This is a genomic window from Plantibacter auratus (genome assembly GCF_050587365.1).
In the GTDB taxonomy this organism is placed as follows: Bacteria; Actinomycetota; Actinomycetes; order Actinomycetales; family Microbacteriaceae; genus Plantibacter; species Plantibacter auratus.
On record NZ_JBOBFV010000001.1, the window covers coordinates 915,529 to 1,140,767 of the forward strand.

Here is a 225,239-nt window from a genome sequence, read left to right on the forward strand (position 1 = left end):
TCCGCGTTCTTGACCCTGAGCACCTCCGCTCGAAGCACTCGGGCGACTGATGGCCAGGCGAACAGACCGATCGCCAAGGAGATCGTCCACACGCTCCGGTACTTCGCGAGCACCGACATGACGACGACGGCCGCGAGGATGTACGGGATGGAGAAGAAGATGTCGCCGATGCGGGACAGCACCGAGTCGACCCAACCGCCGTAGAAGCCGGCGAACGCGCCGAACACGATGCCGAGCGTGGCGGTGATCAACGTCACGATGAGACCGACGGACAGCGACGTGGAGGTCCCGTAGATGACCCGCGCGAAGATGTCGCAGCCCTGCTTCGTGAACCCGAGGATGTGGCCGGCCTCAGGCCCGCCGTTGCTGTTCTCGAGGAAGCACTGGTTGTTCGGGGGCGTCTGCGTGAAGAGGAAGGGGAACAGGCCCACGACCACGACGAGCAGGATGAGGACGGACGAGATCCAGAACATGGGACGACGGCGCATGAACGCCCAGGCGTCGGTCCAGAGGTTGCTGACCTTCTCGTCGACCTTGACGGCGTCGATGACCGCGAGGGGGGTCTCTTCGAGCGGCGCGACGAAGTGATTCGGGGATCGCTTGATCGTCGGCTCCTGATCATTACTTGACATAGCGGATCCTTGGGTCGAGCACGGCGTAGAAGAGGTCGATGACGAGGTTGATGATGAGGTAGAACAACACCATCACCGTCACGAAGGACACCACGGTCGGGCCTTCTCCTCGGAGGATGGCCTGGTAGAGCGTGCGACCGACACCGGGGACGTTGAAGATGCCCTCGGTCACCGTGGCGCCGACGATCAGCACACCGAAGTCCACCGCGAGGTAGGTCACGACCGGGATCAGCGAGTTGCGCAGGATGTGCACGGGGATGACCCGGCGACGGCTCAGGCCCTTCGAGTACGCCGTACGGACGAAGTCGAGCGACTGCGTCTCGATGACCGAGGACCGGGTCAACCGCACGATCTGCGCGAAGCTGATGGTGGCGAGGACCAGTGCGGGGAGTAGGAGGTCTTGTATCGGCGCGCCCGGGCCGACCGTCGGTCTGAACCACCCGAGCTGGATCCCGAACACGTACTGCGCGACGAACGCGATGACGAAGACGGGGAGCGAGATGAGGATCAGGCTGACCACGAGGAACGAGGCGTCGAAGATGCCGCCCTTGCGGATGCCGGAGATGAGACCGATCGTGATGCCGGCGACCATCTCGAAGAAGACGGCGATGACGGCGAGCCGCAGCGTGACCGGGAAGGCCTGCGCGAGGATCTCGCTGACCGGCTGCCCGGAGAAGGACGTTCCGAGGTCGCCGGTGAAGATGCCGCCGAGGTACAGGAAGTACTGCACGATGAACGGCTTGTCGAGGTTGTACTCGGCGTTGAGTTGAGCGATCTGCGCGGCGCTCGGCGTCTTGTCGCCGAACAATGCGAGCACGGGATCACCGGGCAACGCGAAGACCATGAAATAGATGAGGAAGGTCGTGCCGAGCAGTACGGGGATAGCCTGCAGGACACGACGAAGAATGTAACCGCCCATGGTGTGGGACTCCTGAACTCGTGAAGCTGGGTGGGCCCGGAAGAACCGGACCCACCCAGCTATGCCGCTACAAGACTACTTGGTGATCTCGTAGTACAGCGGCACCGAGTTCCAACCGAACTCGACGTTCTGCACGCCTTCGCCGAAGCCGCCGCTCACGTTCTGGTACCAGAGCGGGATGGCCGGCAGGTCCTTGAAGAGGACCGCCTGGGCGTCCTGGAACTTCTTGTTCGCAGCGTCCAGGTCGGTCTCGGACGAACCCTCGGAGAGGAGCTTGTCGAACTCGGGGCTCGAGTAGTCACCGTCGTTCGAGGAAGCACCGGTCGCGTAGAGCGGAGCGAGGAAGTTGTACAGACCCGGGTAGTCGGCCTGCCATCCGGAGCGGAACGCCGTCTCGATGGAGCGGTTGGTGATGCCGGCACGGAAGTCACCGAAGACGGCGACCGGGACGCCCGAGGACTCGATGCCCAGGACGTTCTTGATGCCGTTGGTCACTGCGTCGACCCAGGCCTGGTGCGGCCCGTCGGCGTTGTACGCGATCTGGAAGGAGCCGTCCCACGGGGAGATGGCGTCGGCCTCGGCCCAGAGTTCCTTGGCCTTCTTCTCGTTGTACTTGAGGACGTCGTTACCTTCGATGTCCTTCGAGTAGCCGTCGATGACCGGCGAGGTGAAGTCGGTCGCCGGCGTGCGGGTCCCGTTGAAGATGACCTTGGTGATCTCTTCACGGTTGATCGCGTACGAGATGGCCTGACGACGCAGCTGACCCTCTTCACCGCTGAAGTGCGGGAGGCGGGACGGGATCGTGAAGGACTGGAACACGGCGGCCGGCTGGTTGACCGCGCGGTCGCCCAGGTCGTCCTGGTAGGTGGAGAGCGCGGAGTCCGGGATCTGGTCCAGGACGTCGAGGTTGCCGCTCAGCAGGTCGGCGTAGGCGCTGTCGAAGTCCTTGTAGAACGTGATGGTCAGGCCACCGTTCTTGGCTTCGCGGCCACCCTTGTACTCGTCGTTCTTGACGAGCTTGATCGACTCGTTGTGCTTCCACGCCTTGTCGCCGTCGACCTTGTACGGGCCGTTGCCGATCGGGTTCTGTCCGAACTCGTCCGTGACCTTGCCGGCCGCGTCGAACGCTGCAGCGGGCAGCGGGTAGAAGGCGGAGTAGCCCAGACGCAGCGGGAAGTCCGATGCAGGTGCGGACAGCTTCACCGTGAAGGTGGTGTCGTCCACGACGCTCAGGCCCGTCAGGGGCTGGCCGGTCTCGTTGTAGCCCTCGACGTCAGCGAAGAACGAGGCGTTCTTGCGGAGGTTGACGACGGCGTCCTGCCATGCCATGACGAACGAGTCAGCGGTGACGGGGTCGCCGTTGGTGAACTTCTGATCAGCCTTGATCTTGATCGTGAACGTGGTCGAGTCGTCGGTGTCGATCGACTCGGCCAGGTCGTCGACCGGCTTGCCGTCGGCCGCGTAGTAGCGGAGGCCTGCGAAGACCTCGTCGATGATCTTTCCGCCACCGACCTCGTTGGTGTCGCTGGGGATGAGGCCCGACTCCGGCTCGGAGCCGTTGGTCGTGATGACGGATGATGCGCTGCTGGTGCTCTCGCTGCTGGAACCGCCACCGGAACAACCGGTGAGGACGAGAGCCCCTGCTGCGATGATGGCGGCGGCAGAGCCGAACCGACTGAACTTCACAGTTCCTCCTTGGGGAAAGGGCAAGCGAAAACAGCGCATCGTGTGCGCTGGATCGCTCTTTGAATACTCTGACGATAAGCAGAAGCAGGACGGCGAGCAAACTGGGACGCCAAACGTTACACAGCGGTAACCCAATCGCCGGATTGTTGCTCACGGATGCTTTTTCGTGCACGGATCCCGCCCACGACGCAACAGAACGATCATGATCGCAAAACTCGTGCAGTCACATCGTCGTTCTGGATACGAATCGTAAGGCGTTCGTCTCCTGATATCCGCCGAGCGGACGCGCAGATGGTATGCGGTGCGCTCGGAGCCACCAGCCAGCAGAATGGACCGGTGAGCGAACAGAACACCACCGAGCGGGGACCGGACCTCCCCGAGGGCGCCGGAAACAACCGTCGGTGGTGGGAGATCGGCGTCGTCCTCGCGCTGAGCCTCGGGGCGTCGGCGGTGTACTCGATCATCTCGCTCATCGCGAAGCTCACCGCGGGGCCGCCGCTCTCCGATCAATCTGCGGCGATCAACACCACCCAGGCCACCCGGGAGTGGCTCGACTTCAGCTACCAGTTCCTCGGGCTCTTCTTCCAGCTCGCGCCGGTCGCCCTCGTCATCTACCTGCTCTGGCAGCCCGGACGCAGCGGCTTCGCGCGGATGGGCCTCGACCTCCGCTCCCCCGGACGCGACCTCGGCCGCGGTCTGCTCCTCGTCGCCGCGATCGGTGTCCCCGGCATCGGTGTGTACGCGTTGGGCCGCGCACTCGGCGTCACGGTCGCGGTCTCGACGTTCCCCGACACCATGTACTGGTGGACGATCCCGATGCTCGTCTTCTCCGCCCTCCGCGCCGGCCTCCAGGAGGAGGTCATCATCATCGGCTACCTGTACACCAGGCTCCGCGAGATCGGGTGGGGGTGGTGGACGATCATCCTGTCGACCGCCGTCCTCCGCGGGAGCTACCACCTGTACCAGGGCATCGGGCCGTTCTTCGGCAACGTCGCCATGGGGATCGCGTTCGGCTGGTGCTACAAGCGCTGGGGGCGGGTGATGCCACTCGTCGTCGCGCACACGGTCATCGACATCATCTCGTTCGCGGGCTTCCCGCTCGCCGTCGCCTGGTGGCCGGAGATCTTCGCCGCGACGCCGTCCTCCTGACGACCCGTTCGCCCGTCACGGGGCGAACGAGCACTCCCTCGCCCACGAATGGGCGAGGGAGTGCTCATGGACCGGCTAGGCGAAGGCCTCGGGCGGCGGGCAGGCGCACACGAGGTTGCGGTCGCCGTACGCCTGGTCGATGCGACGCACCGGCGGCCAGTACTTCGTGCGCACGAGCGTGTGTACGGGGTAGACGGCGAGCTCGCGCGAGTACGCGTGCGTCCACTCCCCCTCGATGACCGACTGGGCCGTGTGCGGCGCCCCGACGAGCGGGTTGTCGTCGGCAGGCCACTCGCCCGCCGCGACGGAGTCCGCTTCCGCCTTGATCGCGATCATCGCGTCGACGAAGCGGTCGACCTCGGTGAGGTCCTCGCTCTCCGTCGGCTCGACCATGAGCGTCCCCGCGACGGGGAACGACATCGTCGGCGCGTGGAACCCGTAGTCGACGAGACGCTTGGCCACGTCGTCGACGGAGATCCCGGTCGCCTCCTTGAGCGGACGGAGGTCGAGGATGCACTCGTGCGCCACGAGGTCGCTGTCGCCCGTGTACAGGACGGGATAGTGGTCGCGCAGTCGCGCAGCGATGTAGTTCGCCGCGAGCACCGCGGCCCCGGTCGCCTCGCGGAGCCCTTCCGAACCCATCATGCGGACGTACGCCCACGAGATCGGCAGGATGCTCGGGCTGCCGTAGGGAGCCGCCGAGATCGGACCGCCGTCGTGCACGACCGTCCCGCCGCCGAGCAGCGGGTGCTCGGCCCGCTGCGCCAGCGGGTGACCGGGCAGGAACGGCGCGAGGTGCGCCTTGGCGGCGACCGGCCCGACACCGGGGCCGCCACCGCCGTGCGGGATGCAGAACGTCTTGTGCAGGTTCAGGTGCGAGACGTCGCCGCCGAACTCACCGAACCGCGCGTACCCGAGCAGCGCGTTGAGGTTCGCGCCGTCGACGTAGACCTGGCCGCCGGCGTCGTGCACGGCCTGGGTGATGGTCTTCACCTCGTGCTCGTAGACGCCGTGGGTGGACGGGTAGGTGATCATGAGCGCGGCGAGGGACTCGGCGTTGGCCTCGATCTTCGACCGGAGGTCGTCGAGGTCGACGTTGCCCTGCTCGTCGCACGCGACGACGACCACACGCATGCCGGCGAGGACGGCGGAGGCCGCGTTCGTGCCGTGCGCACTCGAGGGGATGAGGCAGACCGTCCGTTGCTCGTCGCCGTTCGCGCGGTGGTAGCCGCGGATGGCGAGGAGACCGGCGAGCTCGCCCTGGCTGCCGGCGTTCGGCTGCAGCGACACGGAGTCGTACCCGGTGACCTCGGCCAGCCAGGTCTCGAGCTGGTCGACGAGTTCGAGCGAGCCTGCGACGTCCTCACGCGGGGCGAACGGGTGCAGCCCGGCGAACTCGGGCCAGGTGACGGCCTCCATCTCGGTGGCGGCGTTGAGCTTCATCGTGCACGAACCCAGCGGGATCATCCCCCGGTCGAGCGCATAGTCGCGGTCGGCAAGCTGCTTGAGGTACCGCATCATGGCGGTCTCCGAGTGGTGGGTGTTGAACACCGGGTGCGTCAGATACTCGGTCTCGCGGGCGAGCGTGGCCGGGTACTCCGACACGGCGCTCGGACCGAACGCCGAGGCGGACGCCCCCTCGTCGAAGACGTATGCCGACGGCTCTCCGGCGGTGGCGGTCCCAGCGGTCGTGAGCACCTCGACGAGGGTCGGGACGACGCTCTCGACCGCGCTCACCTCGTCGAAGCTCATCGAGACGGTCGTCTCGTCGACGGCCCACAGCAGGAGGCCGCGGTCGTGCGCACCCGACACCACCGCTGCGCTGTCGGCGACGCGCACCTGCAGGGTGTCGAAGTAGTGCTCCGTGAGCACCTCGACACCCGCCGACCCCAGCAGACGGGATGCACTCGCGGTGGTCGCGTGCACCGACTGCGCGATCCGCTTGAGCCCGTCTGGCCCGTGGTACACGGCGTACATCGCGGCCATGACCGCCAGCAGGACCTGGGCCGTGCAGATGTTGCTCGTGGCCTTCTCACGGCGGATGTGCTGCTCGCGCGTCTGCAGCGTGAGCCGGTAGGCGGGGTGACCCGCCGCGTCCTGGCTGACGCCGACGAGGCGACCGGGCATCTGGCGCTCGAGGCCCTTGCGGACCGCGAGGTACCCAGCGTGCGGCCCGCCGAAGCCCATCGGCACGCCGAAGCGCTGGCTCGTCCCGACCGCGATGTCCGCGCCGAGGGAACCGGGCGAGGAGATGAGCGTGAGGGCGAGGAGATCGGCCGCGACGACCGACACGCCGCCGGCCGCCTTGACCGCCGCGATGATCGCCGACGGGTCCCACACGAGCCCGGAGGCACCGGGGTACTGCACGAAGACACCGAACGCCGCCGGGAGGTCCTCGGGCGAGGTGGTCGACAACGGCAGCTCGACGAGGTCGATGCCGACCGCTTCCGCGCGACTCCGGAGGAGCGCCTTCGTCTGCGGGTACGCGTCGGCGTCGACGATGAACGTCGCGTCGGCGAGCTTCGAGGCCCGGCGCGCGAGGAGCATGCCTTCGACGACCGCGGTGCTCTCGTCGAGCATCGAGGCGTTGGCCGTGTCGAGACCGGTGAGGTCGGCGACCATCGTCTGGAAGTTGATGAGCGCCTCGAGGCGGCCCTGCGAGATCTCGGGCTGGTACGGCGTGTAGGCCGTGTACCAGGAGGGGTTCTCGAGGACGTTCCGCTTGATGACCGCCGGCGTGATCGTGTCGAAGTAACCGAGACCGATCAGGCTCCGGTTCACCGTGTTGCGGCCGGCGAGCTCACGGAGTTCGGCGAGCGCCGCCCGCTCGGTCGCGGCGTCGGGGATGCTGGACGAGGCGAGCTCGGCGGCCGTGATCGCGGAGGGGACGGCCGCGGCGAGCAGGGCGTCGACGCTGTCGTACCCGACGGCGGCGAGCATCGTCGCCTGGGCGGCGGTGTCGGTTCCGATGTGCCGTTCTGCGAAGCGGTCCGCCATCACTCGCCCACCAGCGCGGCGTAGTCGTCCCAGCTGAGGAGCGTGTCGGGCAGCGCGTCGTATCGGACGGAGACGAGCCAGCCGGCACCGAACGGGTCGCTGTTGACGAGCGACGGGTCGTCGACGACGGCGCCGTTGGCCTCGACGACCTCGCCGTCGAGCGGGGCGAAGAGCTCGCCGACGGACTTCGTGGACTCGATCTCGCCGACCACGGTGCTGGCTGAGAGCGCCGCGCCGACGGCGGGGAGGTCCACGAAGACGACGTCACCGAGCTTCTCGGCGGCGTAGTCGGTGATCCCGATGACGGCGAGATCGCCCTCGACGCGGATCCACTCGTGCTCGGCGGTGTACTTGAGGGTGGTCTTGTCGGCCATGGGTTACTTCTCTCTCGAATAGAAGGGGAGCGTGGTGACGGTCGCGGGGATTCGCGTGCCGCGGACGTCGATGTCGAGCACGGTGCCCGGCTCGGCGTGGTCGGGGTGCACGTAGGCCATGGCGATCGGGTGTCCGAGGGTGGGCGACAGTGCCCCGCTCGTCACCTCGCCGACGGTCGTGTCGCCGGCGAGGACACGGTAACCGGCACGACCGGCGCGACGCCCCTCGGAGACGAGGGCGACGAGCACCGGTGCGTCGTCCGCCGGACCGGCCTCGACGGCGTCACGACCGATGAACGTGCCGTGCTTGCCGAGTGCGACGACGCGGCCGAGTCCGGCCTGCACGGGCAGCATGTCCGGACCGAGCTCGTGGCCGTACAACGGCATGCCGGCTTCGAGCCGGAGCGTGTCGCGACTGGCGAGCCCGGCGGGGACCAGTCCGAGCGGTGTCCCGGCGGCGACGATGGCGTTCCACAGCTCCACGGCGTCGGCCGCGTCGACGTACAGCTCGAACCCGTCCTCGCCGGTGTACCCGGTGCGCCCGATGAAGACCGTGCCGTTCTCGAAGGAGGCACCCGTCGCGCGGTAGTACTTCACCTCGCCGAGGGACGGCAATTCGTCCAGGATGTGGAGCCCCTCGGTCGCCTGGAGGATGGCGCGGGAGGCGGGCCCCTGGACGGCGATGAGCGCGATCTCGTCGCTGCGGTCCATGACGACCACGTGCTCGAACGCCGCGGCCCGCTCGGTGAGCGCTGCGACGACGGCGTCGTGGTTGCCCGCGTTCGCGACGACGAGGTACTCGTGCTCACCGTTGCGGTAGACGACGAGGTCGTCGATGATGCCGCCGGCCTCGTTCAGCAGCAGGGAGTACTTGGCCTGGAGCAGATCGATGGCGGACAGCTTGCCCGCGAGCGCCTGGTCGAGGAAGTCGGCGGCGTCGTCGCCCACGACCTGGATCTCGGCCATGTGGGAGATGTCGAAGATGCCGGCGGCGGTGCGCACGGCGTGGTGCTCGGCGAGGTCGCTCGAGTACCGCACGGGCATCTGCCATCCGGCGAAGTCCGTGAAGCTCGCGCCGGCGGCTTCGTGGACGGCATGGAGCGGGCTGGTTCGTTCGAGGTCGGTCACGAGTTCTCCGGGGTCGCGTGGTGCGCTGCGGACACCTGACGGTGCCCGTTGGGAACTCCCCCTCTGTCATTGGCCTGAGAGCTTCACGAGCGCCGCTGCTGCGGACACTGCTTTCACCGTCGGCGAGCGCACCACGAACGTGCGCTGCTTTCCAGAGTGGCCAGTCCGATGCGGTACAGGACCTGAGAGATTGGCGGGGAGGCTTGCTCCTTCGGTGCCGGCGTACCGGCTCTCCCGCATCGTGTTTGCGGCCCGATGTTCGATTGAGCCGCCAGCATATCGCGAGTGGTCGCCTCGGCGCAGGACCTTGTTCGAGTCAGGTGTACACTAAGCCTATATCGAGTACAGGTCATTTCTACCTGAAGTGCCGCCGGTGCTCCGGAACACGGAGATCCCCCATGCAGCGATCGACGACTCCCGCGGAGCAGACGGACCCGCAGGTCGGCCTCGCGGTCTCGACCGTCATCTTCACGCTCCGAGCCGACGATGGGTTCGGCGCGACCGACCCGCAGCCGGGCATCTGGCTCCCGCTCGTCCGGCGCATCCGTGAGCCCTACGACGGCCTCTGGGCGCTGCCGGGCGGCCCGCTCGGTGCCGCGGAGTCCCTCGCGGACGCGGCCTCGTCGACCCTGGAGACGACAACCTCCCTCCGCCCGCGCTACCTCGAGCAGTTGTACGCGTTCGGCGACCTCGACCGCTCCCCCGCCGAGCGCGTCGTCTCGATCGTCTACTGGGCGCTCGTCGGGTCCGACGAGGCGAAGCGCACGCGGCTCGGCCAGAACGTCCGCTGGTTCCCGGCCGACGCACTCCCCCCGTTGGCGTTCGACCACCGCGACATCGTCGAGTACGCCCTGTGGCGGCTCCGCAACAAGCTGGAGTACAGCCACATCGCGCACGCCTTCCTGGGCGAGACCTTCACCCTCTCCGAACTCCGGGAGGTGCACGAGGCGGTGTTGCAGAAGCAGCTCGACCCCGCGAACTTCCGACGCCAGGTCGAGTCCTCCGGTCTCGTCCTGCAGACCGACGAGCTCCGTACCGGTGGGCGCCACCGCCCGGCGCGGCTCTACCGGTGGACCCAGCCCGTCACCCGACCGGAGACCCCGTCGCCCGGGCGGTCGACGAGCCGCAGGCCCACGACGTCCACCCCGACCACCCGTCAGCAGTCCGAGGAGCCAGCATGACCATCACCGCATCCGTCGACGACACCATCCAGCAGATCACCGAGGGTGCGTCCGCCGGCGCGACCTGCGCGCCCGAGCTCGCGGCCGGGCCCTGGGTGTTCGACCTGCAGCCGCCGAGCTACGGCCCTGGCGCGTCGATGGGCGACGTCATCCCGACCGGTTCGCCTCGGCAGGGCCAGCTCCCGGCCGCCTATCGCGACGCCTCCAACGATGAACTCCACCGCCGCATCGTGGCCGCGAAGCAGACCCTCGGAGACCGCGTCGTGATCCTCGGGCACTTCTATCAGCGCGACGAGGTGGTCCAGCACGCCGACTACATCGGCGACTCCTTCCAGCTCGCGAACGCGGCCAAGGCACGCACCGAGGCCGAGGCGATCGTGTTCTGCGGCGTGCACTTCATGGCCGAGACGGCCGACCTCCTGTCCGGACCCGAGCAGGCCGTGATCCTCCCGAACCTCGCCGCCGGCTGCTCGATGGCCGACATGGCGGACATCGACCAGGTCGAGGAGGCGTGGGAGGCCCTCGAGGCGCTCTACGGGACCGAACCGGACGCCGACGGCCGGGTACCGGTCATCCCCGTCACCTACATGAACTCCTCGGCGGCGCTCAAGGGCTTCTGCGGTCGGCACGGCGGGATCGTCTGCACGTCCAGCAACGCGGAGACGGTCCTGCGGTGGGCCTTCGAGCGCGGACAGCGGGTGCTGTTCTTCCCGGATCAGCACCTGGGTCGGAACACCGCCAAGAAGCTGGGCGTGCCACTCGAGCACATGCCGATGTGGAACCCGAACCGCCCGCTCGGCGGCAACGAGGCGACCGACCTCGAGCAGGCAGAGGTCATCCTGTGGCACGGCTTCTGCTCGGTGCACAAGCGGTTCACCGTCGACCAGATCGACCGCGCCCGGGCGGAGCACCCCGGCGTCCGGGTCATCGTGCACCCCGAGTGCCCGATGGCGGTCGTCGACGCCGCCGACGAGGCGGGATCGACGGACTACATCCAGAAGACCATCGCGGCGGCGCCGGACGGCACCACGTTCGCGATCGGCACCGAGATCAACATGGTGCAGCGCCTCGCCGCGCAGTACCCGCAGCACACGATCTTCTGCCTCGACGACGTGATCTGCCCCTGCTCGACGATGTACCGCATCCACCCCGGCTACCTGGCCTGGGTGCTCGAAGGACTCGTCGCGGGCGAGGTGCTCAACCGCATCACCGTCTCCGACGACGTGGCCGTCCCGGCCCGCCTGTCGCTCGAGCGCATGCTCGCCGCGAAGCCACCGGTCGCCGTCGGAACCCAGGCCGGCTGACATGGCGACGGTGCTCGTGGTCGGGAGCGGGATCGCCGGGCTCGTGGCCGCGATCCACGCGAGTGAACGGCACGAGGTCGTGGTCGTCACCAAGGACGTCCTCGGCCAGAGCAACACGCGCTATGCGCAGGGCGGGATCGCCGGGGTCATGTTCGACGACGACCGCGTCGAGGACCACGTCCGGGACACGCTGCTGGCCGGCGCGGGGCTGTGCGACGAGGAGGCCGTCCGGGTGCTCTGCACCGAGGGGCCCGAACGGATCCGCGAGCTCATCGCCTTCGGTGTGGCGTTCGACCGCGACGGCGACGGCTTCGCGAAGGGCCTCGAAGCGGCCCACTCCTACCCCCGGGTGCTGCACGCCGGCGGTGACGCGACCGGCGCGGCGATCGAGACGGCGCTCGTCGAGACGCTTGCGGCCCGGCGGGTAACCGTGCTGGAGCACACCGTCCTCGTCGACCTGGTCGTCACCGCCGGGACGGTCACCGGTGCACACCTCCGGTCCTCCGAGCGAGGTGCGTTCACCGTCGACGCCGACCAGGTGATCCTCGCCACCGGCGGTGTCGGGCAGCTCTACCCGTTCACGACCAACCCGGCGGTGGCGACGGGCGACGGCGCCGCTGCAGCACTCCGTGCTGGAGCGGTGCTGGCCGACGTGGAGTTCGTCCAGTTCCACCCGACCGCGCTCGCCACACCCGGAAGCTTCCTCGTCTCCGAGGCCGTCCGTGGCGAGGGGGCCGTCCTCCGGGACGCGAACGGTGAACGCTTCATGCGGGAGCTCCACCCCGACGCCGAGCTGGCACCACGCGACGTCGTCGCCCGAGGGATCGCGCGGGCCATGGCCGCGCAGGGCGGCGCCCCGGTGACGCTCGACGCGACCGCGCTCGGTGCGGACCGCCTCGCCGCGCGGTTCCCGGGGATCGACGAGCACCTCCGAGCCTCCGGCGTCGACTGGTCGCGCACACCGGTCGCCGTCGCCCCGGCCGCACACTATTGGATGGGCGGTGTCGCCACGGACCTCGACGGCCGGACCACCCTGCCCGGGCTCCTCGCCGTGGGCGAAGTCGCTCGCACGGGCGTCCACGGGGCCAACCGCCTCGCCTCCAACTCGCTCCTCGAGGGTGCCGTCTTCGCGGCCCGCGCCGTCGCGGCGATCGATGCGGCACCGGGTCCGATCGCCGGTCGCCCGAGGCTCGGTGGTGAGCGGGTCGTCCTCGATCCCCTTGCGGCCGATGACGACCTCCGACTCCCAACGGACGCCGTCGAGCCCTTCAGCCGCGCGGCGCTCCACGCCGTGATGTGGCGGGATGCCGGGCTGGTCCGTGACGCGCGTGGTCTCGAGCTCGCGCGCCGGACCCTGGACCGTTGGTCGACCGAGCTCGACGACGTCGTCACCGCGCCACGGTCGGTCGCGGCCACCGAGGACCGCAACCTCCTGCTGCTCGCCCGGGCCGTTGTCGCCGCTGCCCTCGCGCGCACCGAGTCACGCGGTGCCCACGCCAGGGACGACCATCCCGGTGTCGATCCGGATCAGGCGTCGCCCATCGCGATCGTCCTCGCCACCTCGGCCGACGCGCCCCAGCCCACCACCCACCCATCCGTGAACGGAACCGTGCTCGCACCATGCTGACCCCACACCTCATCGACACCACCGTCACCGCGGCCCTCGTCGAGGACGCCCCGTGGGGCGACCTGACGGCGGCGGCCCTCATCCCGGAGGACGCCACGGCCTCGGCCTCCCTGGCCGCCCGCGAGGCGGGCGTCTTCAGCGGTTCGGCCGTGTTCGAGGCGGCGTTCCGACTGACCGACCCACGCATCACGGTCGCGTTCCTCGTCGCCGACGGCGAACGGTTCGCTGCGGGCGACACCATCGCCATGGTGTCGGGTCCGGCGCGTGCCGTCCTGACCGCTGAGCGCGTCGCCCTGAACTTCGTCCAGCGGATGAGCGGCATCGCGACCATCACCGCGGCGTACGTCGAAGCCGTGTCCGACACCCGCGCCCGCATCGTCGACACCCGGAAGACGACCCCGGGCCTGCGCGTCTTCGAGCGCCACGCGGTGCGATCGGGCGGCGGGCACAACCACCGCCATTCGCTCTCCGACGCCGTCATGGTCAAGGACAACCACCTGGCGGTCCTCCTCGAGCGCGGCCTGACGGTCACCGAGGCGTTGCTGCGGGCTCGCGAGGAGCTCCCGCACACGACGACGATCGAGGTCGAGGTCGACCGCCTGGACCAGATCGAGGCGGTGCTCGCGGCGGGCGTCGACACGATCATGCTCGACAACTTCACCGTCGACCAGCTCCGCGAGGGCGTCGCGCTGATCGCCGGCCGCGCCATCGTGGAGGCGAGCGGGAACGTGACGCTGACGACGGTGCGGGCCATCGCGGAGACCGGCGTCGATGTCATCTCCTCCGGTGCCCTCACCCACAGCGTCCGGTCCCTCGACCTCGGGCTCGACGTCTCGGTCGACTGAGATGCTCTACCTCGACAACGCCGCGACGACGCCGGTGCGCCCGGAGGTGCTCGAGGCGATGTGGCCGTACCTGACGAGCACCTTCGGCAACCCGTCGAGCCATCACACCGTCGGCGAGGCGGCGGCCGGGGCGTTGCGGGACGCCCGGCGACGCGTCGCGACCGTGCTGGGCGTCCGACCTGGAGACGTGGTGTTCACCTCGGGCGGCACCGAAGCGGACAACCTCGCAGTCAAGGGCATCACCCTGGCGGCCCTCGATCGCGGACGCCATGTCGTCACCTCGCCGATCGAGCACGAGGCGGTCGCGGAATCGGTCGCGTACCTCACGCGGTTCCACGGGGTCGAGGCCACCGTCCTCCCGGTGGACGGGACCGGCCTGGTCGACCCGGCCGAACTCGCCGCTGCACTGCGGCCGGACACAGTGCTCGTCTCGGTGATGGCGGCCAACAACGAGATCGGCACGGTCCAGGACCTGTCGGCGCTCGGAGGCGTCGCCCAGGCCGCAGGCGTCCCGTTCCACACCGATGCCGTGCAGGCGGCGGGATGGCTGCCGCTCGGACTGGATCGCCTCGGCGTGGACGCGCTGAGCCTGGCCGGCCACAAGCTCGGTGCTCCGAAGGGCGTCGGACTGCTCGCCGTGCGCGGCTCCCTGCCGTTGGAACCGCTCCTGCACGGTGGCGGTCAGGAACGCGGTCGCCGGAGCGGGACCGAACAGGTGGCCGCCGCCGTCGGGCTCGCGACGGCGCTGGAGCTCGCCGAGCGTGATCGGGTGGAAGCGGTGGACCGCGTCAGCGGACTGCGTGACGCGTTCATCGCGAGGGTCCTGAACGAGGTCCCGCGTGCTCGGTTGACGGGCCACCCCGAACGACGCCTACCGGGCATCGCATCGTTCGTGTTCCCCGGGACCTCCGGCGAGGCGGTCCTCCTCGAACTCGAACGGCGGGGCGTCATCTCCTCGAGCGGCTCCGCGTGTGCCGCCGGCAGCGACGAGCCGTCACCGGCCCTCCTCGCGATCGGCATCGCTCCGGAGGTCGCACAGACCGCCGTGCGCTTCAGTTGGACCGCCGCCGTCACTGCGGCCGAGCTGGACCGGACGGCGAACGCCGTCGTCGCCTCGGTGGAGGCCGTCGCGGGTCTCCGCTGAACCCCACGACGCCCGACCGGACGGATCCGGCCGGGCGCTCGGTGCCGGGTGTCCGACGCCGGGTGTCTGGCGGCGCTCACCGCCGGAGGCTGGGCTACGGTGGGATCCATGAGCACCGAGCAGGACGCGGCAGACCGCGCACGACGTCGACACGACAACGAGGACGCTGACGCCGTCACCCGGTTCCTCGCCGAGCGTGACCCGGAGTACGACCTCCACACGGAGCGTCTGGTCGACCCGGAGGAGGTCATCCTCAAGGACTGGCTGCCGCACGCGACCCCGACCGACGGTGGCGCCCCCGCTCCCTGAGGGACGACGCCCACCCGCGCCGGATCGTCTCATGATCTAGCCGTCCACGCCTCGGAACACAAGTGGTTGCCGTGCGGGCGCGGGCCCGCGAGGCTTGAACGGTGACCGAGAGTCGGGATCAGAGACGGAGCTGACATGGGATTCCTGGACAACGCCAAGGACGCTGCTGAGGCGACCGGCCGGAAGATCGGCGAGACCGTCGAAGACGCCAAGGACCGGATCGGCGACAAGGTCGACGAGGCCAAGGCCGACGCGAAGGTGAAGCAGGCGGAGGCCGACGTGAAGAAGGCCGAGGCCGAGCGCGACACCACCGAGGCGAAGAACGACTACAAGGAGCAGCTGCGCGACTGACGCGCCCTCTGAACGACGAGGACCCCGCCTGGCGAACGCCGCGGGGTCCTCGCTCATTGTCGGGGCGCGGGTCTCCCCCGGCGACAACCGGGGCCGGTGATGCCGATGTGATCGCCGAGACCCGCCGGAAAAGGGTTCTGACAGCGCCGATCTCGAGTGCCATCATGAACGGTAGCCGCGGACGCCCGGCCCGCGACCCGTTCCGACGAGGTGGCCGACATGTCGATCCTCCGCACCATTCCCGAAGCCGATGCCGATGCGACGACGGCCGCGATGTACGACGACGACATCGCCGACCAGGGTTTCGTCGCGGCGCACACGAAGGTGATGGCGTTGAACCCCGGGGCCTACGCCGCATGGGAGGCGCTGATCGGTGAGATCGCCCGACCGCTCGGCCTGCGACGCTACGAGCTCGTGACGCTCGCCGCGGCGCGAGGGACGCGGTCACGGCATTGCCGTCTCGCTCACGGCCGGAGATCGCTGTCGCTGTTCGAGGAGGACCAGCTCGTGCGCATCGCGGCGGACTATCGCGACGCCGGTCTGAGCCCCGCGGAGGTCGCGATGATGGCCTACGCGGAACGGGTGGGTCGCGACTCGGACCGGATGACCGACGCCGACAGCCTGACCCTGCGCCAGCACGGCTTCTCCGACCGGGAGATCCTCGACATCACCCTCGCTGCGGCCGCCCGCAACTACTACAGCCGAGCGATCCAGGCGCTCGCGGTCGACGTCGACGTTCCGGAGGACATCAGACCCGAACTGCGGGACGCGCTCGTCCGGGGCCTCTGAAACGCGACACCGCGGGCTAGCGCTCCGAGACCTGGCCTGCTTCGACGACCCACCGCCGTTCGATCCGGACGGTGTCGAGCATGCGGCGGTCGTGGGTGACGAGGAGGAGTGTTCCGTCGTAGCTCTCGAGTGCCTCCTCGAGCTGTTCGATCGCAGCGAGGTCGAGGTGGTTCGTCGGCTCGTCCAAGACCAGCAGGTTGATCCCCGTCGCCTGGAGCACGGCGAGCCCGGCGCGGGTGCGCTCCCCCGGCGACAACTCGTCGACGGGTCGGTTCACGTGGTCGGCCTTCAGCCCGAACTTCGCCAGGAGCGTCCTGACCTCTCCCGGACTGAGGTCGGGCACGATCGCCTCGAAGCGGTCGGCGAGCGGCTCCGTGCCGACGAGCAGTGAGCGGGCCTGGTCGATCTCGCCGATCCGCACACTCGAGCCGAGGCTCGCGCTGCCCGCGTCGGATTCGCGACGACCGAGCAGCGTCGCGAGCAGGGTGGACTTGCCGGCGCCGTTGGGCCCCGTGATGCCGATCCGATCGCCCACGTTCACCTGGAGCGACAGAGGGCCGAGCTGGAAGTCGCCCTGCCGGACGACGGCCTCGGACAGCGTCGCGACGACCGTGCTCGAACGCGGTGCGCTGCCGATCGTGAACTGCAGCTGCCACTCCTTGCGCGGTTCCTCGACCTCGTCCAGCCGAGCGATGCGGCTCTCCATCTGCCGGACCTTCTGGGCCTGCTTCTCCGAGGACTCCGCCGAGGCCTTCCGCCGGATCTTGTCGTTGTCGGGCGCCTTCTTCATCGCGTTCCGCACGCCCTGGCTGGACCACTCCCGCTGCACCCGGGCGCGACCGACGAGATCCGCCTTCTTGTCGGCGAACTCGTCATAGGCGTCGCGGGCGTGCCGCCTGGCGACCTCGCGCTCCTCGAGGTAGGCCTCGTATCCTCCCCCGAAGACCCGGTTGCTCTGCTGCGCGAGGTCGAGTTCGAGGACGCGCGTGACGCAGCGGGCGAGGAACTCACGGTCGTGGCTGACGAGCACCACACCTCCGCGCAATCCCTGTACGAAGCGTTCGAGCCGCTCCAAGCCGTCCAGGTCGAGGTCGTTGGTCGGTTCGTCGAGGAGGACGATGTCGAATCGCGACAGCAGCAGCGCCGCCAGTCCGACGCGAGCGGCCTGCCCACCGGACAGTGAGGTCATCATCGTGGTCGTGACATCCGCGTCGAGGTCCAGCCCGAGGTCGGCGAGGACCGCGGGGATCCGCTCCTCGAGATCGGCCGCGCCGCTCGCCAACCAGCGGTCGAGGGCGGCGGAGTAGACGTCCGCGGGGTCCGCGCCGGCCTGCGGGGGTTCGGCGAGCGCCGCGGCGGCCGCGTCCATCGCCTCGGTCGCCGCAGCGCAGCCGGTGCGCCGGGCGATGTAGGCGGCGACACTCTCACCGACGACGCGCTCATGTTCCTGCGGGAGCGCGCCCACGAAGGCGTCGGACGGCGACAGCGTGATCGTGCCGGCCTGCGGTTCGAGCGAGCCGCCGAGGAGCTGCAGCAGCGTCGACTTCCCCGCGCCGTTCATCCCGACGACGCCGATGACGTCGCCCGGCGCCACCGTCAGATCGAGGCCGTCGAACAGGGTGCGGTGGCCGTGTCCTCCGGCCAGGCCTTGGGCCACGAGCGTTGCAGTCATGCTGCAATCGTCTCATTCCGTCCGGGCCTCGGTGAACGTTCATTTCGCGCCACGAGTCGGCGGAGTAGCGTATCGCATCACGATAACGATTGGCTACATCAGGAGCGCTAGCTGATCTAGCGACCCCCGAAGGTGGTACACAGGGAACAGTTGCGGTTGATGTCGCCATCCTCGTTGGCTTCGCGCCCCTCCCACACGGAAGGGGCCTTCATGCGCCTCGAACTCTCCCCACCTGACCACAGCGCCAGACCCGGTCGCACTCGCCCACGGCTCTTCGCCGCAGCGGCAGTCGTGACCGTCGGACTCCTGGCCATCGGTGCCGGACCGGCGAACGCCGCGACCTCGATCGACGGCCCGATCTTCCTCGGTACGGCAGCCGACTACGGCGTCCTCGCCGCATCGGCCGTCACCAACACCGGCGCGACCACGATCAACGGCGACCTCGGGCTGAGCCCGGAGAGCTCCGTGACCGGCTTCCCGCCGGGCCTCGTCAACGGCACCCAGAACGTGACGAACGAGCCCGCCGCCCTGGCCAAGAACGACCTCCTCAAGGCGATGGGCGTCGCCTCCAGCCTCACGCCGGCCCCGCAGCAGGTCGGTGAGCTCACCGACCTCAACCTCACTCCCGGCGTCTACGCCGGCGGAGAGATCTCCCTCACCGGAAACGTGACGCTCACCGGCACCGCGGAGTCGGTCTGGGTCTTCCAGGCGGCGAGCACGCTGAAGACCGGCATCGGTTCCTCGGTCACCCTCGTCGGCGGCGCGAGCGCCTGCAACGTGTTCTGGCGTGTCGGCAGCGACGCCACGCTCAACGGAGGCGCGCCCTTCGTCGGCACGATCCTCGCCGACACGTCCATCTCCACGGGAGCGGGCACGGTCGTCGAAGGACGTCTCCTCGCGTCCACCGGCGCCGTGACGCTCATCAACACCGTCATCAACCGGCCGACCGGCTGCGACGACGGCAGCGGCTCCGAGGTCACGACGAGCCCGGAGATCACCTCCGCTCCGCTCCCCGGCGGCACCGTCGGCACGACCTATGACAGCACGGTCACCTCGACCGGCAGCCCCGACGCGACGTACACGGTCACCTCGGGTGTCCTGCCCCCGGGACTCGTCCTCGACAGCGTGACCGGTGGCGTGACCGGCACGCCCACGACGCCCGGGACCTACACGGTCACCATCACCGCGAGTAACGGCAGCGCGCCCGACGACTCCATCGAATCGACGATCGTCATCGTCCCGCCGGGCACCCCGCAGGTCCCCGGGCAGCCGGCCGTTCCAGCCGGAGACATCACGAGGCTCCCCGACACCGGGTTCCAGGGATCCACGCTCGCGATCGTGGCCGGCTCCCTGCTCGGCCTCGGCCTGCTCGCGGGCATCGCCTCGGTGATCGTGCGACGTCGTCGACGCGACCAGCTGGGTGGCTGACGCGACGCTGGTCGGCAGCCTGACGCCGTGACCGTAGGCTGAGGGCATGGATCACAAGCAGCTGCGCTCCTTCGTCGCCTCCGCGGAGACCCTCCACTTCGCGAAGGCGGCCAAGGCGCTCGGTGTGCCGCGAAGCACCGTCGTCGCCGACGTCCGGAAGCTCGAGGAGAGCGTCGGAGCGGAACTGTTCGCTCGCGACGTGGAATCCACGCAGCTGACGGACGCCGGCTACGCGTTCCTCATCGAGGCGCGTCGCCAGCTCGACGCCTCTGCGGCAGCGGCAGCGAAGTCGGCTCCCGCGCCGGGCGGCAAAGCCAAAGCGAACAAGGGCAAGGGTCGCGCGCCGAAGGTCAAGGGCGAGCCGCTGCCGTACAAGAAGCGCCAGGGCCGCTGAGCCGCACGCGCCGTCAGCGGTCCTGCGTCTCCGACGAGGATTCGACGACCCGCACCGATTCGTTTCGCCGCTCCGCGTCGGCTCGGGCCGTCCGTGCGATCGACAGGAGGGTCTCGACGGGCGTCGGCGCGGCCGAATCCACCGCGACGCCGAGGTTCGCAGCACCGGCGAAACCGTCGAGCTGCTGCGTCACGGCCTCCCGGTAGCCGGCGGCGATCGGTGCCGCGAGGTCGTGGAGCCCCGAGAGGCCGGTCGGCCCTGGTTCGACCGACGTGGCCACGAGGATCGTCCCGCCCCACACTCGCGTACAGACGGACCCGGCCGGCAGCTCCCGGAAGACCGCGGCTGCGAGCAGTGCCTCCAGCTCCCCCGCCGTCGCCATCCCGTAGGCGCGGCGGAGGTCGCCGTAGCCGTCGATCGCCACGACGAGGATCGCGAGGCGACTGTCGGACTGCTGCCTGTCGCGGAGTCGGGTCGCCTCGGCGATGAAGGCGCGGCGCCCCACCGTGCGGACGCCCACCCGCTCCGAGGAGAGGCGCTGCTTGCGCTCCCAGGAGCGTAGGAGGACGAGGCCGACGGCGATCGCGACGACGAACACGAGGTTCATGTAGGTCACGATGGGCGTGCTGAACAGCCGCTCGAAGATCTCCGAGTGAGGACCCACCGTGAGGTAGACCGCGAGGCGCACGGCGGTGAACACCGCGTGCAGGATCATGACCACGACGAGCACCAGTGACGCCGGTGCCGTTCGCATCCGCCCCCGTCGCGCCTCGTACGCGACCAGGAGCGACAGCATGATGAGCGAGATGAGCCGGGCGATGGTGCCGGCCCACTCCGGGTCGTCGGTGGGGTCGAGGACGGCGGAGATCGCCGTCCCCCCGACGAAGAGGGTGCCGAGCAGCACGAGGCTGCGCCGACCGTTGAACAGCCGGCACCCGACCCACAGGGCGGCGATCGAGGCGACCATGGCGGCGTTGGCGACGGCGACGATCCATACCGAGTCGCCGTTGAGCGTGGCGGCGAGATAGCTGACCGCGGAGAGCAGGGTGGTGGCGAATCCGGACATCCAGGCTGCCATATGGCGTCCGGCGAGGGTTCGCGCGCTGTCGAGTCCGTAGAAGATCCCGCACGCGGCGCAGACGATCACCGCCACCACCAGCATGCTCGCCAGATCGATCGTCACCCGTGGCCTCCCCGAGGCGCCCGTTCGGGTGGCGCCTCATCGAGCGTACCGCCGGAGCACGACCCCGCTGGCGGCAGGGACGTCGGAAGCATCTGGGTGCTGAACCACGGAGACCCGATGTGCCACCATCGATCCATGCGCGAATCGCCCGACCGTCCCGTCGCCGTCCGCGCGACGGCGTTCCGTGGCACGTCGAGATGGCGCCGACGGCCGCTGCGGTTCGTCGGCTACGACGCCCTCCTGCCGGACGGTTCCGTCAGGTTCGACGTGGATCTCGCCGCAGCCATGCCTGCCCACCCGGCGGATGCCTCGACCCGCGACACCAACGTCCACGATCGCTGTCCCGAGGTCGGTGCCGGTCCGTGGGTCGACGGGTTCGGTCGTGCCGTCGATGGGCCGGACGACGGCGGACCGCCGCTGAGCGCACGGCGCGGCGCGCGCCCGCGACCCACCGACCTGCCCGGCCGCCGCCCATCGGCGAAGGTCGGGCGACGCTGGCGCACCGGCTTCGGCGTGGCAGCGCTCGGCCTCGGTGCCCTGCTCGTCATCGGCCCGCTCCGCGACACCCCTGTGGGCTTCCTCGGGGTGGTCAGCGCGTTCGCCGGGCTCGCAGCTCTACTGGGCTTGGTCCCTCGCGCCAGACGATGGTGGTGACGGTCGATCGCCTCGACCCGGAGTGCGCGTTCTGTCCCGAAACCCGTACGCAGGCGACAGAACGCGCACTCTCGGCGTGGAAGTGTGACGCTACGCGGCCGCAGGCTTCAGTGGCGTGATCGCCGCGATCTGCTGCGAAAGCCGATCCTCGGCGAGATCGAGCTCGTAGCGCATCTGCAGGTTGAGCCAGAATTGCGCCGAAGTGCCGAAGTACTTCGCAAGCCGGAGCGCGGTGTCCGCTGTGATGGACCGTTTGCCGTGGACGATCTCATTGATGCGACGTGGTGGGACTCCGATGGACACCGCCAGCTTGTTCTGCGTGATGCCGAACCCCTCGATGAAGTCCTCCATGAGCACGTCACCGGGGTGGATCGGTGCTAGCTTGCCGCTCGAGTCAGTGATACTCAACGATCTCCACCTCCTCGGGCCCCTGTCCGTCCACAGGAACAGATTCTCCATTGGTCGTTGATCCTGATGCTGTGCTGCCCGGCACGATCGCCCTTGAGCGGCTCGAGTCGGTTGCCCGGTGGGACCTGAAGATCGTCGAGCATCTCTGCGGCACCCACCTGGCGAAGCTTCCGGAGCGCAACCCGATGGATCCGAGGATCGATCGCACATAACCTGCTGGCGGCAGGAGACACCTGCACTGATGACGCCGTCTGTCGCAACCGATCTGGGGATATCTAAGCCAAATAAACGTCGACGAGCCAGCTACATACTCACGTCGGGACCAACGATCGAGATCAAGCTCAACCTAGCTTTCGACTCCTCACGAGCCCTGCCCTTAGCACAGCAGCGGCCACAGGGACTCCCGACGCAATCCCCGCAGAGCACCTGTAGGCCACTCCGATTTCCACAGATGTAGACCTTAGGTGGAATCTGCCGAATAATGTCCCTACCACGGCCACACACCCTTCTGCGCGGGGCCCAGAAGCATCTTGAGGGCAAAAACAACAAGAATCTCGAAGAGAACTGTACGCTCATTCGAGGGCCGCTCTTCAGGCGGGACCCACCATCTGGTCGCAACCGTCTTGAGTGGCGGCCATCGAACGGCTCCGCAGGCTCCCAACACGTACCGATAGGACGAACACCTTGCAAATCGACGCGAACAAGCGAACCCTCGGTGAAGTACTCCAGCAAGGACAACATATCGTCCCGAGATATCAACGCAGATACGCTTGGGAGCCACAGAATATTAGGGACTTCTGGACAGACACGACCGAAGCCACCGACCCACACTTTCTCGGCAGCATGGTAACCAGCGGCACGACGTCAGCACCGCGCGAAGTCATCGATGGACAACAACGCCTTACTACTGCAATCATCGCCCTGAGCGCGATTCGAGACTTGTATCTTGAGCTCAACAGCCCGGGTAGAGTAACTGGAATTAATGAATATCTCGAGTTTTTCGACCGAGACGGCATTCGCAATCATCGACTGAAGAATCGAGATGCCAGTGCAGCGAGTAGGCTCAACGACAACGTTCTTCTTAGGAAAGAGGATCGAGCAACCTCCCCAGGCTACGATCCGGAATCACTCGAGTCGCAGGCGTACGTCATATTTGACGATTTGCTACGCACCGAACTCAAGGTCCGACAGGACAAAGTCGAACACTTAGACACAATCCGCGACGCAATCCTTGAATCGGAGGTTGTCTATATCAATGTGGAAGATCGAAAAAATGCATTTACAATCTTCGAGACCCTGAACGATCGCGGCAAGAGTCTCACCGTAATGGATCTGGTGAAGAACATGCTGTTCGCCGAGATCGCTTCCGGGGATGAGGATAGCTCAGAGCGTGGATGGTCCGAAACACTCGAAACCCTGGACGAGCTCACCTTCGAGGGAATGACGCCTGACTTCTTTCTATATTACGCCTGGAATTCTCGCTATCATCCCAAACATGCCGGTACCGAAATCATCGAGCAGGCCCGATTGCGTCGATCCATAGCCGATCACTTGGACGACTGCGGAGAACGCAACGAGGCTGCGCAAGCTCTAATCAGGGACCTCTGGACAGACGCCCGGATTCTTGCCAGCTTAGACCAGACGCTCATGAGCAACGGTTCTGCCGACTCCTGGCGCGAGTTGGATAAGAATTGGAGACGAGACAAGTACGAAGACTTGTGCGGGCGACTTTACGGCATCCTCGTCGCTGGCTCGAGCCAGCCACTTCCCCTTCTCGTTGCTCTAATGCGCTCATTTCTCCAAGCCAAGGCAGGTATCTCTCGGCGCAGACTTCTTCAGTTCTTACGACTCATTGAGAGTTTCCAGTTTCGTTGGAGCATAGCCCAACGACCCTCCACCTCAACTATTCGCCGTCTCTATCGACAGGCAGCTTCAGCCGTCTCCGCCGCTGCATCGACGACCGCCATTGACAACGCGATGACCGGCTTCAAAGTCGGTGCTTCTAAGATAGAAGCATCGGACGCACAGTTCCGTGATGGAATCGGTCGGCTCGCGTACTCTCGAACCCGAGCGAAAGACTCGTTCCGTATCCGCCACATTCTCACGAGAACCGAGAGATCATATGCGGCCACAAGGCTCGACCTGGGGCGACAGCTCTCCCTTGAGCACCTTCAAGGCCTTGAAGGGAGGTCTGAGGCGACTCAACGAAACTCGTGGATCTTCAAGATTGGAAATCTTGCGCTCGTACCTCCCGAGGTCAACGCAAGCTTGCCGAAGAAGTTCGACGACAAGTGCGTCGAGCTCAAGAAGTGGGTCAATCCTGAGGACGAGCCGCTGATCGCCGCCCTAGAAACAGAAATCTGGAAGGCCGAACAGTCGAACGAGCGTCTGTCATCGATCGCTCAGCGGGCGCTGGATCTGTGGCCTAAGCTTCAGACCTGAGCTAGATTGACTTCGGGAGTCGCTTCAGTTTCTTCTGGCCGCCCAGTCGACGCAAGGATTCGAGGTTACCTACGCGACGTGTTGTGAAGTCTTCGATCTCCGCGTGCTCGCGCCAATAGTACGGCGCTTCGTAGTGAGGGTCACCTTGACAAGTTCGCTAGCCTTCTCACAGCTCAAAGGTGAGCCTGCTCCAAGTGCACGTGTGTCCGGTCACCACCGGCGTGAAGATGGCAAATGTTGCGTCAGAGCGGATACAGTTCGGGCCCGGAAGTTTCGAGGGGCTCAGGGCTGCTCCGCGCCACTTTTCGTGAGCCGGACCATGTCGGTGGCCGACACTACGCTGATCGTGTGAACAATGAAATGTGGCGCCCTGTAATCCCTACCGGCAGAGAGGAAGCGTTGACCGAGAGCTTCCCTAGCTACATGAGGGAGGCCATCTTTCGATGGATACATGGCATCATCGATGTAAGTAGCGGCTACGCCTACACGCACAGATTTGTGGACTTTCAGAACGCGACTCGCGCGAATTTGGGCTTCGAGGCAGACAGGCTGCTGGACTGGGAAAACCAGATCCTCCCCTATCTCCGTGATCTGCCCGATAACGCTTTCACTAACTTGGTCGACTATTTCGCCAGCGACAGTTATTTTCCCACCGGAAGTCCTCACCCGCTAGAAGCTATTCTCAGTAACGGCGGATCAGCATGGACGATGGTCCGCTGGAACGCTGTAAACGCTCGTCTCGCAAAGCGAGTCCCGGATGGAGTACAAGAAGCAGTCCGCAGCGTCCTACAAGCGTCGGATGCGGCATCAAAGAAGCTCCAGGAAGCATGGCTCGACGCTTATGGGACCAACCCGCGTGCTTCCGTCGCCTATAATCACGCTGTCGTGGCTGTAGAGATTGCCGCGCTATCTGTGATTCCCACCGGAAAGACCGAGCCGACACTTGCTAATGTCTTCTCCCTCCTCGAGGCTGATACGCCGAGCTGGCGACTTGTCTTCCGAGACAACTCGAAGGCTCCCGGGGCCAAGAGTCTCGCTATGATGCTCCGAACACTCTGGAGAGGACACGAGAGCCGACACGGCCGCCCTGATTATGCTGACGCCAGCCTCGAAGAAGCGCGAGCCGCAGTCATTCTTGCAGCGACCCTCGTCCAGTGGTTCACCTCTGGAGTCGTGGCATCTACTACAAGTTAGATGTGCACGAGCCAATCGGGACGAAGGCGGATGTAGTCTGACGGGAGACCGAGGCGATCGTGGTTGACGTGAGATTGTTCAATGTACCCACCGTCAACCTTTGGCCGTCGACGCTGATCTATCATGAGAGCGGGTAAGCGGCCACGCTCGCCCGAACTCGGACAGCGGACCACAGGCGCTAGAACGATTGTGGCGGTTTACCTTCACTCGAAAGTCGGCCCATACCTTTCAGAGTCGTCAGAGCAATTTCGTGAGTCGCCGGATGTGCGAGAGGTTACCTTGTCCCCGCCGGTAGTACCCGGCGGGTCTGCGCACACCTCGGGCAGCATTTCTACTCGGTCCCGTTCTGCGCCTACTTTCGGAGATTGAACTGACTCGAGAGTTTCAGTTCCGCGAGAAGCCTCGCCACTGCTGAGCCGAAGCACAAGATCCCAGGGCCGGAATGAACGGCCCGAAAAGTGGGGTACCAACGGGCTGTGATGATGAGACAAAGCCCTGACGTCCGAGATGAGTCTCCATTACCTCGTCCGCGACGCGGAATGGACGGTTGAACCTAAGGTCAGCCTTGCATGCCAAGAGGTCTGGCCGATGGCAGCATCAGATAGATGCCGGAAATCGGTATCGTGCCCTGGGATGTTTCGTGAGTTCACGCGGCGACGCTGCGCATGCTGCAAGTAACGACCCCGCAACCAATCACGGCCACAGATGACTAGACGGCGGCTCGACCTGCTGGTCCGAACCGTTCCCTGAAGGTGCGAGACTGCGCAAGTTCAGACGTTGAAGCGGAACTCCACGACGTCGCCGTCCTGCATGACGTAGTCCTTGCCCTCCATGCGGGCCTTGCCCTTGGAGCGCGCCTCGGCGACGGAGCCGGTCTCGACGAGGTCGTCGAACGAGATGACCTCGGCCTTGATGAAGCCCTTCTCGAAGTCCGTGTGGATGACGCCGGCCGCCTGGGGCGCCTTGGCACCCTGCGGGATCGTCCACGCACGCGACTCCTTCGGCCCCGCCGTGAGGTAGGTCTGGAGACCGAGCGTCGCGAAGCCGATGCGTGCGAGCTGGTCGAGGCCGGACTCGGTCTGGCCGGTCGACTCAAGCATCTCGCGGGCGTCGTCCTCGTCGAGGTCGACGAGCTCCGACTCGAGCTTGGCGTCGAGGAAGACGGCCTTCGCCGGTGCCACGAGGGCGGCCAGCTCGTCGAGCTTCGCCTGGTCCTGCAGGACGTCCTCGTCGACGTTGAACACGTAGATGAACGGCTTGGCCGTGAGGAGACCGAGTTCCTTGATGGGCGCGAGGTCGATCTTCGTCGCCGAGAGCGGGGTGCCGGCGTTCAGCGCGTCCTGCGCCTCCTTCGCCGCCGTGAGGACGGAGGGGTCGAGCTTCTTGCCCTTGACCTCCTTCTCGAACCGGGTGATCGCCTTCTCGAGCGTCTCGAGGTCGGCGAGGATGAGCTCGGTGTTGATGGTCTCCATGTCGGAGGCCGGGTTCACATCGCCGTCGACGTGCACGACGTCGGGGTCGGCGAAGCCGCGGACGACCTGCGCGATGGCGTCGGCCTCACGGATGTTCGCGAGGAACTTGTTGCCGAGCCCCTCCCCCTCACTCGCGCCCTTGACGATGCCGGCGATGTCGACGAAGGACACCGCGGCGGGCAGGATGCGCTCGCTGCCGAAGATCTCCGCGAGCTTGCCGAGCCGGGCGTCGGGCAGTTCGACCACGCCGACGTTCGGCTCGATCGTCGCGAACGGATAGTTCGCTGCGAGCACGTTGTTGCGCGTGAGCGCGTTGAACAGGGTGGACTTGCCGACGTTGGGCAGGCCGACGATGCCGAGAGTAAGAGCCACGAGGGTCTATCGTACTTGGCCGCGCGTCCCCGTGGGTCGCGCCTCCGCTCCGGGCACGGATCGGCACCGTCGATCGAGCGGGTTGCGGCGTGCCACCCGAGCGGTGTCGGACGCTGGTGCGAGGGTGAGGACGTGCCACTGGATTTCACCGCCATCGACTTCGAGACCGCGAACTCGTCATCCGCCTCCGCCTGCAGCGTGGGCCTCGTCAGGGTCCGCGACGGCATCGTCGTCGACCGTGCGGGCTGGCTCATCCAGCCCCCTGCCGGACACGACGCGTTCCTCGAGTGGAACACCCGCATCCACGGGATCGTCGCCACCGACGTCCTCGGGGCGCCGGGCTGGGCGGACCAGCTCGACACGCTCCTCGACTTCGCCCAGGGTGACGCCCTCGTCGCCCACAACGCCGGCTTCGACATGGGCGTCATCCGGGGTGGCTGCGCCGCCACCGGCCTCGACTGCCCCGACCTCAGCTACCTGTGCAGCCTCAACGTCGCCCGCAAGACGTACCAGCTCGACTCCTACCGGCTCCCCGTGGCGGCCCTCGCCGCCGGGTTCGACGACTTCCAGCACCACGACGCCACCGGCGACGCCGAGGCCTCCGCGCACATCATCATCCACGCCGCCGCCCGCCATGGAGCTTCCTCGATCGCCGAACTCGCGCAGCTCACGAGCGTGAAGATCGGCCGGATCGGGACAGCCGTCGCCGCCTGAGCGCGCGGTCGCCGCGCGGCCTCCGAGCGATGTCGGCGGCCCGCGACACACTGAGGGCATGGACAGCGCACTCGCCCTCGGGATCGGCCTCCTCATCGGACTCGTCATCGGCGCAGCCGTGGCGGTCCTCCTGCTGCAGCGGCGCGCCGGCGCGGGGTCGGTCGACCCGGCGCTGCTCGAGGCCAGGCACACCGCCCAGCTCGCCGACCTCCGCGGCCAGCAGGCGCAACTCCTCGCCGATGCGTCCGCCCGGGAGGCGGAAATCCGGGCCGCGCTGCGCGCCGAACTCGCCGCACTCGACGCCACAGCCGACGGGCTCGGACGTGAGCTGAACGCCCAGCGCGAGCAGTACCGCGAGCTCGCCGAGCGCCACCGCGCCGACGCCGAACGACGATCGCGCCAGTCACACGAGGAGAGTCAGGTCCTGCAGGCCCTCGCGCCGGTGCAGCACAGCCTCGAACACATGCAGGCGAAGGTCGCGGAACTCGAGCAGCAGCGCAGCCGACAGCACGGCGAGCTCGCACAACAACTGAAGACGGCTTCGGAGTCCGAGGAACGACTGCGGTCGACGACGGAGTCGCTCGCCTCGGCGCTCCGCAACAACGCCACGCGCGGCGTCTGGGGCGAGACCCAGCTCCGCAACGTCGTGGAGGCCGCAGGCCTCACGCAGCGCGTCGACTTCGACCTGCAGTCGAGCATCACGTCCGACAACGGCATCGGTCGACCAGACATGGTCGTGCGACTCCCCGGCGGCAAGTCGATCGCGGTCGACGCGAAGGTGCCGTTCGCGCAGTACCTCGAAGCCAGCACCATCCCCGTCACCGCGACGGGCGAGGAGGCCGCACGGCGCACCGCCCTCCTCGCGCAGCACGTGAAGGCCGTGCGGTCGCACGTCGACGCCCTTGCGGCGAAGGGGTACTGGCGCGGCCTCGAGTCGAGCCCGGAGTTCGTGATCTGCTTCATCCCGAGCGAGTCGCTCCTCGCCGCAGCGCTCGAGGCCGACGCGAGCCTGCTCGACTACGCCTTCGGCAAACGGGTCGCCCTCGCCTCCCCCGTCAACCTGTGGGCGGTCCTCAAGACGGTCGCGTTCACCTGGCAGCAGGACGTCCTCACCGAGGACGCGAAGCGACTGTTCGACCTCGGCAAGGAGCTCTACCAGCGGCTCTCGACGCTGTCGGACCACGCCGACCGCCTGCGCCGGTCCATCGAGAGCACGGTCACCAACTACAACCAGTTCGCCTCGTCGTTCGAGACCCGCGTGCTCGTCACGGCGCGCAAGCTCGACGCCCTCGACGAGGCGACGGTCATCGGTCAGGTGAGCCAGAGCGACGCCTCACCGAAGCGCCTCACCGCACCGGAGGCGCAGCCCTCGCCGGAGCCGTCCGACGGCGAGCCGAGCGAGCTCGAGGCGCGACTCGCGCACCGGCTCCAGGACTGACCTGCACGAACGCCGCACGACGAAGCGCCCGGTCCCACAGTGAGGTGGAACCGGGCGCTTCGCTCCGCTGGAGGAGCGGCTACAGCCACTTCGCAGCGAGGTGGTCCGCCTCGACGCGACGGATGGTGCCGGAACGCGACCGCAGCACGAGGCTCTCGGTGCGGATGATCGGCCCCTTGCGCTGCACACCGTCGACGAGTTCACCGTGGGTGACGCCCGTCGCGACGAAGTACGTGTTGTCGCCTCGGACGAGGTCGTTCGCGCCGAGGACGCGGTCGAGGTCGTGACCGGCCGCGAGCGCACGCTCACGCTCGGCGTCGTCCTTCGGCATGAGCTTGCCCTGGATGAGCCCGCCGAGCGCCTTCACCGCACACGCGGTGATGATGCCCTCAGGCGTGCCGCCGATGCCGACGCACATGTCGATCCGCGAGTCGTAGCGCGCGGCGTTGATGCCACCCGCGACGTCGCCGTCGAGCAGCAGCCGTGTCCCGGCACCCGCCGCGCGGATCTCCTCGATGAGCTGCGCGTGGCGCGGTCGGTCGAGGACGGCGACGCGGATGTCCTCGGGCTGCTTGCCCTTGGCCTTCGCGAGCTCGCGGATGTTGTCGCCGATGGACTGGCTGATGTCGACGACACCGATGCCGTCGGCACCGGTGACGATCTTGTCCATGTAGAACACCGCGGACGGGTCGAACATGCTGCCGCGGTCGGACACGGCGATGACGGAGAGGGCGTTCTGGCGGCCGGCGGCGGTGAGGCTCGTGCCGTCGATCGGGTCGACGGCGATGTCGCAGGACGGGCCGCGGCCGTTGCCGACATGCTCGCCGTTGAACAGCATGGGCGCTTCATCCTTCTCGCCCTCGCCGATGACGACCACGCCGTCGAAGTTGACGGTGCCGAGGAAGGCGCGCATGGCGTCGACCGCTGCGCCGTCGGCGGCGTTCTTGTCGCCTCGCCCGATGAACGGCGCCGCCCGGATCGCGGCGGCCTCCGTCGCTCTCACGAGCTCCATGGCGAGGTTGCGGTCGGGCTGCAGATAGTGGGAGCCGGTTTCAGGCTGGGTCACTGGATCCTCCATGGATCGCTCGCCTCGTGGGACACGACGCTTCGGTGGATGAGGGTTTCAGCCTATCGAACCGGGCTGGGAAGGCCGCTGGGTGCGTCTCGATCGAGGCGCTTCCGTGACCTCGTCAGCGGGCTTCCGGGACCGACGACGACGGACTCGACCATGACACCGCCGTCCGCTTCGACCCGGACTCCGGCGAGTTCGGCCCCGGCGGCGAGCGCGGTCGCCGTGACGGCGCTGAGCAGCAGCCAGGCGTCATCGCGGCAGAGTTCGTCGAGCGGGACCTCGCGATCGAGATCGGTCCCGGCCTCGACGAGCCGCGCACGTTCCTCCGGCGACTGCGGTGCGAAGCGCGCCGTCATCCAGCCGCCGAGGGCCCGGACCGCGGCAGCCGTGAGGATGCCCTCCGGAGCCCCGCCCACACCGAGGAGCAGATCGAGGTCGCCGTCGGCGGCCGCAGCCCGCAGGGACAGGGCGACGTCGCCGTCCATGAAGCTCACGAGCTCGGCACCGGCGGCGGTCACGGCCTGGGCTGTCGCCGCGTTCCGAGGACGGTCCTGGACCGCGACCCGCAGCTGCTCGACCGGCCGCCCCAGCCGGGCCGCGAGCCGGTCGAGGGTCACCGCGATCGGGTCGGCCAGCGACAACTCGCGTCCCCCGCCGGCGGCGACGAGCTTCTCGAGGTAGTACGCCGGGCCGATGTCGAACATCGCACCGCGCGGGGCGATGGCGATCACGGCGACGGAGTCCGGCTTCCCGGAGGCAGCGAGCTTCGTGCCGTCCACGGGGTCGACGGCGAGGTCGATCGCCGGCCCCGCTCCCGTGCCGAAACGTTCCCCGACGAAGAGCATGGGCGCCCGGTCCTTCTCGCCCTCCCCCACGACGACGCGCCCGTCGACCGGGAGCGATTCGAGCGCTCGGCGGAGCGCATCGACGGCGACCCCGTCGATGCGCATGCCGTCTCCACCTCCGACGAGACCCGCGACGGCGGCAGCCGCGGCCCTCGTGGCGTCGAGGAAGCCGTCGAGGAGGTCGGTGTCCGGAGTGCGCTCGATCATGTCCCCATCGTGCCGTATGCCTCGGAGCCCGAGTCACTAGACTTCAAGGCGAATCGTCCCCACGCAAGGAGAAGACATGCCCGTCGCCACCCCGGAACAGTACGCAGCGATGCTCGACAAGGCGAAGTCGAACGGGTTCGCGTACCCGGCGTTCAACGTCTCGAGCAGCCAGACCATCAACTCCGTCCTCCAGGGCCTCACCGAGGCCGGTTCCGACGGCATCATCCAGGTCACCACGGGCGGCGCCGACTACTTCGCCGGCCACACCGTGAAGAACCGTGCCGCCGGCGCGATCGCCTTCGCGAAGTTCGCGACCGAGGTCGCCAAGAACTACCCCGTCACCGTCGCGCTCCACACCGACCACTGCCCGAAGGACGCGCTCGACGGCTTCGTCATGCCGCTCATCGCCGCCTCCGAAGAAGAGGTGAAGGCCGGTCGCAACCCGATCTTCCAGTCCCACATGTGGGACGGCTCGGCGGTCCCGCTCACGGAGAACCTCGAGATCGCGACCGAGATGCTGAAGCGCACCAAGGCCATCAACGCCATCCTCGAGGTCGAGATCGGCGTCGTCGGCGGCGAAGAGGACGGCGTCAGCCACGACATCAACGAGCACCTGTACACCACGCTCGACGACGCCATCGCGACCGTCGAGGCGCTCGGCCTCGGCGAGCAGGGTCGCTACATGGCCGCCCTCACCTTCGGCAACGTGCACGGCGTCTACAAGCCCGGCAACGTCAAGCTCCAGCCCGAGCTGCTGAAGACCATCCAGGACGGCCTCACCGCCAAGTACGGCCACGGCCCCAAGCCGCTCGACCTCGTCTTCCACGGCGGGTCGGGTTCCACCGACGCGGAGATCGCCGAGGCCGTCGCGAACGGTGTCGTCAAGATGAACATCGACACCGACACGCAGTACGCGTTCACCCGCTCGATCGCCGGCTACATGCTCTCGAACTACGAGGGTGTGCTGAAGCTCGACGGCGAGGTCGGCAACAAGAAGGTCTACGACCCTCGCGCCTGGGGCAAGGTCGCCGAGTCGGCGATGGCCGCTCGCGTCCTGGAGTCGACGAAGCAGCTCGGCTCGTACGGCACCAGCACCTCCTAGTCACCTGCACCAACAGAACGGGCCCGGCATCGCTGCCGGGCCCGTTCTTCGTGTGTGGACGACTACGGCTGCTGCGAGCGGACGTACTCCATGAACGCCGGGTCGGCACCCATGGCCACGGCGAGACAGATCACCACGACCAGGTTCGCTGCGACACCGGCGACGAGCGGGATCCAGAAGGTCAGTCGACCCGCGCGGAGGGACCGGCTCGACAGGATGATGGCGCCCACCCACAGGGCGATCTGGAGACCGAGCGCCAGGATGCCCATGGCGCTCGCGAGACCGTCCGAGGAGTACCCCGAGACACCCATCTGCACGAGTGCAGGGCGGATCAGGCCGGGGAGGTCGAGCAGACCCGGCATGGTCACGATCAGGCCGACGAGGCCGAGTCCGAGCAGGATCGACGTCGCGATCCGGTCTCCGGCGACGGGTCGTCGGGCGGCCACGGTCGGAGCGCCCGGCTGCACCACCCCAGGCTCATGCGCCTGCTCACGCGTCTGCTTGCGCAGGGTCGGCTCCTGCTGCTGCCGCGGTTGCCGCTCGACGGGGACGACCGGCGCGATGCCGAGCTCCTCCGCCCGCTGTTCGTCGATGGGCTCGGCGATCCGGGCACGCTGCTCCTCGGGGGACGCGTACTCACCGAACTGCGGACGGGGGCGGGATTCGCTCATGGTCGACGCCCTCCCAGGGCGCGCGGATCGGTCGTGCCGGCAAGGTCCTTGCGCAGCTCCTTCGGCAGGGAGAACATGAGGTCCTCCTCGGCCGTCTTGACTTCCTGCACCGCGCCGTAGCCGGCACCGGAGAGTTCTTCGAGCACCTCGTCGACGAGGACCTCCGGCACGGAGGCGCCGCTGGTGACACCGACCGTGACGACGCCGTCGAGCCAGGACTGCTGAATCTCGTGCGCGTAGTCGACGCGGTAGGCGGCCTTCGCGCCGTACTCGAGGGCGACCTCCACGAGGCGCACCGAGTTCGAGGAGTTCGCCGACCCGACCACGATCACGAGGTCAGCGTCCTGGGCCACCTTCTTGATGGCGACCTGACGGTTCTGGGTCGCGTAGCAGATGTCGTCGCTCGGCGGATCCTGGAGCTTCGGGAACCGCTCGCGCAGGCGGCGGACCGTCTCCATGGTCTCGTCCACCGACAGCGTGGTCTGCGAGAGCCACACGACTTTGTCGGGGTCGGCGACGACGAGGTCGTCGACGGCTTCCGGGCTCGTCACGAGCGTGACGTGGTCGGGCGCTTCACCGGCCGTCCCCTCGACCTCCTCGTGCCCCTCGTGTCCGATGAGCAGGATCTCGTAGTCGTCGCGGGCGAAGCGCACGGCCTCGCGGTGCACCTTGGTGACGAGCGGGCAGGTGGCGTCGATCGCGAGCAGCCTACGGTCGGCGGCGGCATCGACCACGGCTGGCGAGACGCCATGCGCACTGAAGACGATGTGCGCGCCGGACGGCACCTCATCGACCTCCTCCACGAACACCGCGCCCTGGGCCTCGAGCTGATCGACGACGTGCACGTTGTGGACGATCTGCTTCCGGACGTACACCGGCGCGCCATAGTGCTCGAGCGCCTTCTCGACGGCGACGACCGCGCGGTCCACGCCGGCGCAGTAACCACGAGGGGCGGCGAGCAGGACGCGCTTCTCGCCGGCGACGGGGAGGTCTGCGAGGCGTCCGGCGATGCGTCGGAGCCTCGGCATGCCGAGGCCGATGGCTGGGGCGTCGCGGAGATCGGTCACGTGTGGATTCTACGCGGCAGCGCTCGGGAGTCGGCCGTGAACGGTCGGGTGGTCCGCGACCCCGCGCCGTCGGTGCTCGCGGCTAGGCTTGAGGGATGAGCGATGCACCGGCCACCATGGAAGCCCCCTGGCCGGTCGCGCTCCTCGGCACGAAGCTCCGCGACTACATCGACCGCCTCGGCACGGTCTGGGTCGAGGGCGAGATCACGCAGTGGGGCGCCTCGGGCGGCAACGTCTACGGCAAGCTCAAAGACCTCGAGATCGATGCGACGGTCGGGTTCACCATCTGGTCGTCCGTCCGGGCGAAGATCCCCGCCGACCTCAAGCAGGGCGACCACGTGATCGCGTTGGTCAAGCCGAACTACTGGCTCAAGGGCGGCACGCTCACCATGCAGGTCATGGCGATGAAGCACGTCGGCATCGGCGACCTCCTCGAGCGACTCGAACGACTCCGTCGGCAGCTCGCCGACGAGGGGCTCTTCGACGCGTCGCGCAAGCGGGCGCTCCCGTTCCTCCCGCAGTGCATCGGGCTGGTCACCGGCAAGGACTCCGACGCCGAGAAGGACGTCCTCCGAAACGCCGAGTTGCGCTGGCCGTCGGTCCGGTTCCGCGTCGTCCACGCGGCCGTCCAGGGCGACCGCACCCCCGGCGAGGTCGTGAGCGCCATCCAGACCCTGGACGCCGACCCCGAGGTCGACGTCATCATCGTCGCGCGCGGCGGTGGCGACTTCCAGAACCTCCTGGGCTTCAGCGACGAACGCGTGGTCCGCGCCGTGGCCGCCTGCACCACGCCCCTCGTGAGCGCCATCGGCCACGAGGCGGACCGCCCACTGCTCGACGACGTCGCCGACCTCCGCGCCTCCACACCGACCGACGCCGCCAAGCGGGTCGTCCCCGACGTCGCGGAGGAGTTCGCTCGCGTGCAGCAGGCCCGCGTCCGGTTGTCCTCCCGGGTGACCTCGTTGCTCGGTCACGAGATCGACCGGCTCGCGACGCTCCGGACGCGTCCCGCGCTCGCCGACCCGTCCTGGATCGTCGACTCGCGGGCGGACGAGCTGACCCGCACGGTCGCCAGGGGGGCCGAGCTCATCGACCGCGCCGTCGAGCGCTCCCAGCGCGAGGTGACGGAGCTCCGCTCGCACCTCCGCGCCCTGTCGCCGCAGCGCACGCTCGACCGCGGCTACGCCATCGTCCAGCGAGCGGACCCGGAGGCCGGTGTCCCGGGCGGCGCGGTCATCCGCGCGGAGGGCGACGCCCCCGCCGGGACGGAGCTCCTGGTCACCCTCGCCTCCGGCGCGATCGGCGCCTCCAGTACCGGCCCGGCCACGGCTGCCGCCCGGACCGACGACGAATAGGATAGAAGCATGCCAACCCCCTCCGATGTCCAGGAGCTCAGCTATGAGCAGGCACGCGACGAGCTCGTGCGTGTCGTGTCCGAGCTGGAGCAGGGCTCGGCGTCGCTCGAGGACTCCCTCCGGCTCTGGGAGCGCGGCGAACAGCTCGCCCAGCGCTGCGAGGAGTGGCTGATCGGCGCGAAGGCACGGCTGGACGCGGCTCGCGCCGCCCAGCTCGGATCCGGCACTCCGGACGCATCGCGGTGAAGGACACCAAGCCGCCGCGCGTCGTGGCCGAGCTCGGCCGCCCCGAGACGCCGCAGGAGACCGCCGACCGGAAGGCGGAGAACTCCCGCCTGTACCGCTCGCGCAAGACCGTCAACAACCTTGTCCTGTCGCTCCTGGCCACGGTCGGCCTCGTGGTCGTGATCGTGCTCGCCGTGCCCCGAGGCGAGGCCCCGGAACGCCCGACCGTCGACTACGCGCAGCTCGCCGGTCAGGCGCAGCCCGACCTCCCCGTCCCACTCCTCACCCCCGAGCTCGGCGACGACTGGGGCAGCAACTACGCCGACGTCCGCACCGCAGCGTCACCGGTCGCCGGCACACCCGACATCCGCTCATGGAACGTCGGACTCATCTCCCCCGACGACGAGTTCGTCGGCCTCGTCCAAGGCGTGGACGCCAACGACACCTGGCTCCTCGCCGAGCTCGACGAAGCCCGGCCCACCGGAACCGTCACCATCGACGGCGTCGAGTGGGTCGAATACGCGAACGGTAGCGGCTCCGACGACGGCAACGTCGCGTACGCCCTGTCGACCGTCGCCGGTCGGAGCACGATCGCCGTGTTCGGCACGGCGAAGTCCGAGTACGTCCTCGATGTCGCACGCTCCGTGCGCACCGGGGTCACCGCCAACCTCGACGCCCCGTCGGGCGCCCCCGCAGAAACGGACTCAGAATGACCCAGAAGCGCCCCGGTGCCGTCTGGCGCGAGATGCAGCGCGGTAACGCGCGGTTCGTCGCCGGTCAGCCCGCGCACCCCCGGCAGGACGTCGAACGCCGCGCCACGCTCGCGCACTCCCAGGCCCCGGAGGCGGTCATCTTCGGCTGCTCCGACTCCCGTCTCGCGGCCGAGATCATCTTCGACAAGGGACTCGGCGACCTCTTCGTCGTCCGCAACGCCGGCCAGATCGTCTCCGACTCGGTGCTCGGCACCCTGGAGTACGCCGTCGGCGTCCTGCAGGTCCCGCTCATCCTCGTGCTCGCGCACGACGAGTGCGGTGCCGTCCGCGCGGCGATCGACTCGCAGGCGGAGGACGCCATCCCGCTCCCGCCGTACATCGACCGGCTCATCCAGCAGATCGTCCCCGCGGTGAGCGCCGTCGCCGGACCTGCCCCGATCGACGCGGCCGCGGTGGACTCCTCGGAGGTCGGTCGCCGCCACCTGCGGCGTACCGTCATGGAGGTCGTCTCGAGGTCCGAGCTCATCAGCGACGCGGTCGCCGCCGGCACGGTGGCCATCATCGGCGCGAACTACAAGCTCCTCGAGGGGACCGCCATGGCCGACATCGTCATCGGCGACGTCACGGTCCCCGAATAACCATCCGCTCGCCGTCCGGCGCAGCACCCACCATCGCAATCGCACGAAGGAGAACGAACAGCGTGGTAGACACCTCAGCAACCGAGTACCGCATCGAACACGACACCATGGGTGAGGTGCGGGTCCCCGCGAACGCGCTCTACGGCGCCCAGACGCAGCGGGCCGTCGAGAACTTCCCGATCTCGGGCAGCGGACTCGAGTCGGCGCAGATCGCCTCGCTGGCCCGGATCAAGAAGTCCGCGGCACTCGCCAACGCCAAGCTCGGCGTCCTCGACCAGGGTGTCGCCGACGCGATCGCCGCAGCGGCCGACGAGGTCATCACCGGCGCGCACGACGCGCAGTTCCCGGTCGACACCTACCAGACCGGCAGCGGCACCTCGTCGAACATGAACATGAACGAGGTCCTGGCGACGCTCGCGAGCGCGCGCCTCGGCAGCCCGGTGCACCCCAACGACCACGTCAACGCCTCGCAGTCCTCCAACGACGTCTTCCCGACCTCGGTGCACATCGCGGTCACGAGCGCCCTCATCGACGACCTCATCCCGGCCCTCGACCACCTGGCCGTGTCGCTCGAGCGCAAGGCCGAGCTGTGGAAGACCGCGGTGAAGCCCGGCCGGACGCACCTCATGGACGCCACCCCCGTCACCCTCGGGCAGGAGTTCGGCGGCTACGCCCGCCAGATGCGGCTCGGCATCGAGCGGGTGCGGACGGCACTCCCCCGCGTCGCCGAGGTCCCGCTCGGCGGAACCGCGACCGGCACGGGCATCAACACCCCGAAGGGCTTCCCGCAGCTGGTGATCGAACTCCTGGCCCAGGAGACCGAGCTGCCGATCACGGAGGCGACCGACCACTTCGAGGCGCAGGGAGCGCGCGACGGACTCGTCGACGCGTCCGGCGCACTCCGCGTCATCGCGGTGAGCCTCACGAAGATCTGCAACGACCTCCGCTGGATGGGCTCCGGCCCGAACACCGGTCTCGGCGAGCTGCACATCCCCGACCTCCAGCCGGGATCCTCGATCATGCCCGGCAAGGTGAACCCCGTGATCCCGGAGGCCGTCCTGATGGTCGGCGCCCGGGTCATCGGCAACGACGCGACCATCGCCTGGGCCGGCGCCTCGGGCTCCTTCGAGCTCAACGTCGCGATCCCGGTCATGGGCACGGCGCTCCTCGAGAGCATCCGTCTCCTGTCGAACGCGACCCGGGTCCTCGCCGACAAGACCGTCGACGGCCTCGAGGCCAACCTCGACCGCGCTGCGGCACTCGCCGGCTCCTCGCCCTCGATCGTCACCCCGCTGAACAAGATCATCGGCTATGAGTCGGCGGCGAAGATCGCCAAGCACTCCGTCGCCAAGGGTCTGACCGTCCGCGAGGCCGTCGTCGACCTCGGGTTCGTCGAACGCGGCGAGATCACGGAGGAGCAGCTCGACACGGCCCTCGACGTCCTCTCGATGACGCATCCCGGCTGAGTCGACCCGCTCGTCGAACGACCGGACGGCCCCGGAACCCTCGCGGTTCCGGGGCCGTCTCCGTCCGTGTGGTCACGCCGAGACGGCGATCGCGCTCCAGCAGCCGAGGAGCAGGAACGGGCCGAACGGGATGCGCGTGCGCCAACCGGCGGAGCCGCCACGTGAGCGTGCGAGGAACACGACGACCGCACCCGCGAGGCCGGCCGAGGAGACCGACACCACCGCGAAGAGCAGCACCGCGGACGTCCCGAAGCAGCCGACCGCGAGGCCGAGCAGCGCGCCGAGCTTCACGTCCCCCATGCCCAGCCCGCCGAGGAGGGCGCACACGTACAGGACGGCGCCGACCGCGAACCCCATCAGGAGCGGTTCGAGCGGGGCCACCTGGCGCACTGCGGCATCGACCGCGGTGACCGGCACCGCGATGGCGAGCGCCGGCAGCACGAGACGGTTCGGGAGCCTCCGCTCCGCAACGTCGATCCGCACGAGCGGCGGCGTGATGCAGGCGAGCCACACGAGCACGATGACGACCGGACGCGGGTCGGGGCCGAGCCGGGCCACGGTGACGGCTACGAGCAGCAGCGTCGAGCCGGCCATCGCCGCGGTGGCGACACGCGGGCGCAGCCGCCTGCCGGAGGAGGTCGGTCGCGAGGGCATCCCGTCAGGATAGGAGGATCCTCGTGCCGGCCTGCAGCGTTCTCCACAGGCGGCCAGGGTCGGCGGGGCGGGCCTTGCGAGCCAGCCCCGCCGACGGCCGCTAGGCCAGCTCGTTCCCTTCGAGCATCTCGGTCACGAGAGCCGCGATGGCCGAGCGCTCCGAGCGCGTCAGCGTGACGTGCGCGAACAGCGGGTGCCCCTTGAGCGTCTCGATCACCGAGGCGACGCCGTCGTGTCGGCCGACGCGCAGGTTGTCGCGCTGGGCGACGTCGTGCGTGAGGACGACCCGCGAGTTCTGCCCGATCCGGCTGAGGACCGTGAGGAGGACGTTGCGCTCGAGCGACTGCGCCTCATCGACGATCACGAAGGCGTCGTGGAGCGACCGGCCGCGGATGTGCGTCAGCGGGAGCACCTCGAGGATGCCCCGTTCAACCACCTCGTCGAGCACGTTCTGCGAGACGACCGCGCCGAGCGTGTCGAAGATCGCCTGTCCCCAGGGGTTCATCTTCTCGCCCTGGTCGCCGGGCAGGTACCCGAGCTCCTGGCCGCCGACCGCGTACAGCGGGCGGAACACCATGATCTTCTTGTGCGCCTGTCGCTCGAGGACGGCCTCCAGACCCGCGCAGAGGGCGAGCGCGGACTTCCCCGTCCCTGCTCGACCTCCCAGCGAGAGGATCCCGATCTCGGGGTCGAGCAGGAGGTCGATCGCGAGCCGCTGCTCGGCCGAGCGTCCGTGCAGACCGAACACGTCGCGGTCGCCGCGGACGAGCTTGTAGCTGCGCTTGCCCGTGACCCGCCCGAGTGCGGATCCCCGGTCCGAGTGGATCACGAGGCCCGTGTTGATCGGCAGGTCCTCGATGATCGGCGTCATCCCCTCCTCGCGCTCCCACAGCGTGCTCATGTCCTCGGAGCCGAGGGTGATCTCGGACATGCCCGTCCAGCCGGAGTCGACCGCGAGTTCCGCCCGGTACTCCTCCGCCTGCAGACCGATGGAGGCCGCCTTGACGCGCAGCGGCAGGTCCTTGGACACGACCGTGACCGTCAGGCCGTCGTTCGCCAGGTTCAGCGCGACCGCGAGGATGCGCGAGTCGTTGTCGCCGAGCTGGAGACCGGACGGCAGCGAGGCCATGCTCGAGTGGTTGAGTTCGACCCGCAGGGATCCGCCGTCACCGACGGGGATCGGGAAGTCGAGGCGTTCGTGCTCGATGCGGAGCTCGTCGAGGATGCGGAGTGCCTGACGTGCGAAGTAGCCGATCTCGGGGTCGTTGCGCTTGCCCTCGAGCTCGCTGATGACGACGACCGGGATGACGACGGCGTGCTCGGCGAACCGGAAGAGCGCCTTGGGATCCGACAGCAGCACGGAGGTGTCGAGCACGTAGGTGATCTCGGCCTGCGCCTGATCTCCCCCGCTCGCCGTGTGGTCGGCGGGTCGCCGGCTCGGTCTCGTCGACGCGTCCCGCGTCTCGGTCCCGGCTGACGTGTTCTGGATTTCTCGCGAGGCCACAACCACTCCCACCCCGAGCATCTGATGCTCGGATCACTGTGCGAAACGGCCGCCTGCAGGGTTTCGAGCCGAACTTGTGTGGCCGTCTCGACCGGGCTCCATGCCCGATGAGATGAACGTACGTCCGGCCGCCGACATCGACGCGACGACACGCCCCGTGTCCTGTTACGGGGAGGTGAACAGATGGGGGCCGTCTCCTGGCCCGCCGGTGGTCGGACTGCGGCTCAGTAGCTCGCGGCCGTCGCGAACGAGAGCAGCGCACCGCGCAGCTGGTCCAGCGTCTGCCGGCTGGTACCGGCGTGCACGCTGAGCCGCACGGCCCCGGCGCGGATCGTCGCGGTGACGCCGTGGTTCTCGAGCGAGGTCCACAGCGTGTCGAGGACGGACTCCTCCGGCTCCAGGACGACGATGCCCGCGCGTTCGTGCTCGTCTCGCGAGGAGACCACCGCGACGCCGAACTCGTCCGCGAGCTCGATCACCTCGGCCGTGAGCTCGGCGATCGCGGCGTGGACCGTCGCGGTCCCGACGGCGACCGTGTCCTCCAGCGACGCGGCGAACCGCGCCGCCGCGAGCGGGTCGGGCCTGGTGATCGAGTACGCGCGCGCCGATCGGCTCGGTACCGGGGTCGCGCTGAACGGCCAGGGCTCGTCGGTGCCGGTCACGCCGGAGAAGACCGGCTCGAGTCGCTCGACGGCGCGGTCGCTCAGGGCGAGGAATCCGGTGCCCCAGCCCGCCCGCATCCACTTCTGCCCGCCCGAGGCGACCACGTCGGCGACGGCGTATGGGGCGTCGACCACACCGAAGCCCTGGATGGCGTCGACGATCAGGAGGCGGTCGCCGATCACCTCGCGGACGGCCTCGAGGTCGCAGACGTAGCCGGTGCGGTAGTCGACGAGGCTCACGGCCACGGCGGTGACGGCGTCGTCGAGCTGCTCGCGCACGCTCTCGGCCGTCACGTGCCCGCGTCGCGTCTCGAGCCATCTCGGCGTGAGCAGGTGCCGGTGCTCGGCGGCCCGCTCCGCGGCGAGCGGCAGCGTGGGGTATTCCAGGCGGGAGAGCAGGACCGTTCCGCTCAGGCCGAACATCGCGTGCATGAGGCCCTGCGAGGTGTTGGGCTGGGCGACGACCTGGTCGGCTCGGAACCCGGTGAGTGTCCCGACGGCGGTCCGCATCCGTTCGTCCTGCACGTCGACCGCGCCGAGCGTGCCGGGGGTCGCACTCGCGAGCACGTCGTTCCAGCGGCTGCCCTCGAGGACGACGGACGCCGCCAACGGACCGACACTGCCGTAGTTGAGATAGCCGTCGACCTCACCGAATCCCGCTTGGAAGGTCTCCAACCGGGACGCCGTCTCCGGCTCGTCCGGCTCCGAGGCCGGAGTCGAACGGCTCATCCGCCGAACCGCCGCTGCCGTCTCGAGAAGTCGCGGAGGGCGCGGAGGAAGTCGACCTCGCGGAGGTCGGGTCCGAGCGCCTCGACGAAGTAGAACTCGCTGTGGGCGCTCTGCCAGAGCATGAAGTCGCTCATCCGCTGTTCGCCGCTGGTGCGGATGACGAGGTCGGGGTCGGGCTGGCCTCCCGTGTAGAGGTGCTCACCGATGAGGTCGGGGGTGAGCAGCGCTGCGAGGTCTTCCAGGCTCCGACCCTCGAGGTGGTGCTTGGCGACGATGGCGCGCATCGCGTCCACGATCTCGGTCCTGCCGCCGTAGCCGACCGCGAGGTTGATGTGCATGCCGGCACGGTCGGCCGTGCGCTCCTCCGCGCTCGTCAACGCCGTGCGCAACGACTCCGGGAGACCATCGCTCGAACCGACGTGCTTGACGCGCCAGTCACGGTAGTGCGACAGCCCCTCGGCGAGGTCGGCGATGATGTCGACGAGGTCGTCCAGCTCGTCCGGTGCGCGGTTCACCAGGTTGTCGCTCGACAGCAGGTACAGGGTGACGACGCCGATGCCGAGGTCGTCGCACCAGGTCAGGAACTCGCGCATCTTCGCCGCACCGGCCCGGTGGCCGTGCGCCGCTGTGTCGTACCCGAGCTGCTTGGCCCACCGCCGGTTGCCGTCGATGATCATCGCGACATGGTGCGGCAGCGTCTGCGGAGTGAGCGCCTTCCGGAGGCGCCGTGCGTAGACGCCGTACAGGAAGCCGTCCACCGGTGCGGAATGCCTCGTCATCACCCTGCAACGCTAGTGCAGTTTCCTGCATCGCTCCCAGTACGCGTTCCGTGCCACGCCGTATCCTGGACCCATGACGAGTGGAGACCCCGAGCTGCCGAAGCTGCCGTTGCTCGAGGTCGCCGCCGACGATGCCACCGCACCGGAGGAGGTCAAACCGACCTGGCGCGGATGGCTGCACGCCGGGATCTTCCCCATCTCGATCGTCGCCGGGATCGTCCTCGTCGTGCTCGCACAGGGTGCGGCCGCGAAGTGGAGTTCGACGGTGTTCGTGCTCACCTCGATGCTGCTCTTCGGGAACTCGGCGCTGTACCACCGGTTCTCCTGGCGCCCCTCGGTCAAGCTGCTCCTCAAGCGGATCGACCACGCCAACATCTTCCTGTTGATCGCCGGCACCTACACGCCGCTCGCCGTGCTCGCGCTACCACCGGCGCAGGGCAACCTCCTGCTCGTGCTCGTCTGGGGCGGTGCGCTCCTCGGCATCGGTTTCCGCGTGTTCTGGATCAACGCCCCGCGGTGGCTCTACGTCCCGCTCTACCTGGCACTCGGGTGGGGTGCGGTCGCGTACCTCGGCGACATCGCCCGTGGCAACTTCGCCACGATGGTGCTCGTCGCCGCCGGTGGCCTGTTCTACACGGTCGGCGCGGTCATGTACGCGATGAAGCGACCGAACCCCTGGCCGGGGCGGTTCGGGTTCCACGAGCTCTTCCACCTGTGCACGGTGCTCGCGTTCCTCTGCCACTGGACCGGGATCCTGCTGATCGCGATCGACCCGGTCTACAACCGCTGACGACCGGCGGCCCGGCGCGCGGCGAGGCGTCGCGGTGGTGGTGTCAGCGGGCCGACTGGTCCGACGGCGGGCGAGGGTCGTCCTCGACGCCTGCGGGGGCCGCCTCACCGGTGTCGCTCCCCGCGCGGTCCGCGGCTGCCCGCTCGGCGACCTCGGCCTGGAGCCGCTCGTCGATCTCCGCGCGGTAGTTGACCCGGCGCACGCGACGCACCATGTCGATGACGAGGAACACGACGACGCCGGCGATGGCGAAGGTGATCACGAAGCCCCACGGTCCCGGCGTCACCTGGTTCTCGTCGAACGCCGGCGAGGGCGACGGCGACGGCGTGACCGCCAACAGGACCTCGGTGAACAGGTGGTGCATCATGCGGTTCCTTCGCTGGTGTCGATGCCGTCGAACAGCTCCGACTCTGGGGTGGTCGACGCGACGTGCGACGTGACCAGTTGGTAGTCCTCGAACGGCCATGCGGCACGGAGGACGTCGTTGGGCCAGAAGAAGAACGGTGAGTCTGGCGGCACCTGGCTGCCGTGCGCCCGGAGCGCGGCGTCGCGCGCCTCGAAGAAGTCGCCGACGCGCACGTGCGTCGTCGCGAGATCGGGCCGGCCGGCCATCCACTCGCGCATCTCGGCCAGTCGCTCGACCGCCGGGTCGTCGGGGTGGTGCTCCAACAGGTAGGCGTACACGGCCTCGAGCCGGGCGGGGCTGAACGAGCGGTCGTAGTACAGCTTGTCGACCCGCCAGGGCTCGCCCGCTTCGGGATAGCGCGTGGGATCTGCCGCCGCTTCGAACGCCGCGACGCTCACCTCGTGGCACCGGATGTGGTCGGGGTGCGGGTAGCCCCCGTTCTCGTCGTAGGTGATGATGACCTGCGGCCGGAAGGAGCGGACGATGCGCACGAGCACACCGGTCGAGACCTCGAGGGGGATGTCGGCGAAGCTCGCGGGTGGGACCGTGCCGTCGTCGCTGGCCATCCCGCTGTCCTGATAGCCGAGCCACCGGTGCTCGATGTCGAGGATCTCCTGCGCCGCGGCCATCTCGAGGCGACGGTAGCCGGGGAGGTCGCGCTCGATCATCGCGACGTCGGCGAGTCCGGGGTTCTGGAGGTCGCCGCGTTCACCACCGGTGCAGCTGACGACCATGACCTCGGCGCCGAGGCTCCGGTAGTGCGCGAGGGTCGCCGCACCCTTGCTCGACTCGTCGTCGGGGTGCGCGTGCACGGCGAGCAGTCTCATGGTCATGGTGCTCCGCCTTCCGGCTGGTCTGCGCGAGGGGACCGCTTCGCGACTCGTGACGTGACGACGCGGTCGGGACTCCGCATCCAGGAAGAGGCAATACGCTTGAGGTGTCGACCTCGAGGCGTCTCGCACTCCTGGTCCAGCTTAACCGTTCGAACCGGAGCCCGTGACGTGACCTCTCCCCTGCAGGATGCCGGCCCTCAGGACGCCATCGCGGCGCGATACGGACGCACCCCTGGCAACCGTGCCCGCGACCGCCGCCTGATCTGGCTGGCCGCCGCCGCGTTCGCCGTCGTCTTCATCGCGTGGGTCGTGTGGGCCGGTCTCGACGGCAGTCGGCCGAGCATCGAGTCGCGCAACACGGCGCACGAGATCGTCGACGACACGATGGTCAGCGTGTCCTTCGAGGTCACCGGTCCGCAGGACACCCCCATGGCCTGCTCGGTCCAGGCGCTCAACGAGCAGTTCGCGGTCGTCGGATGGAAGGTCGTCGAGCTGCCGCCGTCCGAGCAGCGCACCCGCACCTTCACGGAGAGCGTCCGCACCACGGAGCTCAGCAACACCGGCGTCGTCGACACCTGTTGGGTGGTCGAGCGCCGCTCCTGACCCGCGACGGCGTCGGCGCGTGCACCGCACTCGCGCGCCGATCGTGCGATACTCGAAGGCAGTACTTCATACGCCCCGGCATTCCGCCGGGGCGTCTGGCATATGACGGGCGTTTCGGCCGTCGTGTGCGGACCCACCATGCAAAGGAGTTCCATCGTGTCCGAGCAGATCCAGGAGACGTTCCTCACCCAGCAGGCCTTCGACCGGCTGCAGGCGGAACTCGAGCACCTCAGCACGACGGGCCGCGAGGAGATCGCCAAGCGCATCGAAGCGGCTCGCGAAGAGGGCGACCTCAAGGAGAACGGCGGCTACCATGCCGCGAAGGACGAGCAGGGCAAGCAGGAGGCCCGCATCCGGACGCTCACGCAGATGCTGCGCGACGCCAAGGTGAGCGAGGCACCGCAGTCCAGTGGTGTCGTGGAGTCCGGCACCGTCATCACGGCCGTCGTCGCGGGCGGCGAGGAGCGGTTCCTCCTCGGCAGCCGCGAGATCGCCGGCAACACCGACCTCGACGTCTACAGCGAGGGCAGCCCGCTCGGCGCCGCCATCCTCGGTCTGAAGATCGGCGAGAAGACCACCTACGAGGCGCCGAACGGCAAGGAGATCACCGTGTCGATCAGCGCGGTGGAGACCTACACCGGTTCCTGATCCGGTACGTCGCGCCTTCGCGACCGACCAGACGCAGCAGGGCCCCGCCGATACGGCGGGGCCCTGCTGCGTTCCGTCGGTCGGATCAGTCGTCGACGATCTGCGGGTCGTACCCCGCCTCGCGGAGTGTCTGCACGACGAGGTCGCGGTGGTCGGGCCCGCGCGTCTCGATGCTGAGCTCGAGTTCGACGTCGCTGATCTGCAAGCCGTGGCCGTGTCGGGTGTGCAGCACCTCGATGACGTTCGCGTTGGCCTGCGCGACGAGCTCCGCCGTCCGTGCGAGCTGCCCGGGTCGGTCGGGCAGCGGGATGCGCAGCGTCAGGTAGCGGTCCGACGCCGCGAGGCCGTGACTGACGACCCGCTGGAGCAGGAGCGGGTCGATGTTGCCGCCGGAGAGGATGGTGACCGTCGTGCCGGTCGGTTCGATCTTCCCGGCCAGGATCGCCGCGACACCGGCGGCTCCGGCAGGTTCGACGACGAGCTTGGCGCGCTCGAGGAGGACGACGATCGCCCGGGCGAGGTCGTCTTCGCTGACGGTGACGACTTCGTCGACGAGGGCGCTGATCATCTCGAAGTTGAGCTCACCGGGGCGGGCAACGGCGATGCCGTCGGCGATGGTCGGCTGCACGGTGATGGTCGTCGGGGTTCCGGCTTCCAGCGACGCCGGGTACGCGGCCGCGTTCGCCGCCTGGACGCCGATCACGCGGATGGTGCGTCCTTCGAGAGCCGCGCGCTGCTTCACGACACCCGCGACACCCGAGATGAGCCCGCCGCCGCCGATCGGCACGATGACCGTCTCGACGTCGGGGACCTCCTCGAGGATCTCGAGCCCGAGCGTGCCCTGCCCGGTGATGACGTCCGGGTGGTCGAACGGCGGGATGAGGATGGCACCGGTCTCCGCGGCGAACTCGGCGGCGGCGATCAGCGGTTCCGCCACCGTGTGGCCGCGCAGGATGACGTGCGCACCGTAGTCGCGCGTGGCGGCGAGCTTCGGGAGCGGGACGCCGACCGGCATGAAGATGGTCGCGGTGATGCCGAGCTCACGGGCGGCGAAGGCGACACCCTGCGCGTGGTTGCCCGCTGAGGCCGCGACGACGCCGCGCGCCCGCTCCTCGGGGGTCAGGCTGGACATGCGGTTGTACGCGCCGCGGATCTTGTAGGAGCCGGTGCGCTGGAGGTTCTCGCACTTGAGGTGCACGGGCACGCCGAGGACGTCGGCGAGGTAGCGGGAGCTCTCCATCGGCGTGCGCTGGACGGTGCCGACGAGGGTGTCCCTGGCCCGCTCGAACGCGGCGAGCGACGGGCCGGGGAACACGGGTGTGGTGGTCGTTGAATCGGTCATGGTGTGCGGGGTCCTGGACTTTCTGGGGACGAGGTCTCTCGGAGGTCTTCGCTGGGGTGCTGGGGCTCCTGATCGCCTGGGCGATCCTGCGGCTCGTGGGACGAGCGGAAGCCCGGACGGATTCGCCTGGGGGTCGGGACGGTCTGCCAGATGGCGCCGTCGGCACCCGGTTCCGGAGGAGCACTGCCGCCGGTCCGCCAGGTGCCGCTGGCGATGGTGTGGACCATCACGTTGATCACGGCCACCACGGGCACCGCGAACAGGGCGCCGGGGATGCCGGCGACGAGCGTGCCGCCCGCGACGGCGAGGACGACGGCGAGCGGGTGGACCTTGACGGCCGTACCCATGATGAGCGGCTGCAGGACGTGGCCCTCGAGCTGCTGGACGAGGAGCACGACGCCGAGCATGAGCAGCGCGATGACGGGACCGTTGTAGACGAGCGCGAGGAAGACGGCCACGGCGCCGGTCACCACGGCGCCGACGATCGGCACGAACGAGCCGAGGAAGACGAGCACGGCCACCGGGATCGCGAGCGGGACGCCGAGGAAGAACGCGCCGAGTCCGATACCGACCGCGTCGATCGAGGCCACGAGGATCTGCGTGCGGACGTAGTTGCCGAGCGTCCGCCAACCTGCGCGACCGGCGCTGTCGACCGCGGGGCGTGCCCGCTGCGGGAAGACGCGCACCGTCCAACGCCAGATCGTCCGACCGTCGATGAGCATGAACAGCAGACAGAAGAGCGTCAGGAAGACGCCCGTCGCGACATGGCCGAGCGTCGAACCGATCGACAGGGCGCCCGAGAGCAGGACCTGGCTGTCCTGCTGGAGCGAGTCGAACGCCTGGGCGATGAAGTCGTTGAGCTGTGTCTCGGTCACGTGCAACGGACTGGCGAGCAGGAAGGCCTTGAAGTCGCCGTAGGCGGTCATGGTGCGGGCCTGCACGGAGGCGAACTGCGAGGTGATCTGCGAGATCGCGAGGAAGATCAGCCCGCTCACCACGGAGAGCGTGCCGACCATCGCGAGCGCGATGGCGAGACCCTTCGGCCAGCGGTGACGCACCAGGACGTCGACGACGGGCTTCAGGAGCGCGGAGACGAGGACGGCGATGAGCAGCGGGATCACGATGAGCCGGAGCTGCACGACGAGGAAGACGAGCAGCGCGACGACCGCGGCCACCAGCAGGATCCGCCAGGACCATGCTGCGGCCACGCGCATGCCGCGCGGGACGCTGCTCGATCCGCTCAGGTCCGGTTCGCGCACGGGCGAGGCCGCTTCGGGAAGGAAGCGTCCCCACCAGGTCTTCGGAGTGTCGTCCGCCATTGCTCAAGTGTATGGCTGGCACATGCCGGTGAGCGCATGCGGACGCCGGTCGGGCGGCGGTGCTTCCGCCGGTGCACGGCGGGTGTCCGACGCCGGTGCTAGCGTCGGGCCGTGTCCGCTTCCCTCTCCCCCGCCCTCGCCCGACGGATCGCGCTCGGTGCGCAAGGGTTCGGCGCCCCGCAGCGCACGACTCCGGCGGGTACCCGCACCCTGCGCTCGACGATCGATCGCCTGGGTCTCCTGCAGATCGACTCCGTCAACGTGTTCGAGCGCAGTCACTACCTGCCGCTGTTCGCGAGGCTCGGCGGATACGACAAGACGCTGCTGGATCGGCTGACCCTCGGAGCCGACGCGCCCTACCTCGAGTACTGGGCGCATGAGGCGGCCTTCATCCCCCGCGACTCGTGGCCGTTGTTCCGGTGGCGGATGGACGCGCACCGCGCGAAGCATGCCGGCGACGAGACCACCTGGGCGAGCCAGAACACGGAGATGTTGGACTGGGTCCGAGCGCTCCTGCGCGTCGAGGGGCCGCTGAAGGCGAGCGAGATCGAACACGACGCGAACGTCCGACGCGGACCCTGGTGGGGATGGTCCGATGTGAAACGGGCGTTGGAGGTCCTGTTCCTCTACGGCGAGGTGGTCACGGCCGGTCGCGACCGGTTCGAGCGCCGGTACGCGCTGGCCGAGCACGTGCTGCCGCGGCACCTCCTCGACCTCGACATCGCCCGGCCCGACGCGATCCGTGCGCTCGTCGAGCAGGCAGCGGCAGCGCAGGGCGTCGCGACCGTCGCGGACCTCGCGGACTACTTCCGGATCAAGCCGCAGACCGCGGTCCGCCGAGCTGTCGACGAGCTCGTGGACGCCGGAGTCCTCGAACCCGTGACCGTGGCCGGCTGGGACCGACGCGGTGGGCCGCAGGAAGCGTGGCTGCACCGCGACGCCCGACGGCCGCGGCGGATCGAGAGGGCCGCGCTGCTCAGCCCGTTCGACCCCGTCGTCTGGTTCCGCGAACGCGCCCTCCGCATGTTCGGACTCCACTACCGGATCGAGATCTACACGCCGGAGCCCAAGCGCATCTACGGCTACTACGTGCTACCGGTGCTCATCGACGGCGAGATCGTCGCGCGCGTCGATCTGAAGAGCGACCGCCAGTCCGGGGTCCTGCGGGTCCAGTCCGCCTGGTTCGAGCGTGGACACCAGGATGCCGTCGCCAGAGGGCTTCGTCCCGTCGCCGACGACGCGATCGCAGCACGCCTCGCGGAGCTCCTCGAACAGACGGCCCGCTGGCAGGGACTCGACGCGGTGGTCGTCGTCGACCGCGGGACGCTGGCGGCGCCCCTCGCGCATGCGGTCGGCACCCGGCTCGTCCCCGGCTCGCGCGCGCCGGAGATGGGTACTACTCCCCATGCTCAGGAGGCGCAATCACTCTCAGGGGATGCACACCGACTGCTAAGTTGATGAGCACCTTCATGGTCCGAAACGAGGGGAACCCGCCCATGAGCAACGACGACACCACACCACAGCAACCAGGCCGACCGAACCCGGGCGAGCAGCAGAACCAGCCGTCCCGGGGCGACCAGCAGCCCTCGTACCAGCAGGGTCAGCAGCAGCCCAACCCGTACCAGTCCGGACAGCAGCAGACGCCGAACCCGTACCAGCAGGGCCAGCAGCAGACGCCGAACCCGTACCAGCAGGGTCAGCAGGGTCAGCAGAACCCGTACCAGTCCGGGCAGCAGCAGACGCCGCACCAGGCGCCCCCGGCTCCCTACGGTCAGCAGACCGGTCAGCAGCCCGGCGCCCAGAACCCGTACCAGCAGGGCCAGCAGCCCAACGGCCAGTACGCGACGGCACAGAACCCGTACGCGACCGGCGCTCCGAAGCAGCCGATGGACCCGAAGCAGAAGAAGCGGATCATCCTGTGGTCGTCGATCGCCGGTGGCGCACTCGTACTCATCGCCGCCGCCGCCATCACCATCAGCGTGCTGAACACCACGGCGTTCGGCCCGCAGGCGAAGGTCGAGGAATACCTCAAGGCCATCGCCGCCGGCGACGCGAAGCTCGCGACGAGCCTCGTCGCGCCGGACCCGTCGATCGTCGGCAGCACCGACGACGAGTCCGCGGAGCCCGAGGCGACCCCGGACCCGTCCGCGTCGGCCGATCCGGATGCGGACGCCGAAGCCGAGGCTCCGGCCGCCGTCAAGCCGACCGCTCTGCTCACCAACGAGGTCTTGAAGGGCGCCGACGAGCGCATCAAGAACCCTGAGGTCGGCCGCGTCTACAACCGCAACGGCGAGGCACGCGTGCAGGTCACGTACGAACTCGGTGGCAAGAAGTACGAGGACTCGGTCACGCTCGAGAGCGAAGGCAAGCAGTTCCTGTTCTTCGACCAGTGGAAGCTCGCCAGCTCCCTCGTCGGCAGCATCAACGTCTACACCGGTCTCGGTGGCACGGCGTTCAGCGTCAACGGCGTCAACTTCGACGGCGCGTCCGACGAGAGCCTGTTCGCCTACCCGGCCATCTACACGGTCGCTCCGCCGGAGAGCAAGTACCTGCAGGGCGACGCCCAGACCATCACGCTGAGCTCATACAGCGCCGGCGAGGGTTCGGCCTTCATCGACATCGACGTGACCGCCACCGAGGCGCTCACGACCGAGGTCACGAAGCAGGTCGTCGCGATGATCGAGAAGTGCCTCGACGCCACCACGCTCGACACCACCTGTGGCGTCATGCCGGACTGGCAGCAGAAGCAGTTCACGAGTGTCGGCCCGGTGACCTGGACGCTCACCTCTCCCCCGACCGTCGAGGTCGATGAGAGCGGTTCGTACTTCTACACCTCGGACGGCCGGATCGACGGCTCGTTCGACGCCTCCTGGTACGGCAGTGCCGTGGCGGGGCAGCAGGTGTGGGACACGTACCTGAACTTCCCCGGCAAGATCACGATCGACGCCGACGACAAGGTCACGGTGACGTTCGACTCCGACGAGCAGACCGAGTAGCGGTTCTCGTCTGAACGCCAAATGGGGCGGCACCTCCGGGTGCCGCCCCATTCGTGTATCCGGGGCCGGGAGGCCCTCGCCTAGAAGCCGCCGCCGATGGTGCTCAGGCGCTTGATCCGTTCGACGAGCGGCGGGTGGGTGCTGAACAAGCGGGCGACCGCGCCGGGCTTCAACGGGTCGGAGATCCAGAGGTGCGCCATGGACGAGTTCTGCTTCGCCATCGGTCGACCGTAGGCGGCGAGCTTCCCCAGTGCGCTCGCGAGCGCTTCCGGATGACGGGTCGTGAGGGCGCCCGTCGCGTCGGCGAGGTACTCGCGCTGACGTGAGATGGACAGCTGGACGAGCGTCGCGAGCAGCGGTGCCACGAGCATCGCCACGATGCCGATGATCAGCATGACGGGGTTGCCGCCGTTGTTGTTGTTCCGGTTGCCGCCACCCCAGATCGTCATCCGGAGGAGCATGTCGGAGAGGAACCCGATCGCGACGACGAGCCCGAAGACGACCATGGACACGCGGATGTCGTAGTTGCGGACGTGACCGAGTTCGTGGGCCATGACCCCCTCCAGCTCGGCGTCGTTGAGGATCTCGAGGAGGCCGGTCGTCGCGGCCACCATCGCGTGCTGGGGGTCGCGACCCGTCGCGAAGGCGTTGGGCGCCGGGTCGGCGATGAGGTACACCTCGGGCATCGGCGTCCCGGTGGTGATCGCGAGGTTCTCGACGATGCGGTACAGCCTCGGGTTGTCGGCCAGCTCGATGCGCTGCGCACCGGTCATCGCGATGGCCTGCCGCCCCGCGAAGAAGTACTGGATCACCGCGTACACGACGGCCACGACGAGCACCACGATCGTGATCGTCAGGTTCTGGTAGAGATACCCCGCGAGCCAACCGAGGCCGCCGATGATGACCAGGAAGACGACGAAGATCAGGACCGTGTTGAGCTTGTTCCTGGCGATGGCGCGGTACATGGGACTGCGCTACCGCACGTCAGAACTGGACGCGCGGCGGTTCGGCGATCGCCGCGTTGTCGGTGACCTCGAAGAAGTCGTGCTCCGAGAACCCGAGGCCCTTGGCGAACAGGTTGTTCGGGAACACCTTGACCTTGGTGTTCAGCTCCCGGACACCGCCGTTGTAGAACCGGCGCGAGGCCTGGATCTTGTCCTCGGTGTCGACGATCTCGGACTGGAGCTGGAGGAAGTTCTGGCTCGCCTGGAGCTGCGGGTAGGCCTCCGCGACGGCGAAGATGCTCTTCAGCGCCTGCTGCATGTGGGTCTCGGCCTCACTCACGGCCGCCGGCCCCTGCGCGGTGAGCGTCTCGGCACGAGCCTTCGTCACGTTCTCGAACACGGCCTTCTCGTGCGCCGCATACCCCTTGACCGCCTCGATGAGGTTCGGAATGAGGTCGGCGCGTCGCTTCAGCTGGACGGTGATGTCGCTCCATGCTTCCTCGACCCGCACGTTCAGCGTCACGAGCGAGTTGTACGTCACCCAGAAGTAGATGCCGACGATGACGACCAGGGCGACGACGATGAGGACTGGGATCAGCCATTCCATGAGGATGGGCTCCTTGTGAGTCGATGGAGAGCGGGTCTGCTCATTCTACCTGCGACCCGCCGGTGCCCTTGGGGAGTTCGGAGGAAGCACGCAGCAGGCGTACAGCGCGGATGCACCGGACACCCGGCGGGCCGTCACTCGCCGAGGACGCGGGCGAGGTACCGGTTGCCGAACAGGCGGCCGGGGTCGAGGCGGTCGCGGAGGCGGACGAACTCGTCGAAGCGAGGATAGGCGCCACGCAGGGACGATGCGTCACGGCCGTGCAGTTTGCCCCAGTGGGGCCGACCGCCCAACTCGATCATGATCGCCTCCACGGCGCGGAAGTACTCCCCCGGGTCCTCACGGAAGAAACGGTGCACGGCGACGTAGCCGGTCGCTCGTCCTGATGCCGTGGAGAGCCACAGCTCGTCGGCCGCTGCGACCCGCACCTCGATCGGGAAGGAGATCCGCCACCCCCGCTCCTCGATGAGTGCGCGGATCCGGGCGAACGCGTTCGGGAGGTGCTCGAGCGGCACCGCGTACTCCATCTCCACGAACCGCACCGTGCGGCTCGTGGTGAACACGCGCGTCGACCGATCGGTGAACTCGCGGTCGCCGACGAGGCGATCCGCGAGCCGGTTCACGCGCGGGACGATGGCCGGCGCGACGACGCCCGTGTTGCAGAGGACCCGGTAGACCCCGTTGGCGAGGAGTGTGTCGTCGACCCACTTCGCGACCGGGCGGAGTGGCTGCGTGGGCGCATCACCCGGCAACCGGTGGTTCGTCTTGGTCAGGGCGGTCGCGGTGTGCGGGAACCAGTAGAACTCGAAGTGGTCGACGGCGGCGGCCCGGTCGAGCAGCTCGGGCAGCAGCTCGTCGAGCGGCTCCGGCCGTTCCACCGCGTGCAGCACGAACGCCGGGACGCACTGCAGCGTGACCTCGACGAGGACCCCGAGCGCTCCGAGCCCGAGCGCCAGTGCCGGGAGGAGCCCTGGTTCCTGTTGGGCGTCCGACGTCAGCAGCTCGCCGTCCGCCGTCACCATCGTCACCCCGACGACCTGCGTCGCGATGCCGCCGAACGCCGCCCCGGTCCCGTGCGTGCCGGTGGAGATCGCGCCGGCGACGGACTGCCGGTCGATGTCGCCGAGGTTCGGCATGGCCAGACCGAACGGTTTGAGGAGGCGCGGGATGTCATGGAGGCGCGTGCCGGCGCGGAGGGTCACGCGGTTGCGTTCCCGATCGACCCGGACCAGGCCGCTCAGGACATCGAGCTCGAGCAGCACACCGGGCGCGACGGCGATCCCGGTGAAGCTGTGTCCGGCTCCGACCGCCTTGATCGGAAGGCCCGCCCCCGCTGCAGCACGCACGAGGCGCTGCACCGCGCCGACCGAGTCGGGCCGCTCGACCCGCACGGGCCACGCCCGCTCGGTCCGCGCCCAGTTCGTCCACGATGTCGTCTTCCCCATCAGACGTACCCCTGCCCTTCGCCGCGGTACGTCGGTAGGACGGCTTCCACCCCGTCGTCCCCGACCACGTGGAAGGCGTCCACCCGTTCGCTGAGCTCCCCGGACTTCGTGTGCCGCAACCAGACGCGGTCACCGAGCCGGAGCGACGCAGCCGCGGCCCCGGAGACCGGCGTCTGCACCTCGCCGGCCATCTCCCGCGGGAGCATCTCGAGGCCCTCCGGCCACGCGATGAGCGGGAGGCGGTCGAGCCCTGGCGGACCGGAGGCGACCCATCCGCCGCCGAGGATCGTCGCGAGCTCCGGCGACGGCTTCCGGACGACCGACAGACCGAATGCCGCGGCCGGTGCCGGGGTGAACGCCCGGTAGTGGTCGAAGAGGTGTCCGCCGAAGACGCCACTCCCGGCGGCGATCTCGGTCACCGAGTCGTCGGACGCGGTGAGCTCCAGGGATCCCGTCCCGCCGCCGTTGACGAACTCCAGCTCCGCGACCGCGCGCACCTCCGCGACCACGGCGGCACGACGTTCCCGGAGTTCGGCCCACGAGCGCCGCTGGATCGCGCGGAGCGCAGCCGACCACGCCGGTCGACCCGCGAGGTCGTCCCCCTGCCCGGCGATCTGCGCCTCGTAGGCCATGATCCCGACCAGGCTGAAACCGGGTCGGGCGACGACCGCCTCCGCGAGAGCCCGGACCTCGTCCGGCGTGCGCAGGGGCGAGCGGCGGACACCGACGTGGCCGAGGGCGGGCGCGCGGAACGAGGCGTCGAGCTCGATGCACACGCGGATGCGTGCACGTCGCTCCGGAGGTGTCACCGCGTCGACGAGGTCGAGGTGGTCGAGGGAGTCGATCATCAGGGTGATCCGCGAGGCCGCCCGTTCGTCGGCTGCCAGCCGCGCGATGGCGCCCCGCTCCGCCGTCGGGTAGCCGACCACGATGTCGTCCACCGTCTCGGACAACCAGAGCGCCTCGGACAGGGAGTAGGCCAGCACGCCGGCGTAGCCGGGTTGTCTGAGGAGCGCGTCGATCACCGCTCGGACACGGATGGATTTGCTGGCGACGCGGATCGGTTTCCCCGCGGCCCGTCGGAGCATGTCGTGCGTGTTGTGGCGGAGCGCTGCGAGATGCAGCACGGCGACAGGCGAGTCGACGTCGGAGACGGCCCGCTCGATACCGCCCCAGTACCGCCTCGGGTCGAGCCAGGGCATCGGGTCGGACACCCGGCCGCCTGCGGTCAGTTCGATGCTCATCAGCGCACTCCTCGTACTCGGGTGACGGCGACCGCCCCTGCGACGGCGCAGGCCGCGGAGACGAGGTAGAGGCCGGCGAATCCGCCGAGCCAGGCGACGAGGCACGCGCCGATGAGCGGAGCGACCGCCTGCGGCACCGCCTGGGCGATGTTCATGATGCCGAGGTCCTTGCCGTGCGACGCCGGGTCCGGCAGGACCTGCGTCGCGAGCGCCTGGTCGACCGACATGAAACAGCCGTAGCCGAGCCCGATGAGCGCCGCCGACACGAACCCCATCGGCAGCGAGGGCCAGATCGCGAGCAGGAGTGCGGCGAGCGCCTGTGAGGCGGAGGCCGCGACGACGAAGACCCGTCGTCGGCCGATGCGGTCGGACAGTCGGCCGAGCAGGATCGAGGACCCGACGACGAACACCGTGTAGACGACCGTGACCAGCAGGAGGTCGGTCTCGGCGTCGGCGTCCCCCAGCCCGAAGAGCAGGAAGTAGAACAGCAGCGAGGTGCTGAAGGCGTTGCCGAGGTTCACGAGGACGCGGCTGAGCATGGTCCAGGCGAAGTCGGGGTGCCGTCGCGGTGAGATCCAGAGGCTCTCCAGGAGCGCGTGAACGGTGAGTGGCACGGGTCGATCACCCGTCGGGAGTGGATCGGGCAGCCGGAGGAAGGGCACGACGAGCACGATGAGGAGGACGGCGAGCGCCAGGTACCCCACGACCATCTGGGTGCCGAGCAGGAGCAGGAGGGCGATGCCGAGGATGACCCCGACAGCCTGCGGAGCGGAGATCCACCCCGAGACGAAGCCGCGCTGCCCCACCGGCACCTGATCGGAGATGGTCGCGGTGAGCGCCGCTCCCAGGATGCAGAAGCCGATGATGGCGAGGCACCAGCAGACGCCGATGCCGACGATGCCGGTCTGGAGTCCGAGGAGGACGAGCCCCAGGGCGAAGACGAGCGCACCAGCTGCGATCCACGGGCGGCGTCTCCCGAACCGCGACCGTGTGCGGTCGGACAGGGCGCCCGTCAGCGGATACACGACGATGGAGCAGAGTCCGGCCGCCCCGGCGACGACGCCGAAGGCGACGACGCTGTCCACCCAGTGTTCGGGAGCGAGCGTCGCGTCGATCTGCGCGGGCAGGAGGAGCTGCAGCGGGGCGAGCTGGGCCATCCAGACGCCCAGCCAGGCGACCGCGAAGGCGGCGACCCAGCGCCCGGTGACCCGTCGGTCGGCCGGGTGGTCGACGGCTGCGGTGCCGAGGCCGCTCATCTCGGCCCCGGTTCGGCGAGGGTCGCGACGAGGTGCGCCACCGTCCCGACGAGTCGCCGGGCTTCGGCATCGTCGCGTCGCACCAGCCAGCCGAGTGTCAGCCCGTCGGTGAAGGCGATGACGGTCCGCGCGATCTCGTCGACCGGCTGCGTCCAGGTGCTGCCGCTGACCGTGGCGGCGAGCGCGAGCGCCTCACACGCGAGCTCCTCGTACCGTCGGTACTGCTCGAGCGCGAGGTGCTCGAGGCCCGGCGTCCGCATCGCGTAGGCGCTGAGCTCCTGCATCGCCGCCTCCCGAGCCGGATCGGCGCGGAGGAGGTCGACGTAGCGTTGGAGGCCGGCACGGACGACGGCCTCGAGGGTGGGCGAATGCTCCTGAGTGGCCTCCTCGTCCGTCAGCAGCTCGCCGACGTCGAGGACGACGCGTTCATGCTCGACGACGTGCGCGACCAGTTCGGCGAGGAGCTCGTCGCGGGAGGCGAAGGCGTAGTGGAAGCTGGCCAGCGACATCCCGGCCTCGGCCACGATGGCCCTGGTCGTGGCGGCGGCGACGCCCTCGGCTGCGACGACGCGGAGGGCGGCGCTGATCAGCTCGGCTCGTCGGTCGACAACGGAGATCCTCGGCATCGCAACCCTTCCCGGGGCGCCTGCGGGCCGTGCCGCTCCATCGCGGTCGACTCGACTGGGACGGATGACCCAGTCGCGCAAGTATGGCGGACCGCCGGCCCGAGCGCACCTGTCGCGACGGTTTTCCCGTGCGGATCGCCGAGAATGTGTCCCGATCTGGCGCGGGAGGTTGACTTCCCGCGGTGATCTTGGGGGAATGGAGACGGTGACCGGGGAACACGCGCGTGCAGGAACAGGAGTCCGATCGAATCGCTCGATCGGACGCGTCGCGATCCTCCTCGCCGTCTTCCTCTCGGCCGGGCTCTGGACGACGACCGTCGCGGGCCCTGCATCGGCGACGCCCGAACCGCTCCCCACCCCGAGCGAGAGCGCTGCGACGCCGACCCCACCGCCGCTCGACGGGCCGACCATCACGAGCCCCGATTCCGGTTCCTTCATCGGCAGCGGCAGCACCACGGTCACCGGGACGAAGGACGCCGGCACGGGGGTCCAGCTGCAGGTCGGCGACGGTCTCGAGCCGGTCTGCATCCTGCCGCAGGACGACAGCACCGCGTGGTCCTGCTCGATCGACCTGCCCGACGGCGGCGGACTGCTCATCACCGCCGTCGAGGTCGGCGGCCCGGAGACGCTCTCCGCGCAGATCGCCGTGTCCGCGCTCGGCCCGCCCACCATCACGGAGGGGACGCCGAGCAACGGCGGCGTCCGCGGCACGGCCCACCCCGGAGCGACGGTGACGGTCCGCGCCGACTCCGGTGCCACCTGCAGTTTCGCGGCGGACAGCTCCGGAAGCTGGTTCTGTGTGCTGGGCGAGCCGCTGCCGGCCGGCGACGTCTCCGTGACGGCGACGCAGCAGGCTTCGTTCAGCGGCAACCAGCGCTCCGACGCGTCCGCCCCGGTCATGCTCACCATCGACCGCGACGCTCCGGCCCCGCCTGTCATGTCCTCACCGACGGCCGGACAGGCGATGCCGACCTCGGCGGCAAGCTACGCCGGCACCGGCGAGGAGGGCGCGACCGTCACCGTCTTCGCCGACTCGACGTCGGTCTGCACGGCGGTCGTCACCGGTGGCGTGTGGAGTTGCTCGGGCGGGGGCGTACCGGCGGGCGCTCACGTCGTCCTCGCGATCCAACAGGATGCCGCGGGCAACACGAGCGGGGCGAGTACGGCGATCACCCTGACGTTCGGCGACGCATCGGCCGCGCCCGCCACGCCGGCACCGTCCGCCTCCCCATCGCCGTCCGACGGCACCGAGCCCGCGCCCGCGCCCGGGGCACCCGCTCCGGGAACGCAGCAGCCGACCCCGTCGCCGAGCGGCGAACCGGCACCAGGCGCCGCTCCACCCACCGGTGGTGGCGGACTCTGGTCAGGGACGACGCCGTTCACGCAAACCCTCGCCTCCAGGATCGACGGACGCGGCCAGCCGGTCTGGTGGCTCGCCGCACTCCTCGCCCTCGCGGCGGTGGCGCTCATCGCGATCCCGGCCCGACTCCTCGCGACCTCCATCGCCCCCTGGCGCGCCACGATCGCCGACCGTCGTCGTGCAGCGGTGACCGGGCGCAACCGACCGAGGGACGAGTTCGAGCGGGTCCCGTCGGTCCCGCTCCCGAGTCGCACGGCGATGGCTGTCGTCACCGCCGTTCTCGCGGCAGGCATCCTCATGTTCGCGCACCCGGTGACCGGTCAGCCGGCGTACCTGAGGCTTTGGTTCGCCTCACTCATCGCCGTGGTCGCGATCAACGTCGTGGGCCTCCTCGCGCAGCTCGTCGTCGCACGCCGAGCCAGGCTGGGCTCGATGCGCGTCAGCGTCCGTGTCGGCGGACTGGTGGCGGTCGGTGTCGTCACCGCGCTCTCACGCCTCCTGGCCCTGCAGCCGGCTCTGCTCTTCGCGCTACTGACCGAACTCCGACCCACACGGAGACCCGAAGCGCATGAAGCCGGCTCGACATCCTCGGCGGAGACCGATTCCGGCGCCATCACGCCACGCATCGCGGGCCGCCTCGCGCTGGCCCGGATCGCTGCGGCCGCCGGGCTCGGTTCGATCGCCTGGCTCGTGTCGGCGCTGGCCGGTGAGCCGAGCGGCGGCGTGGGCGCGATGCTCGTCGAGGCCGTGAACCTGACCGCGATCGCGGGGATCGGATCCGCGTCGATCGCGCTCCTCCCCCTCGGGCCGCTCGGTGGACGCGCCATCCTCGCCTGGTCGAGGCCGGTGTGGCTCGGCAGCGCGTTCGTGGGATTCACACTGCTGTTCGGACTCCTGGGCCCGACGGCGACGGTTCCGGGTGCGGGTGACACGCTCGTCGGACTCCTGCTGGGGTCGCTCGCCTTCGCGGCGGTCGGAGCTGGGACGTGGGCCTGGAACCGTCACCTCCGGCCGCTCATCGACGCGCGCTAGGCCAGACTCGCCCGACGACGGCGGTCGCGAACGGCCCTGGCCTACAATCGCGGTGAAGGCCACACACCGGGTCGAGAACCCGGTGCCGAGGTGCGGGAGGGTTCGGGATGTTCGGTTCGAAGAGGAAGCTCGACGATCTCATGGCGCAGCTCAGGCCTGACCTGAGTCGGGAAGCACTGGGCGTCGGGGCCGCGTTCCCCGGCGTCGCCCCGAATCCGGTCCTCAGCGGAGATGCTCGCAAGCGGAACGCCGAACTGCGGACGGGAACGCTGGCGCTCGGTGTCCTCGTCGATTGGCGGGAGGTCAACAACAATCCACGCCTGGTCCTGATGCTCGACGTGGAGACCGCCGACGGTGCGTCGTTCCGCGGGATCGCCGACGAGAGCTTCACGATCACGGAGCTCACTCGACTGTCCCCAGGACAGACGTTGCCCGTGCGCTACCGCCCGGACGTCATGGACCACTACGTCGCCCTCGCGCGCGACGCGGACCCCGCGCTGGTGCAGCAGCTCGCGGACGAGATCGCGAGACGCAAGCGGCGCTGATCCGATCGCCCGGGCGGCAGGGGTCGCGACGATCGCGATCCGCTCGTCGGGGACGACTCAGCCGGCGTCGGCGGGACGCTCGACCGGCAGGCCGCTGGCGGCCCACTCGGAGATGCCCCCGGTGACGTTCACGGCGTCGTAGCCCTGCTGTTCGAGGTAACCCGTGACGCGGGCACTGCGGCCTCCGGAATGGCACATGACGTACACGGTCTCTTCGCGGGGCACCTCGTCGAGGTGGTCGAGGAAGGACGACATCGGCAGGTGTCGGGCACCGGGCACGCTGGCGACGGCGACCTCGTCGGCTTCGCGGACGTCGATGATGACGGCCTGCTCGAGCTTGCTCAGTTCGGTTGGGGTGATCTCCTGCATCGTTTCAGCCTACCGTCGAGGACGTACGGCCGGGCCGGAAGATGCAGCGGGCAAGCGTGAGGGCGAGGTAACCCGAATACCTCGCCCTCACTTGAGGCGTCTAGCAACCGGTCGACCAAGAAGCTTGCGGCTTCCGGGACCGGCTCACGGGTGACGCCCCCACCTCGAAGGTAGCGGACGGGAGGCACCTTGCGTGACGCAACACCGCCGTGTCGCGTTCGCGTCATGCGTTTCGTGCACCCCGTTCGGGGGTCAACGCTCGAGGCATCGTTGTCTCAGTGCGCGCTGTCGGGATCGCGAGGGATGTGGAGCTCACCCGGGTCGACATCGACGTCGCCGGTGTCGTCCGGACCACCGGTCCCAGGGGCGACGTTGATCATGCCGGAGGCGATGTCGGGATCACGGACGACGGGCTGCCCGTCGTCCTGCTTGGCCGCCGTCTCCGCCTCGCTGGAGGGGCTGTACGTGCGGTCTTTACTCATCTGCTCGTCGTCGTTCAGGGCGTGGTCGTGGTCGCTCGGAGTACTCATGCTGAGCACGCTAGTCGCGCACCCAAGCCCGGCAGGGACCCTTGCAGGATCGGGGCGAACGTGCTGAGGGGTACGACCGCCGTGCGGGCGACCGCTCAGTGCAGCCGGCGGAGCGATGCCGATGCGATGACGGATCGTGCGGCCTCGACGTATGACGCCAGCGTCTCGCGCAGTGCCGCCGCGTTGTCGTCGGTCAGGTCGATCTCGTAGTTCTCGCCGTCGATGCCGAACCGGACCGTCTCCCCCAGCCCGCGAGGGATGTCGGAACCGTCGAGGTCGTCGACGAGCGTCGTGATCGTGCGGGTAGCCATGCGTCCATCCTTCCATGCGGTGCCGGTACGGCGACGTACCCCCGGTGGGGTTCGAACCCACACTGCGGCGATTTTAAGTCGCCTGCCTCTGCCAGTTGGGCTACGGGGGCGTGCACCTCATCGTATCGAGGCGTCGAACGCCGAGAGGCGCATGCCCCGGCGGACCGGATGACATGCGCCTCTCGAGGAACGGAGCTGGGCTCCGGACCGGACTACTTGTTCGCGCTGACTTCCTCAGCGGGCGTCGCGTAGGCCTGCTCGTCGTCGGCACCGGTCGGGGCGCCAGCAGCAGCAGGAGCCTCGGCAGCAGGAGCCTCGGCAGCAGGAGCCTCGGCGGCGGGCGCTGCGGCCTCGGCCGGGGCGGCCTTCGGCTTGCGCTTCACGGGAGCCTTGCGAGCGGGCTTCTCAGCCGCTGCGGGAGCCGCCGGAGCTGCTGCAGGGGCAGCAGCGTCTGCCGGGGGCTTCGGGCGCGACGCGAAGGTCTCGAAGGCCTCACGCGGGTTCTGCACGGCCGACAGGGAGACGATGTCGCGTCCCAGCCAGAAGTTGTTCCACCAGCCACCGAACACCCGGAACTTGCGCTCGAAGCTCGGCATGGCCAGCCCGTGGTACCCACGGTGCGCGAACCAGGCCGGGAGGCCCTTGATCGCCAGGTTGCCGGACTGGAAGACACCGACGCCGATGCCGAGACCGGCGACCGCACCCATGTTCTTGTGGAAGTAGTTCTTCGGCTCCTCGCCACGGAGGACCGCGGTGATGTTCTTCGCGAGGAGCTTGCCCTGACGGACGGCGTGCTGAGCGTTCGGCACGCAGAAGCCACCGACGCCACCGCCACTGAGGTCGGGGACGGCGGAGACGTCGCCGGCCGCCCAAGCACCCTCGACGATGTCGTCGTCGGTGCCGACGCGGAGGTCGGCGCGGGTCTTGATGCGACCGCGCTCCTCGACGGGGAGGTCGCCACCGCGGACGACGCCCGGGTTCGCCATGACACCGGCGGTCCAGACGATGAGGTCGGACTCGAACGACTCACCGGTCGAGAGCTCGATCTTGCCGTCGACAGCCGACTGCAGCTGGGTGTCGAGGTGCACGAGCGCGCCGCGCTCGGCCAGGTTCTTGAGGACCCAGTGGCTCGTCTCGATCTTGACCTCGGGCATGATGCGACCCATGGCCTCGATGAGGTGGAAGTGCGTGTCCTCGAAGGAGAGCTGCGGGTAGAACTTCAGCAGCGAGCTCGCGAACGAACGCAGCTCGGCGAAGACCTCGATACCGGCGAAGCCGCCACCGACGACCGTGAAGGTCAGGAGGCGGTCGCGCTCGGGCCCGGCCGGCAGGTTCGCGGCCTTGTCGAAGTTGGAGAGCACGCGGTCGCGGATCGCGACGGCCTCTTCGATCGTCTTGAGACCGATCGCGGTGTCGGCGACACCGGGGATCGGGAAGGTGCGGGAGACGGCTCCAGCGGTGACGACGATGATGTCGTAGTCGACCTCCCAGGGCTCACCGACCTCAGGCGTGATGGTCGCCTTCTTCTCGGCGTGGTTGATGCCCGTGACCTTGGCGGTGATCACGTTGGTGTGCTTCAGGTGGCGACGCGGCGAGACGACCGCGTGACGCGGCTCGATGGAACCGGCGGCGACCTCCGGCAGGAAGGGCTGGTAGGTCATGTAGGGCAGCGGGTCGACCATGGTGACTTCGGCCTCACCACGACGAAGCTGCTTCTCGAGCTTCCATGCGGTGTCGAACCCGGCGTAACCACCACCGACGATCAGAATTTTGGGCACGGCGAACGATCTCCTACGTCAAGACGATTGGTTCAGATGAGTGTCTGAGAATATCGGAACAGGGTACTACTTCTGCAGCACCCGCTTGAAATGCCTGGTAGCGCCTATGACACCGAGCGTGACCAGGCTACCAGTTCCGAGGAGGAGCGCCAGTGGCAGCGAGCCGTAGAGCAGAGTGCTCGGCGTCGGGAGGAACGGGTTGGCGCGCACCTCGACGGCCTCGTTCTCCGGGATCGCCGGGGGTACCGGCTCCGGTGTCGGCGACGGCTGCTCGGCACCCGGATCGGGATCGGGGACCTGCGGGGCCCGTCGGTAGAGCGTGATCCAGTCGGACAGCTGCTGCTCCGGCGAGGTCGCCGCCGGGCCGACGGAACCGCTGACCGCCTTCGCGGCGTCGATCAGTCCTGCCCCGTAGATGGGGCTCTGTGCGGAGTCGCCCACCTGCTTCGCCGTTGCCGTCACGCGCTTGATGGCGTCGGCGGCGCTGAGCTCCGGCCAGGCGGAGCGGACGAGGGCCACGAGTCCGGAGACGATCGGTGCCGCCCCGCTCGTCCCCTGCCACTGCACGTAGGACCCGGCGGGCGTCACCCCGACGAGTTGCTCGCTCGGCGCAGCGACGGCGATCGTGATGCCCTGGCTCGAGGCGTCGAAGCTCGCCGACCCCGCGCGGTCCACACCGGCGACGGTCAGCACACCCGGGATCGTCGCCGGAGCACCGACCTCGACCGTCCCGCTCCCCCGGTTGCCCGCTGCAGCCACCACGACGACGTCGTGCGAGAAGGCGTAGAGGAAGGCGTCGTCCCAGCTCGTCGGCCAGTCGAGGCTGTTGCGCGTCAGCGACATGTTGATGACGTCCGCACCGTTGTCCACCGCCCACCGGACGGCGGTCGCGATCTGATCGTCCCAGGGGACGACGGCCGACCCGTCGGAGCCGAACCCGACCGAGACGGAGAGCAGGCGGGCCTCGGGCGCCACGCCGATGACCCCGGCACCGCCCGTGCGGCCACGACCGGCGATCATCGAGGCGACGAGCGTCCCGTGCTCGCTCCCCTCGGAACCCACCGGCGTCCGCCCGTCGGGACTCCCGAGCCCGGAGACGTCGACGCCACCCGCGACCGCCCCGGTCAACTCCGCCGGACCGCTCGCGATACCGGTGTCGATCACGGCGACGGTGACACCGGCGCCTTTCGTCGTCTCCCACGCCGTGGTGAAGCCGTAGTCACCGAGCCAGTACTGCATGTCGCGCACGGTGTCCGCCGACGCCGGGAGCGCCTGCGTCCCCACGAGCAGGAGCGCCAGAAGCATCGCGGACAGCGCCGACAGCGCACCTCGGAGGCCGCGCGGACGACGACGGTCTCCGCGTCGCGGTCCGTCACTCCCCCACAGGCGACCCCCGTCGCGTGCGGGGCCTATCCCTGCCCCGCCTGGCCGTCCGCGCATGCGCACACCTCGGGGCTCCAGCTCGCGCGGTCGAGCGCGAGGTCGCCGATGGGGTTGACGCCCGGACCAGCCGCAAGGGCGTGGCCGACGAGCGCGTGGAGGCATTTGACCCGCACCGGCATGCCGCCGGCGGAGATCCCGTCGATCTCGGCGACCTCGGCGATGGAGGTGCGGTCGGCGAGGTAGGCGGTGTGTGCCGTGGCGTAGTCGGCGCGGACCGCTTCGTCCTCGGCCAGGAGCTCGTTGTACTCGTTCATCACCTGGGTCGCCTCGAGCGAGGAGACCGCGGCCGTGGCGGCCGGGTGGGTCAGGTAGTAGAACGTGGGGAACGGCGTGCCGTCGGCCAGGCGGGGAGCGGTGGAGACGACCGTCGGGGCGCCGCAGACGCAGCGCGCCGCGATGCCGACGACGTTTCGGGCCGGGCGTCCCAGTTGCGCCGACACGATCTCGACGTCGCGCTCGGAGACGGGGCCGAAAGGAGGGGTGCTCATGGTTCCATTATCGCCGGGTTCACCAGTGCGTCCGGACGTCAGCCGCCGGCGGGAGGCGTCGTCGGCGTGGGAGCAGGGGTCTCGGTCGCGACGGGGGCCGGCGAGTAGCCGGTGGCGACGAGCGAGGACAGCAGACCGTCGAGCCAGTCGGACTGCGAGTCGACGAGCGTGTCGCTCACGGGTGTCTCGGTGGTGGGCAGCGAGGCCGGGTCGACGTCGTTGATGATGATGTAGCTGACCTCGCCGGGCAGGGCGTAGAACAGGCGGTCGCGTGCCTGCGTCATGACGTAGCTCTGGTCGTTCCAGCGCTCGCGTTCGGCCTGCTGCGCGTCCACCTTCTTCTGGGTGTCGGCGACACCGGCCTCCAGCGCGGCGATCTGCTGTCGCTGCTCGAGGAAGGTCTTGAGGTTCGGCGCGAGGACGACGACGCCGAGCACGAGGATGCCGAGGAGCAGGACGCTGAACCCGGACAGTCGCAGACTCCGCAACCAGCCGCCGGCGTCCGACTGGCGTGCCGGGGCGGTCCGAGCCGAGCCGGTCCGCGAGCGCGGTGCCGAGGAACCGGCCGACGCGGATCGCGGAGCCTTCGTCGTCGACCGCGGGGCTGTGCCTGCGGAGCGTGCGGGCTTCGCGGGGGCTCCCGTCGGGCGCTTGGACGACGAGGAGGCGCGCTTGGAGGAGGCATCCGTGGAGCTCGACCGGGGCTTCGACGTCGGTCGTTGCTTCGACGAGCCGGAGGACGAGGAGGACGCTGTTCCGCTGCCGGACGGCGTGGGCTTCAACTCGCCGCCGGCCGGCATCGATGGCTTCTTCACAGGCGCCTCCCGCACACGACGAAGGCTCTCAGGGGTGCCGATCGGCACCCCTGAGAGCCTTCAGGTGACGATGCTTAGGCGGTGAACCGGGGGAAGGCGCTGCGGCCGGCGTAGACGGCTGCCTGACCCAGCTCCTCTTCGATCCTCAGCAACTGATTGTACTTCGCGACCCGCTCGCTGCGCGCAGGCGCACCGGTCTTGATCTGGCCCGCGTTCGTGGCGACCGCGAGGTCGGCGATCGTGGTGTCCTCGGTCTCGCCGGAGCGGTGCGACAGGATCGTCGTGTAGCCGGAGCGCTGTGCGAGGGAGACCGCGTCGAGCGTCTCGGTGAGCGTCCCGATCTGGTTGACCTTGACGAGCAGCGAGTTCGCCGCACCCTTGGCGATGCCGTCGGCGAGACGCTTCGGGTTCGTGACGAACAGGTCGTCGCCGACGATCTGGACCTTGGAGCCCAGCTCGGGGGTGAGGTGGGCGTAGCCTGCCCAGTCGTCCTCGGCCAGCGGGTCCTCGATGGTGATGAGCGGGTAGTTCGCGACGAGGTCGGCGTAGTACGCGGTCATCTCGGTGCTGTTGAGCGCCTTGCCCTCGAACTGGTACGCGCCCTCCTTGTAGAACTCGCTGGAGGCGACGTCGAGACCGAGCGCGATGTCGGTGCCGACCGTGAAGCCGGCCTTCTCGATGGCCTCGACGATGAAGTCGAGGGCCGCACGGTTGTGCTCGAAGTCGGGGGCGAAGCCACCCTCGTCGCCGAGGCCGGTCGCGAAGCCCTTCGACTTCAGCAGGCCCTTGAGCGTGTGGTACGTCTCGGTGCCCCAGCGGAGCGCCTCACGGAAGCTCGGAGCGCCGATCGGGAGGATCATGAACTCCTGGATGTCGACGCCGGTGTCGGCGTGCGAGCCACCGTTGATGATGTTCATCATCGGGACCGGGAGGACGTGGGCGTTGGCGCCGCCGACGTAGCGGTAGAGCGACAGGTCTGCGGAGTCCGCAGCGGCACGGGCGACCGCGAGGCTCGCACCGAGGATCGCGTTCGCGCCCAGGCGGCTCTTGTTCTCGGTGCCGTCGAGCTCGATCATGGTGTGGTCGACGAGGCGCTGGTCGTCCGCCTCGATGCCCTCGAGGGCCGGGCCGATCTCGTCGAGGACGGCGTCGACCGCCTTCTCGACACCCTTGCCGAGGTAACGCGCGGCATCGCCGTCACGCAGCTCGTACGCTTCGAACGCACCGGTCGATGCGCCGGACGGGACTGCTGCACGGCTGACCGTGCCGTCTTCCAGGAGCACCTCGACCTCGACGGTCGGGTTGCCTCGGGAGTCGAGAATTTCGCGAGCGCCTACTGCCTCGATGAGTGCCACTGATGTTCTCCTTGTGGGGATTGGGACGTGGGACGGGTACGACGGCCGCCCGCGCTCAGTCTAGTGACATCGGCTGAACGGGCGCAGAGCCACGGATCGTCGCCCGAGGCGCGCGGTCAGCGGTCGAGCCGGAAGCTCGACACGATGCCGTGGTGGTCGCTGCCCTCGGCGTCGCCGACGGCGTTGTGGGTCGCGGTCATGCCGCGGACGAAGACGTGGTCGAGTCGCATGAGCGGTGTCCCGGCCGGCCAGGTGAGTCCGAAGCCGCCCTCGCTCTGATTGGGCTCCGACACCTCGCTCTGGAGTGCGGCGAGCGCCCGGTCGGAGGCTGAGGCGTTGAAGTCACCCATGACGACGATCCGATCACGGGTGTTCGCCGCGACGGTGTCGGCCAACTCCGCGAGCATCACGTCCCGTTCGGCGTGCGCACCCGGACGCGCGGAGTCGGCGTGGATCACGTAGACGCTCACGGCTCCGGACGGGGTGTCGACGACGGCGTTGATCGCCCGGTACCAGTCGAGGCCGAGCTTCAGCCCGACCGAGTCGGCGATCGGATAGCGGCTCCAGAGTCCCACCGTCCCCGTGAGCACGGAGTACGGATACTGCTCGTCGAGCGTCGCGGCGAGCGGTTCGCGGTCATGGTCCTCGATCTCCTGGAGCGCGATGAGATCCGCCCCACTCGCCTGGAGGGAAGCCGCGATGACCGCGGGATCGCCCTGCGGCCCGAGGTTTTGGCTGGCGACCGTGAGGGAGGCCTCGGCCGGGACCGCCGAACGTGCGTCACCCATGGGGACGACGCCGGGGCCGAACAGGAAGGCCCAGACGAGCGTCGGCGCAAGGAGACCGATGACGGCGCCCGGCGTGCGGGCGACGAGGAGGACGAGGAAGAGCACCGGCAGCACGACCCACGTCCACGGCAGGGCGTTGTCCCAGACGAGTCCGAGGCCGAGGATGTCGGGGACGAGGGCGTGGGCGGCCGTCAGCAGGGCGAGCGGGACACCGACCGCCAACGCGAGCGTGGTCGCCCGGCGCCGCACGAGGCTCACCCGGCGGCGCGGAGAGCCGGTCGACTCCGGGGCGCGCTGCGGGCGCGCTGCAGGGGCCATGACGCTCATCGGGGGAACCAGTTCTTCGATCGGGGGCAGAGCGGACGGATCGCTCGTGGGAGGGGATCCGGCCGAATGCTCCATCCTGCACCGACGAGCTGGGCAGCGGCTCGGAAGCGCGCCGAGGAGCGGGAAGCGGGTGCGGGAATCGTCAGTCGAGCGCTTTGAACTCGAGCGACTCGAGGGTCGAGTCGGCCGAGACGAACGCGAAGGCGCCGAAGCCGGCTGCCGACACGCGGTCGAGGAGGGCCCTGAGGTTCTTCACGCGGGCTTCGAGGCGCACCCGACGCCCCTGGGCGACGAGCTTGGCCTTCAACGCCACGAGCGTCACGGGAGGCACGTCGCGGTCGTGCACGAGCACGACGGCATCCGCGGCCGCGCCCGCGGGGAGCTCGATGAGGTCGACGATGCGCTCGAAGCCGATCGAGAACCCGACCGCCGGCACGTCCTGGCCGAGGAAACGCCCGATCATGCCGTCGTAGCGACCGCCGCCGCCGAGCGAGTACCCGAGGTCGGGGTGCGCGATCTCGAAGATGGCGCCGGTGTAGTACCCCATGCCCCGCACCAGGAAGGGGTCGAACACGAGCGGGTTCGCGAAGGGGTCGGCCGGCTGGCCCTGGAGGGAGGTGGCCGCGGCGACGGCCTTCCCGAGGGCGTCGAGCTCCGCGACGACGGCGTCGTCCGCACCGAGCGGCAGCGCCTTGCGGATCGCCCGCTCGCCGAAGGTGTTGAACTCCATGGTCTGCGGGCGGGAGAAGAAGGCCTCGAGTGTGTCGACGGCGATAGCGTCGACGCCGCGGTCGCGCAGTTCGGCGACCACCCCCTGCTGACCGATCTTGTCGAGCTTGTCGATCGTGATGAGCACCTGCGCGTGCTCGTCGGCGGGGAAACCCAGCGACTCGAGCATGCCGATGAGGAGTCGGCGGTCGTTGATCCGCACGCTGCAGCCGGTGATGCCGAGCTCCGCGAGGGCCCCGAGGGTCGCGATGATGAGCTCGGTCTCGGCGAGGTTCGAGGACTCTCCGATGATGTCGATGTCGCACTGCACGAACTGGCGGTACCGGCCCTGCTGCGGCCGTTCGCCGCGCCAGACCGGAGCGATCTGGATCGAGCGGAACACCGGCGGGAGCTCGGCCCGGTGCGTCGCGTAGAACCGGGCGAGCGGCACGGTGAGGTCGAAGCGCAGGCCGAGGTCGGTGAGTTCGGTCTGGTTGTCCGCCGCGGCCACGATGGCCTCCGGGGTGAGCTTGCGCCGGAGGATGTTGAACGCCATCTTCTCGTTGTCGCCGCCGAGCCCGGAGTGCAGCCGGTCGTACTCCTCCACCACGGGCGTCTCGATCTCGTCGAAGCCGTGTGCGGTGAAGACCCGACGGATGGTGCCCAGCGCGTGCTCCCGACGGGCCTTGTCGGCGGGGAGGAAATCGCGCATGCCGCGCGGCGGGTTCACTGGAGCTGCCATGCCTCAATTCTGGCATGGCGGGGAACGGGCACCGTGAGCCGACGCCCGGCGACCCCTCGCTCAGCCGTCCGTCGGGGACGCCACCGGACGCTCGGCGTCCTGCACTCGCGCGCTCAACCGACGGACGGCACCCCGGAGCGCCCGTTCCGCGTCGAGCCCGTTCGCCCGTGCTGCGGCAACGACGGCGAGGAGCTGCTCCCCCAGGGCGTCCTCGTCGTCCACGACATCGGCGTCGACCGTCGGGCCCACCCCGAGCGGCACGGCCCTGCCCAGCACCTTGTCGGCGAGGGCGAGCGACGGCATCCCCTGCGGGATCCCCTCGAGCGCGCTGCTGCGCTTCGCCTTCTCCTCGGCCTTCGCAGCGTTCCACACGCGCACCACGTCCTCCGGGGTCGGCGCTGCTTCGTCGCCGAACACGTGTGGGTGACGGTGGACCATCTTGCGGGTGACGGCCTCGGCGACGTCGTCGAAGTCGAACGGTGCATCGGCGTCACGGGACGCGATCTCCGCATGGAAGACGACCTGCCACAGCACGTCGCCGAGTTCCTCGACGAGTTCGTCGCGCGTCCCGGCCTCGACCGCTTCGACGAGCTCGTAGCTCTCCTCGATGAGGTACGGCACGAGCATGTCGTGGTCGATGCCCTGCGTCCAGACGCAGCGGTCGCGGATCTGCCGCATGGCGCCGACGAGGCGCTCAGTGGAGGTGTCGCCGATGGGCTCGCTGCTCACCGACGGGCTCCCCACGGGCGGCGGTCGTCGGTGCTGCCGGTCTTCGAGATCAGTCGCGCGATCCGGTCGCGCGCTTCGGTGAAGGGTGGGTAGACGAGCGACAGCGTGTCCGGGGACAGCGGCTTGGAGAACACCGCCTTCGCGTGACTGAACGTGTCGAAGGAATGGCGGCCGTGATAGGCGCCCATCCCGCTTGCCCCGACGCCGCCGAACGGCAGACCCGGCACGAGGAGGTGCGCGGCCGGCACACCGAACGCCAACGCGCCCGAGGAGGTGTCGCGCGTGAACCGCTTCCGCGTGGCGCGGTCGTCGCTGAAGACGTAGAGCGCGAGCGGCTTCTCCCCTGCCCGGATGTGCGCGATGGCCTGTTCGAGCCCGGACACGTGGAGGATCGGCAGGATCGGACCGAAGATCTCCTCCTGCATGATCGACGCCGTAGCGTCGACGCCGTTCACGACCGTCGGGGCGATGTACCGCTCCGCGGCGTCGACCCCGCCGCCGAGGGCCGGTTCGAGACCGTCGAGCAGACCGCTGACCCGGGCGAAGTGCTTGTCGGAGATGATGCGGCCGTAGTCGGCACTGTCGGCGGGGTCGGGGCCGTAGAGGGCTGCGATCGCGTCGCGCAGGTACGGGACGAGCCGATCGGCGACCGACCGCGTCGCGAGCAGGTAGTCGGGGGCGACGCAGGTCTGGCCGGCGTTCATGAGCTTGCCCCAGACGATCCGGCGGGCCGCGTCCGCGAGGTCCACGGTGTCGTCGACGTACACCGGCGACTTCCCGCCGAGTTCCAGGGTGATCGGGGTCAGATGCTCCGCCGCGGCCCGGGCGACGACCTTGCCCACCGCGGCGCCACCCGTGTAGAAGATGTGGTCGAACCGCTCGGCGAGGAGGGCGGTGGCGGCCTCCGCATCGCCCTCGACCACCGCGACGGCACGGTCGTCGAGGTACTCCGGGAGGAGGCGCGCGAGTGCGGCGCTCGTGGCGGGGGCGAGCTCGCTGGGCTTCAGCAGGACGGCGTCACCCGCGGCGAGCGCCCCGATGACGGGACCGATGCAGAGCTGGACCGGATAGTTCCACGGGCCGATGACGAGGACGACGCCGACCGGTTCCGCCACGACCGATGCCGACGCCGGGGCGAGGGTGAGTGGCACCGCGACGCGTCGTGGCCGCACCCAACGCTTCAGGTGCTTCAGCGTGTGATCGATCTCGCCGACGAGGAGGCCGATCTCGGTGATCTGCGCCTCGGTACCGCTCTTGCCCAGGTCGGTCGCCAGCGCCCGCTCGAGCTCGACGCCCCGTTCGAGGAGCAGTTGCTTCAGCGCACGGAGCTGGCGGAGCCGCCAGGCGACGGGCTTCGTGGTGCCGCGGTCGAAGGCCTGTCGGAGCCGGGCCACGGCGTCGGCCACGACCACCTTCGGCTCCTGCTTCGTCCGGATGCTGGTCGCCATGGGTTCCTCCGACTCGACGGGATCGTGGGCACCAGCATACGTCCGTCCGCAGACCGACGGCCTGGCCCGTCGACCGGCTACCCGACGCCTGGAGTCGCGAGGAAGCGGTCGACGTCCGCGGCGATCTCGCGGGACTTCGTGTGGTGCAGGTAGTGGTCGGCGTCGAGCGGCACGACCTCTCCTCGGTCGACGCTCGCAGCCTGCTCCTCATGGAGCGGCAGCCACCCCGCCACCGTCGGGTTGTCGCGCTGGGCGAAGAGCAGCACCGGGAGGTCTGCCGGGAAGGTCTTCCCCTTCGCCGCTCGGAAGTTCGCCGCGATGCGCGACATCTCGTCCGACGACGTCGCACTCGAGGTGTTGCGCAGCGAGATCATCCCGAGCTGCTCACGCGTGTGCTGGTCGTACGGCGGATCCGGGTACGGGTCGCCCGACAGCGCCGTGACGACCCGGGTGATGCCGAGTGCCTTCGCCGCACGCAGGGCGTCGACCGGCAGCGCGGCGTCCATGCCCGGCTGATCGGGCACGCTGCTGTCGATGCCGACGAACGCCGTCACCTCGTCGCGGAACCGCTCGACGTAGTCCAACGCATAGATCCCCGCGATGGAGTGTCCCATCAACACGTACCGGTCGATGCCGAGCCCGGCGACCGCCTCGTGGATCTCGGAGACGATGTTCTCGGTCGTTCGCGGCACGTCGGTCTGGTCGCTCAGCCCGTATCCGAAGGGCTCGACCACGACCACCCGGTACGACGACGAGAGCTCCCCGACGAGCGGCGAGAAGTCGAGCACGGGCGAACCGGTACCGAAGCCGGGCAGGAGGACGATGGTCTGGTCTCCCTCCCCCGTCACCGACACGTTCATGCGTTTGCCGTCGACCTCGACCCGCTGCCCGTACTCCTCGATGCGCGTTGCCTCGGAAGCCGACGCGGCGGTGTTGACGATGGTGGTCGTGAGGAGCCCGGCGAGCACGAGCGCGACGAGCGCCACGACCCCGGTGAGGACGATGCGGAGGAACTTCTTCATCCCTCCACGCTAGGGATGGACGACGGCCGTCGGATCGGCCGCGGGTACCGACACCGTCGTCCCGCGGGCCCATCTGCGGCTGCCCGCTAGGACGACATCGAGCCCTCCGGCAGCGGGTAGATCGCGTTCAGGAACTGCTGCACCCAGGCGATGAGGTCGGTGTCGGCCAGCGGTTCGTCGCCGACGCGCGGCAACGGCACGATGACGGTGTTCGTCTGGGCCAGGTACTTCGCGCCGGGATACATGCGTCGCAGCCGCGTCTGGATGGAGTCGGGGAGGTCGGCGGGCGTGACCCGCAGGTTCGGTCCGACGGCGATGAGGTCGCTGAGTCCCGAGCGCTGCGCACGCTGACGGAGCCGCGACACGGCGATGAGTGTGCTCACCTGCGCCGGCGGCTCGCCGTATCGGTCGGTGAGTTCGTCGATCACGAGGTCGATCTGGCCGTCCTTGGCCGCAGGTCCGGACGCGGCCGACAGCTTCTGGTAGGCCTCCAGCCGCAGCCGCTCGCTGTCGACGTACTCCTCGGGGATGTGCGCGTCGACGGGCAGTTCGAGCCGCAGCTCGGTCTGCCCTTCGGCGACGTCGCCACGGAAGGTGGACACGGCCTCGCCGATCATGCGGAGATAGAGGTCGAAGCCGACGCCCGCGATGTGGCCGGCCTGCTCGCCCCCGAGCATGTTGCCGGCGCCACGGATCTCGAGGTCCTTCAAGGCGACCTGCATGCCGCTGCCGAGCTCGTTGTTCGCCGCGATGGTCGAGAGCCGGTCGTGGGCGGTCTCGGAGAGCGGCTTGTGCTCGTCGTAGAGGAAGTACGCGTAGGCGCGCTCGCGGCCTCGACCGACACGACCCCGCAGCTGGTGCAGCTGGCTCAGGCCGTACTTGTCGGCGCGGTCGATGATGATCGTGTTCGCGTTCGAGATGTCGAGGCCGGTCTCGATGATCGTCGTGCAGACGAGGACGTCGAAACGGCGCTCCCAGAAGTCGACCACGACCTGTTCGAGCGCGGCCTCGCCGAGCTGCCCGTGGGCGATGGCGATGCGCGCCTCGGGGACGAGCTCCGCGAGGTCCGCCGCGACGCGGCTGATGGACGAGACCCGGTTGTGCACGAAGAAGATCTGGCCCTCGCGCAGGAGCTCGCGCCGGATCGCCGCACCGACCTGCTTGCCGTTGTACGGACCGACGAAGGACAGGATCGGGTGGCGGTCCTCCGGTGGTGTCGCGAGGGTGGACATCTCCCGGATGCCGGTGACCGCCATCTCGAGCGTGCGCGGGATCGGGGTCGCGCTCATCGCCAGGATGTCGACGTTCGTCTTCAGCTTCTTGAGGGCGTCCTTGTGCTCGACACCGAACCGCTGCTCCTCATCGATGATGACGAGGCCGAGGTCCTTGAAGTGCACCTTGTCGGTCAGCAGACGGTGCGTCCCGATGATGACGTCGACCGTGCCGTCGGCGAGTCCGGCGAGCGCCTCCCGCGCCTCCTTGTCGGACTGGAACCGGCTGAGCGGCCGCAAGTGCACGGGGAACCCGGCGAACCGCTCCTGGAAGGTCTCGAAATGCTGCTTGACGAGCAGGGTGGTCGGCACGAGCATCGCGACCTGCTTGCCGTCCTGGACCGCCTTGAACGCGGCACGGACGGCGACCTCGGTCTTCCCGAACCCCACGTCGCCGGAGAGGAGGCGGTCCATCGGGATCTCGCGCTCCATGTCGGCCTTGACCTCGTCGATGGTCTGCAGCTGGTCGGGGGTCTCCGCGAACGGGAACGCCTCCTCGAGCTCGCGCTGCCACGGGGTGTCTGGGCCGAAGGCGTGCCCCTTCGACGCCATGCGCGCCGAATAGAGCTTGACCAGCTCGACGGCGATGTCGCGGACGGCCTTGCGCGCCTTGCTCTTCGCCTGCGACCAGTCGCTGCCGCCCATCTTGCTGAGCTGCGGAGCCTCACCGCCCACGTAGCGGGTGAGGAGGTCGAGCTGGTCCGTGGGGACGAGCAGCTTGTCGCCCGGGTAGCCGCGCTTGGAGGGTGCGTACTCGAGCACGAGGTACTCGCGGGTGCTCTTCACCGGGTTGCGTCCACCGCTCGAGACCTCGCGCTGGGTCATCTCAACGAACTTGCCGATGCCGTGGGTCTGGTGCACGACGAAGTCGCCGGACCGGAGCTGCATCGGGTCGACGACGTTCTTGCGTCGGGTGGCGAGCTTCTTGACCAGGCGCGAGTCGTACCCGGCGGTGCGTCCGTAGAACTCGGTCTCGCCGAGCAGCATGAGCTTCGACGTCTCCAGCTCGAAGCCGCCCTCGACGTCGGCCTGCAGCAGGTAGGCGACCCCGGGCTCCGGGTCGGCCGGCAGCTCGTCGACCATACGGGCCGCGATCTCGTGCTCGGCGAGGACGTCCGCCGCACGCTCGACGAGACCGACCCCGCGGGCGGCGACGATGACCGTCCACCCCTCGCGGATGCGGTCGGCGACGTGTTCGATGGCGCCCTCGACGTTGCCGTGGAAGCTCGGCACGGTGTCGCCTTCGACCGTGACGGTGAGGAGCTCGTCGAGTTCGAGGTGCTCCGGGAGCGTCTCGACGTCGGGGCCGGCGCGGAAGCCGCTGAACGTCCACCACGGGTGGTCGGGCGCCGGCTGGCCAGGAGCGCTGAAGGTGACGGACTCCTTCAGAGCGCCCAGCGAGATGAAGTCGCCGGAGGCGAGGTCGATCGGCGCGTTCGCACCGACGGTCGCGGCGCTCCATGCGGCGGCGAGGAACTCGCGGTTCGTCTCGGCGAGGCTGATCGACCTCGTGACGACGCGCTCCGGCGAGACGACGGCGATGGCCGCTCCATCCGGCAGGTAATGGGTGATCGGGACGAGGCGGTCGACGAGGGCCGGGGAGAGCGACTCCATGCCCTCCACCGCGATGCCCTCCGCGATCTTCTCGAGGATCCCGGTGAGGCTCGGGAACTCGTGCTGCATCTCCGCGGCGCGCTGCCGGACGGCCGGGCTGAGGAGCAGCTCCCGGGACGGCGGCAGGCGGATCGCGTCGACCGGCTCGGGCAGCGATCGCTGGTCGGCGACCGAGAACGCTCGGATGCCGTCGACCTCGTCGCCGAAGAACTCGACCCGGTACGGGTGGTCGGCGACCGGCGGGAAGACGTCGAGGATGCCACCGCGCAACGCGAACTCACCACGCCGCGACACCATGTCGACCCGGGTGTACGCGAGTTCGACGAGTCGCAGCGCGATCGCGGCGAGGTCGTGTCCGCGACCGCCCTGGACGAGTTCGATCGGAGCGGTCTCGGTGAGGTTGTCGGCCACGGGCTGCAGCGCGGCGCGCACCGACGCGACGAGGAGGAACGGCCGCTCCCCCGTCCAGGCGCCGAGCCGCCGCAGCGCCTCCAGGCGTCGGCCGACGATCTCGGCGCTCGGGCTGAGGCGCTCGTGCGGCAGGGTCTCCCAGGCCGGGAACTCGACGATCTCGGCCTCTGGCATGAGGTCGCTGAGCGCGGAGCGGAGCCGCTCGGAGTCGCGGCCGGTCGCGGTGACGACGAGGGCCGCCTGGGCGGCACCCTGCCGACCGCGCTCGTCCATGAGCGCCGCGAGGAGCGGTGCACGCAGCCCGTCGATCACGGAGAAGTCCGCGCTCTTGCCCGCGTACGCGAGGGCATCGTCGATCGTTGCGGCGCGCCGAAGCGCGTGAGTCAAACCCTGAAGCGTCACCGGGACAGCCTACGCCGAGCCACCGACACCCATGACCCCATCGCCCACCGGCCACCGCTGTCAATCGGCTGCGGACGACGCGTCACGCGGCATCCTCGCGCGCCGGACGCGTCATGATTGACCCATGACGAGCACGGAGCCCCGGTCAGACCGACACCCCGAACGGACCGGCGGCTTCCCGCTCCCCCCGATCCGCCAACCGATCCGCCGGATCGGAGCGCGGACGTTCGACTTCTCGAAGCAGGTCGCGGTCATGGCGATCATCAACCGCACCCCGGACTCCTTCTTCGACCAGGGCGCGACGTTCTCGCTCGACCGAGCCGTCGACGCCGCCGTGACCGCCGCAGAACAGGGCGCCGACTGGGTCGACATCGGTGGAGCCAAGTTCGCCCCCGGGCCGGAGATCCCCACCGCCGAGGAGATCGACCGCGTGCTCCCCGTCGTCGAAGCGCTCGCCGCACGGAGCGACGTCGTCATCTCCGTCGACACCTTCCGCCCCGAAGTGGCGGCGGCCTGCATCGCGGCGGGCGCCTCCGTCATCAACGACACCACGGGGATCCACGACCCGGCGCTCGCGGACGTCGTCGCCGCGAGCGAGGCCACGCTCGTCATCACGCACAGCCTGGCCAGGCCGAGGCAGCCGCATCCCCGCCCCCACTACGACGACGTCGCCGGTGAGGTCGCCGCCTTCCTGACGGCCCGCGTCGACCTCGCACTCTCCCACGGCGTCCCCGAGTCACGGCTCATCGTGGACCCCGGGCACGACCTCAACAAGAACACCGTGCAGACGCTCGAACTCACCCGACGGTTCGACGAGATCGCCGCGCTCGGGCTGCCGACGCTCGCCGCGGTGTCGAACAAGGACTTCATCGGCGAGTCCCTCGACCGCCCGAAGTCGGAACGTCTCGAGGGGTCCCTGGTGTCCGCTGCGGCGTGCATCCTCCTCGGCGCCCGCATCGTGCGGATGCACGCCGTGCCCGAGTCGATCGCGGCCGTGCGGATGACCGAGGCGATCCTCGGCTTCCGTGCACCGGTGGCGCCCGTCCACAACGTCTGATCCGGAACCCTCGAGGAGTCACATGAGCACCCCCAGCATCACGAGCCTGGTCCCCGCGCAGGACCGACCGCTGTCGGTCGACGAGCTCGTGGCGGCCTACACCGTCGAGGACCGCTCCGCCACGACCGTCCGCGTGAACTTCGTGACGAGCCTGGACGGTGGAGCGACCGTCGACGGCGTCTCCGGCGGGCTCGGCGGCCCGGCCGACAAGACCGTGTTCGACATCCTGCGTCGGCTCTCCGACGTCGTGCTCGTCGGTGCCGGAACCGTGCGCGACGAGGGCTACGGTGCCATGCGGCTCGACGTCGACGCCGCGGCGTGGCGCGACGACCACGACCTCCCCCTGCACCCGGTGTTCGCGATCGTGTCGGGCTCGCTCGACCTCGATCTCCGCTCGGAGGTCTTCACCCAGGCGCCGGTCCGGCCGCTCGTCGTGACGACCGACCACGCCGACCCCGCGAAGCGCGCGGCGCTCGAGGCGGTCGCCGACGTGGTGGCGTGCGGCGACGAACACGTCGAACCGGCGCGTGTCGTCCAGGCGCTGTGCGACCGCGGCCTGCGGCAGATCCTGTGCGAGGGTGGTCCGGCACTCTTCGGCTCGTTCATCGCCGCTGACGCCGTCGACGAACTCTGTCTGACGATCAGTCCGTCGCTCGTCGGCGGGGAGAGTGTCCGGGTCTCCGCGGGTCCCGCGTCCGAAGCACCGCGACCGATGCGGTTGCAGCACCTCCTGCGCTCGGACGAGCTGCTGATCTCGCGGTACGTACGCGCCTGAGCCGTCGCAGGCCACGCGACACTCAACTGAAATCTAGAACATCAGCGGTTGATACAGTGGTGATCCTCCCCCTGCCATACCGTTGGGATCCCGCGTGCGCGCTCTGCTCCATACTCATCCGTCCGGTCGCCGCTTCCGAGCCGGTTCGGCCTCACTCGCCGTCGTCGTCGCCGTAGCCGGCAACCTCGCACTCGCCTCGTCGCCGGCGACGGCGACGGCGACGGCGACGAGGATGACGATGCCGTCCGCACCGGTCCGGTCCGTCAGTGCCGTCGCCGGGACGGCACCGGCACATCCTGCGGTCTTCCTCGAGGGCTTCGAACGCGCGCCGGACACGGGGAGCGGCACCTCCATCCGCGACTACGTCGGCGCCGACGGTGCCCGCTTCGAGGCCGACGACTTCTGGGCCGACCGCTCCGCCTGCAACGGCCTCATCGTCTCGTCGGCGAACGTCGAGGAGGACTCGTCGGACTGCTCCGGTTTCCCCGGCAACCATGCGCGGGTCCGCGCCCTCGCAGGCGTGCTCGGTCTCGTCAACGGAACCGACCCGGCGACGAATTCGGCGGTGGCGGCCTACACGGAGCGGAGCGGCCCGGACGACGCCGTCGAACTCGAGACCACCACGTCGATCCCGCTGACCGGCGGGACCGGCCGCTTCCTCACGGCCACGGTGAATGCGGCCGCCACGAACTGCGGCGATGCGATCTCCCCGGCGCTTCGATTCTCCCTGCGGACGGAGGACGGTGCTGAGCGGCCGGTCTCGGACGCCGCCATCGACCCGTGCAACGACGACCGTGCTTCCGACCACACCGCTGTGGGATACGCCGTCCATGCCGGCCATTTCGCGGCGGACTCCTCCATCCTCATGGACGACGGTCCGATCGGTGTCGTGATGCGCAACGATCACGGCGGCGGATCGGGCAACGACCACGCCTTCGACGATCTGAGCATCATCGACGTGACCCCGACCCTCGATGTCGAGCTGTCGCAGGACACCGCCTTCGTCGGGGACACGATGCGTCTCCGCTTCGTCGTGCGCAACACCCCGGAACTCGCCGCGAAGGCCGGTTGGTCCGTGCAGACGGCCTTGCACGGTGGACTCGCGGTCGCCACCGATCCGCGAGTGACCACGAGCTGCTCGGCGGAGGTGACCGCTCCGGCGTCCGGGGCCGACATCACGTTCACCGGCGACCTCGCGGCGGGCGAGGAGTCCTGCACGATCGAGGTCGACGCAACACCGGTCGCTCGCGGCGCGCTGACCGTCACCGTGGCGGGAGACGCCGTCCGTGGGCTCGACCTCGGCTCACAGCCCGCCCTGACCGCCATCGACCGGGTCGCGATCGAGAGCCCGGCATCGGGCGCCCTCGTCGAGTCCTCACGACCGATCTCCACCGGAACAGGCGAGCCGGGCGCCGGCATCACCGTGCGCGACGGCGAGAGCCACACCCGGTGTGAGACCACCGTGGACCCGGCCGGCCGGTGGAGTTGCGCGAGCTCCGAGGTCGTCGAGTCCGGCGAGGCGGTCGTGCGCGTGGAGCAGACCGCCGCGGGGCTCAGCAGCACGGACGAGACCACCTACCGCGTGATCGTCCCCGCGCTGGCCGTGGAGGGCACCGTCCGCCTCGAGATCCAGGGTGCCGACGGATCGTGGGTTCCGGTCGGGGGCGAGACCGTCGCGGCCGACCCCGGTGACCGCTTGCGCGTCATCGCGACGGTCACCAACACCGGCGAGAACGCGCTGGGCGGCATCACCCTCGCGGAGACACCGGACACCCGCCTCACCTGCAGCAGCGAGCTCATCGAGCCTGGTGCCTCGACGGTCTGCACCAGCACCGAGCCGCTCGTCCTGACACCGAAGGCGATCGACGACGGCTCGTTCGCCCACACGTTCGAGGCGGTCCTGACCGGGTACTCGCGCGCGTCTGACCGAGCCGACACCGGTCGTCTGCCACTCCCGGACGCACCCCGCGTCTCGACGGGGGCGCTGCACACCTCGCTCGGCATCGTGTGGAGGGTCGCGCCACTCGAACCGCAGGCGCCGTTGGTCCGGACGGGAGCCGAGGTCCCGCTCTCCATCGCGCTGCTCATCAGCGGACTGCTCCTGGTGGGCGCGGTGCTCGTCGGCGCCGGCACGCGCCAGGGCCGACGCGTCCGCTCACCGCGCGGCTGAGCGGGCGTCAGGCGCCGTGGAAGCGGGTCTGTGCAGCCAGCAGGCCCTCGTTCACGAGGAGCTCGACCGCATCGGCCGCGTCGGAGACCAGCAAGGGAAGCTGCTCCCGCTCGGTTCCCGCGAAGTCCTTGAGGACGAAGTCGGCGGCGTCCTGACGACCCGGCGGCCTCCCGATACCGACGCGGACGCGCAGGAACTCCGGGGTCTTCAGCGCTGAGGCGATGTCGCGGATGCCGTTGTGCCCACCGTGCCCGCCGCCCTGCTTGAGCTTGATCGAGTCGAACGGGATGTCGAGCTCGTCGTGGACGGCGATGACGTGGTCGGGGTCGACGGAGAAGAACTGGGCGAGCGCTGCGGTGGGGCCGCCGGAGAGGTTCATGTAGCTGTTGGGCTTGCCGAGGACGAGCTTCGGGCCGCCCGGCACGAGCCGCCCCTCGGCCACGCGCGCGTTGCCCTTGTGGGTCTTGAAGGTTCCGCCGATGCGCTTCGCGAGCTCGTCGAGGACCATCTGCCCGACGTTGTGCCGGTTGCGGGCATACTGCTCGCCCGGGTTCCCGAGCCCGACGATGAGCCACGTGTCTGCAGCCATGCTGCCTTCCTGATCGGACGCCTCGGCTCGACCGGTGAGACCGGCCAGAAACCGAGCGAACCTGCCGCCTGCCATGCACCGAGACTATCGGGGCGGGCGGGCGACAGGTTCGTCTGCTGGAGTGGTGACTACTCCGCGGCCTCGGCTGCGGTCTCCTCGGCGGCGGCCTCAGCGGCCTCCGTCTCCTCGTCCGCCGGAGCGGCCGGGACGGTGATCGCCACGATGAGGACGTCGGCCTCGGTGATGAGCGAAGCGCCCTTCGGGAGCTCGAGGTCGCCGGCCAGGATCTGGGCGCCCTCTTCGAGGCCCTCGACGCTGACGGTGACGCGCTCGGGGATGTGGGTCGCCTCGACCTCGAGGCTCACCGTGGTGGCGTCCTGGTTGAGGATGGTGCCGGCGGCGGACTCGCCCTCGATGGTCACGGGGATGTCGACCTGGACCTTCTCGCCCTTCTTGACCACGATGAGGTCGAGGTGCTCGATGATCTGGCGCACGGGGTCCTTCTGGACGTCCTTGACCAGCGCGAGCTGGCCCTTGCCGGCGATGTCGAGCTCGAGCACCGCGTTGGACTTGCGGAGGATGAGCAGCATCTGGTGGCCGGGCAGCGAGACGTGCACGGGCTCGGTGCCGTGGCCGTAGAGCACGGCCGGGATCTTGCCGAGGGCACGGAGCTTGCGGGCTGCGCCCTTGCCGAACGATTCGCGGAGTTCCGCGGTGACCTTCAGGTCATCGGACATGATGTTCTCCTCACGGGTCTTGCACCCGGTTGGTCGTGCCGCGACGATGCGCGGCGGAATGGATGAGTCAACTCGAACGCGTATCTGCGTGAGGAAAAGCCGGAAGCCAGACCACCGCGTCGATCACGGAAGCTGCCACGGGCCGCTTCCCTCGCCGAAGTTCAGTGGGAGAGTCTATCGCACCGCGCTGAGGCCCGCGACCGCCTCATCCACGATCTCGTCGACGGTGGCGTCGACGTCCACCACGAAGCCCGGTTCGTCGGCGTCCAGGTCTTCGAGGAGCGCGAACTGCGAGTCGAGGAGCGACGGCGGCATGAAGTGACCGCTCCTGCCCTCCATCCGGCGTCCGAGCACCTCGCGCGAGCCGTGCAGGAGCACGAACCGCACCCCGGGCGCCTCCGCGAGGATCGCCTCCCGGTAGGCCCGTCGGAGTGCGGAGCAGGCCATCACGAGGCCCGTGTCCGAGGCGTCGGCGAGGGCTTTGCCCACGAGGGCCAGCCAGGGCCAGCGGTCGGGGTCCTCGAGCGGCGTTCCGGCGGCCATCTTCCGCACGTTCTCGAGCGGGTGCAGGGCGTCGGCGTCGACGAAGGGCACCCCGAGCCGGTCGGCGATCAGCACCCCGGTCGTGCTCTTCCCGGACCCGGACACGCCCATGACGACGACGAGCGGTGCATTCACACGGAACCCCCTGTGGTCTCCGGCCGATGACCGGGCGGCCGGCTCGCCCGACCCGCACAGCACGATACCGGACACCTCCGCACGGTCCGCTCGGACCTCACCTGCACGCTGGGTCATTGAGAGGTGGAGCGACACCTCCCTTTGCTACGGTTGCAGGACGGGCCGTGCCCGGATCGACGAGGGTGTCGCCGCTGTCCTGCAGCCGCCCCGTCGACTCCTGAGCACTCGGAACGCTTCCCGCATCACCCACTCTGAAGGAGAACCACATGGTGAACACCGCCGAAGCTCGCGCCAACATCGGCGTCGTCGGTCTGGCCGTCATGGGCAGCAACCTCGCACGCAACCTGGCGAGCCGCGAGGGCAACACGGTCGCCGTGTACAACCGCTCCCCCGAACGCACCGACCTGCTCGTGAGCGAGCACCCCGAGGCCGGCTTCGTCGCGTCGAAGACCATCGAGGAGTTCGCCGCGTCGCTCTCGAAGCCACGTACCGCGATCATCATGGTGCAGGCGGGTAAGGGCACCGACGCCGTCATCCAGCAGCTCACCGAGGTCTTCGAGCCCGGCGACATCATCGTCGACGGCGGCAACGCACTCTTCACCGACACCATCCGCCGCGAGAAGGCCGTCCGCGAGACCGGCATCAACTTCGTCGGCGCCGGTATCTCCGGCGGCGAGGAGGGCGCCCTCAAGGGACCGTCGATCATGCCGGGCGGCTCCGCCGAAGCGTGGGAGACCCTCGGCCCCATCCTCAAGTCGATCGCCGCGATCGCCGAGGGTGAGCCCTGCGTCACCCACGTCGGCACCGACGGCGCCGGCCACTTCGTCAAGATGATCCACAACGGCATCGAGTACGCCGACATGCAGCTCATCGCCGAGGCCTACGACCTCATCCGTCGCGGCACCGGCAAGTCGCCGGCCGAGATCGCGGAGATCTTCGCCGAGTGGAACCGCGGCACGCTCGAGAGCTACCTGATCGAGATCACCGCCGAGGTCCTCAAGCAGGTCGACGCGAAGACGGGGCAGCCGCTCGTCGACGTCATCCTCGACCAGGCCGGCGCCAAGGGCACCGGCGCGTGGACCGTGCAGACGGCACTCGACCTCGGCATCCCGGTGTCGGGCATCGCGGAGGCCGTGTTCGCCCGTTCGCTGTCGTCGAAGCCGGCGCAGCGCGCAGCGGCCCGCGAGCTCGCGGGCCCGTCCGAGGAGTGGACCGTCGCCGACCCCGACCAGTTCGTCGAGGACGTGCGCCAGGCGCTCTACGCGTCGAAGATCATCGCCTACTCGCAGGGCTTCGACGAGATCGTCGCCGGTGCCGAGCAATACGGCTGGGACATCAAGAAGGGCGAGATCGCGAAGATCTGGCGCGGCGGCTGCATCATCCGTGCACAGTTCCTCAACCGCATCACCGAGGCCTACGAGGAGAACCCCGAGCTGGTCGCCCTCGTGACGGCGCCCTACTTCAGCGACGCCGTCGCTGAGGCGCAGGACAGCTGGCGCCGCGTGGTCGTCGCAGCCGCTCAGGCCGGCATCCCCTCACCGGCGTTCTCGTCGTCGCTGTCGTACTACGACGGCCTCCGCGCCGAGCGTCTGCCCGCAGCGCTCGTCCAGGGCCAGCGCGACTTCTTCGGCGCGCACACCTACAAGCGCGTCGACCTCGACGGCACGTTCCACACCCTCTGGTCGGGCGACCGCAGCGAGGTCGAGCAGGCGGGCTCGAGCCACTAGCCCACGGCCTGCAGACGCAGAACGCCCGGTCCGAGTTCGGACCGGGCGTTCTGCGTACCAGCGGAGGGTGACGGGATTACGCGGCGCCGTCGAACATGCTCGTCACGGAGCCGTCGTCGAAGACCTCGTGGATCGCGCGGGCGATGAACGGCGCGATCGAGAGGACGGTCAGCTTGTCGAAACGCTTGGCCTCGTCGACCGGCAGCGTGTCGGTGACGACGACGGAGTCGATGGCGTCGCTCTGCAGGAGCTCGACCGCCGGGTCGGAGAACACCGCGTGGGTGGCCGCGACGACGACGCCGATGGCGCCGGCGTTCTTGAGCGCCTCGGCCGCCTTGACGATCGTGCGTCCGGTGTCGATCAGGTCGTCGACGAGCAGGCAGACCCGGCCCTCGACCTGGCCGACGATCTCGTGGACGCTGACCTGGTTGGGGACCAGCGGGTCGCGGCGCTTGTGGATGATGGCGAGCGGCGCACCGAGCTTGTCGCTCCAGATGTCGGCCACACGGACGCGGCCCATGTCGGGCGAGACGACCGTCAGCGTCGACGCGTCGAGCTTGGCACGGAAGTGCTCGAGGAGGACCGGCATCGCGAAGAGGTGGTCGACGGGACCGTCGAAGAAGCCCTGGATCTGCGCGGCGTGGAGGTCGACCGACATGATGCGGTCGGCGCCGGCGGCCTTGAAGAGGTCGGCGACGAGGCGGGCCGAGATGGGCTCGCGTCCGCGTCCCTTCTTGTCTTGGCGCGCGTAGGGGTAGAACGGGGCGACCACGGTGATGCGCTTGGCGCTCGCCCGCTTGGCCGCGTCGACCATGATGAGCTGCTCCATGAGCCACTCGTTGATCGGAGCGGTGTGCGACTGGATGACGAAGACGTCCGTGCCGCGGATGCTCTCGTCGTACCGGGCGTAGATCTCGCCGTTGGCGAAGGTCCTGGCATCGGTGGGGAGGAGCTCGGAGTCGAGCTCCGCCGCGATCGCCTCGGCGAGTTCCGGGTGGGCTCGTCCGGAGACGAGAACCAGCTGCTTCTTGTTGTCCGCCGTGATGCCTGACACAGACCCTGCCTTCTGCCGGAATCCTCCGGCCTCACTCACGAGTCGACGTTACCAGCCGCAGCCGTGTCGTCCGACACGGCATCCACGGTCGGTGCCGCCGAGGCAGCGCCGGCAGCCGTCGCAGCCGCCGTACCCGGGCGCTTCTGCTCGACCCAGCCCTCGACGTTGCGCTGCTGCGCGACCGTCAACGCGAGCGCCCCTGCCGGGACGTCCTTGCGGATGACGGTGCCGGCACCGGAGTATGCGCCGTCGCCGACGCTGACCGGGGCGACGAGCGTGTTGTGCGCGCCGGTGCGGACGTGCGATCCGATGGTCGTGCGGTGCTTGTGCACACCGTCGTAGTTCGAGGTGATCGTGCCGGCACCGACGTTCGACTCGACGCCGATCTCGGTGTCGCCGATGTAACTGAGGTGCGGGACCTTGCTGCCCTCACCGATCTGCGCGTTCTTCGTCTCCACGAAGGTGCCGATCTTGCCGCGCTCGCCGAGCACCGTGCCGGGTCGCAGGTAGGCGAACGGCCCGACCTCGGCGCCGGCACCGATGACCGACAGCGTCGCGTCCGTGCGGCGGACGCGCGCACCAGCGCCGACCTCGGTGTCGATGAGCGTCGTGTCCGGACCGATCGTCGCACCGGACTCGACGACCGTCGCGCCGAGGATCTGCGTCCCGGGAAGCAGAGTGACGTCGGCGTGCAGCCGCGCCTTGATGTCGATCCACGTCGTGGCCGGGTCCTGGACGGTCACGCCGGCGAGCTGCCAGGCGCGCACGAGGAGGGCGTTCAGCTTGGCCGCGGCGGCACTCAGCTGGGCGCGGTCGTTGATGCCCTCGACCAGCCAGGAGTCGCTCACCGGGAGCGCCGATACCTCGGAGCCCGCGCGCCGCAGGAGGCCGATGACGTCCGTGAGGTACTTCTCCCCCTGGGCGTTGTCGGTGGTGACCTCGGCGAGCGCGTCGCGGAGCTGGCTCACGCCGAAGAGGTAGACCCCGGCGTTGATCTCGTTGACGGCTCGCTCGGCGTCGGTCGCGTCCTTCTGCTCGACGATGTAGTCGAGTGCCCCGGCCTCGGTGCGGATGATGCGTCCGTACCCGGTCGCGTCGTCGGGCATGGCCGAGAGGATCGTCGCCGCGACGTCGTGGTTGCGGTGGCGTTCGATGAGCGTGGTGAGCGTGGCGGCGTTCAGCAACGGGACGTCGCCGTTGACCACGAGGACGTCGCCGTCGAAGTCGTCGGGCAGCGCCAGGAGCGCCTGCTCCACCGCGCGACCGGTGCCGGGCACCTCGTCCTGGTCGACGATGGTCGCACCGGGGAGCTCCGACTCGATGGCCTCGACGAGGCGGTCGCGCTCGTGGCGGACCACGGCGATGACGTGCCCGGCGTCGAGCGAGCGGGCGGTCGCCAGCACGTGGCCGACGATCGGCACGCCGCCGAGCGGGTGCAGGAGTTTCGGCAGCGCCGACTTCATGCGGGTTCCCTGGCCAGCAGCCAGGATGATGATGGCCAGACGGTCGTCGGTCACGTGTGCTCCCCCTCGGTCCGGGCACTCGCCCGGTCGGTGATCGGTCGCTCCGCCACCAGGATTCGAACCTGGACCGAACAGCTCCAAAGGCTGCCGTGCTGCCGTTACACTATGGCGGACCACCACCCGGAGGCCGGGCAGCGTGGTCAATTCTGCCATGGATGGCGACCATCGATTCAGCACCCGTCGCCCGATTCAGGCCGACCGGCTTCCGTGCCTCGATAATGGTGGGATGCCAGCTAGCACCGATGAGGTCGACCGGATCGTCGACGCTTGGAACCGCGAGCGCCCGGACCTCGACTTCTCGCCCCTCCAGATCCTCTCCCGTGTCGCACGGCTGTCACGCCACCTCGACCGTGCGCGTCGGGCAGCCTTCACCCGGTCGAACCTGGAGCCGTGGGAGTTCGACGTCCTCGCGGCGCTCCGTCGCGCCGGCTCCCCCTATCGGCTGAGTCCGAAGGCCCTGCTGCTCCAGACGCTCGTCTCGAGCGGCACAATGACGAACCGCATCGACCGCCTCGTCGAGCGCGGACTCGTCGAACGCCAGGGCGACCCCAACGACGGCCGCGGCATCCTCGTGCAGATGACGAACGCGGGACTCAACACGGTCGACGCGGCCATCACGCGCCTCGTCGACGCCGAGGCGGACCTGCTCGACGGGCTGAGCTCGACCGAACAGGCCCGACTGACCGTCCTGCTGCGGAAGCTCAGCCTCGACTTCGACTAGCGGAACACGCCCGGTCACTGAGCCTGTCGACGTGCGCCCTTCGACAAGCTCAGGGACCGGGTGGGGTGGCTCAGGGACCGGGTGGGGTGGTTCAGGGACCGGACCTGGGGGCTCAGGGACCGGTCAGCGGCGGAGGATCTTCCGGGCCAGCCAGTTGCCGAAGAACTGGATGAGCTGCACGAGCAGGATGATGATGATCACCGCGGCCCACGTGACGACCGGCTCGAACTGGCGGAAGCCGTACTGGATCGCGAAGGCACCGAGCCCACCGCCGCCGATGAAGCCCGCGACCGCCGACATGTCGACGATCACCACGAACACGAAGGTGTAGCCGAGGATCAGCGGACCGAGCGCCTCCGGGAGGACGATGCTCAGCAACGTCCGGAGCCGGCTCGCACCCGCGGCACGCGAAGCTTCGATGACGCCGGGCGAGACGGTCAGCAGGTTCTGCTCGACGATCCGGCTGATGCCGAAGGTCGCCGCCAGGGAGATGATGAAGATGAACGCGTTCGCACCGATGCCGGTGCCGATCACGAGTCGTGAGAGCGGCTGGGCGGCGGCCAGGAAGATGATGAACGGGATCGGCCGGAAGATGTTCACGATCACGTTGAGCACACCGTAGAGCACCGGGTGCGAGTACAGGTTGCCGGGCCGCGTCACGTAGAGGCCGGTGCCGACGACGAGTCCAGCGATCCCACCGAAGAGCAGGCTGAAGGAGACGAGGTAGAGGGTCTCGACGGTCGCGTCGCCGAGCTTCGGGAGCAGATCGATCAGTGCATCCATGTCAGCGCACCTCCGTCACGGTTGCCTGGGATCCGATGGCGGTCAGCGCCCCGTCGATCGTCTGGTCGTCGCCGCGGAGGGCGAGGGTCAGGTGGCCGAACGCGCGACCCTGGATGTCGTTGATCCCGCCGTAGACGAGCTCGAAGTCGACGCCCGCCTGCGCGAGCGTGAGGAAGACGCCCGCCTGCGACGCGTCGCCGTCGCGGAAGGACAGGGTGACGATGCGCCCGACGTGTCGTTCCTTGAGCACCGCCAGCTCGGCCGGCGACGGGACGCCCTTGATGACCGTCGACACGAAGCGCTTGGATGCGGCGTGCTGCGGGTCGGAGAACACCTCGAAGACGTCGCCCTGCTCGATGACCTTGCCACGCTCCATGACGGCGACCTTCGTCGCGAGCGACTGGATCACCTCCATCTCGTGGGTGATCACGACGATGGTCACGCCGAGGTCGCGGTTCACCTGCTTGAGCAGCGCCAGGACCTCCTGCGTGGTCTCGGGGTCGAGGGCGCTCGTCGCCTCATCCGCGAGCAGGATCCGGGGCGAGGTCGCGAGCGCGCGAGCGATGCCGACGCGCTGCTTCTGGCCGCCGGAGAGCTGGTCGGGGTAGTTGTCGGCCTTGTCGGACAGCCCGACGAACTTCAGCAGCTCATCGACCCGGGTGCGGATCTCCGCGCGGGGACGTCCGGCCACCTCGAGCGGGTAGGCGATGTTCTTCCGCACCGACTTGGAATTGAAGAGGTTGAACTGCTGGAAGATCATCCCGATGCCGAGGCGGAGGTCGCGGAGACCGCGCTCCGAGAGCGTCGTCACCTCGGTGCCGTCGACGACGATGCTCCCCGACGTCGCGGGCTCGAGCGCGTTGATGAGGCGGACGAGGGTCGATTTGCCGGCTCCCGAGTAGCCGATGATCCCGAAGACGTCACCGGCCTCGATGTCGAGGTCGACGCCGTCGATCGCGGCGATCGGCGCGGCGCCCTTCTGCGGAGACGGGTACCGCTTCGCGACGTCTCGGAGGCTGACGAGTGGCATGGGGGTGTCCTCGGTGTGTCGGGTGATCAGGAGGCGGTGAAACGACGAAGCGTTCCTGTGGAAGCGGATGACAGCCTCCCACAGGAACGCTCTGAACGTCGGATCAGCCCTTGGCCTTGATGTCCTTCTGGACGGTCTCGAGCGACTTCACGAGGTCCTTGACCGGGGTCTTCAGCGGAACCGCGGTTCCACCGGAGTTCTCCACGACGCCGTCGACGACGGACTTCGTGTCCTGGTAGATCTTCACGAGCTTCGCGTACGTCTCGTTGTCGGCGTCGGCGGCCTTCGCGGCGAAGATGTTCACGTACGGCAGCGCGTTCGGGTCGGACGGGTCGTCCTCGGCGATCGCGTCGGACGCTTTGAGACCGGAGTCGTTGATGAAGTCGTTGTTGATGATCGCGCCGGTGACGTCAGGCAGCGAGGTCGGCGTCAGCGATGCCTCGAGCGAGGTGACGGTGACCTTCGACTTGTCGGCGATGATGTCGTCCGGCGTCGAGAAGATGTTGCCGCCGTCCTTCAGCTCCAGCAGGCCTGCGGACTGCAGGACGAGGAGCGCACGAGCCTGGTTGCTCTCGTCGTTCGGGATGGCGATCGTGTCGCCCTTCTTGATGTCCTTGACGCTGTCGACCTTGGTCGAGTAGAGGCCGAGGGGGTAGATCGCCGTCGAGCCGATCGGCGTGAGGTCCTCACCCGAGGCCTCGTTGTACTGCGCGAGGTAGACGATGTGCTGGAACTGGTTGAGGTCGATCTCGCCCTCGGTGAGCGCCGGGTTCGGCTGCGTGTACTCGCCGAAGTCGACGATGTCGACGAAGATGCCCTCCTTCTCGGCGGCCTCCTTGTACGTCTCCCAGTAGGGATCGCTCGCGCCGACGACGCCGATCTTGACGGGGTTCGCCTCGGTGCCCTTGTCTTCAGCGGCGGCGCCTGCGCCTGAGCCGCCGGCGCATCCGGCGAGGAGCGCGATGGCGGGGATGATGGCCAGTCCGGCCAGAAGCTTCTTCGAGAAGGTCATTGCTGTGATTCCTCTTTCGGGTGGTGCGCGCCGGTGGACGCTGATTCGACGGTACGTCGGCCTAGCAGGGATGACGAACCGGTGCGTAACACTTCGGAACAGAGCGACGATCGAGGTGGTCCGGCCGCCGCGAGTGGACTACTCGACGAGCTCGGAGAGCTCCAACCAGCGGACCTCGAGGTCGGCGATCTCGCCGTACATGGCCTGGATCTTCGCGCCGAGCGCGGTGATCCCGGCGAAGTCGTTCTGGTCGTGGACCGCGACCTTCTCGTGCGCCTGCTCGATCTGACCGTTGAGCTTGTGGAGCTTGCGGTCGATCGCCTTGATCTCCTGCTGCGCGTTCCGGAGCTCCGCACCGCTCAGCTTCGGCGTCTTCTTGGTCGGGCCACCGCCGGAGGCCGTCGGGCGGTCGTGCTCCTGCGAGCGGCTGCCGGCCGTCCCGGCGTTGAGCTCCAGGTACTGGTCGATACCGCCGGGCAGGTGCCGGAAGTGGCCGTCCATGATCGCGTACTGCTGGTCGGTCACGCGCTCGAGGAAGTACCGGTCGTGCGAGACGACGAGCAGGGTGCCCGGCCACGAGTCGAGGAGGTCCTCCATGGCGGCGAGCATGTCGGTGTCGAGGTCGTTGGTCGGTTCGTCGAGCACGAGGACGTTCGGCTCGTCGAGGAGGATGAGCAGAAGCTGCAGGCGGCGGCGCTGGCCACCCGAGAGGTCCTTCACCGGCGTCGACAGCTGCGCGCTCGTGAAGCCGAGGCGCTCGAGCAGCTGTCCCGGCGTCATCTCCTTGCCGCCGGCGACGTAGCTCGTGCGCTTGCGCCCGATGACGTCGCTCACGCGGTCCTGCTCGTACTCGGCGAGCTCGTCGAGCTGCTGCGTGAGCGTCGCGACCTGCACGGTCTTGCCGCGCTTGACGCGACCCTCGGTCGCTTCGACCTCGCCCGTGACGAGCCCGAGGAGGGTGGACTTGCCGGCGCCGTTCACGCCGAGGATGCCGGTGCGCTCGCCCGGGGCGATGCGCCACTCGACGTCCTTGATGACCGTCCGGTCGCCGTAGGACACGGTGACGTCGAGGATGTCGACGACGTCCTTGCCCAGGCGGGCGGTCGCCATGCCGGCCAGCTCGACCGCGTTGCGCACGGGCGGCTCGTCGGCGATGAGCGCGTTGGCGGCCTCGATGCGGAACTTCGGCTTGGCCGTGCGGGCGGGAGCGCCACGGCGCAGCCAGGCGAGCTCCTTCTTCATGAGGTTCTGGCGCTTGGCCTCGGAGACCGCGGCGGAGCGGTCGCGCTCGACGCGCTGCAGGACGTACGCCGCGTACCCACCCTCGAAGGGCTCGACGATGCGGTCGTGCACCTCCCACGTGGCCGTGCAGATGGCGTCGAGGAACCACCGGTCGTGGGTCACGACGAGCAGGCCGCCGGAGTTCTTCGACCAGCGACGGTTGAGGTGCTGCGCGAGCCAGGTGATGCCCTCGACGTCGAGGTGGTTCGTGGGCTCGTCGAGGAAGAGGATGTCGTGGTCGCCCACGAGCAGGGCCGCGAGCGCGACCCGGCGGCGCTGACCACCGCTGAGGTCGGCGACGAGGGCGTCCCAGGCGATGTCGGAGGCGAGGCCGGAGATGACGTCGCGGACCTTCGGGTCGCCAGCCCACTCGTGCTCGTCGAAGCCGCCGACGATGGTCTGCCCGACGGTCTTGTCGTGGTCGAGGGTGTCGGACTGGTCGAGCACGCCGACCGTGACGCCGTTGCGCACCGTCACGCGGCCGGAATCGGGCTCCTTGCGGCCGGCGAGGAGGCCGAGGAGCGTGGACTTGCCGTCGCCGTTGCGGCCGACGATGCCGATGCGGTCGCCCTCGTTCACCCCGATCGTGATGCCGTCGAAGACGACCTTGGTCGGGTACTCGAGGTGGAGCGCTTCAGCGCCGAGAAGGTGTGCCATATCCGGTCAACGATACCGGGCCCGGGCGTCGACCACCGCCCGTGCACCGTAGGCTGCACGGGTGCCTCTGTTCTCCCGTTCCCGCCGGCTGCCGTTCGGCCGTCGCGACGCCCGGATCGCCCTCCTCGACAAGCGGACGCTGCGCTACGAGCTCAGCGTCGACGACATCCCGCAGTCGGTGGTCTCCCTCGCGGACCCCCGCTTGCTCGAGTACCCGTACATCCGGCACATCGCGCGCGTGATCGACGCCGAGGCGCCGGCGGGCGAGGAGCTCTTCGTCGTCCACCTCGGAGCCGGAGCGCTGACGCTCCCCCGCTACGTCCAGGCGACGCGTCCGGGATCGTCGCAGCTCGTCGTCGAGTTCGAGCCGGAGCTGTACGCCGGGATGCTGGAGGCGCTCCCGCTCCCGGACGGCCATCGGGTCGAGGTCCGCTTCGGCGACGCCAGGGCCGTCGCGGACGAGCCGATCGACGAAGCCGCCACCACCGACGCGGACGTCACGGCGTGGCGGGACGCGAAGGTGACCGTCGTCGACCTCTGGGACGCCGCGGTGATACACCGTCGGGTCGCGAGCCTCGAGTTCTACCGCCGAGTGGCAGCGCGGTCCGCGGACGACGGCGTGATCGCGGTGAACCTCCTCGACGGCAGCCCCTTCGACTACTCGCGACGCCAGGCGGCGACCCTGCGGACGGTGTTCGCGCATGTCGCCGTCGTCCTCGACTTCGATCCGGTCGACGACGAGGGGCCGCTCGGCAACGTCGTCGTCTTCGCGAGCGACGCACCGCTCGCGGCCGTGACGCACCCGCAGCTCTTCGGCGCTCCCGCCCCTGAGCAGCTGCACGGTGACGCTCTGACGGCCTGGATCGACGGGGCGACGATCATGACCGACGCCGACGGCGAGGACTCCCCCGACCCCGACGACCCCCGCTGGGACTGACGACCACACCGTCACCGGGGCCCTCCCTATGCGCACCCATCCCGTTGCGCTACGGTGGGCGTAGCGCAATGGACCGATCCGACCGGACTCCGGCGTCGCGCGAAGGAGGTTGGTCGGTGCCCGTCTCCCGACGCGTCTCCCGCGCTCAGCAGATGAGCGACCGCATCCTCGACGCAGCGCTCGACCTCATGCGCTCGCGCGGCTCGGTCGCCGTCAACATCGAGGCGGTCGCGGAGACCACCGGCGTGGCGAAGACGACGATCTACCGGCGGTACCGCAACCGCTCCGAGCTGCTCACGGCGGCCGTCGCCCGCGCCATGGAGACGCCGGTCGAGATCCCCGAGAACCTCTCGACCTACGACACCTTCACCTGGCTGCTCCACGAAGCCCGGGCGATGATCGAGGACGTGGTGGGCCGGGGCACGATCGCGTCGATCCTGCTCCAGGACGACCCCGAGTTCTCGACGCTGCTCCGCGACCTCACGAGGAACCGGGCGCGCGCGCTGTCCAACCTGGTCGACGAACGGATCTCGACCGGCGATCTGAAGCCCGGACTCGACGGCCGCCTCGTCGCGACCCTCCTCCTCGGCGCGGTCCTCGGACAGCTCGTGCGCGGCGCCGACATGGACGACGACTGGGCGGACCAGGTCCTGTCCGTCCTCTGGCCGGCGCTGGCCGCATGACGCGAGGCAGCAACCCGCCGCACGCTGCGGTGATCTACAACCCGACGCGCATCCAGCTCGAGCGCGTGACGAGGCTCGTCGACGCCGCGGCCGCCGAGGCCGGCTGGGGCCCGACGAGCTGGATCCCGACCCGCGAGCGGTCGACCGCGGTCGACCAGGTCGCGGAGGCGCTCGGAGACGGCGCGTCGCTCGTGATCGCCGCCGGCGGCGACGGGACGGTCCGCGAGGTGGCCGGGGCGATGCGTCACACCCGGACGCCGTTCGCCGTCGTCCCCGTCGGCACCGCGAACCTCTTCGCCCGGAACGCCGGGATCCCGATCGACACGGCCACGGCGGTGCGGGCCGCGTTCACCGGGGAGGACCGGAGCGTCGACGTCGGGGTCATCGAATATCGGAACCCCGACGGCGTCCGGCGCAGCACCCCGTTCCTCGTCATGTCGGGCTTCGGCGTCGACGCGGACATGGTGGCCTACGCCGACCCCGTCCTCAAGCGCCGCTTCGGCTGGATCGCCTACGTCGTCCCGATCATCCGCGGGCTCTTCCGCCGCGACCGCCCTCGCGTCTCCTGGAAGGAGGACGGCGGACCGATCCGGAGCGGACGGACGCACACGATGTTCGTCGGCAACTGCGGCACCGTCTCGGCGGGCCTCGACGTCCTCCCCGACGCACTCCTCGACGACGGTGTACTCGACGTCCTCATGGTGCGGTCCCTCGAGGGGTGGGACGGCGTGCGGGTCACGCGCTGGCTGCACCGCGCGAACAACCCCGTCGCCCGGTTCTCCAAGGGCAGACGGGCACGGGGCCGCCGCGTGCAGCCGAGTGCCGTCGAGACGGCCGGCTCCGCCGGAGGGGCGCTCCGCTACCTGCGGGTGCGACGCATCGACGTGACGGTCTCACCGCCCGCCGAGTTCCAGGCGGACGGCGACGGCATCGGCCTGGTCTCGGCGGCCAGGCTGACCGTCGACCCCGGTGCGCTCATCGTCCGACTACCCGCGACGGCGGCGCGCTCGGGTCGGCTCCGGCCCTGAGCCCGCCCTTCGACAGGCTCAGGGACCGGAGGAACGGCTCAGGGACCGGAGGAACGGCTCAGGGACCGGAAACGACTCGGGGACCGGAGGAACGGCTCAGTCCGCGAGGATCTTGCCGGGGTTGAAGTTCGAGCCGGGGTCAGCACTGTCGAAGAGGCCGCGCATGATCGCGACGCCCTCGGTCGAGATGTCCTGCTCCATCCACGGCGAGTGCTCGACACCGACCGCGTGGTGGTGCGAGAGCGTGCCACCGTGGTCGACGAAGGCCTGCTGGATCGCCGACTTGACCTGCTCGTACTCGCCGATCGGGTCGTCGCCGGTGATGAACGCGAAGGTGAAGTACAGGCACGCACCGGAGTGGTACGAGTGCGAGAGGTGGCACATGATCCACCCGTGCACCCCGAGCTTGTCGTACGCGGCGTTGGCGGCGTCGTTCGCGGCGTCGTAGACCTCCTGCAGGCGCGACCAGGGCGCTGCGGTCTCCGAGACGTCCGCCGCGGCTCCGCGGTCGAGGAGGAAGTCGCGCAGGTACGGGGTGTCGAACTTCTTCTGGTCGTAGAGGGCGCCGGGGCCCTTGCCGACGCCGATGCCGCCGTGCTTCCGGACGATCGAGCCGACGAGGCCCTTCTCGTACCGCACGTGGGACGCGCTGCCCTCGTAGCCGATGAAGGAGAGGCACAGCTGCTCGAGGTCCCAGCCCCTGGCCGTGAGCACCTTCATGAGGCCCTTGGTGACCTGCGCCGAGACGCCGGTGCTGGCCTTCCGGGTCGCGAGCGAGAAGCCACTCTCCCGGGCGTTCGACACCCGGGTGACCGAGGGGCTGGCGTCGCTCTCCGCGATCTCGTGCATCGCCGCGAGCCCTGCCTCCCAGGTGGGGAAGAAGTAGCCGAGGACCTCGCGGACGGCCGGCGTCCGGTGGACCTGCACGGTGACCTCGGTGATGATGCCGAGTCGACCCTCGCTGCCGATGATCATCTCGCGGACGCTCGGTCCGGTCGACGCGCTCGGGACGGGGCGGATCGCCACGATGCCGTTCGGGCGGACCATCCGCAGGCCCTTGGTGATGTCGGCGATGTCGCCGTACTTGTCGGACTGCATGCCCGAGGAGCGGGTCGCGACCCAGCCGCCGAGCGTGGAGTGCGTGAAGCTGTCGGGGAAGTGGCCCATCGTCCAGCCCTTGGCGCCCAGCTGCTCCTCGATCGAAGGGCCCTGCGCGCCGGCCTGGATGGTGGCGAGACCGGAGCCCTCGTCGATCGACAGGACGCGGTCGAGCCGGCCGAGGTCGAGCGAGATGATGACCCGCTCCTCCGTCGGCTGCGGGTCGAGCGAGCCGGCGATGTTGGTGCCACCGCCGAACGGGATGATCACGGCGTCTGCGGCGACGGCTGCAGCGACGACCGACGCGACCTCGGCCTCGTCAGCCGGGTACACCACGAGGTCGGGCGTGCGGGGCAGGTCGTTCGCGCGGATCCGGAGCAGGTCGCGGATGCTCTTGCCGTAGGTGTGGACGACGCGTTCCTGGTCGTCCGTGGTCACGTGCCCCTGACCGACGAGCGTCGAGAGCTCGGCGATGAACTCGTCGGACGCGCGCGATGCTGGGACGGTGAGCTCGTCGAAGCTGAGGTGTGCCTGCGCCGGCTTCCGGAGGTCGAGACCGACGGCCTGCTTCACGAACGGCGCGAAGTCCGGCTTGTTGCTGTGCTCGAAAGCGACCCCTTCGACTCCCCAGCCCCACCACTTCATGTGCTCCACAGACGTCATCCGGCTTCCTTTCGTGGTGTGTCGATCGAAACGTGTGCTCCCGGCTCGACCGAAGCGCGCAGCGCGACGATCTCGGCGACGACGCGGTCCATGAGCTGGACGGGCGTCTCGTTCGGCTGCGGGTGGATCGGTTGCCCGAAGACGACGCGCACCGGCGGTCGTCCGGGGACGGGCCAGTTGCGACCCTTCGGCATGGCGGAGTGGGTGCCGAGGACGGCCACCGGGAGGCAGGGGATGCCCTGGCGCGTGGCGAGTGCCGCGGCACCGGGCTTGAACCGGCCGAGCTCACCCGTCCGCGATCGGCCGCCCTCGGGGAAGATGAGGATCGGGACGCCGCTCTCGAGCAGCTCCCGTGACACGCCTGCACGCTTGCGGTCACCCGAGCGGTCGACCGGGAACGCGTTGAAGAAGAGGGCGGCGAAGATGCGGCGGGCGGGGACGTCGAAGAAGTAGTCGGCGGCGACACCGGCGGCGAGATAGCGCGACAGTCGACGCGGCATCGCCCCGACGACAAGCGGTGCATCGAGGTGCGACTGGTGGTTGGCGACGACGATGTACGGACCGGTCACGCCCGACAGGCGCTCGCGACCCGTCACCGTCACGCGGGTCAGCGACCAGACGAGCGGCTTCAACAGCAGACGCTGGGCGACGAACCGCGCGTTGGCGTGGAGGGAGGAGGTGAACCGCGGCTCTGCGGTCATCGGTGGGCTCCTGACTGGGCGGCGTTGGCGGCTCGACGGCTCGAGGACATCCGGCCGGAGATCCACCGGATGGACGCACGGGGCGCGAACTTGACGAGGGCCATGAGGGCCTTGAAGCGGAAGCTCGGGATGGAGACGACGACCCCTCTCCCGGCGTCGCGGAGGGCGTCGGCGACCAGCCGGTCCACATCGATCCACAGACCCGACGGGATGGAGCGGGTGCTGATGCCGGCGCGATCGTGGAACTCGGTGCGGACCCATCCGGGGCAGAGCGCCGTGACGCGGACACCCGAGCCGGCGAGCTCGACCGCGAGCGCCTCGGTGTAGGTGGTGACGAACGCCTTCACCGCCGAGTAGCCGCCGGTGGTGATGTACCCCGCCGTGCTCGAGACGTTGATGATGGTGCCGCGTCCGCGTTCCCGCATGGCGCGGGCCGCGGCGCCCGAAAGCGTGGCGACGCTCCGGCACATGACCTCGATCGCGGTGTCGAGCTCGCTCGTGTCGGGATCGGTGAGGCGGGCGTGCACACCGAACCCGGCGTTGTTCACGACGACCTCGATCGGCGACGCCTGATCCTCGATCCGTGCGGCGAGTCTCGCGACGTCGGCGCGGTCCGAGAGGTCGGCACTGATCACCTCGACGGTGCGACCGGTCGCGCGCAGCCGCTCGGCCGATCGCTCGAGCCGCCCGACGTCACGGGCGACGAGCACCAGGTCGAAGCCCCGTCCGGCGAGCGCCGTGGCGAACGCGGCACCGATGCCGGACGTCCCACCGGTGACGAGAGCTGTAGCCATGGGGATCAGAATACGCTACGCGTTGCGTATCGTTGCAAGCTACAGTGATGAGGTCGGATCGTCACGGAACGGAGACGCCATGGTGAACCGGGATTCGCCGCGCGGAACAGCACCCGCGGCCCTCGAGGACGCGGAGCAGGAGAGCGCCATGCTGCGGCCTGCCCACGGGTTCAGCGTCCGCGACTACGCGAAGTCCGCCGTCGGCAGTCGTCGCAAGGAGATCGACGCCGCGGCCTTCTCCGAGACGCCGCTGAGTGCTGAGACGGTCGCTCTGCTCCGCGCCCTGTCGGACATCGAGCGCGCGACGATGCAGTACCTCCGCGGGGTGCTCGTCACCCCCACCCACAAGGACGCCAGGGTCACCGCGTTCCTGATCACCTGGGCGTACGAGAAGTACTGGATCACCGACACCCTCGACACCGTGCTCAAGGCGAACGGGACCCCGCGCGACAAGACGCGTTCGACGGGTCTCCGCCGCACCGTCCACGGTGTGCGCGATCGCTTCGCGCCCATCGGCCAGGCCCTCATCGCGAACGTGCTCGGCGAGGACATCATCGCCTGGCACATGACGATCGGGACGATCGACGACCTCATCACCCACGCGGCCTACCGTGCGGTGCGCGAGCGCGAGCCGCACCCCGTGCTCGACCGCCTCGTCGACGAGATCCTCGAGACGAAGGCCAGGCACCTCGAGTTCTTCACCGCTCAGGCGAGTGACCGCCTCGCCGCGTCGCCCCGTGCACAGGGCATCACCCGTCGCCGCATCCGGAACGCCGTGTGGCCCACCGGCTCCGATGCGAACGGCCCCCGACAGACGGCGCGGTTCGCCGCGCTCGTGTTCCGCAGCACCGCCACCTGGAGCGACCCCGCCGTCCTCGGCATCGACGCGTCGATCGACGCGCTGCCCGGTCAGTCGGGCCTCCATCTCGCCGCCAGACTTGCCCGCCGCGGACGCCGCGGCAGCCTCGAGGAGAACCGATGACCGACACCCCCACGCCAGACGCCGAACAGCCCGACGCCCAGGAGCCGGAGGCTCAGCAGCCCGCCACCGAGCAACCCACCATCGCCCCGGATGCCCTCGACGGCGCGCACGTGCTCGTCACCGGTGGCACCGGCTTCCTCGGGCAGGCGGTGCTCGAGCGCCTGCTCGCCGATCACCCGACCACGCGCGTCAGCCTGCTCATCCGGAAGAAGGGGTCGGTCCGCGGGAGCGACCGTCTCCAGACCCTGCTCCGCAAGCCGGTGTTCAAGGCCTGGCGCGAACGCGTCGGCGCTCAAGCCGCTGCGGCGATCGTGGCCGAACGCGTCAGCGTGATCGAGGGTGGCCTCGACGAGATGGCGCTGCCGGCCGACCTCGACGTCGTCATTCACAGCGCGTCGACCGTCTCCTTCGACCCGCCGATCGACGAGGCCTTCGCCACGAACGTCGGCGGCGCCACCACCCTGTACGCGGCGCTCGCGAAGAGCGGCGCGACCCCGCACGTCGTCCACGTCTCCACCGCCTACGTCGGCGGCACGCGGAAGGGCATCCAGCCGGAACGCAGCCTCGCGCACGACGTCGACTGGCGCGTCGAGGCCGAGGCAGCCCGCTCGGCACGCGTCCGCACCGAGGAGTCGTCCCGTCGTCCGGAGGTCCTGCGCAAGCTCATGCAGACCGCCCGTCGCGAGCACGGCAAGGCCGGCCCCCAGGCCGTCTCGAACGCCGCCGAGGCCGCACGCATCGCCTGGGTCGACGCCCGACTCGTCGCCCACGGCCGTGCACGCGCCGAGAGCCTCGGCTGGACCGACGTCTACACCTTCACGAAGGCGATGGCCGAGCGGGTCGCCGAACAGCGCTGGGCCGGCGAGGGAAACCGACTCTCCGTCGTGCGCCCGTCGATCATCGAGAGTGCACTCGCGCACCCGTTCCCCGGCTGGATCGACGGCTACAAGGTCGCCGACCCGCTGATCATCGCCTACGGGCGCGGACAGCTGCCCGACTTCCCGGGCCTCCCCGACAGCGTGCTCGACATCATCCCCGTCGACTTCGTCGTCAACGCGATCCTCGCAGCGGCCCAGACCCCGCCGGAGCCGGCTGCGGCGCGCTACTTCCACGTGAGCTCCGGAGCCAGCAACCCGCTGCCGTTCCACAAGATGTACGCGAACGTGCACAGCTACTTCACGGAGCACCCGATCCCGGCGGACGCCGGTGACATCAGTGTGCCGACCTGGAACTTCCCCGGCGGGCGCGCGATCGAGCGCTCCATCGACCGGCGGCAGAAGGCGACGACGGCGGCCGGCCGGGTCGTCTCCCACCTGCCGGCCAACGCGACCACCCGCGGGTGGCAGGACCGGATCCGCAAGGCGTCGAGCGACCTCGGCTCGCTCCGCGACTTCACCGGGCTCTACCGCTCCTACGTGCAGAGCGAGATCGTCTTCGACGACCAGCGCACCCGTGCCCTGCACGCCTCGCTGACGCCCGAGCAGCAGGCGGACCGCGGGTTCGACGTCACCACGATCGACTGGGACGACTACTTCCAGCGCATCCACTTCCCCGCCGTCACGACCCTGACCCGCGCCTTCGCCAACCGCAAGGCGGGCGCCGCGAAGCAGCAGAAGATCCTGCCCGTGCGCGACGACGTCCTCGCGGTGTTCGACCTCGAGGGCACGGTGCTCGCCTGGAACCTCATCGAGCAGTACCTCTGGCTGCGGCTCGCCGCGACCTCGCGGTCGCGCTGGCCCATCGAGATCGCCGCGCTCGGCGCGTCCATGCCGGGGTACATCGGTGCTGAACTCCGCGACCGCGGTGAGTTCATCCGCACGTTCATGCGTCGCTACGAGGGCGTCGACGTGGCGCAGCTCGAGAAGATCGTCCGGGGCGGCTTCGGCAAGGCCGTCCGGTCCCGCCTCCTCCCCCAGGCGCTCGAGCAGATCGCCGCGCACCGGGCGGCCGGTCACCGGACGATCCTCGTCACCGGCACCATCGACCTCATGACGGCTCCGCTCGAGCCGTTCTTCGACGAGGTCGTGGCCGGGGCGATGCACGCCGAGAACGGACGCCTCACGGGTTACCTCGACAGCCCGCCGCTCGTCGACGAAGCGCGCGGCGCCTGGCTCACGCAGTACGCCGAGCAGCACGGCATGGACCTCGCGCACTCCTACGGCTACGGCGACTCCCATGCGGACGCCGCCTGGCTGCAGCTGGTCGGGAACCCGGTCGCCGTCAACCCCGACCACACCCTGTACAAGCTGGCGCAGGCCGGCCGGTGGACGGTGCGAGAATGGGCACGAACCACCGGAGGCGTCCGCTCCGAAGACGAACTGACCCGCGCACCGCGCCCCGCACAGCCGAGAGGAGAGCGGACGGCCGAGGACACGATCCCCGACCGCCCCACCGCACATGGCGTTTGACATCGACAAGTTCACCGAGACGAGTGTCTCGGTGAACTGGAGCGACCTCGACTTCGACGAGTTCAAGACGAACCCGCTCCCCGCTTCCACCCTGCGCAGCCTGCGCTACATGTGCGACATCGAGTACCACACGGTCTGCTACCTGCGCGACATGCTCATGACGCCGTCCCACGAGGACGACGAGGTCGGCGCGTTCATGACGATGTGGAACCGTGAGGAGTTCTGGCACGGGGAGGCGCTCGCCGCCGTCCTCGCCGCCCACGACATCACGGTCGACTTCGACGAGCTCAAGGCGACGCGCCTGAAGCTCGGCTGGAAGGACCGCCTCGACCCCATCAAGCAGTCGATCCTCGGCAACCTCGTTGGCACCGACTTCATCGCGGTGCACATGAGCTGGGGCGCGGCGAACGAGTGGTCCGCGACCGCCGCGTACACCCGCCTCGCGCAGTTGGAGCGGCACCCGGTGCTCTCAGTGCTCCTCAAGCGGATCGCGAAGCAGGAGACGCGTCACGTGGCGTTCTACGCGAGCCAGGCCAAGGCGCGCCTGGAGTCGTCGAAGAGCGCACGTCGACTCACCCGCTTCCTGCTCCGCAAGGTGTGGGGCCCCGTCGGCTCGGGCGTCATGCCCGACTCCGAGGTCACGCACGTGATGGGCCACCTCTTCGGCGACGAGGACGGCCTGGCCGAGGTGCGCCGCATCGACGGGCACATCGCCAAGCTCCCCGGCATGGAGGGGCTCACGATCATCGAGAACTCGCTCCGCGTGCGCGGCGTCGCGGCCTGAACCGCGCCACCTCGCACAGCAGCCCCGGTCGGATCTCCGACCGGGGCTGCTTCGTGTCGTGCGGGCCGCGTCTCAGCTCTGCGAGACGATACGGGCGCCGTGGACCGGTCCGTGGGCACGGATGACCTTCAGCCCGGACGAGGCGAGCGTCACCTGCAGTTCGACGGCGTCGTCGGTGTCGGCAGCCAGGAAGGCGATCGTCGGCCCGGAGCCGGAGACGAGGCTGCCGAGGGCGCCCTGGGAGTCGCCGAACTCGAGCACCTCGCCCAGCACCGGGCGCAGCTGCAGCGCAGCGGCCTGCAGGTCGTTGTAGAGGACCTCTCCGAGGAGGTGGGCGTCGCCCGCCCGCAACGCCTGGAGCACCGCGGCGTCGACCGTCGGCTGGCGACCGGACGGAGAGATGTCGAGGATGTGCCGCGCCCGGTGGGCGTCGAGCTCCTGGTAGACCTGCGGGGTCGACATGCCGAAGTCGGCGAGGGCGAGCACCCACTCGAACTGCCCCTTGGCCAACGCACTGCTCAGTTGGTCGCCGCGGCCGGTGCCGACAGCGGTGCCGCCGAGCAGGGCGAAGGGCACGTCGGCGCCGAGGCGTGCCGCCAGCGCCAGGAGGTCGTCGCGGCTGCGTTCGGTCCCCCACAGGGCGTCACAGGCGAGCAGCGTGGCCGCGGCGTCGGCTGAGCCGCCGCCCATCCCGCCGGCGACCGGGACGTGCTTCTCGATCTCGAGCCGGACACCGCCGCGGTACCCGGTCCGCCTCGCGAGGGCCTTCGCGGCGCGGATGGCGAGGTTGCTCGTGTCGGTCGGCACACCCGACACGTCCACCGAGCCGGAGAACGACACACTGAAGTCGTCGGCCGGATACGCGTGCACGTCCTCGTACAGCGAGATCGCCTGGTACGCGGTCGCGACGTCGTGGTAGCCGTCGTCCATCACTTCGCCGACTTTGAGGAAGACGTTGATCTTCCCCGGTGCTCGCACGTGGACGTGCTTGAGGATGGCCTCGGTGGTCATTGTTCCAAGTTAGTCGATCGAGCAGGCGCCTCAGACCGCGTCACTTGTCGGAGGAGTCCGCCCAGATGTTGACGTCGGCGCCCTCCGCGAGTCGGTCGATCTCCTCGAGCTCCTCGGTCGTGAACGCGGGGCCGTCGAGCGCCGCCAGGTTCTCGTCGAGCTGCTCGGGGCGGGAGGCGCCGATGAGGGCGGAGGTGATCGCGGGGTTGTTCAGGACCCAGGCGAGCGACATCTGCGCGAGGGTCTGCCCGCGCTCCACGGCGATGTCGTTGAGGGACCGGAGGCGGGTCGCCATCTCCTCGCTCACCTGGCGGTCGGGCAGGGAGGGACGGTTCGTCGCACGTTCGGCCGGGCCGTCGCCGAGGTACTTGTCGGTGAGCAGCCCCTGCGCGAGCGGCACGAACGCGATCGCGCCGAGGCCGGTCTCGGTCAGCACCTCGGTGAGGCCGTCCTCGACCCAGCGGTTGAGGATCGAGTACGACGGCTGGTGGATCACGAGCGGCGTGCCGAGCTCGCGAGCGACGGCGTGTGCGGCGGCCGTCCGCTCGGCCGAGTACGACGAGATGCCGACGTACAGGGCCTTGCCGGAGCGCACGATCGCGTCGAGCGCGGCCACGGTCTCCTCGATGGGCGTGACCTCGTCGACCCGGTGCGAGTAGAAGACGTCGACGTAGTCGAGACCCATCCGTTCGAGCGACTCGTCGAGGCTCGCGGTCAGGTACTTCTTCGAACCGAAGTTGCCGTACGGGCCTGGCCAGAAGTCGTAGCCGGCCTTCGAGGAGATGATGAGCTCGTTGCGGTACGGACCGAAGTCCTCGCGCATCATCCGACCGAAGTTCGTCTCGGCGGAACCGTAGGGCGGGCCGTAGTTGTTCGCGAGGTCGAAGTGGGTGATGCCGTGGTCGAACGCGTGGCGCAGGAGCGCGCGCTGCCCGTCGAACGGCCGGTTGTCGCCGAAGTTGTACCAGAGGCCGAGCGAGATCGGCGGGAGGAAGAGCCCCGAGGTGCCGACCTGGCGGTAGTCGTTCCGCGCGTAGCGGTCGTCCGCCGCGGCGTACGGGCGGTGGATGTCGGGGACGTTCAGCGGGAATCGAGCATCAGCGGTCATGCGCCAACGTTATCGTCCCGCACGCACGATCGACAGGAAGTCGTGGACCGTGAGCTCCTCGCCGCGGGCCGTCGGCTTCACTCCGGCGGCCTCCATCTGCTCCGTCGCGGCCTGGGAGCTGCCGAGGACGCTGCCGAGTGCCTGCCGGAGCATCTTGCGACGCTGCTGGAACGCCGCGTCGATGAGCGCGAAGGTCTTGATGCGCTCTTCCTCGGTGCCGATGACGTCGGCGCGTCGCTCGAATCCGACGAGCACGGAGTCGACGTTCGGAATGGGCCAGAACACCTGGCGGCTCACCTGGCCGGCGATGCGCCACGCGCCGTACCAGGCGGCCTTCGCGCTCGGTGCGCCGTAGACCTTGCTCCCCGGGCCGGCGGCGAGTCGGTAGCCGACCTCGGCCTGCACCATGACGACACCGGCCGTCAGCGAGGTGAAGTGCTCCAGGAAGTGCAGGAGGACGGGCACGGAGATGTTGTACGGCAGGTTGGCGACGAGTCGGTTGGGCTGCGCCGGGAGTTCCTCGATGCGCATCGCGTCCTCGTGGACGACCGACAACCGGTCGATCATGCCCGGTGCCATCTCCCCCACGGTGAGCGGCAGCTGCTTGGCGAGCCGGCCGTCGATCTCGACGGCGACGACGCTCGCGTCGGCCTCGAGCAGGCCGAGCGTCAACGAGCCGAGGCCGGGGCCGATCTCGACCACGACGTCGCCCGGAGCGACGTGCGCGACAGACACGATCTTGCGGACGGTGTTCGCGTCGATGACGAAGTTCTGACCGAGCTTCTTCGTCGGCGTCACGTCCAGCAGGGTGGCGAGATCTCGGATCTCGGCGGGGCCGAGCAGGGCGACGGAGGCGGTCATCCCTCCAGTATCCCTGATCGGGGAGCCGGTCCTCGTCGGGCGACAGGCGCGAGGCTCGGTGACGGGCTCAGTCGCTCCGCCGGCCCAGGAGCCGTAGACGCGCTCGGTGTTCGTCGCGAGCTGCGTCGCGAACGCGGCGACGTCCTCACCCAGGTGCTCGGCCATGCCGCGCACCGTGTACGGGAGGAGGTACGGCGCGTTCGGCCGACCGCGGAACGGTGCGGGCGTGAGGTAGGGCGCGTCGGTCTCGACCATGATCAACTCGCGGGGCATGATCGCGAGCGCCTCACGCAGCGGTGCGGCGTTCTTGAACGTGACCGTCCCGGCGAAGGAGGCGTACCAGCCGTGCTCGGCGCACAGCTCGGCGAGCTCCGGGCCGCCCGAGAAACAGTGGAAGACGGTGCGTTCCGGAGCGCCCACTCGGAGGAGCGTCTCGACGACCTCGTCGTGGGCGTCGCGATCGTGGATCTGCAGTGCGACACCGTGGCGCTTCGCGATGGCGATGTGCGCTTCGAACGATGCGAACTGCGCCGCGCGGCCGTCCTCCTCGGTGCGGAAGAAGTCGAGGCCGGTCTCACCGACGGCGCGGACGCGAGGCTCCGCCGCCAGACGGTCGATCTCGGCCAGCGCCTCGTCCAGGGTGCCCGCGCGGTCGAGGTCCGGTGCGTCGTTGGGGTGGATCGCGACCGCCGCGAGCACGCGGGGGTCGCGAGCGGCGATCGCCGCCGACCAGCGCGAGGTCTCGACGTCGGTGCCGACCTGCACGATGCCGCGGACCCCGACGGAGGCCGCACGGTCCAAGTGCTCGGACGGGGTCAGCGGGGCGTCGCCGTCGGCGTGTTCGAGGTGCGTGTGGTTGTCGTAGACCGCGACCGGCAGCGCCTCAGGTGCCTCGGGGTAGCTCAGTTGCTTCCGCTCCCCCGCTTCGCGCTGCCGCAGGTGCGGTGTGGCGGCCGGATCCGGCGCGACGCCCCCGCTCATTCGGCGACGGCCTCGATCCGCGGGAACAGGGGCTCGAGCCCTGCAACCGAGGTGCCGGCGGGCAGCTGCCCCCAGGTGCCGACGTCGCCGATGCGCTGTGCGCCGAGCTCGCCGAGGGCGGCTTCAGCGCCGAGGGCGGACCACAGCTTGGTGGTCGCCTTCGGGACGAAGGGGTGGAGCAGGACCGACAGGGCGCGCAGGCCCTCGACCGCCGTGGCGAGCACAGTGCCGAGCCGCTCCCGCTTGGCCTCGTCCTTCGCGAGTGCCCACGGCTCCTGCTCGGTGATGTAGCCGTTCAGCTCGTCGACGATCCGCCAGATGGCCGCGAGCGCGTCCTGGATGGCGAGGCGCTCGATCGCGGCGTCGGCGTCCGCAGCAGCCCGGGCGACCGTCTCCTGGATGGCCACGTCGGCCGGTCCGGCGGGGCCGCTCGCCGGCACGACGCCGTCGAAGTACCGCGTCACCATGGCGAGCACGCGCGACGCGAGGTTGCCGAAGCCGTTCGCGAGCTCCGCCTGGTACCGCGCGGAGAGGTCCTCCCAGCTGAACGAACCGTCCTGCCCGAACGCGATGGCGCGCATGAAGTAGTAGCGGAACGCGTCGGATCCGAAGGTGTCGGTGATCTCACTCGGTGCGATACCGGTGAGCTTCGACTTCGACATCTTCTCGCCGCCGACCAGCAGCCAGCCGTGACCGAAGACCCGCTTCGGGACCTCGAGCCCGGCGGCCATGAGCATGGCCGGCCAGATGACCGCGTGGAACCGCAGGATGTCCTTGCCGACGATCTGCGTGGCGGGCCAGCGCTCGGCGAACGCCTCCTCGTCGGAGCCGTACCCGGCGGCGGTGATGTAGTTGAGCAGGGCGTCGAACCACACGTAGACGACGTGGCTCTCGTCCCATGGGACCTTGATGCCCCAGTCGAAGGTCGAGCGGGAGATGGACAGGTCTTTGAGCCCCTGGCGCACGAACTGGATGACCTCGTTGCGCGCCGACTCCGGCTGCACGAACTCCGGTCGCTCCTCGTAGAGGGCCAGCAGGCGCTCGGCGAAGTCGCTCATGCGGAAGAAGTAGTTGCTCTCCTGGAGCAGTTCGACCGGCTTCGAGTGGATCGCGCACACGAGCTGCCCGACGTACTCGCCGGTGCCCTGCACGAGGTCGCTCTCCTGCTTGTACTCCTCACAGCCGACGCAGTAGTACCCCTCGAACTCACCGGTGTAGATGAAGCCGGCGTCGTACAGGCGCTGGAGGAAGAGCTGGACGTTCTGTTCGTGCCGCACGTCCGTCGTGCGGATGAAGTCGTCGTTCGAGATGTCGATCGTGTCGAGCAGCGGGTACCAGGACTCGCTCACGAGCTTGTCGGCCCACTCCTTCGGCGTCACGCCGTTCGCGGTCGCCGTGCGCAGGATCTTCTGGCCGTGCTCGTCGGTCCCGGTCAGGAACCAGGTGCGGTCGCCGGCCTGACGGTGCCAGCGCGCGAGGACGTCCGCGGCCACCTCCGTGTAGGCGTGCCCGATGTGCGGGGCATCGTTGACGTAGAAGATGGGCGTGGTGATGTAGAACGAGGTGCCGTCGGCCATGGGGTCAATCCTAGGACGAGCGGGCGTGGCCACCGTGCCTGTTACGGCGCGGGACGCACCTGCGCGTCCGGCGACGCTTTCGGAGGCCGGGCTGCGAGGGCCGCCTGGTACAGGTCGCGCTTCGAGAGGCCGGTGGCCTCGGCGACCTCGTTGGAGGCGTCCTTCAGGCGTGTGCCCGAGGCCACGAGCGCGAGTACCTGCTCGAGCGCGGTGGCCGGATCGGCCTCGACGGCCTCAGCACCGGCGATGACGATGCAGATCTCGCCCTTCACACCCCCGGACGCCCATTCGGCCAGTTCAGCGGCCGTCCCCCGCTTGACCTCCTCGAACAGCTTGGTGAGTTCCCGGCACACGGCCACGCGACGATCGGCTCCGAGCACGGAGGCGATGTCCTCGAGGGAGGAGGCGAGTCGGTTGGGCGATTCGAAGAACACCATCGTGCGCGGCTCGGTCGCGAGCGCTCGCAGGCTGCTGCGTCGGTCGCCCGGCTTCCGCGGGAGGAACCCCTCGAAGGTGAAGCGGTCGGTCGCGAGGCCGGACACGGCGAGCGCCGTCACGACCGCCGACGGTCCGGGGATCGCGGTGACCTGGACGTCTGCGGCCGCCGCCGCGTCGACGAGGTGGAAGCCGGGGTCGGACACGGTCGGCATGCCGGCGTCGCTGAGCACGAGGACGTCGGTCTCGCGGGCCAGTTCGACGATCTCGGCCGCGCGTTCGCGCTCGTTGTGGTCGTGCATGGCGATGAGCCGCGGCCGCGATTCCACACCGAGGGCGCGCAGCAGGTGGATGGCCGTCCGGGTGTCCTCGGCGACGATGACCTCCGCCGCGGCCAGCGCCTCCCGGAGTCGTGGCGACGCATCGCCGAGGTTGCCGATGGGGGTCGCTCCGAGGATGATCACCGGACCAGTCTCCCATCCGGTCGGGGTGGTTAGATGAGACGGTGTCGGTCGATCTTCTGGAAGCCCCTGTGACGGGATCCCGCCTCGACCGCTGGTGGGAGCGGATGCTCCGCACCGAGCGCCGCCGGAAGCTCTGGATCTGGGGCGGCCCGGCCGCCGTGACGCTCCTCGCGTTCGTGCTGCGGTTCTGGAACCTCGGTCACCCGCACTCGCTCGTCTTCGACGAGACCTTCTACGTGAAGGACTCGTGGTCGCTGTGGCTGAACGGCTACGAGAGCACCTGGCCAGACGGGGCCGACGAGGGCTTCGCGAACGGCGACGCGGGCAGCCCGAGCACGAATCCCTCCTACGTCGTGCACCCACCACTCGGCAAGTGGCTGATCGCGCTCGGCATCGCCGTGTTCGGCATCGACGACAGCACCGGGTGGCGCATCTCCACCGTGATCGCCGGAACGCTCGCGGTCCTGCTCGTCACGCTCATCGCCAAGCGGTTGTTCACCTCGTCGATCCTCGCCGTCCTGGCCGGGTTCCTGTTCGCGGTCGACGGGCACGCGATCGTCATGGCCCGGGTCTCGCTGCTCGACAACTTCGTGATGTTCTTCGTGCTCGCGGGATTCGGCGCGATCCTGTTGGACCGGTCGTGGCACGCGTCACGCCTGGCGGCGAAGGTCGCGTCCGCCCGGGCGAGGGGCGCCGATCCGGCCTGGGGTCCCGTCCTCTGGTGGCGGCCATGGCTGCTCGCCGCAGGGGTCGCGTTCGGCGCGGCCACCGCGGTCAAGTGGAACGGACTGTACTTCCTCGCCGCGTTCGGCGTGTACGTGATCGTCACGGATCTCCTGCTCCGACGCCGACTGGGCCTCAGCCTGTGGGCGAGCGCGGCGGTCCTCAAGCAGGGCCCCGTGTCCTTCGTGACCCTCGTCCCGGTGGCCGCCGTCGTGTACCTCGCCAGCTGGACCGGGTGGATCAGGACGTCCGGCGGTTACGACCGCCAGTGGGCGGACGCGGTGGGGAACGCCTGGACCGGGACCTTCGCGTGGGTCCCCCACTGGTTCCAGAGCCTCCTGCACTACCACCAGAGCGCCTACAGCTTCCACGTCGGCCTCAGCACCCCGCACCCCTACGCCGCGAACCCGCTCGGCTGGCTGCTCATGATCCGGCCGACGAGCATGTACTACCAGTCCCCCGCCACCGGGACCGACGGCTGCGCGTGGGACGCCTGCTCCTCCGCGATCACCTCGATCGGCAACCCGCTCATCTGGTGGGGCGCCGCCGTCGCGCTCGGGTACTGCGTCTACCGGCTCGTCCGGTACCGCGAGTGGCAGGTCGGGCTCATCGTCCTCGGGGTCGCAGCGGGGTACCTGCCCTGGCTGCTCTACCTGAACCGGACGGTGTTCCAGTTCTACACGATCGTCTTCGAGCCGTACCTCATCCTGGCGCTCGTCTTCGCGATCGGGAGGATCCTCGGGTCCCGCGACGACCCGGAGGAACGACGGTTCGCCGGCGTCGGCGTCATCGGGGTGTTCGTGACCATCACGACGCTGTTGAGCATCTTCTGGTATCCGCTCTGGACCGCGATCACCGTGCCCTACTGGTTCTGGCACCTGCACGCCTGGTTGCCGTCATGGGTGTGACGGGAGGCCGACGATGAAGGCGCTCCCAGGGGTGCTCGTCGCCGGTGCAGCGGCGCTCGCCGCCCTGGGCCTCCACACCCTCCTGCCGGTCGTCCCGCTGCTGACCGCGAGCGTCCTGCTCGGCATGGTGGTGGGCCAGCTCCCCGCGTTCCAGCGGCTCGCGGCGGGCGTCCTGAAGCCGGGACTCGGCATGAGCGCGAAACGGTTCATGCGGATCGGTGTCGTCCTGCTGGGGCTGAAGCTGAGCCTCGTCGACATCGCCGGCCTGGGGTGGGTCACGCTCGCCACCACGGTCGCGATCGTCGTCGTCACCTTCTTCGTCACCCTCTGGCTCGGCCGGAGACTCGGGCTCGCGGGCCCCGAACCGCTCCTCATCGCCACGGGCTTCTCCATCTGCGGCGCCTCCGCCATCGGCGCGATGAGCGGCGTCGTGAAGGCGAAGGACGAGGAGCAGGCGACGCCCGTCGCGCTCGTCACCCTCTGCGGGACCCTCGCGATCTTCGTCCTCCCGGCACTCCGCGGCCCACTCGGGCTCAGTGACGAGCAGTTCGGCCACTGGGTGGGGGCGAGCGTGCACGACGTGGGTCAGGTCGTCGCGACCGCCCAGATCGCCGGCACGAGCGCACTCGCGATCGCCGTCGTCGTCAAGCTGACCCGCGTCGTGCTCCTCGCCCCCATGGTCGCCGCCGCCGCGACGATCGAGCGCCGCCGACTCCTGGCGGTGTCGGCCGGCGCCGGTGCTCAGGTCGAAGCCGACGGGACCGCGACCGCAGCCCGACCGCCGATCGTCCCGCTGTTCGTCGCGGGCTTCATCGCCGCGGTCCTCGTCCGCACCCTGCTCCCGGTGCCCGAGCTCGTCCTCAACGTCGCCGACGGCGTGCAGACCGCACTGCTGGCGATGGCGCTCTTCGCACTCGGCGCCGCGATCCGCGTCCGCACGCTCGTCACCACCGGGTGGCGCGCGCTCGTCGTCGGGCTCGTCTCCTGGCTCCTCATCGCGGTGCTCGCGCTCGGAGCGGTGCACCTGGCCTGAGGAAGGGGTGCGTGCCCGACCAGCGCGGCTAGTGCTCGCCGCCCACGATCTTCAGGCCGATGACGCAGCCGATGAGCCCGAGGATGAGCAGCACCTTGACGACCGACAGCTGCTCGCCGCCGAAGGTCATGGCGTATCCGACGGTGAGCGCTGCGCCGATCCCGACCCAGACCGCGTAGGCGGTGCCCACCGGGATGTCGCGCATGGCCCAGGCGAGGCCTGCCATGCTGAGCACGAGCGCCCCCGCGAACGTCACGGTCGGCCAGAGCTTCGTGAAGCCCTCGGACTTGCCGAGCGCGGTGGCCCAGACGGCTTCCAGGACCCCGGACGCAATGAGTACGATCCAAGACATGACGATCACTCCCCAGTGGTCAGTCTTGTCGCGTTCCGGGTACTGCGCCCTCGTCCGGCAGCCCGATGAGGGCTGTGTCCCACACGATACGCCGACGCCCTGGGCAGGCCCTGTGCAGTGCGGTCGAATGCGACGCAATGTTGCAGCACGGTGAAGCGCTCGACGGTGCTCCGGTAGCGTGAACGCATGGCAGATCGTGAGTATGGCTTCCGCACGCGTGCGATCCACGCGGGCAACATCCCCGACCAGGTGACCGGCGCACGGGCGCTGCCCATCTACCAGTCGAGCGCCTTCGTCTTCGACGACACCGCCGACGCCGCCGCTCGCTTCGCCCTGCAGAAGTACGGGAACATCTACTCCCGCCTCGCCAACCCGACGGTCGCGAGCTTCGAGGAGCGCATCGCCAGCCTCGAGGGCGGCCTCGGTGCCGTCGCGACCGCTTCCGGCCTCGCCGCGCAGTACATCACCTTCGCCTCGCTGGCCGGACAGGGCGACCACATCGTCGCCTCGGCCAACCTCTACGGCGGCTCGATCACGCAGCTCGACGTCACCCTCCGCCGGTTCGGCATCGAGACCACCTTCGTGCAGTCCTCCGACGCCGCCGACTACGCCGCCGCCATCCAGGAGAACACGAAGCTCGTCTTCGCAGAGACGGTCGCGAACCCCTCGGGCGAGATCGCCGACATCGAGGGCCTCGCCGACGTCGCGCACGCGCACGGCATTCCGCTCATCATCGACTCGACCATCGCGACGCCCTACCTCAACCGCCCGATCGAGTGGGGTGCCGACATCGTCACGCACTCGGCCACCAAGTTCCTCGGCGGCCACGGAACGACCCTCGGCGGTGTCGTCGTCGAGAGCGGGCGCTTCGACTGGAACACCGACAAGTTCCCCCTGTTCGGCCAGCCCGTCCCGAGCTACGGCGGCCTGCAGTGGTCGGGCAACTTCGGCGAGTACGCCTTCCTCACCCGGCTGCGCGCCGAGCAGCTCCGCGACATCGGTCCGGCGCTCGCACCGCACTCGGCCTTCCTCCTCGCCCAGGGTGTCGAGACGCTGCCGTTCCGGATCCAGGCCCACGTCGACAACGCGCGGATCGTCGCCGAGTGGCTCGACGCCGACCCGCGCATCGCCGCCGTCAACTGGGCCGGACTCCCGGCTCACCCGCACCACGAACGCGCGAACAAGTACCTGCCGAAGGGGCCAGGCTCGGTCTTCAGCTTCGAGGTGAAGGGTGGCCGTCAGGTCGGCCAGAAGCTCATCGAGTCCGTCGACCTCGCGAGCCACCTGGCGAACATCGGCGACGCGAAGACGCTCATCATCCATCCCGCATCGACGACGCACGCGCAGCTGTCCGACCAGCAACTCGTCGACGCCGGTGTGCTGCCGGGCATCGTCCGGCTGAGCGTCGGTATCGAGGACCCTGACGACATCATCTACGACCTCGACCAGGCGCTCGCCGCAGCGGTGAAGGAGTAGTGGCATGAGCACTTCGACAAGCTCAGTGACCGGTGTGGACGCGACAGTGACCGGTGTGGACGCGACCGTGACCGACCAGGACGCGACCGAGACGGTCCGGCTCACCAACGGCCTCACCTGCTCGCTGCCTGCCGATTCGCCGCTCGCGAAGCTGCTGCGTTCGCAGCGCACCTGGGCGGGCCCCGACGCGAAGGCCCGCCTGAAGCTCCTCCGCGAGGCGAAGTCCGTCGCGATCGTCGGCGCCTCCCCGAACCCGGCGCGTTCCTCCTACTTCGTGGGCACCTACCTGCAGCAGTCGAGCGACTTCACGATCTACTTCGTGAACCCGAACGCCACGGAGATCCTCGGTCAGCCCGCCTACCCCGACCTCGCCTCCCTGCCGGAGGTACCAGACATCGTCGACGTCTTCCGCAAGGCGAGCGACATCCCCCAGGTCATCGACGAGGTCGTCGCCATCGGAGCACCGACCGTCTGGGTGCAGCTCGGCATCTGGAACCAGGAGGCCGCCGAGTACGGCGAGTCGAAGGGTCTGAACGTCGTGATGGACCGCTGCATCAAGGTGGAGCACGCCCGGTTCCACGGTGGACTCCATCTGCTCGGCTTCGACACCGGCCAGATCACCGCCCGCAAGACCCTGCGCTGACGCCTCGGTTCCCTGAACTCGTCGGCAGGTCGCACTTCGACAGGCTCAGTGACCGGGGACGGCTCAGTGACCGGGGACGGCTCAGTGACCGGGCCGGTCCAAGTAACGAGCCGTGGATACACTCGTGACGTGCCTGCGTCGAACCTCCGAGTGACCGTCCTGGGGCCGGTGCTCGTCGAGGGACGCACCGGTCGGCTCGTCGAACCCGGCGGCCGGCTCGCCAAAGCACTGGTGACGATCCTGGTGCTCGCGGACGGGCACGCCGTGTCGACGGCCGCCCTCATCGACGAGCTGTGGGACGACGCACCGCCCGCGGGTGCCAAAGCCGCGCTGCAGACCCTGGTCTCACGGGTGCGCGCCGTGTCGGCGCCGGACCTCATCGACTCCTCTGCCGCCGGGTATCGACTGTCGATCGATCAGTCCCTGGTCGACCTCCACGTCGCCGCGCAGGCGGCCGATGCGGCGTCGACGGCCATCCGCGCCGCCGACCCGCACACCGCGGGCACGCTCGCCCGGGACGCGCTCCTCCTCTGGACCGGTGATCCAGGCGCTGAACTTGACGGCCCGCTCGGCGACGAGCTGGCGCACCGCGCGGCGCGGCTCCGCGACGACCTGCGCCGGGTGCGTGCTCAGAGCCGCCTCGAGCTCGGCGACGGCGCGGCCGTCATCACCGATCTCGAGGCGCTCGTCGCCGCCGATCCGCTCGATGACGCCACCCAGCTGATGCTCTTCAACGCCTACGCGCAGAGCGGACGTCGCTCCGACGCGATGCAGCTCTTCGCCGACCACCGTCACCGGCTCCGGGACGAGCTCGGTGCCGACCCGACGTCGGCGCTGGTCGCGGCACACGCGGCGCTCCTGCAGGACGCCGTCGAGCCGTCTGCGCCGGCGTCCACACCCCTGGCTGCCCGCGTCTCCAGCATGGTGCTCGGACTCCGGACGGCGCCGAACGAGCTCCTCGGTCGCGACACCGACCTCGACGCGATCGGCACGCTCGTGTCCGAGGTCCGCCTGACCACGATCCTCGGCCCCGGTGGCCTCGGGAAGACCCGACTCGCCCAGGAGGTCGCCCGGCGTGCCACCACGACCACGCCCGGCGTCGTCGTGGTGGAACTGGCGAGCGTGCGGGACCCGGAGGATCTGCCACTCGCGGTCGCGACCGCACTCGGCATCCGCGAGGCCCCGACCCCGCGTCGGCTGAGTGAAGCGATCATGGTGCAACCGGTCGAGCTGCACGAGCGCATCATCGACCGACTCTCGGAGCGGCCGACGCTGCTCGTGATGGACAACTGCGAGCACCTCGTGGATGCGGCGGCACGCTGGATCGCCGATGCGCTGGCCTGGGCCGGCGACCTCCGCGTCCTCGCGACGAGTCGGAGCCCGTTGTCGATCGCCGCCGAGCACGTCTACCAACTCGACCCGCTGGTCGCTGCCGTGGACGGCACCGACCTCGAACACGCGGGCCCGGCGGTGCGGCTGTTCGTCGAGCGTGCCCGCGCCGCCCGCCCGGGACTCCATGTGCCTCTCGACGTCGCGGCACGTCTCTGCGCGAGACTCGACGGCCTGCCGCTGGCGATCGAACTCGCGGCGGCGCGCACCAGATCCATGTCGGTCGAGGAGGTGGAGCGGCGACTCGGGAACCGCTTCACCCTGCTGACCGCCGGTGATCGCAGCGCTCCTGAGCGCCACCGCACCCTGCTCGCCGTCATCGACTGGAGTTGGAACCTCCTGGGCGAGCACGAACGTGTCGTCCTCCGTCGCATGTCCAGGTTCCCCGACGGCTTCGATCTGGAGGCGGTTGCAGCGCTCGCCCCCGAGGTCGAGGTCGTGGAGGCGCTCGACGCGCTTGTCGGCCAGTCGTTGCTCACCGTGCAGGACGACCCGGCAACCGGGACCGTCCGATTCCGGATGCTCGAGACGGTCCGTGAGTTCGGCGCGATCAAGTCCGCCGAGGCGCACGAGGACGACCTCGTACTCGACCGCACTCGGACCTGGGCGGTCGCACTCGCCGAGACGCTCCTCCCCGCCATGCAGGGACCGCGACAGGTGGCGGCGTTCGCGCGCCTCGCCCTCGAACAGGACACCCTGGTGGACGTGCTCCGCGGGGCCGTCGCCGACGATCGCGCCGATGTCGTCGCCCCGGTCTTCGCAGGACTCGCCCTCTTCTGGACGATCCGCAGCGCGCATCAGGAGGTCCTGGTCTTCGGAACGGCCGTCCTTGACGTGCTCCGCCACCAGGACCCGGAGTCGGTGTCGACCGACACCCCGGCCATCGCCGTCGCCATCATCACCGTGACCTTCCTCGCCACCGATCCCCGGACGTCCGCGCGGGCGATCGGCGTCCTCCGCCGACTCGAACGGGCGCGGACGACACAGGCCCCACGGATGCGCGCGATGGTCAGCCTGTTGCTGGTCGCGGGTCGCCCCGAACGCGCGGAGGCCCTCCTCCGCGAGTACTCCCGGTCGACCGACCCGCACGTCGCGAACCTCGGGAACCTCATGTCGGCCCAGGCGGCGGAGAACGACGGCGACCCCCGCGCCGCCGAGGCGGCCGCCGTGCGCGCGAACGACCTCTCGCTCGCGCTCGGGGACGTCTGGGGCGCCGCCATGAGCGCGCACATGCTCGCCCAGCTGCACAGCCAGAACGACGAGCCGGAGGAGGCGCTCGTCTGGGCGGCCCGCGCTGCCGAGGGGCTGACCGCGATCGGTGCCGAGGCGGACCTCCGTCAACTCGAGTGGCTGATCGCGATCGGCGACATCGCCCGCGGTGACCACGCCGCCGCCACCACCGTGCTCGACCGGTTCCTCTCGGACGACGTCTCGTTCTCCGCGTTCGCCCCGCTCCCCGAACGGCGGTCGATCGGCTGGGCCGGTCTCGCCGAGATCGCGCGGGCACAGGGCGACGCCACACGGGGAGCCGAGCTCTACGGGAAGGCGCTCGTGGCGTTCGCTCCGGGTGAGTCGCGCCGATCGCCGTGGTTCACCCTCGTCGGCTCCGCCGCGATCGCCGCCGCCGTGCTGGACGGTGTCCCGGACGCCACCGAGGTCCAGCGTCTCGCGCGGCGGGTCCGCACCCGCACCATCGCGCTGGGACGCCTCCTCCCGAACCGGTTCGACCGACCGGTGCTGGGTTCCACCGTCATCGCGCTCGGCGCCTGGTACGTCCGCTCGGAGGACGACGAGGTGCGGTTGATCGGCGCAGAGCTCGTCGCGCTCGCCAGTGCGCTGGCCTCCCGTCAGGACATCCCATCGCTCGTCCGCACACCACACGAGGCAGCAGCGGCGGCGCGGCTCACGGCGACCGAGCGCGACCGCCTCGCCGAGCGGACCCTCACCCTGCAGGCGCACGAGAGCGCCGCCAGGGCGTTCGAACTGCTCGGCAGTCCTGCCCTGGCGGCGCGCTGATCGGTCGCTGCGGTCGTCTCGTCGTCAGGCGCGGCGCATGTACGCCCGCACGGTGAGCGGTGCGAAGACCGCGACGATGACGGCGGCTCCGAGGAGCGCCAGCCAGGCGTCGCCGCCGAAGACACCCGTGTTCGCGAGGTCGCGGACCGCGGTCACGAGGTGCGAGACGGGGTTCACGTCCACGAAGCCCTGGAGGAAGCTCGGCATCGTCTCCGGGTTCACGAAGGCGTTCGACAGGAACGTCAGCGGGAACAGGACGAGGAACGAGATGCCCTGCACGCTGCTCGCGCTCCGGGCGATGACCCCGAAGAACGCGAAGATCCAGCTGATGGCCCAGGCGCAGACGATCACGAGGAGGCCGGCGATGGCCACGAAGCCGATGCCGCCCTCCGGTCGGTACCCCATGACGAAGCCCATCGCGAAGGTGAGCGTCGTGGCGATCGTGTACCGCACCGTGTCGGCGAGGAGGGCACCGGCCAACGGTGCGATGCGGGCGATGGGCATCGACTTGAAGCGGTCGAACACGCCCTTGTCCATGTCCTCGCGCAGCTGGATGCCGGTCACGACCGAGGTCGTGATGACGGTCTGGACCAGGATGCCCGGGATGATGATCGGCAGATAGCTCGCGACGTCGCCGGCGATCGCGCCGCCGAAGATGTACGTGAACATCAGGGTGAAGATGATCGGCTGGACCGTCACGTCGATCAGCTGCTCGGGCGTGCGCTTGATCTTGAGCAGTCCGCGGTACGCCATGGTGAAGGAGTTGCGGACCGTCTGCGAGAGGCTGACATGGTTCCGGAGGGACCGGTCTGCGGCCGGGGTGATGGTGATCGTGCTCATGCGTGGACCTGCTCTGCGGTGTCGAGGGAATCGGTGTCGGACGTGGCGTCGGCGTCGTCCGCCTCGACGCCGTGCCCGGTGAGGGTGAGGAAGACCTCGTCGAGCGTCGGCTTCTGGACGCTCATCTCCGCGAGCCGGATCCCGGCTTCCCGGAGCGTGATGAACAGGTCGGTCACGGCGTCGGGGTCGCGCATCGGGGCCGTGATGCGGGTGGCCTCCGGAGAGACGACGGTGTCGACGCTGAGGACGCTCGAGATGACCCGTCGCGCATCCTCCAGGTCGGCGGGGTCCGCGAGCCGCAGCTGCAGCGACGACTCGCCGACGGAGGCCTTCAGCTCGTCGGAGGTGCCCTCGGCGACCACGAGACCGCGGTCGATGACGGCGATCCGGTCGGCGAGCTGGTCCGCCTCGTCGAGGTACTGGGTGGTCAGGAGGACGGTCGAGCCCGTCGCGACCAGGCGGCGGATCGTGTCCCACATCTGCGCGCGGGTCCGCGGGTCGAGGCCCGTGGTCGGCTCGTCGAGGAAGATGAGGGGCGGCTGGGCGATGAGGCTCGCCGCGAGGTCGAGACGACGACGCATGCCGCCGGAGAACTTCTTCAGGGGTCGCGACGCCGCGTCACTCAGGCCGAACTCCTCAAGGAGTTCCGCACTCTTGCGCTTCGCCTCCGCGCGGCCGAGTCCGAGCAGTCGCGAGAAGATGACGAGGTTCTCGGTGGCCGAGAGGTTCTCGTCGACGGACGCGAACTGCGCGGTCACGCCGATGAGCTGGCGCACGACCTGCGACTCCCGCTGGATGTCGTGTCCGAAGACGGTGGCGGTGCCGGCGTCAGGACGCAGGAGCGTCGCCAGCATGCTGATGGTGGTGGTCTTGCCGGCGCCGTTCGGGCCGAGGACGCCATAGACGGTGCCGGTGCGGACCGAGAGGTCGACGCCGTCGACCGCCCGGTTGTCGCCGAAGGTCTTCACGAGGCCGTGGGCTTCGATCGCCCAGTCGGAGCTGATGCTCATGCGGATGCCTTTCGAAATCAGGTGTGGGCCGCCGGTGGGCGACCTGGACAACAGTGTGGGCGGGGGCACTCACGGATCGCTCACCTGCCGCTGACACCCGCTGACGGCCGCTGACACCGCACCCGGCGCCGAAGACGCTTAGAGTGAGAGGAGCCAGTCGCACCGAAGGGGGTCGTCCAGTGACCGCATACGTGTCCGCGTTCGACCTCTTCTCCATCGGGATCGGGCCGTCCAGCTCGCACACGGTCGGACCGATGCGGGCGGCCCTGGCCTTCGCCACCGGGCTCGCGGACGACGGCCTGCTCGCCCGGGTCGACCGCGTCACGTGCTCGTTGTACGGATCGCTCGGCGCGACCGGCATCGGCCACGGCACCCCCGACGCCGTCGTCGCGGGACTCCAGGGGCTCACCCCCGAAGGGTGCGATCCCGCCGAGGTCCGCCGGGCCTGGAGCGACCACCCCGACGGCGCTCCCCTCGCGCTCGCCGGGACGCGTGCCATCGCGTTCTCGAAGGGCGACGTCTCGTTCGTGCCCAGGACGAGGCTGCCGGGCCACCCGAACGCCATGACACTCCACGCCTGGGATCAGCGGAGCGACCTCCCGGTGCGCTCCGAGACGTACTACTCGGTCGGCGGCGGCTTCATCCGTCGTGACGGCGACGACCCGAGCACGGTGCTGCCGTCGACACCCGTGCCGATGCCGTTCCGGACCGCTGAGACGCTCATCGGGCTCTGCGACGAGACAGGGCTCCCGATCGACGCGATCGCGAGACGCAACGAAGAGGCCCTACGGTCCGCGGTCGAGGTCGACGCCGGCCTCGACGCCATTTGGACGGCCATGCACGAGTGCGTGACCGCCGGGCTCGCCGACACCGGCACACTCCCGGGCGGTCTCGGCGTCAAGCGCCGGGCACGTGCCGTCCGTGAGCGCCTCGACGTGGCCGAGGCCGAGAGCGGGCGTGAGCTCCCCACGGAATGGCTGCACGCGTTCGCCCTGGCGGTCAACGAGCAGAACGCCTCCGGCGGGCGGGTCGTGACCGCACCCACGAACGGGGCCGCGGGGATCATCCCGGCCGTCGGGAGCTACTACCTGCGGTTCGTGCCGGGCGCCTCGCTCGACGGCATCCGTCGGTACCTGCTCACGGCGACCGCCATCGGCTCGCTCTTCAAGGCGAACGCGTCCATCTCCGGGGCCGAGGGCGGCTGCCAGGCCGAGGTCGGCTCCGCGTGCGCCATGGCCGCCGGTGCCCTGTGCGCCGTCCTCGGCGGCACACCGCGTCAGGTCGAGAACGCCGCCGAGATCGCGATGGAGCACCACCTCGGCCTCACGTGCGACCCGGTGGGCGGGCTCGTCCAGGTCCCGTGCATCGAACGCAACGCGATCGCCTCCTCGACTGCCGTCAGCGCCGCACGTCTGTCGCTACACGGCGACGGGACGCACCTGGTGTCGCTCGACACCGTGATCGAGACCATGCGCCAGACCGGTGTCGACATGTCGACGAAGTACAAGGAGACGAGCGAGGGCGGTCTCGCGGTCAACGTCATCGAGTGCTGAACCGCGGCGTCGTGTGACCGCGTGTTGCCGACCACCGTGGTCATCCGGGCTGCGGCCTCCTACGGTGGGCGCATGACCTCCACGCACGCGCCGTTCCTGGTGGACCCGCTCGTCTCCACCCAGTGGCTCGCGGACCATCTCGGCAGCGAGAGCCTCATCGTCCTCGACGCGAGTGTCGTCGAGCTGCCTGCGCTGGACGGCGGCCCGGTGCGGCTGGTGAGCGGCTACGACCTGTACCTCTTCGACGGGCACGTACCCGGTGCCGTGTTCGTCGAGCTGCTGGACGCGCGCCAGGGGCTCGGAGCATCCTCAGCGGACGAGATCCGACGCGGTGCGGCCGCCATCGGCATCACGGAGCAGCACACGATCGTCCTGTACGACCAGCTGGACGGGCGCTCCGCCGAGCGCCTTCGTGCGGCGCTGACCGGAGCCGGATACGAGCGCGTCGCGCTCCTCGACGGTGGACTCGGACGCTGGCGCTCCGAAGCCCGCGAGCTGCGCTTCGGTGGACCGGACGGCACGTTCGGAGCCTGACCCGTCGACGTGACGGGTCGGTCGGTGGGCTGGTTCAGCGGGCGTCGAGCTGCGCCGCGTCCGTCACCGGGAGGCGGCAGACGAAGTCCCGGCAGTGGTAGGCGGTCAACCGGCCGTCCCGACTGGTCCGTTCGGCGAAGACGTCGAACCCGCTCGTCGCCCAGGCCACCGCCTGCCGCTCGGAGACCACCGCCACGACGTCGTCCCGGCGCGTCCTGACCGCGTCGCGCATCGCCCGATCCGCCGTCGCGCGATCTTCGTCCTCGTCCGGGTCCACCCGATCCGGCCCGACGACGATGAGTTGCGACGCCGGCCCGGTGAGCGATGCCGCCAGGGCCAGACTCGCGCCGAACGCGGTCGGTGCCGACAGCGCAGCCGACGCGGCGAACCGGACCGCGCCCTCGGCGGCGTCCCGGAACCGGCCGTCGGCCGTCAGCTGGAACAGCAGCAGCGACGCGCGTCCGAGCGACGATATCCCCGAGGGATACGCGCCCTCCGACGGGTCGCCGTCGATCCGCATGCCCTGGGCCGACAGCACCGGGTCGCCGCCGCCCGGCAGGATGAAGCCGGCCACCGCGGCGGAGGAGGCGTCGGTCACGGTCTCGTCAGTCACGGTCTCGTCAGTCACGGTCTCGTCCGGCAAGCACCGGTCGACGAGGTCGCGGGCTACCTCCGCGTAGCGGACCTCGCCCGTCGCGAGGCCGAGGCGCAGGAGCCCCTCCGCGAGCATCCCGTAGTCCTCGAGGGCCGCCGCCGCACCCGACCGCCGTTCGTCGAGCGAGGCCCGGGCGAGCGTGCCGTCCGAGCCGAGGTGGTTCTCGACCACCGCGTCCGCCGCCCACCTCGCTGATTCGAGCCACTCGGGGCGGTCGAAGACAGTCGAGGCCTCCGCCAGCGCGCCGATCGCGAGCCCGTTCCAACCGGTGAGCACCTTGCGGTCAACGGCCGGCGGGGTCAGCATCGCCCGGCCGTCCACATCGCGTCGGTAGTAGCCACCCTCCGATCCGACGCCGTCGACGACGCTCTCGGAGTCCTGCGCCGACCCGAAACCGCCGCTCGGCTGCTGCAGCGTGCCGATGAGGAACTCGGCGATCCCGGCGGCGACACTGGCCGCCCACGAGCTCGGGCGCTCGGTCCAAGCCCGCGTGTACGCGGTGAGGAGGAGCGCATTGTCCGTCAGCATGCGTTCGTAGTGCGGCTCGGTCCAGTCCCGGTTGACCGCGTACCGGAAGAACCCGCCTTCGACCGGATCCCGGAGCGCCGAGGCCCCCATCGTCCTGAGGGTGCGTTGCGCGAGGTCGACACCGCGGCGGGCGACCTCCCCCTCGCGCGGCGTCAGCAGGAAGTCGAACAGCGGGGCCATCGGGAACTTCGGAGCCGTGCCGAAGCCGCCGAGCTCCCGGTCCTCGAGCGCCTCGACCGCCACGATCGCCGCGTCGAGGTCGCCGGGCTCCGGCAGTGGGGCGTCATCCGTGGACGACATCGTCTCGGCGACCGCCCGCGCGAGTCCGTCGGCGCTCGCGACGACCTGCTCCCGTCGCTCGGTCCACGCGACACGGACGGCCTCGAGCACCTGCGGGAACGAGGGATGCCCGCGGAGCGGCACGGGAGGCGAGTAGGTCCCCGCGTGGAAGACGTGTCCGCGCGGCGTCACGAACACGTTCAGCGGCCAGCCCAGGTCACGGGTGAACGCGCCGGCGGCGGCGAGGTAACTGGCGTCGACGTCGGGATGCTCCTCGCGGTCGACCTTCACCGCCACGAAATCGCGTCGGAGGAGCTCGGCGATGTGCTCGTCCGAGAACGACTCGCGTGCCATGACGTGACACCAGTGACACGTCGAGTAGCCGATCGAGACGAGCAGGGGGACGTCACGACGGGCCGCTTCGGCGAAGGCCTCCGGCCCCCAGGGGTACCAGTCGACCGGCTGCTCGGCGTGCGAGCGGAGGTACGGGCTCATCGCCTCGGCGAGCCGGTTCGTCATGCGGGATCCGTTGCCCGGGACCTACTGGCCGAGCGGCAGTCGCTCGCCCGCCGTGATCCGGGTGCGGAGCCGGTTGTTCGGCGCAGGCAGCGGGCACACGTAGTGGTCGCTGAACGCGCACGGCGGCAGGTACGCGCGGTTGAAGTCGACGAGGACGTGGCCGTCCGCGGTCGGCGCCGGCATGCTGATGAACCGGAACCGGTAGCTCTCGTCGCCACTCGTGCCGTCGGAGAAGACCGCCCAGAGTCCGTTCGGGCCGCCCGTGACCGTCAGCGACACCGCTTCATCACCGAGCTCGAACTCGACCCGGCCGACGGGGGTCTCGGTCGTGACGTGGCCGTCGATCGACTCGGTCTCGACCGTGACGTCCGGGGACGGCACGAACCGCGCCGGCCGGATCCAGGCGACGTCGGGGGCGAAGGCGCTGATGCCTTCGAGCGAGGTCCGTGTCGGCGCCTCCGGGTCGAGCACGCGGAGGGCGTAGACGCCGTCCCGCTCCATGCCTCGGAGCAGCGCGTCGCCGAAGTGCAGTTCGTCGCCGTGCACCAGCTCGACGCGGTCGGTCATGATCTGCGCGCCGCTCGGCGTGGTCAGTCCGGTACCCGTGAGCCGCTCACCGACGATGCCGGTCGCGTCAGCACGCCAGGTGCCCGGCGCGCCCTCGAGGGCGGTCGCCTCCTCGGTCAGCCAGTGGGTGAACCGGAGGGCGGCGATACCGTGGGGTGCTCGGACGGAACGCTCGCGAGCGGTGTGCCAGGCGGTCCAGGACGCGATGAACTCTGCGGGGGTCTCGGAACTCATACCCTGACGCTACCAACTCCTCAGGTGTCGGAGACCCCCTGGACATCCGGCTGCAGCCGGATGCGCTCCTCGCGAACAGCGCGATGGCGCCGCCCGGAGAACCGGACGACGCCATCGACGTGTGGCTGCTGCTCAGCTGAAGAGCTTCTTGTCCTTCAGCCAGTCGGCCGCGAGGGTCTTCGGAGCGGCCTTCTCGTCGCCCTGGTTGCGGGCGTTGAGCTCGATGAGGTCCTCGGTGGTCAGCTCCGCGGACACGGCGTTCAAGACCTCCTTGACCTTGTCGCTGGCCTTGGCCGAGTTGATCAGCGGCAGGACGTTCTGCGGGAGGATCAGGTTCTCCGGGTCCTCGAGCGTGACGAAGTCGTTCTCGGTGATCGACGGGGTCGTGGTGTAGATGTCGGCGAGCTGGACCGTGCCGTCGAGCAGGGCCGCGGTGGTCTGTGCGCCGCCGCCGTCGCTGATCGGGACGAAGGTGAGCTTGTCGGCGGGGACGCCGTACACCTCGGTCAGGCCCTTCGGGCCGTACGGGCGCTCAGCCAACTCGGGTGCGCCGCCGATGGCCAGCGGGATGGAGAGCGCCGCGAGGTCGGCGAGGCTCGTGACGTTGTTCGCCTCGCTGAACTCCTTCGTGACGTTGTAGGAGTCCTTGTCCTCCGCCTTGGACTGGTCGAGGACCTCGTAGCCCTTCGGCGTGGCCTCCTGGAGGGCGGAGTAGACCTCGTCGCTCGACGTGGCCGTGGCGGAGTCGTCGAAGAACTGCAGCAGGTTGCCGCTGTAGTCGGGGACGAGGTCGATCGAGCCGTCTTCGAGCGCTGCGATGTAGACGTCGCGCGCGCCGATGTTGAGGGACTCGGCCGTCTTGATGTCGTTGGCCTCGAGCGCCTGGATGTAGATCTGGGCGATGATCTCCGACTCGGGGAATCCGGCGGAGCCGACCGTGATCGTGTCGGATGCCGCGGTCTCCCCGGCGGTCGGGTCGCCTGCGGAGCAGGCGCTGAGTGCGAGGGCCGCGACGGCGGTCGCGGCGATGCCGACGGCGAGGCGTCGACCCTGTCGAACTGTGAACATGGTGTTTCCTATCTGTGATGGGCGAGAACGGTGGTGCCGTTGTGGGTCTGGGAGCCGGGCGGTGCTGTCGCCCGGGATGGTGGAACGCGTCAGTTGTTGCGGTATGCCGCGGTCTGCATGTTCGCCTCCGCTTCTGCGACGGCGGGGTCTGGTGCGGTGGAGCGGTCGCCGCCGGTGGCGTGACCCCGGGTCTCGTCGACCCGCGTGTGGGTCGCCTGGACGCCGCGCGGCACGACGGCGCGCTGCAGCAGGGAGAAGACGCCCTCGAGGAGGAGGGCGAGCACGATGATGATGATCGAACCGGCGAGCATCTGCGCGTAGTCCCGCACCGGGAGGCCGTCGAGGATGTAGCGACCGAGACCGGGGCCGTTGGTGAGGAAGGCGACGACGGTGGCGGTCGCGATCGTCTGCAGGACCGCCGAGCGGACGCCACCGATCATGAGCGGGAGGGCGAGCGGGATCTCCACCTTGCCGAGGATCTGCCACTCGTTCATCCCGACGGCACGCGCGGCGTCGATGGTCTGGCGGTCGATCGACTCGACCCCGCCGTACGCGCCGGCCAGGACGGGCGGGACGGCGAGCACGACGAGGGCCGTGATCGCGGGGACGAGACTCGTGCTGGAGAAGCCCCACCCGAGCGTGATGAGCGCGAGGAGTGAGAGCAGACCGAGGGTCGGCAACGCCCGCAGCGCGCCGGTGATTGCGACCGCGATCTCCCGCCCCTTCCCGGTGTGCCCGATGAGGAGCCCCAGTGGGATCGCGATGACGCAGGCGATGAGGACGGTCAGGCCGGTCACGGCCAGGTGCTGGAGGACCCGCACAGGGATGCCGCCGGGGCCCTCCCAGTGCGCGGGGTCGAAGATCCAGGCGAAGGCGGCGAGGAAGTTGATCATGCGGCTCCTCCCCCGGCGGTCGCCAGCTCACGGGCTTCGGTGGCCGCACGACGACGACGGATCGCACCCTTCGAGCTGATCCGCGTCCACGGCATCAGGAGCCGGCCGAGGAGCACCAGCAGGACGTCGAACACGATCGCGATCACGACCGTCCCGACGATGCCGGTCAGGATCTCGATCGGGAACTGCCGGTTGTAGCCGTCGGTGAAGAGGTAGCCGAGGTTCGTCACGCCGATGAGGGCGCCGACGCTGAGCAGGCTGATGGTGCTCGCGGAGACCACGCGGATGCCGGCGAGCATGAGCGGACCGGCCAACGGGAACTCGACCCGCCAGAACCGCTGGCCGGTGGAGAACCCCACGGCCTGTGCCGACTGCCGGACCCCGGCGTCGACGGCGTCGAGCGCGTCGGCGACCGTGCGGACGAGCAGGGCCACGGCGTAGATGGTGAGCGCGATCACGACGTTCGCCGGATCGAGGATCTTCGTGCCGATGAGGGACGGCATGAGGACGAACAGCGGCAAGGACGGGATCGCGTAGAGGATGCCGCTCAGTGTGAGCAGCACGCCACGCGACCACCGGTACCGGTGTGCGAGCCAGCCGAGGGGGAGGGAGATGAGGAACCCCAGGATGATCGGGGGCAGGCTCAGCTGGACATGAGTGAGGGTGAGGTCCCAGATCATGTCCCAGTTCGCGATGACCCAGCTCATGTGGATGCGCCGTCCTTCCGGACGTCGAGGCCGGGGCGGTCGCCTGCGCCGGGCCCGGCGCTGAGGACGCCGGCGGGGCGGCCCGACTCGTCGACGACGACGTCGCGTCCGTCGACGCGCTCGACGTGGAGCGTCCGCTGGCCACGATCGGCGCCGATGAACTGGGCGACGAAGTCGTCGGCAGGGTTGGCGACGATCTCGGCCGGCGTGCCGACCTGGGCGATGTGGCCGCCCTTCTGCAGGATGACGACCTGGTCGCCGAGGAGGAAGGCCTCGTCGATGTCGTGGGTGACGAACACGATCGTCTTCGCGATGTCGCGCTGCAGTCGGAGCAGCTCCCGCTGGAGCTCGGCACGCACGAGCGGGTCGACGGCGCCGAACGGCTCGTCCATCAGGAGGATGTTCGGGTCGATCGCGAGGCCTCGTGCGACGCCGACGCGCTGCTGCTGGCCGCCGGAGAGCTGACTCGGGTACCGGTCGGCGAGCGCGCGGTCGAGTCCGACGGTGTCGAGGAGGGTGAGGGCGTCCGCCCGGGCCTGCTTCTTGTTGACGCCGGTGAGCATGGGCACCGTGGCCACGTTGTCGATCACGGTGCGGTGCGGGAGGAGACCGGAGTTCTGCATGACGTAGCCGATGCGGCGACGGAGACGGACCGGGTCGACGGCGGAGACGACCTCGTCGTCGATGACGATGCGTCCCTCGCTCGGATCGACCATGCGGTTGATCATCCGCAGGAGCGTGGTCTTGCCGCAGCCTGAGGACCCGACGAAGACCGTGGTGGACCGCGACGGGATCGTGAGGGAGAAGTCGTCGACCGCGAGGGTGCCGTCGTCGAAGCGCTTGGAGACGTGTTCGAAGGAGATCATGCTGGACCGATGCCTCTTCTCTGCACGGCTGTTCGTGACAGGTCGTCTTCCAAGGGTCGTCGCCGCCGCGGTCGGTGGCTCGCTGAACGTCTCTCGGTCGGTGGTCCGAACCTACCGGAGGGCACTGACATCGCCCACCCCCTCGACACGTGTCGAAATACATGGCATGCGACGACGTGGGTGCGCCCGCGCACGTTCGCCGGCCGGCCGCCGTCGCTCAGGATCGGTCGACGCCCAACGCGGCGAGCGCCGCCGTGACGAGCTGCTGACCGTGCAGCTCCTGCTCGATCGCCGACCGGAGGCCGGCGTGGGCGACGGAGAACCCGACCGACCATCCGTCGTGCTCCGCCGGGCCGAGCGCGTCCGCCGCGACGACCGCCTCGACCGCCAGCACGTCCGCGAGGAGGGCGGTCGAGCGTTCCAGCAGTCGCAGCGAGGTCCCGGCGAAGGAGGCCGGGTCGTCCGAGTCCTCGTCCGGCACGCCGGCGGTGACGACCGGGGTCGCGAGCACGCGCAGTTCAGCGACGAGGTCCGCCGCCGACTGACCGAGCCGACCCGGTACGAGCCCGTGCCCGGTCCCCCGCGGGTCGACCCCGCCTCCGGCGATGCGTCCGAGCCGTCGCTCGGCGGCAGCAGCGGTGTGCGCGATGGCCGCGCGCAGCCCGTCGAAGGCGCGGGTGAGCCGGGCGCCATGCAGCAACCCGCCGGTCCTCAGGACACCCGATGCCTGATCGACGAGTGGATCCTCCGAGGCCGTTCCGAGCGTCGCTTCCACGAGCTGGACGGCCGCCGTGACCTCGTCCGCGAGGGCACCGTTGATCTGCGGGGTCGCGCGGAGCCGCAGTCCGTCCAGGTCCCGTCCGCCGCGCGCACCCCGCGGGCCGACCGGCGTCGCCAACAACTCGGAGATCCGCTCGCCGCTGGCCCGGGTACCCGCCGACGGGCTACCGGCGAGGACCCTCGCGTCGAACGCCGGTCCTCGCCCGCCGAGCCCGGACCGCGCAGCGGCCCGCGACGAGAGCGCGCTCGTGGTGTCCGCCAGTCGGCTGAGCGCGCCGAGCCGGTGGAGTGCGAGCGCACCGACGCCGAGGGAGTAGGCGTTGTGGTGGACGAACGCCAAGCCCTCGTGCACAGCGAAGTCGAGCGGTGCGAGCCCGACCCGCGACAGAGCGACCTGGGCGGAGAGCCGCTCACCCGCGAGGACCGCTTCCCCCTGCCCGATCACGAGCGTCGCGACGGACGCCAGGTGGGTCTCGTCGCCGTCGCCGAGGGAGCCGACGGACGGGATCACCGGGGTCACCCCACGGTTGAGGAGCTCCGCGACGAACACGGCCGTCTCGAGGCGGATCCCGGATGCGCCACGGGTCCATCCGGCGAGCCGGGCGGCGACCACCGCCCGAGCACGGTCCACCGAGAGCGGCAGTCCGATGCCGCCACGGCGGTCATGGACGACACGCTCCTCCACCGCCGAGGCATCGAGCGTCGCGGTGCGCGGAGCCGCTCGTCCCCCGGCGGGACCAGGGATCCGTGGACCCTGGGACCGAGGGCCCGGCGCACCGACTCCGATCGGCGTCGTCTGCCGGTCGACGACGGCCCGGCCGGCGCCGATGCGGTCGAGCGCCGGGGTGTCGAGGACGACGATGGCGTCGTCGCGGGACACGGCCACGAGGTCGTCGACCGAGATCGGGCCGATGCCGAACACGACCGGGGCTCCCATCAGTGCGCGCCCGTCGATCGGTCGGCGGCGTTCGTCTGGTCTGCGCTGTTGGACACGGGTCGCTCCATCCGCTCGTCATGGGCCGTGGTCCGGCCGGGATGGACGTCAGCGTACGAGCGTCTGGCGGCCGGTGCACGGTGTGTGTCGACGTGTGACAGCACACGGGGACGGTCGGTGCTCGGCGAGGTGTCCGTCGACCTCAGCGGTAGCGGCGGCCCTCGTCGCGGCGGTAGAGAGCGAGGACCACGACGGTCAGGACGAGGGTCCAGGCCAGGACGCCGACCCACGACCACCACGGCAACTCGCCACCCTGGACCGCCCAGACGACGAGCTCCCGGGTCTGGCGGCTCGGGAGGAACATCGACAGCCGGTCGAGCCACGGGGCGAAGAGGAACGGTGGGATGAACAGTCCGCCGGCGAAGGCCAGCGAGAACATGACCACCTGCACCACCGCGATCGCGGCCTTGCTGGGGAGGGCGTACCCGATCGCGGTGCCCAGGAGCATGAACGGCAGGGCACCCACCAGGAGCGCCACGATGCCACCGAGCAGTCCTGTCGGAGTCGTGGTGGCGGCGGTCAGGAGCGCACCGAGCACGACGACCGGTATGACGGCCGCGAACCCGAGGAGACCGACCGAGCACAGGTGCGAGAGGACACGGGCGACACCCGTCACCGGAAGGGTGCGGAGGTACGGATCCCACGCCTGCTCCCTCGCCTGGGCGATGGTCAGGCCGAAGCCGAACAGGGAGTTGGCGAGCACCGCGAAGACGATGAGGGAGATGACGGCCTGGGTCGCGATGACGGGATCGCCGGCGACCTGCGCCTGCGGGACGACGAAGAACAGCAGCGAGAGCGCGGGGAAGACGAGCGAGCCGATCAGCGCGATCGGGACGCGCACGGTCTCGAGCAGGGAGTACCGCGCGTGCAGGGCGGTGAGCTGGAGTGTGGTGGCCATCAGGCGGCGCTCCGTTCGACGTCCGCCCGGGCATCCGCGGTGAGGGTCAGGAACGCCTCCTCGAGGGTCGCTCCGCGCACGGCGAGATCGGTGAACGGTGCCTCGGACCGGACGAGCTCGCGCACGAACGCGTCGGCGTCGCGGACGTCCAGTTCGACGGCGTCACCGTCACGACTCGCCTGGACGACCCCGGCGAGCCGCTCCACCGCTCCGGGGTCTGTGGTCCGGAGCCGCACCCGGTGGATACCGACGAACCCGAGCACGTGGCGCAGCGAGGCATCGGTGATGACCCGTCCGCCACCCAGCACCACGACGCGCTCGGCGAGTGCTTCGATCTCCTCGAGGTAGTGACTGGTGAGGACGATCGTCGCCCCGAGCTCGTGTTGCCGACGGATCGCGTCCCAGAGGGTCCGGCGGGCGTCGACGTCGAGGCCCGTCGTCGGCTCGTCGAGGAGCACGAGACGCGGTCTGCCGACGAAGGCGAGTGCGACCGCGAGTCGGCGCTGCTGTCCGCCCGAGAGCGAGCCCGTCTGGCGTCGGAGGAGGTCGCCGAAACCGAACTGCTCCGCCAGGGAGGCCGTCGGCACGCGGTCCGCGAAGTGCCGTCCGACGAAGTCGACGACCTCTCCCACCCGGAGCGTGGGCGGCAGTGCCGTCTCCTGCGGCGTCGATCCGAGCCGCGTGCGGTTGACCGCTTGGGCGGGATCGCCGCCGAAGAGCGTCACCGTGCCGGTCGTCGGACGTCGGGTGCCCTGCAGCAGGGACAGCACGGTGGACTTGCCGGCGCCGTTGGGCCCGAGGAGCCCGACGAGCGAGCCCGGCTCGATCCGGAGGTCGACGTCGTGCAGCGCGGTCACGTCGCCGTAACGTCGTGTCACGCCCTCGAGGGTGGCCAGTGGTGTGATCGTCATGATGTCCCCGTTCCCGACGCGCCGCCGAGCATCGCTCGAAGGCCGGTCATGTAGTCCTCGAACGCGCGGCGCCCGAGCGTGGTGAGTTCCAGGTAGGTGACCGGAGTGCGTCCCCGGTGGGTCTTCGTGACGAGGACGTAGGCGCCGTCCTCGAGTTTCCGCAGGTGTGTGGACAGGTTCCCGGCGGTCATGTCGAGCATCTCCTGCAGGCGGGGGAACGACATGCTGCTGTCCGCATCGATCGCCGCGAGCGTCGACATGATGCGCAGGCGGGCTTGAGCATGGATGAGGGGGTCGAGTTCGTCCATCGGTCACGCCGCCGATCGGTGGGCACGCCGACGGCGGGTCGCCTCGAGGAAGGTCGCGTACACGAGGAACCCACCTCCGCCGGCGATGGCCATGATGAGCGCGTTGCCAGGCGAGCCGAAGAACGGCGCGGCCATGCCGACCACGATGATCCAGATGCCCATGCCGTACATGAGGCGGTCGCGCCAGACTGCTCCACCTGCGAGGTACAGCAGACCGACCACGAGGCTGTAGATGGCCGGGTAGAAGATGGCGGCGAGTGCGGGCGCCATCCCGGCAGCGAACAGAGCGCCGCCGAACACCGCCGCTGCCGTGCACCCGATCGCCCAGGCGATGCCGTACATGGTCCCCTGCACCTGCTGTGCTCCCTGGATCCCGCGAGACACGCGGGAGCCGATGATCGACGACGAGACGATGCCGCCAACCATCAGGATCCCGAAGAGCCACCCGGCGACCGCCGGCGGGGTGGTGAACCAGGGGTTCTCGTCGCTCGCGGACCAGAGCGCGAGGAACCCGACGGTCCACGCGACACCCCAGATGTACACGATCGCGATGGTGGGCCTCGTGAAGATGTCGTCGACACGGCTCGCCTGTCGCTCCTGCAGAGCGAGCATGGCGGCCGGGTCGAGCGCATCCGAGCCGTCGGTGGGTTCCATCGGTGAAGTCATATCTACTTTGTAACGCAAACCACTCTGCGAAGCAACCCTGTTTGCCATACAGCGTTCAGACCTGCCCGCTTCACGCCGAGGTGCCACAGCCCGACTGCCCTTCGACAGGCTCAGGGACCGGGTTCATCCGGCCGCCCCTCTCCCACCCACCCTTCGACAAGCTCAGGGACCGAATCACCTTCAGTGAACCTCTCCCGGTCACTGAGCCTGTCGAAGTGCGGCACAGCTCGGGGACCGAAGCGGTGCGGACAGACTTCTCCCGGTCACTGAGCTTGTCGAAGTGCCCACGAGGACCCACCTCCTTCGACAGGCTCAGGGACCAAAACTTGTCAGAAGGGCGCGGGATCGGGTTCGGTCCGATGGTGTTTCCCGTCAGATGTCGTCCACTTGAGAACCCCGCCCGGTTTGTGGTCGAGGTTCCATCCGGGCAGATGCTTCATCCGGTGATGATGTCGGCAGAGACAGGCGAGGTTCCCGACATCCGTCGTCCCGCCGTCCTCCCAGGCGACCGAGTGGTCGAGGTCGCAGGCCCGGGCTCGCCTGCCGCAGCCTGGTGCGCGACAGGTGCCGTCCCGCAAGCGGACCGCGCGTTGCAGGTCGGCCGGGACTCGGTATTGATTCCGCCCGACGGAGAGGACGGCGCCGGTTTCCGGCTGGACGAGGATCCTGGTGAAGCTTGGTGCGTTCACCGCGATGCGAGCCGCGGTCTCGGGGTCGATCGGGCCGTACCCGTCGAGCATCGCCGGGGCATCGCTCACGCCCGCCATGCTGAGCGCCGGCACCGTGATCTGCACCGTCGGCTTGATGTGCTCCTGCACCTCGATCGGATGCGGAAGCACCGGGCTCGACATCACGTCCTCGGGCGTGACGCCGGTGAGCGCGAGTGCTGCGAGGGCGTCGGCCTGCAGCTGGGCGCAGGTGCGGGTGTAGCCAGCTGCGCGAGATTCCGAGGCCGCTGCTTCGACGCGCTCGATGATGCCCTGGGCGATGGGTGCGGTGGTGAAGAGGTGCACCCATGCCATGCCGTCGGCTTCGGGTTCGAACTCGACCCGGCGGTCGGCTTCGGAGCGGGTTGCACGTGCGGTGATCGACTCGGGGTGGAGTCGCTCGCGCAGCACGCGGGCGCTCGTGCGGAGGCCAGCGGCCGTGGTGCGCTCGGCGACGACGAGGACGCGGTCGAGGAACACCGCCCGTCCAGCAGCAGGGACGTCACAGAGCTGATCGGTGATCACCCGCGCATGCCGCGCCGAGATGTGGCCTGCCTCCAGCGACGCCAGCACGGCCAGTGCGTCATTGACGAGACGTTCGGCGTCGTTCGTCGCAAGCTGGACCGTCCGCTCCGGCATCCGGGTCGCCATCGCGAGAGCCGCACACGTCGACCGACGGGAAAGCGCCCGACGTTCAGCCGGCGGGAAGATCGCCGGGACCGTGGCGTCCGCGAAGGCATCGGCATAGGCGGCGGAGCGGGCCAGCAGACGCGCCTTCCGCGCGTCCAAGACGGCCTGCTGCCGGTGGATCTCAGTCCACTCGTCCGAGAACTCCGCCAGCTGCGCTGCGTATTCGTCGCCGACGCGGATAGCGGCTGGCGTGGTCTCGGTCATGGAACAAGTCCACCACGGACCACTGACATTCCAGATGCTGAGTCGGTTCGGTTATGGGAGTGTCCTCGTATGCCCTTCGACAGGCTCAGGGACCGGGGGAACAGCGCCGGATTCGTGAGGTTCGTCGTATCCCCTTCGACAGGCTCGGGGACCGAAGGAGGTTGCTCAGGGACCGGAGGAAGGGTTCGCCGGATCGGGAGGCCCGGAGCGGCAGCACACCGCGTCCAGCCCGATACGATGGAGGGCTGATGTCCGACCTCCGAATCTCCTACCCGCCCGAGCTGCCGGTCAGTGCCGCCCGCGCGGACATCGCGCGTGCCATCAGCGAGCACCAGGTCGTCATCGTCGCGGGAGCGACCGGTTCCGGCAAGACCACTCAGCTGCCGAAGATCTGCCTCGAGCTCGGTCGCGAATCCATCGGGCACACGCAGCCCCGACGACTGGCCGCGCGCACGATCGCCGAACGCATCTCGGAGGAACTCGGCCAGGAGCTCGGTGGCGTCGTCGGCTACCAGGTCCGGTTCACCGATCAGGCGTCGAAGGCGACGAAGATCAAGCTGATGACCGACGGCATCCTGCTGAACGAGATCCACCGCGACCGGATGCTGCGCAAGTACGACACGATCATCATCGACGAGGCACACGAGCGCAGCCTCAACATCGACTTCCTGCTCGGCTACCTCAAGCAGCTCCTCCCCCAGCGCCCTGACCTCAAGGTCATCATCACGTCCGCGACGATCGACCCGGAGAGCTTCTCGAAGCACTTCGACGGAGCGCCCATCGTCGAGGTCTCCGGCCGCACGTACCCGGTCGAGATCCGCTACCGGCCGCTCGTGGCCGACGAGCCCACGGACGACGATGAGGACGCCCCCGAGTCCGAGGCCGCCGACCGCGACTACCTCGAAGGCATCAACACCGCCCTCGACGAGCTGGCGCGCGAGTCGATGGGCGACGTCCTCGTCTTCCTGTCCGGTGAGACGGAGATCCGCGACGCAGCCGACGCCATCCGCGGCCGCAACCTGCCCGGCACCGAGGTGCTGCCGCTCTACGGCCGGCTCTCCTCCGCCGACCAGCACCGCGTGTTCCAGCCATCGACCGTGGCAGGCCTCCGCCGGCGCATCATCCTCGCGACGAACGTGGCCGAGACGAGCCTGACGGTGCCCGGCATCAAGTACGTGATCGACGCCGGAACCGCCCGCATCTCGCGCTACAGCGTGCGCTCCAAGGTGCAGCGACTCCCCATCGAGGCGATCTCGCAGGCGTCGGCGAACCAGCGTTCGGGTCGGTCCGGCCGCACGAGCGACGGCATCGCCATCCGCCTCTACTCGGAGGACGACTTCGCGAAGCGCCCGGAGTTCACCGAACCGGAGATCCTCCGCACGAACCTCGCCGCGGTGATCCTCCAGATGATCTCCCTCGGCCTCGGCGACATCGCCGCCTTCCCCTTCCTCCAACCGCCGGACGCCCGCGGCATCAAGGACGGCGTCGATCTGCTGTCCGAACTCGGCGCGATCGAGACGCGCACCTTCGCCGACGGCTCACCTCGCGGCGGCGGTCCACGTCTCACGCGGGTTGGGCGCGACCTCAGCCGCCTGCCGATCGATCCGCGGTTCGCGCGCATGGTCGTGGAGTCGAAGCAGCACGGGGTGTCGCGGGAGGTGCTCGCGATCGTCGCGGCGCTCACCATCCAGGACCCACGCGAACGACCGCTCGAGCACCGGCAGAAGGCCGACGAACTGCACCGCCGGTTCGTCGACCCGACGAGCGACTTCCTCGCCCTCCTGAACCTCTGGAACTACCTCGAGGAGAAACAGGACGAGCTGTCGTCGAGCGCGTTCCGTCGGCTCTGCAAGAACGAGTTCCTCAACTACCTCCGCGTCCGCGAGTGGCACGACGTCTACCGCCAGCTGCGCCAGCTCGCGAAGCCCCTCGGCCTGACGATCAACGAGCCGGCGGTGAACCCCGACGGCATCCACAAGTCGCTCCTCGCGGGGCTCCTCTCGCACATCGGGCTGAAGGACCAGACCGTCGCTCCGGTCGTGAAGGGCCGGAACGCTCCACCGGTGACGAAAACCGCGAAGAAGGGCGACTACATCGGTGCCCGCCAGACGCGCTTCGTCCTCTTCCCCGGGTCCGCGCTCGCGAAGAAGCAGCCGAACGCCGTCATGAGCGCGGAACTCGTGGAGACGAGCCGGCTGTTCGCCCGCACCAACGCCTCGATCGACCCGGCGTGGGCGGAGCAGATCGCCGGCGACCTCTGCAAACGCTCGTACAGCGAGCCGCACTGGGAGAAGAACCAGGGCTCCGCCGTCGCCTTCGAGAAGGTGACCCTCTTCGGCGTGCCGATCGTGCCGCGCCGCCGGGTGCAGTTCGGTCGCATCGACCAGGAGCAGGCCCGCGAACTGTTCCTGCGGCACGCGCTCGTCGACGGCGAGTGGACCCACGACATCGGTCGCGACAAGCTGTTCGACTTCCACCGCGCGAACCGACGACTGCGCAAGGAGCTGAGTGAGCTCGAAGAGCGGACGCGACGCCGCGACATCCTCTTCGACGACGAAGCCGTCTTCGACTTCTACGACGCCCGCGTCCCTGCCGAGATCTCGACGACGCGGGGCTTCGAGTCCTGGTGGCGCAAGACGCGCGTCGACCAGCCCGAGCTGCTCACGATGCGCCAGGAGGACCTCCTCCCCGAGGACGCTCCGGCGGTGGATGAGGACCGCTTCCCCGCCGAGTGGGTGCAGGCCGACCAGCGGTTGAAGCTCAGCTATCGTTTCGAGCCCGGAAGCGACGACGACGGCGTGACGGTCATCGTCCCGCTCGCCCTGCTCGACCGGCTCTCGCCCGCGGGCTTCGACTGGCAGGTCCCCGGTCTCCGTCGGGACCTCATCACGGCGATGATCAAAGCGCTCCCGAAGGCCCTGCGTCGGAACATCGTGCCTGCGGCCGACTGGGCGGCGAAGCTGCTCGCCGAGCTCCCCGCCGACGTCCCGGCGGTCGCCCCCGGCAGTCCGGCCGCCGAGGACTCGTTCGCCACCCGTCTCGCGAACGCGATCAAGCGGCTCTCCTACATGGACATCACCGCCTCGGACTTCGAGATGGAACGCGTCCCCGAGCACCTGCTCGTGACCTTCCGGGTCATCGACGAGCGCGGCCGGACGCTCGCCAGCGGCAAGGACCTCGTCGAGCTGCAGCAGCGCCTCAAGCAGCGAACGCGGGCGAGCGTCGCCAAGGTCGCGGCTGCCAGAGCGCCCAACGCCATCGAGCGCTCCGGGTTCACCAGGTGGGACTTCGACGACCTCCCCCGCTTCATCGACATCCGCCAGGAGGACGGCGTGATCCGCGGCTACCCCGCGATGGTCGACGACGGCACGAGCGTGTCGATCCGGATCATGAGCACGGAGGCCGACCAGGCCCGCGCCATGCCCGCGGGGGTGCGCCGCCTCCTCCTGCTCGCGATCCCGTCCCCGACGGCGTATGTGCAGCAGCACCTCAAGGCCAACGAGAAGCTCGCGCTCGCGACGAGCCCCTACCGGTCGACGCCGGCGTTGTTCGAGGACTGCCTCGCCGCCTGCATCGACGATGTCCTGTTCCGTGTGGTGCCCGACGGACAGGTGTTCTCCCGACTGCAGTACGAAACGCTGCGCGACCGCGTGTCCGCCTCGGTCATGGACCGGATGTTCCAGACGGTCGCCATCGTCGCCCGCATCCTGCAGGCCGCGCGCGACACGGAGAAGGCCATGAAGGCGGCGACGAGCATGACGCTGCTCGCGGCGCTCACCGACATGCGGGGCCAGCTCGACGGACTGGTCTTCCCGGGCTTCGTCTCCCGGACGGGCTCAGCACGACTCGAACATCTGCCCCGCTACCTCGCCGGCATCCGTTACCGCGCCGAGCGACTGACGGACAACCCGAACCGCGACCGGGTGTGGATGACGGAGGCGCAGACGGCGTTGGCGCGGTTCGAGGCCGCTGGCGGCACCATCCCGCTGCCCGCCGAGGCTCCGGAGCACCTCGTGAAGGCCCGGTGGATGCTCGAGGAGCTCCGGATCAGCCTGTTCGCCCAGCAGCTGGGCACGGCCGAGTCGGTGTCGTTACAGCGCCTGCAGAAGGTCCTCGCGGGCTAGCGATCCCCGGTCCCTGAGCCTGGCGAACGAAGGGCTCCGCTCGCGGACCCTGGTCCCTGAGCCTGTCGAAGGGCCCCGCTCGCGGACCCCGGTCCCTGAGCTTGTCGAAGGGCGCATCTCGACGAGCTCCTTGTCCGGAGTCGGCGATTCAGGCGTCCGGTCCCGTCGCCACCGGACGCTCCGGGTGGTTCGCCCACTCGCTCCACGACCCCGGGTACAGCACCGGTTCGAAGCCGGCCAGGGTGAGTGCGACCGCGTTGTGCGCCGCGGTCACCCCGCTGCCGCAGTAGGTCGCGACCGTCGCGTCCGCAGGCACGCCCGCGGCGAGGAACTGCTCGCGGAGGGTCTCAGGCGACAGGAATCGGCCGTCGGCGCCGACGTTGGCGGTCGTCGGCGTGCTGAGCGCTCCGGGGATGTGACCGGCCCGAGGGTCGATCGGTTCGACCTCGCCCCGGTACCGTTCGCCCGCGCGCGCGTCGAGCAGCACCCGTCCCTCGCCTGCCCACGTCGCGGCGGTGTCGATGTCGATGGTCGGCAGGACACCCGTCGTCAACGTGACCGTCCCGGGTTCCGGGACGACCTCGCCGCGCTCCACGGGCAATCCGGCGTCCGTCCACGCCCGGAACGCGCCGTCGAGGATGCGGACGTCCGCGATGCCGGCGTTCCGCAGCACCCACCAGGCGCGTGCCGCCGACAGGCCCTTGAGGTCGTCGTAGACCACGACGACGTCGCCGTCGTCGATGCCCCACGATCGCGCGGACGCCTGAAGCGCCTCACGGTCGGGCAGGGGGTGACGGCCTCGGATGGCCGGTTCTCCGGTCGGCACGTGGTCGGCCAGCTCGTGGTCGAGGTCGACGTACACGGCGCCGGGCAGGTGTCCCTCGAGGTAGGCGGGCCGTCCGTCCGGTGCGTCGAGTCGCCACCGCACGTCCAGGACGCGCACCGGCGTCTCGGAGGCGATCAGAGCTGCGAGGTCGTCCGGGGCGATGAGGATGGGCATGCGTCCAGCGTACGCACGCGAGGTCGACGAGACCCACGCCAGACCTCTCGGTCACCGTCACACCGGGTAACAGAGTTGCAGCTCCGGCCGGATGAGCGAAACGTAGCCTCTGCAGCGTTCACCGAATCGGCGTTGCAGCAGTCGTCCACAGCCGTTCGAAGGATCCCCCGTGAGCTCAGTCCACCCGGCAGCCGCCTCCGTGACCACCTTGCCGTCCCCCGTCGACGGCGGCGAGGTCGCCCCCGGTTTCGCCTCCCTGTCCCCCGACGACTTCAAGTCGGCGTTCCGTCAGCACCCGGCCGGCGTCTCGGTCATCACCGCGGACGACGGTAGCGGGCCGGTGGGACTCACCGCCACCTCGGTCTTCTCCGTCAGTGCGGAACCGCCGCTCCTCGTCTTCTCCGTGTCGTCGCTGTCCTCGAGCGCGCCGACCATCACCGCGTCCGACACCGTCGTCGTCCACCTCCTCGGTTCCGAGCAGCTGCAGATCGCGAAGCTCTGCGCGACGAGTGGGATCGACCGCTTCGCCGACACCTCCATCTGGGACCGCCTGCCGACGGGCGAGCCGTACTTCACGGGCAACGGCGTCTGGATCCGCGGACGCATCGTCAACCGCATGGAGGCCGGCACCTCCACGGTCATCGCGGTGCACGCGCTGGAGTCGAGCGTCTCGCAGCCGCAAGCGGCCGAGGAGCCGGTCCGGGCAGAGCCTGCCGCCGAGGCGCCCGCTCCCGCCGCCCCGACATTCAGCCCCAGCTTCGACGGCGCACCGCTCGTCTACCACAACCGCACCTGGCACCGTCTCGACGCGAACTCGCAGATCGACGGCTGAGCGGCCTGCTGCTGGACATCTGTGCACTCCAACCCGCCGTCGGTCCACCGATCTCCGGATAGCGTGGTGACATCACCATCGTCGAGAGGACCCTCATGGCTGGATCGAAAGCCCGCACCGCCGCACGTCTGCTGCTCGGAGGCGCGCTCGTGTTCGCCGGCATCAGCCACCTGACCTTCGCTCGGAAGGACTTCCAGGCGCAGGTGCCGGAATGGGTCCCGATCGACGAGGACACCACCGTGCTCGCCTCGGGCGTCGTCGAGATCGCGCTGGGTGCGGCACTCGCCTCAGGCGTCAAGCGGACGGCCGTCGGCAACCTCGCTGCGGCGTTCTTCACCGCGATCTTCCCGGGCAACCTCTCCCAGTGGCTCAACCGCCGCGACGCCTTCGGTCTCGACACCGACAGCCGCCGGTTCACCCGGCTCTTCTTCCAGCCCGTGCTCATCGCCTGGGCCCTCTGGTCCACCCGCCGCTGACCACCAGCCGTCGCTGAGTCGCCCGAATCTGCGCGTTTCCGCGTCGGATTCGAACATCCTCGGGCGAGTCAGCGGCGCACGGCGGATCGCCAGGTAGGGTCGAGGACACCAGAGCCACAGGGAGAACGATGCTGACGACCGAAGCGACCATGGACGAGCTGCTCGTCGCCGAATCCGTCGAGACGCCGAGCGCCGGACGCAACGGTGTCGTGAGTCTCGTCTCACTCGTCGTCATCCTCACGATCGTGGTCACTGCGATCGCGGCGCTCTTCCTCCCGGTCGTCCAGGGCGCGACGGCGTTCTTCTACTTCTTCCTGGCCGGCTTCGGCGGCCTCGGCGGCTGACGCCGCTATACGCGCAACGCCTGAGGGCCGGATGGAATCGTGGATTCCATCCGGCCCTCAGGCGTTCAGCGCAGCGACTGCGCGGTGACTAGAAGTCCCAGTCCTCGTCTTCCGTGACCACGGCCTTGCCGATCACGTAGGAGGAGCCGGAACCGGAGAAGAAGTCATGGTTCTCGTCGGCGTTCGGGGAGAGCGCCGACAGGATCGCCGGGTTCACGTCCGTGACCGTCTTCGGGAACATGGCCTCGTAGCCGAGGTTCATGAGCGCCTTGTTGGCGTTGTAGTGCAGGAACTTCTTGACGTCCTCGGTGAGACCGACCTCGTCGTAGAGGTCCTGCGTGTACTGCACCTCGTTGTCGTAGAGCTCGTAGAGCAGCGAGAACGTGTAGTCCTTGACGTCGTCGCGCTCAGCCTGCGTCAGCTTCTCGAGTCCCTTCTGGAACTTGTAGCCGATGTAGTACCCGTGCACGGCCTCATCGCGGATGATCAGGCGGATCATGTCGGCGGTGTTGGTGAGCTTCGCGCGGCTCGACCAGTGCATGGGCAGGTAGAAGCCCGAGTAGAAGAGGAAGGACTCGAGAAGGGTCGAGGCGGCCTTCCGCTTCAGCGGGTCGTCACCGTGGTAGCGGTCGAGGACGATGGACGCCTTCTTCTGCAGGTTCGGGTTCTCGACCGACCAGCGGAACGCCTCGTCGATCTCCTTCGTGCTGCTGAGCGTGGAGAAGATCGAGGAGTAGCTCTTCGCGTGCACCGACTCCATGAACGCGATGTTCGTGTAGACGGCCTCCTCGTGCGGGGTGATCGCATCGGGGATGAGGGCGACGGCGCCGACGGTGCCCTGGATCGTGTCGAGGAGCGTGAGGCCCGTGAACACGCGCATCGTGAGCTGCTGCTCCTGCGGCGTCAGGGTGTTCCACGACTGGACGTCGTTCGACAGCGGGATCTTCTCGGGCAGCCAGAAGTTGTTGACGAGGCGGTTCCAGACCTCGACGTCCTTCTCGTCCTCGATCTTGTTCCAGTTGATCGCCTGGACGCGGTCGACCAGCTTGAGCTTCTCTGACATGAATAGGTGTCCTCTATCGGGAAGTGGGGTTGGCCCTTCGACAGGCTTAGGGACCGGTGATGCTGATGGCCCTCGACGGACCGGTGATACGAATGAGCCTCCGACAGGCTCAGGGACCGGAATCCCGGTCACTGAGCCTGTCGAAGTGCGGATGACGAAGCGCGAAGCTCCTTAGAGCATGCAGCTGACGCAGCCGTCGACTTCCGTGCCCTCGAGCGCGAGCTGGCGGAGACGGATGTAGTAGATGGTCTTGATGCCCTTCTTCCACGCGTAGATCTGCGCCTTGTTGATGTCGCGCGTGGTGGCGGTGTCCTTGAAGAACAGCGTCAGCGACAGCCCCTGGTCGACGTGCTGCGTCGCCGCGGCGTACGTGTCGATGATCTTCTCGGCACCGATCTCGTAGGCGTCCTCGTAGTACTCCAGGTTGTCGTTCGTCATGAACGGAGCCGGGTAGTACACGCGACCGAGCTTGCCTTCCTTGCGGATCTCGATCTTCGACGCGATCGGGTGGATCGACGACGTGGAGTTGTTGATGTAGGAGATCGAACCGGTCGGCGGGACGGCCTGGAGGTTCTGGTTGTAGATGCCGTACTCCTGGATGGACGCCTTGAGGGCCGTCCAGTCCGCCTGCGTCGGGATCTGCACGCCGGCCTGCTCGAAGAGCTCGCGGCCACGAGCCGTCTCGGGCTCCCAGACCTGGTCGATGTACTTGTCGAAGAACTCACCCGACGCGTACTGCGAGTCGGCGAAACCGTCGAAGGTCTCCCCGCGCTCCTTGGCGATGAGGTTCGAGGCGCGCAGCGCGTGGAACACCACCGTGTAGAAGTAGATGTTCGTGAAGTCGATGCCCTCGGGGCTGCCGTAGTGCACGCGCTCGCGGGCGAGGTAGCCGTGGAGGTTCATCTGGCCGAGGCCGATGGCGTGCGACTTGTCGTTGCCGTCCTCGATCGAACGCACCGAGGAGATGTGGCTCTGGTCGGACACGGAGGTGAGGCCGCGGATGGCGGTCTCGACCGTGCGACCGAAGTCGGGCGAGTCCATCGTGAGCGCGATGTTCAGCGAGCCGAGGTTGCAGGAGATGTCCTTGCCGATCTCCTTGTACGAGAGGTCCTCGTTGTAGGTGGTCGGCGTGTTGACCTGGAGGATCTCCGAGCAGAGGTTCGACATGTTGATGCGGCCCTTGATGGGGTTCGCCTTGTTCACCGTGTCTTCGAACACGATGTACGGGTAGCCGGACTCGAACTGGATCTCCGCGATGGTCTGGAAGAACTCGCGGGCGTTGATCTTCGTCTTCTTGATGCGGGAGTCGTCGACCATCTCGTGGTACTTCTCACTCACCGAGATGTCGCCGAAGGGCACACCGTAGACGCGCTCGACGTCGTACGGCGAGAACAGGTACATGTCCTCGCCCTTCTTCGCGAGGTCGAAGGTGATGTCGGGGACGACGACGCCGAGGGACAGCGTCTTGATCCGGATCTTCTCGTCGGCGTTCTCACGCTTGGTGTCGAGGAAGCGCAGGATGTCGGGGTGGTGTGCGTTGAGGTACACCGCGCCGGCGCCCTGACGCGCGCCGAGCTGGTTCGCGTAGCTGAAGGAGTCCTCGAGGAGCTTCATCACGGGGATGATGCCGCTCGACTGGTTCTCGATCTGCTTGATCGGTGCACCGGACTCGCGGATGTTCGACAGCGAGAGCGCCACGCCACCGCCACGCTTCGAGAGCTGGAGCGCGGAGTTGATGCCACGGGCGATCGACTCCATGTTGTCCTCGATGCGGAGGAGGAAGCAGGAGACGAGCTCGCCTCGCTGGGCCTTGCCCGAGTTGAGGAAGGTGGGCGTCGCGGGCTGGAACCGACCCGCGATGATCTCCTCGACGAGCGCGACCGCGAGCTGCTGGTCGCCGTCGGCGAGACCGAGGGCGGTCATGACGACGCGGTCCTCGAACCGCTCGAGGTAGCGCTTGCCGTCGAAGGTCTTCAGCGTGTACGAGGTGTAGTACTTGAACGCGCCGAGGAAGGTCTGGAAGCGGAACTTCTTCGAGTAGGCCAGGTCGTTGAGCTCCTGGATGAAGTCGAACGAGTACTTGTCGAGCACTGCCTGCTCGTAGTACTCCTTCTCGACGAGGTAGTCGAGCCGTTCCTTCAGTGAGTGGAAGAAGACGGTGTTCTGGTTGACGTGCTGGAGGAAGTACTCCCGCGCGGCCTCACGGTCCTTGTCGAACTGGATCTCGCCGTTCGGGCCGTAGAGGTTGAGCATCGCGTTGAGCGAGTGGTAGTCCATCTGGCTCGTCGACGGTGCGTCGATCACTGAAACTGGCGCTGCTGCCAAAATGATTCCAATCCATTGTGGACGGTGGTGACATCGTCCTGGGTTCCGAAGAGTTCGAAGCGGTACAGGTGCGGGACCTTGCATTTGCTGGCGATCACGTCGCCGGCGAGGCCATAGGCCTCGCCGAAGTTCGTGTTGCCGGCGGCGATGACCCCGCGGATCAGGGAACGGTTGGCCTCCACGTTGAGGAACCGGATCACCTGTTTGGGCACCGCTCCGTCGCCGTTGCCCCCGCCGTAGGTGGGGGTCACGAGGACGTAGGGTGCCGTGGCGTGCACGGCTTCGTCTTTCGCATACAGCGGGATCTGCAACGAGGGCAGGTCGAGCTTCTGCATGAAGCGATGCGTGTTGCCGGAAATGCTGGAGAAGTAGATCAGCCGTGGTTGCACGGGTGGCCTCCTCGTCGACGTCCGGACGGTCGGATGGTGCGATGCTGCTGGAGCCGGCTCATGATGACGCCTGCGACCGTGGGCTCAAGCCAGACGTGCGGCGAGCTCTTCGATCTTGTCGGGACGGAAGCCCGACCAGTGGTCTTCCTCGGTGATGACGACCGGTGCCTGCAGGTAGCCGAGGGCCTTGACCTGCTCGAGAGCGTTCTCGTCGACCGAGAGGTCGAGGATGTTGTACTCGATGCCCTTGTTGTCGAGTGCGCGGTACGTCGCGGTGCACTGCACGCAACTGGGCTTCGTGTAGACCGTGATTGCCATAGCTCTTCGTGCCTTCCCCTCAAAATCTGGTGATTCCCGCGGCGTCCTGCGCCGGGGTTCCAATACTACATATAGATGGCGGTCTTCAGGTCGACCACAAGGGCTAGTAGTTACAGCCCTGTAGTTTTCCACCGGGTTCTCCACCGTTTCGGGCGAGTTATCCACCGGTTCTCCACTGGGTACAACGCTCGTGGGCGACGCGAAAATCCCGGATTGACGGCCTTTTCTCCCCCGTCTGAGGGATATCTATCCACAGGCGAGATTCTCCGCCGCACCTCCGACATCCGTTGTCGGTTTGGGCGTGTCGCGGGCGTGTCGCGCGTGTCGGAACCGGTCCCTAGACTGGTGTCCTTGTGAGCAGCTACCGTGACCTTCTTCGTACCCCCGGCGTCGCCCGGATCATCGCGGCGCAGCTCACCGCACGCTTCCCGTTCGGGATGCTCTCGCTGGCCTTCCTGCTCCACATCGAGCAGGTCACCGGGTCCTACGGGGCCGCCGGGCTCGTCCTCGCCGCGACGAGCATCGGGCAGGCGATCGCCGGGCCTCTCACGAGTCGGTGGATGGGCGTCTGGGGCATCCGCAAGGTGCTCCTCCTCACCCTCGCGGTCTGTGCCGTCTCCGTCACGACCATCGCCCTCGTCACCATGACCGTCCCCGCCTACATGGCGGTCGGATTCGTCGCCGGGCTGAGCACGCCGCCCGTCCAGCCCGCGGTCCGCACCATCTACCCGAAGCTCGTCACCTCCCAGCAGCTCACCCCGCTGTTCTCCCTCGACGCCTCGGCCCAGGAGATCATCTGGGTGCTCGGGCCCGTCGTGACCACCTTCGTGTCCACCCAGGTCGGCACGGTCTGGGGCATCGCCCTGGCGGCGGTGATCATGGTCGTCGGCTGCCTGTGGTTCATCTCCTCACCGGAGGTCGGGCGCGTCCGCATCCCGAGGAGCCGTCGCAAACTCGGACAGGTGCTCAAGCGCCCGCCGGTCCTCCTCGCCACCGTCGTCGGCTTCCTCCTCATCGGCGCCTGTTCGGCCGTCGAGGCGGGCGTCGTCGCGACCTTCGGGCACGACGGCCTCGAGGCCGGTATCGTCCTTGCGATCTTCTCGGTCGGCTCGCTGGCCGGCGGCCTCGCCCTCGGACACACCCCGATCGGTCCCTACGCGCTGGCGCGCCGAATCTTCATCGTCTTCGCCGGACTCGCCGTCGCGAGCCTCTTCCTCAACGCCTGGTGGCTGTCGGTCACCCTCTTCGTCGCCGGCATCGGCATCGCTCCGGCCCTCGCCGTGCTGTTCGCCATCGTCTCGGCGAGCGTGAAGTTCAGCGACACGGCCGAGGCCTACGGCTGGGTCGGCACCGGCCAGCTCATCGGTGCCGCGATGGGGTCGGCGGCGGCCGGCTTCCTCATCGACGGCTCCGGAGCGGTCGGCGCGTTCTGGGTCGCCGGCGTGTTCGCGCTGTTCGGCTTCGTCATCCCGTGGATCGGTCACCGGTGGCACCCCGACCTCCGCGGCCGCGATGCGAGCCCGATCCCCGACACCGAGCCCATCAACACCCACCCGTCCTGAGCCGCCCTGCTTCAGTCGGCGGCGCGCAGCGGCGCGAGGGCCCCGTCGAGTGCGGCCAGTTCGCCCAGCAGCATCGGGAGCATCGTCGTCTGGCGGTCGTTGGGCGTGAACACCCCGTCGGCGATCTGCCGTGAGACGTACGGGATCTCCACGTTCGCACCGGTACTGACGAGGCCGAGTGCCTGCAGGACAGGTCGAAGCGCGACGACACCGCGGGTTCCGCCCGACAGCCCGCCGTAGCTGACGATCCCGACCGGCTTCCGCGCCCACTCGTGCATGAGGTAGTCGAGCGCGTTCTTGAGGGCGGGCGCGTAGCTGTAGTTGTACTCGGGCGTCACGAACACGAAGGCGTCCGTCCGATCGACCCGCTCGCTCCAGGCGATCGTGTGCGGGTGGACGTAGGCGCGCTTCCGCGGGTGCGCGGGCTCGTCCATGAACGGCAACGCCAGCTCCCGGAGATCGACCGCGTCGACGGTGAACCGCTCGTCCGCCTCGGCCACACCCGCGACCCAGTCGGCGACGGCACCGCCCACCCGCTCCGGACGGACGCTCCCGGTGACGATCATGAGTTGCGGCATGGGCTCCCTTTCGACGGTGACGGTGGCCCTGTCGAGGATACTGGTGCCATGGCAGACAGCACCCCGACCGTCCTCCTCAACGACGGGCACACGATCCCCCAGCTCGGCTTCGGCGTCTACAAGGTCCCGGACCTCGCCAGCACCGAGATCGTGCAGACGGCACTGGAGGTCGGGTACCGCCACATCGACACCGCCTCGCTGTACGGCAACGAGCGCGGCACCGGCGTCGCGATCCGCGAGTCGGGCATCCCCCGCGACGAGCTCTTCGTCACAACGAAGGTCTGGAACACCGATCAGGGCTACGAGGAGACGCTGCGCGCGTTCGACACGAGCCTCGACCTCCTAGGCCTCGACCACGTCGACCTGTACCTCATCCACTGGCCGGCCCCGCGCCAGGACCGGTACCGCGAGACCTGGCGCGCGCTCGAGCGGTTGCGGGCCGAGGGACGCACCCGCTCCATCGGCGTCTCGAACTTCCACCGCAGCCATCTCGAACGGCTCCTGGAGTCGGCGGAGGTCACCCCGGCCGTCAACCAGGTCGAACTCCACCCGTTCCTCCCCCAGCGGGAGTTGCGCGCCGTCAACGCGGCACACGGCATCGCGACGGAGGCCTGGTCTCCACTCGCCCGCGGCCGCTTCTTCACGCCCGCCACGGACGGATCCGACGCCACCTCCGACCTCGGGGCCATCGCGCAGAAGCACGGGCGCACGGTCGCGCAGGTCGTGCTGCGCTGGCACCTGCAGCTCGGCAACATCGTCATCCCCAAGTCGGCCACACCGGCGCGGATCTCGGAGAACTTCGCCGTGTTCGACTTCACCCTCGACGCCGACGACCTGGCCGCCATCTCGGCGCTCGAGAACGGCGAGCGCACCGGCACCGACCCGGACCGGCTCGACTGACGCGAGACCGTAGGCTGAACGCATGACCGAGCCCGTCGTCGACACCGCATCCAGCCTCGCCGCCCGCACGATCACGCCCGTGGAGCTCCCACGTCACCGCTGGGGTCGCCACGACGCGCCGGCTCGGGCGCTCGTGGTCCACGGACTCGGCAGCAACGGTCCGAGCACCTGGCGCATCTGCGCAGCCCTGGCCGATCGCGGTTGGCTCGTGGAGGCGGTCGACCTCCGCGGCCACGGCGTCGCCCCTCGTGCGTTGGACTACCGGGTCGAGGCCTACGCCGCCGATCTGCTGGCCACCAGGCCGACCCCCGTGCCCGGCGTCGGGCACGCCGCGTGGGACCTCGTCGTCGGGCACTCGCTCGGAGGCGCCGCCACGGCGGTCGCCGCCGCAGCCGATCCCCGATGGGCGGCGGCGGTCGTGCTGCTCGACCCCGCCATCGCGCTCGACGACCACGACGCCGAGATCATCCGGGCCAGCCAGGAGGCCGCCTTCGCCGACAACACGATCGCATCCGTCCGCGCGAAGAACCCCGAGTGGCACCCACTCGACGTGGAGATCAAGGTCCAGGCGGTGTCCGAGGCGAGCCGGTGGGCGATCGAGCAGACGAGCGAACAGAACCATCCGTGGGACGTCCGCCCCGCGGCGGCCGCTCTGCGCAACCCGACCTTCGTGATCGCCTCCGACCCTGAGGTGTACAGCCTCTTCCGCGGCGCGCTCGCCGCCGAGGTCCTCGCCAACCGCCAGGTCAGCCTGACGATCGTCCAGGGCGCCGGTCACAACGTGCACCGGGACCGCCCGGCGGAGACCACGAAGGCCATCGGCGATTGGGCCGAGCTGCAACTCGAACAGCGGTCGCGTCGCGAGACCTGATCACGACCCGCTTCCCACGGTCCCTGCACCTCCGCGGTGCAGCGGCTCTCTCGGGTGATGCGCGTCGCGAGACCTGATCGTGACCCGCTTCCCAGGGTCCCTGCACCTCCGCGGTGCGGCGGCTCCCTAGGGTGATGCCATGAAGCGCTCCGCAGTGACCCGCACCACCACCGTGTTCGTCTCCGCCGTCCTCGTCGGGCTCGTCCTCTCGGGCTGCTCGGCCGGGTCGAGCACCGAGGCCGGCAGCGACTCGCGAGCTGCGATGCCCGCGCCCGGCCAGGTCGCCGGCGACGCGCAGGTCGGCGTCGACGGCGCCGCCTCCCCCGACCTCACGCAACAGCAGGTGGTCACGACCGGTTCACTCACCGTCACCGCTGACGACCCGATCAGCACCGCGACGGACGCCACCCGGATCGTCACCGAGGCGGGCGGGCGCGTCGACAGCCGCGACGAGACTCCGGGCACCTCCGACCAGGCCGCGCAGGCGACCCTGACGGTCCGTATTCCCGCCGACGACTTCGACGACGTGCTCGCGCAGCTGCAGGCGCTCGGCACGGTGAACAACCTCTCCGTGTCCGCGGTGGACGTCACGGCACAGGCCGCCGACCTCGACGCGCGGGTCACCGCCCTCCAGGCCTCGGTCGACCGACTGCTCGGACTCATGGCGGCTTCGACCACGACGGCCGACCTCCTCGCCGCCGAGACCAGCCTGTCCCAGCGGCAGGCGGAACTGGACGGGCTCGTCGCCCAGCGCGACGCGCTCGCCGATCAGGTCGACTTCTCCTCCGTGTTCGTGAGCTTCGTGGCCCCAGGCGTGGTCGCGCCGGGTGTGCCCACCGACTTCTGGGGCGGCGTGGTCGCCGGGTGGAACGCGCTCGTCGCCGCCGCCTCGGGACTGGTCGTCGTGGTCGGCGTCCTGGTGCCGTGGCTGCTCCCCCTCGCAGTCGTCGCCGCGGTCGTGGTGCTCCTCGTCAGGTCGGGCCGTCGGCGCGCTGCTCGCCGCTCGCAGACACCTGCCACCTCGGCCGGGCCCGATGCGACAATGGACCGGTGACCGCTCAAGCGCAGCACCACCCGTCCGATCGATCGTTCGACCCCGCCTCGATCCTCAGTGACGGGCTCGTCGAGCGCATCCGCGAACGTGCCGCCGTGGCGGACCGCGAGAACGCCTTCTTCGACGAGGACCTCGCCGAGCTGCGAGCGTGCGGCTATCTCCGGGCGTTCGTCCCCGGGGAGTTCGGCGGCCTCGGCCTCGGCCTGAGCGAGGTCACGCTGCTCCAGTCCCGGCTCGCGACCGCCGCCCCGGCGACCGCTCTCGCGATCAACATGCATCTCGTGTGGACGGGGGTCGCGCGACTGCTCCACGTCCGAGGAGACGACTCGCTCCGCTTCGTCCTCGAGGGAGCTGCCGGGGACGAGCTGTACGCGTTCGGGGTCAGCGAAGCGGGCAACGATCTCGTGCTCTTCGGATCCGACACCGAAGCCCGTCCGGGCCCCGACGGTTCCTATCGGTTCCACGGCCGGAAGATCTTCACCTCGCTGTCGCCCGCGTGGACCTGGCTGGGGACGACCGGGCTCGACACGACCTCGGCCGACGGTCCGAAGGTCGTCTACGGCTTCATCGATCGCTCACGCGGCGGTTTCGAGATCCTCGACGACTGGGACACCGTCGGGATGCGCGCCAGCCAGAGCAGGACGACCCTGCTCCAGGGGGCCGAGTCGACGGCGGAGCACATCGTCCGACGCCTCGATCCCGGGCCCAACCCGGACCCCATCGTCTTCGGGATCTTCGCCTGCTTCGAGACCCTCATCGCCGCCGTGTATACGGGCATCGGCGAACGCGCCCTCCGACTCGCGGTCGAGACCGCCCACCGGAAGACGTCGAAGAAGGCCGGAGGTGCGAGCTACGCGGCGGACCCCGACATCCGCCGTCGGATAGCCTCGGCCGCCATCGCGTACGACGGCATGCTGCCACAGCTCGCCGGCATCGCCCGGGACCTCGACGACGGGGTCGACCATGGCGCGCTCTGGTTCCCGAAACTCGTCGGGCTCAAGGTCCGCGCGACGGAGACCGCCCGCGAGGTCGTCGATCAGGCGATCCGGGTCGCCGGCGGCGGCAGCTACTTCGCCGCGAGCGAATTGGGCCGGCTGTATCGCGACGTCCTCGCCGGGATGTTCCATCCCTCCGACGACGAGTCCGCCCACGCAACGGTCGCGAACGCCTGGCTCGGGCCCGCGTGACGGCTCTGCTCGGGCCCGTGCGACGGCTCGGGCCGGCCTGACGGCCCGGCTCAGCCGCGGTTGTTGCTGAGCTCGAAGATCCGCAGGAGCTCGCCGACCGCGGCGTCCTTGCTGTCCCCGCCCTCCTCGAACATCTGCGTGACGTGCGTCAGCAGGTGGTTCTCGACGAGCAGCTTGTTGAGGGACCCCAGCGACTTCTGGATGGCGAGCGACTGCGTGATGATGTCCATGCAGTAGTCCTCGTTCTCGATCATCTTCTCGAGGCCACGCATCTGGCCCTCGAGGATCTTCGTCCGGTGCAGGGCCCGCTTCTTGATGTCTTCGATCACCGGCTCAGGGTACCACCAGGGGGTACGGTGCCCTCCTGCTCCATCGGACCGGAGGACACGGGCGACGAGCCTAGGATGGGCGGATGACGAGCTCCCCCACACTCGAACTCACCGCTGCCGACGCGGACCGCGCGCGAGCCCTGCGGTCGATGAAGCGCCTGGCCACCGGACTGCTCCTCGTCATGGCGGTCATCTTCGCCGTCGCGTTCGCACTCGAGGGACGCTACCCGTGGTTGGCGTACGTCAGGGCCGCTGCGGAAGGCGGCATGGTCGGGGCGCTCGCGGACTGGTTCGCCGTCACCGCCCTCTTCCGGCACCCGCTCGGCATCCCGATCCCCCACACGGCGATCATCCCGAAGCGCAAGGACGAGATCGGCGTCAGCCTCGGCGAGTTCGTGGAGACCAACTTCCTCTCCGAGGAGGTCGTGCGGCAGAAGCTCGCGTCCGTCTCCGTCTCGGAGAAGCTCGGCGGATGGTTGTCCGAGCCCGCGAACGCCGAGCGGGTCACCGCCGAGGGGTCCATCGCGGTGCGGGGTCTGCTGGAGACGCTGTCCGACGACGACGTCCGCGAAGTCATCGAGGCGTTGGCGTCCAAACACCTCATCGACCCGCAGTGGGCCCCGAACATCGGCCGTTGGGTCGAGCACATCGTCGGCGTCGGCGCGCACCACGACGCGGTCGACCTCCTCCTCGACCGCACGGGTGAATGGCTGAGCACGAATCCGAAGGCGTTCGAACGCCTGGTCTCGAGCCGTCTGCCGACCTGGGTGCCGTCCTTCGTCGACCGGCTGGTGGACGACAAGCTCTACCGGGAGGCCGTGTCCTTCGTCCAGGCCGTCCGCGCGAACCCCGACCACCAGCTCCGTCATGCCCTCGACGGCTACCTCGGCGAGCTCGCGGAGCAACTGCAGCACGACGACGCGACCATCACCCGCTTCGAGAACGCCAAGCACGAGGTCATCGACAGTCCTCGTGTCCGGGAGGTCGCCGGTAAGACCTGGGCGGCCGCGAAGAACGCGTTCCTCGAGGCACTCGACGCCCCCGACAGCGACCTCCGCGTGCGGATCGCCGGCACCATCGCGGACTTCGGCCGGCGACTGTCGACCGACCGGGCGTTCTCCACCCGCGTCGACACCCGCGTCGCGGACGCCCTGTCCTACGTCGTCACCCGCTACCGGCACGACATCGCGAGCATCATCACCGAGACCGTCGAGCGTTGGGACGCCCGGGAGACGACCCAGAAGATCGAGCTGCTCGTGGGACGCGACCTGCAGTTCATCCGCTTGAACGGCACCATCGTCGGCGCGCTCGCCGGCCTCGCGATCTTCACGGTCGCGCAGGCGGTCCTCCGCGCGTTCTGACGACGGGACCGGTCAGCGCTTCGGCAGCAGCTCCACGGAGATGAGGTTCACGACGTCGTTCGCGAGCAGGTCGAGCGACGCCTGATCGCGGCAGGTGAAGGTGAAGACGACGAGGATCCCCATCTTCGTGAGCGACCGGACGCCCCAGTACGTGCGCTCCCCCGAGGGCTGGGTCCACGACAGGACCCGGAACTCGATGAGGCCCCCACCGCTGTTGTAGTTCAGTTGTTCCGTCGTGCCGTCCGCTTTGACGTAGTCGGCCCCGACGTACTTCGCCATGTAGGCGTCGCTCGACTTCTCGTCGTCTCCGACCGCGATCTCGTCAGGCGTCAGCGCGATGTTGCCGAGTCCGACGTCGCAGGAGGTCGCCGCGTTCCGGTAGATCTCGACGCCGTTCCGGTCCGGACCGATCGCCGCCCAGGACGAGTCCAGGTCGTTCGTCAGGTAGGCCGTCCATTCGGTGGGGACGTCCTGCCCGGCCGCGAAGTCGAGGTCGGGCGGGATGGAGACGTAGGTCTTCGTCGGCTCCGGCGTCGAGTCCGTCTCCGTGGGCGTCGGAGAAGCGGTCTTCGTCGGGGTGGCCGAGCGGGTGGGGCTCGGGTCCGCGACCGGTGCGCCCCCCTGCGTGAGCACGAGGGCGACGACGGTGATGATCGCCGCCAACACGAGCGGGACACCGACGGCCAGGGCGATGATGAGCCCCGTCCGCTTGCGCTTCGGGGCACCGGGAGGCGGCGGTTGCTGGCCGTACCCGGGAGGGCCTTGCGGTGGCTGCTGTTGGTACGGGTTCTGCTGCGGCTGATACGGCTGCTGCGGCTGGTATGGCTGTCCGCCGGAGGGGTTCCGCTGCCCGCCATACGGGTTCTGCTGGTACGGGTTCTGCTGCTGCGGTCCCTGTCCGTACGGCGGCTGCTGCTGTCCGTACGGGTTCTGCTGCTGCGGTCCCTGTCCATACGGCGCCTGCTGCTGCTGCTGACCGTACGGGTTCTGCTGCTGCGGTCCCTGCCCGTACGGCGCCTGCGGCTGCTGGCCGGAGGGGTGCTGCGGCTGCTGACCCGGCGGCCATTGCGGCGGGCGGGCGTCAGGCTGCTGTGGGTCGGGAGGCGGTGCATCGGTCACGGGAGTGGCCTTTCGACGGAACGGCGGGCGGAGCGGGTGAACTGCCCGGCCGCATGCCTGCAGTTCGATGCCGTCAGCCTATCTGCGACGGACCGGCGCCGGTGGGCACATCCTGCACCAGAATGGTGACGTGTCCACCGCCCCCACCACACCCCGCACCCGCAGCGAGCGCCTCGACGCGCTCCCGTTCACCAAGGCACACGGGCGACTGCTCGTCGGTTCCGGCGTCGGCTGGGCCCTCGACGCCATGGACGTGGGACTCGTGTCCTTCGTGCTCGCCCAGCTCGCCGTGCAGTGGCAGCTCGGGAACACGGAGCTCTCCTGGATCGCCTCAGCCGGGTTCCTCGGCATGGCCATCGGTGCGACGCTCGGGGGCTTGCTCGCCGACCGGGTCGGACGGCGCCACGTCTTCGCGATCACCCTGCTCGTGTTCGGCATCGCGACGGGCGCGTCGGCCCTCGCCTGGGGACTCGGCGTGCTCATCGTGCTGCGATTCATCGTCGGCCTCGGACTCGGCGCCGAGCTGCCCGTCGCCTCGACCCTCATGAGTGAGTTCGCCCCGCCACGGATCCGCGGGCGGATCATCGTGTTCCTGGAGGCGTTCTGGGCCATCGGGTGGATCGCCGCCGCCCTCATCGGCTATCTGGTCGTGCCGACGAGCGACGACGGGTGGCGCTGGGCGCTCGCCATCGGCGCGTTGCCCGCGGTCTACGCGGCCATCGTGCGGACGCGACTGCCGGAGTCGGTGCGCTTCCTCGAGTCGCGTGGGCGCCACCGCGAGGCGGAAACCGTCGTCCGCGAGTTCGAGGCCTCGGCCGGCGTCGCCCACCCGGAGCCAGCCGGCGACACCACCACCGACACCCCCGTGAGCGCCGGTCTCTCCGCCGGCGAGCGCCTCCGTGGGCTGTGGGTACCCACGCACCGCCGCGACACCGGTTCGCTCTGGATCGTGTGGTTCTGCGTCAACTTCTCCTACTACGGTGCGTTCATCTGGATCCCGACGATCCTCGTCGCCTCCGGGTTCTCCCTCGTCCGGTCCTTCGGTTTCACCCTGATCATCACCCTCGCCCAGATCCCGGGCTACGCCGTCTCGGCATGGTTGATCGAGGCCTGGGGCCGGAAGCAGACCCTCGCGACCTTCCTGGCGGGCTCCGCGGTGTCGGCGGTCCTGTTCGGCACGGCGACGACCGAACCGATGATCATCGTGTTCGGGATGTGCTTGTCCTTCTGCAATCTCGGTGCCTGGGGCGCCCTGTACGCGACGACCCCGGAGCTGTATCCGACGGCGCTCCGTGCGACGGGGGCCGGGTGGGCCGCCGGTATCGGCCGCATCGCCTCGATCATCGCCCCCCTGTCGGTTCCGGTGCTCCTCCTCGCAGGACAGGCCCTGCTCTTCTCCGTGTTCGCCGCCTTCTTCGTCGTCGCCGCGGTCGCCGCACTGTTCCTCTCGGACATGCGCGGCCGCTCCCTCGACTGAGCCGCGTCCCACCGCACGACCCGCACCGCCAGTCGGCCGGGTCGGTCGGCGTCGATGCGACAGAATGGGGCCGTGACCGAATCCACCAGCGCCGTGTCCCCGTCCGCCTCCGTCGACCGACGTCCGATCTCGGGACGTCGTGTCGATCTCGAGCACGGTGCGTACACCGCGTCGATCGCCTCGGTCGGTGCCTCACTGCGGTTCCTGCGACACGACGGCCGGGACCTCGTCGTCCCGTTCGACGCCGAGGAGGTCCGTCCGGCGTTCCGTGGCGCCATGCTCGCCCCGTGGCCCAACCGCGTCGTCGACGGCCGGTACACCTTCGCGGGCGTCGACCACCAGCTCGCACTCACGGAACCCGCTCGTGGTCACGCCCTCCACGGGCTCGCCGCCTGGTCGGAGTGGGACCTCGTGTCGTCGAGCGCGGCGTCGGCGGCGTTCCGCGTGGTCATCGAGGCACAGGAGGGCTATCCGTTCCGTGTCCAGGTCACCGCGACCTACACGCTCGACGACGACGGACTCCGCACCGACGTCGAGGCGCTGAACCTCGGCGATGTCGACGCGCCCTACGGCACGGGACCGCACCCGTACCTCGTCGCGGGTGATGGCCGCGTCGACGACTGGACACTGGAGCTGCCCGCCGCCGAGGTGCTCACCGTCACGCCGGACCGGCTCATCCCGATCTCGCTCGAGCCGGTCGACACGGAGGCGACGGAGCACTTCGACTTCCGGTCACCCCGGGCCATCGGCGACACCTTCGTCGACCACGCGTACACGGCGCTCGATCGCGACGTCGACGGCCGGGTCACGGTGCGCGTGACGACGCCATCCGGCAGCGGCGTCGCCATGCACTGGGGTGACGGTCTGCCCTGGGTCCAGGTGCACACGGCCGATCAACCCGTCGCGGAGCTGAACCGGCTGGGGCTCGCCGTCGAACCGATGACCTGTCCCCCCGACGCCTTCTCGACCGGGACCGACCTCGTCGTCCTGGCTCCCAATACACCACACCGGGTGTCCTGGACCATCGCAGCACTCTGACAGTCGTCGGGGCTAGGCTGGCGACATGTCACAGACTCTTGCGAAACTCACCGGCGGCCCGCTCGACAGCGAGATCATCCCGCTCGAAGACGGTCAGGACGGCGAGCTCGTCCTGCCCTACGGCGAAGGCCAGCTCATCTACCGTCCGGTCGGCGAAGCGACGAACACCGGCGACCACGATGGCCCGACGACGACCGACTACGAGTACGTCGAGTCGACGGAGGACATCTCCCCGACGAACCGCAACGGCAACGGCGACGACGACTCGATCGGCTGAACCGAGCCACACCGTTCCACCTGAACGCCGGTAGCTGAGCCTCAGCTGCCGGCGTTCGGCGTTCACTCGCCCTGGTCGTCGACCGTCACCGTGAAGGTCTGGACCCGGAGCGGAAGCACGGGTGTCATCCGGACCTCCAGGCGGAGGCGCCCCTCGGTCCCCTCGACGAACCAGACCAGGTGGTCCGGCGAATCGCAGATCGGCGTCGCGCGCCCTGAAGCCACCTCGGCGATGCCACCGACGGCGGCGACAGCGGCGTCGACCGCCTCGCGTCGCTCGTCCAGTGGCCGGTCGAGGGCGACGTTCTCGGCGAACAGCGAGGCGGCGACGCGGTCGTCCCAGTGCGACAGCAGCCCGGTCGCGGTCATGGACGCCACAAGCGTCTCCGGCCAGGGGCGGATCGCCGGTTCCGGCAGCTCACCGGTGGCCTGGGCGCCGTCGATCGCCAGCCGCAGAGCCTGTTCGGCGGGCTTCGCCACGGCCGCGTAGCCGGCGTTCTCGAAGGCGACGACGCCGAACCCGGATGCCGGGTGCCACCGCATGTGGGCGCTGTAACCGGGGTAGCCGCCCGAGTGCGAGACGAGCGTCCCGAGGTCGGCGTCCTCCTCGACGAAGAGGCCGAAGCCGTAGCCGAGCGCGAGTCTCGGCGGCACGCCGTCGAGGGTGGGCCGCGACGGAGCCAGCCGGTGCAGCTGCTGCAGCTCGCGGCGGCTGGCGCTCGACAGTGGTCCGGTCTCGTCCCCGGTCCAGGCGCCGTCGAGCCAGCGCACCCATCCGATCAGGGTGGAGGCCGAGGCGAAGAGCCCGCCGATCGAGGAGAAGACCCCGGGGCCGGAGAACGGGACCTCGACGAATCGGCCGTCTTCATCGACGGCCCGTTCGCGGCGGACACGATGACCGGTCGCCGTGACCGCCCCGTCGCCCTCGGGTCGCTCGAACACGGCGCCGAGCCCGAGCGGCTCCAGCAGGAGCGAGGTCACCGCGTCGATGTAGGAGCCACCGGTCACACGCTCGATGACCTGCCCGAGCAGCGCGTAGCCGAGGTTCGAGTAGGAGAACGCCGTCCCGGGTGTCGTGACGCATCGGACGCCGCGCACGAGCAGCCGCCGGAACTCGTCCACGCTGATCGACTCCTGGCGGTCACCCCACGGATCGTCCGTTCCGAGCCCACCCGACATCGTCAGAAGCATCCGCACGGTCGGCCGGACGGCGATGCCGTCAGGGAGCACCGGCGCGAACTCCGGCACGAACCCGTCCACTGGCGCGTCCAGGTCGAGGCGACCGGCGTCGCGGAGGATGAGGAGCACGGCCGCGGTGAAGCTCTTCGTGCAGGAGGCGATGCGGAACAGCGTGTCGGCGTCGGGCACCGGACCGCCCACGGTGACCCCGCCGAACCCCTGCTCGAACCGGACCCGCTCGCGGTCGAACACGGCGACGTACGATCCCGGGGCGACGCCGGAGTTGATCCGGTCCTGGAAGACCCGCGTGATGTCCGTCTCGGTGCTGTCCTCGACCAGGTGCATGCCGCCTCCTCCTCGACGGCCCTCGGCAGCCGTCCGCGATCTCGTCGCGCTTCGAGCGTACGACCATTCCGCGCCACCGGGCGCCATCGCACGGGGTGCCGGGCGTAGGGTGCTCCTCCGCCAGGACGAAGTCAAGGGGCACCGATCAGCGACGTCCGATGCCCGCCGCGGGAGTAGCGTCATCTCCCGGATCGACCGTCGACGGGACGGCCGTGGAAGGAGTCATTCCATGTCGAACACGTCGACCTCCGGGCAGCCTGCCCCGGTCCGGAGCCTCGTCCCCGCCAGGATGGACCGATTGCCGTGGACCCGGTTCCACTGGATGATCGTCGTCGGTCTCGGCTTCTCGTGGGTGCTGGACGGCCTCGAGATCCAGATCGTCGCCTCCGCCGGGTTCCAGAAGTCGCTGGGGCTGTCGGCGGCGGAGGTCGGCCTCCTCGGGACGATCTACCTCCTCGGCCAGGTGACGGGCGCTCTCGTCTTCGGCCGCATGGCGGACCGCCTCGGCCGCAAGAAGCTCTTCATCCTGACCCTCGCGATCTACCTCGTCGCGAGCGGCATCGCCGGCCTGTCCCCCACGTTCTGGTTCCTCGCCATCTTCCGGTTCTTCGCCGGCATGGGCATCGGCGGCGAGTACGCGGCGATCAACTCGGCCATCGACGAGCTCATCCCGTCGAAGTACCGCGGGCACGTCGACATCGCCATCAACGGCACCTACTGGGGTGGCGCCGCCCTCGGATCGGCGGCGAACCTGTTCCTGCTGAACACCGACTACTTCGCCGAGGACGTCGGCTGGCGCATCGGGTTCTTCATCGGGCCGGTGCTCGGTCTCGCCATCATCTTCCTGCGCCGCCACATCCCCGAGAGTCCGCGGTGGCTCATGACGCACGGTCGGGAACAGGAGGCGGAGGCCACGGTCGACGACATCGAGGCCACCGTCCGCAAGCAGGGCGGGACGATCGACCCGGTCGACGAGTCGAAGGCGCTCACGGTCCAGGCCCAGGGCCACATCCCGATCCGGACCATCTTCGGCGTCCTCTTCTCGAAGTACCCGAAGCGCACCTTCGTCGGCCTCGCGATGATGATCACCCAGTCATTCCTGTACAACGCGATCTTCTTCACCTACGCGCTCGTGCTGCAGAACTTCTACGGCACGAGCCCCTCGTCGACGCAGTACTACTTCTTCCCCTTCGCAATCGGCAACCTGCTCGGACCACTCCTCCTCGGCAGGCTGTTCGACACCTGGGGTCGTCGCCAGATGATCTTCCTCACCTACGGGGTCTCCGGGGCGGTGCTGGCCGTGTCGGCGGTGCTCTTCAACGCCGGTGCGCTCGACGCGACGACCCAGACGATCTTCTGGTGCGTCTCGTTCTTCTTCGCCTCCGCCGGTGCGTCAAGCGCCTACCTGACCGTGAGCGAGATCTTCCCGCTCGAGCTCCGCAGCCAGGTGATCGGCTACTTCTTCGCGATCGGACAGATCGCGGGTTCGGTCGCGCCTCTGCTCTACGGGATCCTGATCGGTGACGGCACCGACCGCGGGCCGCTCACCGTGGGCTACTTCGTCGGTGCCGGCGTGATGGTCCTCGGCGGGTTGATCGCCCTCATCTTCGGCGTCGACGCCGCGCGGAAGTCCCTCGAGGACATCACGGAACCCCTGTCGATCGTGCGCGAGGGGAAGGGCTCGCGAAGCTGATCCCGGTCCGCGCTCAGTCCTCGTCGGAGACGTAGACCCCGAGCGTCTCGGCGAGGCGCTCCCGCTCCACCGCCCGACGGCCGGCGCCTTTGGCGCTGGCCGTCGTGAGCGTGGCGAGGATGTGCAGGGTGAGCGCGATCCCGATCGAGGAACTCGGGTGGCCCTCCTCGGCACGGCCGAGCACGATCGTCTCGTCGGCGTACGGGGTCAGCGGGGCGTCCGGCGCATCGGTGATGAGCACGAGGCTGCCTCCCGCTTCCGCGAACGGGACGACGGAGTCGATCGTGTACTTCCGGTACCGCTGCAGCGACACGGCGATCATGACGTCGCTCGTGCGCACGTCGCTCAGGACGTCGAGCGGCCGCACGATGGTGCCGTCGATGAGCGTGACGTTCGCGAGGCCGTAGCTGAGGTCCGCGGCGAGGAGGGACGCGTAGGTGAACGACTTCGACGCCCCGATGAGAAAGCGTCGCCGGGCGGAGACGATGAGGGCCGCTGCGCGTTCGAGGGCGCCGTCCGCCTTGGCCGAGGCGAGGGACTCCTCGAACTGCTTGCGTTCCTGCTCGAGGAGTCGGTGCTTCAGGACGGACGCGGAGCGTCGTTCGAGACGCTGCTCCGGGCGTTCGCCGGGGACGGCGGTGTCCTCATCGGTGAGGAAGAGGGTGTCGTCGTTCACGCGCGGTCTCCTTCGCATGCCGTCACCGGGGTTCGGGCCGGCGCCGTCCGTTCGTGTCGGCAGCAACACCGACGGCCCGCCGGCAGGTCACCCGGCGAGGTTCCCTTGATGGTAGCGACGGGAAGCGCATACAGGATCGCCGGAACGACAACGATTCGGTGCACACGCGTCCGGTCGTGCGACGGTCAGCGTTCGGGCTCGTCGTCCAGGTCGGGCAGGGTGATCGAGGACGTGAAGAGGCTCGCGCGCTGTTCGGCCTCGGCGCTGCCGCTGAACAGCCCGACGGGCTCGGTGACCGGCCCGCCGCGCTTCGGCACCGGACGAGGCTCCTGCTCGACCATCTGCACGCGGTTGCGCGGGATCGCCGACGGGTTCTGCGCGAGGATCCACTCGACCATCTGCTCGCGCACGAGGCACCGGAGGTCGAAGAGGGTCGGTGCGTCCACCGCGGTGACGAGGATGCGGATGCGCACGTAGCCGCCCACGGCGTCCGTGACCTGCAGGACCTGCGCCCGGCCGTCCCAGAGGTCGGTGCGGTCGAGGATGCGCTCCAGCTCGGTCCGCATGACCGCGGGACTCACCCACCAGTCGAGGTCGAACTCGACCGACCCGAGCAGCTCGCTCGTGTTCCGCGTCCAGTTCTGGAAGGGCGTGGAGGTGAAGTAGGTGGACGGGAGCACCATACGGCGATCGTCCCAGATGCCGACGACGACGTAGGTGAGGGTGATCTCCTCGATCCGGCCCCACTCCCCCTCGACGATGACGACGTCGTCGACCCGGATCGCATCGCTGAAGGCGAGCTGGATCCCGGCGAACACGTTCCCGAGGACGGACTGCGCCGCGAGGCCGGCGACGATGCTCACGACACCGGCGGAGGCCAGCACGCTCGCCCCGACGCCCTGGACGCCGGGGAACGTCAGGAGGATCGACGCGACACCGACGATGACGACGACCGCGATCGCCAGACGACGGACGAGCGCGAGCTGCGTCTGCATGCGGCGGGCGACCTTGTTGTTCGGGACGTCGATGCGGTACCGGGCCTGGCCGAGCCCGATGACGAAGGCGAGCAGCGCGGCGACCAGCCACGTCGCTGCGGCGATGACGGCGATCCGGAAGGTCTGGTCGATGAACCCACGGGCGGCCTCATCGGGAAGCGTCGCCGCCACCGCCGGCCACACGGCGACCAGGATCACGAGGGCCCGGAAGGGGTGCCTGGCACTCCCGGCGAGCGCACCCGGCCAGTCGCTCCGCCGCGCCGCCATCCGGAAGGAGACCGACACGATCACGATGACGACGAGCGCTGCGATCAGCGCTATCCCGGCTGCTGCGGCGACACCCCACCAGCTCTGCCAAACGAACATCCATGCCTCCTCGAGCCGGTCGTGCACTACGTGTTCCTCCGCCGGCCGATGCCGCACGGCGCAAGCGTCCAGCGTAGGGGCCGGTGCATGCCACGCTCGACCGCTTGCGCGGCCTGCCACGAACCTCTCAGGCCGAGTTCACGTGGCTGGCGCGTCCCACATGAACCGGGCGAACCTCCCCGTTCACCGAGGTAACGCGGCCCAGACTGCCCTTCGACAGGCTCAGGGACCGACACATGGCGGGCGAACCTCTTCCGGGTCACTGAGCCCGTCGAAGGGCGGCACAGCTCCGGGACCGCAGCGGTGCGGACAGACGTTTCCCGGTCACTGAGCCTGTCGAAGTGCCCACGAGGATGCCTCGTCGTTCCGGGTAGGCCTCTTCCGGTCACTGAGCTTGTCGAAGTGCCCACGAGGATGCCTCGTCGTTCCGGGTAGGCCTCTTCCGGTCACTGAGCTTGTCGAAGTGCCCACGAGGGCACATCGTCGTTCCGGGCACACCTCTTCCGGTCACTGAGCTTGTCGAAGTGCCCACGAGGAACCCTTCGACAGGCTCAGGGGCCGGAAACGGTCAGAACGGTGCGGGATCCGGCTCGGTCCGATACTGCTTCCCGTCAGGCGTTGTCCAGTCGAGCACCCCGCCGGGCCCGTGGTCGAGGTTCCATCCGGGCAGGTGCTTCATCCGATGGTGATGTCGGCAGAGACACGCGAGGTTGCCGACATCCGTGGTCCCGCCGTCCTCCCAGGCGACCGAATGATCGAGGTCGCAGGCCCTGGCGCGCCTGCCGCAGCCCGGTGCGCGACAGATGCCGTCTCGTAGCCGCACCGCGCGTTGCAGGTCGGCCGGGACCCGGTACTGATTCCGCCCGACGGAAAGGACCGCACCGGTTTCCGGTTGGACGAGGATCCGGGTGAAGCTCGGCGCGTTCACCGCGATGCGTGCCGCGGTCTCCGGGTCGATCGGGCCATAGCCGTCGAGCATGCCCGGCGCATCAGAGACGCCGGCCACGGTGAGTGCCGGGACGGTGATCTGCACGGTCGGCTTGATGTGCTCCTGCACTTCGACCGGGTGCGGAAGGACCGGGCTCGACATGACGTCGTCCGGGGTCACTCCGGTGAGCGCGAGTGCTGCGAGGGCGTCGGCCTGCAGCTGGGCGCACGTGCGGGTGTCGCCGGCCTGACGTGCCTCGGCGGCGGCCGCCTCGATCCGCTCGACGATGCCCTGCGCGATGGGTGCGGTGGTGAAGAGGTGCACCCACGCCATGCCGTCCGCTGCGGGTTCGAACTCGACCCGGCGGTCGGCCTCTGAGCGGACCGCTCGGGCGGTGATGGATTCCGGGTGGAGGCGCTCGCGCAGGACGCGGGCGCGCCTGCGGAGGTTCGCGTTGGTCGTCTCCTCGGCGACCGGCAGGACCTCAGCGAGGAACACCGCCCGGCCTGCGGTCGGCACGTCACTGAGTTGGTCGATGATCGTCTGCGCGTGCCGGGCCGAGATGCGCCCGGCCTCGAGCGAGGCGAGCACGGCGGGTGCGTCATTGACGAGCCGTTCCGCGTCGTTCGTCGCCCGCTGGACCGTCCGCTCGGGAGTGCGCGTCGCCATCGCGAGGGTTGCGCAGGTCGACCGGCGGGAGAGCGCCAAGCGCTCGGCCGGCGGGTAGACCGCCGGGACGACCGAGTCGGCGAGGGCGTCGGCGTAGGCCGCGGAACGGGCGAGTAGCCGAGCCTCCTCGGCGTCCAGAGCAGCACGCCGACGCTGGATGTCCGCGTAATGGTCCGAGAACTCCGCGAGCTGCGCGGCGTAGTCGTCGCTCGCGCGGATCGCGGTGAGGGTGATCTCGGTCATGGAACAAGTCCACCATGGACCACTGACATTCCAGATGGTGAGTCGTCTCGATTGTGCGAGTTTTCTCGTGGGCCCTTCGACAAGCTCAGGGAGCGGAGGAGGTTGCTCGAGAACCGGAGTGAATGCGCGCGCCCTTCGACAGGCTCAGGGTCTGGAGAGGGTCGCTCGGAGACCGGAGTGAGTACGGGTGCACCCCTTCCGGTCACTGAGCTTGTCGAAGTGCCTACGAGTGCCCTTCGACAGGCTCAGGGACCGGAGAGGGTTGCTCAGGGACCGGAGGGGGCTACTCAGGGACCGCGATGGTTGCTCGGAGGCCGGAGAGCTCCGGGTGGACCCTCTCCCGGTCACTGAGCCTGTCGAAGTGCCCGCGAGAGGCCTCCCGGGCGAGGTGCCTCCGTCAGCGGTACACCGAGAGGCCCGCCGCGGCCCCACTGCTCGCGCAGTCTGCAAAGAACCGATCAGCCCGGCAGGACCTCGTGCGGGTACTCGGCCGACCGGTGCTGGAACTCGGTGACCGCCGGGTTGAGGATGACGCCGTCCTGGATCTCGACGGCCCGCTGGACGGTCAGGCTGTCGGCCCAGGCGGCCGGTCCGGCCAGGACGGTGGGCAGGAACGGCAGCAACGCCTCGCTGTTCTCCCAGCTGGACGAGTTCCACAGGAGCGACGGACTGTGGTCGACCGCGTAGTAGTTGATCTCCCCGCGCCCGACGGTGAACATCGGGTCGTCGAACCCAGTGGTACGCGCCCATTCGAAGGCCATGCCCTCGTCGCAGGAGACGTCCACGATGAGGCTGCCGGGCCGGAACGCGCCGAGATCGTCCTCACGGAGGTAGAGCAGTGGTGCGTTCGGGTCCTGCAGAGTGCAGTTGACGACGATGTCGCTCTCGGCCAGGAAGGGTGCGAGCGGGACGCGGCCCTCGTCGGTGATGACCTCGCTGAGGTACGGGCCGTCGTCGTGGTCGAACTGGATCATGCGGGCGGAATGGATGGGCGCCGCGACCGCCGCGACCCGGCGGTTGGTGAGCACGCGCACGTCGTGGATCCCATGGGCGTTGAGCGCGGTCACTGCACCTCGGGCGGTCGCGCCGAACCCGATGACCACGGCGGTCAGGCGACGGCCGTAGCTGCCGGTGGAGCCGCAGAGTTCCAACGCGTGGATCACCGAGCTGTAGCCGGCGAGCTCGTTGTTCTTGTGGAAGACGTGCAACCCGAAGCTGCCGTCGGCGGCCCAATGGTTCATCGCCTCGAAGGCGATCAGCGTGAGTCGTTTGTCGATCGCGAGCTGCGTCAGCGCGGCGTCCTGGACGCAGTGCGGCCAGCCCCAGAGCGTCTGCCCGTCCCGGAGCTCCTGGACGTCCTCGAGCTGCGGTTTCGGCAGGAGGACGACGTCCGCCTGCGCGATGACCCCGGAGCGCGTCGCGAACGAGCGGACGTAGGGCGCGATCTCCTCGTCGGAGACGCCGAACCGGGCACCATAGCCGTGCTCCACGACGATCCGAGACCGGAACTCCTGCGGGATGCGCTCGAAGTGCGCCGGGTGGATCGGCACTCGTCGTTCGTCGGGTTTCAGCGAGGTACCGATCACCCCGAGGACGGCGTCGCGCTGCACGGTCGGTTCGGATGCTGCTGGCATGACTGCTCGTCCCGTTCACGGGAACCGAAGCGGCGCCGTGCCCCTGACCGTACAGGACGCGGGCGCCGCCGACGCCCGGAAACGCGACAACCCCGCACCGTGAGGTGCGGGGTTGTCGTTGCAGCTGGTGGACCCAAGGGGATTCGAACCCCTGACCCCCTCGATGCGAACGAGGTGCGCTACCGGACTGCGCCATGGGCCCAACTACTCGTCCAGGCTAGCAGAACCGGCGAGCCGTTTCGAACCGGCCGCGCTAGTCCTCGTAGGGGTTCGGGCCGTCGTCGACCGGCATGCTGCCGTCCTTCGGATTGGCGGCGATGAGGGCAGCGAGGTCGAGATCGCGGAACCAGCGGAGCCGCTGGCTCCGGGCACGCCGATAGTGCTCGTCGACGACCGGCTCGTCGAGGACCCGGTCGAGCTTCGCCTGGATGGCGCGCTCCAGGTCGCCCCACGCACGCTCACGAGCGGATTCCGCGATCGCCGCGACGAACTCCTCGTCCTTGCTCACCCGTCGGAGTTCGGCGGCGAGCCCTGAGTACACCTCGCGGCGACGGGACAGGGCACTCAGGTCGCCTGCACGGTAGTCGTGCTGGTGACGCGCACTCCCCCGACGCTGGAACGCCGTCTGGCGCGCCTCCCGTGCGAGGTCGGCGTACTCCTCCTGCTCGTCGGCCATGCGCCCCAGCTCACGCCGGACAGCCGCCTGCGTCGCCTCGGCGTCGTAGGACGCGCCGTCGCGGAGTGCGCGCTCGATGATCCAGTTCGTGACCTCGACCACGGTCCAGGACCGCGCGATGAGGAGGCCTTCCTCGACCGCGTGCTCGACCGGCGGCGGAGCCACCTCAGGGGGCGCGACGTAGGGCTTCATCGGCTTCCGCCGGCTCTTCCGCCACACGCCCATGGTCACCTTTCGCGTTCCAGGGCGTCGACGAGAACCGAGCGACGAACCCCCTCGACGAGTCTATCCGTCGCCGGTGACCGGTTCATGAACGACCGGACGGGCGCGGTCGGGACTCAGCCCGCGGCGCGGCGACGCTGCAGCAGTGTGGAGCCGCCGGCAGCGATCTCGCCCTCGTCGATGACACCCATCGAGGCGAAACGGCTCGGGGCCGGCTGCGGTTCGACGCGCTCGGGCTGCGGAGCGGCGACGGGCTCCGGACGACGGACGATCGTCGGTACGACCGGCGCGAGACGCTCGGCGCGGGAGGCGATGGCCTCCTGCATGGCCGCCTGGCGCAGGCGATCGTAGGCGTCGGCCTTCGCCAGCTCAGCGGCAGCCGAGGAGCCCTCGGAGAGGTGGAGCGGCTTCGGGATGGACGTCGGGGTCCACGTCTGCGCCTGCGACGCCGCCTTGACGGGCTCGTTGTACTCGAAGAGCGCCGACTCGACACGCCTGGTCGTAACAGCGACCGCCGGTACCGGCGCGACGGCACGGTGGGCGATGCGCGACATCCGGGAGAGCGCAGAGAGCGCGAGCAGACCGACGACTGTGGACGAGATACCGAGGACGAGACCGCCACCCGCGAGGAACGCGGTCACGCCGGAGCAGAACCCGATGATGGAGGCGACCAACACGGTGGTCGCGAGCAGTCTGGAGCGACGACGGCTTCGCGCGAGCTTCGCCGCTCGGGCGTTGCGCTGCACGGCACGGGCTGCGGCAGCGGCCGCACGACGAGCATCCTCCGCGGCACGGGCGGCGGCTTCGGCCTGCACGGCCCTGGCCTCCTCCTCGCGGCGGATCCGGTCGGCTTCGGCGAGTTCGACGCGCGCCGCGGCCTCGGCCGTCGCCTTCGTCCTGGCCTCGAGCTGCTTGAGGAGCTTGCGCTGCGCGGCGACCTCACGCGACGTCGCCTCGAGCCGGACGGCCTCCGGGACCTCAGCCGTCTCGGCGAGCACACGGAGCGTCTGCTGCAGCCGGATCGCGTTGCGCTCGCTGGCGGAGAACTGACTGTCACGCACCCACGACGGCACCAGGTACACCAGCCACAGCATCGCTGCGACCAGAATGATCACCCCACCGCTCAGGAATCCGCCGTCCATGTCCCTGACCGTAGCGGGTGCAACGACCGGAGACGGGCAGTCGTCGGGTGTGTCCCCGGATGGAGGGGGAAAACGGCTACCGGGTCAGCGGGTGGGGAACGGCGACGCGGCCGCAAGACGGTCGGCCTCGGGGATCACGCACGCGTCCTTCGGGACCTGACCGTCCAACCACCGGTTCAGGACGCCGCCCGGGACTTCTTCGCGGACGAGGCCGAAACAGAAGTGGTCACGCCAGTCGCCGTCGATGTGGATGAAGCGGCGCCGCAGTCCCTCGTACCGGAACCCGAGCTTCTCGACGACCCGCAGGCTCGGAGCGTTCTCGGGCCGGATGCAGATCTCCAGACGATGGAGCTGCAGGGCGGTGAAGCAGTGGTCGGTGGCCAGGGCGGTCGCGATCGGTGTGGCACCGAGACCCGCGAACCGCTGGGAGACCCAGTAGCCGATCGACGCCGAGGCCAGCGATCCGTAGGTGATGCCGGAGACGTTGAGCTGGCCGGCGAACTCCCCGTCGACCTCGATGACGAACGGGAGGCCTGCGCCCGAGCGTGCGTGGTTCTGCAGCGACCGGATCGCCGCACGGCTGTCGGCCGGGACCGGGCCGTAGGGGCTCGTCGCCTCCCAGCGGCGCAACCAGGGTCGGTTCTCCGCGAGCTCGCGCTCGAGCGGCCTCGCGTCACGGACCTTGATCGGCCGGATGCTCACTCGCCCACTGCTCAGAACGGGTACGACCTGCGCCACCGTGCCACCCCCTCTCGCGTTCTGTGGTGAGCCTAGTGGAGCGCTCACCGATGCACCGACACCACGTCGTCGACAGCATCGCGCCCCGAGATCCGCAGCTGCGGACCCGGGGCGCGTGGTGTGTCGTCGGGTGGACTCAGTCCAGGTTCCCGGCGAAGCCCTTGAGCCACGGACGCAGCTCGGGACCGAGGTCTTCGCGGTCGACGGCGAGCTGCACGATCGCCTTGATGTAGTCGAGGCGGTCGCCCGTGTCGTAACGACGGCCGCGGAAGATGACGCCGTAGACGCCGCCCGTGCCTTCGACGTCGGCGGCCATCTCCTGGAGCGCGTCGGTCAGCTGGATCTCGCCACCCTTGCCCGGCTCGGTGCGCTCGAGGATCTCGAACACCTCGGGCTTCAGTACGTAGCGGCCGATGATGGCGAGGTTGGACGGGGCGTCCTCCTTCGCGGGCTTCTCGACGAGCCCGGTCACCCGGACGACGTCGGGGTCGTCGGTGGCCTCGACGGCTGCTGCACCGTACATGTGGATCGAATCGGGGTCGACCTCCATGAGAGCGATGATCGTCGCGTTGCGCTTGTCCTGCTCGTCGAGCATGCGCTCGAGGAGGACGTCGCGGGCGTCGATGAGGTCGTCGCCGAGGAGCACGGCGAAGGGCTCGTGGCCGACGTGGCGCTTGGCCCGCAGGACGGCGTGGCCGAGGCCCTTCGGGTCTCCCTGGCGCAGGAAGTGGATGTCGGCGAGCTCACTCGACTCGTTGACCTTCTCGAGGCGCTGGGTGTCGCCCTTCTTCGCGAGGTTGAGCTCGAGCTCGGTCACGCGGTCGAAGTGGTTGGCGAGGGCGTTCTTGTTGCGGCCGATGATCATGAGCACATCGGCGAGCCCGGCGCTGACGGCCTCCTCGACGACGTACTGGATGGCCGGCTTGTCGACGACGGGGAGCATCTCCTTCGGCAGGGCCTTCGTCGCCGGAAGGAACCGGGTGCCGAGACCTGCTGCGGGGATGACTGCTTTGGTAACACGAGTGGTCATGAGGGAAAACCTATCGTGTGGAGCCGGGGAAGTCGCCGAATACCCCCTCGATCGAGGGTGAAATCCCCTGAACCCCTGGACGAGGCGACGGATGTCGGCTATGAGGTCGGGCAACGAGCCGGGCGCGACGACGAGCCGTTTAGAATGGGTCGCATGACGAGCCCCGCCGAACACGAGAAACGAGCGCTGCGCGCCGAGCTCCGTGAGCGGCGGGAGCTGCTCACCTCCCTGGAGAAGGAGCGGTCGACCACCGGCCTGACGGACAACCTCCGAGCCCTCGTCTCCCGCTTCGGCGCGACCTCCATCGCCTGCTACCTCTCCTCCCCGAGCGAGCCCGACACCCGTCCCTTCCTCCAGTGGGCGCAGGAGGCGGGCATCCGCATCCTGTTCCCCATCACCCGCACCGACGGGCTCCTCGACTGGACGATCGGCGAGGAAGGCATCGAGACGGTGGGCTTCGCCGGCACCCCCGAGGTCGTGGGTACCACCCTCGGTCCCATCGCGATCAACGACGTCGACCTCATCCTCGTCCCCGCGGCCGCCGTCGACGCCCACGGCATGCGCATGGGCTGGGGTCGCGGGTACTTCGACAAGACGCTCGGCTCGATGGAGCGCTGCCCGCCCGTCTACGCCGTGCTGTACGACACCGAGATCCTCGACGAGGTCCCGAGCGAGATCCACGACGAACCCGTCGGCGGTGCCGTGACCCCGAGCCGCATCCTCGACTTCGACCAGGTCAGACCGCGCCGCTGAGCGCGCCGACCCACCACATCCCAGGAGACCCCGTGCCCACCTACGCCTACCGCTGCACCGAGTGCGGCAACGCCTTCGACGTCCAGCAGTCCTTCACCGACGACTCCCTCACCGAGTGCCCGGCGTGCTCCGGCAAGCTGCGCAAGCTGTTCAGCGCGGTCGGTGTCACGTTCAACGGCTCCGGCTTCTACCGCACGGACTCCCGCGCCGGTGCCGGCAAGGGCTCGAGCTCCATCCCTGCCTCCTCGAAGTCCTCGGAGGGGTCGTCGAGCTCGTCCTCCTCGGACGCCAAGGGCGGATCCTCCTCCTCGGGCGGCTCCTCCAGCTCAGGCTCCGGCTCCAGCGCCACACCGGCCTCCGCCGGGAGCGCCGCGTCCTGAGCCGGTAGCGTAGCCAGGGTCCTGCCCATCCCGATCCTCAGGGAGACCCCATGCTCAAAGGCTTCAAGGAGTTCATCCTCCGCGGCAACGTGATCGACCTGGCCGTGGCCGTCGTGATCGGGGCCGCGTTCACCGCCATCGTCAACTCGCTCGTCGAGAACATCTTCAACCCGCTGCTCGGGGCACTCTTCAAGGCGGAGAGCTTGAAGGAAGCCTTCGTCGTCTCGATCCCGACCCTCGATGGGAAGACGGCCGATCTGCAGTTCGGTGCGTTCCTCGGCGCGGCGATCCAGTTCGTGCTCGTCGCCGCCGTCGTCTACTTCGTCATCGTGCTGCCGATGAACCACTTCAAGCGCATCACGACGAAGCCGACCGTCGCCGATGAGCCGGCAGCACCGAGCGAGCTGTCGCTCCTCACCGAGATCCGCGACGTGCTGAAGACGGGCACGAGCGCTCCGCTGCCGCCCGCACGCGACGACACGACCGACGGCCGCTAGTCCGGCTCGTCCAGCAGCACCGACGTCCCGTCCCGCTCACCAGTGGGGCGGGACGTTGCGTTGCAGCTCGTCGTCGTTGCCACCGCCGCCGGCGGGTTTGGCGGTGCCGCCCCAGGCGGCGTCGGTGTCCTCCGCCGCCTTGACGGGATCGGCCGGCAGCTGCGGCGCGGGATCCGTTCCGGGAGCACCGGGGCGGATCGCCCGCCTCGATCCTCGGGGGCGGACGATCCGTGGCTCCTGATCGTCCTGCATGATCAGTGTCCGACCATCAGTGGCGCGGGACCTGCACGGCGATCGGCGCGGTGTCGAGGTGCTCGGTCGTGTTGAGCCCGAGCACACCGGCCACACGCTGCGCGACCGCCTCGGCATCGGCGAAGAGGTCGAAGCTGTGCACGCGGACGTAGTGCCAGCCGAGGCGGCGCAGGACGTCGGGGCGGAGCCGCAGCGATTCACGGAGGCTCGCGTCACCCAGTTCCTCGTCGCACTCGACGACCACGGCTCGGCCACCCCACGAGGCGACCAGGGCGAGCTTGCCGCGGTAGCCCATGTCGACCCGCATCCCGAGCGTCTCGAGGCGCGTCGCGAGGTCGACAAGCATCGGCTCTGCCTCGTGCGTCGCCTGATCCTCGGAGGCGCGGCGCGACGTGTCCGTGAGGATGCGTGCGAGCGCGAGGATGCCGTGCTGGATCCGGTTCTGGTCGAGGTCCTCGGGGCGGACACACGAGACGATCACCATGGACCGCCGCGCGCGCGTCATACCGACCGCGAGCAGCCGGTCGCCGCCGGGCTGACCCAGCGCGCCGAAGTCGGACAGGACCCGCCCGTGCGGCGTCAGGCCGTACCCGATCGAGAAGATGACACGGTCGCGGCTCTCGGCCACGGACTGCTCGAGCGTCAGCACGGTGAACGGTTCCGCCCGCTCGCGGAGGAGGAAGTCGGAGAGGTCGGCCCGACGGGAGAACGCTGCGAGGACCGCCTGCTGGACCCGGACCGCGTGCTTGTCGCTCGCGGTCACGACCATCAGGGATTCCTTCGGACGGTTCGAGGCGTGCTCGAGGACGAGTTCCACCACTCGTTCGACCTCGACGTCGACACTCTCCACCGCTCCGGTGACCGGGTCGGGCATGCCGAGCCCGCCGGGCACGTAATCGAGGCTCAGGCTGCCGTGGCCCAGGAACGAACCCGCCCACGGCAGGGAGTCGATCTGGCCACCGTAGAACCGCTCGTTGACGAGTTCTGCGAGGTCTTCGCCTCCCGCGCGGTAGGAGCGCGTGAGCATGAGGGTCGGCAGGACGGAGCTCAGCTGTTCGAGCGCCGACTCACGGTGCAGTTCGGCGATGTCGGCGTGCTGCTCGGGGGTCGCCTCCTGATCCGTCAGACGGATCTCGAAGGGCGACGGACTCTGCGTGACGGGGTCACCGAAGGCGACGACCTGACGCGCACGACGGATGGCGTCCACGTTCTCGGCGAGGAGCGTCGCCCCCGCGTCGACGAGGAAGACGGCGTCGAAGGACGCGCTCTCGGGGATGCGCGGCACCTCGTACGGCGAGACGAGCCATACCGGCGCGAGGACACGGGACAACGTGGGGGCCGCCTGCTCGAGCTCGGCCGCTCGGAGCGGTCGATCGCGCTTGAGGAGCGAACGGAGCGCCATGCCCTCGGTGGCGTGGTCGACGAGACCGATCTTCCAGGTGTCGGCCAGCAGCGAGGCGAGGAGCTGCCCGGAGGCGGAGGCGTGCGCCTCGTCCACCAGCCGGAAGTCGGACTCCAGACGTTCGACGACGCTCGTGTTCGCGCCGAGCAGACCGCGGTCCTCGGTGAGCACGAGTTCGAGCATCGACTGCCACCAGGCGAGCTCGAGCTCGTCGGCGAGGCGCGTCCGCGGCACGTGTCGCTGTGAGAGGTCGATGATGAGCTCGCCGAGACCCTGCTCGCGCAGGCCGGCGAGGATCGCGGTGCGCTCCTGGAGGTTGTGGAGGACCTCGGACTCGGCGGCGAGCTCGGAGATCGTGCGGACGAGACTCGGGATCGCGAGGCGTCCGAGGCGGTCGGGAGTGTCGGCGATACCGAGCGGCTGGTCGACCAGCTCGAGCTTCGCGGCGACCGTCTGGTACGCCTGCTCGACGTCCGCGATGCCGAGCGGCACCTCGGGCGGCGCGCCGGTCGTCACGTAGCGCTGCCACAGGGTGCGCTGCTGCTGGATCCGACGGAGGGCGGCGTTCATGTCGGGCACGTGTGCGCCGGGCCGCAGGTACTCCTTGGCCAGGGCCTTGAGTCGCCGGCGGCTCGCCGACGACATCGCGGCGGAGTCCTTCCGCGGGCTCGTCGCGACGATCAGGTCGGCGAGCGACCGGTCGAAGACGTCGGGCTGGAAGCGGTCGAGCGTCTCCCGGATGTCCGCGAGGAGTCGCAGGTAGATGCCCAGCTCGTCGATGGACTCGAACGGCCGCATCTGCGTCTGCCCGATGAGGCCGTACGCGCGCTCCAGGAGCTGCGGCAGGTCCTTACGGTGCAGGCGCTTGGCGAGGTCGTGGGTCTCCTGGGCTTCCGCGGTCGTGTCGAACGACGCGCCGTACCAGGGCGAGTCGCCCGGACCGTAGCGGAACTCGCCGAGGGCGGCCGCGCCTTCGAGCGCCTCCGCCGCGCGGGAGCGGCCTGCGGCGAGCCCGACGAGCGTCTGGCGGTCGAGCCGGACCAGGGTTCCCGGAGGGTGCGGCAGCTTGGAGAGCTTCGAGAGTGCTTCGAGCGCTTCGATGACCGAGACCCGCAGGTCCGGGTCCTTCGCCTGCAGCGAGGTGCGGTAGTCGATGAGGACCCGACGCAGCCGGACGAGTGCGTCGTCGACCTCGCCGACCTGCGGCGGGATCGCGCGCTCGTTGCGCGTGATCGCCTGGATGAGGTCGCGGCGGAGGGTCGACGGCGACGCGCACAGACCGGGCAGACCGACCTTGGTCAGGCGGTGGCGGATGCCCTCGAGCGTGGAGCGGCGGGGGCTGACGACGAGGACACGCTTGTGCTGCGACGCGAGCACGCCGATCGCGTTCACGATGGTCTGCGTGCCGCCCGTGCCCGGAAGCGTCGTGACGACGAGCGAGTTGCCGGCACCGATCTGCGCGATGACGTTCTCCTGCTCGACGTCCGCGTCGAGCAGGAGGGTGTCGGTCGACGGCGGGCGGTCGTCCTGGCCCGGCGCGTCGACGGGCGTGAAGCTGCTGCGCACGAGACCGACGGCACCCTCGTCGCCGGCGACGGCGTCGAGGATCGGGTGGTCGAGCTTGGCGGCGTCGTCGAGCAGGGAGTGACCGACGGCGGCGAACGAGGAGACGAGCAGACGCGGCTGGACGGTGAACCACTCGAGCCCGGCGGCGAGCGAGCGGAGGCGGTCGATGACGGGCTGCGGCTTGAAGACCCCGCCCGATTCACTCAGCGCGACGAACTCGTCGGGATCGAGGACGATGCCGAACTGCTCGCGGAGGGCGCGGACGAGTTCCGGGTTCGCGGTCGTGGCGCCGCGCAGCTTGACCTCGTAGTCGCGACCGTACCGGCGGATGGCCAGCGGCCGGAGCAGGACCGGCGCGCTGAAGTCCTCACCCTGATGCGTCCACTGGGCGAGACCGACGGCGAGGTGGACGGCGTCGATGCCGCGGACGGTGGAGAGCTCGATGCCCTTCGTCGTGATGCGGTCGGCGGCGCGCTTCGCACCGCGGAGCGCGATCTCGTCGCGGATGAGGTTCGACAGCAACGTCGACTTGCCCGAGATGAACTGGGGCAGACCACCGGGATGCGTCGAGCTGAGCTCCACCCGGGTCGTCGGTGCGTCCACGAAGTGGAGCAGCGGCGAGGGGCCGCCGACCGTGCTGAGCTGCTGACGCCAGGCGTGCAGCGCCGTGTCGACCACGCCTGCCGATGCCGCCACGGGACCCTCGCGGAGTTGCGCCTCCGCTGCTTCCCGTTCGACTCCGGACGTCACGTCGCCGTCATCCCGTCTCTTCTCTAGCCGCCACACACTTGCACCATACGTGCCCGGTAGTGGAAACACCGGGAAGCGGTGCGGTTTTTCGCCGAGTCCGCCGAGGAAATGTGCGACGCGCGCGTCGTCCGAGGGTCAGGAGACGCCGAGGAGGCCGGAGAGCACCATCACCGCGGTGCCGCGCAGGACGATGTCGGCGCCCTGCTCGCTCATCCGGATCTGCACGCCGCCGTGGAACTCGGTCATCGTGCGCGCCCGCACGGTCTCGATCGCCGCGTCGAGGAGCACGCCGGCGAGCAACTCCTCCGGGCCGCTCACCACGATCTCCGACAGGTTCAGCGCACCGACGATCGCGGCGAGCGAGACACCGAGGCGCTCCCCTGCCGCGCGCAGGATCTCCTCGCGACGCTGCTCGACCTCCGCGGCGGGAAGATCGCTCGCCTCGGCCGCCGCGAGGAGCTCGCGCAGGTGCGGCACGGCCAGCCAGGCCTCGAGACACCCCCGCTTCCCGCAGGCGCACAGCGGCCCGCCGTCGGTGCCGACGACCACGTGGCCGATCTCACCGGCGGCGAACCGGCTCCCGAAGAGCGGATGGCCGCCCACGAGCAGCCCCGCCCCGACGCCGTTCCCGACGCTTACGAGCATGAGGTCGCCGTCCGCCCCGCCGAAGCTGTACTCCGCGAGCACCGCGGCGTTGGCGTCGTTCGCGACGAGGACCGGCACCTGGGCGACCTGCTCGATCGCCCCCTGGAGGTCGACGTCGGTCCAGCCGAGGTTCGGGGCGCTCCGGACCGTGCCGGTCATGTCGACGACGCCGGGCGAACCGACCCCGATGCCCAGCACCTCGACCGTCGCCTCCTCGACGAGGTCTGCGGCGAGCGCGACGGCCTTCGCGATCGCGTCCGCCCCCGTGGCGCCGTCGAGCGGTACCTCGAGCATCGTCACGACCTCGCCGTCGAGGGTCAGCACAGCACCTCTGAACACCTCGGTGTCGGAGAGGTCGAGGCCGACGATCTGGAACTCGTCGCGGTTGATGTCGATGAGCGTGGCGGGCTTGCCCGGGCGAGAGGTCTCGCGGAGGCCGACCTCGACGATGAGGTTGTCCGCGATGAGCGAGGCGACGAGGTCGGAGATACTCACCCGGGTCAGGCCGGTGGCGCGGGCGATGTCGGCCCGACTCATGGCACCGCTGGCGAAGAGGGTCTGGAGGACGAGCGCCCGGTTATGACCACGGGCGTGTTCCGGCAGGACCTTCGCGTTCGGCCGGAGCCGCCGCGCCGGGGTGTACGAGAAGGATTCGATCCGCTCCGACGCGATCCCGCCGCCGCTTCCGAATCCACCAGCACTCATGCGATAAGTAAAGCAGGCTGCGCCTCATCGTGCGGCACCGCGATGTCACCCGATGGTCACCGACACGTCGCCCGCCGGGCACCGCTGCGACCCGTACGACGCGGAGCATCATGGGTGTGAGGATCGCAATCGTGACCGAGTCGTTCCTGCCGCAGATGAACGGCGTCACCCACTCCCTGCTCCGCATCATGGAGCACTTCGCGGATCGAGGGGACGAGGTGCTCGTCATCGCCCCCGGCGCCGGAGCCTCGACGCCGCGGCTCCACGAGGGCTTCCGGGTGGACGGCGTCCCGTCGATCCCGCTCCCCCGCTACCGGAACGTGCGGGTCGCCGCCGGCGGAGTCGGCCGGATCACCGAGCTCCTCCGCGGCTTCCGCCCCGACGTGGTGCACCTGGCCTCGCCGTTCGTCCTCGGCTGGCGCGGTGTCCAGGCCGCCGAGCGCCTGGGCGTCCCGACCGTCGCCGTGTACCAGACCGACATCCCGGCCTACGCCGGACGGTACGGGTTCCCGGTCGCCGAAGCGTTGCTGTGGCAGCACGTCGAGCGCCTCCACGGCCGGTCGACGCTCACGCTCGCGCCGTCACGGCAGTCGATCGCTCAGCTGGAGGCGCACGCCATCCCGCGGGTCCGCCTGTGGGTGCGCGGCGTCGACGCCGTGCGGTTCTCCCCGGAGCGGCGCAGCGAGGCCTGGCGTCGTTCCGTCGCTCCCGGCGGCGAACGGATCGTGGGCTACGTCGGTCGGCTCGCGGCCGAGAAGCAGGTCGAGGACCTCGCGGTGCTCGGTGGGCTCCCGGGCGTCAAGCTCGTCATCGTCGGCGAGGGGCCACTGCGTGCCTCGCTCGAACAGCGGCTGCCGAACGCGGTCTTCACCGGATTCCTGGGCGGCGAGGAGCTGGCGGTCGCGATGGCGGGACTGGACGTGTTCGTCCACCCCGGCGAGTCGGAGACCTTCTGCCAGACCATCCAGGAGGCGATGGCCTCCGGCGTACCCGTCGTCGCGACCGGTCGAGGTGGGCCGGTCGACCTCGTGGACTCGAGCCGCACCGGGTGGCTCTACGAACCCGGCAGGCTCGACCAGCTGCGCGGGTTCGTCCAGGACCTCGTGGGCGACGAGGTGAAGCGGGCGGCGTTCGGTGCCGCGGCTCGGGCAGGCGTCCTGCCGCGCAGCTGGAAGAGCGTCAGCAGCGCGCTGATCGGGCACTACAGCGACGCCATCGAGTTGCACGAGGGCGCTCGGGCACGACGGAGCGGTCTCGACCCGCGTGTTCAGATGCCTCGGGTCACTCGCCCGGGTACCGGACGCCGATCTGGCGCCTGACCTCATCGAGGGTCTCCATGATCGCAACCGTCTCGGCGAGCGGCATGATGTCACCGGAGAGGCGGCCCTCGGAGGCGAGCCGTTCGAGCTCCCACGCCTGGAAGTGCATGCCGCGGCCGTCCACTTCGGAACGGTAGGTCTCCACGACCTCGCCGTCGGTGCCGAACACCCGGAAGGTCGTCGCCGTGTACCAGACGCGGTCGAACTCGATCCAGCCGTCGGTCCCGACGATGGCCGCGCGGTTCGGGCCGACGGTGTTGCTCGCCGACAGGGTGTTCGCCACCTGGCCGTCCGCGTAGCCGAAGAGGGTCGCGACCTGCATGTCCGCCCCCGTGTCGCGGAGCGCGGCCGTGGCCTGGATCGTCGTCGGGGTCCCGAAGACGGACGACGCGAAGGAGACCGGGTACACGCCGAGGTCGAGCAGCGCGCCGCCGCCCAGCTCGAGCTTGTTCATGCGGTGCTCCGGGTCGTCCGAGAGCAGCTGGGTGTGATCGGCGACGAGGCTGCGCGGCTGCCCGATGACGCCGTCGGCAAGCAGCTCGCGGAGCCGGACCATGTGCGGGAGGAACCGGGTCCACATCGCCTCGAGGACGACCAGACCGCGCTCCGCGGCGAGCGCCACGACTGCCTGCGCCTCGGCGGCGTTGAGGGTGAAGGGCTTCTCGATGAGGACGTGCTTCCCGGCGTCGAGCGCCAGCACCGCCTGCTCGGCGTGGAACGGGTGCGGGGTCGCGATGTAGATCACGTCGACCTCGGGGTCGGCGGCGAGCGCCTCGTACCCCACGTGGACGTTCGGGATGTCGAACTCGGCGGCGAACGCGGCTGCGGTCTCGGCGGATCGCGAGGCGACGGCCCGGACGTCGAAGCCGTGCCGTCGGAGGTCGGCGGTGAAGCTCTTCGCGACGCCGGCGGGGCCGAGGATGCCCCATCGCAAGCCGGTGGACTGGCCTGCCGCTGGGGTTCCCGTTCCGGTCCGGTCGATGTCCTGCTCCGTCATGGCTCTCCTTCGATGCGCGTTCCAGCAGCCTACTGGAGGGCCTCCGGCGCTCGGGATTTCGGGGGTAGCCCTGCTCGGACTCGCGGCGCCTCGCCGTAGGCTGAGGGTTCGACCGAGCCCCGCCGACCGCGCTGAGGGCCCGGTCCATCCTGGGGGGATGCGTTGTGGGGCCGAAGGAATCGACCGGACGTCGACGTGCGCTGTCGCACGTCCGGACCCTCGCGATCGGTGTCGTCGGTCTCCTCGCCCTCAGCGGCTGCGTCTCGGAGCCGGCCCCGCCTCCGGTGACGGTCGTCGTCACCCAGCAGCCGGACCCGTCGCCCTCGGTCGCCCCGGTGCCCACCTCCACTGCGCGCGACGCGCTGCCTCCTGAACCGGCGCCGATCGTGCCGAACGCGCCGGCGGAACCGGCGGAACCGATTCCGGAGGGCCCCGCGTTCGACCTCGGGCCGAGGGACGGCGCGCTCGGCCCGGTCGTCTCGGACGCCGATGGCAATCCGATCAGTTACACGGTGGTCGCCGGCGACGTGTTCTTCGACATCGCGCAGCGCTTCGACCTGCCGCAGCAGCAGTTGCTCCGCATGAACCCGTCGATCCCCGGCTTCGGACTCGACATCTACATCGGCGACATCGTCAACCTCGACTGGACGACCACGCGTTGAGCCTCGGCGCCCGCCGGTGTCAGCCGAACGGGATGGTGCCCACGAGCACGCCGACGACGAGCATCACGAGCGAGACGATCGCGGCGCGCCACAGGACCTTCTTGTGGTGGTCGCCGAGGTTCACGCTGGCGAGCGAGACGAGCAGGAGGATGGCCGGCACGAGCGGGCTCTGCAGGTGGACCGGCTGACCGGTGATCGACGCCCGCGCCATCTCGACCGGCTCGATGCCGAAGGTCGAGGCGCTCTCGGCCAGCACCGGCAGGATGCCGAAGTAGAACGCGTCGTTGCTCATGAAGAACGTCATCGGGATGCTGAGCACCCCGGTGATGACCGCGAGGAACGGACCGAGCTCCGTCGGGATGATGTCGACGATCCAATCGGCCATCGCGGTGACCATGCCGGTCCCGTTGAGGACGCCGATCAGCACACCGGCCGCGAGCACCATCGAGACGACGCCGACGATGCTCGGGGCGTGGGCGACGATCTCCTTGGACTGCTGCGCGAGCCGCGGGAAGTTCACCAGGAGGGCGATGGCGGTGCCGACCATGAACACGTAGGGCAACGGCACGAGGTCGAGCACGAGCAGCGTCATGACCGCGACCGTGAGCACGAGGTTGACCCAGATGAGTCGCGGGCGCAGGGTGTCGCGCTCGGGGTCGAGCATCGTGTCGGCCATGGCCGTGTCGTCAGGGCGGACGAGGGTCGCGAGGCGCCCACGGGCACTGGTCGAGAAGGTCGTCGACATGCCGCCGGTGAGCGGGTGGTCGGCGGGCCCGGAACCCGAACCCGGTGCGGCGACGCCGGAGGCGCCGTCGCCGAGGAGGTCGACGCCCGCGAGGCGCTTGCGCTCCCCCAGTCCCAGGAACCAGGCGAAGGCGAACACGAGGACGAGGCCGGCGGCGAGCGACGGCAGCATCGGGACGAAGATCTCGGTCGGCGAGACGCCCAGGGCCGAGGCGGCTCGGACGGTCGGCCCACCCCACGGGACGATGTTGAGCGTGCCGTTCGCGAGCCCGGCGACGCAGGTGAGGACGACCGGGTTCATGCCGAGCCGTAGGTAGATCGGCAGCATCGCGGCGGTCGTCACGATGAAGGTCGTCGACCCGTCGCCGTCGAGTGACACCGCGCCCGCCAGGAGCGCCGTACCGACGACGATCTTCGCCGGGTCATTGCCCAGCGCACGGACGATGAACCGGACGAGCGGGTCGAAGAGCCCGACGTCGATCATGATCCCGAAGTACATGATCGCGAACATCAACAGGGCGGCGGTCGGAGCGAGGCTGCCGATCGCCTCGATGACCATGTCGCCGAGCCCGAGTCCGGCGCCGGCGAACAGCCCGAAGACCGTGGGGACGATGATGAGCGCCACCATCGGGGTGAGGCGCTTCGTCATGATCAGCACCATGAAGGTGAGGATCATCGCGAATCCGAGAATGACCAGCATGTCGACTCCTTCGTCTGCGTGCACCGCGGTGTGCACGACGGGACGCGGCGCGGCGACACGGGCGATGGACCGAGCGCGGCGGGCGTTCCCGGAACCGTACGGGAGCGGCACGGAGCTGTCTCGCTTGTGGGCATTCGGCTCGGATCTGCGGGTTACACGGCCTTCTGCGCATTCTGCTCATCACGCAGTCGACGCCGCCCATCGCCCCGGCGACGTACGATCGGAGCCATGATCGGCGACGAAGCGGAGCGGCCAGGTCGACGACGGGGCGGGCGCTCCAGCTTCGCGGCGCAGGTGCTCGTGCTGCAGCTGGTCGTCGTCATCGCGGTCGTCGCCGTGTGCACGGGCGTGTTCGCCTGGATGAGCAGCGAGCGCCTCGTGCAGGAGGCCCAGTCCACCGCCCTCGCGATCGCCCAGAGTGTCGCGAGCGATCCCGACGTCCGCACCGCCGTGACGCTCGAGGCACGTACCCCGGGGACGCCGACGGCGGCCGGCCTCCGGACCGGCCCCCTGCAGGAGCTCGGCCGTGAGGTCGGCGCACGGACCGGGGCGCTCTTCGTGGTCATCACCGACGAGCGCGGGATCCGTCTGGCGCACCCCGACCCCGACCAGCTCGGGCTCCGGGTGAGCACCAGCGCGGAAGCGGCCTTGGCCGGTACGGAGTCGGTCTCGTGGGAGACCGGCACCCTCGGCCCGTCCGCGCGCGCCAAGGTGCCCGTCTTCGCCGCCGAGTCCTCCGACACCGGTGGGGCCGTGGTCTCGTCCGGCGCCGGCGAGGTCGTCGGCGAGATCAGCGTCGGGTTCGCCCCGCAGCGCGTGTTCGCCGACGTCGTGGGCGAGACCATGCTGGTCGCGGGCGCAGCGCTCCTCGCGCTGACGATCGGCCTGGTCGCTTCGATGCTCATCCGGCGCCGGCTGCGGCGGCTGACCCTCGGCCTCGGACCGGAGGAACTCGCCGCGCTCGTGCAGAACCAGGCTGCCGTCCTCGGCGGGGTCGGCGAAGGCGTCCTCGGTGTCTCGCCGGACGGCGTCGTGACGGTGTGCACCGATCAGGCGGCCAGGCTCCTCGACATCGGCTCGGTCGTCGGGCGCCGGTTCGACGACCTCGACCTGCCCGACCCACTGGTGGACCTCGTCGTGGACGACGCCGCATCGCCGACCTCGGCCCAGCTCGTCGTCGGGTCCCGCGTCCTGTTCGTCGACGTCCGGCCCGTGTCCCAGGACGGCGTCGACCTCGGGCGGGTGGTCGTCGTCCGCGACCGTACCGACGTCGAGGCGCTCACCCGCCGGCTCGACGCGGTCGCGACGATGACGACCGCCCTCCGCGCGCAGCGGCACGAGTTCGCGAACCGGTTGCACGCGATCTCCGGACTCCTCGAGACCGGGCAGGACGCCGAGGCCCGCGACTATCTCGCCAACGTGCTCGACCATGGACCGCTGAAGTACCCGGTGCAACACGCGGACCGACTCACCGAGCCCTACCTCCAGGCCTTCCTCGGCGCGAAGGGCGTCGAAGCCGCGGAACGCGGGGTGCTCGTGACCATCGGCTCCGAGACCCTCGTCACCGGCTCCCTGTGCGATCCTGAGGACGTGACCACCGTCCTCGGCAACCTGCTCGACAATGCGGTGAACGCGGCCGTCGCGGGCCGGGTCCGACCGGCCTGGGTGGAGGTCGAGGTCCTCGACCACGGCACCGAGCTGCACTGCTCCGTGATGGACTCGGGCGACGGCGTCGTGGCGACCGGCCAGGACGACGCTCCACCCGCCTCCCCGACCAGCGACCACGGCGCTCTGGACGACGTCCACGGCCACGGGTTCGGTCTGCCGCTCTCACGCGACATCGCCCGTCGTCGAGGAGGGGACGTCTGGTTGGCGTCTCCCGGCGTCCGCGGCGAACACGGAGCGGTCTTCTGCGCGCGGCTCCCCGGGACCGTCGTAGCGGCGCCGTCCATGGCGGGAGACGGATGATGGCGGCCGATCTCACCGTGCTGGTCGTCGACGATGACTTCCACGTCGCCCGCCTACACTGCCGGATCGTCGACGAGGTCGACGGGTTCCGTGCGCTCAGTCCTGTCGGGTCTGCTGCCGAGGCCGCACGGACCATCGCCGCCGAGCCGCCCGACCTCGTGCTCCTCGACGGCTACCTTCCCGATCGGAACGGGCTCGAGCTCCTCGTGGACCTCCCGATCGACACCATCGTCGTCTCCGCAGCGTCGGACGGTGCGTCCGTGCGCCGAGCGCTTCGTGCGGGAGCCCTCGGGTATCTGGTGAAGCCGTTCGCGCCCCAGGTGCTCCAGGACCGGCTCGCCGCCTACGCCCGATTCCGCAACGTCCTCGACGAGGCGGTGAACGCCGACCAGGAGAGGATCGAGCGCGCCCTGCGCATCCTGCACTCCGGCGACGCCGGGGCGACGACCCGGTCGAGATCCGCGACGGAGACAGCAGTCCTCGAAGCGGTGTCGGAGGCGGACGGAGAGCGCTCGGCCGCCGAAGTGGCCGAGCTGGTCGGCGTCTCACGCGCGACGGCGCAACGGTATCTCTCCGCGCTGGCCGCTCGAGGGCTCCTGACGACACAGCTGCGGTACGGGACCACCGGGCGTCCAGAGCACCGGTACGCACCGCCAGCCATCGGCCGCTGAGGCGTCCACACGCCGTCGGCTGGGCGATCCCCCCACGACATCGCCCAGCCCGGCACGTGAACCAACTCTTCGCCGATGGAACGCGGAATGCCCCCGCACACCGTGATCCATCCGTCGTCGCACGACGATCAGCAAAGTGAGTTAATCACCCGATTCAGTTTAGGGTGACCTCACGGCGCATGCGTCAGGGCTACCCCCTAACGTGCACCCGACCGCTCAGGCGTCCTGCGCGTCGAAGGCGGCGTCGAGGACGGCGAGCACCTCGGCCTGGCGATCCGCGACGATGACCGCTGCGATGAGGATTCGCCACATGGTGTCGACCGCGTTGAGGAGGTCGGTCCGGCCGGCCAGCAGGTTCGAGATGAGCTGCGTCCCGGTGAAGAACGCGACGAAGGACCTCGCCAGTTCCGCCGGCTCGAGCGGAGACTGCAGCTCACCGAGCTCGATCGAGGCCTGCACCCGCTCCTCGACGCTCGCGATCCACTGCTCGTGGAACGCGGTCGTCGGAGCCTGGATGACGCCCTGCTCGAGGGACAGCCGCAGGCCGGCGCGCGTGATGGGGTCGGTGAGCAGTTGCTCGGTGATGAGGCGGGAGGCCTGGACCAGCCCACCGAACGGCGAGGGCGCGGTGGTCGGCGCGGTCAACGCAGCGATCGAGCGCGTGCTCTGCTCGTTGATGACGGCGATCGCCAGTTCCTCTTTCGAGGGGAAGTAGAAGTAGAGCGAGCCCTGCGTCGTCCCCGCCTCGCGGGCGATGTCCGACAGGCTCGCCTGTCCGTAGCCGACCCGGTCGAACATGCGGGCGGCACCTTCGACGACGGTCTGGCGTCGTTCATGACCTCGTTGCTGCTGTGGTCGTCGTTCGGGCATGTGCGTTTCCTGCTTCTGTCATCCCCCGATTCAGGGATAAGCGTACCCACTCCGAGCTGAGAAGACGGTGTCGAACGCGACAGAAATTCGGAACAAGTCGACCGACTTGATCGCGAGAAGATCCCGGTCGGGTCGCAAAAGGGCGCATCGAGGGTGTCATCACCGACCGCGACCGAGCGGACTCACTCGCGCCGGGTGACCAGGGCGAACCGCTCGCGGAGCTCAGGTGCGTCGGCGAACGGTCGCCAGCACAGGCCGTCGTCCTCCCGCATCGCAGCTACCGGACGGAGGGCGACGAGTCGCTCACCGAAGCGCAGGGCGTCGAGGAACAGGGTGTCGTTCCCCGCGTCGATCGTCAGCGAGCGCGGGTACCAGCCGCGCGCCGCGAGCGCGCCGGCCAACCAGGCCGAGTACGCCGGGTCCTTGCCGGGCTCGGGACGGAGCAGCTCCTGGTCGGCGAGATCGGACCACTCGATGACGTCCTTCGCCGACAGCGGGTGCGCGGCGCGCATGACGACGCCGAGCGGCAGCGCAGCGATCTCCTCTGCGGCGAGCTCGTCCGGCAGCTCCATCGGCAGACGCACGATGGTGGCGTCGAGACGACCGGTGGTGACGAGGTGCAGCTGCTCGACCGGTTCGATCGCGACGGCGACCGCCGGGACGTCGATGCGGCGACCGGCCTCGGAGACGACCGCGTCCCACGTCGTCGGCGGACGGCCGACCCGGATGTGCCGAGCCGGTGACGCGGGATCCATGTCGGCGACGACGTCGATGAAGGTACGGACCTTCAACAGGAAGCGCTGCCCCTCACGCGTCGGGCGGTACTCCTCCCCCAGGACGCTGAACAGCTCGACCCCGAGCGCAGCCTCGAGCCGCCGCAGCTGCTGCGCGAGACTCGGCTGTGCGACCCCGAGCAGGTTCGCCGCGGCACCGAGCGTCCGAGCATCCGCGACGACCACGGCCGACCGCAGCTGACGAAGGGTGATGGCGTCGCGTTCGAGTTGGCGGTGGAGGTCGTGCGTCATGCTTCGAGCCTACGGCGTGCTCGCAGCCCTACCCGACAGGCGAAGCCGTGCTCGCCTGGACGACCGTACCTCCGACAGTGCCCCTGGAGGGACTCGAACCCCCAACCCTTTCCTTAGGACGGAACTGCTCTTCCATTGAGCTACAGAGGCTGACCCGACGAGTTTAGCCGGTCGCTCAGGCGGCGGGCGCCAGGTACTGCTCCCAGTCGGGCTCCGAGCGCTCGACGCCTCGCACCATCCACTGCGAGCCGTGCGGCGTCCCCGGTGAGACCCGGAGGCTCCAGTTCATCTCCATCGGCGTACGGTCGCCCTTCACGTTGTTGCAGCGCAAGCAGCAGGCCACGAGGTTCTCCCAGCTGTCCACACCCCCGCGCGAGCGCGGCTGCACGTGGTCGATCGTCGTCGCCGCCTTCCCGCAGTAGGCGCAGCGGTGGCCGTCGCGGCGCAGCACCCCGCGGCGGGTCACGGGCACCCGGCGGGCGTTCGGGATCCGGACGTATCTGGTGAGCAGGATGACCGACGGCCGATCGAACGATCCGCTCGTCGCCACCACGGGATGCGAGGAGTCGATCTCGACGACGGTCGCCTTGTGATGCATCACGAGCACGAGGGCCCGCTTGAACGAGACGATCGCGAGCGGCTCGTAGCCCGCGTTCAACACCAGTGTGCGCATGCACGTTCCCTTCCGAAGGGCCACGACGGCTGCCGCGACCGGTCGACGATCACCACCTGCAGCGTCCGTGACGCGCCGGATCGAGTCGTTTCCGGGGAACAAAAAAGGGCACTGTCATGACGACAGCACCCTCTTGACCCACGGCGGAGCCGCGGCACGCTTGGCTGGAATGCCGCAGCACGTAGAGGCCGCGACCATTCGCGACCACGTGGCGACGTATAGCGTGCATCAGCTCCTGAACCTCTCCGAGTTGCAGAGCACCAGATTAACCCACACCGACCGGATTTCCGCACGTTGCAGGAGAATTCCCCTCCGCGCCACCTCGGCTTCGACCGGCGGACACCGCATGGTCGCGAACGGTGACCCCGCATCGACGACGAATCGCGTCCCTCCGACGGAGGGACGCGATCCAGGTCGAGCGGGTCGGATCAGCCGACGCCCGGCGGGTAGAGGTAGAGCGCCACGGCACTGGCGGCGATGGTGCGCGTGTTGTAGCTGTGACGCGCGGACCCCCAGTTGTACTCCTCCAGGGTGACCGTCCCGTCGGCGTTGACCGACTGCACGTAGGCGACGTGGTTGTAGTTGAACCAGGCGACGGAGCCGGCGATGGCGTTGGTCCCCTTGTTGTACTGCCACGAGTCCGCCCAGCCGTAGGCACTGCTCGGCGGCAGGCCGTTGCCCCAGGTGAAAGCCCAGTTCCCGCTCGGCGTGCCCGCGTCGCGGTTGAGTCGCCAGGCGACGAAGTCCACGCACTCACGGTAGTAGTAGCGCAGTGGCGAGAGCCCGCCGCCCTCGTCGTCGGTCGCCTGGTCGAACCAGGGGTAGTCGTCGCCGGCCTGGCGTGCGCCGACGGTGATCGAGTAGGTGGCGTTGCTGGCAGCTGCCGCGGCGTCGAGCTGCCGCTGGCGCTCGGCGAGCTCGTCCGGCGTCGTCGCACTGTAGAGATCGCGAGAGATCGGCGCGTCGGCCACCTTGTCGGAAGCGACGACGCTCTGGGCGCCGGAGGTCTTCAACTGCTCCGAGGCGGACGTCCCGTACGTGGTCTGCGCGCTGCTGCTCGCCGCATACGCCGGGAGGGCGACGGTGGCGACCAGTGCCGGCACGAGGAAGGCCATGGTGGCGACGCCGCGGACGGATCCGGGTCGGGCTCCGGACGGCTTCGGCTTGCGCACGGCGACCGTCGACGCGGTCGGCTTGACCGGGGGCTTGCTGCGGGCGACGCGGTCCGCGCCGGTGCGGAGCGGAGCGACGGTCGCGAACGAGGTGTCGGTGGCGGACGTCACGGTGAAGGATTGCGGGGTCGTCGGCTCCGGCGCGGCGGGCTTCGTCAGCGGCCGCTCGTCGAGACGGACCTCGCCGGTCGTGACGGTGGCGTCGGCCTCCTCGACCACGGCATCGTCGAGGATGATCTCGGGGTGCTCGACGGGTGCGTCCGGAGCGACGTCGGCGACGAGCGCGTCGTCGGTTGCCGACTGGGACGGGGTGGTCGGCTCCGCCTGCTTCGCGGCCTGCTCCTGGAGTCGGAGCTGCTTCCGGGTGAGGGGGACGTTCGGGGTCGTCTCGGCCTGTTCGGGGCCGCTCTCGCCAGCTGCAGTCAAGTGGATTCCTCCGGCACCCCGCATGAGCGACGACGATCGCGGTGTGGCGATCGGCATGGCGCAGCCCCATCCGACGATTGATGTCGGTTCGTGTGGCCGAGGGACGGGCTAGGGGGTGCCTCGGTCGTCTTCCTGGGGCCAGATCATGGCCTTCAGGACGAGTGACAGCCTACGGGTTACCCCTCAGAAAGTCACGTTTCGATCACGGGAAAACGGGCACATGAGGGAATCCTCATACACGTCTCATGCTCACGCGGCAGGGGTCTCCACGAAGATGTGCGTCGCGAGCTCGTTGGGCAGCTCGAGGCCGCCCTCGACACCGTCGATGGTGACGAGCACGTAGCCGCCCGCTGCCGCGAAGGTTCCCGAGCGACCCGGCATGACGCCGGCCTGCTTCAGCTGCAGGAGGAGTTCGGGGTCGACCTGCGCCGGTTCGCCGAGACGTCGGACCGTCGCCGTGACCGGCTCGGAGCGTCCTTCGACGAGGCCGACGATGTTGATGACGCCTTGCGAGAAGGCGACGGCGGGGCTGACGCCGAACTCGTCGAGTCCGGGGATCGGGGTGCCGTACGGCGACTCGGTGGGGTGGTTGAGCATGTCGAGCAGCTTGCGCTCGACCTGCTCACTCATGACGTGTTCCCAGCGACAGGCTTCCTCGTGGACGAACTCCCACTCGAGCCCGATGACGTCGCTCAGGAGGCGCTCAGCCAGGCGGTGCTTCCGCATGACGTGGACCGCCTTGCGTCGGCCCGGTTCGGTGAGCTCGAGGTGCCGGTCGCCCGACACGACGACGAGTCCGTCGCGCTCCATCCGACCGACCGTCTGCGAGACCGTCGGTCCGGAGTGCCCGAGGCGCTCGGAGATCCGCGCACGAAGCGGGATGATGTTCTCCTCCTCGAGCTCCAGAATGGTGCGGAGATACATCTCTGTGGTGTCAATCAAATCGGTCATCGACGCCCTCCCTGCCCGATTGCACGTTCCCGGTAAGCCTAGTGCGCGGCGGCGACGTTCCCGCGCCAAGCCACTCCGCCCCGCGTGGACGCATCCGGGCGCCGTGGCACGACGCCATGAGGCCCTCGCCTCTAGAATCGCCGTATGCCGGAGATCACGATTCCCACGTCCCTTCTGCCCGCCGATGGTCGATTCGGCTGCGGCCCCTCCAAGATCCGACCTGAGCAGATCGCAGCGCTCTCCGAGGCCGGCCTGTCCCTCCTCGGCACCTCCCACCGTCAGGCTCCCGTCAAGCAGCTCGTCGGCCGCGTGCGCGCCGGCCTGGCCGACTTGTTCCGCGCCCCCGAGGGCTACGAGATCATCGTCGGCAACGGCGGCTCGACCGCGTTCTGGGACGCGGCCGCCTTCGGCCTCATCGAGCAGCGCAGCCAGAACCTCGTCTTCGGCGAGTTCGGCGGCAAGTTCGCCAAGGCGGCGGGCGCCCCGTGGCTCACCGCTCCGGACGTCCGTGAGGTGCCGGGTGGATCCCGCATCGATCCCGAGGTGGTCGAAGGCGTCGACGTGTACGCCTGGCCGCACAACGAGACCTCGACCGGCGTCATGGCCCCGGTGCGACGCGTGTCCGGCGACACCGGCGCCCTCACGGTGATCGACGCGACGAGCGCCGCGGGTGGTGTGGACTTCGACGCGAGCCAGGCGGACGTCTACTACTTCGCACCGCAGAAGAACTTCGCATCCGACGGCGGCCTGTGGTTCGCGCTCTGCTCCCCCGCGGCGATCGAGCGCATCGAACGGATCGCGGCGAGCGGCCGCTACATCCCGGAGTTCCTGAGCCTGAAGAACGCGGTCGACAACTCCCGGCTCGAGCAGACGCTCAACACTCCCGCGTTGTCGACGCTCGTGCTCCTCGAGGAGCAGATCTCGTGGATCAACGGCAACGGCGGCCTCGCCTGGGCATCGGCACGGACGGCCGAGTCCTCCGGCGCCCTGTACGAGTGGGCCGAGCGCACCTCCTACACGACGCCGTTCGTGACGAACCCCGACCACCGCTCGCAGGTCGTCGTCACGATCGACTTCGACGACGCCATCGACGCCGCGCTGGTCGCGAAGACCCTGCGGGCGAACGGCATCGTCGACACCGAGCCCTACCGCAAGCTCGGCCGCAACCAGCTGCGCGTCGCGACCTTCACGGCGATCGACCCCGCAGACGTCCGTCAGCTCATCGCGAGCATCGAACACGTCGTCGGGGCGCTCTGATCCGTCTCCCCCGCTGAACGCCGAACGGGCGGTCGAACCCTCTCGAGGTTCGGCCGCCCGTTCGTCTGTCTCGCGGTGTGCGAGTGCTACTCGTCCTCGAACCGGTCGTCGTCCTCGTCCGAGTCGTCGTCATCCGAGTCGTCCTCGTCCGAGTCGTCGTCATCCGAGTCGTCCGACGCCGCATCGACGTCGTCCTCGTCGTACTCGAGTTCGATGCCGTCGCGGTCGCGGTCGCGGGGATCCCCGGACAGCGCGACATCGTCGTCGTCGAACTCGTCGGTGTCGTCCGCGTCGTCGAGCGCGTCGTCAGCCGCAGCCGCTGCCGCTGCCTCCTGCGCGGCGCGGTAGTCCGCGAGGCGTTCCGACCACGGCACCCACTGCGGAGCCAGCAACGCGCCGTCGCCGGGCATCAGCTCCGTCTCGAGCACGTTGGGCGCAGCGTCGTCGGCGGTCCGCGAGAGCGTCACCGTCCAGAACCATCCGGGGTAGCCCGCCATCGTGTTCGCGAACAGCAGCGAGACGACGTGATCATCGACCACGACGTGCCCGGCCGGCTCACCGACCGTGCTCGCGGGCGTGATCTCCTGCAGCGCTTCGCGCGCGAGCTCCACGGCGGCGATCAGGGTCTCGTCCGGCACGGGTGCCGGGGTCGACTCGCCATCGGTGCCGTCGTCCGAGCGATGCTCGTCCGACTCGGCTCGTGTGTCCGTGTCGGCCGCGACGTCGCGATCCTCGACGGGCGTCTCCTGATCGGCGTCAGGCATCCAGCTCGTCCGCGACCTTGCGCAGCACGGCAGCGATCTTCGTGCTGTGACTGCTGTTCGGGTACTTGCCGCGGCGCAGGTCGCCGCCGATGCCGTCGAGGAGCTTCACGAGGTCCTCGACGATGATCGCCATGTCGTCGGCCGGCTTGCGCTTCAGCTTGACGAGGCTGGGCGGAGCCTCGAGGACGCGCACGGACAGCGCCTGGGCGCCGCGCTTGCCGTCGGCGATGCCGAACTCGAGCCGCGTCCCCGGCTTCACGCCGGCCGTGCCCGCGGGCAGTGCGGAAGCGTGCAGGAAGACCTCCTGGCCGTCATCGGAGCTGATGAAGCCGAAGCCCTTCTCCTCGTCGTAGAACTTGACCTTGCCGGTGGGCATGGGAACCTCGCTGTGTGTCGTGCGCAGAAAATGCAGCGCCGTGCGGTGATCGCGCAGGAAGCGCGATCGAGAGGACCATCGGTCCTCGGCCCCCAGCCTATTCGGTGCAGCAGCCGCGTGCCTCTATCCTGGGAGCGTGACTGATGAGCAGACGCCGAGCATCTCGCGGCCCGAACGGATCCTGGCCTACATGGTCGTGACGATCGTCGCCGTCTCGATCGCCGCGTTCGTCGCGGTGATGGTCGGCACCGCCACCGGCCTCGAGCAGGGCGACTTCGCCGTCGGCGTCTGGCCGGTCGTGACGATCCTGCCGCTCGTCGGACTCCCCATCGCCTTCCTGATGCTGATCACGCTCATCATCGTGGGTGCCGTACGACGGTCTCGCGAGTCCCGCGGTCAGTCGCCGCGCTGACGACCATGGGCGAGGCCTTCGCGATCGCGCGCCGCCTCCGGGAGCTCCCGGACGACGCGCTCCGCCGGCTGACTCCCGACCGCAGGGCCTCCTCCGCCCGCATCGCGGACTTCTTCGACTTCGCCGAGGCCCTGTTGGACGATGCGAGCGTCGCCCGCCGGATGGCACTGCTCGACCGGGACACCCTCGCAGTGCTCGCCGCCGCGCTGGACGGGACCGAGCGCCACTCGCTCGCGACCACGCTCGGACGGGAGCAGTCGGAGGTGGATGCCGCCCTGGAGCGGCTGGAGCGGGACATCCTCGTGCTGGACGACGGAGCCGGTCCGATCAGGCCGGTGAGCGCGGTGACCGCGGTGTTCGAGGAGTGGACGGCGAGCGGCAGACCAGGCCGAGCAGAACTCCGACTTCCGGCGGCGGCGCCGACGTCCCACGCGACCCGCCCCTCGCCCGACACGGACGCCCTCGCGAGCGAGCGAGCGGCCGGCGCGGTCGGCATCGTCGGCGAGAGCCTCCATGAACTCGACCGCGAGCCCGCACGCCTGCTCGGCCGTGGAGCCCCGTCCATGCCGGACCTCAAACGGCTCGCAGCCGCGGCGGCGAGCACGCCCGACCAGATCGAGCTCGCCCTGTCCGTGGCGTCGGCTGCCGGGCTCACGGACGCGATCGGCTCCGCCATCCGCCTGAGCGAGGTCGGCGAGGCCTGGCTGGCGTCGGCCACCGCGGAACGCTGGCTCCGTCTCGCGACAGCCTGGCGCGACGCGATCCCGGCCACGATCCGCGATCGCATCCTGACGGCGTACCGGCGCGGTTCCGTCGACCTGGTCGAAGAGCTCAGCTGGTGGTACCCGTTGGCGGAGGATGCCGTCGTGGCGCCGACGCGGGCGGTCGACGCGGTCGCCGAGCTGCTCGGGATCACCGTCGACGGCGCGACCAGCGGGTTCGGACGACTCCTCGTCGACGACCACGCGGCCGACGCGGCCTCGACGCTCGCGTCCATGCTCCCCGCCGAGGTGTCGCAGGTCGTCCTCCAGGACGACCTGACGGTCATCGCGCTCGGTCCCCCGACGGCGGAACTCGACGTGCGACTCCGGGCCCTCGCGGAGCCGGAGGGGCGCGCTCAGGCGTCGAGGTACCGCATCACGACCGCGAGCGTCACCCGGGCCCTCGCCGACGGAGACACGGCCGAGGACCTGCTCGCGTACCTCGAGTCGATCTCCCTGACCGGCGTCCCTCAACCCCTGCGGTACCTCGTGTCCGAGGCCGCTTCCCGATTCGGCCTCGTCCGCGTCGGGACGATCCGCGCGTCGGCCGACGCCTCGGCCGACCCTGGACGCAGCAGCTACATCCGCTCCGACGACGCCGGCCTGATCGCGGCGATCTCGGTCGACCAGAGCCTCGTGGCGCTCGGTCTCCGTCCGAGCGACGAGCACCGGCTCACCAGCCGGATCGAGGCGGCGACGGTCTACTGGGCGCTCCACGACGCGCGCTACCCGGTGGTCGCGGAGGACGACGGCGGCGCACCGCTCCGGATCCGCCGGCAGCCGGTCATGCGCACCAACCTCTCCGCTCCGGCCGCCTCGACGGAACCGGATCTGGTGTCGCGGCTCCGCGCCGACGACAGCGGCGACACGAGCAGCGCATGGTTGGCCAAGCAACTGGAGATCGCCGTCCGCGACCACACGCCGGTCACCGTGCAGCTGCAGCACGGCGAGCGCCGATCCACGTTCACGATCGAACCGGTGAGCCTTGCCGGCGGTCGCCTGCGCGGTTTGGACCGGTCGGCCGACGTCGAACGCACCCTGCCGCTCGCGATGATCACCGAGGTCCGGATCGCCGGCTGAGCGCTCGCTCAGGGGGTTGCGCACCGGATCCGCCGGTAGACTCGACCGTTATGTCTGATGGACCACTGATCGTCCAAAGCGACCGCACCGTGCTGCTCGAGGTCGCCCACCCGCTCGCCGAGGACGCCCGCCACGATCTCTCGGTGTTCGCCGAGCTCGAACGCGCGCCGGAGCACATCCACACCTACCGGATCACCCGTCTCGGACTCTGGAACGCACGGGCCGCCGGGCACGATGCCGACCAGATGATCGAGACGCTGGAGCGGTACTCGAAGTTCTCCATCCCCGCGTCCGTGACGATCGACATGCGCGAGACCGTCAACCGCTACGGCCGGCTCGTGATCGAACGCTCCGAGGAGGGCGAGCTCGTCCTCCGCTCCACGGACCTCCCGATCCTGACCGAGGTGGCCGGCGCCAAGCGGATCGCGCCCCTCCTCATCGGGCACCCGACGCCGGACACCTTCCTCGTCGAGCCGTGGGCACGCGGTGCGCTCAAGCAGGAACTCGTGAAGCTGGGCTGGCCCGCCGAGGACCTCGCCGGGTACACCGCTGGCACGCCGCACCAGATCGACCTGGTCGAGGACGGCTGGCACCTCCGCGACTATCAGCAGCAGGCGGTCGACAACTTCTTCTCCGGCGGTTCCGGCGTCGTGGTGCTCCCCTGTGGTGCGGGCAAGACCCTGGTCGGCGCCGGGGCGATGGCGACGGCGTCCACCAACACCCTGATCCTCGTCACGAACACGGTGTCGGCACGGCAGTGGCGCGACGAGCTGTTGAAGCGCACCTCCCTCACCGCCGAGGAGATCGGCGAGTACTCGGGGCAGGTGAAGGAGGTCAAGCCGGTCACGATCGCGACCTACCAGATCCTCACGGCCAAGCGGAAGGGCGAGTACGCCCACCTCGCGCTGCTCGACGCCATGGACTGGGGCCTCGTGGTCTACGACGAGGTGCACCTGCTCCCGGCACCCGTCTTCAAGCTCACCGCCGAGCTGCAGGCGCGGCGTCGCCTCGGCCTGACGGCGACGCTCATCCGGGAGGACGGCCGCGAGGGCGACGTCTTCTCGCTCATCGGCCCGAAGCGGTTCGACGCCCCGTGGAAGGAGATCGAGGCGCAGGGCTTCATCTCCCCCGCCGCGTGCTTCGAGGTGCGCGTCGACCTGCCCCAGGCGGACCGACTCACCTACGCCGCATCCGCCGACGACGAGCGATACCGCCTCGCGGCGACCGCCCCGGCGAAGCTCGACGTCGTCCGGCAGCTCGTCGAACGGCACCGTGGCGAGCAGATCCTCGTCATCGGGCAGTACCTCGATCAGATCGAGGAGCTGGCAGAGACGCTCGGTGCCCCGCAGTTGACCGGCGCAACGCCGGTCGACGAGCGCGAACGGCTCTATCAGGCCTTCCGCGACGGCACCGAGCAGGTGCTCGTCGTCTCGAAGGTCGCGAACTTCTCGGTCGACCTGCCCGAAGCGACCGTCGCCATCCAGGTGTCGGGATCGTTCGGTTCACGACAGGAGGAGGCGCAGCGTCTCGGCCGCCTGTTGCGCCCGAAGTCCACGGGACTCACCGCGAGCTTCTACACGCTGGTGTCGCGCGACACGGTCGATCAGGAGTTCGCGCAGAACCGCCAACGCTTCCTCGCCGAACAGGGCTACAGCTACACGATCCTCGACGCCCACGCCCTGCAGACCGCGTGAACCACGCTCTCAGAAAAGTCTCAAGAAACGTGCAGATAATGGTGTCATGACCGGACCCCGCATCCTCATCGTCGACGACGAACCGAACATCCGCGACCTCCTCACCACCAGCCTGCGATTCGCCGGCTTCGCCGTCCGTGCCGTGGGCAACGGCGCAGCCGCCATCTCAGCGGTCCTCGAGGAGGAGCCCGACCTCATCATCCTCGACGTGATGCTGCCGGACATGAACGGCTTCGGCGTCACCAAGCGCCTCCGCAGCGCCGGCTACACGGCGCCCATCCTCTTCCTCACCGCGAAGGACGACACCGAGGACAAGATCACGGGCCTCACGGTCGGCGGCGACGACTACGTCACCAAGCCGTTCAGCCTCGACGAGATCGTGGCACGCATCAAGGCCATCCTTCGCCGGACCATGCAGGCCGACGAGGATGCGGTGATCCGCACCGGCGAGCTGACGATGGACCAGGACACGCACGAGGTCCTCGTCGGCGACACCCCGATCGACCTCAGCCCGACCGAGTTCAAGCTCCTCCGCTACCTCATGCTCAACCCGAACCGTGTCCTGTCGAAGGCCCAGATCCTCGACCACGTCTGGGAGTACGACTTCAACGGCGACGCCGGCATCGTCGAGAGCTACATCTCCTACCTGCGCAGGAAGCTCGACCAGTTCTCCAGCGAGCCGCTCATCCAGACCAAGCGCGGATTCGGCTACATGCTCAAGGCCGGAAAGGCGTAGCCCCCACCCGATGGCCGATTCCCTGTCCACCTGGTGGAGCAGCGTCTCACTCCGGACGAAGATCACCGGGGTGACGGTGCTCGTCCTCGCCTTCGGCCTGCTCGTCGCGGGCATGGGGACGACCCCGCTCCTCAAAGAGGTCCTCACCCAGCAGGCGAACGACAGTCTGGTCACTGCCGCCAAGGGCAAGATCGTCGGTGAGATCTCCGAGGACGGACAACTCCAGCTCGACGCCCCCTCGACGCTGTTCGTCGCCGTGTACGACACGAACGGCGAACTCCGCGCCTCGTCCGGGTGGGACGACAGCATCGCTCCCGAACACCCGGCGCACCTCAGCGCGAACGACGTCGCCGCGAGCGGGACCCAGATCTACACGACCACCAACGCGAGTGGCACGATCGTGTACCACGCGGTCTCCGTCCCGGTCACCCTCGACGGGTTCCGCACGGGAGCGGCATGGGTCGCCATCTCGATGCAGGGCACCGACAACACCATCGCGACCTACCTCACGATCTTCTTCGTCCTCGGCGTGCTCATCATCGTGGTCGGAGCGCTCCTCACCCGGTGGCTGGTGACCGGCACGTTCGAACCGCTCCGCCAGGTGGAACGGACGGCCGCCGCATTCGCCGACGGTGACTTCAGCCAGCGACTCGCCGGCTCGACACCGAACACCGAGGTGGGGCGACTCAGCCGATCACTCAACACGATGCTGGCTCGCATCGACCGCGCGTACTCGGATCGCGGGAAGACCATCGAGCAGATGCGGAACTTCGTCGGGGATGCGAGCCACGAGCTCCGCACCCCGCTCGTCTCCGTGCGCGGCTACGCCGAGCTCTACCGGATGGGTGCCCTCCAGACGCCGCAGGACGTGGCACAGGCCATGGAGCGCATCGAGAAGGAGGCCATCCGCATGGGTGCGCTCGTCGAGGACCTCCTCCAGCTCGCCCGCCTCGATGAGACGAGACCACTGAACGTCGCGCCCGTCGACCTGCTCCCGATCGCGCGCGACGCCGCGCTCGACACCACCGCCCAGGCCCCCGGGCGCACGGTCCAGGTGGTCCGCGACGAACGCATGGCGCGAGCCGTCGACGACGATGCCTCCGAGACGACGGGCGAATCCCCTACTGCTACCGACACACCCGTACAGACGGGCTCGACCGGGCCGATCTTCGGCGCGACGTTCAACCGCTTCCGGCGTCGGCCGAAGCCCTCCGGCGACGCCACCACGCCCGACACGAAGCCCATCGCCGAACCGCTGACCCTGGCCGTGCCACCGATCGTCCTCGGCGAGGAGAACAAGATCCGGCAGGTCGTCACGAACCTCATCGGAAACGCCCTGCGCTTCACGCCCGCCGACAGCCCGATCGAGCTCGCGGTCGGCACGGACGCCCGCGCAGGGACCGCCAGCATCGCCATCGTCGACCACGGCGAGGGCATCCCGCCACAGATCCGCGAGAAGATCTTCCAGCGTTTCTGGCGTGCCGACAGCTCGCGAACGCGCGAGACGGGCGGCAGCGGCCTCGGACTGGCCATCGTCGCCTCCATCGTCGCGGCGCACGGTGGCACGGTCGACGTGAGCGAGACCCCCGGCGGCGGCGCGACGTTCCGCGTCATCCTGCCGCTCGCCCCGTCGGCGGCCACGAGCCCCATCGTCATCGCGGGCCCTCCGGCCTGACCCGCCGGCGGGCTGGCTCGACCCTCCTCCACAGGCTCCGGCCTGCTTCGGAGTGCGCGCACGAAACCTTCCTCGCCGGTTCCGGCCGGTGGCGAGCACCTACCGTCTCGGTAGCGGCGATGACAGGCATCGCCCGGACGAACGGAGTTCCCGATGGCCACTTTCCAGGTCGACAGCGACGCGGTCGAGCGCGCCTCCACGGCGGCACGCGTCACGATCGAGCAGATCCAGAACGAGGTCGCCCGCCTGCACACGCAGCTGGCGGCACTCGACGGCCAATGGACCGGCGCTGCGGCCGCCGCGTTCCACGGTGTCGTCGAGCGCTGGAGGGGCACCCAGCGTCAGGTCGAGGAGAACCTCGGCGAGATCAGCCGGGCGCTCGCCGTCGCGGGTACCCAGTACGCCGAGATCGAGCGGGCGAACGCGAGTATGTTCAGCGGCTGATCCGCGCGCGGGAGGTCCCGCCACCGGGATGCCCGGTGGCGGGACCTCCCGCGCGGGGTGCGGGGATCAGGGAAGCGCGGCGATACCGGCGGCGGCGAGTGCTGCGTAGGCGAGAGCCTGCTGACGCAGCTCGTCGACGTCGTAGGTGTCGTCGAGGGAACTCACGTTGTTCGCCTCGACTTCCAACCAGTGCCCGGCGACCGCCATCTGCACGCTGCACGTGGACCACGGGCTCGTCTTGCACTCGATGAAGGCGTCCCGGACTCCGAGCCCGTCGATCGTCAGGAACTCGATGTCCGCTCCCGCGCTCATGCGGGTCTCGACCAGCTGCTCGTACGCCCAGCGTCCGCCCGGGAGCGCTCGCAGGACACCTCGCGACGAGTCACTGTCGGGGAGGGAGAAGATGCAGTCCGGCGCTCCGAAGTCCTCGGCGGCGACGCCTCGGTTCCACAGTCGCTTCTTCGGTGCCGAGTTGTAGGTGAGCTCCTGGCCGAAGGCCTCACTCATCGCCGCCGCAGGCACGAACGCCTCGCACTCCGTCGGCAGCGCGCTAGCCCCCGGCGTCGTCCCGCCCCAGGCGTACCGTGGCGCCGTGCCGACCGGTTCGAGCGCCGAGCGGATCGCCTCGATGAAGGGTGTGACTGCGGCGACGGCATCCTCGTCCGACGCTGCGGCATCGTCGGCCGGGCCATACATGATCAGGTCGACCCAGCTGTCGCCGACCAGGAAGTTGATGCTGCAGACGCCGGGCACAGCTCCGTTCTGGGTGAAGCAGGACAGCTTGGTGGAGTCCGGCCACGGCCCTGATTCGCCGTTCGCCCAGCGTTCGTAGTAGAAGTCCCAGTCGGCGTGCGAACCGGGCAGGATGGTCAACTCGGCCCACCGTTCCGTGCCGACCGGCGTCCCACCCTCCGCCAGGTCTCTCGGCTCACCATTGCTCCACGTGCAGTGCATGCCCCCGAGCGAGGTCGCCGCCCACAGCAGCGGGTTCGCACTGGACGGGTCAGCGAAAGCGGGCTCCAGGGCCGCCGTAGGGGCGAGCGCGGTCGCCACCACGTCCTGGGGGACGAGATTCTCGCACCCGAAGCCGTATGAGCTCACCGGCGCAGTCGGCTTAGCCGTCGCGGAGGGCGTCGGCGAGGACGACGCCGTCGGTGATGCGGTCGGAGCCGCTTCACTCGGCGTGCACGCGGCCAGCGCCAGAACCAATACTGCAGCGATCGCCGCTCCCCCGATACGTCTCATAGCTCGATCATAGGAACCGGCGCGCGGGCCGATATGCCGTTCCGGTCACGTCTCTACAACGACTGTCGGACCCATGCGGAAACAGGCATACAGATCGAGGGTTCTCCCCGATGCGTCTGGTGGAAACGACGCAGGGCGCCTCCCGAAGGAGACGCCCTGCGCAGGTGTTGCTGTCGGACTTAGAAGTCCATGCCACCGGTCGGGTCGCCGGCCGGAGCCGGGTTCTTCTCCGGCTTGTCGGCGACGACGGCCTCGGTGGTGAGGAACAGGCCGGCGATCGACGCTGCGTTGAGCAGCGCGGAGCGGGTGACCTTCACCGGGTCGTTGATGCCGGCAGCGAGCATGTCGACGTACTCACCGGTCGCGGCGTTGAGGCCGTGTCCGACGGGCAGGTTGCGGACCTTGTCGGCGACGACGCCAGGCTCGAGGCCTGCGTTGAGCGCGATCTGCTTGAGCGGAGCGTCGATGGCGACCTTGACGATGTTCGCACCGGTCGCCTCGTCGCCGACGAGCTCGAGCTTCTCGAACGCGGTCTTGCCGGCCTGGATCAGGGCGACGCCACCACCGGCGACGATGCCCTCTTCGACGGCAGCCTTCGCGTTGCGAACGGCGTCCTCGATGCGGTGCTTGCGCTCCTTGAGCTCGACCTCGGTCGCTGCACCGGCCTTGATGACCGCAACACCGCCCGCGAGCTTGGCGAGACGCTCCTGGAGCTTCTCGCGGTCGTAGTCGCTGTCGGTGTTGTCGATCTCCTTGCGGATCTGCGAGACACGACCGGCGATGGCGTCGGCGTCGCCGGCACCCTCGACGATGGTGGTCTCATCCTTGGTGATGACGACCTTGCGAGCACGGCCGAGCAGGTCGAGGGTGACGGTCTCGAGCTTGAGGCCGACCTCCTCGGAGATGACCTGGCCACCGGTGAGGATGGCGATGTCCTGCAGCTGAGCCTTGCGGCGGTCTCCGAAGCCCGGAGCCTTGACGGCGACGGACTTGAAGATGCCACGGATCTTGTTGACGACGAGCGTCGCGAGAGCTTCGCCGTCGACGTCCTCAGCGATGATGAGGAGCTGCTTGCCCGACTGGATGACCTGGTCGACGATCGGCAGGAGGTCCTTGATCGCGGAGATCTTCTGGTTGGCGATGAGGATGTAGGGGTCCTCGAACACCGCTTCCTGGCGGTCGGGGTCGGTCACGAAGTACTGCGACAGGTAGCCCTTGTCGAAGCGCATGCCCTCGGTGAGCTCGAGCTCGGTGCCGAAGGTGTTCGACTCCTCGACGGTGACGACGCCCTCCTTGCCGACCTTGTCGATCGCCTCGGCGATGATCTCGCCGATGGTGGTGTCGCCGGCGGAGATGGAAGCGGTCGCAGCGATCTCCTCCTTGGTCTCCACCTCCTTGGCGTTGGCGATGAGCTCGACCGTGACGGCCTCGACGGCCTTCTCGATGCCGCGCTTGAGGCTGATGGGGTCGGCGCCTGCGGCGACGTTGCGGAGGCCCTCGCGGACGAGCGCCTGTGCCAGCACGGTCGCCGTGGTGGTGCCGTCGCCGGCGACGTCATCGGTCTTCTTGGCGACCTCCTTGACGAGCTCCGCGCCGATCTTCTCGTACGGGTCGTCGAGTTCGATCTCCTTGGCGATGGACACGCCGTCGTTGGTGATCGTGGGGGCGCCCCACTTCTTCTCGAGGACAACGTTGCGACCGCGCGGCCCAAGGGTGACCTTGACCGTGTCAGCAAGAATGTTCAGTCCACGCTCGAGGCCGCGACGGGCCTCCTCGTCGAAAGCAATGATCTTAGCCATGTGTGTTTTTCGTCCCTCCCGGACGTCATGAACGTTGTTAGCACTCAATGAGTACGAGTGCTAAGTCGATTCTGGCACTCAGGGGGTGGGAGTGCAAGTGAGCACCGGCGCCCTGAGCGAACTCCCGGGAACAGCCCCGGAACGACGAACGACGCCGCCCACCGAAGTGGACGGCGTCGCAGGAATCGCGTACCTGATCAGCGGCTACGCCAGGCGCACACCCTCGGCCTGAGGCCCCTTTGCTCCAGTGCCGACCTCGAAGACGACCGCCTGGCCCTCTTCCAAGGACTTGTAGCCGCTCATGTCGATCGCCGAGTAGTGGACGAAGACATCCTGTCCGCCGTCGTCGACCGTGATGAAGCCGAAGCCCTTCTCAGCGTTGAACCACTTGACGGTTCCGTTCGCCATTTCATACTCCCATTGCTGCGTGCTCGCAGGCATCGACTGTTGCCGAACCCGGACCTGCCATCCGGGATCGGGACCCCGGTGACCACCCTGCGCCGAAGCGGACCCGGGGGCGAGTCGAGACGGGACGGGATGAGCGGCCAGTTCCAGATACTAATCCGGAGCACCGCGCGGATTCACCCTCAAATCGACAAACGGGGCGGAGTGATACGACAACTCAACATGGAGGAAACACTCCGGAAACACGGCGTGCCTGCGACCTGCTCGATCGACCTGCCTCAGCCGCGCTCAGGCGGCCGGCTGGTAGTCCGCGCCGACCACGACGACGATGCGGAGGACCGGCGCCTCGCCCTCCTCGACGGGGATCGCGTACGTGTCCGTGATCTGGATCGGGATGCCGCCGAGCGCGTTCGCGATGGCGCGGGCGACGCCCTCCTGCGACGGATCCTGGTAGTAGACGCCGCTCGCCGTGACGTCCTCCGTGCTGGCGTCGCTCGTCGGGATCTGCTGCGTGAAGCCGGCGGCCGTGATCGCTGCCGCCGCCGATGCGGCCAGGCCGGCGGTGGGTGTGCCGTTCAGGACGAGGATGCTGGCCGCGGGGTCGACGACGGGGGCCACCTCGGTCGGGGTGGGGGTCGGCGTTGGCGTGGCGCTCGGGCTCTGCGAGCCGCCGAAGAAGTCGATCCGGTCGTTCAGCCCGAAGAGGGCGAAGGTGCCGACCCCCACGAGGACGAGCGTGGCGACGACGGCGACGAGGAAGGCGATCCAGCCGCGTCCCTTGGGAGCAGGGGCACGGTGCGCGCCGACGCGCTTGAGGTCGGGGACCTCGTCGAAGCGGTCGGGCGGGAAGGATTCAGCCATGGTGTGGTCTCCGAGAGCTGCTCAGCCGTCGGTGCGGGGAGCCGAGGCTCCTCGCGCCGAGAGTCGGGCGTCGCGGGTGCGCTGCAGCCGCTTGATCAGCATGGGGTCGTGGGCGAGGGCGGACGGCGAGTCGATGAGCGCGCCGAGCAGTTGATAGTACCGGGCCGGGGACAGGGCGAAGCGGTCGCGGATGGCGGCCTCCTTGGCCCCGACGTGCTGCATCCAGTTGGACTCGAACTCGAGGATCTCGAGTTCGCGCTGGTCGAGGCCTCCCGCCGGTGTCGACGCGTCGTCATCGGCAGGCGTGCGCGACGCTGGGTGCATGCTCATCTCCTGCCGATCGGTGCCGATGTGGCGACCGGAGTCATGCTCCGGTCCGCCGTCGTCCAAGTCTATTCAGCCGATGCCCGCCGGGCCGCATCCACCCCGGCGAGGGCCGACGTTCACCGGGAAGGATCAGGCTCGGTGCAGTGTTAGGGAATACGTCGGGAGCCGCATGCACGAGGCAGCCCCGCACGTAGGATGACCGAGACGAATGGAGCAGCATGACGTACGACGTGTCGAAGACCGATGAGCAGTGGCGCGAGGAACTCACGCCGGAGCAGTATCAGGTCCTCCGCGGAGCGGCGACCGAGCGGGCCTGGACCGGTGAGCTCCTCGACGAGTCGCGCGCGGGCCTCTACACCTGTGCCGCCTGCAACGCCGAACTCTTCAAGAGCGGTACCAAGTTCGATTCCGGCTGCGGATGGCCGAGCTTCTATGAGTCCGTGAACCCCGAGGCGGTGCAGCTCATCGAGGACCGCACCCTCGGCATGGTGCGCACCGAGGTCCGGTGCGCCAACTGCGGCTCGCACCTCGGCCACGTGTTCGACGACGGCTTCGGCACGCCCACCGGCGACCGCTACTGCATGAACTCGATCGCGCTCAACTTCGCCGCGGCCGACACCACCGAGCCGACGGAGTGACCGAACCGGTCGAGCGCCCCGTCCTCGCCGCCGTCGCCGGGCGGCGTTCGTGGTCCAAGGTCACCGACGTCGCTCCGAGTGACGCGGAACTCCTCGAGGTCCTCGCGGCGGCTGGTCGGGTGGCCGACCACAGCGCCCTGCGTCCGTGGCGGGTCATCACCCTCCGCGGCGACGACCGCGTGAAGCTCGGCCGGGCGCTCGCGAAGGCGGAGGGCGACTCGAAGCCCTCGACGAAGCCGCTCCGCGCGCCCCTGTTGCTCGCCGTCGTCGTGAGCGTGAAGAAGTCGAAGGTGCCCGCCTGGGAGCAGGAGGCGGTCGCGGCCGGAGTGGCCCACATGGTCAGTCTCCTGCTCGACGACGCCGGTTGGGGCGTGTTCTGGCGCACCGGCGGCGCGACTCGCGCCAAAGCGGTCCGGAAGGCACACGGCCTGAAGAAGGGCGAGGATCTCCTCGGCTGGCTGTACGTCGGAGGGAAGCCGGGTAACGCTCGCACAGGGCGCCGCAAGACGATCAACGCGAAGGCGCACCTCAGCTCCATGCCCTGAGGACGGAGTCGCTCACGGCATCCGACGGCTCGACGGCTCGACTCAGTCGGCGGACGACGATGCCGTGGGACGACGCCTGAACCGCGCCGATGCGATCGCGACGGCGGCGAACGCGAGGAGTGTCCCGATGACCGTCGCGACATGCACGCCGCCGTCGTCGGTGGGCAGGAGCACGTCGAGGGCGAGCGCACTCAGGGTCTGACCGGCCACCGTGCCGAGCCCGAGGATGAGCACGCCCGTGTGCTGCACGAGGAACGCCGCCACGGCGATGAACACGCATCCGATCGGGCCGCCGAGGTAGAGCCACCACTCCCCCGGGAGCGGTCCGGGCGGCGCGACGATGACCGCGTGCAGCACGGCGGCGATGACCAGCACGACCGTCCCCACGACGAAGTTGATGAACGTGGCGGCGAGCGTGCTCTGTGCCCGCATCTTCACGCGGCCGTTGACCGCCTGCTGCCAGCCGATCCCGATCCCGGCGAGCAGCGGCAGGACCAGCAGGCCGAGTGGGATGCTCCCGCCGAGCTCGCCCGAGACCGCGACGCCGACTGCGATGAGGGCGACGACCGCCCCGAGGACGCGCTGGACGCTGAACCCGACGACGCCTCCCGGGCCGAAGCCGATCCGGTCGAGCACGAGTCCGCTCGCCGTCTGACCGGCGACGACCGCGACCGTGAAGAGGGCGACGCCGAGCGTGGCGGCGGTGAGCCCCTGCGAGAGCACGAGGAACGCGCCGGCACACCCACCGAGCACCGTCCACCAGGGCATCTCCCTGCGTCGGACGGCACCGGCCACCGTGGAGAGACCGCGACGACCGGTACGGGACAGCGCCAGTCCGACGGTGAGGATGATCAAGCCGCCGCCGAACGAGATCGCAGCTGCGGTGAACCCATCGCCGAGTCGCGCGCCGAGCTCGCCGTTCAACCGGGCCTGCACCGCGATGAAGGCACCGCTGACGACGGCGATGAGGAGCGCGAGCGGCGCTGGGACACGGGTCACGGGAGGATTCCTTCCAATGAGGAACCGCCCACTCAGCGAGGCTGAGCGGGCGGTTCTCGGCTGGAGCCGACGACGGGACTTGAACCCGTAACCTACGCTTTACAAGAGCGTTGCGCTACCAATTGCGCCACGTCGGCCGACAGGGGCTGGCCCCGGTCCCATCCATCCTACGATGACGGCGGATCAGCCGTTGGTCACGGGCGACTCGCTGGCTCCCGGCGTCGGCGTGCCGGTGGAGTAGCTCTCGCTCGAGACGGCGAGGACGAAGGCCGCGAACTGCTCGGCGTCGGTGAGCGAACCGGTGTACTGCTTGCCGTTCACCAGGATGGTCGGCGTCCCCTCGACCTTGGCGACGTCGGTGCCGGGCAGCGGGCCGCTGCGCGCACGGTCGGTCGAGTCCTTCACCCACGACTTGTAGGTGCCGTCGTCGATGCAGGCGTTGATCTTCTTCTCGCCGCCGGAGATGACGCCCTTGGCGATCGACTTCAGCTCGGCGTCGGTCAGGCCCTCGGTGTTCTCCTTGGGCTGGTTCTCGAACAGTGCGGTGTTGAAGGAGAAGAAGTCGTTCGGCGAGTACTCCGCGACACAGGCCGCCGCGTTCGAGGCGCGCAGCGAGTACTGCGTCCCGAGCGAGAGGTTGCTCAGCGTTGCGAGGGGGTGGACCGTGTAGGTCGCGGCGCCGGCCTCGAGCCAACCCTTGACCTGCTCGGCGTTCGTGGTCTCGAACTGACCGCAGTAGGGGCAGAGGAAGTCCTGGTAGACGGCGATCTCGACGCCGTCGGCGGCCGGGGTCTCGGAGGCTGCCGGCGTCTCGGCCGGAGCGGGCTCCGCGGGGGCGGCCGGATCGGTCGCGCTCGGCGTCGGTGTGGACGCACCGGCCGGGGCCCCGACCAGCTGCAACCCGGCGGAGACGGTGAAGCCGTCGTTCTTGGCCGCGGTCGGGACCGGTCCGGCGGGCTTGATCGACGTCACGATGATGACCGCCACCACCGCCACGATCGCGAGCGCACCGAGCACGATGCCGCCCTGGAGCAGCACCCGGTTGCGGCGGTCGCGGCGCTTCTGCTGCTCGCGCAGCACCCGCGCCTTCTCGCGTGCCGCGTCGCGTCGTTCGTTCTTGGTCGGTCGGTTCTGCGATCCAGCGCCAGACATTGATCCTCGTTTCGGGGGGCTCGCGCTGCGGAGACGAGGCAGCGCCAAACAGAGTAATCGTAGACCTGCCGCCTGGGAGAGGCCCAAACCAGGCCGGGAGCCGGCTGTGCGTCCACCGAGAGATCCACTGGCCGCTGGACCTTCCATTCACAGATGGTCGTGGCATACTGGAACGGCGAACCGGCCATCGATGACGGGTTCGCGTCCATTCACAACGGATCGTCCGGCACGTACCTGCCGGTGAAGGAGAACAACCATGGCGTCTGTGACGTTCGACAACGCAACCCGTTTCTACCCGGGTGGCACCCGCCCCGCGGTCGACAAGCTGAACCTCGAGGTCGCCGACGGCGAATTCCTCGTCCTCGTCGGCCCGTCCGGCTGCGGCAAGTCCACCTCCCTCCGCATGCTCGCCGGTCTCGAAGAGGTCAACGACGGCCACATCTTCATCGGCGACCGCGACGTCACCGACGTGCCGCCGAAGGACCGCGACATCGCGATGGTGTTCCAGAACTACGCGCTCTACCCGCACATGACCGTCGCCGAGAACATGGGCTTCGCGCTCAAGATCGCCGGTGTCGGCAAGGAAGAGCGTGCCACCCGCGTGCTCGAAGCCGCCAAGCTCCTCGACCTCGAGGACTACCTGACCCGCAAGCCGAAGGCGCTCTCCGGTGGTCAGCGTCAGCGCGTCGCGATGGGTCGAGCCATCGTCCGTCAGCCCCAGGTCTTCCTCATGGACGAGCCGCTGTCGAACCTCGACGCCAAGCTCCGCGTCCAGACCCGCACCCAGATCGCGTCGCTGCAGCGTCGTCTCGGCGTCACCACCGTCTACGTCACCCACGACCAGACCGAGGCGCTCACCATGGGCGACCGCATCGCGGTCCTCAAGGACGGCATCCTGCAGCAGGTCGGCACCCCGCGCGACCTCTACGAGAAGCCGAACAACGTCTTCGTCGCCGGCTTCATCGGCAGCCCGGCCATGAACCTGTTCGAGGGCGAGATCGCCGACGGCGGCATCAAGCTCGGCGGATTCATCATCCCGGTCGAGCGCGAGATCACCGACGCCGCTCCGTCGAAGAACGTCACGGTCGGCGTGCGCCCCGAGGACATCACCGTGTCCAGCAACTCGGGCTCCGGCATCGAGGTGACCGTCGACCTCGTCGAGGAGCTCGGCGCCGACGGCTACCTCTACGGCCACACCGACGTCTCCGGCAAGCGCACCGACATCGTCGCCCGCGTCGACGGTCGCAACCACGCGCACATCGGCGACACGGTGTTCCTCGCGCCGACGCCGCACCACGTGCACGCGTTCGACTCGGCATCGGGTGAGCGTCTGGGCAACAAGCCGGTCGTGTCCTCCTCGATCTAGTTTCCCGCCGACGATGGTCGAGCGGTCGGTCTCCGATCGCTCGGCCATCGTCGTTTTCGCTTGTCCAGTCTCAGTACGACGATCCCCGAGGAGCGCTCCGCACCATGTCCGGCGCATTGAACATCACCGCTGCCACCGTCGACCCGGCGCTGCTCGATCTCCCCTGGGAGCTCCCCCTCGAGAACTGGCCGAATGAGGCCATCGCCTCGCTCCCGAAGGGCATCTCGCGCCACCTGGTCCGGTTCGCGAACCTGTCCGGCTACGTCATCGCCGTCAAGGAGACGACCGCGGAGATGGCGAAGGGCGAGTACGACATGCTGCGCACCCTGCAGCGGCTCGACATCCCCTGCGTCGACCCGCTCGCGGTCATCACGAACCGGAGCGATCGCAAGGGCCGTGAGCTGCCGAGCGTGCTCGTGACGCGGCACCTGAAGTTCTCACTCCCCTACCGTGCGCTCTTCCAGGGCACCCTCCGACCCGACACCGCGACCCGCCTCGTCGACGCGCTCGCCGTCCTCCTCGTCCGCCTCCACATCGTCGGCTTCTTCTGGGGTGACGTGTCGCTGTCGAACACGCTCTTCCGGCGTGACGCGGGAGCTTTCGCCGCCTACCTCGTCGACGCCGAGACGGGCAAGCTCTACGAGGGCGGGCTGTCGAACGGGCAGCGTGAGAACGACCTCGAGATCGCCCGGGTGAACATCGCCGGCGAGCTCCTCGATCTCGAGGCCGGCGGACGCGCCGACGCCGAACTCGACCCCGTCACCGTGAGCAACGGCATCGTCGCCGCGTACCGGTCCCTCTGGAAGGAGCTCACGGGCTCCGAGTCCTTCGACGCGTCCGAGCGCTGGCGCATCACCGAGCGCGTCCACCGTCTGAACGAACTCGGCTTCGACATCGAGGAACTCGCGATCAAGACGACCGACGAGGGCTCGACCGTGCGGATCCAGCCGAAGGTCGTCGACGCCGGGCATCACCAGCGCCGCCTCCTGCGGCTCACCGGCCTCGACGCGGGCGAGAACCAGGCGAGGCGCCTGCTCAACGATCTCGACGCCTACTCGGCCTCGTTCGGGAAGGACGGGTTCGACGAGGAGATGGCGGCGCACGAGTGGCTCATCCGCGTGTTCGAGCCGGTGGTGAAAGCGATCCCGCGCGAACTCCGCGGCAAGCTCGAGCCCGCCGAGATCTTCCACCAACTCCTGGAGCACCGCTGGTTCCTCGCGCAGAACGAGGGTCGCGACATCCCGCTGGCGGAAGCCGTCGGTTCCTACGTGAACACCGTCCTGCGGCACCGCCGCGACGAGGCGACCATGATCGTGCCGCCGACCGAGGCGATCAGCGTCCCCGCCGCCATGACCGGACCGGTCGACTGGCGAGACCTCGTCTGACCACGTCCGTCTTCTCGACTGACGACAGACAGGCCCTCGGAACGGAGATCCGTTCCGAGGGCCTGTCCTCGTTCGCGCGGCGCGAGCGCCGGTCGCCTACTCGGCGTTCCGGCGACGCGCGATCTCGTACAGCGTCACGCTGGCCGCGATCCCGGCGTTGAGCGATTCGGTCGAGGCCGAGATCGGGATCGACACGACCGCGTCGCAGGTCTCGGTGACGAGGCGGGACAGGCCCTTGCCCTCGCTGCCGACGACCACGAGGATCGGCTGGTCGGCGAGTTCGAGCCCGGGAAGGGAGACGTCGCCGTCGCCGTCGAGACCGATCACGAAGACGCCGCGCTCCTTGAACGCTTTGAGCGTCTGGGTGAGGTTGGCGGCCATCGCGACCGGCGTCCGAGCCGCCGCTCCTGCCGAGGTCTTCCACGCGGAGGCGGTGAGGCCCACGCTCCGGCGCTGCGGCAGGATCACGCCGTGACCACCGAAGGCTGCGGTCGATCGGATGATCGCACCCAGGTTCCGGGGGTCGGTGATGCCGTCGAGGGCGATGAACAGCGGGTTCTCGCCACGGGCGATGACCTGGTCGAGCAACTCCATGGGGTGCGCGTACTCGTAAGGCGGCACCTTGATGGCGAGGCCCTGGTGCACGCCGTCGAACCCGGCCATGCGGTCGAGCTCCGGACGCATGACCTCGAGCACCGGGATCCCGCGTCGGGTGGCGATGCTGAGCGCCTCCTTCACCCGGTCGTCCATCTCGATGCGGGTCGCGACGTACAGCGTGGTGGCTGGGATCTTCGCGCGGAGCGCTTCGAGGACGGAGTTGCGGCCGGTGACGACCTCGGACTCGTCGCTCGACTTCTGCTTGGTCCGGCCGTTCGTGGACGGGCGTCCGTTCTGGCCGGCCGCCTGCCTCGGCTTGCCGGTGCCGCCGGAGGCCGCGTAGCGCTCCTGCGCGGCCTTCCGCTTGCCGGCCGGGTGCCAGGCGCGGTCCTCGGCCTTGGGGGTCGGTCCACGCCCCTCGAGCGCCTTGCGGCCGAGGCCGCCGGTGCCCTTGGTGGGACCCTTCTTCGCTTTCTTCGGCCCGGTCGGGCGGGAAGGCTTACTTGCCACTGATACTCCAATGTGCTCCGGACGGGGTGTCTTCGATGGTGATCCCAGCCGCTGTGAGTTCGTCGCGGATCCGGTCGGCCGCTGCGAAGTCCTTGGCGACCCTGGCGTCCGCGCGATCGACGAGCAGACGCTCGACGAGTGCGGACAGGGATCGGTGAGTGACGGGGTCGGTGCCCGACGACCACGAAGGGTCGGTCGGGTCGATGCCGAGCACCCGGGTCATGTCGAGGACGGCGACCGCACGCTCGCGGGCTGTCGCCAGGTCGTCGCCGCCATCGAGGGCGGCGTTGCCGACGCGCACGGCGTCATGCAACACGGCGAGCGCACGGGGGATGTTCAGGTCGTCGTCCATCGCCTCGACGAAGGCGGCTGGGAGCGTCGCTCGACTGGCGGCCGTGGTCGTCTCGGTGAGCAGGTCGGCGCGGGCGGCACGATCGAGGAAGCCCTCGATGCGTCCGAGTGCGGCTTCGGCCTCGGCGAGTGCGCCCGGATGGAACTCGAGCGTCGATCGGTACTGCGCTGCACCGAGGTAGTAGCGGACCACGAGCGGCCGGGCTGCTGCCAAGAGGTCGGCTGCGTAGACGGAGTTGCCGAGGGACTTCGACATCTTCTGCCCGCCCGTGACGGCGACCAGCCCGTTGTGCAACCAGTACCGGGCGAAGGGGTCGCCGGCTGCGCTCGACTGGGCGAGCTCGTTCTCGTGGTGGGGGAAGCGGAGGTCGAGTCCGCCGCCGTGGATGTCGAACTCCTCGCCGAGGTACTTGGTCGACATCGCCGAGCACTCGATGTGCCAGCCGGGCCGTCCCTCGCCCCAGGGCGACATCCAGCTCGCCGAGCGCGGCTCCCCAGGCTTGGTGCCCTTCCAGAGCGCGAAGTCGCGGGGATCGCGTTTGCCGCGAGGGTCGGCGTCGGTCGCGGCCTCCATGTGCTCGGCGCTCTGCCGGGTGAGCTCGCCGTAGCGGCTCCATGAGGCGGTGTCGAAGTAGACGTCGCCGGAGTCGTCGGGAGCCGGGTACGCGTGCCCGGCGTCGATGAGCCGCTCGATGAGCTCCTGCATCTCCGGGATGCTCGCCGTCGCGCGTGGTTCGTAGCTCGGGGGCAGGATGCCCAGGGCACGGTAGGCGGCCGTGAACTCGAGTTCGTACCGGTAGGCGAGCGCCCACCACTCCTCACCGGGCTGGGCGAACCCGCCCTCGACGCCGGAGGCGGCGTTCGCGAGGATCTTGTCGTCGATGTCGGTGACGTTGCGGACGAGCGTGACGCGGACCCCGGACGCCGTCAGCCAGCGTCGCAACTGGTCGTAGACGAGCGCGCTGCGGAGGTGTCCGATGTGCGGGGAGGACTGCACAGTCGGTCCGCAGACGTACAGCCCCGCCTCGGCTTCGCGGAGCGGCACGAAGTCCCGGAGGGACTGCGTTTTCGAATCGTAGAGTCGGAGAGCCACGAGACCAGACTAGCCGCCGTCGTCCGGGCATGATGGTCCCATGACCACGGGACGCGACGACCAGCAGGTTCTCCGCGCGCGACTCGCGGCACAGCTCCTCGCCGGAGCCGATCACCGCTCCCCCACGGGTGTCGTCTCGCGGCTGCTCGCGGTCCAGGCCCAAGACCTCGCTTCGTCGCTGTGGGCGGTCGGCGTGAGGTCGAGCGGGACGACGATGGACGAGGTGCTCGCGGCGCTCGAGGACGGGTCGATCGTCCGGTCCTGGCCGATGCGCGGCACCCTGCATCTCGTCGCCGCCGAGGACCTCGGGTGGCTGCTCGGACTCGGTGTCCCGCGGGTCCGCTCGACGATCGCGGCCAGACACCGTCAGCTCGAGCTCGACGCCGAGACCTTCTCGCGCTCCCGTGCGCTCACCGAGGGACTGCTCAGCGGGCATCGGCGCGTGACGAGGGATGAGCTGTTGACGGCCCACACCGATGCCGGGATCCCGATCGACGGACAACGGGGCTCCCACCTCATCATGGAACTCGCGATGTCGGGCGTGGTCTGCTGGGGACCTCCAGCAGGAAGACAGCAGGCACTCGTCCTGACTGAGGAGTGGATCCGTGCACCGCGGGTGCTCGAGGCGGACGAGGCGCTCGGCGAGTTCGTCGTCCGGTATCTCACCGGCCACGGCCCGTCGACGATCGCCGACCTCACCTGGTGGTCGAAGCTCACCGTCGCACAGGCGAAACGCGGCGTCGACGTGGCCGCGGGACGGCTGGTCTCCGAATCGAGCGACGGGGTCACCCGCTGGTCGACGGCCGAGGGCATCGAACCTTCAGCTGCTCCACGACCACCGCGGGTACTCGCGCTTCCCGGATTCGACGAGCTGCTCCTCGGCTACCGCGACCGCGAGTTGACGCTCCCGGCGGCGTTCGCAGACCGCATCGTGCCCGGCGCGAACGGCATCTTCCTCCCGATGATCGCCGTCGACGGACGCGTCGTCGGCACCTGGCGCCGACGGACGAGCGCGACCGGCGTCGTCGTCACCCCGACGCCGTTCCAACCACTGTCGCAGCGGGTGCAGGCGGGGTTCCGACGAGCCGCTGGCGAATACGGCCGGTTCCTCGGGCTCGGTGCGTCGGTCGACGAGGGCACGTCCGCCGGCTGAGGACCGACCCGTCAGCGGCGCTCGATGAGGGCGGTGGCGATGGCTGTGACACCCTCGCCACGGCCGGTGAACCCGAGCGCATCCGTGGTCGTCGCCGCGATGCTGACCGGCCCGTAGACGAGCGCGCTCAACACGCCCTCCGCCTCCGTCCGACGGGGCGCGAACCGCGGGCGGTTGCCGACGAGCTGCACCGCGACGTTGACGACGACGAAGCCCGCGGCGTGCAGCCGTTCGACAGCTGCCCGCAGGAAGACCTCGCCGCTCGCCCCGGCGAAGCGGGGGTCATCGGTGCCGAACATGGAGCCGATGTCGCCGAGGCCGGCAGCGGACAGCAGGGCGTCGACGATGGCATGGGCGACCGCATCCCCGTCGCTGTGTCCGGCCAGCGGCCGTTCTCCCGGCCAGCTGAGGCCCGCGAGGCTCAGCTCGCCGTCGTCGGCGAAGGCATGGACGTCGACGCCGATGCCGGTCCTGATCGAGGAGGTCGGCCGTGCGCCCACCTCGCGCTCTCGGCCTCGGTCCGCCAGGAGTCGCTCAGCACGCTGGGCGTCCCACGGGGTCGTGATCTTGAACGCCGCCTCCGATCCCGCGACCGTGAGGACGGGGTGTCCGGCGTCCGCGTAGAGCGCCGCATCGTCGGTGGCCGCCGCGAGGCGGTCCTCGGCGACGCGGAAGGCCGCGATGAGGGCATCGCGCGGGAACGCCTGCGGTGTCTGGACGGCTCTGAGGGCGGCCCGATCAACGTTCTGCTCGACGAGGTCGCTCGCGTCGACCCGCTTGATCGTGTCGGTCACCGGGAGCCCCGGCACGACCCCCCACCCTGTTCGCGCGGCGGCGTCGATCACCCGTTCGAACTGTTCGGTCGGGGTGAGTGCTCGTGCGGCGTCGTGGACGAGCACCGTGCGGACTCCCGGCCACAGGGCGGCGAGTCCGGCGAGGACGGAGGACTGTCTCGTGTCGCCTCCGACGACGACACGGAGGTGGTCGGCTGCCTTCCCCGCCGCGCGACGACCGATCGTCTCCGCCTCACCGACGCGATCCGCTGGGACCACGACGACGACCTGGACCGCGTCCCGCAGGCGGAAGACCGGAGCGAGCGCGTGTTCGAGCACGGTGCTGCCGGCGAGCGACACGAACGCCTTCGGGATCCCGGCACCGAGGCGCGTCCCACTGCCCGCCGCCACGACGATCACGCCGACAGCCGGGCCGTCCAGGGATGGGTCGGCAACGGCACCCGGTTCGTCGATCGCAGTCATGCCACGAGCCTACTTCTCGGGCGCCCCGCCCGAACGGACGGTCGGCTCAGGAGGCGAGGACCTCGTCGAGGACGGACGACGCCTGCTCCTCGTCGGTCTGCTCCGCCAACGCCAGTTCGGAGACCAGGATCTGGCGGGCCTTCGCGAGCATCCGCTTCTCTCCCGCTGAGAGGCCTCGGTCCTGGTCGCGACGCCACAGGTCGCGGACCACCTCGGAGACCTTGATGACATCGCCCGAGGCCAGCTTCTCGAGGTTCGCCTTGTAGCGGCGGGACCAGTTCGTCGGCTCCTCGGTGAACGGCGCACGGAGCACGTCGAACACGCGGTCGACACCCTCTCGTCCGATGACGTCGCGCACCCCGACCAGGTCGACGTTCTCAGCCGGGACCTCGATCATGAGGTCGCCCTGGGTGACGCGGAGCTTGAGGTAGAGCTTCTCCTCGCCCTTGATGATCCGGGTCTTCACCTCGGTGATGGTCGCGGCGCCATGGTGCGGGTAGACGACGGTCTCGCCAACTTCGAAGATCATGGGTCTCGGTCCCTTCAGCGTCTCCCAGAATACCACGGGACCCCTGATCAGAGCCGGGTACCGGGTGCCCCGCGGACCGGGTGGCGCACCGGCCGATCACGGGTCGACGACCCGGCCACACCCCTTCGCAGCCGTGGGCTAGACTCGAATCCGGATCCCGGGACACCTGTCACTCGTCTGCGCCCGGGGCCACCACATCTTGGAGGGTTCTGTGAAGGCGCGTCTCATCGCTTCCATCGTCGTCGCGGGTGCTGTCGCACTCGGCATGAGCGGTTGCAACCTCATCGCGCCGCAGGCGACCCTGAAGCAGTACGACGCCTCGGACGGCGTCGGTGTCACCGTCGGCTCGGTGGCCGTCCGCAACGCCATCGTCGTCTCCGACGACGGCGAGACCGGCAACCTCGTCTTCAGCGTCGCGAACCGCGACGACCGCGCCCACACGGTGCTGATCGAGATCGAGGGCAAGGACGAGCAGTTCCAGGTCCTCGCGGAGCCCGGCCTGACGACGTTCGACGGCTCGGGAGCCAACGACCCGCTGCGCATCGAGTCCCTCGGCACGCAGCCCGGAGCCGTCCTGGACGTCTTCTTCCAGTACGGCGACGAGACGGGCGCCACGGCGAGCGTGCCGGTCCTCACCGGCCAGCTGCTCGAGTACTCCACGCTCGTCCCGACGCCGCTGCCGACGGAGGAGCCCACCGAGACGCCGACGCCGCTCGCGACGCCCACCACGGAGCCGACCGAATAACGCGCCGTCGCCCCACACGACCGAACGCCCCGCACCTCTTCAGAGTTGCGGGGCGTTCGTCCGTCCTGGACCTGCGTCAGGCCTCGAAGCGGTAGCCGAGCCCACGCACGGTGACGAGCATCACCGGTTCCGAGGGGTTCGCCTCGATCCGGGAACGGATGCGCTTGATGTGGACGTCGAGCGTCTTGGTGTCGCCGTAGTAGTCGCTCCCCCACACCCGGTCGATCAGCTGACCACGGGTGAGGACCCGTCCGGCGTTCCGCAGGAGCAGCTCGAGCAGCTCGTACTCCTTGAGCGGCATCGGGATCGGCGCCCCGTTGACCTCGACGACATGACGCTCGGTGTCCATCCGGACCGTGCCTGCCTCGAGCAGCACCTCCTCCTGCGCCTGGTCCGCCTCGACACGGCGTCGCAGCACCGCCCTGATCCGCGCGAGCAGCTCGCGGGTCGAGTAGGGCTTCGTGACGTAGTCGTCGGCGCCCAGCTCGAGCCCGACGACGATGTCGACCTCGGAGTCCTTCGCGGTCAGCATGATGATCGGCGTGCTCGAGACCGCGCGGATCTGACGGCAGACCTCCGTCCCGGGGATGCCGGGGAGCATGAGGTCGAGCAACACGAGGTCCGCGCCGCGAGCCGTGAAGGCCTGGACCGCCGAGGGGCCGTCCTCCGCCACCTCGACCTCGTACCCCTCCCGTTCGAGCAGGTAGCTCAATGGTTCGCTCAGGGACGCTTCGTCTTCGACGAGCAGGATGCGGGTCACGGGGTACTCCTTGCCGTGCCGGTGGAGAGGTCCTCCGGCGGGGTCGTTGCTCTGGGAAGGCGGATGGTGAACGTCGAGCCACGGCCCAGCTGCGACCAGACCTTCACTTCGCCGCCGTGGTTCTGGACGGTGTGCTTGACGATGCTGAGGCCGAGGCCGGTGCCGCCCGTGTGGCGGGACCGCGCCTGGTCGACGCGGAAGAACCGTTCGAAGACCCGATCGCGGTCCTCTTCGGCGATCCCGACGCCCTGATCGGTGACGGCGATCTCGACGACGTCGTCGACCGCCCGGACGCCGACACCCACGTGTGCGCCGGTGGGCGAGTAGTGGATGGCGTTCGAGATGAGGTTGTGCACGGCGACGACGAGCATGGCCTCGTCACCGTACACCTCGAGGTTCTTGCCGCCTTTGAGGGAGAGCCCCACCCCGGTCGCCTCGGCCGGCACGCGGTTCTGGTCCACCGCCGCGGCGATGACCCGATCGAGGCGGACGAGTTCGGGCTGATGGAGGGCGTCGGCCGCCTGCAACCGCGAGAGGTCGATGATCTCCGCCGTCATCCGGGTGAGTCGCTGCGACTCGGTCGAGAGCCGGCTGGCGAACCGCTTCACCCGTTCCGGGTCGTCGGCCGCCGTGTCGAGTGCTTCCGAGAGGAGCCCGATGGCGCCGATCGGCGTCTTCAACTCGTGGCTGATGTTCGCGATGAAGTCCCGGCGGACCTCGTCGAGTCGACGCGCCTCCGTGTGGTCCTCGGCGAGCAGCAGGATGAACCGCGACCCGAGCGGCGCCGCCCGCACGCGCAGGTGCCGGGTTGCCTCACCGAAGCGCCCGAGTGCGAGTTCCAGGTCGCTCGTGACGGCCTCGCCGGTGCGGCGGACCTCGAGCGCGAGGTCGATGAACTCCTGGTTGTCGAGCACGCGGTCGCGCACCAGCCCGAGCGCGAACGCGCCAGGAGAGGCCTTCAGCACGTTGTTGGACGGATCGACGACGATGCCCGCGCTGTCGAGGGCTTCGAGCACCTGGTCGACCCCGTCGGGCACGACCGGGTTGACGACCGTCGCGGCGCGCTCGCCCCGTCTGAGGGCGAGGGTGATGAGGGCGACGAAACCGCCCCCGACGATGAGGCCGAGTGCCAGGGCGATCAGCACCAACCACATGGTGTCCATGGGTACTACGTTACTCAGTCCGCCGAACGCCGAACTCGCGAATACCCCGCCACTTCGACGACTGTTCACGCTTGGTGCCCCAACTGTTAACCTTGGTTCGGCATCATCGGCGGAGCGGGCATCTGCCTGCCCACCGCCAGGTCACGGAAGGACGGCACCCAGAGCCATGCGCGAGGTATTCCAGCAGTCACTGCGAGAGGTCCAGGATCGCCTGGTCGAGATCGCCGAACTCGTCACGATCTCCATCGAGAAGGCGACTCAGTCCTTCGGCAACTCGGACGTCGCGGTCGCTGAAGAGGTCATCGCCAACGACAACCGCATCGACCAGCTCGCGATCGAACTCGACGAGCTCGCCATCGACATCCTCGCCCGCCAGCAGCCGGTCGCGCGCGACCTCCGCATCGTCGTGAGCGCGCTGCGCATCAGCGCGTCGCTCGAGCGGATGGGTGACATGGCCGAGCACATCGCCCAGCTGTCGCGGTACCGCTTCCCCGACAAGGCCGTGCCCAAGGGCCTGCGGACCACCTTCGCCGAGATGGGGCGACTCGACGTCTCGATCGCTCGCAAGCTGACGGAGCTGCTGCGCACCCAGGACCCGCGCATCGCCGACGAGATCCGCAACGACGACGACGACGTCGACGAGCTGCACGCCAGCGTCTTCGAGAAGGTCCTCGGCGACACCTGGAAGGGTGAGCCCGTCGCGACCGTCGACGCCACCCTGGCCTCGCGGTACCACGAGCGCTTCGCCGACCACGCCGTCTCCATCGCCAAGAAGGTCCAGTACCTCGCGACGGGCGACTGGATCCCCGAGGCGACCACCCCGGTGCACCACTGACCAGCTGATCCCGGACACCCCGACGAGCGGTGTCGACCCGAGACCGGGTCGGCACCGCTCGTCTGTTCGTGGGACTAGCTCATCCGACGACGGGTGATCGCGCCGCCTGCCAGGAGCAGGAGGCCGAGGACCGTGGCGAGACCGGCGAGCGGCAGGATCTGACCCGCGGCGCTGCCGGTGTCGGCGAGCGTCGGTTCAGCTGAACGCGCGGCCGAGGCCATCGTGTTCGAGCCGGTCGAGGACGCCGCCGTCGCGGTGGTGATCACCGTGGCGGGGACCGTCGGCACGACGGGGGTCACCGGGGTGGTGGGGTCCGTCGGGTCGGTCGGGTCCGTGGGGTCCGTCGGGTCGACCGGGGTGGTGGGATCGGTCGTCCCGGGACCACCGGTCTCGCTGTCCCCGATCACGGAGATCGCGTTGCCGCCGATCGTGACCGGCAGCTCCAGGCCGAGGTCGATCTGGTTCCCACCGCCGAGGCTGTCGTCACCATCCGTGGTCGACGTGGCGCCGCCGGACGATGCCGGAGCGGAGGCCGAGGTGCCCGTCGACTCGGAGTCGCCGATCACGCTGACGGCGTTGCCCACCACCGAGATCGGGAGCCCGACGTCGCCGAGGACCTGGTTGCCACCGGCGACACTGTCGTCACCGGTCGTGGTCGACGGCGTCGCCGGAACAGCCGCACCACCCGACGTGGCAGGCGCACCCGCCTCCTCACTGCTCGAATCGCCGAACAGCGAGATGGCGTTCCCACCGACCGTGACCGGAACGGTCACCACCGGCGACACCTGGTTCCCACCGGCGACACTGTCGTCACCGGAGGTGGTCGACGGCGCTGCCGGAACGGCCGCACCACCCGACGTGGCAGGCGCACCCGCCTCCTCGCTGCTCGAATCACCGAACAGCGAGATGGCGTTCCCACCGACCGTGACCGGAACGGTCACCACCGGCGACACCTGGTTGCCACCGGCGACACTGTCGTCACCGGTCGTGGTCGACGGCGCCGCCGGAACAGCCGCACCACCCGACGTGGCAGGCGCACCCGCCTGCCCACTGCTCGAATCACCGAACAGCGAGATGGCGTTCCCACCGACCGTGACCGGAACGGTCACCGCCGGCGACGCCTGGTTGCCACCGGCGACACTGTCGTCACCGGACGTCGTCGCCTCGTCGGTGACCGGCGAGGCGGACTCCCCCGCCACCGGTCCGGACGTCGAACCCGACTGCTCGGCATCGCCGATGATCGAGATCGCGTTGTCCTCGACCGTCACCGGGATGGAGACGGGCAACTGGACCTGGTTCCCACCCGCGACACTGTCGTCACCACTGGTGGTGGCGGCGGCCGGCTCGGGCTCGGGTACCGGTGCGGGCTCCGGTGCTGGTGCCGGCTCCGGTGCTGGCGCCGGCTCCGGTGCTGGCGCCGGCTCCGGTGCTGGCGCCGGCTCAGGTGCCGGTGCCGGCTCAGGTGCCGGTGCCGGCTCAGGTGCCGGTGCCGGCTCAGGTGCCGGTGCCGCTTCCGGTGCGGACGTCGCCGACGAATCGCCGACGACGCTCACCGCGGTGTCGACGATCTCGACGGGGGCCTCGAGGACCACGTCGACGAGGGTTCCGCCGAGGATGCTGTCGTCCCCAGACGTGTCGGCGTTGGCCGCCGTAGCGCCGAGGAACGTGAGTCCCGCGACGAACAGGCCACAGTAGAGGCCTTTCTTGACATACGAATTCATGATTCCTGCTCCTTGCAGAGTGACTGATGTGCTCCCGTGGTCGGGAGGCTTCGGACCGTTGAACCGCCCAGGGGGCGGGCCTCCGCCGCGAACGGCAGAGTGGTCCGGGGTCAGTCAGGAGAGGTATCGGAGGGGAACGTGGGTGATGCCGGGAGGTCTTCGTCTCGCGCGGGTCCGCGACGGTCGTCGCCGGGCGCAGGGAGGATGACGGAGATCGACTGTTCGGCCGCTGCAAGACCGCCGACGGCACCACCGGAGCCGGAGGACCCGGAGCCACTCGGCGTGACGGCCCAGCGGCCGTCGGCGTCCGGCAGCAGCGGAAGGTTCGCAGGGGTGGCGGGGAGGCTGGACGATCCGACGGCGGCGGCGGGCACGGCCGTGGTGAAGGACGTGTCTTCGCGATCCTGGCCGCCCGACACGATCATCGAGTCGCTCTGCTGGCCGGACGGCGGTCCGAGGACCGTCGTCGGGAGGATCGCGCCAACGGCGGTCGAGTCAGTGGCCGACACGTCCGCTGCCGGGCCCTGCGGAAGCGCTGGGACGACCGGATCGATGATCGGCGTACTGGGGACCGGGACCGCGGCGACGACGTCGGCGACGCCGGTCAACGTCTGGTCGACCGTTTGCACGACCGGATCGACGATCGCGGCGACGGGTGCTGCGCCGACGGTCTCCTCGACCACGTCGTTCACCACCGGTACCGCTGCGACGGTCTCGTCGACGACGTCGACCACCGGTTCGAGCACGGTGGTGTCGACGACGTCGACGACCCCGGCTACCGCGTTGACGGGCTGTTCGAGCGAGCCGACGACCTCGGTCACCGCGCCCAGGAGCGACGGATCGGTGGCACTGTCGTCAGCATGCGCGGAGGAAGGCGACCCGAAGAGGGCTATCGCCGTGAACGCCGCGGCGGTGAAGCCACCGAGCGCCAGGGCGCGCCACAGGGGGAAACGGGCGCCGTCGGTCGACTGCTCCATGCGTATCCCCCCAATCGGGTTACAGTGCAGTCACTGTACGCCCAACCCCGAAGCGGTTCAACCCCTATTTTTCGACATGGAAAACCCCGGCCAGGAGCACTTTCGGCGACGATGTCGCCACGCCGCACTCCCGACCGGGGTGGTGGTTTGGTGGGGTTTCCGCTACTTCTTCCCCTGCGCCGCGACGGCGGCGGCGCCTGCTGCTGCGGCCTCGGGATCGAGGTACCGGGCCGGGGCGACCGGACGGAAGTCCGCGTCGAGCTCGTAGACGAGCGGGATGCCGGTGGGGATGTTCAGCTCGGCGATCTCGTCGTCCGAGATGTCGTCGAGGTGCTTCACGAGTGCGCGGAGCGAGTTGCCGTGCGCCGTCACGAGGACGGTCTTGCCGGCAGCCAGGTCGCCCGTGATGTCGGACTCCCAGTAGGGCAACATCCGGTCGATGACGTCCTTCAGGCACTCGGTGCGGGGCAGTTCGCCGTCGATCCCGACATACCGGGGATCATCGGCCTGCGACCACTCGTTGTCGTCGTCGATCGGCGGCGGCGGCACGTCGAAGGAACGACGCCAGGTCTGGAACTGCTCCGGACCGTACTCGGCGAGCGTCTGCGCCTTGTCCTTGCCCTGCAGCGCGCCGTAGTGACGCTCGTTGAGGCGCCAGCTTCGCTTGACCGGGATCCACATGCGGTCGGCGGTCTCGAGGGCGAGGTTCGCCGTCTGGATCGCGCGGGAGAGGACCGAGGTGTACAGCACGTCCGGGGTGATGCCGGAGTCGGCGAGCAGTTCACCCGCACGCTTGGCCTCGGTGACGCCGAGTTCGCTGAGTCGGACGTCGACCCAACCGGTGAACAGGTTCTTCTGATTCCAGTCGCTGTTGCCGTGGCGCAGCAGGACGAGGGTGTAAGTCTCAGGCATGTCCCCAGCATACCGACGGCGCATGACCGCGAGGTGGACGATGACCCCGCTCCGTGAGGGAGAATGGGTCCATGCCCGTCGGATCGATCACCCGCGGGACGACGGGTACGAACCGGCTCCGGCGGGTGGACCGCTGGATCGCGACCCACCCCTCACTCAGACGGACGACGAACCCGCTGGTGGTGGACCTCGGCTACGGCGCGAGCGGCGTCACGGCGTTGGAACTGCACGACCGACTACTCGCCGTCCGGCCCGACGTACGGGTCATCGGATTCGAGATCGAGCCGGGGCGCGTCCGCACCGCTGACGCGCAGCTGCAGCAGGTGCGCGCGGGCACGACCAGGTTCACGCCGACGGCTGCGGTTTCCTTCGCACGCGGAGGGTTCGAGGTGCCGACCGGCGACGACCGTCCCACGGTGATCCGGGCGTTCAACGTGCTCCGGCAGTACGACGAAGCCGAGGTCACGGCGGCCTGGCGTCTCATGGCGTCGCGGCTGCAACCCGGCGGTGTGCTCGTCGAGGGGACGTGCGACGAGATCGGACGGGTGTCCAGCTGGATCGCGGTCGACGACCAGGGGCGTGCTGAGTCGTTCTCCGTCAGTCTGCGGCTCGCCGACCTCCAGCTGCCGTCCATCGTGGCCGAACGGCTGCCGAAGGCGCTGATCCATCACAACGTGCCGGGCGAGCGTGTCCATGCGCTCATGACGGACCTCGACCGCGCCTGGCGGATGCATGCGCCCCTGGCGGTCTACAGCCCGGTCCAGCGCTGGTTGGCGACCGTCCGGACGCTCCGGGACAGCGGGTGGCCGGTGCTGGCCGGCCGCAGCCGCTGGCGCCTCGGTGAGCTGACGCTGCCGTGGTCGGCTGTGGCCCCGAATCCCTCCTCGACGGACTGAGTGTCGGGGAAGGCTGCCGTCAGAGCGAGGGTAGCGCCGCCTGCGCCGCCTGCGTCGGCAGCCCCGTCGCCGTGAGCAGGTCGACGAGGTACGGCCGGAGCACGAGCACGAGCGCCTGCTCGGAGACCGAGGCGTCGGGGAGGACGGCGACCGGCTCGAGGTGCTTCGCGATCTCCAGCAGAGACTGCCTCGCGACCGGCTGCTGGGCGATGTCGCCGATCGACTGCGACAGGATGCCGAGCGCGACGGAGGTGCGCGCGAGCAGGTCCGCGAGCTCGGGGCGGCTCGTGGCGTCGCGCGACACGTAGTCGATGCGCCGGGCGATCACCCGGAGGTTGCGGGTCGCGAGGTCCATGCCGTCGAGCATGGTCCGCTGCCGTTCGAGGTCGAACACCGCCTTGCGGAGGAACGGCGAGATGCGCGCGATGGCGAGCCCTGAGTCGAGGGTTCCGCGCCACGCGTCCAGGGCCGGCTGGGTGGCCCTCGCCCGTGCGAGCGCGCGGTCAGCCTCCTCGAGGTCGCCGAGACGGAGGGCGGCGACGAGCGAGGCGAGGGTCCGGACGTGTTCGTCGATGAGCCGCTGGCCGTCCCGGCGAGCGCTCCGGCGTGGGTCGCGCGGGATGAGCGCGGTCGCGAGCAGGGCGAAGACCCCGCCGATCAGACCGTCGAGGGTGCGCACGAACGGGCCGCCGTCGGGCACGGGCAGGAGCATGACGAGGACGGACTGCACCGCCGCCGCGATCGCGAACGACGCCGCCGGCGACAGGAACCGGGCGACGAGCAGCGTGAGCACGAGCGCGACCGCGAGTTGCCACGTCCCCTGCCCGAAGCCGAGGAGCAGGATCTCGGCCAGCGCGATCCCGACGCTCATCCCCACGGCCGTCTCGAGGACCCGGATCGGACGGGCGTCGCGAACGAACCCGAGACTCGAGATCGTCACCGTCAAGGCGAGGAGTGGCACGGCGTGCCCGAGCACGTAGTGGGCGAACGCGTACGCGCCGATCGCCGTGGCGCTGACCTGCAGCACCGCCGGCACGGATCCGACGAGACGATGCCAGGCGTCTCCGAGCGCGATGCGGCGACGCACCGCAGCGGTCCATCGGTCGACCCGTACGCCCGGGTCCGAGGCGTCGTCCTTCCCCACCGAGGTCAGCGCCGGACGGCGCCGAGTCGCGGCAGCCGCGGCACGTTCGCCGTGGCCCCGGCATCCGCCGGCACAACGATCTCCTGCGATGCCGCGACATCGATGCCGTCGGCTTCCACCGTCAGCACGGCCGCCGGATCCGCGGAGCGCTTGACGATCGCCAACGCCACCGGGCCCAACTCGTAATGGATTCCGCTCGAGGTGATGCGTCCGACGGGTTTCCGGGTCGCGTCGTCGCCGACGCCGACGAGCACCACGTTCGAACCGGCCGGCGGCAGGACCGCATCGGAGCCGTCGAGGAGGAGCATGACGAGGCGACGCGGCGGATGCCCGAGGTTGTGCACCTTGGCGACCGTCTCCTGACCGCGATAGCAGCCCTTGTTCAAGTGGACGGCCGAGCGCAGCCAGTCGAGCTCGTGCGGGATGCTCCGCTCGTCGACCTCGGACTGCAACCGCGGGCGCCAGGCGGCGATCCGCAGGGCCTCGGCGGCCAGCGAACCCGCGGCGGAGAACGTCCCCGCACGGACCTGCTGCACAAGCGACTCGAGCTGCTCGCGCGCGACGATCGTCTCGGTCCATGTCCACGCTGCACCCGGGTGCTCACCCGTCGCGTACTGATGCCCGCCGACCGCGACCTCGGACCACGGATCGTGCCAGACGAGCGGCATGCCGTTCGGCTCTGCAGCGTCGACCGCGAGACCCGCCGCCGCACCGATCACGGCGTACTGCTCGGTCGCGACGGCCACCTCGACGCGCAGCATGAACCGCATCCGGTCGAGCCAGGCGTGGAGGCGCGCAGCATCGTCGGCTTCGGTGACGAGCCACGTGGTCGTGCCGTCGTCGAGCAGCTTGACCGCGTGCTCGATCCGGCCGCTCTGGTCGAGGAAGAGGGTCTCCGTCGAGATGCCGGCCGACAGCGAGCGCAGCTCCTGGCTCGTGATGGAGTTGAGCCAGCTCAGCCGATCGGGGCCGGTGACCGTCACGATGCCACGGTTCGACAGGTCGACGATCGCCTTACCGTTGGCGATGAGGCGCTGCTCGATGTTCGGGCTGCCGTAATGGGAGGGGACGCCGTGGTCGACGGCAT

205 protein-coding genes, 5 tRNA genes, 2 pseudogenes and 3 riboswitches (2 of these 215 only partly in view) are annotated in these 225,239 nt (G+C 69.4%); of the genes and pseudogenes, 84 read left to right on the forward strand and 128 right to left on the reverse strand.

What is annotated here, in order from left to right:
- The 3 genes from ACQ3HE_RS04250 to ACQ3HE_RS04260 form a co-directional block, all read right to left on the reverse strand.
- Window positions 1-632: the 5' portion of an ABC transporter permease gene (locus tag ACQ3HE_RS04250; RefSeq protein ID WP_064296417.1), read on the reverse strand. 337 nt of this gene lie to the left of the window's left edge; the window shows 632 of its 969 coding nt (coding positions 1-632); its start codon is at window positions 630-632; its stop codon lies off the left edge, out of view.
- Window positions 622-1,551 (reverse strand): ABC transporter permease, encoded by a 930-nt coding sequence (locus tag ACQ3HE_RS04255; RefSeq protein ID WP_064296418.1) that lies wholly within the window; start codon window positions 1,549-1,551, stop codon window positions 622-624. Before ACQ3HE_RS04255 ends, ACQ3HE_RS04250 begins: the two co-directional genes overlap by 11 nt.
- A gap of 75 nt (window positions 1,552-1,626) precedes the next feature.
- Window positions 1,627-3,237 carry a peptide ABC transporter substrate-binding protein gene (locus ACQ3HE_RS04260; protein WP_241160856.1) on the reverse strand — a complete coding sequence of 537 codons (1,611 nt, stop codon included), beginning with the start codon at window positions 3,235-3,237 and terminating at the stop codon, window positions 1,627-1,629.
- A gap of 336 nt (window positions 3,238-3,573) precedes the next feature.
- Here ACQ3HE_RS04260 and ACQ3HE_RS04265 point away from each other — a divergent pair, with 336 nt between their 5' ends.
- A complete protein-coding gene (locus tag ACQ3HE_RS04265; protein ID WP_241160855.1) occupies window positions 3,574-4,386 on the forward strand; it encodes a CPBP family intramembrane glutamic endopeptidase in 813 nt (270 codons plus the stop codon).
- A gap of 75 nt (window positions 4,387-4,461) precedes the next feature.
- Here the strand turns inward: ACQ3HE_RS04265 and gcvP are convergent, their stop codons facing one another.
- Genes gcvP through gcvT form a run of 3 tightly spaced genes read right to left on the reverse strand, consistent with a single transcriptional unit; the run spans window position 4,462 to window position 8,885 of the window.
- Window positions 4,462-7,383 (reverse strand): aminomethyl-transferring glycine dehydrogenase, encoded by a 2,922-nt coding sequence (gcvP, locus tag ACQ3HE_RS04270; protein ID WP_430891429.1) that lies wholly within the window; start codon window positions 7,381-7,383, stop codon window positions 4,462-4,464.
- Window positions 7,383-7,757 carry a glycine cleavage system protein GcvH gene (gene gcvH / locus ACQ3HE_RS04275; RefSeq protein ID WP_124769004.1) on the reverse strand — a complete coding sequence of 125 codons (375 nt, stop codon included), beginning with the start codon at window positions 7,755-7,757 and terminating at the stop codon, window positions 7,383-7,385. The genes gcvP and gcvH overlap by 1 nt, the downstream gene beginning before the upstream one ends.
- A 3-nt stretch (window positions 7,758-7,760) precedes the next feature.
- Complete coding sequence (gene gcvT / locus ACQ3HE_RS04280; protein WP_430891430.1) at window positions 7,761-8,885, reverse strand: glycine cleavage system aminomethyltransferase GcvT; 1,125 nt, start codon at window positions 8,883-8,885, stop codon at window positions 7,761-7,763.
- Window positions 8,886-8,941: 56 nt separating this feature from the next.
- Window positions 8,942-9,045: riboswitch (glycine riboswitch) on the reverse strand.
- 1 nt (window position 9,046) lies between these two features.
- Window positions 9,047-9,132, reverse strand: a riboswitch (glycine riboswitch).
- A 151-nt stretch (window positions 9,133-9,283) separates the two neighbouring features.
- On the opposite strand from gcvT, the gene ACQ3HE_RS04285 reads away from it, so the two are divergent.
- The 8 genes from ACQ3HE_RS04285 to ACQ3HE_RS04320 all read left to right on the forward strand — a co-directional run bounded on the left by ACQ3HE_RS04285 (window position 9,284) and on the right by ACQ3HE_RS04320 (window position 16,435).
- The gene (locus tag ACQ3HE_RS04285) at window positions 9,284-10,066 is read left to right on the forward strand and encodes an NUDIX hydrolase (protein ID WP_192018209.1); all 783 of its coding nucleotides are present in this window, start codon (window positions 9,284-9,286) and stop codon (window positions 10,064-10,066) included.
- A complete protein-coding gene (gene nadA / locus ACQ3HE_RS04290) occupies window positions 10,063-11,370 on the forward strand; it encodes a quinolinate synthase NadA (RefSeq protein WP_430891431.1) in 1,308 nt (435 codons plus the stop codon). The genes ACQ3HE_RS04285 and nadA overlap by 4 nt, the downstream gene beginning before the upstream one ends.
- A gap of 1 nt (window position 11,371) precedes the next feature.
- Window positions 11,372-12,997, forward strand: coding sequence for an L-aspartate oxidase (nadB, locus tag ACQ3HE_RS04295; protein WP_430891432.1), 1,626 nt, complete (start codon window positions 11,372-11,374; stop codon window positions 12,995-12,997).
- Window positions 12,991-13,842, forward strand: coding sequence for a carboxylating nicotinate-nucleotide diphosphorylase (nadC, locus tag ACQ3HE_RS04300; RefSeq protein WP_430891433.1), 852 nt, complete (start codon window positions 12,991-12,993; stop codon window positions 13,840-13,842). Before nadB ends, nadC begins: the two co-directional genes overlap by 7 nt.
- Before the next feature lies 1 nt (window position 13,843).
- A complete protein-coding gene (locus tag ACQ3HE_RS04305) occupies window positions 13,844-14,986 on the forward strand; it encodes a cysteine desulfurase family protein (protein WP_430891434.1) in 1,143 nt (380 codons plus the stop codon).
- Between the two features lie 108 nt (window positions 14,987-15,094).
- Window positions 15,095-15,295, forward strand: coding sequence for a hypothetical protein (locus tag ACQ3HE_RS04310; RefSeq protein WP_064296429.1), 201 nt, complete (start codon window positions 15,095-15,097; stop codon window positions 15,293-15,295).
- Window positions 15,296-15,430: 135 nt separating this feature from the next.
- A complete protein-coding gene (locus tag ACQ3HE_RS04315) occupies window positions 15,431-15,646 on the forward strand; it encodes a hypothetical protein (protein WP_079705518.1) in 216 nt (71 codons plus the stop codon).
- A gap of 219 nt (window positions 15,647-15,865) precedes the next feature.
- Window positions 15,866-16,435 (forward strand): carboxymuconolactone decarboxylase family protein, encoded by a 570-nt coding sequence (locus ACQ3HE_RS04320; RefSeq protein ID WP_430891435.1) that lies wholly within the window; start codon window positions 15,866-15,868, stop codon window positions 16,433-16,435.
- A 16-nt stretch (window positions 16,436-16,451) separates the two neighbouring features.
- On the opposite strand, the gene ACQ3HE_RS04325 is transcribed toward ACQ3HE_RS04320, so the two are convergent.
- Window positions 16,452-18,107: an ABC-F family ATP-binding cassette domain-containing protein gene (locus ACQ3HE_RS04325; RefSeq protein ID WP_430891436.1), complete on the reverse strand. Its 1,656-nt coding sequence runs from the start codon at window positions 18,105-18,107 to the stop codon at window positions 16,452-16,454.
- A gap of 210 nt (window positions 18,108-18,317) precedes the next feature.
- On the opposite strand from ACQ3HE_RS04325, the gene ACQ3HE_RS04330 reads away from it, so the two are divergent.
- Window positions 18,318-19,535: an ice-binding family protein gene (locus ACQ3HE_RS04330; RefSeq protein WP_430891437.1), complete on the forward strand. Its 1,218-nt coding sequence runs from the start codon at window positions 18,318-18,320 to the stop codon at window positions 19,533-19,535.
- A 46-nt stretch (window positions 19,536-19,581) separates the two neighbouring features.
- On the forward strand, window positions 19,582-19,929 hold the full coding sequence (locus ACQ3HE_RS04335; RefSeq protein ID WP_064296432.1) for a LysR family transcriptional regulator: 348 nt from the start codon (window positions 19,582-19,584) through the stop codon (window positions 19,927-19,929).
- 13 nt (window positions 19,930-19,942) lie between these two features.
- Here ACQ3HE_RS04335 and ACQ3HE_RS04340 read toward each other — a convergent pair whose 3' ends face one another.
- Window positions 19,943-21,112 (reverse strand): hypothetical protein, encoded by a 1,170-nt coding sequence (locus ACQ3HE_RS04340; RefSeq protein WP_430891438.1) that lies wholly within the window; start codon window positions 21,110-21,112, stop codon window positions 19,943-19,945.
- Window positions 21,113-21,247: 135 nt separating this feature from the next.
- Here ACQ3HE_RS04340 and ACQ3HE_RS04345 point away from each other — a divergent pair, with 135 nt between their 5' ends.
- Window positions 21,248-21,766, forward strand: coding sequence for a hypothetical protein (locus ACQ3HE_RS04345; RefSeq protein WP_430891440.1), 519 nt, complete (start codon window positions 21,248-21,250; stop codon window positions 21,764-21,766).
- Window positions 21,767-21,856: 90 nt separating this feature from the next.
- Here the strand turns inward: ACQ3HE_RS04345 and ACQ3HE_RS04350 are convergent, their stop codons facing one another.
- Together ACQ3HE_RS04350 and ACQ3HE_RS04355 are read right to left on the reverse strand one after the other, a co-directional pair.
- Window positions 21,857-22,174 (reverse strand): HigA family addiction module antitoxin, encoded by a 318-nt coding sequence (locus tag ACQ3HE_RS04350; RefSeq protein ID WP_430891442.1) that lies wholly within the window; start codon window positions 22,172-22,174, stop codon window positions 21,857-21,859.
- A pseudogene (locus ACQ3HE_RS04355) lies at window positions 22,161-22,413 on the reverse strand (type II toxin-antitoxin system RelE/ParE family toxin). The gene ACQ3HE_RS04350 and the pseudogene ACQ3HE_RS04355 overlap by 14 nt, the downstream one beginning before the upstream one ends.
- A 388-nt stretch (window positions 22,414-22,801) precedes the next feature.
- On the opposite strand from ACQ3HE_RS04355, the gene ACQ3HE_RS04360 reads away from it, so the two are divergent.
- Complete coding sequence (locus ACQ3HE_RS04360) at window positions 22,802-24,616, forward strand: DUF262 domain-containing protein (protein ID WP_430891444.1); 1,815 nt, start codon at window positions 22,802-22,804, stop codon at window positions 24,614-24,616.
- Window positions 24,617-25,039: 423 nt separating this feature from the next.
- On the forward strand, window positions 25,040-25,810 hold the full coding sequence (locus ACQ3HE_RS04365) for a hypothetical protein (RefSeq protein ID WP_430891446.1): 771 nt from the start codon (window positions 25,040-25,042) through the stop codon (window positions 25,808-25,810).
- A 770-nt stretch (window positions 25,811-26,580) separates the two neighbouring features.
- On the opposite strand, the gene ychF is transcribed toward ACQ3HE_RS04365, so the two are convergent.
- On the reverse strand, window positions 26,581-27,654 hold the full coding sequence (gene ychF, locus ACQ3HE_RS04370) for a redox-regulated ATPase YchF (RefSeq protein ID WP_085510494.1): 1,074 nt from the start codon (window positions 27,652-27,654) through the stop codon (window positions 26,581-26,583).
- A gap of 132 nt (window positions 27,655-27,786) precedes the next feature.
- Here ychF and ACQ3HE_RS04375 point away from each other — a divergent pair, with 132 nt between their 5' ends.
- Entirely contained in the window at window positions 27,787-28,368 is a 582-nt protein-coding gene (locus ACQ3HE_RS04375) for an exonuclease domain-containing protein (RefSeq protein ID WP_064296572.1), read from the forward strand.
- Between the two features lie 58 nt (window positions 28,369-28,426).
- The gene (locus ACQ3HE_RS04380) at window positions 28,427-29,806 is read left to right on the forward strand and encodes a DNA recombination protein RmuC (protein WP_430891448.1); all 1,380 of its coding nucleotides are present in this window, start codon (window positions 28,427-28,429) and stop codon (window positions 29,804-29,806) included.
- A gap of 79 nt (window positions 29,807-29,885) precedes the next feature.
- Here the strand turns inward: ACQ3HE_RS04380 and glpX are convergent, their stop codons facing one another.
- Both glpX and ACQ3HE_RS04390 read right to left on the reverse strand, forming a co-directional pair.
- Window positions 29,886-30,884: a class II fructose-bisphosphatase gene (glpX, locus tag ACQ3HE_RS04385; protein WP_064296437.1), complete on the reverse strand. Its 999-nt coding sequence runs from the start codon at window positions 30,882-30,884 to the stop codon at window positions 29,886-29,888.
- 50 nt (window positions 30,885-30,934) lie between these two features.
- Window positions 30,935-31,930 (reverse strand): fructose-bisphosphatase class II, encoded by a 996-nt coding sequence (locus ACQ3HE_RS04390; protein WP_430891449.1) that lies wholly within the window; start codon window positions 31,928-31,930, stop codon window positions 30,935-30,937.
- 76 nt (window positions 31,931-32,006) lie between these two features.
- Here ACQ3HE_RS04390 and fbaA point away from each other — a divergent pair, with 76 nt between their 5' ends.
- Window positions 32,007-33,032, forward strand: a complete 1,026-nt coding sequence (gene fbaA, locus ACQ3HE_RS04395) for a class II fructose-bisphosphate aldolase (RefSeq protein ID WP_085510491.1) — start codon at window positions 32,007-32,009, stop codon at window positions 33,030-33,032.
- 62 nt (window positions 33,033-33,094) lie between these two features.
- Here fbaA and ACQ3HE_RS04400 read toward each other — a convergent pair whose 3' ends face one another.
- Together ACQ3HE_RS04400 and ACQ3HE_RS04405 are read right to left on the reverse strand one after the other, a co-directional pair.
- The gene (locus ACQ3HE_RS04400) at window positions 33,095-33,703 is read right to left on the reverse strand and encodes a DUF6264 family protein (protein WP_430891450.1); all 609 of its coding nucleotides are present in this window, start codon (window positions 33,701-33,703) and stop codon (window positions 33,095-33,097) included.
- Window positions 33,700-34,731, reverse strand: a complete 1,032-nt coding sequence (locus tag ACQ3HE_RS04405; protein WP_430891914.1) for a 4-hydroxy-3-methylbut-2-enyl diphosphate reductase — start codon at window positions 34,729-34,731, stop codon at window positions 33,700-33,702. The genes ACQ3HE_RS04400 and ACQ3HE_RS04405 overlap by 4 nt, the downstream gene beginning before the upstream one ends.
- 134 nt (window positions 34,732-34,865) lie before the next feature.
- Here ACQ3HE_RS04405 and xseA point away from each other — a divergent pair, with 134 nt between their 5' ends.
- The 5 genes from xseA to ACQ3HE_RS04430 all read left to right on the forward strand — a co-directional run bounded on the left by xseA (window position 34,866) and on the right by ACQ3HE_RS04430 (window position 39,167).
- Window positions 34,866-36,125 carry an exodeoxyribonuclease VII large subunit gene (xseA, locus tag ACQ3HE_RS04410; RefSeq protein ID WP_159878194.1) on the forward strand — a complete coding sequence of 420 codons (1,260 nt, stop codon included), beginning with the start codon at window positions 34,866-34,868 and terminating at the stop codon, window positions 36,123-36,125.
- 9 nt (window positions 36,126-36,134) lie between these two features.
- Window positions 36,135-36,371, forward strand: coding sequence for an exodeoxyribonuclease VII small subunit (locus ACQ3HE_RS04415; protein ID WP_064296575.1), 237 nt, complete (start codon window positions 36,135-36,137; stop codon window positions 36,369-36,371).
- A complete protein-coding gene (locus ACQ3HE_RS04420; protein WP_192005253.1) occupies window positions 36,368-37,063 on the forward strand; it encodes a DUF4245 domain-containing protein in 696 nt (231 codons plus the stop codon). Before ACQ3HE_RS04415 ends, ACQ3HE_RS04420 begins: the two co-directional genes overlap by 4 nt.
- Window positions 37,060-37,701, forward strand: coding sequence for a carbonic anhydrase (locus ACQ3HE_RS04425; RefSeq protein ID WP_430891452.1), 642 nt, complete (start codon window positions 37,060-37,062; stop codon window positions 37,699-37,701). The genes ACQ3HE_RS04420 and ACQ3HE_RS04425 overlap by 4 nt, the downstream gene beginning before the upstream one ends.
- Before the next feature lie 62 nt (window positions 37,702-37,763).
- Window positions 37,764-39,167: a class II fumarate hydratase gene (locus tag ACQ3HE_RS04430; protein ID WP_079705502.1), complete on the forward strand. Its 1,404-nt coding sequence runs from the start codon at window positions 37,764-37,766 to the stop codon at window positions 39,165-39,167.
- Between the two features lie 72 nt (window positions 39,168-39,239).
- Here ACQ3HE_RS04430 and ACQ3HE_RS04435 read toward each other — a convergent pair whose 3' ends face one another.
- From ACQ3HE_RS04435 to ACQ3HE_RS04450, 4 genes are all read right to left on the reverse strand, one after another.
- Window positions 39,240-39,821, reverse strand: coding sequence for a prepilin peptidase (locus ACQ3HE_RS04435; protein ID WP_430891454.1), 582 nt, complete (start codon window positions 39,819-39,821; stop codon window positions 39,240-39,242).
- Between the two features lie 100 nt (window positions 39,822-39,921).
- Window positions 39,922-41,346 carry an RNA 5'-3' helicase PhoH2 gene (gene phoH2, locus ACQ3HE_RS04440; protein ID WP_430891456.1) on the reverse strand — a complete coding sequence of 475 codons (1,425 nt, stop codon included), beginning with the start codon at window positions 41,344-41,346 and terminating at the stop codon, window positions 39,922-39,924.
- A gap of 203 nt (window positions 41,347-41,549) precedes the next feature.
- Window positions 41,550-42,716 carry an aminotransferase class V-fold PLP-dependent enzyme gene (locus tag ACQ3HE_RS04445; RefSeq protein ID WP_430891458.1) on the reverse strand — a complete coding sequence of 389 codons (1,167 nt, stop codon included), beginning with the start codon at window positions 42,714-42,716 and terminating at the stop codon, window positions 41,550-41,552.
- Window positions 42,713-43,495: an isoprenyl transferase gene (locus tag ACQ3HE_RS04450; protein ID WP_064296447.1), complete on the reverse strand. Its 783-nt coding sequence runs from the start codon at window positions 43,493-43,495 to the stop codon at window positions 42,713-42,715. The genes ACQ3HE_RS04445 and ACQ3HE_RS04450 overlap by 4 nt, the downstream gene beginning before the upstream one ends.
- 73 nt (window positions 43,496-43,568) lie before the next feature.
- On the opposite strand from ACQ3HE_RS04450, the gene trhA reads away from it, so the two are divergent.
- On the forward strand, window positions 43,569-44,285 hold the full coding sequence (trhA, locus tag ACQ3HE_RS04455) for a PAQR family membrane homeostasis protein TrhA (RefSeq protein WP_430891460.1): 717 nt from the start codon (window positions 43,569-43,571) through the stop codon (window positions 44,283-44,285).
- A gap of 43 nt (window positions 44,286-44,328) precedes the next feature.
- Here the strand turns inward: trhA and ACQ3HE_RS04460 are convergent, their stop codons facing one another.
- Window positions 44,329-44,652, reverse strand: a complete 324-nt coding sequence (locus ACQ3HE_RS04460; protein ID WP_079705496.1) for a hypothetical protein — start codon at window positions 44,650-44,652, stop codon at window positions 44,329-44,331.
- The gene (mca, locus tag ACQ3HE_RS04465; protein ID WP_430891462.1) at window positions 44,649-45,524 is read right to left on the reverse strand and encodes a mycothiol conjugate amidase Mca; all 876 of its coding nucleotides are present in this window, start codon (window positions 45,522-45,524) and stop codon (window positions 44,649-44,651) included. The genes ACQ3HE_RS04460 and mca overlap by 4 nt, the downstream gene beginning before the upstream one ends.
- A 168-nt stretch (window positions 45,525-45,692) precedes the next feature.
- Here mca and ACQ3HE_RS04470 point away from each other — a divergent pair, with 168 nt between their 5' ends.
- Together ACQ3HE_RS04470 and greA are read left to right on the forward strand one after the other, a co-directional pair.
- Entirely contained in the window at window positions 45,693-46,127 is a 435-nt protein-coding gene (locus ACQ3HE_RS04470; protein ID WP_159878183.1) for a DUF4307 domain-containing protein, read from the forward strand.
- 156 nt (window positions 46,128-46,283) lie between these two features.
- Window positions 46,284-46,775, forward strand: coding sequence for a transcription elongation factor GreA (gene greA, locus ACQ3HE_RS04475; protein WP_229938696.1), 492 nt, complete (start codon window positions 46,284-46,286; stop codon window positions 46,773-46,775).
- Between the two features lie 85 nt (window positions 46,776-46,860).
- Here the strand turns inward: greA and ilvA are convergent, their stop codons facing one another.
- On the reverse strand, window positions 46,861-48,117 hold the full coding sequence (gene ilvA / locus ACQ3HE_RS04480; RefSeq protein WP_430891464.1) for a threonine ammonia-lyase: 1,257 nt from the start codon (window positions 48,115-48,117) through the stop codon (window positions 46,861-46,863).
- On the reverse strand, window positions 48,114-49,436 hold the full coding sequence (locus ACQ3HE_RS04485) for an AI-2E family transporter (RefSeq protein WP_159878181.1): 1,323 nt from the start codon (window positions 49,434-49,436) through the stop codon (window positions 48,114-48,116). Before ACQ3HE_RS04485 ends, ilvA begins: the two co-directional genes overlap by 4 nt.
- A 111-nt stretch (window positions 49,437-49,547) precedes the next feature.
- Between ACQ3HE_RS04485 and ACQ3HE_RS04490 the strand changes: the two genes are divergently transcribed.
- A complete protein-coding gene (locus ACQ3HE_RS04490) occupies window positions 49,548-50,894 on the forward strand; it encodes a winged helix-turn-helix domain-containing protein (protein WP_430891466.1) in 1,347 nt (448 codons plus the stop codon).
- Window positions 50,895-50,932: 38 nt separating this feature from the next.
- Window positions 50,933-52,432 (forward strand): zinc ribbon domain-containing protein, encoded by a 1,500-nt coding sequence (locus ACQ3HE_RS04495; protein ID WP_430891467.1) that lies wholly within the window; start codon window positions 50,933-50,935, stop codon window positions 52,430-52,432.
- Between the two features lie 80 nt (window positions 52,433-52,512).
- Here the strand turns inward: ACQ3HE_RS04495 and ACQ3HE_RS04500 are convergent, their stop codons facing one another.
- From ACQ3HE_RS04500 to ACQ3HE_RS04525, 6 genes are all read right to left on the reverse strand, one after another.
- Window positions 52,513-53,397, reverse strand: a complete 885-nt coding sequence (locus ACQ3HE_RS04500) for a M48 family metalloprotease (RefSeq protein ID WP_079002033.1) — start codon at window positions 53,395-53,397, stop codon at window positions 52,513-52,515.
- A 19-nt stretch (window positions 53,398-53,416) separates the two neighbouring features.
- Window positions 53,417-53,983, reverse strand: coding sequence for a LemA family protein (locus tag ACQ3HE_RS04505; RefSeq protein WP_064296457.1), 567 nt, complete (start codon window positions 53,981-53,983; stop codon window positions 53,417-53,419).
- Window positions 53,984-54,117: 134 nt separating this feature from the next.
- Complete coding sequence (locus tag ACQ3HE_RS04510) at window positions 54,118-55,428, reverse strand: D-arabinono-1,4-lactone oxidase (RefSeq protein WP_430891469.1); 1,311 nt, start codon at window positions 55,426-55,428, stop codon at window positions 54,118-54,120.
- Window positions 55,428-56,672: an alanine racemase gene (locus tag ACQ3HE_RS04515; RefSeq protein ID WP_430891471.1), complete on the reverse strand. Its 1,245-nt coding sequence runs from the start codon at window positions 56,670-56,672 to the stop codon at window positions 55,428-55,430. Before ACQ3HE_RS04515 ends, ACQ3HE_RS04510 begins: the two co-directional genes overlap by 1 nt.
- A complete protein-coding gene (locus ACQ3HE_RS04520) occupies window positions 56,672-57,928 on the reverse strand; it encodes an MFS transporter (protein WP_274499634.1) in 1,257 nt (418 codons plus the stop codon). The genes ACQ3HE_RS04515 and ACQ3HE_RS04520 overlap by 1 nt, the downstream gene beginning before the upstream one ends.
- Entirely contained in the window at window positions 57,925-58,554 is a 630-nt protein-coding gene (locus tag ACQ3HE_RS04525; RefSeq protein WP_430891473.1) for a TetR/AcrR family transcriptional regulator, read from the reverse strand. Before ACQ3HE_RS04525 ends, ACQ3HE_RS04520 begins: the two co-directional genes overlap by 4 nt.
- 205 nt (window positions 58,555-58,759) lie before the next feature.
- Between ACQ3HE_RS04525 and ACQ3HE_RS04530 the strand changes: the two genes are divergently transcribed.
- Both ACQ3HE_RS04530 and ACQ3HE_RS04535 read left to right on the forward strand, forming a co-directional pair.
- Window positions 58,760-60,946: a hypothetical protein gene (locus tag ACQ3HE_RS04530; protein ID WP_430891475.1), complete on the forward strand. Its 2,187-nt coding sequence runs from the start codon at window positions 58,760-58,762 to the stop codon at window positions 60,944-60,946.
- A gap of 107 nt (window positions 60,947-61,053) precedes the next feature.
- Complete coding sequence (locus tag ACQ3HE_RS04535) at window positions 61,054-61,491, forward strand: hypothetical protein (RefSeq protein ID WP_430891477.1); 438 nt, start codon at window positions 61,054-61,056, stop codon at window positions 61,489-61,491.
- Window positions 61,492-61,548: 57 nt separating this feature from the next.
- Here the strand turns inward: ACQ3HE_RS04535 and ACQ3HE_RS04540 are convergent, their stop codons facing one another.
- The 8 genes from ACQ3HE_RS04540 to ACQ3HE_RS04575 form a co-directional block, all read right to left on the reverse strand.
- Window positions 61,549-61,860 (reverse strand): rhodanese-like domain-containing protein, encoded by a 312-nt coding sequence (locus tag ACQ3HE_RS04540; protein WP_064296463.1) that lies wholly within the window; start codon window positions 61,858-61,860, stop codon window positions 61,549-61,551.
- A gap of 275 nt (window positions 61,861-62,135) precedes the next feature.
- A complete protein-coding gene (locus tag ACQ3HE_RS04545; protein WP_430891479.1) occupies window positions 62,136-62,390 on the reverse strand; it encodes a hypothetical protein in 255 nt (84 codons plus the stop codon).
- Window positions 62,391-62,485: 95 nt separating this feature from the next.
- Window positions 62,486-62,701 (reverse strand): histone-like nucleoid-structuring protein Lsr2, encoded by a 216-nt coding sequence (locus ACQ3HE_RS04550; protein ID WP_430891481.1) that lies wholly within the window; start codon window positions 62,699-62,701, stop codon window positions 62,486-62,488.
- Between the two features lie 36 nt (window positions 62,702-62,737).
- Window positions 62,738-62,811: transfer RNA gene (locus ACQ3HE_RS04555), tRNA-Leu, on the reverse strand.
- Between the two features lie 102 nt (window positions 62,812-62,913).
- On the reverse strand, window positions 62,914-64,479 hold the full coding sequence (locus tag ACQ3HE_RS04560; RefSeq protein WP_430891483.1) for an NAD(P)/FAD-dependent oxidoreductase: 1,566 nt from the start codon (window positions 64,477-64,479) through the stop codon (window positions 62,914-62,916).
- 66 nt (window positions 64,480-64,545) lie between these two features.
- A complete protein-coding gene (locus tag ACQ3HE_RS04565) occupies window positions 64,546-65,784 on the reverse strand; it encodes a S8 family serine peptidase (protein ID WP_159878167.1) in 1,239 nt (412 codons plus the stop codon).
- 104 nt (window positions 65,785-65,888) lie between these two features.
- On the reverse strand, window positions 65,889-66,410 hold the full coding sequence (locus ACQ3HE_RS04570) for a DUF501 domain-containing protein (RefSeq protein WP_124768964.1): 522 nt from the start codon (window positions 66,408-66,410) through the stop codon (window positions 65,889-65,891).
- Between the two features lie 38 nt (window positions 66,411-66,448).
- Complete coding sequence (locus ACQ3HE_RS04575) at window positions 66,449-66,898, reverse strand: septum formation initiator family protein (RefSeq protein ID WP_430891485.1); 450 nt, start codon at window positions 66,896-66,898, stop codon at window positions 66,449-66,451.
- Between the two features lie 163 nt (window positions 66,899-67,061).
- On the opposite strand from ACQ3HE_RS04575, the gene ACQ3HE_RS04580 reads away from it, so the two are divergent.
- Complete coding sequence (locus ACQ3HE_RS04580) at window positions 67,062-67,310, forward strand: hypothetical protein (protein ID WP_430891486.1); 249 nt, start codon at window positions 67,062-67,064, stop codon at window positions 67,308-67,310.
- Here ACQ3HE_RS04580 and eno read toward each other — a convergent pair.
- From eno to mfd, 7 genes are all read right to left on the reverse strand, one after another.
- The gene (gene eno, locus ACQ3HE_RS04585) at window positions 67,300-68,580 is read right to left on the reverse strand and encodes a phosphopyruvate hydratase (protein ID WP_085510462.1); all 1,281 of its coding nucleotides are present in this window, start codon (window positions 68,578-68,580) and stop codon (window positions 67,300-67,302) included. The genes ACQ3HE_RS04580 and eno overlap by 11 nt on opposite strands.
- A 116-nt stretch (window positions 68,581-68,696) precedes the next feature.
- The gene (locus tag ACQ3HE_RS04590) at window positions 68,697-69,686 is read right to left on the reverse strand and encodes an endonuclease/exonuclease/phosphatase family protein (protein WP_194601873.1); all 990 of its coding nucleotides are present in this window, start codon (window positions 69,684-69,686) and stop codon (window positions 68,697-68,699) included.
- Window positions 69,687-69,837: 151 nt separating this feature from the next.
- Entirely contained in the window at window positions 69,838-71,145 is a 1,308-nt protein-coding gene (gene hisS / locus ACQ3HE_RS04595; protein ID WP_430891488.1) for a histidine--tRNA ligase, read from the reverse strand.
- A gap of 60 nt (window positions 71,146-71,205) precedes the next feature.
- Window positions 71,206-71,874 carry a nucleoside triphosphate pyrophosphohydrolase gene (locus tag ACQ3HE_RS04600; RefSeq protein WP_430891490.1) on the reverse strand — a complete coding sequence of 223 codons (669 nt, stop codon included), beginning with the start codon at window positions 71,872-71,874 and terminating at the stop codon, window positions 71,206-71,208.
- Window positions 71,871-73,322 (reverse strand): aldehyde dehydrogenase family protein, encoded by a 1,452-nt coding sequence (locus tag ACQ3HE_RS04605; RefSeq protein ID WP_430891492.1) that lies wholly within the window; start codon window positions 73,320-73,322, stop codon window positions 71,871-71,873. Before ACQ3HE_RS04605 ends, ACQ3HE_RS04600 begins: the two co-directional genes overlap by 4 nt.
- Before the next feature lie 77 nt (window positions 73,323-73,399).
- Window positions 73,400-74,344, reverse strand: a complete 945-nt coding sequence (locus ACQ3HE_RS04610) for an alpha/beta fold hydrolase (protein ID WP_430891494.1) — start codon at window positions 74,342-74,344, stop codon at window positions 73,400-73,402.
- Between the two features lie 86 nt (window positions 74,345-74,430).
- The gene (gene mfd, locus ACQ3HE_RS04615; RefSeq protein ID WP_430891496.1) at window positions 74,431-78,042 is read right to left on the reverse strand and encodes a transcription-repair coupling factor; all 3,612 of its coding nucleotides are present in this window, start codon (window positions 78,040-78,042) and stop codon (window positions 74,431-74,433) included.
- Window positions 78,043-78,166: 124 nt separating this feature from the next.
- On the opposite strand from mfd, the gene folP reads away from it, so the two are divergent.
- The 3 genes from folP (at window position 78,167) to ACQ3HE_RS04630 (ending at window position 82,044) form a co-directional block, all read left to right on the forward strand.
- Complete coding sequence (folP, locus tag ACQ3HE_RS04620; protein ID WP_159878161.1) at window positions 78,167-79,099, forward strand: dihydropteroate synthase; 933 nt, start codon at window positions 78,167-78,169, stop codon at window positions 79,097-79,099.
- 22 nt (window positions 79,100-79,121) lie between these two features.
- Window positions 79,122-79,874: a pyrimidine reductase family protein gene (locus ACQ3HE_RS04625; RefSeq protein WP_430891498.1), complete on the forward strand. Its 753-nt coding sequence runs from the start codon at window positions 79,122-79,124 to the stop codon at window positions 79,872-79,874.
- Between the two features lie 94 nt (window positions 79,875-79,968).
- Window positions 79,969-82,044 carry a DUF7933 domain-containing protein gene (locus ACQ3HE_RS04630; protein WP_430891500.1) on the forward strand — a complete coding sequence of 692 codons (2,076 nt, stop codon included), beginning with the start codon at window positions 79,969-79,971 and terminating at the stop codon, window positions 82,042-82,044.
- A gap of 7 nt (window positions 82,045-82,051) precedes the next feature.
- Here ACQ3HE_RS04630 and pth read toward each other — a convergent pair whose 3' ends face one another.
- The 3 genes from pth to ACQ3HE_RS04645 form a co-directional block, all read right to left on the reverse strand.
- Complete coding sequence (pth, locus tag ACQ3HE_RS04635) at window positions 82,052-82,633, reverse strand: aminoacyl-tRNA hydrolase (protein ID WP_159878155.1); 582 nt, start codon at window positions 82,631-82,633, stop codon at window positions 82,052-82,054.
- A gap of 128 nt (window positions 82,634-82,761) precedes the next feature.
- Window positions 82,762-83,370, reverse strand: a complete 609-nt coding sequence (locus ACQ3HE_RS04640) for a 50S ribosomal protein L25/general stress protein Ctc (RefSeq protein WP_079705465.1) — start codon at window positions 83,368-83,370, stop codon at window positions 82,762-82,764.
- A gap of 174 nt (window positions 83,371-83,544) precedes the next feature.
- Window positions 83,545-84,048, reverse strand: coding sequence for a gluconokinase (locus ACQ3HE_RS04645; RefSeq protein ID WP_229938709.1), 504 nt, complete (start codon window positions 84,046-84,048; stop codon window positions 83,545-83,547).
- Between the two features lie 266 nt (window positions 84,049-84,314).
- On the opposite strand from ACQ3HE_RS04645, the gene gndA reads away from it, so the two are divergent.
- A complete protein-coding gene (gndA, locus tag ACQ3HE_RS04650) occupies window positions 84,315-85,775 on the forward strand; it encodes an NADP-dependent phosphogluconate dehydrogenase (protein ID WP_079001993.1) in 1,461 nt (486 codons plus the stop codon).
- 76 nt (window positions 85,776-85,851) lie between these two features.
- Here the strand turns inward: gndA and ACQ3HE_RS04655 are convergent, their stop codons facing one another.
- The 3 genes from ACQ3HE_RS04655 to ACQ3HE_RS04665 all read right to left on the reverse strand — a co-directional run bounded on the left by ACQ3HE_RS04655 (window position 85,852) and on the right by ACQ3HE_RS04665 (window position 88,465).
- Window positions 85,852-86,829, reverse strand: coding sequence for a ribose-phosphate diphosphokinase (locus ACQ3HE_RS04655; RefSeq protein WP_430891502.1), 978 nt, complete (start codon window positions 86,827-86,829; stop codon window positions 85,852-85,854).
- A gap of 35 nt (window positions 86,830-86,864) precedes the next feature.
- The gene (gene glmU, locus ACQ3HE_RS04660) at window positions 86,865-88,346 is read right to left on the reverse strand and encodes a bifunctional UDP-N-acetylglucosamine diphosphorylase/glucosamine-1-phosphate N-acetyltransferase GlmU (RefSeq protein WP_124768955.1); all 1,482 of its coding nucleotides are present in this window, start codon (window positions 88,344-88,346) and stop codon (window positions 86,865-86,867) included.
- Window positions 88,347-88,393: 47 nt separating this feature from the next.
- Window positions 88,394-88,465: transfer RNA gene (locus tag ACQ3HE_RS04665), tRNA-Gln, on the reverse strand.
- A gap of 113 nt (window positions 88,466-88,578) precedes the next feature.
- Here ACQ3HE_RS04665 and ACQ3HE_RS04670 point away from each other — a divergent pair.
- Window positions 88,579-89,073 carry a MarR family winged helix-turn-helix transcriptional regulator gene (locus ACQ3HE_RS04670; protein WP_064296482.1) on the forward strand — a complete coding sequence of 165 codons (495 nt, stop codon included), beginning with the start codon at window positions 88,579-88,581 and terminating at the stop codon, window positions 89,071-89,073.
- Window positions 89,074-89,196: 123 nt separating this feature from the next.
- Here the strand turns inward: ACQ3HE_RS04670 and ACQ3HE_RS04675 are convergent, their stop codons facing one another.
- The 4 genes from ACQ3HE_RS04675 to ACQ3HE_RS04690 form a co-directional block, all read right to left on the reverse strand.
- Complete coding sequence (locus tag ACQ3HE_RS04675; protein ID WP_064296483.1) at window positions 89,197-89,856, reverse strand: methionine ABC transporter permease; 660 nt, start codon at window positions 89,854-89,856, stop codon at window positions 89,197-89,199.
- Between the two features lies 1 nt (window position 89,857).
- Window positions 89,858-90,886: a methionine ABC transporter ATP-binding protein gene (locus ACQ3HE_RS04680; protein WP_079705461.1), complete on the reverse strand. Its 1,029-nt coding sequence runs from the start codon at window positions 90,884-90,886 to the stop codon at window positions 89,858-89,860.
- Between the two features lie 103 nt (window positions 90,887-90,989).
- Window positions 90,990-91,898, reverse strand: a complete 909-nt coding sequence (locus ACQ3HE_RS04685) for a MetQ/NlpA family ABC transporter substrate-binding protein (protein ID WP_124768953.1) — start codon at window positions 91,896-91,898, stop codon at window positions 90,990-90,992.
- Between the two features lie 138 nt (window positions 91,899-92,036).
- Window positions 92,037-93,836, reverse strand: coding sequence for an ABC-F family ATP-binding cassette domain-containing protein (locus ACQ3HE_RS04690; RefSeq protein ID WP_194644317.1), 1,800 nt, complete (start codon window positions 93,834-93,836; stop codon window positions 92,037-92,039).
- Window positions 93,837-93,897: 61 nt separating this feature from the next.
- Between ACQ3HE_RS04690 and ACQ3HE_RS04695 the strand changes: the two genes are divergently transcribed.
- From ACQ3HE_RS04695 to ACQ3HE_RS04705, 3 genes are all read left to right on the forward strand, one after another.
- The gene (locus ACQ3HE_RS04695) at window positions 93,898-94,773 is read left to right on the forward strand and encodes a spermidine synthase (RefSeq protein ID WP_430891503.1); all 876 of its coding nucleotides are present in this window, start codon (window positions 93,898-93,900) and stop codon (window positions 94,771-94,773) included.
- A gap of 116 nt (window positions 94,774-94,889) precedes the next feature.
- Entirely contained in the window at window positions 94,890-95,456 is a 567-nt protein-coding gene (locus ACQ3HE_RS04700) for a TetR/AcrR family transcriptional regulator (RefSeq protein ID WP_161578540.1), read from the forward strand.
- The gene (locus tag ACQ3HE_RS04705; protein WP_430891505.1) at window positions 95,453-96,484 is read left to right on the forward strand and encodes a diacylglycerol/lipid kinase family protein; all 1,032 of its coding nucleotides are present in this window, start codon (window positions 95,453-95,455) and stop codon (window positions 96,482-96,484) included. Before ACQ3HE_RS04700 ends, ACQ3HE_RS04705 begins: the two co-directional genes overlap by 4 nt.
- A 96-nt stretch (window positions 96,485-96,580) precedes the next feature.
- Here the strand turns inward: ACQ3HE_RS04705 and ACQ3HE_RS04710 are convergent, their stop codons facing one another.
- The 3 genes from ACQ3HE_RS04710 to ACQ3HE_RS04720 are packed head-to-tail and all read right to left on the reverse strand — an operon-like array spanning window position 96,581 to window position 99,740.
- A complete protein-coding gene (locus ACQ3HE_RS04710) occupies window positions 96,581-98,245 on the reverse strand; it encodes an FAD-binding oxidoreductase (RefSeq protein ID WP_079705455.1) in 1,665 nt (554 codons plus the stop codon).
- Window positions 98,242-98,946, reverse strand: a complete 705-nt coding sequence (locus ACQ3HE_RS04715; protein WP_079705454.1) for a lysophospholipid acyltransferase family protein — start codon at window positions 98,944-98,946, stop codon at window positions 98,242-98,244. Before ACQ3HE_RS04715 ends, ACQ3HE_RS04710 begins: the two co-directional genes overlap by 4 nt.
- On the reverse strand, window positions 98,943-99,740 hold the full coding sequence (locus tag ACQ3HE_RS04720; protein ID WP_159878143.1) for an SDR family NAD(P)-dependent oxidoreductase: 798 nt from the start codon (window positions 99,738-99,740) through the stop codon (window positions 98,943-98,945). Before ACQ3HE_RS04720 ends, ACQ3HE_RS04715 begins: the two co-directional genes overlap by 4 nt.
- 79 nt (window positions 99,741-99,819) lie before the next feature.
- On the opposite strand from ACQ3HE_RS04720, the gene ACQ3HE_RS04725 reads away from it, so the two are divergent.
- Genes ACQ3HE_RS04725 through ACQ3HE_RS04735 form a run of 3 tightly spaced genes read left to right on the forward strand, consistent with a single transcriptional unit; the run spans window position 99,820 to window position 103,914 of the window.
- Window positions 99,820-100,722, forward strand: a complete 903-nt coding sequence (locus ACQ3HE_RS04725) for a hypothetical protein (protein ID WP_430891507.1) — start codon at window positions 99,820-99,822, stop codon at window positions 100,720-100,722.
- A complete protein-coding gene (locus tag ACQ3HE_RS04730) occupies window positions 100,719-103,130 on the forward strand; it encodes an SDR family oxidoreductase (protein ID WP_430891509.1) in 2,412 nt (803 codons plus the stop codon). The genes ACQ3HE_RS04725 and ACQ3HE_RS04730 overlap by 4 nt, the downstream gene beginning before the upstream one ends.
- Entirely contained in the window at window positions 103,120-103,914 is a 795-nt protein-coding gene (locus tag ACQ3HE_RS04735; RefSeq protein ID WP_079705450.1) for a ferritin family protein, read from the forward strand. Before ACQ3HE_RS04730 ends, ACQ3HE_RS04735 begins: the two co-directional genes overlap by 11 nt.
- 72 nt (window positions 103,915-103,986) lie before the next feature.
- Here the strand turns inward: ACQ3HE_RS04735 and ACQ3HE_RS04740 are convergent, their stop codons facing one another.
- From ACQ3HE_RS04740 to rsmI, 6 genes and pseudogenes are all read right to left on the reverse strand, one after another.
- Window positions 103,987-104,925 carry a 4-(cytidine 5'-diphospho)-2-C-methyl-D-erythritol kinase gene (locus ACQ3HE_RS04740; RefSeq protein WP_064296493.1) on the reverse strand — a complete coding sequence of 313 codons (939 nt, stop codon included), beginning with the start codon at window positions 104,923-104,925 and terminating at the stop codon, window positions 103,987-103,989.
- 40 nt (window positions 104,926-104,965) lie between these two features.
- Window positions 104,966-106,033, reverse strand: coding sequence for an L-glyceraldehyde 3-phosphate reductase (gene mgrA, locus ACQ3HE_RS04745; protein WP_430891511.1), 1,068 nt, complete (start codon window positions 106,031-106,033; stop codon window positions 104,966-104,968).
- Between the two features lie 9 nt (window positions 106,034-106,042).
- Window positions 106,043-106,894, reverse strand: a complete 852-nt coding sequence (gene rsmA, locus ACQ3HE_RS04750) for a 16S rRNA (adenine(1518)-N(6)/adenine(1519)-N(6))-dimethyltransferase RsmA (protein ID WP_124768943.1) — start codon at window positions 106,892-106,894, stop codon at window positions 106,043-106,045.
- 51 nt (window positions 106,895-106,945) lie between these two features.
- A pseudogene (locus ACQ3HE_RS04755) lies at window positions 106,946-107,875 on the reverse strand (TatD family hydrolase); the annotation flags it as partial.
- Complete coding sequence (gene metG / locus ACQ3HE_RS04760; RefSeq protein WP_430891513.1) at window positions 107,872-109,452, reverse strand: methionine--tRNA ligase; 1,581 nt, start codon at window positions 109,450-109,452, stop codon at window positions 107,872-107,874. The pseudogene ACQ3HE_RS04755 and the gene metG, both read right to left, overlap by 4 nt.
- A 41-nt stretch (window positions 109,453-109,493) precedes the next feature.
- Complete coding sequence (gene rsmI, locus ACQ3HE_RS04765) at window positions 109,494-110,351, reverse strand: 16S rRNA (cytidine(1402)-2'-O)-methyltransferase (RefSeq protein WP_124768941.1); 858 nt, start codon at window positions 110,349-110,351, stop codon at window positions 109,494-109,496.
- A 68-nt stretch (window positions 110,352-110,419) separates the two neighbouring features.
- On the opposite strand from rsmI, the gene ACQ3HE_RS04770 reads away from it, so the two are divergent.
- Both ACQ3HE_RS04770 and ACQ3HE_RS04775 read left to right on the forward strand, forming a co-directional pair.
- Window positions 110,420-111,982 carry a dolichyl-phosphate-mannose--protein mannosyltransferase gene (locus ACQ3HE_RS04770; RefSeq protein ID WP_430891515.1) on the forward strand — a complete coding sequence of 521 codons (1,563 nt, stop codon included), beginning with the start codon at window positions 110,420-110,422 and terminating at the stop codon, window positions 111,980-111,982.
- 13 nt (window positions 111,983-111,995) lie between these two features.
- Complete coding sequence (locus ACQ3HE_RS04775) at window positions 111,996-113,015, forward strand: YeiH family protein (RefSeq protein WP_430891517.1); 1,020 nt, start codon at window positions 111,996-111,998, stop codon at window positions 113,013-113,015.
- A 28-nt stretch (window positions 113,016-113,043) separates the two neighbouring features.
- Here ACQ3HE_RS04775 and ACQ3HE_RS04780 read toward each other — a convergent pair whose 3' ends face one another.
- A complete protein-coding gene (locus ACQ3HE_RS04780; protein ID WP_079003866.1) occupies window positions 113,044-113,367 on the reverse strand; it encodes a DMT family transporter in 324 nt (107 codons plus the stop codon).
- Window positions 113,368-113,381: 14 nt separating this feature from the next.
- Window positions 113,382-113,445, reverse strand: a riboswitch (guanidine-III (ykkC-III) riboswitch).
- A gap of 108 nt (window positions 113,446-113,553) precedes the next feature.
- Between ACQ3HE_RS04780 and ACQ3HE_RS04785 the strand changes: the two genes are divergently transcribed.
- The 3 genes from ACQ3HE_RS04785 to ACQ3HE_RS04795 all read left to right on the forward strand — a co-directional run bounded on the left by ACQ3HE_RS04785 (window position 113,554) and on the right by ACQ3HE_RS04795 (window position 118,891).
- Window positions 113,554-114,843 carry an O-acetylhomoserine aminocarboxypropyltransferase/cysteine synthase family protein gene (locus ACQ3HE_RS04785; RefSeq protein ID WP_079705440.1) on the forward strand — a complete coding sequence of 430 codons (1,290 nt, stop codon included), beginning with the start codon at window positions 113,554-113,556 and terminating at the stop codon, window positions 114,841-114,843.
- Between the two features lie 151 nt (window positions 114,844-114,994).
- Window positions 114,995-115,486, forward strand: a complete 492-nt coding sequence (locus ACQ3HE_RS04790; RefSeq protein WP_370282230.1) for a CoA-binding protein — start codon at window positions 114,995-114,997, stop codon at window positions 115,484-115,486.
- 129 nt (window positions 115,487-115,615) lie between these two features.
- Window positions 115,616-118,891, forward strand: coding sequence for an ATP-binding protein (locus ACQ3HE_RS04795; protein WP_430891519.1), 3,276 nt, complete (start codon window positions 115,616-115,618; stop codon window positions 118,889-118,891).
- Window positions 118,892-118,915: 24 nt separating this feature from the next.
- Here ACQ3HE_RS04795 and ACQ3HE_RS04800 read toward each other — a convergent pair whose 3' ends face one another.
- Together ACQ3HE_RS04800 and ACQ3HE_RS04805 are read right to left on the reverse strand one after the other, a co-directional pair.
- Entirely contained in the window at window positions 118,916-119,731 is an 816-nt protein-coding gene (locus tag ACQ3HE_RS04800; protein WP_430891520.1) for an ABC transporter permease, read from the reverse strand.
- A complete protein-coding gene (locus ACQ3HE_RS04805; protein WP_430891522.1) occupies window positions 119,728-120,741 on the reverse strand; it encodes an ATP-binding cassette domain-containing protein in 1,014 nt (337 codons plus the stop codon). Before ACQ3HE_RS04805 ends, ACQ3HE_RS04800 begins: the two co-directional genes overlap by 4 nt.
- Window positions 120,742-120,920: 179 nt before the next feature.
- Between ACQ3HE_RS04805 and ACQ3HE_RS04810 the strand changes: the two genes are divergently transcribed.
- Window positions 120,921-122,294, forward strand: a complete 1,374-nt coding sequence (locus tag ACQ3HE_RS04810) for an L-serine ammonia-lyase (RefSeq protein WP_430891524.1) — start codon at window positions 120,921-120,923, stop codon at window positions 122,292-122,294.
- Window positions 122,295-122,366: 72 nt separating this feature from the next.
- Window positions 122,367-122,828, forward strand: coding sequence for a rhodanese-like domain-containing protein (locus ACQ3HE_RS04815; protein WP_202938732.1), 462 nt, complete (start codon window positions 122,367-122,369; stop codon window positions 122,826-122,828).
- Between the two features lie 34 nt (window positions 122,829-122,862).
- Here the strand turns inward: ACQ3HE_RS04815 and ACQ3HE_RS04820 are convergent, their stop codons facing one another.
- The 12 genes from ACQ3HE_RS04820 to ACQ3HE_RS04875 form a co-directional block, all read right to left on the reverse strand.
- Window positions 122,863-124,809, reverse strand: coding sequence for a thioredoxin domain-containing protein (locus tag ACQ3HE_RS04820; RefSeq protein ID WP_430891526.1), 1,947 nt, complete (start codon window positions 124,807-124,809; stop codon window positions 122,863-122,865).
- Between the two features lie 21 nt (window positions 124,810-124,830).
- Window positions 124,831-125,610: a DUF1684 domain-containing protein gene (locus ACQ3HE_RS04825; RefSeq protein ID WP_159878120.1), complete on the reverse strand. Its 780-nt coding sequence runs from the start codon at window positions 125,608-125,610 to the stop codon at window positions 124,831-124,833.
- A gap of 132 nt (window positions 125,611-125,742) precedes the next feature.
- On the reverse strand, window positions 125,743-126,678 hold the full coding sequence (locus tag ACQ3HE_RS04830) for an ABC transporter substrate-binding protein (protein WP_159878119.1): 936 nt from the start codon (window positions 126,676-126,678) through the stop codon (window positions 125,743-125,745).
- Between the two features lie 89 nt (window positions 126,679-126,767).
- Window positions 126,768-127,571, reverse strand: coding sequence for an ABC transporter permease (locus tag ACQ3HE_RS04835; RefSeq protein ID WP_159878118.1), 804 nt, complete (start codon window positions 127,569-127,571; stop codon window positions 126,768-126,770).
- Entirely contained in the window at window positions 127,568-128,278 is a 711-nt protein-coding gene (locus ACQ3HE_RS04840) for an ABC transporter permease (protein ID WP_079705429.1), read from the reverse strand. Before ACQ3HE_RS04840 ends, ACQ3HE_RS04835 begins: the two co-directional genes overlap by 4 nt.
- Window positions 128,275-129,144, reverse strand: a complete 870-nt coding sequence (locus tag ACQ3HE_RS04845) for an ABC transporter ATP-binding protein (protein WP_430891528.1) — start codon at window positions 129,142-129,144, stop codon at window positions 128,275-128,277. Before ACQ3HE_RS04845 ends, ACQ3HE_RS04840 begins: the two co-directional genes overlap by 4 nt.
- Window positions 129,145-129,361: 217 nt before the next feature.
- Window positions 129,362-130,861 (reverse strand): aromatic amino acid lyase, encoded by a 1,500-nt coding sequence (locus ACQ3HE_RS04850; RefSeq protein WP_430891529.1) that lies wholly within the window; start codon window positions 130,859-130,861, stop codon window positions 129,362-129,364.
- A 199-nt stretch (window positions 130,862-131,060) separates the two neighbouring features.
- Complete coding sequence (locus tag ACQ3HE_RS04855; RefSeq protein WP_137242035.1) at window positions 131,061-131,816, reverse strand: ABC transporter permease; 756 nt, start codon at window positions 131,814-131,816, stop codon at window positions 131,061-131,063.
- Window positions 131,816-132,727 carry an ABC transporter ATP-binding protein gene (locus tag ACQ3HE_RS04860; protein ID WP_430891531.1) on the reverse strand — a complete coding sequence of 304 codons (912 nt, stop codon included), beginning with the start codon at window positions 132,725-132,727 and terminating at the stop codon, window positions 131,816-131,818. Before ACQ3HE_RS04860 ends, ACQ3HE_RS04855 begins: the two co-directional genes overlap by 1 nt.
- The gene (locus ACQ3HE_RS04865) at window positions 132,724-133,035 is read right to left on the reverse strand and encodes a transcriptional regulator (protein WP_064296516.1); all 312 of its coding nucleotides are present in this window, start codon (window positions 133,033-133,035) and stop codon (window positions 132,724-132,726) included. The genes ACQ3HE_RS04860 and ACQ3HE_RS04865 overlap by 4 nt, the downstream gene beginning before the upstream one ends.
- A gap of 3 nt (window positions 133,036-133,038) precedes the next feature.
- Window positions 133,039-133,701, reverse strand: coding sequence for a hypothetical protein (locus ACQ3HE_RS04870; RefSeq protein WP_124768930.1), 663 nt, complete (start codon window positions 133,699-133,701; stop codon window positions 133,039-133,041).
- 329 nt (window positions 133,702-134,030) lie between these two features.
- A complete protein-coding gene (locus ACQ3HE_RS04875) occupies window positions 134,031-135,302 on the reverse strand; it encodes an HNH endonuclease signature motif containing protein (protein WP_430891533.1) in 1,272 nt (423 codons plus the stop codon).
- A 248-nt stretch (window positions 135,303-135,550) separates the two neighbouring features.
- On the opposite strand from ACQ3HE_RS04875, the gene hrpA reads away from it, so the two are divergent.
- Window positions 135,551-139,426 carry an ATP-dependent RNA helicase HrpA gene (gene hrpA / locus ACQ3HE_RS04880; RefSeq protein ID WP_430891534.1) on the forward strand — a complete coding sequence of 1,292 codons (3,876 nt, stop codon included), beginning with the start codon at window positions 135,551-135,553 and terminating at the stop codon, window positions 139,424-139,426.
- A gap of 148 nt (window positions 139,427-139,574) precedes the next feature.
- On the opposite strand, the gene ACQ3HE_RS04885 is transcribed toward hrpA, so the two are convergent.
- Complete coding sequence (locus tag ACQ3HE_RS04885) at window positions 139,575-140,426, reverse strand: sulfurtransferase (RefSeq protein WP_430891536.1); 852 nt, start codon at window positions 140,424-140,426, stop codon at window positions 139,575-139,577.
- 199 nt (window positions 140,427-140,625) lie between these two features.
- Between ACQ3HE_RS04885 and ACQ3HE_RS04890 the strand changes: the two genes are divergently transcribed.
- The 3 genes from ACQ3HE_RS04890 to ACQ3HE_RS04900 all read left to right on the forward strand — a co-directional run bounded on the left by ACQ3HE_RS04890 (window position 140,626) and on the right by ACQ3HE_RS04900 (window position 142,078).
- Window positions 140,626-141,258: a flavin reductase family protein gene (locus ACQ3HE_RS04890; protein ID WP_430891915.1), complete on the forward strand. Its 633-nt coding sequence runs from the start codon at window positions 140,626-140,628 to the stop codon at window positions 141,256-141,258.
- A gap of 95 nt (window positions 141,259-141,353) precedes the next feature.
- Window positions 141,354-141,734, forward strand: a complete 381-nt coding sequence (locus tag ACQ3HE_RS04895) for a DoxX family protein (protein ID WP_079705419.1) — start codon at window positions 141,354-141,356, stop codon at window positions 141,732-141,734.
- 128 nt (window positions 141,735-141,862) lie between these two features.
- Window positions 141,863-142,078: a hypothetical protein gene (locus tag ACQ3HE_RS04900; RefSeq protein ID WP_191940724.1), complete on the forward strand. Its 216-nt coding sequence runs from the start codon at window positions 141,863-141,865 to the stop codon at window positions 142,076-142,078.
- Between the two features lie 88 nt (window positions 142,079-142,166).
- Here the strand turns inward: ACQ3HE_RS04900 and nrdF are convergent, their stop codons facing one another.
- The 4 genes from nrdF to nrdH all read right to left on the reverse strand — a co-directional run bounded on the left by nrdF (window position 142,167) and on the right by nrdH (window position 146,173).
- Entirely contained in the window at window positions 142,167-143,141 is a 975-nt protein-coding gene (nrdF, locus tag ACQ3HE_RS04905) for a class 1b ribonucleoside-diphosphate reductase subunit beta (RefSeq protein ID WP_056007612.1), read from the reverse strand.
- A 171-nt stretch (window positions 143,142-143,312) separates the two neighbouring features.
- Window positions 143,313-145,418 (reverse strand): class 1b ribonucleoside-diphosphate reductase subunit alpha, encoded by a 2,106-nt coding sequence (gene nrdE / locus ACQ3HE_RS04910; RefSeq protein ID WP_079706251.1) that lies wholly within the window; start codon window positions 145,416-145,418, stop codon window positions 143,313-143,315.
- Window positions 145,419-145,441: 23 nt separating this feature from the next.
- On the reverse strand, window positions 145,442-145,855 hold the full coding sequence (gene nrdI / locus ACQ3HE_RS04915) for a class Ib ribonucleoside-diphosphate reductase assembly flavoprotein NrdI (protein WP_064296523.1): 414 nt from the start codon (window positions 145,853-145,855) through the stop codon (window positions 145,442-145,444).
- Between the two features lie 84 nt (window positions 145,856-145,939).
- Entirely contained in the window at window positions 145,940-146,173 is a 234-nt protein-coding gene (nrdH, locus tag ACQ3HE_RS04920) for a glutaredoxin-like protein NrdH (RefSeq protein ID WP_056007615.1), read from the reverse strand.
- A 353-nt stretch (window positions 146,174-146,526) separates the two neighbouring features.
- On the opposite strand from nrdH, the gene ACQ3HE_RS04925 reads away from it, so the two are divergent.
- Window positions 146,527-147,735 carry an MFS transporter gene (locus ACQ3HE_RS04925; protein WP_086474343.1) on the forward strand — a complete coding sequence of 403 codons (1,209 nt, stop codon included), beginning with the start codon at window positions 146,527-146,529 and terminating at the stop codon, window positions 147,733-147,735.
- Window positions 147,736-147,746: 11 nt separating this feature from the next.
- On the opposite strand, the gene ACQ3HE_RS04930 is transcribed toward ACQ3HE_RS04925, so the two are convergent.
- Entirely contained in the window at window positions 147,747-148,313 is a 567-nt protein-coding gene (locus ACQ3HE_RS04930; RefSeq protein ID WP_159878112.1) for an NADPH-dependent FMN reductase, read from the reverse strand.
- A 48-nt stretch (window positions 148,314-148,361) separates the two neighbouring features.
- Here ACQ3HE_RS04930 and ACQ3HE_RS04935 point away from each other — a divergent pair, with 48 nt between their 5' ends.
- The 4 genes from ACQ3HE_RS04935 (at window position 148,362) to ACQ3HE_RS04950 (ending at window position 152,325) form a co-directional block, all read left to right on the forward strand.
- Window positions 148,362-149,213, forward strand: coding sequence for an aldo/keto reductase (locus tag ACQ3HE_RS04935; protein WP_430891537.1), 852 nt, complete (start codon window positions 148,362-148,364; stop codon window positions 149,211-149,213).
- A 22-nt stretch (window positions 149,214-149,235) separates the two neighbouring features.
- Window positions 149,236-150,084 (forward strand): alpha/beta fold hydrolase, encoded by an 849-nt coding sequence (locus ACQ3HE_RS04940; protein WP_191940715.1) that lies wholly within the window; start codon window positions 149,236-149,238, stop codon window positions 150,082-150,084.
- Between the two features lie 139 nt (window positions 150,085-150,223).
- Window positions 150,224-151,138 (forward strand): DUF4349 domain-containing protein, encoded by a 915-nt coding sequence (locus ACQ3HE_RS04945; RefSeq protein ID WP_079705411.1) that lies wholly within the window; start codon window positions 150,224-150,226, stop codon window positions 151,136-151,138.
- Window positions 151,135-152,325 carry an acyl-CoA dehydrogenase family protein gene (locus tag ACQ3HE_RS04950; protein ID WP_430891539.1) on the forward strand — a complete coding sequence of 397 codons (1,191 nt, stop codon included), beginning with the start codon at window positions 151,135-151,137 and terminating at the stop codon, window positions 152,323-152,325. The genes ACQ3HE_RS04945 and ACQ3HE_RS04950 overlap by 4 nt, the downstream gene beginning before the upstream one ends.
- A gap of 50 nt (window positions 152,326-152,375) precedes the next feature.
- Here ACQ3HE_RS04950 and ACQ3HE_RS04955 read toward each other — a convergent pair whose 3' ends face one another.
- A complete protein-coding gene (locus ACQ3HE_RS04955) occupies window positions 152,376-152,654 on the reverse strand; it encodes a metal-sensitive transcriptional regulator (RefSeq protein WP_064296530.1) in 279 nt (92 codons plus the stop codon).
- A gap of 83 nt (window positions 152,655-152,737) precedes the next feature.
- Between ACQ3HE_RS04955 and ACQ3HE_RS04960 the strand changes: the two genes are divergently transcribed.
- Window positions 152,738-154,015: a DUF445 domain-containing protein gene (locus ACQ3HE_RS04960; RefSeq protein WP_430891541.1), complete on the forward strand. Its 1,278-nt coding sequence runs from the start codon at window positions 152,738-152,740 to the stop codon at window positions 154,013-154,015.
- Window positions 154,016-154,027: 12 nt separating this feature from the next.
- Here ACQ3HE_RS04960 and ACQ3HE_RS04965 read toward each other — a convergent pair whose 3' ends face one another.
- A complete protein-coding gene (locus ACQ3HE_RS04965; protein WP_430891543.1) occupies window positions 154,028-155,134 on the reverse strand; it encodes a hypothetical protein in 1,107 nt (368 codons plus the stop codon).
- 130 nt (window positions 155,135-155,264) lie between these two features.
- Here ACQ3HE_RS04965 and ACQ3HE_RS04970 point away from each other — a divergent pair, with 130 nt between their 5' ends.
- From ACQ3HE_RS04970 to ACQ3HE_RS04980, 3 genes are all read left to right on the forward strand, one after another.
- Window positions 155,265-156,611: an MFS transporter gene (locus ACQ3HE_RS04970; RefSeq protein WP_430891545.1), complete on the forward strand. Its 1,347-nt coding sequence runs from the start codon at window positions 155,265-155,267 to the stop codon at window positions 156,609-156,611.
- Between the two features lie 72 nt (window positions 156,612-156,683).
- Window positions 156,684-157,649 carry an aldose 1-epimerase family protein gene (locus ACQ3HE_RS04975; protein WP_430891547.1) on the forward strand — a complete coding sequence of 322 codons (966 nt, stop codon included), beginning with the start codon at window positions 156,684-156,686 and terminating at the stop codon, window positions 157,647-157,649.
- A gap of 25 nt (window positions 157,650-157,674) precedes the next feature.
- Window positions 157,675-157,926 (forward strand): response regulator, encoded by a 252-nt coding sequence (locus ACQ3HE_RS04980; RefSeq protein ID WP_079001938.1) that lies wholly within the window; start codon window positions 157,675-157,677, stop codon window positions 157,924-157,926.
- A 62-nt stretch (window positions 157,927-157,988) separates the two neighbouring features.
- Here ACQ3HE_RS04980 and ACQ3HE_RS04985 read toward each other — a convergent pair whose 3' ends face one another.
- On the reverse strand, window positions 157,989-159,449 hold the full coding sequence (locus ACQ3HE_RS04985) for a serine hydrolase domain-containing protein (protein WP_430891549.1): 1,461 nt from the start codon (window positions 159,447-159,449) through the stop codon (window positions 157,989-157,991).
- Between the two features lie 229 nt (window positions 159,450-159,678).
- Between ACQ3HE_RS04985 and ACQ3HE_RS04990 the strand changes: the two genes are divergently transcribed.
- Entirely contained in the window at window positions 159,679-161,142 is a 1,464-nt protein-coding gene (locus tag ACQ3HE_RS04990) for an MFS transporter (protein WP_430891551.1), read from the forward strand.
- A gap of 13 nt (window positions 161,143-161,155) precedes the next feature.
- Here the strand turns inward: ACQ3HE_RS04990 and ACQ3HE_RS04995 are convergent, their stop codons facing one another.
- From ACQ3HE_RS04995 to galU, 9 genes are all read right to left on the reverse strand, one after another.
- Window positions 161,156-161,818: a MurR/RpiR family transcriptional regulator gene (locus tag ACQ3HE_RS04995; RefSeq protein WP_430891553.1), complete on the reverse strand. Its 663-nt coding sequence runs from the start codon at window positions 161,816-161,818 to the stop codon at window positions 161,156-161,158.
- Window positions 161,819-162,003: 185 nt separating this feature from the next.
- Entirely contained in the window at window positions 162,004-163,179 is a 1,176-nt protein-coding gene (locus ACQ3HE_RS05000) for a mechanosensitive ion channel family protein (protein WP_079706250.1), read from the reverse strand.
- 568 nt (window positions 163,180-163,747) lie between these two features.
- Complete coding sequence (locus ACQ3HE_RS05005; RefSeq protein ID WP_430891555.1) at window positions 163,748-165,019, reverse strand: HNH endonuclease signature motif containing protein; 1,272 nt, start codon at window positions 165,017-165,019, stop codon at window positions 163,748-163,750.
- A gap of 458 nt (window positions 165,020-165,477) precedes the next feature.
- A complete protein-coding gene (locus ACQ3HE_RS05010; RefSeq protein WP_430891557.1) occupies window positions 165,478-166,653 on the reverse strand; it encodes a N(5)-(carboxyethyl)ornithine synthase in 1,176 nt (391 codons plus the stop codon).
- A 125-nt stretch (window positions 166,654-166,778) separates the two neighbouring features.
- Window positions 166,779-166,855: transfer RNA gene (locus ACQ3HE_RS05015), tRNA-Ala, on the reverse strand.
- A 51-nt stretch (window positions 166,856-166,906) separates the two neighbouring features.
- Window positions 166,907-167,554, reverse strand: a complete 648-nt coding sequence (locus ACQ3HE_RS05020; protein ID WP_079705398.1) for a hypothetical protein — start codon at window positions 167,552-167,554, stop codon at window positions 166,907-166,909.
- 113 nt (window positions 167,555-167,667) lie between these two features.
- Window positions 167,668-168,693, reverse strand: a complete 1,026-nt coding sequence (locus ACQ3HE_RS05025; protein WP_121289799.1) for a hypothetical protein — start codon at window positions 168,691-168,693, stop codon at window positions 167,668-167,670.
- An 84-nt stretch (window positions 168,694-168,777) separates the two neighbouring features.
- Window positions 168,778-169,431 carry a GNAT family N-acetyltransferase gene (locus ACQ3HE_RS05030; protein WP_430891559.1) on the reverse strand — a complete coding sequence of 218 codons (654 nt, stop codon included), beginning with the start codon at window positions 169,429-169,431 and terminating at the stop codon, window positions 168,778-168,780.
- A 136-nt stretch (window positions 169,432-169,567) separates the two neighbouring features.
- On the reverse strand, window positions 169,568-170,461 hold the full coding sequence (galU, locus tag ACQ3HE_RS05035) for a UTP--glucose-1-phosphate uridylyltransferase GalU (protein WP_124768911.1): 894 nt from the start codon (window positions 170,459-170,461) through the stop codon (window positions 169,568-169,570).
- A gap of 153 nt (window positions 170,462-170,614) precedes the next feature.
- Here galU and ACQ3HE_RS05040 point away from each other — a divergent pair, with 153 nt between their 5' ends.
- The 3 genes from ACQ3HE_RS05040 to mscL are packed head-to-tail and all read left to right on the forward strand — an operon-like array spanning window position 170,615 to window position 172,091.
- The gene (locus tag ACQ3HE_RS05040) at window positions 170,615-171,214 is read left to right on the forward strand and encodes a 5-formyltetrahydrofolate cyclo-ligase (protein WP_085511023.1); all 600 of its coding nucleotides are present in this window, start codon (window positions 170,615-170,617) and stop codon (window positions 171,212-171,214) included.
- Window positions 171,215-171,246: 32 nt separating this feature from the next.
- Window positions 171,247-171,594, forward strand: a complete 348-nt coding sequence (locus tag ACQ3HE_RS05045; protein ID WP_430891561.1) for an FmdB family zinc ribbon protein — start codon at window positions 171,247-171,249, stop codon at window positions 171,592-171,594.
- 50 nt (window positions 171,595-171,644) lie between these two features.
- On the forward strand, window positions 171,645-172,091 hold the full coding sequence (gene mscL, locus ACQ3HE_RS05050; RefSeq protein ID WP_175116206.1) for a large conductance mechanosensitive channel protein MscL: 447 nt from the start codon (window positions 171,645-171,647) through the stop codon (window positions 172,089-172,091).
- 36 nt (window positions 172,092-172,127) lie between these two features.
- On the opposite strand, the gene ACQ3HE_RS05055 is transcribed toward mscL, so the two are convergent.
- From ACQ3HE_RS05055 to ACQ3HE_RS05065, 3 genes are all read right to left on the reverse strand, one after another.
- Window positions 172,128-172,343, reverse strand: a complete 216-nt coding sequence (locus tag ACQ3HE_RS05055; protein WP_079705393.1) for a hypothetical protein — start codon at window positions 172,341-172,343, stop codon at window positions 172,128-172,130.
- Between the two features lie 16 nt (window positions 172,344-172,359).
- Window positions 172,360-176,061, reverse strand: coding sequence for an AAA family ATPase (locus tag ACQ3HE_RS05060; RefSeq protein WP_236555390.1), 3,702 nt, complete (start codon window positions 176,059-176,061; stop codon window positions 172,360-172,362).
- Window positions 176,062-176,196: 135 nt separating this feature from the next.
- Window positions 176,197-177,411 (reverse strand): ROK family transcriptional regulator, encoded by a 1,215-nt coding sequence (locus ACQ3HE_RS05065; RefSeq protein WP_079705390.1) that lies wholly within the window; start codon window positions 177,409-177,411, stop codon window positions 176,197-176,199.
- Between the two features lie 116 nt (window positions 177,412-177,527).
- Between ACQ3HE_RS05065 and ACQ3HE_RS05070 the strand changes: the two genes are divergently transcribed.
- Window positions 177,528-178,730 carry a glycosyltransferase family 4 protein gene (locus ACQ3HE_RS05070; protein ID WP_426737119.1) on the forward strand — a complete coding sequence of 401 codons (1,203 nt, stop codon included), beginning with the start codon at window positions 177,528-177,530 and terminating at the stop codon, window positions 178,728-178,730.
- Here the strand turns inward: ACQ3HE_RS05070 and ACQ3HE_RS05075 are convergent.
- Window positions 178,693-179,727 carry a Gfo/Idh/MocA family protein gene (locus ACQ3HE_RS05075; RefSeq protein ID WP_430891563.1) on the reverse strand — a complete coding sequence of 345 codons (1,035 nt, stop codon included), beginning with the start codon at window positions 179,725-179,727 and terminating at the stop codon, window positions 178,693-178,695. The genes ACQ3HE_RS05070 and ACQ3HE_RS05075 overlap by 38 nt on opposite strands.
- Before the next feature lie 164 nt (window positions 179,728-179,891).
- On the opposite strand from ACQ3HE_RS05075, the gene ACQ3HE_RS05080 reads away from it, so the two are divergent.
- Window positions 179,892-180,389, forward strand: a complete 498-nt coding sequence (locus ACQ3HE_RS05080) for a LysM peptidoglycan-binding domain-containing protein (protein WP_159878082.1) — start codon at window positions 179,892-179,894, stop codon at window positions 180,387-180,389.
- A 19-nt stretch (window positions 180,390-180,408) separates the two neighbouring features.
- On the opposite strand, the gene ACQ3HE_RS05085 is transcribed toward ACQ3HE_RS05080, so the two are convergent.
- Entirely contained in the window at window positions 180,409-181,833 is a 1,425-nt protein-coding gene (locus tag ACQ3HE_RS05085; RefSeq protein ID WP_124768902.1) for a CitMHS family transporter, read from the reverse strand.
- A 228-nt stretch (window positions 181,834-182,061) separates the two neighbouring features.
- On the opposite strand from ACQ3HE_RS05085, the gene ACQ3HE_RS05090 reads away from it, so the two are divergent.
- Window positions 182,062-183,801: a sensor histidine kinase gene (locus ACQ3HE_RS05090; RefSeq protein WP_430891565.1), complete on the forward strand. Its 1,740-nt coding sequence runs from the start codon at window positions 182,062-182,064 to the stop codon at window positions 183,799-183,801.
- Window positions 183,801-184,472 carry a response regulator gene (locus ACQ3HE_RS05095; protein ID WP_430891567.1) on the forward strand — a complete coding sequence of 224 codons (672 nt, stop codon included), beginning with the start codon at window positions 183,801-183,803 and terminating at the stop codon, window positions 184,470-184,472. The genes ACQ3HE_RS05090 and ACQ3HE_RS05095 overlap by 1 nt, the downstream gene beginning before the upstream one ends.
- A 216-nt stretch (window positions 184,473-184,688) precedes the next feature.
- On the opposite strand, the gene ACQ3HE_RS05100 is transcribed toward ACQ3HE_RS05095, so the two are convergent.
- From ACQ3HE_RS05100 to ACQ3HE_RS05125, 6 genes are all read right to left on the reverse strand, one after another.
- Complete coding sequence (locus ACQ3HE_RS05100; RefSeq protein WP_079705384.1) at window positions 184,689-185,342, reverse strand: ScbR family autoregulator-binding transcription factor; 654 nt, start codon at window positions 185,340-185,342, stop codon at window positions 184,689-184,691.
- A 182-nt stretch (window positions 185,343-185,524) separates the two neighbouring features.
- On the reverse strand, window positions 185,525-186,367 hold the full coding sequence (locus ACQ3HE_RS05105; RefSeq protein WP_079705383.1) for a LysR family transcriptional regulator: 843 nt from the start codon (window positions 186,365-186,367) through the stop codon (window positions 185,525-185,527).
- Window positions 186,368-186,445: 78 nt separating this feature from the next.
- Window positions 186,446-186,517, reverse strand: a tRNA-Arg gene (locus ACQ3HE_RS05110).
- 25 nt (window positions 186,518-186,542) lie between these two features.
- Window positions 186,543-187,040, reverse strand: coding sequence for an HNH endonuclease (locus ACQ3HE_RS05115; protein WP_079001921.1), 498 nt, complete (start codon window positions 187,038-187,040; stop codon window positions 186,543-186,545).
- Window positions 187,041-187,468: 428 nt separating this feature from the next.
- Window positions 187,469-188,638 carry a CHAP domain-containing protein gene (locus tag ACQ3HE_RS05120; protein WP_430891569.1) on the reverse strand — a complete coding sequence of 390 codons (1,170 nt, stop codon included), beginning with the start codon at window positions 188,636-188,638 and terminating at the stop codon, window positions 187,469-187,471.
- 249 nt (window positions 188,639-188,887) lie between these two features.
- Window positions 188,888-189,589 (reverse strand): iron-dependent transcriptional repressor DtxR, encoded by a 702-nt coding sequence (locus ACQ3HE_RS05125; protein ID WP_430891571.1) that lies wholly within the window; start codon window positions 189,587-189,589, stop codon window positions 188,888-188,890.
- Window positions 189,590-189,733: 144 nt separating this feature from the next.
- Between ACQ3HE_RS05125 and serC the strand changes: the two genes are divergently transcribed.
- Window positions 189,734-190,846, forward strand: coding sequence for a phosphoserine transaminase (gene serC, locus ACQ3HE_RS05130; RefSeq protein WP_430891573.1), 1,113 nt, complete (start codon window positions 189,734-189,736; stop codon window positions 190,844-190,846).
- Between the two features lie 86 nt (window positions 190,847-190,932).
- Here serC and ACQ3HE_RS05135 read toward each other — a convergent pair whose 3' ends face one another.
- Both ACQ3HE_RS05135 and ACQ3HE_RS05140 read right to left on the reverse strand, forming a co-directional pair.
- The gene (locus tag ACQ3HE_RS05135; RefSeq protein ID WP_430891575.1) at window positions 190,933-191,610 is read right to left on the reverse strand and encodes a DUF3027 domain-containing protein; all 678 of its coding nucleotides are present in this window, start codon (window positions 191,608-191,610) and stop codon (window positions 190,933-190,935) included.
- The gene (locus tag ACQ3HE_RS05140) at window positions 191,603-191,986 is read right to left on the reverse strand and encodes a cold-shock protein (protein ID WP_079705376.1); all 384 of its coding nucleotides are present in this window, start codon (window positions 191,984-191,986) and stop codon (window positions 191,603-191,605) included. The genes ACQ3HE_RS05135 and ACQ3HE_RS05140 overlap by 8 nt, the downstream gene beginning before the upstream one ends.
- Before the next feature lie 136 nt (window positions 191,987-192,122).
- On the opposite strand from ACQ3HE_RS05140, the gene ACQ3HE_RS05145 reads away from it, so the two are divergent.
- The 6 genes from ACQ3HE_RS05145 (at window position 192,123) to ACQ3HE_RS05170 (ending at window position 198,788) form a co-directional block, all read left to right on the forward strand.
- Window positions 192,123-192,398, forward strand: coding sequence for a multidrug ABC transporter ATPase (locus ACQ3HE_RS05145; protein WP_124768896.1), 276 nt, complete (start codon window positions 192,123-192,125; stop codon window positions 192,396-192,398).
- Between the two features lie 5 nt (window positions 192,399-192,403).
- Entirely contained in the window at window positions 192,404-194,239 is a 1,836-nt protein-coding gene (locus tag ACQ3HE_RS05150) for a helicase-associated domain-containing protein (RefSeq protein WP_430891577.1), read from the forward strand.
- A gap of 50 nt (window positions 194,240-194,289) precedes the next feature.
- Entirely contained in the window at window positions 194,290-195,933 is a 1,644-nt protein-coding gene (locus ACQ3HE_RS05155; RefSeq protein ID WP_085510338.1) for a DNA repair helicase XPB, read from the forward strand.
- A gap of 46 nt (window positions 195,934-195,979) precedes the next feature.
- Window positions 195,980-196,669 carry a response regulator transcription factor gene (locus tag ACQ3HE_RS05160; RefSeq protein WP_056007716.1) on the forward strand — a complete coding sequence of 230 codons (690 nt, stop codon included), beginning with the start codon at window positions 195,980-195,982 and terminating at the stop codon, window positions 196,667-196,669.
- A 10-nt stretch (window positions 196,670-196,679) separates the two neighbouring features.
- On the forward strand, window positions 196,680-198,344 hold the full coding sequence (locus tag ACQ3HE_RS05165; RefSeq protein WP_430891579.1) for a sensor histidine kinase: 1,665 nt from the start codon (window positions 196,680-196,682) through the stop codon (window positions 198,342-198,344).
- A 153-nt stretch (window positions 198,345-198,497) separates the two neighbouring features.
- Window positions 198,498-198,788: a WXG100 family type VII secretion target gene (locus ACQ3HE_RS05170; RefSeq protein WP_064296564.1), complete on the forward strand. Its 291-nt coding sequence runs from the start codon at window positions 198,498-198,500 to the stop codon at window positions 198,786-198,788.
- A 66-nt stretch (window positions 198,789-198,854) separates the two neighbouring features.
- On the opposite strand, the gene ACQ3HE_RS05175 is transcribed toward ACQ3HE_RS05170, so the two are convergent.
- From ACQ3HE_RS05175 to ACQ3HE_RS05195, 5 genes are all read right to left on the reverse strand, one after another.
- Window positions 198,855-199,889, reverse strand: a complete 1,035-nt coding sequence (locus ACQ3HE_RS05175; protein ID WP_430891581.1) for a hypothetical protein — start codon at window positions 199,887-199,889, stop codon at window positions 198,855-198,857.
- A gap of 323 nt (window positions 199,890-200,212) precedes the next feature.
- Complete coding sequence (groL, locus tag ACQ3HE_RS05180; RefSeq protein WP_064296567.1) at window positions 200,213-201,832, reverse strand: chaperonin GroEL; 1,620 nt, start codon at window positions 201,830-201,832, stop codon at window positions 200,213-200,215.
- A 204-nt stretch (window positions 201,833-202,036) separates the two neighbouring features.
- Window positions 202,037-202,240 (reverse strand): cold-shock protein, encoded by a 204-nt coding sequence (locus tag ACQ3HE_RS05185; protein ID WP_079705369.1) that lies wholly within the window; start codon window positions 202,238-202,240, stop codon window positions 202,037-202,039.
- 285 nt (window positions 202,241-202,525) lie between these two features.
- Complete coding sequence (locus tag ACQ3HE_RS05190) at window positions 202,526-203,098, reverse strand: LytR C-terminal domain-containing protein (protein WP_079705367.1); 573 nt, start codon at window positions 203,096-203,098, stop codon at window positions 202,526-202,528.
- A 21-nt stretch (window positions 203,099-203,119) separates the two neighbouring features.
- Window positions 203,120-203,422, reverse strand: a complete 303-nt coding sequence (locus tag ACQ3HE_RS05195) for a DUF3263 domain-containing protein (RefSeq protein WP_430891583.1) — start codon at window positions 203,420-203,422, stop codon at window positions 203,120-203,122.
- Between the two features lie 221 nt (window positions 203,423-203,643).
- Between ACQ3HE_RS05195 and msrB the strand changes: the two genes are divergently transcribed.
- Window positions 203,644-204,063 carry a peptide-methionine (R)-S-oxide reductase MsrB gene (gene msrB, locus ACQ3HE_RS05200; protein WP_079705364.1) on the forward strand — a complete coding sequence of 140 codons (420 nt, stop codon included), beginning with the start codon at window positions 203,644-203,646 and terminating at the stop codon, window positions 204,061-204,063.
- Window positions 204,060-204,608 (forward strand): nitroreductase family protein, encoded by a 549-nt coding sequence (locus tag ACQ3HE_RS05205; RefSeq protein WP_079705362.1) that lies wholly within the window; start codon window positions 204,060-204,062, stop codon window positions 204,606-204,608. Before msrB ends, ACQ3HE_RS05205 begins: the two co-directional genes overlap by 4 nt.
- 42 nt (window positions 204,609-204,650) lie before the next feature.
- Here ACQ3HE_RS05205 and ACQ3HE_RS05210 read toward each other — a convergent pair whose 3' ends face one another.
- The 3 genes from ACQ3HE_RS05210 to ACQ3HE_RS05220 all read right to left on the reverse strand — a co-directional run bounded on the left by ACQ3HE_RS05210 (window position 204,651) and on the right by ACQ3HE_RS05220 (window position 206,759).
- Window positions 204,651-205,607, reverse strand: a complete 957-nt coding sequence (locus ACQ3HE_RS05210; RefSeq protein ID WP_430891585.1) for a DMT family transporter — start codon at window positions 205,605-205,607, stop codon at window positions 204,651-204,653.
- Window positions 205,608-205,668: 61 nt separating this feature from the next.
- Window positions 205,669-205,744: transfer RNA gene (locus ACQ3HE_RS05215), tRNA-Thr, on the reverse strand.
- Between the two features lie 46 nt (window positions 205,745-205,790).
- Window positions 205,791-206,759: a DsbA family protein gene (locus tag ACQ3HE_RS05220; protein ID WP_079705360.1), complete on the reverse strand. Its 969-nt coding sequence runs from the start codon at window positions 206,757-206,759 to the stop codon at window positions 205,791-205,793.
- Between the two features lie 256 nt (window positions 206,760-207,015).
- On the opposite strand from ACQ3HE_RS05220, the gene ACQ3HE_RS05225 reads away from it, so the two are divergent.
- Window positions 207,016-208,125, forward strand: a complete 1,110-nt coding sequence (locus tag ACQ3HE_RS05225; protein ID WP_079705359.1) for an ABC transporter ATP-binding protein — start codon at window positions 207,016-207,018, stop codon at window positions 208,123-208,125.
- A 104-nt stretch (window positions 208,126-208,229) separates the two neighbouring features.
- A complete protein-coding gene (locus ACQ3HE_RS05230) occupies window positions 208,230-209,510 on the forward strand; it encodes a DUF4032 domain-containing protein (protein ID WP_137242091.1) in 1,281 nt (426 codons plus the stop codon).
- 96 nt (window positions 209,511-209,606) lie between these two features.
- On the opposite strand, the gene rlmB is transcribed toward ACQ3HE_RS05230, so the two are convergent.
- The gene (gene rlmB, locus ACQ3HE_RS05235) at window positions 209,607-210,617 is read right to left on the reverse strand and encodes a 23S rRNA (guanosine(2251)-2'-O)-methyltransferase RlmB (protein WP_064296364.1); all 1,011 of its coding nucleotides are present in this window, start codon (window positions 210,615-210,617) and stop codon (window positions 209,607-209,609) included.
- Window positions 210,607-212,061: a cysteine--tRNA ligase gene (gene cysS, locus ACQ3HE_RS05240; protein WP_430891587.1), complete on the reverse strand. Its 1,455-nt coding sequence runs from the start codon at window positions 212,059-212,061 to the stop codon at window positions 210,607-210,609. Before cysS ends, rlmB begins: the two co-directional genes overlap by 11 nt.
- Window positions 212,062-212,101: 40 nt before the next feature.
- Here cysS and ACQ3HE_RS05245 point away from each other — a divergent pair, with 40 nt between their 5' ends.
- Window positions 212,102-213,214 carry a winged helix DNA-binding domain-containing protein gene (locus ACQ3HE_RS05245; protein ID WP_430891589.1) on the forward strand — a complete coding sequence of 371 codons (1,113 nt, stop codon included), beginning with the start codon at window positions 212,102-212,104 and terminating at the stop codon, window positions 213,212-213,214.
- 11 nt (window positions 213,215-213,225) lie between these two features.
- Here ACQ3HE_RS05245 and ispD read toward each other — a convergent pair whose 3' ends face one another.
- Together ispD and ACQ3HE_RS05255 are read right to left on the reverse strand one after the other, a co-directional pair.
- Entirely contained in the window at window positions 213,226-214,470 is a 1,245-nt protein-coding gene (ispD, locus tag ACQ3HE_RS05250) for a 2-C-methyl-D-erythritol 4-phosphate cytidylyltransferase (protein ID WP_430891591.1), read from the reverse strand.
- A gap of 46 nt (window positions 214,471-214,516) precedes the next feature.
- The gene (locus tag ACQ3HE_RS05255; protein WP_064296368.1) at window positions 214,517-214,999 is read right to left on the reverse strand and encodes a CarD family transcriptional regulator; all 483 of its coding nucleotides are present in this window, start codon (window positions 214,997-214,999) and stop codon (window positions 214,517-214,519) included.
- Between the two features lie 211 nt (window positions 215,000-215,210).
- On the opposite strand from ACQ3HE_RS05255, the gene ACQ3HE_RS05260 reads away from it, so the two are divergent.
- Window positions 215,211-215,744, forward strand: coding sequence for a hypothetical protein (locus ACQ3HE_RS05260; protein ID WP_430891593.1), 534 nt, complete (start codon window positions 215,211-215,213; stop codon window positions 215,742-215,744).
- Window positions 215,745-215,820: 76 nt separating this feature from the next.
- Here ACQ3HE_RS05260 and ACQ3HE_RS05265 read toward each other — a convergent pair whose 3' ends face one another.
- Both ACQ3HE_RS05265 and ACQ3HE_RS05270 read right to left on the reverse strand, forming a co-directional pair.
- Window positions 215,821-216,504 (reverse strand): response regulator transcription factor, encoded by a 684-nt coding sequence (locus ACQ3HE_RS05265; protein WP_064296370.1) that lies wholly within the window; start codon window positions 216,502-216,504, stop codon window positions 215,821-215,823.
- Window positions 216,501-217,667 carry a sensor histidine kinase gene (locus ACQ3HE_RS05270; RefSeq protein WP_079705355.1) on the reverse strand — a complete coding sequence of 389 codons (1,167 nt, stop codon included), beginning with the start codon at window positions 217,665-217,667 and terminating at the stop codon, window positions 216,501-216,503. The genes ACQ3HE_RS05265 and ACQ3HE_RS05270 overlap by 4 nt, the downstream gene beginning before the upstream one ends.
- 166 nt (window positions 217,668-217,833) lie before the next feature.
- Between ACQ3HE_RS05270 and phoU the strand changes: the two genes are divergently transcribed.
- Window positions 217,834-218,502: a phosphate signaling complex protein PhoU gene (gene phoU, locus ACQ3HE_RS05275; protein WP_064296372.1), complete on the forward strand. Its 669-nt coding sequence runs from the start codon at window positions 217,834-217,836 to the stop codon at window positions 218,500-218,502.
- A gap of 74 nt (window positions 218,503-218,576) precedes the next feature.
- Here phoU and ACQ3HE_RS05280 read toward each other — a convergent pair whose 3' ends face one another.
- From ACQ3HE_RS05280 to ACQ3HE_RS05290, 3 genes are all read right to left on the reverse strand, one after another.
- Complete coding sequence (locus ACQ3HE_RS05280) at window positions 218,577-220,223, reverse strand: chaplin family protein (RefSeq protein WP_430891595.1); 1,647 nt, start codon at window positions 220,221-220,223, stop codon at window positions 218,577-218,579.
- Between the two features lie 110 nt (window positions 220,224-220,333).
- Entirely contained in the window at window positions 220,334-221,200 is an 867-nt protein-coding gene (locus ACQ3HE_RS05285) for a hypothetical protein (protein ID WP_430891597.1), read from the reverse strand.
- Between the two features lie 162 nt (window positions 221,201-221,362).
- On the reverse strand, window positions 221,363-222,112 hold the full coding sequence (locus ACQ3HE_RS05290) for a phosphoglyceromutase (protein WP_159878055.1): 750 nt from the start codon (window positions 222,110-222,112) through the stop codon (window positions 221,363-221,365).
- A gap of 71 nt (window positions 222,113-222,183) precedes the next feature.
- Here ACQ3HE_RS05290 and ACQ3HE_RS05295 point away from each other — a divergent pair, with 71 nt between their 5' ends.
- The gene (locus ACQ3HE_RS05295; RefSeq protein WP_430891599.1) at window positions 222,184-223,008 is read left to right on the forward strand and encodes a class I SAM-dependent methyltransferase; all 825 of its coding nucleotides are present in this window, start codon (window positions 222,184-222,186) and stop codon (window positions 223,006-223,008) included.
- A 19-nt stretch (window positions 223,009-223,027) separates the two neighbouring features.
- Here ACQ3HE_RS05295 and ACQ3HE_RS05300 read toward each other — a convergent pair whose 3' ends face one another.
- Together ACQ3HE_RS05300 and ygfZ are read right to left on the reverse strand one after the other, a co-directional pair.
- Window positions 223,028-224,152: an FUSC family protein gene (locus ACQ3HE_RS05300; protein ID WP_124768882.1), complete on the reverse strand. Its 1,125-nt coding sequence runs from the start codon at window positions 224,150-224,152 to the stop codon at window positions 223,028-223,030.
- Window positions 224,153-224,157: 5 nt separating this feature from the next.
- Window positions 224,158-225,239 carry the 3' portion of a CAF17-like 4Fe-4S cluster assembly/insertion protein YgfZ gene (gene ygfZ, locus ACQ3HE_RS05305; RefSeq protein ID WP_430891601.1) on the reverse strand. The gene runs 85 nt beyond the window's last position, so the window shows 1,082 of its 1,167 coding nt (coding positions 86-1,167); its start codon lies beyond the right edge, outside the window; its stop codon occupies window positions 224,158-224,160.

Coding starts and splice junctions, on each gene's coding strand:
- ACQ3HE_RS04255 (WP_064296418.1), bottom strand. CDS start 1,551: ATGGGCGGTTACATTCTTCGTCGTGTCCTGCAGGCTATCCCCGTACTG.
- gcvP (WP_430891429.1), bottom strand. CDS start 7,383: ATGGCGGACCGCTTCGCAGAACGGCACATCGGAACCGACACCGCCGCC.
- gcvH (WP_124769004.1), bottom strand. CDS start 7,757: ATGGCCGACAAGACCACCCTCAAGTACACCGCCGAGCACGAGTGGATC.
- ACQ3HE_RS04285 (WP_192018209.1), top strand. CDS start 9,284: ATGCAGCGATCGACGACTCCCGCGGAGCAGACGGACCCGCAGGTCGGC.
- nadA (WP_430891431.1), top strand. CDS start 10,063: ATGACCATCACCGCATCCGTCGACGACACCATCCAGCAGATCACCGAG.
- nadB (WP_430891432.1), top strand. CDS start 11,372: ATGGCGACGGTGCTCGTGGTCGGGAGCGGGATCGCCGGGCTCGTGGCC.
- nadC (WP_430891433.1), top strand. CDS start 12,991: ATGCTGACCCCACACCTCATCGACACCACCGTCACCGCGGCCCTCGTC.
- ACQ3HE_RS04305 (WP_430891434.1), top strand. CDS start 13,844: ATGCTCTACCTCGACAACGCCGCGACGACGCCGGTGCGCCCGGAGGTG.
- ACQ3HE_RS04310 (WP_064296429.1), top strand. CDS start 15,095: ATGAGCACCGAGCAGGACGCGGCAGACCGCGCACGACGTCGACACGAC.
- ACQ3HE_RS04315 (WP_079705518.1), top strand. CDS start 15,431: ATGGGATTCCTGGACAACGCCAAGGACGCTGCTGAGGCGACCGGCCGG.
- ACQ3HE_RS04320 (WP_430891435.1), top strand. CDS start 15,866: ATGTCGATCCTCCGCACCATTCCCGAAGCCGATGCCGATGCGACGACG.
- ACQ3HE_RS04325 (WP_430891436.1), bottom strand. CDS start 18,107: ATGACTGCAACGCTCGTGGCCCAAGGCCTGGCCGGAGGACACGGCCAC.
- ACQ3HE_RS04330 (WP_430891437.1), top strand. CDS start 18,318: ATGCGCCTCGAACTCTCCCCACCTGACCACAGCGCCAGACCCGGTCGC.
- ACQ3HE_RS04335 (WP_064296432.1), top strand. CDS start 19,582: ATGGATCACAAGCAGCTGCGCTCCTTCGTCGCCTCCGCGGAGACCCTC.
- ACQ3HE_RS04345 (WP_430891440.1), top strand. CDS start 21,248: ATGCGCGAATCGCCCGACCGTCCCGTCGCCGTCCGCGCGACGGCGTTC.
- ACQ3HE_RS04365 (WP_430891446.1), top strand. CDS start 25,040: ATGAGGGAGGCCATCTTTCGATGGATACATGGCATCATCGATGTAAGT.
- ACQ3HE_RS04380 (WP_430891448.1), top strand. CDS start 28,427: ATGGACAGCGCACTCGCCCTCGGGATCGGCCTCCTCATCGGACTCGTC.
- glpX (WP_064296437.1), bottom strand. CDS start 30,884: ATGGAGGATCCAGTGACCCAGCCTGAAACCGGCTCCCACTATCTGCAG.
- ACQ3HE_RS04390 (WP_430891449.1), bottom strand. CDS start 31,930: ATGATCGAGCGCACTCCGGACACCGACCTCCTCGACGGCTTCCTCGAC.
- fbaA (WP_085510491.1), top strand. CDS start 32,007: ATGCCCGTCGCCACCCCGGAACAGTACGCAGCGATGCTCGACAAGGCG.
- ACQ3HE_RS04400 (WP_430891450.1), bottom strand. CDS start 33,703: ATGAGCGAATCCCGCCCCCGTCCGCAGTTCGGTGAGTACGCGTCCCCC.
- ACQ3HE_RS04405 (WP_430891914.1), bottom strand. CDS start 34,731: ATGCCGAGGCTCCGACGCATCGCCGGACGCCTCGCAGACCTCCCCGTC.
- xseA (WP_159878194.1), top strand. CDS start 34,866: ATGAGCGATGCACCGGCCACCATGGAAGCCCCCTGGCCGGTCGCGCTC.
- ACQ3HE_RS04415 (WP_064296575.1), top strand. CDS start 36,135: ATGCCAACCCCCTCCGATGTCCAGGAGCTCAGCTATGAGCAGGCACGC.
- ACQ3HE_RS04425 (WP_430891452.1), top strand. CDS start 37,060: ATGACCCAGAAGCGCCCCGGTGCCGTCTGGCGCGAGATGCAGCGCGGT.
- ACQ3HE_RS04435 (WP_430891454.1), bottom strand. CDS start 39,821: ATGCCCTCGCGACCGACCTCCTCCGGCAGGCGGCTGCGCCCGCGTGTC.
- phoH2 (WP_430891456.1), bottom strand. CDS start 41,346: ATGCTCGGGGTGGGAGTGGTTGTGGCCTCGCGAGAAATCCAGAACACG.
- ACQ3HE_RS04445 (WP_430891458.1), bottom strand. CDS start 42,716: ATGAGCCGTTCGACTCCGGCCTCGGAGCCGGACGAGCCGGAGACGGCG.
- ACQ3HE_RS04450 (WP_064296447.1), bottom strand. CDS start 43,495: ATGACGAGGCATTCCGCACCGGTGGACGGCTTCCTGTACGGCGTCTAC.
- trhA (WP_430891460.1), top strand. CDS start 43,569: ATGACGAGTGGAGACCCCGAGCTGCCGAAGCTGCCGTTGCTCGAGGTC.
- ACQ3HE_RS04460 (WP_079705496.1), bottom strand. CDS start 44,652: ATGATGCACCACCTGTTCACCGAGGTCCTGTTGGCGGTCACGCCGTCG.
- mca (WP_430891462.1), bottom strand. CDS start 45,524: ATGACCATGAGACTGCTCGCCGTGCACGCGCACCCCGACGACGAGTCG.
- ilvA (WP_430891464.1), bottom strand. CDS start 48,117: ATGACCGATTCAACGACCACCACACCCGTGTTCCCCGGCCCGTCGCTC.
- ACQ3HE_RS04485 (WP_159878181.1), bottom strand. CDS start 49,436: ATGGCGGACGACACTCCGAAGACCTGGTGGGGACGCTTCCTTCCCGAA.
- ACQ3HE_RS04495 (WP_430891467.1), top strand. CDS start 50,933: ATGAGCAACGACGACACCACACCACAGCAACCAGGCCGACCGAACCCG.
- ACQ3HE_RS04500 (WP_079002033.1), bottom strand. CDS start 53,397: ATGTACCGCGCCATCGCCAGGAACAAGCTCAACACGGTCCTGATCTTC.
- ACQ3HE_RS04505 (WP_064296457.1), bottom strand. CDS start 53,983: ATGGAATGGCTGATCCCAGTCCTCATCGTCGTCGCCCTGGTCGTCATC.
- ACQ3HE_RS04510 (WP_430891469.1), bottom strand. CDS start 55,428: ATGGGGAAGACGACATCGTGGACGAACTGGGCGCGGACCGAGCGGGCG.
- ACQ3HE_RS04515 (WP_430891471.1), bottom strand. CDS start 56,672: ATGAGCATCGAACTGACCGCAGGCGGCCGGGTGTCCGACCCGATGCCC.
- ACQ3HE_RS04520 (WP_274499634.1), bottom strand. CDS start 57,928: ATGAGCGGCCTCGGCACCGCAGCCGTCGACCACCCGGCCGACCGACGG.
- ACQ3HE_RS04525 (WP_430891473.1), bottom strand. CDS start 58,554: ATGCCGAGGATCTCCGTTGTCGACCGACGAGCCGAGCTGATCAGCGCC.
- ACQ3HE_RS04535 (WP_430891477.1), top strand. CDS start 61,054: ATGTTCGGTTCGAAGAGGAAGCTCGACGATCTCATGGCGCAGCTCAGG.
- ACQ3HE_RS04540 (WP_064296463.1), bottom strand. CDS start 61,860: ATGCAGGAGATCACCCCAACCGAACTGAGCAAGCTCGAGCAGGCCGTC.
- ACQ3HE_RS04545 (WP_430891479.1), bottom strand. CDS start 62,390: ATGAGTACTCCGAGCGACCACGACCACGCCCTGAACGACGACGAGCAG.
- ACQ3HE_RS04550 (WP_430891481.1), bottom strand. CDS start 62,701: ATGGCTACCCGCACGATCACGACGCTCGTCGACGACCTCGACGGTTCC.
- ACQ3HE_RS04565 (WP_159878167.1), bottom strand. CDS start 65,784: ATGCTTCTGGCGCTCCTGCTCGTGGGGACGCAGGCGCTCCCGGCGTCG.
- ACQ3HE_RS04570 (WP_124768964.1), bottom strand. CDS start 66,410: ATGAGCACCCCTCCTTTCGGCCCCGTCTCCGAGCGCGACGTCGAGATC.
- ACQ3HE_RS04590 (WP_194601873.1), bottom strand. CDS start 69,686: ATGGCCCCTGCAGCGCGCCCGCAGCGCGCCCCGGAGTCGACCGGCTCT.
- hisS (WP_430891488.1), bottom strand. CDS start 71,145: ATGGCAGCTCCAGTGAACCCGCCGCGCGGCATGCGCGATTTCCTCCCC.
- ACQ3HE_RS04605 (WP_430891492.1), bottom strand. CDS start 73,322: ATGGCGACCAGCATCCGGACGAAGCAGGAGCCGAAGGTGGTCGTGGCC.
- ACQ3HE_RS04610 (WP_430891494.1), bottom strand. CDS start 74,344: ATGAAGAAGTTCCTCCGCATCGTCCTCACCGGGGTCGTGGCGCTCGTC.
- folP (WP_159878161.1), top strand. CDS start 78,167: ATGACGAGCACGGAGCCCCGGTCAGACCGACACCCCGAACGGACCGGC.
- ACQ3HE_RS04625 (WP_430891498.1), top strand. CDS start 79,122: ATGAGCACCCCCAGCATCACGAGCCTGGTCCCCGCGCAGGACCGACCG.
- pth (WP_159878155.1), bottom strand. CDS start 82,633: ATGGCTGCAGACACGTGGCTCATCGTCGGGCTCGGGAACCCGGGCGAG.
- ACQ3HE_RS04640 (WP_079705465.1), bottom strand. CDS start 83,370: ATGTCCGATGACCTGAAGGTCACCGCGGAACTCCGCGAATCGTTCGGC.
- gndA (WP_079001993.1), top strand. CDS start 84,315: ATGGTGAACACCGCCGAAGCTCGCGCCAACATCGGCGTCGTCGGTCTG.
- ACQ3HE_RS04670 (WP_064296482.1), top strand. CDS start 88,579: ATGCCAGCTAGCACCGATGAGGTCGACCGGATCGTCGACGCTTGGAAC.
- ACQ3HE_RS04675 (WP_064296483.1), bottom strand. CDS start 89,856: ATGGATGCACTGATCGATCTGCTCCCGAAGCTCGGCGACGCGACCGTC.
- ACQ3HE_RS04680 (WP_079705461.1), bottom strand. CDS start 90,886: ATGCCACTCGTCAGCCTCCGAGACGTCGCGAAGCGGTACCCGTCTCCG.
- ACQ3HE_RS04685 (WP_124768953.1), bottom strand. CDS start 91,898: ATGACCTTCTCGAAGAAGCTTCTGGCCGGACTGGCCATCATCCCCGCC.
- ACQ3HE_RS04690 (WP_194644317.1), bottom strand. CDS start 93,836: ATGGCACACCTTCTCGGCGCTGAAGCGCTCCACCTCGAGTACCCGACC.
- ACQ3HE_RS04705 (WP_430891505.1), top strand. CDS start 95,453: ATGACGCGAGGCAGCAACCCGCCGCACGCTGCGGTGATCTACAACCCG.
- ACQ3HE_RS04710 (WP_079705455.1), bottom strand. CDS start 98,245: ATGACGTCTGTGGAGCACATGAAGTGGTGGGGCTGGGGAGTCGAAGGG.
- ACQ3HE_RS04715 (WP_079705454.1), bottom strand. CDS start 98,946: ATGACCGCAGAGCCGCGGTTCACCTCCTCCCTCCACGCCAACGCGCGG.
- ACQ3HE_RS04720 (WP_159878143.1), bottom strand. CDS start 99,740: ATGGCTACAGCTCTCGTCACCGGTGGGACGTCCGGCATCGGTGCCGCG.
- ACQ3HE_RS04725 (WP_430891507.1), top strand. CDS start 99,820: ATGGTGAACCGGGATTCGCCGCGCGGAACAGCACCCGCGGCCCTCGAG.
- ACQ3HE_RS04730 (WP_430891509.1), top strand. CDS start 100,719: ATGACCGACACCCCCACGCCAGACGCCGAACAGCCCGACGCCCAGGAG.
- ACQ3HE_RS04735 (WP_079705450.1), top strand. CDS start 103,120: ATGGCGTTTGACATCGACAAGTTCACCGAGACGAGTGTCTCGGTGAAC.
- ACQ3HE_RS04740 (WP_064296493.1), bottom strand. CDS start 104,925: ATGACCACCGAGGCCATCCTCAAGCACGTCCACGTGCGAGCACCGGGG.
- mgrA (WP_430891511.1), bottom strand. CDS start 106,033: ATGACCGCTGATGCTCGATTCCCGCTGAACGTCCCCGACATCCACCGC.
- rsmA (WP_124768943.1), bottom strand. CDS start 106,894: ATGACCGCCTCCGTCGCCCTGCTCGGCCCCGCCGAGATCCGAGATCTC.
- metG (WP_430891513.1), bottom strand. CDS start 109,452: ATGGCCGACGGCACCTCGTTCTACATCACCACGCCCATCTTCTACGTC.
- ACQ3HE_RS04775 (WP_430891517.1), top strand. CDS start 111,996: ATGAAGGCGCTCCCAGGGGTGCTCGTCGCCGGTGCAGCGGCGCTCGCC.
- ACQ3HE_RS04780 (WP_079003866.1), bottom strand. CDS start 113,367: ATGTCTTGGATCGTACTCATTGCGTCCGGGGTCCTGGAAGCCGTCTGG.
- ACQ3HE_RS04785 (WP_079705440.1), top strand. CDS start 113,554: ATGGCAGATCGTGAGTATGGCTTCCGCACGCGTGCGATCCACGCGGGC.
- ACQ3HE_RS04800 (WP_430891520.1), bottom strand. CDS start 119,731: ATGAGCACGATCACCATCACCCCGGCCGCAGACCGGTCCCTCCGGAAC.
- ACQ3HE_RS04805 (WP_430891522.1), bottom strand. CDS start 120,741: ATGAGCATCAGCTCCGACTGGGCGATCGAAGCCCACGGCCTCGTGAAG.
- ACQ3HE_RS04815 (WP_202938732.1), top strand. CDS start 122,367: ATGACCTCCACGCACGCGCCGTTCCTGGTGGACCCGCTCGTCTCCACC.
- ACQ3HE_RS04820 (WP_430891526.1), bottom strand. CDS start 124,809: ATGACGAACCGGCTCGCCGAGGCGATGAGCCCGTACCTCCGCTCGCAC.
- ACQ3HE_RS04825 (WP_159878120.1), bottom strand. CDS start 125,610: ATGAGTTCCGAGACCCCCGCAGAGTTCATCGCGTCCTGGACCGCCTGG.
- ACQ3HE_RS04830 (WP_159878119.1), bottom strand. CDS start 126,678: ATGTTCACAGTTCGACAGGGTCGACGCCTCGCCGTCGGCATCGCCGCG.
- ACQ3HE_RS04835 (WP_159878118.1), bottom strand. CDS start 127,571: ATGATCAACTTCCTCGCCGCCTTCGCCTGGATCTTCGACCCCGCGCAC.
- ACQ3HE_RS04840 (WP_079705429.1), bottom strand. CDS start 128,278: ATGAGCTGGGTCATCGCGAACTGGGACATGATCTGGGACCTCACCCTC.
- ACQ3HE_RS04845 (WP_430891528.1), bottom strand. CDS start 129,144: ATGATCTCCTTCGAACACGTCTCCAAGCGCTTCGACGACGGCACCCTC.
- ACQ3HE_RS04850 (WP_430891529.1), bottom strand. CDS start 130,861: ATGGGAGCCCCGGTCGTGTTCGGCATCGGCCCGATCTCGGTCGACGAC.
- ACQ3HE_RS04855 (WP_137242035.1), bottom strand. CDS start 131,816: ATGGCCACCACACTCCAGCTCACCGCCCTGCACGCGCGGTACTCCCTG.
- ACQ3HE_RS04860 (WP_430891531.1), bottom strand. CDS start 132,727: ATGACGATCACACCACTGGCCACCCTCGAGGGCGTGACACGACGTTAC.
- ACQ3HE_RS04865 (WP_064296516.1), bottom strand. CDS start 133,035: ATGGACGAACTCGACCCCCTCATCCATGCTCAAGCCCGCCTGCGCATC.
- ACQ3HE_RS04870 (WP_124768930.1), bottom strand. CDS start 133,701: ATGACTTCACCGATGGAACCCACCGACGGCTCGGATGCGCTCGACCCG.
- ACQ3HE_RS04875 (WP_430891533.1), bottom strand. CDS start 135,302: ATGACCGAGACCACGCCAGCCGCTATCCGCGTCGGCGACGAATACGCA.
- hrpA (WP_430891534.1), top strand. CDS start 135,551: ATGTCCGACCTCCGAATCTCCTACCCGCCCGAGCTGCCGGTCAGTGCC.
- ACQ3HE_RS04885 (WP_430891536.1), bottom strand. CDS start 140,426: ATGCCCATCCTCATCGCCCCGGACGACCTCGCAGCTCTGATCGCCTCC.
- ACQ3HE_RS04895 (WP_079705419.1), top strand. CDS start 141,354: ATGGCTGGATCGAAAGCCCGCACCGCCGCACGTCTGCTGCTCGGAGGC.
- ACQ3HE_RS04900 (WP_191940724.1), top strand. CDS start 141,863: ATGCTGACGACCGAAGCGACCATGGACGAGCTGCTCGTCGCCGAATCC.
- nrdF (WP_056007612.1), bottom strand. CDS start 143,141: ATGTCAGAGAAGCTCAAGCTGGTCGACCGCGTCCAGGCGATCAACTGG.
- nrdE (WP_079706251.1), bottom strand. CDS start 145,418: ATGGACTACCACTCGCTCAACGCGATGCTCAACCTCTACGGCCCGAAC.
- nrdH (WP_056007615.1), bottom strand. CDS start 146,173: ATGGCAATCACGGTCTACACGAAGCCCAGTTGCGTGCAGTGCACCGCG.
- ACQ3HE_RS04930 (WP_159878112.1), bottom strand. CDS start 148,313: ATGCCGCAACTCATGATCGTCACCGGGAGCGTCCGTCCGGAGCGGGTG.
- ACQ3HE_RS04935 (WP_430891537.1), top strand. CDS start 148,362: ATGGCAGACAGCACCCCGACCGTCCTCCTCAACGACGGGCACACGATC.
- ACQ3HE_RS04940 (WP_191940715.1), top strand. CDS start 149,236: ATGACCGAGCCCGTCGTCGACACCGCATCCAGCCTCGCCGCCCGCACG.
- ACQ3HE_RS04945 (WP_079705411.1), top strand. CDS start 150,224: ATGAAGCGCTCCGCAGTGACCCGCACCACCACCGTGTTCGTCTCCGCC.
- ACQ3HE_RS04960 (WP_430891541.1), top strand. CDS start 152,738: ATGACGAGCTCCCCCACACTCGAACTCACCGCTGCCGACGCGGACCGC.
- ACQ3HE_RS04980 (WP_079001938.1), top strand. CDS start 157,675: ATGTCACAGACTCTTGCGAAACTCACCGGCGGCCCGCTCGACAGCGAG.
- ACQ3HE_RS04985 (WP_430891549.1), bottom strand. CDS start 159,449: ATGCACCTGGTCGAGGACAGCACCGAGACGGACATCACGCGGGTCTTC.
- ACQ3HE_RS04990 (WP_430891551.1), top strand. CDS start 159,679: ATGTCGAACACGTCGACCTCCGGGCAGCCTGCCCCGGTCCGGAGCCTC.
- ACQ3HE_RS05000 (WP_079706250.1), bottom strand. CDS start 163,179: ATGTTCGTTTGGCAGAGCTGGTGGGGTGTCGCCGCAGCAGCCGGGATA.
- ACQ3HE_RS05005 (WP_430891555.1), bottom strand. CDS start 165,019: ATGACCGAGATCACCCTCACCGCGATCCGCGCGAGCGACGACTACGCC.
- ACQ3HE_RS05010 (WP_430891557.1), bottom strand. CDS start 166,653: ATGCCAGCAGCATCCGAACCGACCGTGCAGCGCGACGCCGTCCTCGGG.
- ACQ3HE_RS05020 (WP_079705398.1), bottom strand. CDS start 167,554: ATGGGCGTGTGGCGGAAGAGCCGGCGGAAGCCGATGAAGCCCTACGTC.
- ACQ3HE_RS05025 (WP_121289799.1), bottom strand. CDS start 168,693: ATGGACGGCGGATTCCTGAGCGGTGGGGTGATCATTCTGGTCGCAGCG.
- galU (WP_124768911.1), bottom strand. CDS start 170,461: ATGACCACTCGTGTTACCAAAGCAGTCATCCCCGCAGCAGGTCTCGGC.
- ACQ3HE_RS05040 (WP_085511023.1), top strand. CDS start 170,615: ATGACGAGCCCCGCCGAACACGAGAAACGAGCGCTGCGCGCCGAGCTC.
- mscL (WP_175116206.1), top strand. CDS start 171,645: ATGCTCAAAGGCTTCAAGGAGTTCATCCTCCGCGGCAACGTGATCGAC.
- ACQ3HE_RS05055 (WP_079705393.1), bottom strand. CDS start 172,343: ATGCAGGACGATCAGGAGCCACGGATCGTCCGCCCCCGAGGATCGAGG.
- ACQ3HE_RS05065 (WP_079705390.1), bottom strand. CDS start 177,411: ATGAGTGCTGGTGGATTCGGAAGCGGCGGCGGGATCGCGTCGGAGCGG.
- ACQ3HE_RS05075 (WP_430891563.1), bottom strand. CDS start 179,727: ATGACGGAGCAGGACATCGACCGGACCGGAACGGGAACCCCAGCGGCA.
- ACQ3HE_RS05085 (WP_124768902.1), bottom strand. CDS start 181,833: ATGCTGGTCATTCTCGGATTCGCGATGATCCTCACCTTCATGGTGCTG.
- ACQ3HE_RS05090 (WP_430891565.1), top strand. CDS start 182,062: ATGATCGGCGACGAAGCGGAGCGGCCAGGTCGACGACGGGGCGGGCGC.
- ACQ3HE_RS05095 (WP_430891567.1), top strand. CDS start 183,801: ATGGCGGCCGATCTCACCGTGCTGGTCGTCGACGATGACTTCCACGTC.
- ACQ3HE_RS05100 (WP_079705384.1), bottom strand. CDS start 185,342: ATGCCCGAACGACGACCACAGCAGCAACGAGGTCATGAACGACGCCAG.
- ACQ3HE_RS05105 (WP_079705383.1), bottom strand. CDS start 186,367: ATGACGCACGACCTCCACCGCCAACTCGAACGCGACGCCATCACCCTT.
- ACQ3HE_RS05115 (WP_079001921.1), bottom strand. CDS start 187,040: ATGCGCACACTGGTGTTGAACGCGGGCTACGAGCCGCTCGCGATCGTC.
- ACQ3HE_RS05125 (WP_430891571.1), bottom strand. CDS start 189,589: ATGACCGATTTGATTGACACCACAGAGATGTATCTCCGCACCATTCTG.
- serC (WP_430891573.1), top strand. CDS start 189,734: ATGCCGGAGATCACGATTCCCACGTCCCTTCTGCCCGCCGATGGTCGA.
- ACQ3HE_RS05135 (WP_430891575.1), bottom strand. CDS start 191,610: ATGCCTGACGCCGATCAGGAGACGCCCGTCGAGGATCGCGACGTCGCG.
- ACQ3HE_RS05140 (WP_079705376.1), bottom strand. CDS start 191,986: ATGCCCACCGGCAAGGTCAAGTTCTACGACGAGGAGAAGGGCTTCGGC.
- ACQ3HE_RS05150 (WP_430891577.1), top strand. CDS start 192,404: ATGGGCGAGGCCTTCGCGATCGCGCGCCGCCTCCGGGAGCTCCCGGAC.
- ACQ3HE_RS05155 (WP_085510338.1), top strand. CDS start 194,290: ATGTCTGATGGACCACTGATCGTCCAAAGCGACCGCACCGTGCTGCTC.
- ACQ3HE_RS05160 (WP_056007716.1), top strand. CDS start 195,980: ATGACCGGACCCCGCATCCTCATCGTCGACGACGAACCGAACATCCGC.
- ACQ3HE_RS05165 (WP_430891579.1), top strand. CDS start 196,680: ATGGCCGATTCCCTGTCCACCTGGTGGAGCAGCGTCTCACTCCGGACG.
- ACQ3HE_RS05170 (WP_064296564.1), top strand. CDS start 198,498: ATGGCCACTTTCCAGGTCGACAGCGACGCGGTCGAGCGCGCCTCCACG.
- groL (WP_064296567.1), bottom strand. CDS start 201,832: ATGGCTAAGATCATTGCTTTCGACGAGGAGGCCCGTCGCGGCCTCGAG.
- ACQ3HE_RS05185 (WP_079705369.1), bottom strand. CDS start 202,240: ATGGCGAACGGAACCGTCAAGTGGTTCAACGCTGAGAAGGGCTTCGGC.
- ACQ3HE_RS05190 (WP_079705367.1), bottom strand. CDS start 203,098: ATGGCTGAATCCTTCCCGCCCGACCGCTTCGACGAGGTCCCCGACCTC.
- ACQ3HE_RS05195 (WP_430891583.1), bottom strand. CDS start 203,422: ATGCACCCAGCGTCGCGCACGCCTGCCGATGACGACGCGTCGACACCG.
- msrB (WP_079705364.1), top strand. CDS start 203,644: ATGACGTACGACGTGTCGAAGACCGATGAGCAGTGGCGCGAGGAACTC.
- ACQ3HE_RS05220 (WP_079705360.1), bottom strand. CDS start 206,759: ATGTCTGGCGCTGGATCGCAGAACCGACCGACCAAGAACGAACGACGC.
- ACQ3HE_RS05225 (WP_079705359.1), top strand. CDS start 207,016: ATGGCGTCTGTGACGTTCGACAACGCAACCCGTTTCTACCCGGGTGGC.
- ACQ3HE_RS05230 (WP_137242091.1), top strand. CDS start 208,230: ATGTCCGGCGCATTGAACATCACCGCTGCCACCGTCGACCCGGCGCTG.
- ACQ3HE_RS05245 (WP_430891589.1), top strand. CDS start 212,102: ATGACCACGGGACGCGACGACCAGCAGGTTCTCCGCGCGCGACTCGCG.
- ispD (WP_430891591.1), bottom strand. CDS start 214,470: ATGACTGCGATCGACGAACCGGGTGCCGTTGCCGACCCATCCCTGGAC.
- ACQ3HE_RS05255 (WP_064296368.1), bottom strand. CDS start 214,999: ATGATCTTCGAAGTTGGCGAGACCGTCGTCTACCCGCACCATGGCGCC.
- ACQ3HE_RS05270 (WP_079705355.1), bottom strand. CDS start 217,667: ATGGACACCATGTGGTTGGTGCTGATCGCCCTGGCACTCGGCCTCATC.
- phoU (WP_064296372.1), top strand. CDS start 217,834: ATGCGCGAGGTATTCCAGCAGTCACTGCGAGAGGTCCAGGATCGCCTG.
- ACQ3HE_RS05280 (WP_430891595.1), bottom strand. CDS start 220,223: ATGAATTCGTATGTCAAGAAAGGCCTCTACTGTGGCCTGTTCGTCGCG.
- ACQ3HE_RS05285 (WP_430891597.1), bottom strand. CDS start 221,200: ATGGAGCAGTCGACCGACGGCGCCCGTTTCCCCCTGTGGCGCGCCCTG.
- ACQ3HE_RS05290 (WP_159878055.1), bottom strand. CDS start 222,112: ATGCCTGAGACTTACACCCTCGTCCTGCTGCGCCACGGCAACAGCGAC.
- ACQ3HE_RS05295 (WP_430891599.1), top strand. CDS start 222,184: ATGCCCGTCGGATCGATCACCCGCGGGACGACGGGTACGAACCGGCTC.